The organism is Methanolapillus ohkumae, from assembly GCF_032594355.1.
Taxonomy (GTDB): domain Archaea; phylum Halobacteriota; class Methanosarcinia; order Methanosarcinales; family Methanosarcinaceae; genus Methanolapillus; species Methanolapillus ohkumae.
On record NZ_CP131061.1, the window covers coordinates 749,728 to 980,413 of the forward strand.

The 230,686-nt window shown below is 41.5% G+C and carries 222 protein-coding genes, 5 tRNA genes and 1 pseudogene (2 of these 228 running past the window's edge); 112 read left to right on the top strand and 116 right to left on the bottom strand.

Annotation, left to right across the window (positions count from 1 at the left end):
* The 3 genes from MsAm2_RS03075 to MsAm2_RS03085 form a co-directional block, all read right to left on the bottom strand.
* Nucleotides 1-864, bottom strand: partial view of a phytoene desaturase family protein gene (locus tag MsAm2_RS03075; RefSeq protein WP_338098334.1) — the 5' portion only. Its footprint begins 516 nt before the window's first position; 864 of the gene's 1,380 nt are visible here — the first part of the coding sequence; it begins with the start codon at nucleotides 862-864; its stop codon lies off the left edge, out of view.
* Entirely contained in the window at nucleotides 857-1,039 is a 183-nt protein-coding gene (locus MsAm2_RS03080) for a 4Fe-4S binding protein (RefSeq protein ID WP_338098335.1), read from the bottom strand. Before MsAm2_RS03080 ends, MsAm2_RS03075 begins: the two co-directional genes overlap by 8 nt.
* Before the next feature lie 250 nt (nucleotides 1,040-1,289).
* Nucleotides 1,290-2,345 carry a lysylphosphatidylglycerol synthase transmembrane domain-containing protein gene (locus MsAm2_RS03085; RefSeq protein WP_338098336.1) on the bottom strand — a complete coding sequence of 352 codons (1,056 nt, stop codon included), beginning with the start codon at nucleotides 2,343-2,345 and terminating at the stop codon, nucleotides 1,290-1,292.
* Between the two features lie 308 nt (nucleotides 2,346-2,653).
* On the opposite strand from MsAm2_RS03085, the gene MsAm2_RS03090 reads away from it, so the two are divergent.
* A complete protein-coding gene (locus tag MsAm2_RS03090) occupies nucleotides 2,654-4,276 on the top strand; it encodes a mucoidy inhibitor MuiA family protein (RefSeq protein ID WP_338098337.1) in 1,623 nt (540 codons plus the stop codon).
* Nucleotides 4,277-4,498: 222 nt separating this feature from the next.
* On the opposite strand, the gene MsAm2_RS03095 is transcribed toward MsAm2_RS03090, so the two are convergent.
* Nucleotides 4,499-5,674 carry a sugar phosphate nucleotidyltransferase gene (locus MsAm2_RS03095; protein ID WP_338098338.1) on the bottom strand — a complete coding sequence of 392 codons (1,176 nt, stop codon included), beginning with the start codon at nucleotides 5,672-5,674 and terminating at the stop codon, nucleotides 4,499-4,501.
* 221 nt (nucleotides 5,675-5,895) lie between these two features.
* Here MsAm2_RS03095 and MsAm2_RS03100 point away from each other — a divergent pair, with 221 nt between their 5' ends.
* Nucleotides 5,896-7,926 (top strand): hydantoinase/oxoprolinase N-terminal domain-containing protein, encoded by a 2,031-nt coding sequence (locus MsAm2_RS03100; protein WP_338098339.1) that lies wholly within the window; start codon nucleotides 5,896-5,898, stop codon nucleotides 7,924-7,926.
* Nucleotides 7,927-8,470: 544 nt separating this feature from the next.
* Here MsAm2_RS03100 and dnaJ read toward each other — a convergent pair.
* The 4 genes from dnaJ to MsAm2_RS03120 form a co-directional block, all read right to left on the bottom strand.
* Nucleotides 8,471-9,634: a molecular chaperone DnaJ gene (gene dnaJ / locus MsAm2_RS03105; RefSeq protein WP_338098340.1), complete on the bottom strand. Its 1,164-nt coding sequence runs from the start codon at nucleotides 9,632-9,634 to the stop codon at nucleotides 8,471-8,473.
* Nucleotides 9,635-10,156: 522 nt separating this feature from the next.
* Entirely contained in the window at nucleotides 10,157-11,995 is a 1,839-nt protein-coding gene (dnaK, locus tag MsAm2_RS03110; RefSeq protein ID WP_338098341.1) for a molecular chaperone DnaK, read from the bottom strand.
* Nucleotides 11,996-12,154: 159 nt separating this feature from the next.
* Nucleotides 12,155-12,838: a nucleotide exchange factor GrpE gene (locus tag MsAm2_RS03115; protein WP_338098342.1), complete on the bottom strand. Its 684-nt coding sequence runs from the start codon at nucleotides 12,836-12,838 to the stop codon at nucleotides 12,155-12,157.
* Between the two features lie 712 nt (nucleotides 12,839-13,550).
* The gene (locus MsAm2_RS03120; RefSeq protein WP_338098343.1) at nucleotides 13,551-13,877 is read right to left on the bottom strand and encodes a hypothetical protein; all 327 of its coding nucleotides are present in this window, start codon (nucleotides 13,875-13,877) and stop codon (nucleotides 13,551-13,553) included.
* A 704-nt stretch (nucleotides 13,878-14,581) separates the two neighbouring features.
* On the opposite strand from MsAm2_RS03120, the gene MsAm2_RS03125 reads away from it, so the two are divergent.
* The 3 genes from MsAm2_RS03125 to MsAm2_RS03135 all read left to right on the top strand — a co-directional run bounded on the left by MsAm2_RS03125 (nucleotide 14,582) and on the right by MsAm2_RS03135 (nucleotide 16,680).
* Complete coding sequence (locus MsAm2_RS03125; RefSeq protein ID WP_338098344.1) at nucleotides 14,582-14,743, top strand: zinc finger domain-containing protein; 162 nt, start codon at nucleotides 14,582-14,584, stop codon at nucleotides 14,741-14,743.
* Between the two features lie 73 nt (nucleotides 14,744-14,816).
* On the top strand, nucleotides 14,817-15,086 hold the full coding sequence (locus MsAm2_RS03130) for an elongation factor 1-beta (protein WP_338098345.1): 270 nt from the start codon (nucleotides 14,817-14,819) through the stop codon (nucleotides 15,084-15,086).
* A gap of 247 nt (nucleotides 15,087-15,333) precedes the next feature.
* Complete coding sequence (locus MsAm2_RS03135; protein ID WP_338098346.1) at nucleotides 15,334-16,680, top strand: amidohydrolase family protein; 1,347 nt, start codon at nucleotides 15,334-15,336, stop codon at nucleotides 16,678-16,680.
* 96 nt (nucleotides 16,681-16,776) lie between these two features.
* Here the strand turns inward: MsAm2_RS03135 and MsAm2_RS03140 are convergent, their stop codons facing one another.
* Complete coding sequence (locus MsAm2_RS03140; RefSeq protein ID WP_338098347.1) at nucleotides 16,777-17,520, bottom strand: DUF2284 domain-containing protein; 744 nt, start codon at nucleotides 17,518-17,520, stop codon at nucleotides 16,777-16,779.
* Nucleotides 17,462-18,271 carry a Swt1 family HEPN domain-containing protein gene (locus MsAm2_RS03145; RefSeq protein WP_338098348.1) on the bottom strand — a complete coding sequence of 270 codons (810 nt, stop codon included), beginning with the start codon at nucleotides 18,269-18,271 and terminating at the stop codon, nucleotides 17,462-17,464. Before MsAm2_RS03145 ends, MsAm2_RS03140 begins: the two co-directional genes overlap by 59 nt.
* On the opposite strand from MsAm2_RS03145, the gene MsAm2_RS03150 reads away from it, so the two are divergent.
* A complete protein-coding gene (locus tag MsAm2_RS03150) occupies nucleotides 18,252-19,031 on the top strand; it encodes a hypothetical protein (RefSeq protein ID WP_338098349.1) in 780 nt (259 codons plus the stop codon). The genes MsAm2_RS03145 and MsAm2_RS03150 overlap by 20 nt on opposite strands.
* 82 nt (nucleotides 19,032-19,113) lie before the next feature.
* Here the strand turns inward: MsAm2_RS03150 and MsAm2_RS03155 are convergent, their stop codons facing one another.
* Nucleotides 19,114-19,998: a Ppx/GppA phosphatase family protein gene (locus MsAm2_RS03155; RefSeq protein WP_338098350.1), complete on the bottom strand. Its 885-nt coding sequence runs from the start codon at nucleotides 19,996-19,998 to the stop codon at nucleotides 19,114-19,116.
* Nucleotides 19,999-20,390: 392 nt separating this feature from the next.
* On the opposite strand from MsAm2_RS03155, the gene trmY reads away from it, so the two are divergent.
* Together trmY and MsAm2_RS03165 are read left to right on the top strand one after the other, a co-directional pair.
* Nucleotides 20,391-21,011, top strand: coding sequence for a tRNA (pseudouridine(54)-N(1))-methyltransferase TrmY (trmY, locus tag MsAm2_RS03160; RefSeq protein WP_338098499.1), 621 nt, complete (start codon nucleotides 20,391-20,393; stop codon nucleotides 21,009-21,011).
* A gap of 161 nt (nucleotides 21,012-21,172) precedes the next feature.
* A complete protein-coding gene (locus MsAm2_RS03165; protein ID WP_338098351.1) occupies nucleotides 21,173-21,355 on the top strand; it encodes a MarR family transcriptional regulator in 183 nt (60 codons plus the stop codon).
* 594 nt (nucleotides 21,356-21,949) lie between these two features.
* On the opposite strand, the gene MsAm2_RS03170 is transcribed toward MsAm2_RS03165, so the two are convergent.
* A complete protein-coding gene (locus MsAm2_RS03170; protein WP_338098352.1) occupies nucleotides 21,950-22,486 on the bottom strand; it encodes a flavodoxin family protein in 537 nt (178 codons plus the stop codon).
* A gap of 540 nt (nucleotides 22,487-23,026) precedes the next feature.
* Between MsAm2_RS03170 and purD the strand changes: the two genes are divergently transcribed.
* Nucleotides 23,027-24,346 (top strand): phosphoribosylamine--glycine ligase, encoded by a 1,320-nt coding sequence (purD, locus tag MsAm2_RS03175; RefSeq protein WP_338098353.1) that lies wholly within the window; start codon nucleotides 23,027-23,029, stop codon nucleotides 24,344-24,346.
* A gap of 128 nt (nucleotides 24,347-24,474) precedes the next feature.
* Nucleotides 24,475-25,389, top strand: a complete 915-nt coding sequence (argF, locus tag MsAm2_RS03180; RefSeq protein WP_338098500.1) for an ornithine carbamoyltransferase — start codon at nucleotides 24,475-24,477, stop codon at nucleotides 25,387-25,389.
* An 88-nt stretch (nucleotides 25,390-25,477) separates the two neighbouring features.
* Here argF and MsAm2_RS03185 read toward each other — a convergent pair whose 3' ends face one another.
* Nucleotides 25,478-25,987: a nitroreductase family protein gene (locus MsAm2_RS03185; protein WP_338098354.1), complete on the bottom strand. Its 510-nt coding sequence runs from the start codon at nucleotides 25,985-25,987 to the stop codon at nucleotides 25,478-25,480.
* Between the two features lie 187 nt (nucleotides 25,988-26,174).
* Here MsAm2_RS03185 and MsAm2_RS03190 point away from each other — a divergent pair.
* The 9 genes from MsAm2_RS03190 to MsAm2_RS03230 all read left to right on the top strand — a co-directional run bounded on the left by MsAm2_RS03190 (nucleotide 26,175) and on the right by MsAm2_RS03230 (nucleotide 41,606).
* A tRNA-Leu gene (locus MsAm2_RS03190) sits at nucleotides 26,175-26,257 on the top strand.
* A 175-nt stretch (nucleotides 26,258-26,432) separates the two neighbouring features.
* Nucleotides 26,433-26,993: a 5-formyltetrahydrofolate cyclo-ligase gene (locus MsAm2_RS03195; protein WP_338098355.1), complete on the top strand. Its 561-nt coding sequence runs from the start codon at nucleotides 26,433-26,435 to the stop codon at nucleotides 26,991-26,993.
* A 951-nt stretch (nucleotides 26,994-27,944) separates the two neighbouring features.
* On the top strand, nucleotides 27,945-29,060 hold the full coding sequence (gene ftsZ, locus MsAm2_RS03200) for a cell division protein FtsZ (protein WP_338098356.1): 1,116 nt from the start codon (nucleotides 27,945-27,947) through the stop codon (nucleotides 29,058-29,060).
* A 220-nt stretch (nucleotides 29,061-29,280) separates the two neighbouring features.
* Entirely contained in the window at nucleotides 29,281-30,177 is an 897-nt protein-coding gene (locus MsAm2_RS03205) for a pterin-binding domain-containing protein (protein ID WP_338098357.1), read from the top strand.
* A 51-nt stretch (nucleotides 30,178-30,228) separates the two neighbouring features.
* Nucleotides 30,229-31,059: a DUF4346 domain-containing protein gene (locus MsAm2_RS03210; protein ID WP_338098358.1), complete on the top strand. Its 831-nt coding sequence runs from the start codon at nucleotides 30,229-30,231 to the stop codon at nucleotides 31,057-31,059.
* Nucleotides 31,060-31,410: 351 nt separating this feature from the next.
* Nucleotides 31,411-31,872, top strand: coding sequence for a hypothetical protein (locus MsAm2_RS03215; RefSeq protein ID WP_338098359.1), 462 nt, complete (start codon nucleotides 31,411-31,413; stop codon nucleotides 31,870-31,872).
* 580 nt (nucleotides 31,873-32,452) lie between these two features.
* Nucleotides 32,453-38,710 (top strand): SdrD B-like domain-containing protein, encoded by a 6,258-nt coding sequence (locus MsAm2_RS03220; RefSeq protein WP_338098360.1) that lies wholly within the window; start codon nucleotides 32,453-32,455, stop codon nucleotides 38,708-38,710.
* A 717-nt stretch (nucleotides 38,711-39,427) separates the two neighbouring features.
* Nucleotides 39,428-40,867 carry a chymotrypsin family serine protease gene (locus MsAm2_RS03225; RefSeq protein WP_338098361.1) on the top strand — a complete coding sequence of 480 codons (1,440 nt, stop codon included), beginning with the start codon at nucleotides 39,428-39,430 and terminating at the stop codon, nucleotides 40,865-40,867.
* Nucleotides 40,868-40,967: 100 nt separating this feature from the next.
* Nucleotides 40,968-41,606, top strand: coding sequence for a hypothetical protein (locus tag MsAm2_RS03230; RefSeq protein WP_338098362.1), 639 nt, complete (start codon nucleotides 40,968-40,970; stop codon nucleotides 41,604-41,606).
* A 270-nt stretch (nucleotides 41,607-41,876) separates the two neighbouring features.
* On the opposite strand, the gene MsAm2_RS03235 is transcribed toward MsAm2_RS03230, so the two are convergent.
* Together MsAm2_RS03235 and hcp are read right to left on the bottom strand one after the other, a co-directional pair.
* Nucleotides 41,877-42,287, bottom strand: coding sequence for a CGGC domain-containing protein (locus MsAm2_RS03235; RefSeq protein WP_338098363.1), 411 nt, complete (start codon nucleotides 42,285-42,287; stop codon nucleotides 41,877-41,879).
* 123 nt (nucleotides 42,288-42,410) lie between these two features.
* Entirely contained in the window at nucleotides 42,411-44,078 is a 1,668-nt protein-coding gene (gene hcp / locus MsAm2_RS03240) for a hydroxylamine reductase (RefSeq protein ID WP_338098364.1), read from the bottom strand.
* 539 nt (nucleotides 44,079-44,617) lie between these two features.
* On the opposite strand from hcp, the gene MsAm2_RS03245 reads away from it, so the two are divergent.
* Nucleotides 44,618-44,974: a winged helix-turn-helix transcriptional regulator gene (locus MsAm2_RS03245; RefSeq protein WP_338098365.1), complete on the top strand. Its 357-nt coding sequence runs from the start codon at nucleotides 44,618-44,620 to the stop codon at nucleotides 44,972-44,974.
* 638 nt (nucleotides 44,975-45,612) lie between these two features.
* On the opposite strand, the gene MsAm2_RS03250 is transcribed toward MsAm2_RS03245, so the two are convergent.
* The 3 genes from MsAm2_RS03250 to MsAm2_RS03260 all read right to left on the bottom strand — a co-directional run bounded on the left by MsAm2_RS03250 (nucleotide 45,613) and on the right by MsAm2_RS03260 (nucleotide 48,332).
* Complete coding sequence (locus tag MsAm2_RS03250) at nucleotides 45,613-45,888, bottom strand: hypothetical protein (RefSeq protein ID WP_338098366.1); 276 nt, start codon at nucleotides 45,886-45,888, stop codon at nucleotides 45,613-45,615.
* A 182-nt stretch (nucleotides 45,889-46,070) separates the two neighbouring features.
* Nucleotides 46,071-48,038, bottom strand: coding sequence for a ferrous iron transport protein B (gene feoB, locus MsAm2_RS03255; protein ID WP_338098367.1), 1,968 nt, complete (start codon nucleotides 48,036-48,038; stop codon nucleotides 46,071-46,073).
* Nucleotides 48,039-48,332, bottom strand: a complete 294-nt coding sequence (locus MsAm2_RS03260) for a FeoA family protein (protein WP_338098368.1) — start codon at nucleotides 48,330-48,332, stop codon at nucleotides 48,039-48,041.
* Between the two features lie 922 nt (nucleotides 48,333-49,254).
* Between MsAm2_RS03260 and MsAm2_RS03265 the strand changes: the two genes are divergently transcribed.
* Both MsAm2_RS03265 and MsAm2_RS03270 read left to right on the top strand, forming a co-directional pair.
* Nucleotides 49,255-50,697 (top strand): AIR synthase-related protein, encoded by a 1,443-nt coding sequence (locus MsAm2_RS03265; RefSeq protein WP_338098369.1) that lies wholly within the window; start codon nucleotides 49,255-49,257, stop codon nucleotides 50,695-50,697.
* Between the two features lie 73 nt (nucleotides 50,698-50,770).
* Nucleotides 50,771-51,121: a VOC family protein gene (locus MsAm2_RS03270; protein ID WP_338098370.1), complete on the top strand. Its 351-nt coding sequence runs from the start codon at nucleotides 50,771-50,773 to the stop codon at nucleotides 51,119-51,121.
* A 39-nt stretch (nucleotides 51,122-51,160) separates the two neighbouring features.
* Here the strand turns inward: MsAm2_RS03270 and MsAm2_RS03275 are convergent, their stop codons facing one another.
* The gene (locus MsAm2_RS03275) at nucleotides 51,161-51,577 is read right to left on the bottom strand and encodes a nucleoside 2-deoxyribosyltransferase (RefSeq protein ID WP_338098371.1); all 417 of its coding nucleotides are present in this window, start codon (nucleotides 51,575-51,577) and stop codon (nucleotides 51,161-51,163) included.
* A gap of 452 nt (nucleotides 51,578-52,029) precedes the next feature.
* Here MsAm2_RS03275 and argC point away from each other — a divergent pair, with 452 nt between their 5' ends.
* Both argC and argJ read left to right on the top strand, forming a co-directional pair.
* Nucleotides 52,030-53,064, top strand: coding sequence for an N-acetyl-gamma-glutamyl-phosphate reductase (gene argC / locus MsAm2_RS03280; RefSeq protein WP_338098501.1), 1,035 nt, complete (start codon nucleotides 52,030-52,032; stop codon nucleotides 53,062-53,064).
* Between the two features lie 98 nt (nucleotides 53,065-53,162).
* Nucleotides 53,163-54,371, top strand: a complete 1,209-nt coding sequence (gene argJ, locus MsAm2_RS03285) for a bifunctional ornithine acetyltransferase/N-acetylglutamate synthase (protein ID WP_338098503.1) — start codon at nucleotides 53,163-53,165, stop codon at nucleotides 54,369-54,371.
* Nucleotides 54,372-54,918: 547 nt separating this feature from the next.
* Here argJ and MsAm2_RS03290 read toward each other — a convergent pair.
* From MsAm2_RS03290 to MsAm2_RS03310, 5 genes are all read right to left on the bottom strand, one after another.
* Complete coding sequence (locus MsAm2_RS03290; protein WP_338098372.1) at nucleotides 54,919-55,530, bottom strand: DNA-3-methyladenine glycosylase; 612 nt, start codon at nucleotides 55,528-55,530, stop codon at nucleotides 54,919-54,921.
* Nucleotides 55,531-55,548: 18 nt separating this feature from the next.
* On the bottom strand, nucleotides 55,549-56,112 hold the full coding sequence (locus tag MsAm2_RS03295; RefSeq protein WP_338098373.1) for a hypothetical protein: 564 nt from the start codon (nucleotides 56,110-56,112) through the stop codon (nucleotides 55,549-55,551).
* A gap of 60 nt (nucleotides 56,113-56,172) precedes the next feature.
* Nucleotides 56,173-56,505, bottom strand: coding sequence for a YbjQ family protein (locus MsAm2_RS03300; RefSeq protein ID WP_338098374.1), 333 nt, complete (start codon nucleotides 56,503-56,505; stop codon nucleotides 56,173-56,175).
* Between the two features lie 78 nt (nucleotides 56,506-56,583).
* Nucleotides 56,584-56,727 (bottom strand): hypothetical protein, encoded by a 144-nt coding sequence (locus MsAm2_RS03305; RefSeq protein WP_338098375.1) that lies wholly within the window; start codon nucleotides 56,725-56,727, stop codon nucleotides 56,584-56,586.
* Between the two features lie 13 nt (nucleotides 56,728-56,740).
* Nucleotides 56,741-56,959: a ubiquitin family protein gene (locus tag MsAm2_RS03310; RefSeq protein ID WP_338098376.1), complete on the bottom strand. Its 219-nt coding sequence runs from the start codon at nucleotides 56,957-56,959 to the stop codon at nucleotides 56,741-56,743.
* A gap of 237 nt (nucleotides 56,960-57,196) precedes the next feature.
* Between MsAm2_RS03310 and MsAm2_RS03315 the strand changes: the two genes are divergently transcribed.
* Together MsAm2_RS03315 and MsAm2_RS03320 are read left to right on the top strand one after the other, a co-directional pair.
* Nucleotides 57,197-57,787, top strand: a complete 591-nt coding sequence (locus MsAm2_RS03315; protein WP_338098377.1) for a 50S ribosomal protein L15e — start codon at nucleotides 57,197-57,199, stop codon at nucleotides 57,785-57,787.
* Nucleotides 57,784-58,233, top strand: a complete 450-nt coding sequence (locus MsAm2_RS03320; protein WP_338098378.1) for an RNA-binding domain-containing protein — start codon at nucleotides 57,784-57,786, stop codon at nucleotides 58,231-58,233. Before MsAm2_RS03315 ends, MsAm2_RS03320 begins: the two co-directional genes overlap by 4 nt.
* Here the strand turns inward: MsAm2_RS03320 and MsAm2_RS03325 are convergent.
* Entirely contained in the window at nucleotides 58,222-58,578 is a 357-nt protein-coding gene (locus MsAm2_RS03325; RefSeq protein ID WP_338098379.1) for a hypothetical protein, read from the bottom strand. The two genes, MsAm2_RS03320 and MsAm2_RS03325, sit on opposite strands and share 12 nt — an antisense overlap.
* Between MsAm2_RS03325 and MsAm2_RS03330 the strand changes: the two genes are divergently transcribed.
* The 12 genes from MsAm2_RS03330 to MsAm2_RS03385 all read left to right on the top strand — a co-directional run bounded on the left by MsAm2_RS03330 (nucleotide 58,571) and on the right by MsAm2_RS03385 (nucleotide 67,614).
* On the top strand, nucleotides 58,571-59,335 hold the full coding sequence (locus MsAm2_RS03330) for an RNase P subunit p30 family protein (RefSeq protein WP_338098380.1): 765 nt from the start codon (nucleotides 58,571-58,573) through the stop codon (nucleotides 59,333-59,335). The genes MsAm2_RS03325 and MsAm2_RS03330 overlap by 8 nt on opposite strands.
* A gap of 143 nt (nucleotides 59,336-59,478) precedes the next feature.
* Nucleotides 59,479-59,829 (top strand): Rpp14/Pop5 family protein, encoded by a 351-nt coding sequence (locus MsAm2_RS03335; protein ID WP_338098381.1) that lies wholly within the window; start codon nucleotides 59,479-59,481, stop codon nucleotides 59,827-59,829.
* A 244-nt stretch (nucleotides 59,830-60,073) separates the two neighbouring features.
* A complete protein-coding gene (gene psmA / locus MsAm2_RS03340; protein WP_338098382.1) occupies nucleotides 60,074-60,874 on the top strand; it encodes an archaeal proteasome endopeptidase complex subunit alpha in 801 nt (266 codons plus the stop codon).
* Nucleotides 60,875-60,933: 59 nt separating this feature from the next.
* Complete coding sequence (locus MsAm2_RS03345; protein WP_338098383.1) at nucleotides 60,934-61,650, top strand: ribosome assembly factor SBDS; 717 nt, start codon at nucleotides 60,934-60,936, stop codon at nucleotides 61,648-61,650.
* Between the two features lie 165 nt (nucleotides 61,651-61,815).
* On the top strand, nucleotides 61,816-62,970 hold the full coding sequence (gene rrp4, locus MsAm2_RS03350) for an exosome complex RNA-binding protein Rrp4 (protein ID WP_338098384.1): 1,155 nt from the start codon (nucleotides 61,816-61,818) through the stop codon (nucleotides 62,968-62,970).
* 70 nt (nucleotides 62,971-63,040) lie between these two features.
* Nucleotides 63,041-64,327, top strand: coding sequence for an exosome complex exonuclease Rrp41 (gene rrp41, locus MsAm2_RS03355; protein WP_338098385.1), 1,287 nt, complete (start codon nucleotides 63,041-63,043; stop codon nucleotides 64,325-64,327).
* Nucleotides 64,327-65,127 carry an exosome complex protein Rrp42 gene (gene rrp42 / locus MsAm2_RS03360; RefSeq protein WP_338098504.1) on the top strand — a complete coding sequence of 267 codons (801 nt, stop codon included), beginning with the start codon at nucleotides 64,327-64,329 and terminating at the stop codon, nucleotides 65,125-65,127. The genes rrp41 and rrp42 overlap by 1 nt, the downstream gene beginning before the upstream one ends.
* A 169-nt stretch (nucleotides 65,128-65,296) precedes the next feature.
* Nucleotides 65,297-65,632 (top strand): 50S ribosomal protein L37ae, encoded by a 336-nt coding sequence (locus tag MsAm2_RS03365; RefSeq protein WP_338098386.1) that lies wholly within the window; start codon nucleotides 65,297-65,299, stop codon nucleotides 65,630-65,632.
* 158 nt (nucleotides 65,633-65,790) lie between these two features.
* A complete protein-coding gene (locus MsAm2_RS03370) occupies nucleotides 65,791-65,928 on the top strand; it encodes a DNA-directed RNA polymerase subunit P (RefSeq protein WP_338098387.1) in 138 nt (45 codons plus the stop codon).
* A gap of 171 nt (nucleotides 65,929-66,099) precedes the next feature.
* Nucleotides 66,100-66,690 carry a Brix domain-containing protein gene (locus MsAm2_RS03375; protein ID WP_338098388.1) on the top strand — a complete coding sequence of 197 codons (591 nt, stop codon included), beginning with the start codon at nucleotides 66,100-66,102 and terminating at the stop codon, nucleotides 66,688-66,690.
* Nucleotides 66,687-66,935, top strand: coding sequence for a KEOPS complex subunit Pcc1 (locus tag MsAm2_RS03380; RefSeq protein ID WP_338098389.1), 249 nt, complete (start codon nucleotides 66,687-66,689; stop codon nucleotides 66,933-66,935). Before MsAm2_RS03375 ends, MsAm2_RS03380 begins: the two co-directional genes overlap by 4 nt.
* Before the next feature lie 139 nt (nucleotides 66,936-67,074).
* Complete coding sequence (locus MsAm2_RS03385; RefSeq protein ID WP_338098390.1) at nucleotides 67,075-67,614, top strand: hypothetical protein; 540 nt, start codon at nucleotides 67,075-67,077, stop codon at nucleotides 67,612-67,614.
* Nucleotides 67,615-68,342: 728 nt separating this feature from the next.
* Here MsAm2_RS03385 and MsAm2_RS03390 read toward each other — a convergent pair.
* Nucleotides 68,343-68,711 carry an MmcQ/YjbR family DNA-binding protein gene (locus MsAm2_RS03390; RefSeq protein ID WP_338098391.1) on the bottom strand — a complete coding sequence of 123 codons (369 nt, stop codon included), beginning with the start codon at nucleotides 68,709-68,711 and terminating at the stop codon, nucleotides 68,343-68,345.
* Between the two features lie 268 nt (nucleotides 68,712-68,979).
* On the opposite strand from MsAm2_RS03390, the gene MsAm2_RS03395 reads away from it, so the two are divergent.
* The 3 genes from MsAm2_RS03395 to MsAm2_RS03405 all read left to right on the top strand — a co-directional run bounded on the left by MsAm2_RS03395 (nucleotide 68,980) and on the right by MsAm2_RS03405 (nucleotide 71,824).
* Nucleotides 68,980-69,948 carry a DUF805 domain-containing protein gene (locus tag MsAm2_RS03395; protein ID WP_338098392.1) on the top strand — a complete coding sequence of 323 codons (969 nt, stop codon included), beginning with the start codon at nucleotides 68,980-68,982 and terminating at the stop codon, nucleotides 69,946-69,948.
* Nucleotides 69,949-70,154: 206 nt separating this feature from the next.
* The gene (locus MsAm2_RS03400) at nucleotides 70,155-70,433 is read left to right on the top strand and encodes an ACT domain-containing protein (RefSeq protein WP_338098393.1); all 279 of its coding nucleotides are present in this window, start codon (nucleotides 70,155-70,157) and stop codon (nucleotides 70,431-70,433) included.
* A gap of 20 nt (nucleotides 70,434-70,453) precedes the next feature.
* A complete protein-coding gene (locus MsAm2_RS03405) occupies nucleotides 70,454-71,824 on the top strand; it encodes a PFL family protein (RefSeq protein WP_338098394.1) in 1,371 nt (456 codons plus the stop codon).
* Between the two features lie 385 nt (nucleotides 71,825-72,209).
* On the opposite strand, the gene MsAm2_RS03410 is transcribed toward MsAm2_RS03405, so the two are convergent.
* Nucleotides 72,210-72,569 (bottom strand): MreA family transcriptional regulator, encoded by a 360-nt coding sequence (locus MsAm2_RS03410; protein ID WP_338098395.1) that lies wholly within the window; start codon nucleotides 72,567-72,569, stop codon nucleotides 72,210-72,212.
* A 1,253-nt stretch (nucleotides 72,570-73,822) separates the two neighbouring features.
* Nucleotides 73,823-73,899: transfer RNA gene (locus MsAm2_RS03415), tRNA-Ile, on the bottom strand.
* Between the two features lie 355 nt (nucleotides 73,900-74,254).
* Between MsAm2_RS03415 and MsAm2_RS03420 the strand changes: the two genes are divergently transcribed.
* Both MsAm2_RS03420 and MsAm2_RS03425 read left to right on the top strand, forming a co-directional pair.
* Nucleotides 74,255-74,326: transfer RNA gene (locus MsAm2_RS03420), tRNA-Ala, on the top strand.
* Between the two features lie 300 nt (nucleotides 74,327-74,626).
* Entirely contained in the window at nucleotides 74,627-74,983 is a 357-nt protein-coding gene (locus tag MsAm2_RS03425) for a response regulator (protein WP_338098396.1), read from the top strand.
* A 313-nt stretch (nucleotides 74,984-75,296) separates the two neighbouring features.
* Here the strand turns inward: MsAm2_RS03425 and MsAm2_RS03430 are convergent, their stop codons facing one another.
* Nucleotides 75,297-76,166, bottom strand: coding sequence for a DUF7847 domain-containing protein (locus tag MsAm2_RS03430; protein WP_338098397.1), 870 nt, complete (start codon nucleotides 76,164-76,166; stop codon nucleotides 75,297-75,299).
* 463 nt (nucleotides 76,167-76,629) lie between these two features.
* On the opposite strand from MsAm2_RS03430, the gene MsAm2_RS03435 reads away from it, so the two are divergent.
* The 3 genes from MsAm2_RS03435 (at nucleotide 76,630) to mmp11 (ending at nucleotide 79,064) form a co-directional block, all read left to right on the top strand.
* Nucleotides 76,630-77,121: a hypothetical protein gene (locus MsAm2_RS03435; RefSeq protein WP_338098398.1), complete on the top strand. Its 492-nt coding sequence runs from the start codon at nucleotides 76,630-76,632 to the stop codon at nucleotides 77,119-77,121.
* 114 nt (nucleotides 77,122-77,235) lie between these two features.
* Complete coding sequence (gene radC / locus MsAm2_RS03440; RefSeq protein ID WP_338098399.1) at nucleotides 77,236-77,940, top strand: RadC family protein; 705 nt, start codon at nucleotides 77,236-77,238, stop codon at nucleotides 77,938-77,940.
* A 140-nt stretch (nucleotides 77,941-78,080) separates the two neighbouring features.
* A complete protein-coding gene (gene mmp11, locus MsAm2_RS03445) occupies nucleotides 78,081-79,064 on the top strand; it encodes a methanogenesis marker protein 11 (RefSeq protein WP_338098400.1) in 984 nt (327 codons plus the stop codon).
* 65 nt (nucleotides 79,065-79,129) lie between these two features.
* Here mmp11 and MsAm2_RS03450 read toward each other — a convergent pair whose 3' ends face one another.
* The gene (locus MsAm2_RS03450) at nucleotides 79,130-79,858 is read right to left on the bottom strand and encodes a head GIN domain-containing protein (protein ID WP_338098401.1); all 729 of its coding nucleotides are present in this window, start codon (nucleotides 79,856-79,858) and stop codon (nucleotides 79,130-79,132) included.
* A gap of 1,369 nt (nucleotides 79,859-81,227) precedes the next feature.
* On the opposite strand from MsAm2_RS03450, the gene pyrG reads away from it, so the two are divergent.
* On the top strand, nucleotides 81,228-82,835 hold the full coding sequence (pyrG, locus tag MsAm2_RS03455) for a glutamine hydrolyzing CTP synthase (protein WP_338098402.1): 1,608 nt from the start codon (nucleotides 81,228-81,230) through the stop codon (nucleotides 82,833-82,835).
* Nucleotides 82,836-82,989: 154 nt separating this feature from the next.
* Here the strand turns inward: pyrG and MsAm2_RS03460 are convergent, their stop codons facing one another.
* On the bottom strand, nucleotides 82,990-83,142 hold the full coding sequence (locus tag MsAm2_RS03460; protein WP_338098403.1) for a hypothetical protein: 153 nt from the start codon (nucleotides 83,140-83,142) through the stop codon (nucleotides 82,990-82,992).
* A 343-nt stretch (nucleotides 83,143-83,485) separates the two neighbouring features.
* On the opposite strand from MsAm2_RS03460, the gene MsAm2_RS03465 reads away from it, so the two are divergent.
* From MsAm2_RS03465 to MsAm2_RS03475, 3 genes are all read left to right on the top strand, one after another.
* Complete coding sequence (locus MsAm2_RS03465) at nucleotides 83,486-85,393, top strand: site-2 protease family protein (RefSeq protein ID WP_476738676.1); 1,908 nt, start codon at nucleotides 83,486-83,488, stop codon at nucleotides 85,391-85,393.
* A gap of 486 nt (nucleotides 85,394-85,879) precedes the next feature.
* Entirely contained in the window at nucleotides 85,880-86,398 is a 519-nt protein-coding gene (locus tag MsAm2_RS03470) for a zinc metalloprotease (protein ID WP_338098405.1), read from the top strand.
* Between the two features lie 6 nt (nucleotides 86,399-86,404).
* Entirely contained in the window at nucleotides 86,405-87,193 is a 789-nt protein-coding gene (locus tag MsAm2_RS03475) for a hypothetical protein (RefSeq protein WP_338098406.1), read from the top strand.
* A 111-nt stretch (nucleotides 87,194-87,304) separates the two neighbouring features.
* Here the strand turns inward: MsAm2_RS03475 and MsAm2_RS03480 are convergent, their stop codons facing one another.
* From MsAm2_RS03480 to MsAm2_RS03525, 10 genes are all read right to left on the bottom strand, one after another.
* Nucleotides 87,305-88,354 carry an isocitrate/isopropylmalate dehydrogenase family protein gene (locus tag MsAm2_RS03480; protein ID WP_338098407.1) on the bottom strand — a complete coding sequence of 350 codons (1,050 nt, stop codon included), beginning with the start codon at nucleotides 88,352-88,354 and terminating at the stop codon, nucleotides 87,305-87,307.
* Nucleotides 88,351-88,863 (bottom strand): 3-isopropylmalate dehydratase small subunit, encoded by a 513-nt coding sequence (locus tag MsAm2_RS03485; protein WP_338098408.1) that lies wholly within the window; start codon nucleotides 88,861-88,863, stop codon nucleotides 88,351-88,353. The genes MsAm2_RS03480 and MsAm2_RS03485 overlap by 4 nt, the downstream gene beginning before the upstream one ends.
* Nucleotides 88,864-89,108: 245 nt before the next feature.
* Nucleotides 89,109-90,161: a DUF7847 domain-containing protein gene (locus tag MsAm2_RS03490; RefSeq protein WP_338098409.1), complete on the bottom strand. Its 1,053-nt coding sequence runs from the start codon at nucleotides 90,159-90,161 to the stop codon at nucleotides 89,109-89,111.
* A 542-nt stretch (nucleotides 90,162-90,703) separates the two neighbouring features.
* Nucleotides 90,704-91,618, bottom strand: coding sequence for a DUF7847 domain-containing protein (locus tag MsAm2_RS03495; protein WP_338098410.1), 915 nt, complete (start codon nucleotides 91,616-91,618; stop codon nucleotides 90,704-90,706).
* A 248-nt stretch (nucleotides 91,619-91,866) separates the two neighbouring features.
* A complete protein-coding gene (locus tag MsAm2_RS03500; RefSeq protein WP_338098411.1) occupies nucleotides 91,867-92,805 on the bottom strand; it encodes a DUF7847 domain-containing protein in 939 nt (312 codons plus the stop codon).
* A gap of 476 nt (nucleotides 92,806-93,281) precedes the next feature.
* Nucleotides 93,282-96,287 carry an excinuclease ABC subunit UvrA gene (uvrA, locus tag MsAm2_RS03505; protein WP_338098412.1) on the bottom strand — a complete coding sequence of 1,002 codons (3,006 nt, stop codon included), beginning with the start codon at nucleotides 96,285-96,287 and terminating at the stop codon, nucleotides 93,282-93,284.
* A gap of 360 nt (nucleotides 96,288-96,647) precedes the next feature.
* Complete coding sequence (locus MsAm2_RS03510) at nucleotides 96,648-98,075, bottom strand: energy-coupling factor ABC transporter ATP-binding protein (protein WP_338098413.1); 1,428 nt, start codon at nucleotides 98,073-98,075, stop codon at nucleotides 96,648-96,650.
* 106 nt (nucleotides 98,076-98,181) lie between these two features.
* Nucleotides 98,182-98,970 (bottom strand): cobalt ECF transporter T component CbiQ, encoded by a 789-nt coding sequence (cbiQ, locus tag MsAm2_RS03515; protein WP_338098414.1) that lies wholly within the window; start codon nucleotides 98,968-98,970, stop codon nucleotides 98,182-98,184.
* Between the two features lie 262 nt (nucleotides 98,971-99,232).
* Entirely contained in the window at nucleotides 99,233-99,733 is a 501-nt protein-coding gene (locus MsAm2_RS03520; protein WP_338098415.1) for a hypothetical protein, read from the bottom strand.
* Between the two features lie 21 nt (nucleotides 99,734-99,754).
* Nucleotides 99,755-99,913 carry a hypothetical protein gene (locus tag MsAm2_RS03525; protein ID WP_338098416.1) on the bottom strand — a complete coding sequence of 53 codons (159 nt, stop codon included), beginning with the start codon at nucleotides 99,911-99,913 and terminating at the stop codon, nucleotides 99,755-99,757.
* Between the two features lie 491 nt (nucleotides 99,914-100,404).
* Here MsAm2_RS03525 and MsAm2_RS03530 point away from each other — a divergent pair, with 491 nt between their 5' ends.
* From MsAm2_RS03530 to MsAm2_RS03580, 11 genes are all read left to right on the top strand, one after another.
* Nucleotides 100,405-100,515, top strand: a complete 111-nt coding sequence (locus MsAm2_RS03530) for a symporter small accessory protein (protein ID WP_338098417.1) — start codon at nucleotides 100,405-100,407, stop codon at nucleotides 100,513-100,515.
* 189 nt (nucleotides 100,516-100,704) lie between these two features.
* Nucleotides 100,705-102,417, top strand: coding sequence for a sodium:solute symporter family protein (locus tag MsAm2_RS03535; RefSeq protein ID WP_338098419.1), 1,713 nt, complete (start codon nucleotides 100,705-100,707; stop codon nucleotides 102,415-102,417).
* Nucleotides 102,418-103,136: 719 nt separating this feature from the next.
* Nucleotides 103,137-103,661, top strand: coding sequence for a CoB--CoM heterodisulfide reductase subunit C (gene hdrC / locus MsAm2_RS03540; RefSeq protein WP_338098420.1), 525 nt, complete (start codon nucleotides 103,137-103,139; stop codon nucleotides 103,659-103,661).
* A gap of 155 nt (nucleotides 103,662-103,816) precedes the next feature.
* Nucleotides 103,817-104,767, top strand: a complete 951-nt coding sequence (gene hdrB / locus MsAm2_RS03545; RefSeq protein ID WP_338098421.1) for a CoB--CoM heterodisulfide reductase subunit B — start codon at nucleotides 103,817-103,819, stop codon at nucleotides 104,765-104,767.
* Nucleotides 104,767-107,823: an FAD-dependent oxidoreductase gene (locus tag MsAm2_RS03550; protein ID WP_338098422.1), complete on the top strand. Its 3,057-nt coding sequence runs from the start codon at nucleotides 104,767-104,769 to the stop codon at nucleotides 107,821-107,823. The genes hdrB and MsAm2_RS03550 overlap by 1 nt, the downstream gene beginning before the upstream one ends.
* A gap of 2 nt (nucleotides 107,824-107,825) precedes the next feature.
* Nucleotides 107,826-108,467, top strand: a complete 642-nt coding sequence (locus MsAm2_RS08370; protein WP_476738675.1) for a hydrogenase iron-sulfur subunit — start codon at nucleotides 107,826-107,828, stop codon at nucleotides 108,465-108,467.
* Entirely contained in the window at nucleotides 108,468-109,811 is a 1,344-nt protein-coding gene (locus tag MsAm2_RS03560) for a Coenzyme F420 hydrogenase/dehydrogenase, beta subunit C-terminal domain (RefSeq protein ID WP_338098423.1), read from the top strand.
* Nucleotides 109,812-111,572, top strand: a complete 1,761-nt coding sequence (locus MsAm2_RS03565; RefSeq protein ID WP_338098424.1) for a molybdopterin-dependent oxidoreductase — start codon at nucleotides 109,812-109,814, stop codon at nucleotides 111,570-111,572.
* Nucleotides 111,573-112,149: 577 nt separating this feature from the next.
* Nucleotides 112,150-112,932 carry a sensor histidine kinase gene (locus MsAm2_RS03570; RefSeq protein ID WP_338098425.1) on the top strand — a complete coding sequence of 261 codons (783 nt, stop codon included), beginning with the start codon at nucleotides 112,150-112,152 and terminating at the stop codon, nucleotides 112,930-112,932.
* A 79-nt stretch (nucleotides 112,933-113,011) separates the two neighbouring features.
* Complete coding sequence (locus tag MsAm2_RS03575) at nucleotides 113,012-113,146, top strand: hypothetical protein (RefSeq protein WP_338098426.1); 135 nt, start codon at nucleotides 113,012-113,014, stop codon at nucleotides 113,144-113,146.
* Nucleotides 113,091-113,435, top strand: coding sequence for a pyridoxamine 5'-phosphate oxidase family protein (locus MsAm2_RS03580; protein WP_338098428.1), 345 nt, complete (start codon nucleotides 113,091-113,093; stop codon nucleotides 113,433-113,435). The genes MsAm2_RS03575 and MsAm2_RS03580 overlap by 56 nt, the downstream gene beginning before the upstream one ends.
* Nucleotides 113,436-113,577: 142 nt before the next feature.
* Here the strand turns inward: MsAm2_RS03580 and MsAm2_RS03585 are convergent, their stop codons facing one another.
* The 6 genes from MsAm2_RS03585 to MsAm2_RS03610 all read right to left on the bottom strand — a co-directional run bounded on the left by MsAm2_RS03585 (nucleotide 113,578) and on the right by MsAm2_RS03610 (nucleotide 118,947).
* The gene (locus tag MsAm2_RS03585; protein WP_338098429.1) at nucleotides 113,578-114,408 is read right to left on the bottom strand and encodes a cobalamin-dependent protein; all 831 of its coding nucleotides are present in this window, start codon (nucleotides 114,406-114,408) and stop codon (nucleotides 113,578-113,580) included.
* The gene (locus tag MsAm2_RS03590) at nucleotides 114,405-115,523 is read right to left on the bottom strand and encodes an MtaA/CmuA family methyltransferase (protein ID WP_338098430.1); all 1,119 of its coding nucleotides are present in this window, start codon (nucleotides 115,521-115,523) and stop codon (nucleotides 114,405-114,407) included. Before MsAm2_RS03590 ends, MsAm2_RS03585 begins: the two co-directional genes overlap by 4 nt.
* Nucleotides 115,524-116,085: 562 nt before the next feature.
* Nucleotides 116,086-116,925 (bottom strand): hypothetical protein, encoded by an 840-nt coding sequence (locus MsAm2_RS03595; RefSeq protein WP_338098431.1) that lies wholly within the window; start codon nucleotides 116,923-116,925, stop codon nucleotides 116,086-116,088.
* A gap of 205 nt (nucleotides 116,926-117,130) precedes the next feature.
* Nucleotides 117,131-117,322, bottom strand: a complete 192-nt coding sequence (locus MsAm2_RS03600) for a Trm112 family protein (protein WP_338098432.1) — start codon at nucleotides 117,320-117,322, stop codon at nucleotides 117,131-117,133.
* A gap of 1 nt (nucleotide 117,323) precedes the next feature.
* The gene (locus MsAm2_RS03605) at nucleotides 117,324-117,971 is read right to left on the bottom strand and encodes a MarC family protein (RefSeq protein ID WP_338098433.1); all 648 of its coding nucleotides are present in this window, start codon (nucleotides 117,969-117,971) and stop codon (nucleotides 117,324-117,326) included.
* 415 nt (nucleotides 117,972-118,386) lie between these two features.
* Nucleotides 118,387-118,947: a hypothetical protein gene (locus tag MsAm2_RS03610; protein ID WP_338098434.1), complete on the bottom strand. Its 561-nt coding sequence runs from the start codon at nucleotides 118,945-118,947 to the stop codon at nucleotides 118,387-118,389.
* 102 nt (nucleotides 118,948-119,049) lie between these two features.
* Between MsAm2_RS03610 and MsAm2_RS03615 the strand changes: the two genes are divergently transcribed.
* The 3 genes from MsAm2_RS03615 to MsAm2_RS03625 all read left to right on the top strand — a co-directional run bounded on the left by MsAm2_RS03615 (nucleotide 119,050) and on the right by MsAm2_RS03625 (nucleotide 119,753).
* Nucleotides 119,050-119,250, top strand: a complete 201-nt coding sequence (locus tag MsAm2_RS03615) for an ATP-binding protein (RefSeq protein ID WP_338098435.1) — start codon at nucleotides 119,050-119,052, stop codon at nucleotides 119,248-119,250.
* Nucleotides 119,251-119,329: 79 nt separating this feature from the next.
* Nucleotides 119,330-119,464 (top strand): hypothetical protein, encoded by a 135-nt coding sequence (locus tag MsAm2_RS03620; RefSeq protein ID WP_338098426.1) that lies wholly within the window; start codon nucleotides 119,330-119,332, stop codon nucleotides 119,462-119,464.
* On the top strand, nucleotides 119,409-119,753 hold the full coding sequence (locus tag MsAm2_RS03625) for a pyridoxamine 5'-phosphate oxidase family protein (RefSeq protein WP_338098428.1): 345 nt from the start codon (nucleotides 119,409-119,411) through the stop codon (nucleotides 119,751-119,753). The genes MsAm2_RS03620 and MsAm2_RS03625 overlap by 56 nt, the downstream gene beginning before the upstream one ends.
* Nucleotides 119,754-119,895: 142 nt before the next feature.
* Here MsAm2_RS03625 and MsAm2_RS03630 read toward each other — a convergent pair whose 3' ends face one another.
* From MsAm2_RS03630 to MsAm2_RS03655, 6 genes are all read right to left on the bottom strand, one after another.
* Nucleotides 119,896-120,726 (bottom strand): cobalamin-dependent protein, encoded by an 831-nt coding sequence (locus tag MsAm2_RS03630; RefSeq protein ID WP_338098429.1) that lies wholly within the window; start codon nucleotides 120,724-120,726, stop codon nucleotides 119,896-119,898.
* Nucleotides 120,723-121,841, bottom strand: a complete 1,119-nt coding sequence (locus tag MsAm2_RS03635) for an MtaA/CmuA family methyltransferase (RefSeq protein ID WP_338098430.1) — start codon at nucleotides 121,839-121,841, stop codon at nucleotides 120,723-120,725. The genes MsAm2_RS03630 and MsAm2_RS03635 overlap by 4 nt, the downstream gene beginning before the upstream one ends.
* A 562-nt stretch (nucleotides 121,842-122,403) precedes the next feature.
* Entirely contained in the window at nucleotides 122,404-123,243 is an 840-nt protein-coding gene (locus MsAm2_RS03640; RefSeq protein ID WP_338098431.1) for a hypothetical protein, read from the bottom strand.
* 205 nt (nucleotides 123,244-123,448) lie between these two features.
* Nucleotides 123,449-123,640: a Trm112 family protein gene (locus MsAm2_RS03645; protein WP_338098432.1), complete on the bottom strand. Its 192-nt coding sequence runs from the start codon at nucleotides 123,638-123,640 to the stop codon at nucleotides 123,449-123,451.
* A gap of 1 nt (nucleotide 123,641) precedes the next feature.
* A complete protein-coding gene (locus MsAm2_RS03650; protein ID WP_338098433.1) occupies nucleotides 123,642-124,289 on the bottom strand; it encodes a MarC family protein in 648 nt (215 codons plus the stop codon).
* A gap of 415 nt (nucleotides 124,290-124,704) precedes the next feature.
* Nucleotides 124,705-125,265: a hypothetical protein gene (locus MsAm2_RS03655; RefSeq protein WP_338098434.1), complete on the bottom strand. Its 561-nt coding sequence runs from the start codon at nucleotides 125,263-125,265 to the stop codon at nucleotides 124,705-124,707.
* A 102-nt stretch (nucleotides 125,266-125,367) separates the two neighbouring features.
* Here MsAm2_RS03655 and MsAm2_RS03660 point away from each other — a divergent pair, with 102 nt between their 5' ends.
* From MsAm2_RS03660 to MsAm2_RS03670, 3 genes are all read left to right on the top strand, one after another.
* On the top strand, nucleotides 125,368-125,568 hold the full coding sequence (locus tag MsAm2_RS03660; protein ID WP_338098435.1) for an ATP-binding protein: 201 nt from the start codon (nucleotides 125,368-125,370) through the stop codon (nucleotides 125,566-125,568).
* 79 nt (nucleotides 125,569-125,647) lie between these two features.
* Nucleotides 125,648-125,782 (top strand): hypothetical protein, encoded by a 135-nt coding sequence (locus MsAm2_RS03665; protein ID WP_338098426.1) that lies wholly within the window; start codon nucleotides 125,648-125,650, stop codon nucleotides 125,780-125,782.
* Entirely contained in the window at nucleotides 125,727-126,071 is a 345-nt protein-coding gene (locus tag MsAm2_RS03670) for a pyridoxamine 5'-phosphate oxidase family protein (RefSeq protein ID WP_338098428.1), read from the top strand. The genes MsAm2_RS03665 and MsAm2_RS03670 overlap by 56 nt, the downstream gene beginning before the upstream one ends.
* Before the next feature lie 142 nt (nucleotides 126,072-126,213).
* On the opposite strand, the gene MsAm2_RS03675 is transcribed toward MsAm2_RS03670, so the two are convergent.
* The 6 genes from MsAm2_RS03675 to MsAm2_RS03700 all read right to left on the bottom strand — a co-directional run bounded on the left by MsAm2_RS03675 (nucleotide 126,214) and on the right by MsAm2_RS03700 (nucleotide 131,583).
* Nucleotides 126,214-127,044, bottom strand: a complete 831-nt coding sequence (locus tag MsAm2_RS03675) for a cobalamin-dependent protein (protein WP_338098429.1) — start codon at nucleotides 127,042-127,044, stop codon at nucleotides 126,214-126,216.
* Nucleotides 127,041-128,159 carry an MtaA/CmuA family methyltransferase gene (locus MsAm2_RS03680; RefSeq protein WP_338098430.1) on the bottom strand — a complete coding sequence of 373 codons (1,119 nt, stop codon included), beginning with the start codon at nucleotides 128,157-128,159 and terminating at the stop codon, nucleotides 127,041-127,043. Before MsAm2_RS03680 ends, MsAm2_RS03675 begins: the two co-directional genes overlap by 4 nt.
* Nucleotides 128,160-128,721: 562 nt before the next feature.
* Nucleotides 128,722-129,561 carry a hypothetical protein gene (locus MsAm2_RS03685; RefSeq protein WP_338098431.1) on the bottom strand — a complete coding sequence of 280 codons (840 nt, stop codon included), beginning with the start codon at nucleotides 129,559-129,561 and terminating at the stop codon, nucleotides 128,722-128,724.
* Between the two features lie 205 nt (nucleotides 129,562-129,766).
* Nucleotides 129,767-129,958 carry a Trm112 family protein gene (locus MsAm2_RS03690; RefSeq protein ID WP_338098432.1) on the bottom strand — a complete coding sequence of 64 codons (192 nt, stop codon included), beginning with the start codon at nucleotides 129,956-129,958 and terminating at the stop codon, nucleotides 129,767-129,769.
* Between the two features lies 1 nt (nucleotide 129,959).
* On the bottom strand, nucleotides 129,960-130,607 hold the full coding sequence (locus MsAm2_RS03695; protein ID WP_338098433.1) for a MarC family protein: 648 nt from the start codon (nucleotides 130,605-130,607) through the stop codon (nucleotides 129,960-129,962).
* A gap of 415 nt (nucleotides 130,608-131,022) precedes the next feature.
* Nucleotides 131,023-131,583, bottom strand: coding sequence for a hypothetical protein (locus MsAm2_RS03700; protein WP_338098434.1), 561 nt, complete (start codon nucleotides 131,581-131,583; stop codon nucleotides 131,023-131,025).
* 102 nt (nucleotides 131,584-131,685) lie between these two features.
* On the opposite strand from MsAm2_RS03700, the gene MsAm2_RS03705 reads away from it, so the two are divergent.
* The 3 genes from MsAm2_RS03705 (at nucleotide 131,686) to MsAm2_RS03715 (ending at nucleotide 132,389) form a co-directional block, all read left to right on the top strand.
* Nucleotides 131,686-131,886, top strand: coding sequence for an ATP-binding protein (locus MsAm2_RS03705; protein WP_338098435.1), 201 nt, complete (start codon nucleotides 131,686-131,688; stop codon nucleotides 131,884-131,886).
* 79 nt (nucleotides 131,887-131,965) lie between these two features.
* Nucleotides 131,966-132,100 carry a hypothetical protein gene (locus tag MsAm2_RS03710; protein ID WP_338098426.1) on the top strand — a complete coding sequence of 45 codons (135 nt, stop codon included), beginning with the start codon at nucleotides 131,966-131,968 and terminating at the stop codon, nucleotides 132,098-132,100.
* On the top strand, nucleotides 132,045-132,389 hold the full coding sequence (locus MsAm2_RS03715) for a pyridoxamine 5'-phosphate oxidase family protein (protein WP_338098428.1): 345 nt from the start codon (nucleotides 132,045-132,047) through the stop codon (nucleotides 132,387-132,389). The genes MsAm2_RS03710 and MsAm2_RS03715 overlap by 56 nt, the downstream gene beginning before the upstream one ends.
* A gap of 142 nt (nucleotides 132,390-132,531) precedes the next feature.
* On the opposite strand, the gene MsAm2_RS03720 is transcribed toward MsAm2_RS03715, so the two are convergent.
* From MsAm2_RS03720 to MsAm2_RS03745, 6 genes are all read right to left on the bottom strand, one after another.
* Nucleotides 132,532-133,362, bottom strand: a complete 831-nt coding sequence (locus MsAm2_RS03720) for a cobalamin-dependent protein (protein ID WP_338098429.1) — start codon at nucleotides 133,360-133,362, stop codon at nucleotides 132,532-132,534.
* Nucleotides 133,359-134,477: an MtaA/CmuA family methyltransferase gene (locus MsAm2_RS03725; RefSeq protein WP_338098430.1), complete on the bottom strand. Its 1,119-nt coding sequence runs from the start codon at nucleotides 134,475-134,477 to the stop codon at nucleotides 133,359-133,361. The genes MsAm2_RS03720 and MsAm2_RS03725 overlap by 4 nt, the downstream gene beginning before the upstream one ends.
* Nucleotides 134,478-135,039: 562 nt before the next feature.
* A complete protein-coding gene (locus tag MsAm2_RS03730; RefSeq protein ID WP_338098431.1) occupies nucleotides 135,040-135,879 on the bottom strand; it encodes a hypothetical protein in 840 nt (279 codons plus the stop codon).
* 205 nt (nucleotides 135,880-136,084) lie between these two features.
* Nucleotides 136,085-136,276, bottom strand: a complete 192-nt coding sequence (locus tag MsAm2_RS03735) for a Trm112 family protein (protein WP_338098432.1) — start codon at nucleotides 136,274-136,276, stop codon at nucleotides 136,085-136,087.
* A 1-nt stretch (nucleotide 136,277) separates the two neighbouring features.
* On the bottom strand, nucleotides 136,278-136,925 hold the full coding sequence (locus MsAm2_RS03740) for a MarC family protein (protein WP_338098433.1): 648 nt from the start codon (nucleotides 136,923-136,925) through the stop codon (nucleotides 136,278-136,280).
* Nucleotides 136,926-137,340: 415 nt separating this feature from the next.
* On the bottom strand, nucleotides 137,341-137,901 hold the full coding sequence (locus MsAm2_RS03745; RefSeq protein ID WP_338098434.1) for a hypothetical protein: 561 nt from the start codon (nucleotides 137,899-137,901) through the stop codon (nucleotides 137,341-137,343).
* 102 nt (nucleotides 137,902-138,003) lie between these two features.
* Here MsAm2_RS03745 and MsAm2_RS03750 point away from each other — a divergent pair, with 102 nt between their 5' ends.
* From MsAm2_RS03750 to MsAm2_RS03760, 3 genes are all read left to right on the top strand, one after another.
* Nucleotides 138,004-138,204 (top strand): ATP-binding protein, encoded by a 201-nt coding sequence (locus tag MsAm2_RS03750; protein ID WP_338098435.1) that lies wholly within the window; start codon nucleotides 138,004-138,006, stop codon nucleotides 138,202-138,204.
* Nucleotides 138,205-138,283: 79 nt separating this feature from the next.
* Nucleotides 138,284-138,418, top strand: coding sequence for a hypothetical protein (locus MsAm2_RS03755; protein ID WP_338098426.1), 135 nt, complete (start codon nucleotides 138,284-138,286; stop codon nucleotides 138,416-138,418).
* Nucleotides 138,363-138,707: a pyridoxamine 5'-phosphate oxidase family protein gene (locus MsAm2_RS03760; RefSeq protein ID WP_338098428.1), complete on the top strand. Its 345-nt coding sequence runs from the start codon at nucleotides 138,363-138,365 to the stop codon at nucleotides 138,705-138,707. The genes MsAm2_RS03755 and MsAm2_RS03760 overlap by 56 nt, the downstream gene beginning before the upstream one ends.
* A 142-nt stretch (nucleotides 138,708-138,849) precedes the next feature.
* On the opposite strand, the gene MsAm2_RS03765 is transcribed toward MsAm2_RS03760, so the two are convergent.
* The 6 genes from MsAm2_RS03765 to MsAm2_RS03790 all read right to left on the bottom strand — a co-directional run bounded on the left by MsAm2_RS03765 (nucleotide 138,850) and on the right by MsAm2_RS03790 (nucleotide 144,219).
* On the bottom strand, nucleotides 138,850-139,680 hold the full coding sequence (locus MsAm2_RS03765) for a cobalamin-dependent protein (RefSeq protein WP_338098429.1): 831 nt from the start codon (nucleotides 139,678-139,680) through the stop codon (nucleotides 138,850-138,852).
* Entirely contained in the window at nucleotides 139,677-140,795 is a 1,119-nt protein-coding gene (locus MsAm2_RS03770) for an MtaA/CmuA family methyltransferase (protein WP_338098430.1), read from the bottom strand. Before MsAm2_RS03770 ends, MsAm2_RS03765 begins: the two co-directional genes overlap by 4 nt.
* A 562-nt stretch (nucleotides 140,796-141,357) precedes the next feature.
* The gene (locus MsAm2_RS03775; RefSeq protein WP_338098431.1) at nucleotides 141,358-142,197 is read right to left on the bottom strand and encodes a hypothetical protein; all 840 of its coding nucleotides are present in this window, start codon (nucleotides 142,195-142,197) and stop codon (nucleotides 141,358-141,360) included.
* Between the two features lie 205 nt (nucleotides 142,198-142,402).
* Nucleotides 142,403-142,594 carry a Trm112 family protein gene (locus tag MsAm2_RS03780; protein ID WP_338098432.1) on the bottom strand — a complete coding sequence of 64 codons (192 nt, stop codon included), beginning with the start codon at nucleotides 142,592-142,594 and terminating at the stop codon, nucleotides 142,403-142,405.
* A gap of 1 nt (nucleotide 142,595) precedes the next feature.
* Nucleotides 142,596-143,243: a MarC family protein gene (locus tag MsAm2_RS03785; protein ID WP_338098433.1), complete on the bottom strand. Its 648-nt coding sequence runs from the start codon at nucleotides 143,241-143,243 to the stop codon at nucleotides 142,596-142,598.
* A 415-nt stretch (nucleotides 143,244-143,658) separates the two neighbouring features.
* Entirely contained in the window at nucleotides 143,659-144,219 is a 561-nt protein-coding gene (locus MsAm2_RS03790) for a hypothetical protein (protein WP_338098434.1), read from the bottom strand.
* Nucleotides 144,220-144,321: 102 nt separating this feature from the next.
* Here MsAm2_RS03790 and MsAm2_RS03795 point away from each other — a divergent pair, with 102 nt between their 5' ends.
* The 3 genes from MsAm2_RS03795 to MsAm2_RS03805 all read left to right on the top strand — a co-directional run bounded on the left by MsAm2_RS03795 (nucleotide 144,322) and on the right by MsAm2_RS03805 (nucleotide 145,025).
* Entirely contained in the window at nucleotides 144,322-144,522 is a 201-nt protein-coding gene (locus MsAm2_RS03795; RefSeq protein ID WP_338098435.1) for an ATP-binding protein, read from the top strand.
* Nucleotides 144,523-144,601: 79 nt separating this feature from the next.
* Nucleotides 144,602-144,736, top strand: coding sequence for a hypothetical protein (locus MsAm2_RS03800; protein ID WP_338098426.1), 135 nt, complete (start codon nucleotides 144,602-144,604; stop codon nucleotides 144,734-144,736).
* Complete coding sequence (locus MsAm2_RS03805) at nucleotides 144,681-145,025, top strand: pyridoxamine 5'-phosphate oxidase family protein (RefSeq protein ID WP_338098428.1); 345 nt, start codon at nucleotides 144,681-144,683, stop codon at nucleotides 145,023-145,025. Before MsAm2_RS03800 ends, MsAm2_RS03805 begins: the two co-directional genes overlap by 56 nt.
* A 142-nt stretch (nucleotides 145,026-145,167) precedes the next feature.
* Here MsAm2_RS03805 and MsAm2_RS03810 read toward each other — a convergent pair whose 3' ends face one another.
* The 20 genes from MsAm2_RS03810 to MsAm2_RS03905 all read right to left on the bottom strand — a co-directional run bounded on the left by MsAm2_RS03810 (nucleotide 145,168) and on the right by MsAm2_RS03905 (nucleotide 163,523).
* Nucleotides 145,168-145,998 (bottom strand): cobalamin-dependent protein, encoded by an 831-nt coding sequence (locus tag MsAm2_RS03810; protein WP_338098429.1) that lies wholly within the window; start codon nucleotides 145,996-145,998, stop codon nucleotides 145,168-145,170.
* On the bottom strand, nucleotides 145,995-147,113 hold the full coding sequence (locus tag MsAm2_RS03815) for an MtaA/CmuA family methyltransferase (protein ID WP_338098430.1): 1,119 nt from the start codon (nucleotides 147,111-147,113) through the stop codon (nucleotides 145,995-145,997). The genes MsAm2_RS03810 and MsAm2_RS03815 overlap by 4 nt, the downstream gene beginning before the upstream one ends.
* Before the next feature lie 562 nt (nucleotides 147,114-147,675).
* Nucleotides 147,676-148,515, bottom strand: coding sequence for a hypothetical protein (locus MsAm2_RS03820; protein WP_338098431.1), 840 nt, complete (start codon nucleotides 148,513-148,515; stop codon nucleotides 147,676-147,678).
* A gap of 205 nt (nucleotides 148,516-148,720) precedes the next feature.
* Nucleotides 148,721-148,912 (bottom strand): Trm112 family protein, encoded by a 192-nt coding sequence (locus MsAm2_RS03825; protein WP_338098432.1) that lies wholly within the window; start codon nucleotides 148,910-148,912, stop codon nucleotides 148,721-148,723.
* 1 nt (nucleotide 148,913) lies between these two features.
* A complete protein-coding gene (locus MsAm2_RS03830; RefSeq protein ID WP_338098433.1) occupies nucleotides 148,914-149,561 on the bottom strand; it encodes a MarC family protein in 648 nt (215 codons plus the stop codon).
* 415 nt (nucleotides 149,562-149,976) lie between these two features.
* Nucleotides 149,977-150,537, bottom strand: a complete 561-nt coding sequence (locus tag MsAm2_RS03835; protein ID WP_338098434.1) for a hypothetical protein — start codon at nucleotides 150,535-150,537, stop codon at nucleotides 149,977-149,979.
* A gap of 3 nt (nucleotides 150,538-150,540) precedes the next feature.
* On the bottom strand, nucleotides 150,541-150,768 hold the full coding sequence (locus tag MsAm2_RS03840) for a hypothetical protein (protein ID WP_338098436.1): 228 nt from the start codon (nucleotides 150,766-150,768) through the stop codon (nucleotides 150,541-150,543).
* A gap of 3 nt (nucleotides 150,769-150,771) precedes the next feature.
* Nucleotides 150,772-152,994 (bottom strand): hypothetical protein, encoded by a 2,223-nt coding sequence (locus tag MsAm2_RS03845; RefSeq protein ID WP_338098437.1) that lies wholly within the window; start codon nucleotides 152,992-152,994, stop codon nucleotides 150,772-150,774.
* 389 nt (nucleotides 152,995-153,383) lie between these two features.
* Nucleotides 153,384-155,888, bottom strand: coding sequence for a hypothetical protein (locus MsAm2_RS03850; RefSeq protein WP_338098438.1), 2,505 nt, complete (start codon nucleotides 155,886-155,888; stop codon nucleotides 153,384-153,386).
* Between the two features lie 459 nt (nucleotides 155,889-156,347).
* Complete coding sequence (locus MsAm2_RS03855; protein WP_338098439.1) at nucleotides 156,348-156,497, bottom strand: hypothetical protein; 150 nt, start codon at nucleotides 156,495-156,497, stop codon at nucleotides 156,348-156,350.
* A gap of 28 nt (nucleotides 156,498-156,525) precedes the next feature.
* On the bottom strand, nucleotides 156,526-157,119 hold the full coding sequence (locus MsAm2_RS03860; RefSeq protein WP_338098440.1) for a cobalt-precorrin-7 (C(5))-methyltransferase: 594 nt from the start codon (nucleotides 157,117-157,119) through the stop codon (nucleotides 156,526-156,528).
* A 33-nt stretch (nucleotides 157,120-157,152) separates the two neighbouring features.
* Nucleotides 157,153-158,295 (bottom strand): cobalt-precorrin-5B (C(1))-methyltransferase, encoded by a 1,143-nt coding sequence (locus tag MsAm2_RS03865; protein WP_338098506.1) that lies wholly within the window; start codon nucleotides 158,293-158,295, stop codon nucleotides 157,153-157,155.
* Nucleotides 158,296-158,470: 175 nt separating this feature from the next.
* Nucleotides 158,471-159,199 (bottom strand): precorrin-8X methylmutase, encoded by a 729-nt coding sequence (locus tag MsAm2_RS03870; protein WP_338098441.1) that lies wholly within the window; start codon nucleotides 159,197-159,199, stop codon nucleotides 158,471-158,473.
* 251 nt (nucleotides 159,200-159,450) lie between these two features.
* Nucleotides 159,451-160,269: a precorrin-3B C(17)-methyltransferase gene (gene cobJ, locus MsAm2_RS03875; protein WP_338098507.1), complete on the bottom strand. Its 819-nt coding sequence runs from the start codon at nucleotides 160,267-160,269 to the stop codon at nucleotides 159,451-159,453.
* On the bottom strand, nucleotides 160,259-160,612 hold the full coding sequence (locus MsAm2_RS03880; RefSeq protein ID WP_338098442.1) for a cobalamin biosynthesis protein: 354 nt from the start codon (nucleotides 160,610-160,612) through the stop codon (nucleotides 160,259-160,261). The genes cobJ and MsAm2_RS03880 overlap by 11 nt, the downstream gene beginning before the upstream one ends.
* Before the next feature lie 19 nt (nucleotides 160,613-160,631).
* Nucleotides 160,632-161,255: a cobalamin biosynthesis protein CbiG gene (locus MsAm2_RS03885; protein WP_338098443.1), complete on the bottom strand. Its 624-nt coding sequence runs from the start codon at nucleotides 161,253-161,255 to the stop codon at nucleotides 160,632-160,634.
* Between the two features lie 32 nt (nucleotides 161,256-161,287).
* Nucleotides 161,288-162,148, bottom strand: coding sequence for a cobalt-precorrin-4/precorrin-4 C(11)-methyltransferase (locus MsAm2_RS03890; RefSeq protein WP_338098444.1), 861 nt, complete (start codon nucleotides 162,146-162,148; stop codon nucleotides 161,288-161,290).
* 3 nt (nucleotides 162,149-162,151) lie between these two features.
* On the bottom strand, nucleotides 162,152-162,790 hold the full coding sequence (locus tag MsAm2_RS03895; RefSeq protein WP_338098445.1) for a cobalt-factor II C(20)-methyltransferase: 639 nt from the start codon (nucleotides 162,788-162,790) through the stop codon (nucleotides 162,152-162,154).
* Between the two features lie 184 nt (nucleotides 162,791-162,974).
* Complete coding sequence (locus MsAm2_RS03900) at nucleotides 162,975-163,352, bottom strand: hypothetical protein (protein WP_338098446.1); 378 nt, start codon at nucleotides 163,350-163,352, stop codon at nucleotides 162,975-162,977.
* 48 nt (nucleotides 163,353-163,400) lie between these two features.
* Nucleotides 163,401-163,523, bottom strand: a complete 123-nt coding sequence (locus MsAm2_RS03905) for a class I SAM-dependent methyltransferase (RefSeq protein WP_338098447.1) — start codon at nucleotides 163,521-163,523, stop codon at nucleotides 163,401-163,403.
* 1,071 nt (nucleotides 163,524-164,594) lie between these two features.
* On the opposite strand from MsAm2_RS03905, the gene MsAm2_RS03910 reads away from it, so the two are divergent.
* From MsAm2_RS03910 to MsAm2_RS03930, 5 genes are all read left to right on the top strand, one after another.
* A complete protein-coding gene (locus tag MsAm2_RS03910) occupies nucleotides 164,595-165,299 on the top strand; it encodes an energy-coupling factor ABC transporter permease (protein WP_338098448.1) in 705 nt (234 codons plus the stop codon).
* 20 nt (nucleotides 165,300-165,319) lie between these two features.
* The gene (locus tag MsAm2_RS03915; protein WP_338098449.1) at nucleotides 165,320-165,631 is read left to right on the top strand and encodes an energy-coupling factor ABC transporter substrate-binding protein; all 312 of its coding nucleotides are present in this window, start codon (nucleotides 165,320-165,322) and stop codon (nucleotides 165,629-165,631) included.
* A 471-nt stretch (nucleotides 165,632-166,102) separates the two neighbouring features.
* The gene (gene hmgA, locus MsAm2_RS03920) at nucleotides 166,103-167,347 is read left to right on the top strand and encodes a hydroxymethylglutaryl-CoA reductase (NADPH) (RefSeq protein ID WP_338098450.1); all 1,245 of its coding nucleotides are present in this window, start codon (nucleotides 166,103-166,105) and stop codon (nucleotides 167,345-167,347) included.
* Nucleotides 167,348-167,461: 114 nt separating this feature from the next.
* Nucleotides 167,462-169,150 (top strand): ATP-dependent nuclease, encoded by a 1,689-nt coding sequence (locus MsAm2_RS03925; protein WP_338098451.1) that lies wholly within the window; start codon nucleotides 167,462-167,464, stop codon nucleotides 169,148-169,150.
* A 283-nt stretch (nucleotides 169,151-169,433) separates the two neighbouring features.
* Nucleotides 169,434-171,998: a heavy metal translocating P-type ATPase gene (locus MsAm2_RS03930; RefSeq protein ID WP_338098452.1), complete on the top strand. Its 2,565-nt coding sequence runs from the start codon at nucleotides 169,434-169,436 to the stop codon at nucleotides 171,996-171,998.
* A gap of 394 nt (nucleotides 171,999-172,392) precedes the next feature.
* On the opposite strand, the gene MsAm2_RS03935 is transcribed toward MsAm2_RS03930, so the two are convergent.
* From MsAm2_RS03935 to MsAm2_RS03945, 3 genes are all read right to left on the bottom strand, one after another.
* Entirely contained in the window at nucleotides 172,393-173,046 is a 654-nt protein-coding gene (locus tag MsAm2_RS03935) for an XTP/dITP diphosphatase (protein WP_338098453.1), read from the bottom strand.
* A 94-nt stretch (nucleotides 173,047-173,140) separates the two neighbouring features.
* Entirely contained in the window at nucleotides 173,141-174,955 is a 1,815-nt protein-coding gene (locus MsAm2_RS03940) for a bifunctional N(6)-L-threonylcarbamoyladenine synthase/serine/threonine protein kinase (protein WP_338098454.1), read from the bottom strand.
* 37 nt (nucleotides 174,956-174,992) lie between these two features.
* A complete protein-coding gene (locus MsAm2_RS03945; protein WP_338098455.1) occupies nucleotides 174,993-176,063 on the bottom strand; it encodes a shikimate kinase in 1,071 nt (356 codons plus the stop codon).
* Between the two features lie 330 nt (nucleotides 176,064-176,393).
* Here MsAm2_RS03945 and MsAm2_RS03950 point away from each other — a divergent pair, with 330 nt between their 5' ends.
* The 3 genes from MsAm2_RS03950 (at nucleotide 176,394) to MsAm2_RS03960 (ending at nucleotide 180,467) form a co-directional block, all read left to right on the top strand.
* Nucleotides 176,394-177,398, top strand: coding sequence for a PhoU domain-containing protein (locus MsAm2_RS03950; RefSeq protein WP_338098456.1), 1,005 nt, complete (start codon nucleotides 176,394-176,396; stop codon nucleotides 177,396-177,398).
* A 130-nt stretch (nucleotides 177,399-177,528) separates the two neighbouring features.
* Complete coding sequence (locus tag MsAm2_RS03955; RefSeq protein ID WP_338098457.1) at nucleotides 177,529-179,016, top strand: chloride channel protein; 1,488 nt, start codon at nucleotides 177,529-177,531, stop codon at nucleotides 179,014-179,016.
* Nucleotides 179,017-179,276: 260 nt separating this feature from the next.
* Nucleotides 179,277-180,467: a homocitrate synthase family protein gene (locus MsAm2_RS03960; protein ID WP_338098458.1), complete on the top strand. Its 1,191-nt coding sequence runs from the start codon at nucleotides 179,277-179,279 to the stop codon at nucleotides 180,465-180,467.
* Between the two features lie 89 nt (nucleotides 180,468-180,556).
* On the opposite strand, the gene MsAm2_RS03965 is transcribed toward MsAm2_RS03960, so the two are convergent.
* Entirely contained in the window at nucleotides 180,557-181,213 is a 657-nt protein-coding gene (locus MsAm2_RS03965; RefSeq protein WP_338098459.1) for a hypothetical protein, read from the bottom strand.
* A gap of 346 nt (nucleotides 181,214-181,559) precedes the next feature.
* Here MsAm2_RS03965 and MsAm2_RS03970 point away from each other — a divergent pair, with 346 nt between their 5' ends.
* Nucleotides 181,560-181,901, top strand: a complete 342-nt coding sequence (locus MsAm2_RS03970) for a hypothetical protein (RefSeq protein WP_338098460.1) — start codon at nucleotides 181,560-181,562, stop codon at nucleotides 181,899-181,901.
* A 225-nt stretch (nucleotides 181,902-182,126) separates the two neighbouring features.
* On the opposite strand, the gene MsAm2_RS03975 is transcribed toward MsAm2_RS03970, so the two are convergent.
* Both MsAm2_RS03975 and cfbA read right to left on the bottom strand, forming a co-directional pair.
* On the bottom strand, nucleotides 182,127-183,191 hold the full coding sequence (locus tag MsAm2_RS03975) for an NAD(P)-dependent alcohol dehydrogenase (RefSeq protein ID WP_338098461.1): 1,065 nt from the start codon (nucleotides 183,189-183,191) through the stop codon (nucleotides 182,127-182,129).
* A 392-nt stretch (nucleotides 183,192-183,583) separates the two neighbouring features.
* Nucleotides 183,584-184,150: a sirohydrochlorin nickelochelatase gene (cfbA, locus tag MsAm2_RS03980; protein ID WP_338098462.1), complete on the bottom strand. Its 567-nt coding sequence runs from the start codon at nucleotides 184,148-184,150 to the stop codon at nucleotides 183,584-183,586.
* Nucleotides 184,151-184,689: 539 nt separating this feature from the next.
* Here cfbA and MsAm2_RS03985 point away from each other — a divergent pair.
* From MsAm2_RS03985 to truD, 3 genes are all read left to right on the top strand, one after another.
* On the top strand, nucleotides 184,690-185,154 hold the full coding sequence (locus MsAm2_RS03985) for a metal-dependent transcriptional regulator (protein WP_338098463.1): 465 nt from the start codon (nucleotides 184,690-184,692) through the stop codon (nucleotides 185,152-185,154).
* Between the two features lie 636 nt (nucleotides 185,155-185,790).
* Nucleotides 185,791-186,138: a peptidyl-tRNA hydrolase Pth2 gene (gene pth2 / locus MsAm2_RS03990; RefSeq protein ID WP_338098464.1), complete on the top strand. Its 348-nt coding sequence runs from the start codon at nucleotides 185,791-185,793 to the stop codon at nucleotides 186,136-186,138.
* A gap of 165 nt (nucleotides 186,139-186,303) precedes the next feature.
* Nucleotides 186,304-187,665, top strand: coding sequence for a tRNA pseudouridine(13) synthase TruD (truD, locus tag MsAm2_RS03995; protein ID WP_338098465.1), 1,362 nt, complete (start codon nucleotides 186,304-186,306; stop codon nucleotides 187,663-187,665).
* A gap of 299 nt (nucleotides 187,666-187,964) precedes the next feature.
* On the opposite strand, the gene MsAm2_RS04000 is transcribed toward truD, so the two are convergent.
* On the bottom strand, nucleotides 187,965-188,444 hold the full coding sequence (locus tag MsAm2_RS04000; RefSeq protein ID WP_338098466.1) for a protease inhibitor I42 family protein: 480 nt from the start codon (nucleotides 188,442-188,444) through the stop codon (nucleotides 187,965-187,967).
* Between the two features lie 504 nt (nucleotides 188,445-188,948).
* Between MsAm2_RS04000 and thiM the strand changes: the two genes are divergently transcribed.
* The 4 genes from thiM to MsAm2_RS04020 all read left to right on the top strand — a co-directional run bounded on the left by thiM (nucleotide 188,949) and on the right by MsAm2_RS04020 (nucleotide 191,759).
* The gene (gene thiM / locus MsAm2_RS04005; RefSeq protein ID WP_338098467.1) at nucleotides 188,949-189,812 is read left to right on the top strand and encodes a hydroxyethylthiazole kinase; all 864 of its coding nucleotides are present in this window, start codon (nucleotides 188,949-188,951) and stop codon (nucleotides 189,810-189,812) included.
* Nucleotides 189,796-190,455, top strand: a complete 660-nt coding sequence (thiE, locus tag MsAm2_RS04010; protein WP_338098468.1) for a thiamine phosphate synthase — start codon at nucleotides 189,796-189,798, stop codon at nucleotides 190,453-190,455. The genes thiM and thiE overlap by 17 nt, the downstream gene beginning before the upstream one ends.
* Before the next feature lie 50 nt (nucleotides 190,456-190,505).
* Nucleotides 190,506-191,030 carry an adenine phosphoribosyltransferase gene (locus MsAm2_RS04015; RefSeq protein ID WP_338098469.1) on the top strand — a complete coding sequence of 175 codons (525 nt, stop codon included), beginning with the start codon at nucleotides 190,506-190,508 and terminating at the stop codon, nucleotides 191,028-191,030.
* Between the two features lie 75 nt (nucleotides 191,031-191,105).
* A complete protein-coding gene (locus tag MsAm2_RS04020) occupies nucleotides 191,106-191,759 on the top strand; it encodes a hypothetical protein (RefSeq protein ID WP_338098470.1) in 654 nt (217 codons plus the stop codon).
* A gap of 64 nt (nucleotides 191,760-191,823) precedes the next feature.
* Here MsAm2_RS04020 and cobT read toward each other — a convergent pair whose 3' ends face one another.
* On the bottom strand, nucleotides 191,824-192,885 hold the full coding sequence (cobT, locus tag MsAm2_RS04025; RefSeq protein WP_338098471.1) for a nicotinate mononucleotide-dependent phosphoribosyltransferase CobT: 1,062 nt from the start codon (nucleotides 192,883-192,885) through the stop codon (nucleotides 191,824-191,826).
* Nucleotides 192,886-193,171: 286 nt separating this feature from the next.
* Here cobT and MsAm2_RS04030 point away from each other — a divergent pair, with 286 nt between their 5' ends.
* On the top strand, nucleotides 193,172-193,564 hold the full coding sequence (locus MsAm2_RS04030) for a nucleotide-binding protein (protein WP_338098472.1): 393 nt from the start codon (nucleotides 193,172-193,174) through the stop codon (nucleotides 193,562-193,564).
* Nucleotides 193,565-193,791: 227 nt separating this feature from the next.
* Here the strand turns inward: MsAm2_RS04030 and tatA (MsAm2_RS04035) are convergent, their stop codons facing one another.
* The 3 genes from tatA (MsAm2_RS04035) to tatC (MsAm2_RS04045) all read right to left on the bottom strand — a co-directional run bounded on the left by tatA (MsAm2_RS04035) (nucleotide 193,792) and on the right by tatC (MsAm2_RS04045) (nucleotide 195,795).
* On the bottom strand, nucleotides 193,792-194,094 hold the full coding sequence (tatA, locus tag MsAm2_RS04035) for a twin-arginine translocase TatA/TatE family subunit (protein WP_338098473.1): 303 nt from the start codon (nucleotides 194,092-194,094) through the stop codon (nucleotides 193,792-193,794).
* Nucleotides 194,095-194,404: 310 nt separating this feature from the next.
* Nucleotides 194,405-194,851 (bottom strand): twin-arginine translocase TatA/TatE family subunit, encoded by a 447-nt coding sequence (gene tatA / locus MsAm2_RS04040; RefSeq protein WP_338098474.1) that lies wholly within the window; start codon nucleotides 194,849-194,851, stop codon nucleotides 194,405-194,407.
* 107 nt (nucleotides 194,852-194,958) lie between these two features.
* Entirely contained in the window at nucleotides 194,959-195,795 is an 837-nt protein-coding gene (tatC, locus tag MsAm2_RS04045; protein ID WP_338098475.1) for a twin-arginine translocase subunit TatC, read from the bottom strand.
* 410 nt (nucleotides 195,796-196,205) lie between these two features.
* Here tatC (MsAm2_RS04045) and tatC (MsAm2_RS04050) point away from each other — a divergent pair, with 410 nt between their 5' ends.
* Complete coding sequence (gene tatC / locus MsAm2_RS04050) at nucleotides 196,206-197,480, top strand: twin-arginine translocase subunit TatC (RefSeq protein WP_338098476.1); 1,275 nt, start codon at nucleotides 196,206-196,208, stop codon at nucleotides 197,478-197,480.
* A 180-nt stretch (nucleotides 197,481-197,660) separates the two neighbouring features.
* A tRNA-Glu gene (locus tag MsAm2_RS04055) sits at nucleotides 197,661-197,735 on the top strand.
* A gap of 67 nt (nucleotides 197,736-197,802) precedes the next feature.
* Here MsAm2_RS04055 and MsAm2_RS04060 read toward each other — a convergent pair.
* Nucleotides 197,803-198,969, bottom strand: a complete 1,167-nt coding sequence (locus MsAm2_RS04060; protein WP_338098477.1) for a type II secretion system F family protein — start codon at nucleotides 198,967-198,969, stop codon at nucleotides 197,803-197,805.
* Nucleotides 198,970-199,046: 77 nt separating this feature from the next.
* On the opposite strand from MsAm2_RS04060, the gene MsAm2_RS04065 reads away from it, so the two are divergent.
* Together MsAm2_RS04065 and MsAm2_RS04070 are read left to right on the top strand one after the other, a co-directional pair.
* A complete protein-coding gene (locus MsAm2_RS04065) occupies nucleotides 199,047-200,756 on the top strand; it encodes a type II/IV secretion system ATPase subunit (RefSeq protein ID WP_338096994.1) in 1,710 nt (569 codons plus the stop codon).
* Nucleotides 200,757-200,836: 80 nt separating this feature from the next.
* Nucleotides 200,837-201,715, top strand: a complete 879-nt coding sequence (locus MsAm2_RS04070) for a hypothetical protein (protein WP_338096995.1) — start codon at nucleotides 200,837-200,839, stop codon at nucleotides 201,713-201,715.
* Here MsAm2_RS04070 and MsAm2_RS04075 read toward each other — a convergent pair.
* From MsAm2_RS04075 to MsAm2_RS04090, 4 genes and pseudogenes are all read right to left on the bottom strand, one after another.
* Nucleotides 201,683-202,075, bottom strand: a complete 393-nt coding sequence (locus tag MsAm2_RS04075; RefSeq protein ID WP_338096996.1) for a hypothetical protein — start codon at nucleotides 202,073-202,075, stop codon at nucleotides 201,683-201,685. The genes MsAm2_RS04070 and MsAm2_RS04075 overlap by 33 nt on opposite strands.
* Before the next feature lie 28 nt (nucleotides 202,076-202,103).
* Nucleotides 202,104-203,618 (bottom strand): annotated as a pseudogene (pepD, locus tag MsAm2_RS04080) (beta-Ala-His dipeptidase); the annotation flags it as partial.
* Nucleotides 203,619-203,630: 12 nt separating this feature from the next.
* Entirely contained in the window at nucleotides 203,631-203,771 is a 141-nt protein-coding gene (locus MsAm2_RS04085) for a hypothetical protein (protein WP_338096997.1), read from the bottom strand.
* A 56-nt stretch (nucleotides 203,772-203,827) separates the two neighbouring features.
* The gene (locus MsAm2_RS04090; protein WP_338096998.1) at nucleotides 203,828-204,541 is read right to left on the bottom strand and encodes a hypothetical protein; all 714 of its coding nucleotides are present in this window, start codon (nucleotides 204,539-204,541) and stop codon (nucleotides 203,828-203,830) included.
* A gap of 233 nt (nucleotides 204,542-204,774) precedes the next feature.
* On the opposite strand from MsAm2_RS04090, the gene MsAm2_RS04095 reads away from it, so the two are divergent.
* Both MsAm2_RS04095 and MsAm2_RS04100 read left to right on the top strand, forming a co-directional pair.
* Nucleotides 204,775-206,655 carry a DNA topoisomerase VI subunit B gene (locus MsAm2_RS04095; protein ID WP_338098508.1) on the top strand — a complete coding sequence of 627 codons (1,881 nt, stop codon included), beginning with the start codon at nucleotides 204,775-204,777 and terminating at the stop codon, nucleotides 206,653-206,655.
* 732 nt (nucleotides 206,656-207,387) lie between these two features.
* On the top strand, nucleotides 207,388-208,566 hold the full coding sequence (locus MsAm2_RS04100; RefSeq protein WP_420846985.1) for a DNA topoisomerase IV subunit A: 1,179 nt from the start codon (nucleotides 207,388-207,390) through the stop codon (nucleotides 208,564-208,566).
* Nucleotides 208,567-208,811: 245 nt separating this feature from the next.
* On the opposite strand, the gene MsAm2_RS04105 is transcribed toward MsAm2_RS04100, so the two are convergent.
* On the bottom strand, nucleotides 208,812-210,275 hold the full coding sequence (locus MsAm2_RS04105; RefSeq protein WP_338098510.1) for a catalase: 1,464 nt from the start codon (nucleotides 210,273-210,275) through the stop codon (nucleotides 208,812-208,814).
* Between the two features lie 401 nt (nucleotides 210,276-210,676).
* A complete protein-coding gene (locus tag MsAm2_RS04110; RefSeq protein ID WP_338096999.1) occupies nucleotides 210,677-211,318 on the bottom strand; it encodes a DUF367 family protein in 642 nt (213 codons plus the stop codon).
* Nucleotides 211,319-211,479: 161 nt separating this feature from the next.
* Here MsAm2_RS04110 and MsAm2_RS04115 point away from each other — a divergent pair, with 161 nt between their 5' ends.
* The 11 genes from MsAm2_RS04115 (at nucleotide 211,480) to MsAm2_RS04165 (ending at nucleotide 222,373) form a co-directional block, all read left to right on the top strand.
* The gene (locus MsAm2_RS04115) at nucleotides 211,480-212,265 is read left to right on the top strand and encodes a thymidylate synthase (protein ID WP_338097000.1); all 786 of its coding nucleotides are present in this window, start codon (nucleotides 211,480-211,482) and stop codon (nucleotides 212,263-212,265) included.
* 175 nt (nucleotides 212,266-212,440) lie between these two features.
* The gene (gene cobA / locus MsAm2_RS04120; RefSeq protein ID WP_338097001.1) at nucleotides 212,441-213,199 is read left to right on the top strand and encodes a uroporphyrinogen-III C-methyltransferase; all 759 of its coding nucleotides are present in this window, start codon (nucleotides 212,441-212,443) and stop codon (nucleotides 213,197-213,199) included.
* A 151-nt stretch (nucleotides 213,200-213,350) separates the two neighbouring features.
* Entirely contained in the window at nucleotides 213,351-214,148 is a 798-nt protein-coding gene (locus tag MsAm2_RS04125) for a uroporphyrinogen-III synthase (protein WP_338097002.1), read from the top strand.
* A 598-nt stretch (nucleotides 214,149-214,746) separates the two neighbouring features.
* A complete protein-coding gene (locus MsAm2_RS04130) occupies nucleotides 214,747-215,403 on the top strand; it encodes an ATPase (RefSeq protein ID WP_338097003.1) in 657 nt (218 codons plus the stop codon).
* A gap of 15 nt (nucleotides 215,404-215,418) precedes the next feature.
* Nucleotides 215,419-216,162 carry a DUF5714 domain-containing protein gene (locus tag MsAm2_RS04135; protein WP_338097004.1) on the top strand — a complete coding sequence of 248 codons (744 nt, stop codon included), beginning with the start codon at nucleotides 215,419-215,421 and terminating at the stop codon, nucleotides 216,160-216,162.
* 129 nt (nucleotides 216,163-216,291) lie between these two features.
* Nucleotides 216,292-217,500 carry a 12,18-didecarboxysiroheme deacetylase gene (gene ahbC / locus MsAm2_RS04140; protein ID WP_338097005.1) on the top strand — a complete coding sequence of 403 codons (1,209 nt, stop codon included), beginning with the start codon at nucleotides 216,292-216,294 and terminating at the stop codon, nucleotides 217,498-217,500.
* Between the two features lie 193 nt (nucleotides 217,501-217,693).
* Nucleotides 217,694-217,778 (top strand) — tRNA-Leu (locus MsAm2_RS04145).
* Nucleotides 217,779-218,212: 434 nt separating this feature from the next.
* Entirely contained in the window at nucleotides 218,213-218,617 is a 405-nt protein-coding gene (locus tag MsAm2_RS04150; RefSeq protein WP_338097006.1) for a pyridoxamine 5'-phosphate oxidase family protein, read from the top strand.
* A 262-nt stretch (nucleotides 218,618-218,879) separates the two neighbouring features.
* The gene (locus tag MsAm2_RS04155; RefSeq protein WP_338097007.1) at nucleotides 218,880-220,448 is read left to right on the top strand and encodes an ankyrin repeat domain-containing protein; all 1,569 of its coding nucleotides are present in this window, start codon (nucleotides 218,880-218,882) and stop codon (nucleotides 220,446-220,448) included.
* A gap of 250 nt (nucleotides 220,449-220,698) precedes the next feature.
* Complete coding sequence (locus MsAm2_RS04160) at nucleotides 220,699-221,178, top strand: hypothetical protein (RefSeq protein WP_338097008.1); 480 nt, start codon at nucleotides 220,699-220,701, stop codon at nucleotides 221,176-221,178.
* 217 nt (nucleotides 221,179-221,395) lie between these two features.
* Nucleotides 221,396-222,373: an ankyrin repeat domain-containing protein gene (locus MsAm2_RS04165; RefSeq protein WP_338097009.1), complete on the top strand. Its 978-nt coding sequence runs from the start codon at nucleotides 221,396-221,398 to the stop codon at nucleotides 222,371-222,373.
* A gap of 267 nt (nucleotides 222,374-222,640) precedes the next feature.
* Here MsAm2_RS04165 and MsAm2_RS04170 read toward each other — a convergent pair whose 3' ends face one another.
* Entirely contained in the window at nucleotides 222,641-223,516 is an 876-nt protein-coding gene (locus tag MsAm2_RS04170) for a CBS domain-containing protein (RefSeq protein ID WP_338097010.1), read from the bottom strand.
* A gap of 514 nt (nucleotides 223,517-224,030) precedes the next feature.
* Here MsAm2_RS04170 and MsAm2_RS04175 point away from each other — a divergent pair.
* Complete coding sequence (locus MsAm2_RS04175) at nucleotides 224,031-225,023, top strand: NOG1 family protein (protein WP_338097011.1); 993 nt, start codon at nucleotides 224,031-224,033, stop codon at nucleotides 225,021-225,023.
* A gap of 171 nt (nucleotides 225,024-225,194) precedes the next feature.
* Here the strand turns inward: MsAm2_RS04175 and MsAm2_RS04180 are convergent, their stop codons facing one another.
* A complete protein-coding gene (locus MsAm2_RS04180; RefSeq protein ID WP_338097012.1) occupies nucleotides 225,195-226,142 on the bottom strand; it encodes a hypothetical protein in 948 nt (315 codons plus the stop codon).
* 207 nt (nucleotides 226,143-226,349) lie between these two features.
* Here MsAm2_RS04180 and MsAm2_RS04185 point away from each other — a divergent pair, with 207 nt between their 5' ends.
* The gene (locus MsAm2_RS04185; RefSeq protein WP_338097013.1) at nucleotides 226,350-226,478 is read left to right on the top strand and encodes a hypothetical protein; all 129 of its coding nucleotides are present in this window, start codon (nucleotides 226,350-226,352) and stop codon (nucleotides 226,476-226,478) included.
* A 394-nt stretch (nucleotides 226,479-226,872) separates the two neighbouring features.
* Here MsAm2_RS04185 and MsAm2_RS04190 read toward each other — a convergent pair whose 3' ends face one another.
* The 5 genes from MsAm2_RS04190 to MsAm2_RS04210 form a co-directional block, all read right to left on the bottom strand.
* Entirely contained in the window at nucleotides 226,873-227,985 is a 1,113-nt protein-coding gene (locus tag MsAm2_RS04190) for a pyridoxal phosphate-dependent aminotransferase (protein ID WP_338097014.1), read from the bottom strand.
* A 60-nt stretch (nucleotides 227,986-228,045) separates the two neighbouring features.
* Nucleotides 228,046-228,702 (bottom strand): 6-phospho-3-hexuloisomerase, encoded by a 657-nt coding sequence (gene hxlB, locus MsAm2_RS04195; RefSeq protein WP_338097015.1) that lies wholly within the window; start codon nucleotides 228,700-228,702, stop codon nucleotides 228,046-228,048.
* 58 nt (nucleotides 228,703-228,760) lie between these two features.
* Nucleotides 228,761-229,336, bottom strand: a complete 576-nt coding sequence (locus tag MsAm2_RS04200) for a hypothetical protein (RefSeq protein WP_338097016.1) — start codon at nucleotides 229,334-229,336, stop codon at nucleotides 228,761-228,763.
* 368 nt (nucleotides 229,337-229,704) lie between these two features.
* A complete protein-coding gene (locus MsAm2_RS04205) occupies nucleotides 229,705-229,944 on the bottom strand; it encodes a hypothetical protein (RefSeq protein WP_338097017.1) in 240 nt (79 codons plus the stop codon).
* Between the two features lie 160 nt (nucleotides 229,945-230,104).
* Nucleotides 230,105-230,686, bottom strand: partial view of a helix-turn-helix transcriptional regulator gene (locus MsAm2_RS04210; protein WP_338097018.1) — the 3' portion only. 207 nt of this gene lie beyond the right edge of the window; only the last 582 of its 789 coding nucleotides appear in the window; its start codon lies beyond the right edge, outside the window; the stop codon is at nucleotides 230,105-230,107.

A 230,686-nucleotide genomic window follows, 5' to 3' on the forward strand; every position in this document is an offset into this window, starting at 1 on the left:
TTCCACGTCGGAGCCGCAAATTTCCATTGTTTCTTTATGTCCGATGTCGCTGACCACCAAATCCGCATGAAATTCTTCGCCGCCCGCCAAAACGCAGGTACAAACCCCCTCTTGCATGAGGAGTCCGGTGACTTCTTTTTTGGGCTGGACGCTTCCGCCGTTTTCTTCAATTATTCGGACCAATTCATCAATAATTGATTTGCAGCCGCCGACAACAATTCCGGGGCCGCCATATTTGTAAACATTGTCAAAAATCGCAAACATTTCTTCCGTCGTCACTTCATCGGCGGTGGTGCTCAGCGCCCAGCCGGAAAAAGAGTCGGCGCAGCGGTCAATCCGGTCATCCTGAATGTAGCGGGAATACCACGATTTGAAACGGGCTTCTTTGGGTCGGATGAGCTTGATTTTATATCCGAGGGTCAGCAGCACCATCATCATTTTATTTTTGGCGGCCAAATGTTTCTTAAATTCAACGTGCGGGATGTCCATAAATCCGTTTTTGTAATCCGTTTCCGCAACGTTTTTGGGGATGCGGACGGTGGCCATCGGGACAGACGGAATGACGGTGACATTCGCACCCAGTTTTTGCAGCATTTGGGCAAGTGGTCCGCGGTTTCCGTGCGGAAGCATGTGAAGCGCGCCGGTGGAAAGCTGGTAGCCTTGATATTCAATGTTCATAAATCGGCCGCCGATAATGGAAAGTCTTTCCAGGACGGTGACTTTGTATCCCTTCAAAGACAGTTGCGCTGCCGTCAACAGGCCGCCAAGACCCGCACCAATAACAACCGCAGTGAGCCGTGATGCGTTGGATTGTTGGAATTGTTGGAATTGTTGGAATTGTTCAGATGGTCTGGATTCATTCATTTTTAATTCCTCCTTTCGCGTGCGGCTCAATTGCTTTCATCGGACAGTAAGACACGCAAAAACGGCAGTTAACACACTTTTCGGAAATGGATGCTTTTCCAAAGACGGAAATGGCCCCGTATTTACAAAACGCCATACATTGGCTGCACCCGACACAATTCTTATTGATAAACATATGAAAAAACACCATCATCAAATAATTTCAATCCAAAAACAAATCATTTCAATCCAAAAACAAATAAATTTCAATCCGAAAATAAATTTCAATCCGAAAATAAATTTATTTTCCAATCCAAATAACGAATTTTAAACGACGGATTCCTAATTACGTTTGACTTTATATAAAGTTAATTCAATATTTTTCATCCAAATCCGAATTTTAAAGACAGCTTCAAAGCATTTTGTGCTGCCTGTCCGGCCTTCTTTTAGTGTTTGCCGTTCGTATCGTATTGGCGGACCACTTTCAGTCCGGCGATTGATCCGGCAATGATATTGACATAGTAGGTAATCGCACGCCAGGCAATGACGGCGATGCCGACCAGTGGTGCCGGAACGAAGAGGGAAAATAGGGAAAAAGCTCCGATTTCAGCAATTCCGCTGGCGCCCGGGGTTGCCGGAACCACCATAATAATTGCCAAGACTACCTGGGACGCGTACAAAAGAAGTATTTCGGGTGTGGTGGGATGAATGTTAAGGCCGGCCAGAATCAGCCAAAGAATTGTGAAACGTACCGCCCAATAGAGAAAAGTGTAAAAGACAGAGACAAGAAAACTAATTTTTCCGGCGGAGACAAACCGTTCAAAACTGGAATGGAACAAGTCGACTTCGTTTTCGGAGGACACAATCCACAAGTTGATTTGAGGATGGTATTTCTCGGGTGCGATTTTGGAGACGAAAATCAAAAACCGGCGGATTCCGGTTTTGGCGGCGCTTGGGCGAAAAATACCATAGAGCAAAACGCCCAAAATAAGAAAAAGCATGATCATGCCGATGAGAAGAAGTGTGTCCAGTCCCAAAACATTTGCGTTTTCTCCGCTGCCGGCCAGCGTTCCATGCAGTACAAATATGGATGGGACGATACAAAGAAAAATGAAAAACGTATCTAAAAACCGTTCCATAAAAATGATGGCAGTGGATTTTCCGACCGGAACGCCACTTTTTTTGTTCAGCAGCAGAATTCGAAGCGGTTCTCCGCCGACGGCGGCCGGCGTTAAAGAGGCCAGCAAAATTCCGGTTAAAACATTTTCAAGCATGGTGCGCGTCCGCACTTCGTAACCCAAAGAGCGGGCCAAAAATTTGGATTTTCGTGCGGTAATCAAATATGTCAAAATCTGAAACAGGAATGCTAAAAGGATATATTCCGGGCGGATTTGGGTCAGCGCTTCAATCGTACTGGAATCGGTCGTAAATAAAATGAGGGCGATGGCGGAGATCAAACTGATGACCAATGTGATCCAGAAAAATTTTTTATAATTGACCATTTTTCTCAGCGCCACTTTTTGATTTTTTAAAAATCTTCCAATTTTTCAAAAAACCGTTTGAATATGTTTTAAATAATAATTATTTTACTTTACATAAAAACATAACTCTCAAACACAATTATTTTTCAAAAATATAAAAAAACAACCTTTTGCTTTTACTCTTTTTTTAAAAATTGCTGTCGTAGCGTACGCGGACCGGCTCCCCAAATTCCAAAGCAGTTGAAACAATTAAATATATTATAACACTTTAAATAATTGAAAATCGTAATTTTAATTTTTTCAAAGAAATCAATCCCGGAGAAAACACAATGCAACTTACGGAATCTCAAATCACGAAACACGACAAAGTTTTTGGAAAAATCATGGAAGCGACTGTATTTTTAACGGGCGTGCAATTAAAACGCGCCGAGACTTTAAAACTGGAAGCGGGAATCAATAAAATAACTTTTGGCGGGATTTCGGAATCGATTTATACGGAAAGTGTAACGGCGGCGGTCGATCATGATTGTCACATCTTATCGTTTTCCCCTCAAATGCGATCTGTTTCGGATGCATCGGGTGCCGGACGCATCGTGGAACTGCTCAAAAAGAAAAAAGACTTGGAGCTTCAAACCCGAAAAATCGAAAGCCGAATATACGTATGCGAGCAAGAGCGGGAGCTTTTGGAAATCAATCGGGTGGTGGCCGGCAAAAACGGACTTCGAGCGGATGAACTCAAAGAAACCATGGATTATTTCAAATCCAAGCTGACGGAAATTGAAAATGAAAAAATCGATCTTCGTCCCCAACTGGAAGAATTGCGGGACCAAATCCGAAAAATAGAATATGAAGTCGGCAGCAGCACGGTCAAAAAGAATGAATTTGAAGTGGATGTCGAAATTTTTGCGCCGGCTGCCGTTACGGCAACGGCGACTCTTTCTTATTTCCACAAAGAAGCCGGCTGGACGCCTTATTATGACATTCGGGCGGATGATATCAAAAATCCGGTTACGCTTCAATTCAAATCTTTTGTGCGTCAGCGAACCGGAGAAGATTGGGAAGACGTGAAATTGGTGCTGTCGACCGGAAATCCGTCTCTGTCGGGAACATTGCCGGAATTGATGCCTTGGTATGTTGATTTTGAGCAGCCGTGTCCGGCGCCGGAGCCGCTTAGAGACTTGCGAAAAACAGCGGCTTATCAATCTTTCAATCGGCCGGTGGAGAGTGAAATAAAAATGGGTGACGCTTGCTTAAAACAAATGAAAGAATCGGATTCATACATGGAGGATATCGACGGTGCCGATGAATTTTATGAGGTGCCGCAAACGATTTCGTCCAACAATTTGACCGGCGTCGATTATGAGTTGCCGGCACTTTATACGATTCCGTCGTCTTATGATGAAAAGCCGGTGGAAATCAAATCTCACCGGCTGAGTGCGGAATTTAAATATTACAGCATCCGGAAATTGGAAAAAGATGTCTTTTTGGTGGCGTCCGTTTCGGATTGGACCGATCTCAATCTTTTGGAAGGGAATGCGAATATTTTCTTTGAAGGCAAATATGTCGGCAAATCGTACATCGACCCGCGGCGGGCCGGTGAACTTATTCAATTGTCTTTGGGAAGAGATCCGGGTGTCATTGTCACCCGCATCAAAGGAAAAGATATGACGGAGAAGAGTTTGATGGGCGGCAACAACAAAATTACCAAAGAATGGACTCTGACTGTGAAAAACACAAAAGGACAAACGATTGAAATTGAAGTTTTTGATCAGTTGCCGGTTTCCGTCAACAAAGCCATCACGATTGAGGCAGTCAATGTTTCCGGCGCGGAACATGACAAAGACACCGGAAAATTGGTTTGGAATCTGACATTGGATGCCGGAAAATCCAAATCCATGACGGTTAAATACGTCGCAGCTTACCCGAAAAATAAGATTGTGGTTTTGGATTAAGGTTGAATAAAAACGGTTCAATCACCATCGGAATTAAAAAATAAAAATATGGTTTTGGATTCCTCCAAAACCTCTTTTTTTAAAAAATAGATTTAAACGGCCGCAATTCAATTTTTAAAAAATAGATTTAAACGGCCGCAATTCAATTTTTAAAAAACGGGTTTCTAAAAATTAGGATCTGAATCCTTGTTTTTTATAACAAGGATTATGACCCCTTCATTTTTATGAACCATTGACTTGAGTGTCGTATTTTTCATTCAAAACGTCTTCCGTCACGTGCGTATCTTTTTGAATCGTGACTTCGGGCCATAATTTGACGCCGGAATGGATGGTGGCACCGTCTTTTATTTTCGCGTCCGGGCCGATAATGGTTCCGTTTTCCAGGCTGCAATTTTCTCCGATTTTTGCGTCGCTGTCCACAATCGCGCCGGAAAGTGTTGTTTTGTTGCCGATTTTTGTCCCGTCAAACACGTAAGACGCCAAAATTTTGACATCATTTCCGATGATGCAATTGGATCCGATTACGGAATACGGGCCGATGAGAACACGCTCCCCGATTTTTGTATTTTCGCCGATAATCACGGGGCCGACAACCGATGAATCTTTACCGATGGACACATGCGTTCCGACCCGAATGGGTCCCGCGATTTTGCCGCTGGACGCAAAGTCGCCTTCCAAAATGGTTTCGGACATGCTGTCCAACATCCACTTCTGAGCGGAACGGTAAGCGCTTGCGCTTCCGACATCTGTCCATCTTCCACGAACCAAAATTCCGTTGATGCGTTCATTTTTGGACAAAATTTTCGGGAATAAATCCTTGGCAAAATCGTACTTTTGATTTTTGGGAATTTCCTGAAAGATTTCAGGACTGCACACATAAATTCCGGTGCTGGCCAAATTACTGAAAATTTCACCGGGTTTGGGTTTTTCCAAGAACCGCAAAATTCGGTTGTCAATGGCCATATCGGCAATACCAAATTCGCGCGGATCGTCAATTGACAGGAGCCCGATGGTGATAAGCGCATCGTTTTGTTGATGGAAACGGTACATTTCCCGCAAGTTCAGCGTCATGACGTGGTCGCCGCCAAGGACCATAAACGGCTCATCGCCGATGAGGTCTTGAGCGTTTTTTACACTGCCGGCCGTTCCGAGTTTGTCTTTTTCGTAAACGTAATCGATGTGGACGCCATACATGCTGCCGTCGCCGAGTTCCTCCTCAATTTCATTGCCCATGTAGCCGAGCGTTAAAATAATGTCATTGAATCCTTCGTTGGACAAATGTTCAATGAGATGAAGGACAGACGGCTTGTTTAAAATCGGGATGGATGGCTTAGGACGCCGAAAAGTCAATGGGCGCAGGCGTGTGCCTGTTCCGCCGCACATAATACACGCTTTCATACATATGAAAACCGCTTCAATGTTTATAAATTCTTTTTTATTTTAACGCCGAAAAAAAAGAAAAAAGGGCAAAAACCCTTTATTTCTTTAAGGCGGTTTATGATGAAAAGTGTTTTTTTCGATTGTGAAAAACAGGAATGTGAAAAACACAACGTAAGCATGATGTGTAATCATAAAAATAGGGTTTGTAAAACGGTTTTTTAATTTTTGGAGGTTTTAGATTGGAATCAAGTTTTAGATTGGAATCAAGTTTAAGTTTGGGAATTGATGCGGGCGGAACTTATACGGATGCGGCCATCGTGGATTTGGACGGCCGCCTCATCATTGAGTCTCAAAAAGCGCTCACGACTTATCCGGATCCGCTCGGCGGTATTTCTTCGGTTTTGGATCAATTAAATCCGGAATCCTTAAAAAAAGTCAAATTACTTTCGGTGTCGACAACCTTTGCGACCAATACCATTCTTGAAAAAAACGGGGCATCGGTTGCGCTTATTTTGGTCGGGACTCAAAAAATTCCGGAGATTTTGAAAGACAATTGCGTAGTCGTGACCGGCGGGCACAATTACCGCGGCAAGGAAAATGAAGAATTGGATTTGGAGGCCGTGGAAAAGTATGTCCTTCGTGTCAAAGACCAAGTGTCGGCGTTTGCGGTCTCTTCTTTTTACAGCATTTTAAATCCGGAACATGAAATCCGGGTGAAAGAAAAAATTAGGCAGCTGACGGGATATCCGGTGGTGTGCGGGCATGAACTGGCGCATGCGCTGGGGGCGTATGAGCGTGGAATTACCGCTTATTTAAATGCGGCGCTTTTGCCGGTCGCAAAAAAGTTTTTGGATGCGATTTTGGTTGAAATTGGTCGCCGTGGGATGGATGTAAAAACCACCATGCTCAAATGTAACGGGGCAGTCGCTCTTTTTTCCGAAGTTATGGAAAAACCGGTGGAGACGATTTTTTCAGGCCCGGCAGCAAGCGTTCTTGGGGCTTCCTTTTTGTCGGGGCGGGAGACGTGTATCGCAATTGATGTCGGGGGCACCAGTACGGATGTGTCGATGATTGCGGACAAAATCCCCAAAATTTCGGATTTGGGCGCAACGGTCGGTGGCTGGAAAACAAAAGTGCGTGCGATCCGAATGGAAACAACCGCAATGGGCGGGGACAGCCACATTTGGATGGATGTGCCCTCCGTTTTAGACGCCCGCTTTTCTCATCTTAAAATCGGACCGAGACGAGTTATTCCGCTTTGCCGTGCGGTTCTGATGTATCCGTCTCTTTTGGAAACGATTCAAAAGCATTGGGTGCCGCATAATCAGCTTCTCAACGAATTTACCCAGCCGACAACCCTGGTTCTTAAAAGCGGATATCCGCCGGTGAATTTGTCAAAAGAGGAAATGGACACATACAACAAAATCGGAGAAGTCCCCCGGTTTTTGAGTGATTTGACGTGGGAGTCGGACTACATTCCATTTGACCAAATCGAGCGGTTGGTCAACAAGCGGCTGGTTCAGGTAATCGGGCTTACCCCGACGGATTTGCTTCACGTGACGGGCGACTTTATGGAATGGGATGCGGATGCGTCGGCCGCCGGCGCCAAGGCGGTTGCGGATTTGTTGAACATGACCAAAGAGGATTTTTGTAAAAATCTGAAAAAGAAGTTTGCGCGAACGATGGCACGGGAATTGATTTATTTCATGGATGACACGTTTTCCCGGGAACAGTTGGATCTTTTCTTAGACAAAGATTTATCCAAAAATCCGTTTGAGATGACGGATGTAAATGAGTTTGGGAAAAAACATTTGCGGTTTAAAATTGATATTCCGGTGGTATTAATCGGCGCACCCGTCCGTTGTTTTATGGAGGAGCTCTCCGAATGCATTGAGGCGGAAATTATCGCGCCCGACCATTATGAGGTCGGAAATGCGGTCGGTTGCCTTGCCGGAAAATTAGCGAAGCGGGTGGAAATTCAAATTGAGGTGCAGTCGATGGAAGATGAAACCGGTTATCATGAAAAAAATTTCATTTTCCACACGGTGGAGGGCGAAAAGACATTTTCCGTCAAATCGGATGCGATTCGTTCCGCGGAATACTTTTCCAAAAATGAAATCATCCAATACATGAAAGAAAACAAAATCCGGGAAGAAGATATTGAATTTAAAGTCCGGACCAAAGAATTGGTGTCGGATCCCCGGCGCCCGCCGGTTCAAATTCATGTGGTGGCGGAAGGTTTTGCCGAAAATAAAATCAATCTTGATTGAGGTTTTTTCCTCATTTTTTTTCGTGCCGGTGCCGCCGTGCGCGTTATGGCGACACATTTTCGATGACTGAATCAAAACCCGGAGGACATTTTTTGAGCCGGCGGCACATTTTAGAAACGATTGTCATTTTTCCAATCCAAGAAAACCGTCCCGATTCAATCAGATGCGCTCGCATCTGATTGAATCGGATTATCATTATGAATCGATATGTGCGGTAAAACAGACGCAGCAAACTGTCAACACCGGATGCAGCGAACTGTCAACACCAGACGCAGCGAACTGTAAAATTATAATCCGGCGCAACCATTTTAAATTTAAAAACATGACAAAATTCATCCGCCGTTTTTGTACAAATCTTTAAAAATTTGCAGTCCTAACGCGCGCACGCCGCCGCCCCAAAAAGCAAAGAAGTGAAAAAAACGGAAAAAATGAAAAATACAAAAAAATGAAAAAAATATAAAAAAGAGAATTAAGTTTAAAAAAAGCCGGCAAACAAGCCCTTTTCAAACTTTTAAGGTTTTATTCTTTTTCATCTTTATTTGACTTAATCGGAATCCAGAGCATCTTTGACTTTTCCAAAGAATCCTTTGTCCTTCTTTCCTTTTCCTTTAGAGCCGGAGGTGGCGGGCAAGCCTGAAATTTTGGCGTATTGCTCCAAAAGCTCTCTTTGTTCCTTGGATAATTTTTTCGGAATTTCCAGGTTCACGGTCACGAATTGGTCGCCGACGGATTTGCTGTTTACACGCGGGAACCCTTTTCCTTTCAGGCGGAAAGTGCTTCCGGTTTGTGTCCCTTCTGGAATCGTCATCGTCACGTCGCCGCCCATGGTCTTGACCGTCACATCGGCGCCAAGAGCCGCTTGGACAAAATTCACGTGAATGTTGGTGTAAACATTATCGCCTTCGCGGGTGAAATAATTGTCTTGGTCCACCCGAATCACAACATATAAATCTCCGGCCGGCGCGCCCACATCACCCGAATTTCCTTCTCCCGGATAGCGAATCCGCATGCCGTTATCAGAGCCGGGTGGAATGGTCACGGAAATCTTTTTGGTCTCTTTTGTTTTTCCTTTTCCGGAACATTTCGGGCAGGGGGTTTCAATTTTTTGGCCCGTGCCACCGCAAACCGGACATGACGACTGGGAAATCATATTCCCAAACGGCGTTCGCATGGTTTTTGCAACCACTCCCGAACCGCGGCATTCCGGACAGGTTTTCGGGCTGGTTCCCGGTTTTGCGCCCGAGCCGGAACACGTGTCACAAGTGATGATTTTTGGGACGTCGATGGAAACGGTTTTTCCGGCATAAGCATCGGCAAAAGAGATCCGGATGTCGTATTGAAGGTCCCCGCCTCTTTGAGGACCGCGTCGCCGGCTGTTCCCGCCAAACCCGCCGCCAAAAATATTTCCGAAAATGTCGCCGAAAATATCTCCAAAGTCGCTGAAGTCGGCGCCTCTGAAAATGTCTTCGGTCGAATACCTGTTGTCAAATCCGGAATGTCCGAATTTGTCATAGGTCGACCGCTTTTCCGTATCCGATAAGACAGCATACGCTTCCGAAATTTCCTTAAATTTTTCTTCCGCGTCGGGAGAATCGTTCCGGTCCGGATGGTATTCCATTGCCAATTTCCGGTATTTCTTTTTAATTTCATCCTCGGATGCATCTTTTGAGACACCGAGAATTTCATAATAATCTCTTTTTGTTGCCATAAAAATCCTTTTTCAATGAATTAAAACGAATAGAATGATAACGATAATGAATTGTCCTGTAAAATACGGTTGTAACATACGGTTGTAACATACGGTAATGTAACATACGGTTGTAACAAACGGTTGTAACAAACGGTTGTAGCAAATGGTAATGTAATAAATAACGGGATGTGATGAATGGATGAATATTAATCATGAAAGTCAAATAAATTCAAATTAATGAAATAAAAATGATACATATAGATACCGTAATATAAAGCATCCGATAAAAGCATTTTTGATTTTTTTGATAAAAAAAGGAACACACATGTCTGCCGAAAAGCTGTCATGAATGTTCCTCTTTGGTGTGTTTTGTGGTTTATTTATGGAGTTTTTCCGTATGGGGTTGCCGTTTTTTATTTTTATTCTTTATTTTTTTCGTTTTTCGGGGTTTTTCAAATGGGTTGGTTTTGAACCGGTTTTATAAATCGGTCAATGGGATTTTTTATTGATTTTTTATTGATTATTTTTGATTATCTGTTATTATTTTTTGTCTTCATATTCGGCATCGACGACAGTGTCTTCTACTTTTCCGCCGGCGCTTTGTTGTTGTTGCGCGGCTTCGGATGCTTTTTTGTAGATGGCTTCGGAAATCGGGTAAACAGCTTGTTCCAGTTTTTCCGTCTTGCTCTTGATGAGTTCCACGTCCGAACCGCTGTTTAAGGCAGACCGAAGTTCGGCAACGGCTTCTTCGACGGCTTTCTTTTGATCGTCCGTCACTTCCACAACATCACCGGCTTGGGTCACCGCTTTTTCGGCGGCGTTAATTAAAGATTCGGCATTGTTGCGGATTTCGATTTCTTCTTTCTTCTTCCGGTCTTCGTCGGCGTGAAGTTCGGCATCCTTGACCATGCGTTTAATTTCTTCTTCGGACAATCCGCCCGGCTTTTGAATGGTGATGGATTGTTTCTTTCCGGTTCCAAGATCCTTGGCGCCGACATGCAAAATTCCGTTGGCGTCAATGTCAAAGGTCACTTCAATTTGCGGAATACCGCGCGGTGCCGGCGGGATTCCGTCCAGGATAAATCTTCCCAGCGTTTTGTTACCGGATGCCACACTGCGTTCTCCTTGGAGAACGTGGATTTCAACAGACGTTTGGTTGTCGCCGGCCGTTGAAAATATTTGGCTTTTCTTGGTCGGAATGGTTGTGTTTCTCTCAATGAGCGGGGTTGACACGCCGCCGAGGGTTTCAATTCCCAAGGTGAGTGGAATGACGTCGAGGAGAAGCACATCTTTGATTTCTCCGGACAAAACGCCGGCTTGAATCGCGGCGCCGACAGCGACGGCTTCGTCCGGGTTAATGTTTTTGTACGGTTTTTTGCTCGTGAATTTCTCAATCAAGTCGACAACGGCCGGCATTCTTGTGGAACCACCGACTAAGATCACTTTGTCAATTTTGTCAATGGATAATTTGGAGTCGCCTAAGGCCTGTTTTAAGGACACGGTGGTCTTTTCCAACAAGTCCGCGGTCATTTTCTCGAATTGAGCCCGGGTCAAGTCCGCATCCATGTGGAGTTGGTCGCCGTCGGGTCCAAGCGCGATGAACGGTAAATTGATGTTGGTACTGGTCACGCCGGAGAGTTCGATTTTGGCTTTTTCGGCCGCGTCTTTTAAGCGTTGAAGGGCAGCCAAGTCTTTGGACAAATCCACGCCGTGGGATTTTTTAAATTCCGCGACAAGATGGTCGACAATGCGGTTGTCAAAGTCGTCACCGCCGAGGCGGGTGTCTCCGCTGGTGGCCAATACTTCAAAGATTCCGTCGCCGAGTTCCAAAATGGACACGTCAAACGTTCCGCCGCCCAAGTCGTAAACCAATATTTTTTGGTCTTTGGACCCCTCTTCTTTGTCCAGTCCATAAGCCAATGCGGCAGCGGTCGGTTCGTTGATGATACGAAGGACCTCCAGGCCCGCAATCTTTCCGGCGTCTTTGGTGGCTTGCCGTTGTGCGTCGTTAAAGTAGGCCGGAACGGTGATGACCGCTTGGGTGATGGTTTCTCCCAAGTAGGCTTCAGCATCCGCTTTTAATTTTTGAAGAATCATAGAAGAGACTTCTTGCGGAGTGTATGGTTTTCCGCCAAGAGTCACGCGGTAATTGGCGTCGCCCATATGTCTTTTTATAGATTGGACAGTGTTTTGGGAGTTGGAAACCGCTTGTCTTTTTGCGATTTGTCCGACAAGTCTTTCTCCTTTTTTAGAGAAGCCGACAACAGACGGAGTTGTCCGGGCACCTTCCGCATTGGGAAGAACTGTCGGCTCGCCGCCTTCCATAATTGCCATACAAGAGTTGGTTGTACCAAGGTCTATTCCTAAAATTTTTGCCATATTTATTCACCTGTTGTTGAATTTTATTTGGATTATTGTTTTGTCAAGTTTCGTAATGAATTTTAATTTTGTAAGATATGTGATTATTTTGATTTTTATTTCTGAACTTCTTATTTTTATTTCTGAACTTCTTATTTTTATTTTTCGGCTTTTTTCGATTCAGCCATTGGTTGCCACAGAAACCGTTGCCGGTCGGATGACTTTTGAATGCAAGGTGTATCCCGGGGAAAACACGCAGACGATTGCGCCGTCCGGATAATCGCATGTTTCGACTTGGGTGACGGATTCATGCAGCGCCGGGTCAAATTCCGTTCCGGGCGCCGCTTGGATTTGCGCAACACCGTAAGACTCCAAAATAGACATGAATTGCCGGTGGATGTTTTTTAAACCTTCCATCAAGGCACCACTTGTGTTTTTTTCGGTTTTTGAGGTGGATAAGACTGCTCGTTCAAAGTTGTCCGCCACTTCAATCATATCCATAATTAAGGGTTCCATCGCAAATTTTCGGGTTTCCTCCATTTGTTTCGCATTTCTCTTTCGATAATTGTCAAAGTCTGCAGCCATTAACAAATATTTGTTTGTCAATTCCTCCACTCTTTGGGTCAAAGCGGCATTTTCCGCATTTAAAGATTCGATCTCTTCCAAATTTTTTGGATCGGATTTGCCGGTTTTTCCGGATTTATGACATTTCTTTGGATGGTCATGATGGCCCCCTCCATTTCCGCCGTTTTGACCGCAGCCGCAGCCCCGGTCGGAAGTTTTTTCTTCCGCATCGTCCGTATTTTGATCAACGTCCGCTGGGGAATCGGAGAAACACTTATCATCTTTTTTTTCTTCAGCCATTTTCTACAGCCTCACTCTTTTGGTCGGGTTAAACAAAATCTTAAAAGGATTTATAGTATAAATAGTTATCGTATTATATCTTAGAAATTAAAAAAATAAAAGAAACAGAAGAAATACTAACCAAAGGTTAGTATCATTTATTATAGAAGCGTTTTTGAATTTTTGTATATTGGTTTGTGCATTATTTTGTACATTATTTTGCCCGTTTGTCCGGGAGAATCCCGGGATTTATATCAAATATCTGGAAATCTCAAAAGTCCCAAAGTATCATTAAATACGACTCCACTTCAAAAATATAATGTGTGTTATATAAAAACAAATTAAATAAATGTATCGTTTCCATTTGAGTTAAAAATGAATGATAAAAAACCATAAAAACAAAAACAAAAACAAAACAAAAAACCATAAAAACAAAAACAAAACAAAAACAAAAACAAAACAAAAACAAAACAAAAACAAAAACAAAACAAAAACAAAACAAAAAACCATAAAAACAAAAACAAAAACAAGACTACCATAAAAACAAAACAGTAATAAAGCAAATCCGGAAAGCAAATAATCAATAACTAAATAATAAACTTGTCTTTTGGTTTTGCTAAAAAACCAAAAACAATACCGTAACGCATGCAAGTGGCGTAAGGACAATTCCTGCAAAAAAAGCCGGTTTTTACATTTATGTAAAAACCGTTCTCATTTTTTAATTCTAAAGGATTTAATAATTTTCAACATATTTCAAAATCAAAACGGAGGCAATCAGACTGACCGCAAAAACAATAATGAATTTGTCCCATCCGATTCCGGTGACATCTCCTTGGTAAGCCATCAGAGCAAAATTAACCAGGGAAAGAATGATGATTGTCAAAAATAACGAAAACACAAATCCGATCCCAAGCGCTGACATTCGATTGGACAGTTTGGAATCAAAAAACTCATAGCCGATGACAAATAAAACGGCAAAAATTAATAAAACGACAGCAATCGGAATTGGAATATCTCTTACGGCCAGCATCCCATAAAGGCCGTACAATGTAAAAACCATAAAAAACGCCATAAGCAGCGATAATGCAAACGTTTTGACGTAATTATTTTTTAAAGATGAAAAATTGAAGTAATTTTTTTGATTGGAACGATTGGAATATCTTTTGGTTGCGATAAAGGACACCACCTTTGAATTGGGAATGAATTGTCGACTGAATTTGTGTGAATGGAAATTAAAATAAATCTAAAATAAAATCAAAACAAATGAAAAATCAAATGTATAAAGCAAAGGGAAAGTACATAACGTAAAGGGAAAGTGCAAGACGTAAAGGGAAAGCATGTAAAATAAAAGGAAAGTAAACTGTGGCAGACTTACTTCTTTTTACTTATTTTTCAATATAAGCAACATATATTTTTCATATATAAGTATTTCACAGATATAAATAAGATGCTGCCTCCATTTCGGCAAAAATAAGAAATCGGGCAAAAAGAATGAAAATCTTTTTTTAAAAAACTCACGCTTTATGAATAAAAACCTTTATATTCTTTTGAATACACTTCATGACTTCACAAATCCGTCATTTCATGCATAAAAGTTAAATGGTAGTTTGCTTGTTACCAACTATCATTTCATTTTGTCTTACCTATTGCGGATGTCAGCGGTCCTGTATGTCGACCGTTTTCGTTTTAGTTTTAATTATCTGATCATTTATTAAATGAAAGGTTAGAATGATTTGTTTTACAAAAAACTATTGAGGAATACCTATGAGAAAAACCGATAACTGTACCACCTGTGAAATCCGTCTTGTCGAAGAAGGAAGCGTCAGATTCCCCTGCCCGAAATGCGGCGAAGAAATCGGAAGATGCCAAGCCTGCCGTGTTCTCGGCAACCTGTATGAATGCAAATGCGGATTTGTCGGTCCGTAATTTAAAAAACAATTTCATTTACATAATTCTTAAATTTATAAATCTATAAATTCATAACTCGAAGGTGAAAAATATGAGCGGTGTCGCAGCAAAATTCAAAATTATGCCGGAAGACGTTGACACGGATTTAAATGCGTTGAAACAAAAAATAAAATCCGCCCTCCCGGCCGGTGCCACACTCAACGGCGAAATTGTTGAGCAGCCGATTGCTTTTGGTTTAAAAGCCCTGATCGTCACGGTTATTGTCGAAGACGGCGAAGGTGGAACAGAAACCGTCGAAGCCGAATTTGAAAAGATTCCGGGAGTTGCCGGATTCCAAATTTTGGAATTGGATAGAATTTAATTATAAATTCTTCCGTTTTCATTTTTTAAAGTCAGCCGCAATTTTTCAATTATGAAAAATTGCTTTTTTTATTTCTATAACAACTTTCATATATTTTTTAAAATCTTCTTTTGTCATTTCTGATTCGAAAAATTATTAAAATAGGAAACGAATTTAATTTTTGCACTTGAAATTGATTTTTTATTTTTAAATTTTGATTTATTCATTTTTAAATTCTCAATCATTTCATAAAGAGGAGGCTTGTTTCATGTTCATTCTGATCAAAAACGCGCGTATTTTAACTTTGGATGACAGCTGCGGCGAAATTCAAAACGGATACATTGTCATTGACAATGAATTCATTTCTAAAATCGGAGCCGGAACACCAATTTCGGGCAATTACGACAAAATTATTGACGCAGCCGGCTCTTTAGTTATGCCGGGACTTTCCAATACGCATACGCATCTGGGAATGACACTTTTGCGCGGCTATGCGGACGACATGATCTTAAAAGATTGGCTGGAAAAAGAAATTTGGCCGGCGGAAGCGGAATTGACGGCGGAAGATGTTTACTGGGGATCTCTTTTGGGATGCTTGGAAATGATTCGCTTTGGAACGACCGCTTTTTGTGACATGTATTTTTTCATGGACGAAACTGCCAAAGCTGTCGAAAAATCAGGAATCCGCGGATGTTTATCTTATGGCATGATTGAACTCTTTGATGAAGAACGTGGCAACGCCGAATTCATTAAAGGCGAGCGATTGGTTCGGGAATGGCAAGGAAAAGCAAACGGAAGGATTACCACAATGTATGGCCCGCACGCGCCCAACACCTGTTCCAAAGAATTCATCGCCAAAGTCAAAAAAGCGGCTGAGCGGGACGGGGTGGGTGTTCACATTCACGTTTTGGAAACGGAAGACGAACTCAACACCATGAAAAAGAATTACGGGGTCTGCTCGGTTCACCATTTGGATTCCGTCGGATTTTGGGACACACGCTTGCCGGGAAGTGATAAATCCTCCCTTCCGATTTTGGCGGCGCATTCGGTTTGGATGTCGGAGGGGGACATCAAAATTTTTGCTGAAAAAGGCGTCACAGTCTCTCATAATCCGATCAGCAATATGAAACTCGCGTCCGGAATCGCCCCGATTCAAAAAATGATTCAAGCCGGCGTTTTGGTGACTCTTGGAACGGATGGCTGCGCGTCCAACAACAATCTCAACATGTTTGAAGAAATGAAAACAGCGGCACTTCTTCAAAAGCTGGATACAAAAGATCCGACCGCACTTCCCGCAAAAACCGTTGTGGAAATGGCAACGAAAAACGGGGCGCAAGTGATTGACAAAAAGACCGGCGTTTTAAAACCGGGAAACAAAGCTGACTTGATTCTCATCGATCTTAAAAAAGCAAATGCGATCCCGATTTTTGATATTTATTCCCACTTGGTTTATTCGGCGTCCGGCAGCGATGTTAAAACAATGATCGTCGACGGCAAAATCCTTATGGAAGACTATAAGATTTTGGTTTTGGATGAATATGAAGTCATGAAAAACGCACATGAATGCGCTCAAAATTTGGTGAAGCGGGTCAAAGACAAAAATAAAATGCTTTAAGCGGCAAAATAAAAAAGTTCCGTTTTTTTGTAATTTTTTTTTCAAAAAATCCGGTGTGATAACGTGCGGCAGCGCCAAAAATAAAAACCGCAAACTTTAATCCACCAGAAGAAGTCCCCACCATTTGATTTTGTCGCTGACGGGAAACTCCAAAAATACACCGATATTTTGAAGCGTTCCGACAACGTCCACTCCTACCGCTTCCATGGACGGCCGAGCTTTGTAAGGCGTTTTGCATTCTTGTCCGGTTTTTACGCATTTGTCGCAATAATGACAGCTGCCACCTGTAAATCCGGCGGCGAACCGGTAGCCTTTTTGAAGGGACAAGCTTTCCAGTTTGAGTAAAATTTCCGACAAATCCGTTGATTTTTTTCGGATTTCTCGGGACACATCTTGCGATTCCGCAAGGGATGGCGGTTTGGGCGGATTATTGTATTCTGTCGAAAGCATGATTCCAAAACGGTAACATGATAAATATTTCCGGAATTCATCCGGTGTCGGCACGTTGGGTGGACACACCAAATCGCCATAGTGGCGGCAAAGCGGAACAAAACATTTGAGGCGGACACGATCGTCGACGACAATATTCTCCGCGTCAATAAAAAATGCGTCGGAAGCACCGGCTTCTTTGGATGCGATTAAAAACAATCCGACATTCTCCATATCCTTTTCCAAAATCCGGCTCAAAAAATTTCCTCCTCTTTCATTTAAGAATTCATTCTTGTATTTGCTGTTGCAATTGCTGTTGCAATTGTCGTATATTGTAATTTTTCCGGCCGGATTATTTGCCGGATTTATTTGATCTGCTTGCCTTTTTGGATTTTCCGGTTGTTTTTTCATTTTCCCATTTATCGATAATTTTAAAAATGTCGCGGGAGTACAAATTCAGCCGAATAAAATCATCTTCTTCCAAAGCGGTGTGGTGCATCACCGCGTTTCTGACCGGATCGAGTTCTTTTAACCGCTGAATAATCCAGCCGCGGTCGGGGAAATATTCTTCAAAGGCTTCCCATGCGAAGGGATTGTTGATGATTCGGCGGTAGTCGCTAAAACTTGCATAATTAATCAGCGCTTCGTGGATATTTCTTTTTTTGGCGGTATTGGTCCGATCATTCATAATCCGGCGTTCATTCCAGCGGTCCGCCAAAAAGCTCATGTCGGTTCCCCTCCACCATTCTTTTCCAAAGCGGGCTTCCACCCGATCGGATACAAAGAGCCGGAGTTTTTCTTCCAATTCTCTTAAGACCAAGTATCCGTTCTCCGCGGCAGTACCTGTTTTTTCTTTTTTCGGCGCGGTTGTACTTTCTTTTTTTGCGGATGCCGTTTCTTCCATGTACAAATTTCTCAAATCATACTTCACGGTCAAACCGGTTGAGTTTCCGGTTTTTGGGATAATGTCTAGAATTTCCACGTCGTACAGTTGGTCGATTCTGGTTTTCATGGCTGAGCAAACCGCCGGAATGTCGGATTTGAGCCCCATTTCCGAATGAATGTCACCCGCCCGAATTATGACTTTATTCTGTCCTTTCATTTTCGCCGGCCGGAAGTGATTTTGATAAATGTAAAACCGGATGTTGTCCGGCTTAGACATCGTTCCGGAAAGCGGAACTGCCTTTTTTTCGGATTTGAAAGAAGAAGGGCCGGATGCCGGTTTTGCAGGTTTTGCAGCGGATTTTATATCGGCTTTTGCCGCAGTCGGTCTTGCTTGTGATTTCGAAGAAATCACAGGCACGGATCTTACAGAAGAGTTGGAAACAGTTTTAGCAGCAGGCTTGGAAGTTGCTTTTGGTGTTTTCATTGGTATTTTTGATGTTTCTTTCGTTATTGTTTTTGTTACCGTTTTAGCGGCGGTGTTGGACACCGGTTTTGCCTGTGTCTTTGCTGCCTGTTTTGCCTGTGTCTTTGCTGCCTGTTTTGCCTGTGTTTTTGTTGTCGGTTTTGCCTGTGTTTTTGTTGCCGGTTTTGCCTGTGTTTTTGTTGCCTGTTTTGCCTGTGTTTTTGTTGCCTGTTTTGCCTGTGTTTTTGTTGCCTGTTTTGCCTGTGTTTTTGCTGCCGGTTTTGCCTGTGTTTTTGTTGCCTGTTTTGCCTGTGTTTTTGTTGCCTGTTTTGCCTGTGTCTCTGCTGCCTGTTTTGCCTGTGTTTTTGTTGCCGGTTTTGCCTGTGTCTTTGCTGCTGGTTTTGCCTGTGTTTTTGTTGCCTGTTTTGCCTGTGCCTTTGCTGCGGTTGAAGCGGATTTTGAATTTGATACTTTTTTTCCGCCGCCGATGGAGGAAAGCGTGTCTTTTAAAAAAGCGTTAAATGTTTTTTTTTCGGCCATGTTTATTCTCCAAAAATTTCCCGGATGCTTTTGAATTTGTGCTTCCTGTTTTCTGATTGAGTCGATAATTTTATTGGAATATTTAAATTAAATTTATGGTTAAATTTATGATTGAATTATTCGATAAATTTTTTCTTGTGTTTTTGATAAAGTTCGTGGACCATTCCGTCTGACAAACCGATAATCGGTGCGTGCATTGTTTGAATGCCGCATGTTTTCATAATACTGAGATAAATCCGACAGGCTGGAATGATCACGTCGGCGCGGTCCGGTTTGAGTCCGAGTTCCGTAATTCTGTCCTCAAAAGAATATCCGTTGATGGTTTGGCAAAGCGTTTTAAGTTCCTCATATTGAAGCGGATCGTTGTTGATTTTTTTAGCCAAAAGATAAAGGCTGCTGATATTTCCGCCACTTCCGATTCCAATGACGTTTTCCTTCGGAATGTTTTTGTCCAGCCATTGATTCATGTCGTCCCATGTTTCTTTAAGCACCAATCCTTCTTTGAGCCGAATCGCGCCGACATTAAATGATTTGGATTTGCGTTTGCCATCACCGACATAGGTAATTTCGGTACTGCCTCCGCCGACATCAATGTAAAGGTAGCGTTTGGACGGGTCAAAATTCTTTTCGATATGGTTGGCATAAATCAATTTTGCTTCCCGTTTTCCATCGATGATTTTAATGTCGATTCCGGATTCTTTTTTAATCTTTTTGACAATATCATCCCGGTTTCTTGCTTCCCGAAGTGCGGATGTGGCGCAAGCCATGCTGTCCATGACATTAAAACCATCCATGATTTCACGAAAACCGCACATGGTTTTGACCAAAGTTTTGACTTTGTCGTCCGATATTTTTCCGCGGATAAAGGCGTCGTCTCCCAACCGGATCGGGATTCGAAGAAGGGTCAGCCTCTCAAAAACAGCATTGTTTTCCACAATTTCAACATTTGTGAGCAACAGGCGAACCGCGTTTGAACCGATATCAATTGTCGCAAATAACATTCCAAACCCCTATTTGAATGACTGTAACTTAAAAACAAACCTAAAAACAAAAAATAAATAAATATTTCCAAAAACTCAACAAATCAATATAAACAATATAAAACAACAATATAAAATAAAATCAATGAATGAAAGCGGCAATTTCAGACCAAGAACTGCCGTAAAAACAATAAAGCCGGATTGTTCCGGAACTTATTATAGTTGTCAGTCTTTCAAAATGTTTAAAACTTTTGCGTACTTTGTTTTTATATTTCTGCCGTTTTTTCTGCAAAAACAGGGCGGATGATTTTTTAGACGAATCTTTTTTGGATGAGTCATTTTTGAGTGATTTTGGTCGGTTAATTTTTGCCGGCATCTTTACGTTTTATATGTTTGTTTGCTGTTTAACGGTCATGAAAGATTTTGTGATTATCGGAAATAAAGCGGTCACCGGCGGGAAAATTTCTTTAAACGATCTTCCGGGCTCGGCCGGCCGGATGGATGTTTTATGCCGGTGTGTAACCGCTGCTCTTTTTATTTCTTTTGGGATGCGTCGGGATGTAAATGTTCATCTTCTTCTTAAAGGACCGCCCGGTCCTGAAAAAATTATCCGGTTTTGCGGCGCGACGCTTCGTTCGCTCAACCCGGATGAGCGCAGTTCCGGTTCTTTGATTCAAAAAGCGCTTTTATTGGACGTCACGGATGTTGAAAAAGAATCCACCCCCGGCGTTTTTGTCCGGGGCGGTCATTTAGCTCTTCTTCTGGAAGAATTCAAAAACAAGGGCAGAACTCTTGTTTATTTGAGGGAAGACGGAAGCGATATTTTCGGCTCCGAATTTTTATCGTTGGACGATCCTGTTTTTATTTTGGGTGACAATCAGGGGGTTTTTGAAGAAGATGAGATGCTGATTGAAAAAACGGGTGCGGTCAGGATTTCTGTCGGACCGATCTCTCTTCTGTCCAGTCAATGCATTACGATAATTTTGAATCAGGCCGACAGAAAAGAGTCCAAAAGAAATGAAATGAAAGATTAATTCTCGCAAACATAAATCTTAAAATGTAAATCATAAAATGTAAATATCACAAAAACACTAAATGCCACAAAATTAAAAATTCACATAAAAATATATAAATATGAATTGACTTTTTTCTTTGTTTTAATATTTTATTCCAACCAATGAAAAAGAGGATAAAAATGACGCCTGAAGAAGAAATTATTTTGAACCATATGAAACATATCGGAAAGCCGGTCAAGCAATCGGAAATTGAGGAAATCAGCGGAATGGACAAAAAAGAAGTGACAAAGATTATCAATTCCCTCAAAAAACAAGGATTGGTTTGTTCCCCTCAGCGATGTTATTATGCGCCGGAAGAGTAAAATTTTGTCCACAAAAATTCCTCGCTGCGCTCGGAATTTTTCAAAAGGCGGGGGGACAACTATTACTTAAGTCCGCTTCGCGGAGACGGCGGCTTTGCCGCCGTAGCTTTTTTTTAATGATATTTTAATGATATTTTAATGATATTTTAATGATATTTTAATGATATTTTAATGATATTTTAATGATATTTTAATGATATTTTAATGATAGGTTCCGGATGGAGCAGGCAGCAGCTTGCGCGCGTTATGGCGACACATTCTTAAAGATGTTTTTTTAAAAATCAGGTCCGTTTTTTTTAATTTTTTATGGTTGCTGTGTCTGTTTACTGTTTTTATGGTTGCTGCAGCTGTTTTTCAATATTACGATTTTCTATTACATTTCGTCAACACCCATCTTTTCCCTATGGAAACAATCCGATTAAATCAGATGCGTTTCGCATCTGATTTAATCGGAAAGGAGGTTGATCGGATTAAAAAAAATAGAAAATAGATGGATCGACTGCGACCGAAGGGAGCACATTCGCGCAGCGAATTTTAGAGGAAAGTTGTCCCCCCGCCTTTTGAAAAATTCCGAGCGCAGCGAGGAATTTTTTTTTACGCCAATTTTTTTCCAAGCGCCACCGCTCCGTCAATTTCGGCCGGACTCTTTTTGACGTCTCCGACGGAAACAAACCGTCCAACCGATTGAAGGCCGAGCATGCCGGCAATAAAATCATATTTGGCGAAATGCTGATCAAATGCCTTCCGATCGGGTGTGTTTTGAGAATAAATGAAGGCGATTTTTTTCCCCGGGGGAATTCTGGTTTTAAAGGATGCGTCCACACAAGAATACAGCCGGTCGATAAACAATTTTTCCTGAGCGGAAATATCGGAGAAATAAACCGGGCTTCCAAGGACAATTCCGTCGGATGAGTTGATTTCGGAAATCACGTCGGTGAAATCATCTTTTTGAACACAATCTTCATGCGCTTTACAATAGTTGCAGCCTTTACAAGGCGAAATGTTTAGTTTTGCCAAATCCAAGTGTTTGGTTTGTGCGCCGCCGGACGCGGCATTTTCAAGAATTTTTGTAACAAGAGTGACCGTGTTCCCGTTGGCATGGGGACTGGCCGTGAGTCCGATTATTTTCATTGGGTTCCACCTCTGAAATGAAAAATAATTACATTTTAAGAAAAAATGTAAAAAACGTACGAGAAAATACATTAAATCCGTTTTTATTCTTTTAGAGTACAACGGGTTTGTATTTATGCGTATCTTTTGTCAAAAATTTTTTGATTGAGTGGAGTTATGCTGAGTAAAACATGTTGAATGATAAATGATAAATAATAAATGATAAATGATAAAAATAAAATGATGAGATGATACTATCCAATGACAAATTCATTTTGCTGAAATCTGTTGGCGATTTAGCGGGTTTTCGTCTTTTGGATGCTTTTTCGGAAATCTTAAATAGGTATAACGGTTTTATTCCATTCTCAATCTATTTTGCAAACGGTTTTAGTTCTTCTTCAAACATCTCAAACTTTATCATTATCAATTTTAAAAACCCCGGATTTTTTATAGTTTTTTTCCAAAAATGAAAATGAATCAGATGACATTATTTATTTTTTAAAAAACCGGAAAAATCATTTAATCATTTCAATATTTATTTTACTAAAAGAGGAAATTTCAATGAAAATTTTGTTGGTTGGCGGCGGCGGCCGTGAGCACGCGATAGCTTATTCTCTTTCAAAAAGTCCGCAAAAGCCGCTTTTGTATTCGGTCATGTCCAAGAAAAACCCCGGCATTTTTTCGCTGGCAACGGAAGTTCTCCTCTCGGATGAAAAAGACGCGCCTAAAATTGCGGCTTTCGCCCGGGAAAGCGGAATCGACATGGCTTTTATCGGCCCGGAAGCCCCGCTTTCCGCCGGTGTCTCCGATGCGCTTTGGGCGGCCGGAATTCCGACGGTCGGTCCCAAAAAGAACTGTGCCAAAATCGAAACCGACAAGGCATGGGCACGCAAATTCATTGAAAAATGGGGCATCGACGGAAATCCCAAATATGCTGTTTTTTCAACTTACGAACCGGCCGCCGATTTTATTGATCAATTGGGTGATGTTGCCGTCAAACCGGCAGGCCTCACCGGCGGAAAAGGCGTTAAAGTGATGGGGGACCAACTTCCCGATATCGCCGCCGCCAAAGAATACACAAAAGAAGTTTTAAAATCCGATAGTGTCGTCATTGAAGAGCGTTTCATCGGGGAAGAATTCACGCTTCAAGCGTTTGTCGACGGCAAACACCTGGCATTTTGTCCAACCGCCCAAGATCACAAACGTGCGTATGAGGGCGATTTAGGCCCAAACACCGGTGGAATGGGAGCGTATACCGACGCCGGAAAATTACTGCCCTTTTTACTTCCGGCCGAATATGAAACAGCCAAGAAAATCATGCAAGACACAGTCAACTGTTTTTCAAAAGAAACCGGCGAAGAATACAAAGGTATCCTGTACGGTCAATTCATTTTGACCAAGGCCGGTCCGAAATTGATTGAATACAACGCCCGATTTGGTGACCCGGAAGCCATGAATGTTCTTTCTCTGCTCGAATCGGATATGGTTGAAGTGATGAAAGCCGTCGTTTCCGGGACATTAGACCGAATTTCGGTCCGGTTTGCCGAAAAAGCAACGGTTTGCAAATATGCGGTTCCGACAGGCTATCCGGACAATCCGGTTTCAGATTCCGAAATTGTGATTGAGGGCGCACAAAAGACAGATAATTCCATCATTTATTATTCCAGCGTTTATGAAAAAGACGGGAAAATTTTGACAACCGGTTCACGTGCAATCGGTGTTGTCGGTTTCGGGAATTCAATTGAAGATGCTGAGAAAGTTTCCCAATCCATCTTAGACAAAAGAATCCAAGGCGCTCTTTTCTTTAGAAAAGACATCGGAACCCCGGCTTTGGTTCAAAAGAGAATTGATCACATGAATGAAATTCGAAAAAAAATTTGAAAAATATGAGATAAAGCGTGAAATAAAGTTTTTCGAAAAATTCGAAAATAAAATTTGTGAATAAAAGATTTGAGAACAATGAATAATGAATAATGAATTCTGCAAAATCATAATGAAAGGAGGTATTAATTGTGAAAGATTTAATTTCGATGGCGGATTTGTCTTTGGAAGACATCTATGAAATTTTGGACCTGGCGGCGGAAATTAAGGAAAAGAGGAGGCAGGGAAAAGTCATCGACCATCTTCGGAACAAAAGTTTGGGCATGATTTTTGAAAAATCATCGACTCGGACGCGTGTTTCTTTTGAAGTCGGCATGAATGATCTCGGCGGACACGCGATTTATTTAAATTCCAATGACATTCAAATCGGACGCGGAGAAACCGTCGAAGATACCGCGAAAGTTTTGTCCAGATATTTACACGGCATTATCGCACGGGTTTATTCGCATGACACGTTGGTCAAATTGAGCGAAAACGCCTCTATTCCGGTCATTAACGCGCTTTCCGACGAGGAACATCCCTGTCAGGTTTTGGCGGATTTGATGACGATTATGGAATACAAAAACAGGGTTTCCGGCATGAAGTTTGTCTGGGTCGGCGACGGCAACAATGTTTGCAATTCGCTCATGCTGGCCTGCGCAATTGTCGGAATGGAAATCGTTGTCGCTTGTCCGAAAGGATATGAGCCGGATGAGAAATATGTTATTAAAACAAAAGAATTGGGCGGCATTTTAACGGTGACGGATAATCCGTTGGAAGCATCCAAAAACGCGGATGTTTTGTACACCGATGTTTGGGTGTCGATGGGCGATGAAGAGGAAGAAGAAAAGCGTCTGAAAGACTTTAAGAATTTCCAAATCAACGAGGAATTGATTGCCGTGTCCAAGCCGGACGTTTTGGTGATGCATTGCCTTCCGGCACACCGCGGCCTTGAAATTTCGGCGGGCGCGATTGACGGCCCCCACTCGGTTGTGTTTGACCAAGCGGAAAACAGACTTCATGCGCAAAAAGCGGTTTTGCTCAAACTTTTAGCGGGAGAATAATTTAATCATCTCCCGCCTTTTTTTGGATTTATTTTTTAAATTCTTTTCTGAATTTATTTTTTTAAATTTTTTTGTTCAACTTTTGCGGTTACCATTTGTTGTAATGAACCCGTTCTTTTTTGAATCTGTCTGCCACCGGCAACTCGCTTTCCGGATATCCGATGACGACAAACGCAAATGGGATGACCTGGGGCGGCAGTTTAAACAAATCCATAAATCCATTCACGCGGTCTTCTCGGGGATATACGCCGGTCCAAACGGCACCAATGCCATTTGCATGAAGAGATAACAGTAAATTTTGGGTGGCGGCGCCCAAATCTTGCGGGAAAAATCCTTCGGCGGATTCGTATTCCCGGTTAAAGCACACCAAAACACCGGCTGGCGCTCCTTTGACCATGACCGCATACGGGCTGAATGATGGGATTTTATCCAAGATCTCTCTTTTGTCCACAATAATAAATTCCCACGGCTGTTGGTTTTTGGCAGACGGCGCAAACATTGCCGCCTTGACGGCTTCTTCAATCAAGTTCATCGGAACCGGTTTATTTTGAAATTTTCGGACGCTTCTTCGAGTGTAAAGAGCTTTTATCGTATCCATAATCCTTCTCTCCTGATCTGAATAAATATAAAAAATAAACATCCCTAATAGGATTTTCTTTTATAAAAAGGGTGAGCCGGGTTATTCAATAATTCGCTGAAAAATTCCGATGCGAAGTGAGGAATTTTTTTGCGTAAGATTTATGAATAATCCGCCCTTTAACCGTTTGCTTTATCTTGTTCATTTCGCGGAGGTTGCCGAGTGGTCAAAGGCGATAGGTTCAGGGCCTATTCGTGTAGACGTTCGCGGGTTCAACTCCCGTCCTCCGCATTTGTTTTTATTTTGTTATTGTTTATTGTTTATTTTCGGATGTTTACTTTTATTTTTATTTTGGTTTAAATTTATTTTTATGGTTTTTATTTTGGTTTAAATTTTAATTTTATTGGTTTTAATTTTGTTTTTATTAGTTTAATTTTAATTTTATTTTTGTTTTCGGTGATTTTTGATGAAACAAAAAATCAGGAATGAGCTCCGCTATAAACGGGAGCGCATGAGCAAAACAGATGTTTTTGCCAAAAGCAAACACATTGCGGAAGCTTTGCTGTCCTCTGGCCTCTTTCAAAAAGCCGAATCCGTTTTCGCTTATATGGATGTTCGAAACGAAGTCCATACGGCTCCGTTTATTCGGGAGTGCCTGGAAAGAAAAAAAAAGGTCGCGCTTCCAAAAACAATCGGAAGCGAAATGATTTTTTATCCAATCGATGATTTGGACAATCTGGTCAAAGGAGATTTCGGAATCATGGAACCCGATTCCATAAAATCGGCGCTGGTGGTTCCGGATGAAAATTCTTTGATTATTGTTCCCGGTATCGGATTTGACCGCCTCGGAAACCGTCTCGGATATGGGGTCGGTTATTATGATAAATATCTGTCCAAAAACAAATACATGCACTTGATCGGAATCTGTTTTGAAGAACAGCTGGTTGGTAAAATTCCGGCAGAAGATACCGATATTCCGATGGATTCCGTTTTGACGGAAAAAGAATGGATATTTATCAAAAAATAAGGTTAAAAATGTAAACAGAAATAAAAAAGGAAAAAACAAAAAAACGATAGAAAAAAAGTAAAAATAGAAAAAAGCATAATAAAAAGAAAAAAAGTAAAAATAGAAAAAAATGAATAGAATGAGTAGAACTATTTATTTCTTATTTGAATCATTTTTTTAAAAAAATCTATATATTTCAGAACAAATTTCCATATTTTTTAAATTTTATTTTTTTTAAAAATACTTTTCATGATTTTTTCTTCTTAATTTCTTCCTAAATTTAAAAATATCAGTGTTTGCCGGCATGATTCCCTCTTTTATTTTTCCTTTATTTTTATTTTTTATATGTCAGGGCACAAATGATTATTTTTTCTTCTTTTTTTGAATGATTCTATTCTTCTTAGATAGATCGTATAATCTTATTTTTATGCATTTTAACTGACAAAAATCTTTTTTTGTATTGGACTGATATCTCTCAATTTTCAAAGTCTGTCGAATTATTTCGACTGGAAATAATTTGAAAAAAATAGAACAAAATATAATTATAAATCTTCGATTATTCATTTTATTTTTTATTCCAAACTTGTCTCATTGTCACTCTTTTGTACAAAATCTATATATACTATTATTTATTTATATACTTCTTACCTTCATGGTAAATATTAGCAAATCTTATTTTGTCTAAAAATTGATAAAACAAGATGCTGGATTTACTTAACCCAACACATGACTAATTTTAATTTATTCCAAATTATTTTGGTCATACAAAAACGCCACCCATCAACGTACATACGCCACACTATCAAATGTTATCAATCCTTTGGAATTCAGCCTCCTACATTGGATTTAGCATTCGAAAAACAATTTCTCCGTTCGTTGAAAAAATTACCAAAATCCTTTCAATTAATTTTTAGATTCAGTTCTAAAATTCTCCTTCACACAAACATTTCACCAATTCGAAAGAGGTTAAACATGCAGTCTATCGTTCAACAAGCCTTAAAATACGCAGAGCAAGAGAAAGAGTCGATGGTTAGTTCCGCCGGCGAAGACTTTGAAGAATTCGGCCAGCCGAGAATTGTCATTGTCGGATGCGGCGGTGCCGGAAACAACACCATTAAACGCCTTTACAACATGGGTGTTGAAAACGCCGAAACCATCTGTATCAACACCGACAAACAAGATTTGGATCGGGCACGTGCCGACAAAAAAATCTTGATCGGAAAGACTTTAACCCGCGGTCTTGGTGCCGGCGGATATCCGGAAATCGGCCGCAAAGCTGCCGAACTTGCACGCGGAACCCTTGAATCTGTTTTAAAAGACGCTGACCTCGTTTTCGTGACTGCCGGAATGGGCGGCGGAACCGGTACCGGTGTCGCGCCGGTCGTTGCCGAAGTGGCAAAAGAACAAGGCGCAATCGTTATCGGAATGGTCTCCAGCCCCTTTAAGGTGGAAGGCTCCCGTTCTCAAAAAGCCCAAGATGGTATCGAAGCTTTAAGAAAAGCCGCTGATACGGTCGTTATTTTGGACAACCAAAGACTTTTGGCTCACGTCCCGAATCTTCCTGTGGACCAAGCCCTCTCCGTAATGGACCAATTGATTGCCGAAACCGTGAAAGGAATCACTGAAACCATCACCGAATGCTCCTTAATTAACCTCGACTACGCTGACATTCGCGCAACCATGGGCTGCGGCGGACTTGCGGTGATGCTCGTTGGCGAATCCAAGAGCCAGAGCAAAAGCCAAGAAGTTGTCAAAGCCGCTTTGAACCACCCGCTCCTTGATGTTGACTACCGCGGCGCAACCGGATGTTTAATTCACATCACCGGCGGTCCGGACTTAAGCCTCCAAGAAGCCATGGATATCGGCGAACAGTTGACCTACGAAATTTCCAATGAAGCAAAAATCACAATCGGTGCCCGTATTAAAGACGAGTACGAAGGACGCGTCAGAGTGCTTGCGATTATGACCGGTGTTCAACCCAAATTCGGAAATAAATCCTCAGAAACCGTTACGGCAAACACCACCTATTCTGCCCGAAAGGAAGCCAACGCTTCCTCTTCCAGAAACAGCATCATTGATTTCATCTAAGAAAAGTCTATCCTCCTCGAAAATTAAAAAACCGGGAAGCATGAAAATGCTTCCCTTTTTTTTCATTACATTCTCTTCTCCATTTTTCATTCCAAGTTCGTTCCAAGTTCATCCTCGGACGGAATCATTTTTTATATTCGCTTTTCATTTACTTTTCCATTCACTTTTTCAATTTACTTTTCATTCACTTTTCCATTCACAAGGATTTGGAAGTTTTTTCATGAAAATACTCGTCGTGACCGGGCAATTGGCTTTTGAAACGGTTCAAAAAGCAATTTCAGATACGGGCGCGGATCTTCTAATGATTCAAACACCGGTCGCGTCTTTGATTACGCCTCAAAAGCTGGCGGCCGGTTTTATTTCATCGCCGTATGCAGGTCAAAAATATGATGCGGTTTTAATTTCCGGCTTTTCCAAATTTGATTTCAAACGTGCGGAAAAAGAAATCGGGAGTCCTGTTTTTTTAGGACCAAAACAGGCCTCGGATTTAAATTATATCTTAAAAACAGTTGCAAAAAATGCGGATTCGTTTTCCTTCTCCAAAGAAGTTCCAGCCTGTGAGTTTTTACAAAAAATAAATCAAAAAGAGGCCTTTCTTCTCTTGGAAGAATATGAACAAAAATCAACGCCGGCTTTTCAAATCTCCAATGTCGCAATCGGCGGCACATCTTCTCTAAAAGTCTTGGGAGAAATCGTCAACGCGGAAGACTTGTCTTTTTCAGAGCTTGAAAAAATCATTCGAACTTATATTTCAGCAGGGGCGGACATTATTGATTTAGGCTTTTCCCTGCATGCCGGCGAAAAGGATGTTTTTCAAATTGTATCCTTCGCAAAATCGGTTTCCACCATTCCGATCAGTGTTGATTCCGGAGATTTTTTTCAAATTGCGGCCGGCATAAAAGCCGGAGCGGATCTGATTTTAAGCCTGAATTCGGATATGCTCCAACGGCTTTTTGAATATATGGAGTCATCCACAACGGATTTATTGCGTGAGCAAATTAAAAAGACAGCTTTTGTCATTCTTCCGGATTTTGAATTTTCAAACAGTTGTCCTTCAAACTCTGATTTTCCGGAGTCCGCATCGGGTTTTAAAAATATCGCTCCATTGGAAACATAGGGGTGTTGCTCGAATTTTGTTCAAAGCAAAATTCTAAGCCTGGAAAAGAATATGGCTTTTGCAAAAAGGTTGGGTCTGTCAAAACTCATTGCGGATCCGGTCTTATCTCCGCCGGGTCATCGGTTCTTGGAATCTTTGTTTTCTTATTTCGAATTCCACCGCCTCCATCCGTTTGTTCCGATTCTTTTTGGCGCCGGAAATGTCACCGAACTTTTGGATGCCGACTCTCCCGGTCAAAATGCGCTCTTGTCGGTTTTGGCGGATGAGTGTGGAGCCTCTATTTTATTTACGCCGGACGCGAGTTCTAAAACAAAGGGGTCCGTTTCGGAATTAAAAACGGCGGCCCAAATGAATGCACTTGCAAAAATTCGTGCGTCGGCGCCCAAAGATTTAGGACTCGATTTATTGATTTTAAAAGAGAAAAGAAGACGCCCAAATATGGATTTAAAAAATCTTTCGGGGCGGGTCGCTCCTCTCTTCTCCGATCAATCAGATTTAATTTTTGCAGGAGACCTGTCTCCCGATTTTGTTCCCGAAACGACGTGGGGTTGGAAGCCGGACAAAGCCGGTAATTTTTTAATCGGAGTCATATCGGTTTTTGATTTGGAATCCATTTTTTCTTTGGAAAAAAACGGCGTGCAGATGCAGGATATGTTTTTAAAAGTGTTTGAAAATGTCAAAACATTGAACCGTGATGTGATTGTTGCCATTCATCCGAAAAAAATCATTATCGGGACGGATTCCGCGTTTATGTTGGAAAAAATTATTCAGGAAAATCTCATCACGGAATTGAGTCATGCCGGTTATTTGGGACGGGAATTAGAAAAGGCGGAAATCGCAATCCGCCTTGGACGCAGTTACGCTCAGGACGATTTATTTTAATTTAATATTTTAAAAATTATAAAAATCTTCTTCTCGGGGAAAGTCTATTAATATTTTGTCCGACGTTTTCCTTTTAATTATTCGGCATATTTCCAATAATCATAATTTTCAAAATTTATGTTTCCAAAATTCACGTTTCCAATTCATATTTCCAAATTCATGTTTCCAAAATTCATGTTTCCAAAATTCATGTTTCCAAAATTCATGTTTCCAAAATTCATGTTTCCAAAATTCATGTTTCCAAAATTCATGTTTCCAAAATTCACGTTTCCAAATTCATGTTTCCAAATTCATGTTTCCAATTCATATTTCACGTAATTTGTTCATATTTTTTTCATTTGGTGATTTTTCATGAAACTCAATCAGCAAGATAAAATTCAAATTTTCGGTGTTTTGGCGGAGAAATATTTCAATGAGAACGGCTGGAAGTATTATAAGGTTTCAACCGGTGCTGAAAAAATTCAAAAGATTTGTGAAGATATCAACCGGCAGCATGCGGCGTATCCAAGCATTACCCGTGACTGGTATGTCCAAAATGGCGGTGCCAAAGGAATTCATTTATGTGATACTTGGGAAGAGCTTCGAGTTGTTTCCGATTTTTTAAAGATCGGCGCGTCTTACTTTGATTATTTTGTTGACACAGGCGAAATCAAAGCGTTCTGTATTTTGAGCGCGACAAAGGAGCTTGAACCAGCCCGGATTGATATTATTTTAAAGGCGCAAAACGCAGGCATGAAGACCCTTGTCTTTTTGGCGGATGTCCCAAGTGAAATCAATGCCAGTGTTCTTCAAATAAAGAAAAGTGAGTGCTAATAAGCACTTATTTTTATAAATTGCTTTTTTGATATTGTTTTTTTGATATTGTTTTTTCTATTTTTTTTGTTTATCTTTTTGTAAATCTTTTTCTAATATTGTTTTTCTGTTGTTTTTTGTAAATTTCTTTTTTAATATTTCTTTTTTGAAATCTCATCTTTTTGTATTATAATTTTTAATTTTTATTTTTTTGTTTATGGCCCAGCTTTAAATTTTTTTACAAAGGTGTAATCTTTTAAATCCTTTAAAACAGAGCACCTCTCTATTTTTTGTTTGCTCTTTTATAAAATTTCATCTAAATTATTATTAATCTATTATATATTCATTTTAATTAATACATATCAATAGATTATTCTTATGGCATGGGTATTATATACATCTTATTCTAATACTTCTCATTCAATCAAAAGAGAATCTGATAATTGCCCATATTCTATTTTAAATGGCGCTACACTATGATTAATATCAGATCCCTGCCTTGATTCATGAACCTACAAATTAAGAGGGTAGATACTATATGGGTAATATATTGAAACAAATCCCGCGAATAAGAAAAGCAGTAACGTCTATTTTTCTTGTTATGATGATACTCCTGGCCGGCTTTGTCATGCCCGTGGCGGCAGCCGGTCCGGCAACAATCACAACTTCTTCTGACAATTATGTCATCGGTCCGCTCAATCAATCCACTGTTAGTTTTATGGTGACGGATGCGAATAATACCACAGAAGGGAACGAATATACATTGAATGTTTCTCTTAATTATAATAAACTAGATAGTAGTGACCCTCTCACAAAAACAGGGTTCACAATTGCAGATTATGTCGGAAAAGGAAGTATTCCAAAGGATCGGCCTTATATTAAAAATGCAACTCTTTCAGGAACAGCTACTGCCGGATTTAATCTTAAATATGGTTTGGATTGTCCTCCCCAAGATAAGTTTGCGGTGGATGTTGTCATAAACGCAACAGCATTGGTCTACGACGGCGAAACAGCGACTCTTAAGGCAGAGTTATTCCAAAATAATACAAAGATTGCGGAAAAAACTGTGACGATTACAGCAGAATTTCCACGCGACCCAAATAATCCTTCAAAATCCTTAATGACAAGCAGAAGCATGATTTTGCTTTCAAAACCGCTTATTTTGCCGGCAAACGTTTCTGCCAATAGAACTGTTATTGCCGACCACCGTTTTTATTCAGATAAGGTCTTTCATGATTTGAAGTCTCGAGTCCATTATGATTATTTTAATATTGATTTTTCAAATGTTGTGATTAAATCCGGCGGAGAGACAAAAACCTATAATGAATGGTTGGTTGACTGTACATCTAATGGCAGCACTCCTCCCATTGTATTTAAGGATAAAGATGGTGGGGAGCTGACAAATAATATATTGTCTCTTCCAGGCATAAATTCTGAAGATTTATCTTGGAACAAAAGTGATTCATTTTCAATTATTGTCACAGACACGTTTGTATATGATAGCTCGAATAATCCTCCTTATATTGATTTTTCAAATTTGGCGGTTGATGCGAGTGTTTATATTTTTGATTCGGCGGGGAGTGCTCAAAACTCAGGAAGACGCGGTCCGAGTGTAACAATGAGTACGGATTTGACTCAAACTCCGCTTTATCCGGTCTCTGCAAGTAAGTATTTGAATGGTTCTGTTATGCCTACAAAGATTACCGGTAACAAGAGCCTATTTACAACTATTACCTATATAGATGCGGTTGGAAATTCTTCCTATCATCCTTATCTTTTGAAGGATTCCGTACAGTATGTCAATCCTACTGATATAAATCATCATCTTTATTATCAGGAATTATTCAAGCTTGGTTCTGAAGGAACCGTTGATGAAGAAAATGTTACAATCAACATCAGTGTTCCGGAGGGCGTAACAATTACACACATACGGCTTCCGCTGATCAATGATACAAATCCGGATACGGTATATGAATCCATTACGGTTTCAACGATGGATGGTTCGAATACATTAACCTTTACTCCGACTTCATCTCCCGAAGCGAACCGAGTCATGAACTTAACCGGCTGGGATTTCAGTACAGATAATGATGTCTGTTTATCCATCCAAGAGTTGCTTAAAATGAAGAAGGATGACTCCGGCGGTAATTCTTATAACAAGTTGAATTTGATTCAATTTGTCGGTACAACAGATAATCTGGCAGGTCCGGCAGTCTTTGGTTTTGAAATTACCGGAGAGAACACAGAAACAACAACCACATTCTCAAAATCCATTCCGGTGACGGATACATTTATTCCGAATCCGTACGTGAACACAGAAACGGCTCTGAGTTCAAAAATCGTATCCAGAAGCGAATCATTCAATATTTCTTTAAAATTCTTCCCGACGTCCTATCCCTATTATTCCGGTTTGCGCGAAGATCCAACCGACCCTCTGAATACGGCTCTCTATCCGTGTCCATATGCCTATTTCACCATTCCAAAAGATTTTAGTGTGAGTACTGCAACATTTTTGTATTCCCACAATGGCAAAGATAATACCTTAATACCAGTGAGTGGATATGAGGCCCAAGTTTTATCTCCTATCACTGTCGGGGATAAAAAAATAATTCCTGTAAAAATTGTAAACGAAACCGATCCAACTCAGGAATTCTGGCTTAAAGGTAATGGTTCCGCGGGTAAATTCTACATTACTCTCACTGTACAGGTCCCATCCAATTACAATGGCATTAAAGAATTTACATTTAAGCCGACAGATTACGTATTGACGACCTGGGCTTCCGGTGCCTACGATTCAATGTCAGGCGGGTCTGCTGGTTCAAATGTTGCGTTGGATACACTTTCAATTTCATCCCCGATGAAACCACACGGTTCCTATGACCAAACCGGCCGGTCTGAAACTTTAACCGTCTCCGTTCCCAAAGGGGTTCAGGCAGATGTCACCACAAGAATTATCGATGCTTTCAATAACATTTTTTATAAATCATACAATCCCAAAAACGCAGGTACAATTCCGCAATTGAGGGCAGGAAGCACACACGAAGAATTCAAAATATTTGTCAGCAATGATGGAGAGAAAAACTTCACGAATTCGGTGGTTTATTTCGTTTTGCCAAAAGAAGAGCATTGGGGTGCAAAAATTAATGGCCAATTAACACAAATCCCTCCGGCAACAACATCCGGAACCACCTATGATGTTTACTACACAACAACGGCGGTTAGAGAAAATACCGAACTTACCGCAGCACACGAGATTAAAGATGTTAATGATGCTGCCATATCGTCCTGGACTCTTCTCACATTCGATGGTACCAATAAAGCAACGATTACAAATCCGGAATCGGTAACTGCAATTAAAATTGTATTCAGTAAATTGACTCCGGCATCGAATTTAACGATGCTTTTGCCATTTGGCCTTCCGTCGGTTGATAATACCCTTGTTAATTATGGGGATGAATCAATTGGTCAGACCCTCCACTATTTCGAGGAAGAAGGTTCTGGCGCAACAACCAAAAATGATAAGGGGTACACCGGAGCCATTAAACTTGTAAAGTCAAGGGCCCCGACTATTGTCAATGCAGAGGCAACGAAGCCATTTAGTGATACAGCGGTGTATAATGTAGACTATGGAGCACCTGCTACTTCTATTCCAAACTGGTGGACGGCTTTAACCTACGATGACTTTTCATCAGGCATTGGTATTTCAACAGTTCAAGTGGTGTTTACACCAGCCGACGGAACATCTTCCATCCCCACGAGCCTGACAAATAAATGGGGTACGCCAACAGAATATGATCCGCAACTCACGGATGCTGATTATAAGAATGGAACAACAACAACAATTAATGAAGCCGACCGGACATGTGTGAACACTTCAAAGCCCGGACAATATGTCATTACTTACACGACAAGTAACGACGATGACAATCAAAAATCAACCGGAGTCATGAAAATTAATATTACGAAAGCTGCCAGTACGATTACATTGCAAAATGAGGCAGCGGAAATCTTTTGGAAGGAAGAGATTCCAAGCGGCTATACATCTTGGAAAGATTATTTCCAAACGTTGCTCACCGGCGGAACAGATTCCGGCAATCCGATTCCAACAACATCTTATGCCTACGATGTCAGCAGTGCTTTTATTAACGAAACTCCGGGCAATTATTCGTTGAAATATAACTACACGGATTCGGCCCTCAACACAAAAACCGCCCTTGTCAATGTAACCGTCAAATACAACGGAACATTGACCGGAAAAGTCTCCGGAAACGGCGGAAATGTTATGGGCGCGGAGCTTTCCATTACACCCGTAGGGTCCGGAACCGGTTCAGCAACCACCCTAAGCAGCGGAGTATACACTTACTCGTTGAATGCAACAGCAACAGCTCCAACGTCAGTTGATTATACCGCCACTTTAACCTCGGTTCCGGCTGGTTTAATTCTTCCGACCGCTTCGGCAGATCTGACAAAAACAGGAACCGCCAATGCAACTGTGGGATTAACACCAAATGCTGCGACATTTTCCTTGGACCCGGTGACGTTTAATGTGACCGGTTTGGACAGCACTTGGATGGAGTCGGTGTCGCTTTACAAATCCGGCGCAACCCCGACCTTGGTGGAGGCAAAAACCGTCACATCCGGCACCACATTCTTGGTGTTTTCGCCGGCTGATTTGAATTGGTTTGAATCCGGAGATTATTATTTGACCGTCACGGTTAAATCCGGATCTCAACCCACCGGCGATTTCACAACGAAAGTGAACACAGCGAGTTCCCTGAATTGGAAGACTTCCGATATTACGATGGGAAATGTAAATATTACAAAATCTGTCGGAACCCGAACAGACGCGCCGTCCATTTCCGGATATGTCTGGAACGATGCGGACCATAACAGTACCAAAGAAGGATCTGAAAGCGGTATCTCTGGCGTCACGGTGAATTTGCTCAACGATACGGATGGACTTCTCACATCCGCGACAACGAATGATATCGGATTCTATCAATTCTTTGATCCTCTTGCCGTCGGAAGCGGTTATCGCATTCAAGTGGATACGCCAACCGGATTTAACAAAGTTTCCGCATTCACAGGTGGTCAAAAAATCAATGAAAGTAATGGTTCTAAATCCGATTTAATTTCGATCAGTTCAACAATTGTTCAGCATACAGGCATCAACGCCGGGTTCTACTATGAGAACCCGATTGTGTTACAGGATGAGGAAACGGAATTGTTCTGGAAGGAATCGATTCCGACAGGTTATACGACTTGGTCGGCTTATTTCCAAAGTAAGCTCACAAGAGGCATGAACGGTACTGTCACGATTCCGGAAACATCATCTTACTACACTTTTAATTTGACCGGCAGCGATACTTTTAATGTCAACACACCCGGGAATTACACACTAAAGTACGATTATGATGATGGTGTCAACACAAAACAGACAGCAAACGTCATGGTCGTAGTGAAATACAACGGAACTTTGACCGGAAGCGTCACCGGAAACGGTGGAGCTGTTGAAAATGCTGAAATTTCTGTGACACCGCAAGGATCCGGAACCGGTTTAGCAACAACCACTGTTGGCGGAACGTACAACTATTTGCTGGAAGCAACAAAGAGCGCGCCAACGTCAGTTGATTATACTGCCATTTTGGACAGCACCACGATTCCGATTGGTTTAATCATTCCGGAAACGACCGATCTTGAAAAGGCAGGAACTGTCAGTAAGACCGACGAATCCAAATTGAATGCCGGAACCTTCGCTCTGGATCCTGTGACGTTTAACGTGACCGATTTGGATTTCACGTGGATGGACTCTGTGTCACTTTACAAATCCGGCGCAACTCCAACACTCGTGGAGACAAAATCCGTGACATCCGGCACCACATTCTTGGTGTTTGAGCCGGCCGCAAACACATGGTTTGAATCCGGGGATTATTATTTGACCGTCCAGGTCAAAGCCGGGTCGCAGCCAAACGGTGGCGATTTCACAAGCAAGGTCTCGCCTGCGGTTGCAACAGAATGGAAGACGGCCGACATTTCCATGGGGCACGCTGACATTGAAAAAGCCGTCGGAGCCCAAAGTGACGCGCCGTTTATTTCCGGACACGTTTGGAACGACAAGGATCAAGACAGTATTCGGGATGATGATGAAGTCCCCCTCTCCGATGTCCTTGTGAAATTGTTCAACAGCGACAATGATGAAATCGATTCGGCAACAACAGATTCGGATGGCTATTATTCCTTCTACAACCGGGTGGATGCAGGCACCAATTATTATGTCCAAATCAACCTCCCGGATGGATTTAACCATGCTTCGGATTTCGTCGAGCAGCAGAAAATCAACAAGGACAATGATTACAAGTCCGATTTGATTTTGATTGAAGCCGTTACGGGCGGACTTAAGCACGAAGGCATCAACGCCGGTTTCTATTACGCCCAAGACAACCCGGGATCGGGCGGTCCGGTCGGAAACGCAACCGTTGTCCCAATGTCGGAGCCGATGAAAGGCAACAATACGCCGGAAGATAACAAAACGCCGGAAGTTGTCGTCGTTCCCTTTGACGAAAACCCCCCGGTCAATCCGGAGAGTTTCTCAATGCTCGGCTTGATTTTTGTTTTGTTGTCAGTTTTGCTGGCTTTGCCGCAACTGCTGCGCATCTACAAAATCAAATCCGAAAAACAAGAAAAGAGCGTGACTTTCCACATTCTGGCGATTGTCCTCGCGGTCATTGTATTGATTCTCTTCTTCCTCTTCTACAGTTTGAGCGGAGAAATGAATTATTACAGCACGACAGACTTGGTTTTGGCAGCCGCCTTTATCGTTGAAGCCCTCATTACGGTCAAAGCCTACGGCAAAATCTAAAAAAACAATAATTTTTAACCAAAATAAAATCCGGATTTTAACATCTCAGTCAACAGCGGTTTCATCGCTGTTGCTTTTTCATTTATTTTTTTATTTTTTTATTTTTTTATTTATTTTTCATTTATTTTTCATTTATTTTTTCATTTATTTTTTCATTTTTCTGTTTTTTTTCTTTTTCCAATTGTCCTTTCAGTTGTAAATCCATTATCTAAAAAACAATTTTTATTCCAATCCAAGCAAGCCCTCCCGATTCAATCAGATGCGTTTCGCATCTGATTGAATCGGGTTGTTCCTGTAAGGAATAGATATATTGATAGAAAAGAAATGTAGCGGTTGCAAAATAGTAAATAGTTGTAGATTGAAAAATTGAAAAGGTTTGCAACAAATTAAAACCCGTAAGTAGATACAGCAAAAAATAGATAATATTCATTAAATATAAATAAATAAATAAATAAATAAATATATATTTTAAATATTTTTAAAATGAGTCTTCTACTTCTATTTTTAAGGAGCTACTTTTATATATTTTAACATAATTATTCTTTTCAATGAGTTTATTAATTTATTTTAAACAAATTAATTTGATAAACTCATAAAAATTTGATGTCAACTCTGAATTGACATCAAATTATATGTGAGTGAATCAAAACCTGCTTAAGATCCGATTCACTCACTAATACCATCTTTTGACATAAATATGTTAGTGAGGACTAAAATATGAACCTAAAAAAACCGTTAATGAGTTTACTTTGTGTATTACTCATTTTGTTTAGCCTTTCCATTCCAGTAATGGCTTCAGAAGAAAAGCCAACGGAAAGAAATCCACGTGAAGTTGAGGATATTCGTACTTACACTGAAATGCCTTTGACAGAAGAACAAATTAAAGAACTACTTGAAAATACACCTCCAACCAATCCAATTGCATTTGAAGAATTATCAAAAAATGAAAAAACAATTGCAATTTATGGCGAAGTTCCTTCAAAAACAGGAGAAGATGCCTATGACTGGTGGGTTTCAATTCAAGAAATTACAACAGCAATTCTTGAAGACCAGGCATTTGGGAAATATTCTCCTAAACAGGGTGGTCCAATAAGAGCTTATAGTTGTGAAGTAGCTGGTTTTATCACAGTTTACTTAGACTATGATAGAAAAGATGAAATTAAATCTGATGATATTGAGTCAATGAAAAAAATTATTGAGGAATATGCTCAAAAAGAAGGAGTAGAAAAAGTTCCTATGATTTTTGTTTACACCTCTGGTCCTTCTAAACTTCAATTGGATGCTAATTTTACCGACAAGGTTCGTCCAATTAGAGGAGGTTATAAAATGGAATCTTACCTTGGAACAGTGTTAAATCCGAATGGATCAACATCAGTAAATAATCCTGATGGTACTATTGGTTTTCCTGTTTATCAAAATAATTCCTCAAGTTCTAAAGGGTTCGTGACAGCAGGTCATACTTTCAGATACACATCTGCTCCATCATATCAGCCAACATACAATGCTAACAATAGTAATAGGGTTGGAACTTCCGTTATCTTTGGGAAAAGAAATGTAACCATACACAACGTTACCATAAATGTACCAAGACTTGATACTGCATATGTTCCTGTAAATTCAACTGTTAATGTAACTCCAATTATTTTCGTAGGAAATGACCCGGTTTTAAAAAACTCATATCCTAAGAGAAGTTCAGATAATAAAACTCAGATGGTTGTTTATGGAAGTTCTAATTCATACAATGGTGAAATCCGATGGTATGGGGGCACTTCCGGTAATAATGGAGGTTATATCATAAAAAATCTCTATGAATACTCATATTTGGAGTTAAATGATACGAATGCATCAAATATTTCAAGCCTGCCCTTTGTATTCGATACAATTACGATTATGAATGTTTCAACCGGATCAAGTTGCTCCGCATCAGGGGATAGCGGTGGACCCGTTTATGCAGGCATGAATGTTACAATTAGTGGAAAAACAGACTACCAAGCATTTGTTCTCGGGACAGTAGTTGGTCACATGCCAGCGAATATAGGTAATTCAACAGATCCTTGGTACTTTTCTCACGATGCAACATTCTATGCTCCAAGAGGTGAAATTGAATACTATTTAGGAGTTAAGCCCCTAACTTCACAAAGCATGATATTAACTTAAAAAATAGAATTTAAATGTATAAAATAATCATGATAATGAACATTATCATGATTTTATTTTTTTGTTATCCCCCTTTGAATGATAATTTTGGATGATCTGTATGAATCAAAAAAGTCTTGCCATCATTTTGCTTGTCGTTGTTGTTTTGCTTCTGTTCGCCGGAATTGTTTATGCGGAAGTCCATGGTTGGACAACAATGAAATCCGTCAGATATTGCAGCGATGAAGACGTCGGTAAAATTAGAGAAACAGCCATCAACGGCTCTCAAATGTTTAAAGATTATTCAAATCCGGACTCTGTTTATTTTGGAACATTTCCTTCTTTTGAAAATGATTCAAATACTTCTTCCACGCCGGATTGCTCTCTTGGAAAAGAGGTTTCCGAGTGGTGGTATTTCATGGAGCGTCTTAGAAGATCCGTTGAAGAAGATCCGGAATTTCAAAAATTGACGCGTAAAAACGGCGGCTTAATCATTGGTGCCGTTCATAAAAACGGTATTTTGTTCATTCGTTATTCGGATTCGGATGGAAAAATGCTTTCTTCAAATGATATTGAAAAGATCTATCAACTCATTGAAACAAAGGCAGAAGAAGAAGGATTTTCTGATATTCCGGTTGTTTTTACAACACGGCGGCTTGAGCCCATACTTATTTTAGGACACGATTGCTATACCTGCAGTTATGAAAAAAAGCAGACATTAAGCGGATATTTTAAAGATTTAATGGCAGATGAGTCGTAATAATGACAACTTAATAATTAAACAAAAAATGCAGCAAACTAAAAAAAGTAAACAAATGCAGCAATACTTAAACAATAACCCGCTGCAGCAACTGTCAAAACAATGATATCTATTCATTATGAATTTCCGCAAAATACAAATGCTATCGCATTTGATTTTGCGGGAGGGTTTGCTTGAATCAAAAAAAAACGAAATATAAAGGTTTGATGATTTATCTAATCTAATGATTTTCAGGATTCTATGGCCTCATGATTTTCATGGTCAAACAATTTAATGATGTGTTCCTTCAATGACACATAATCCCAAATCTTCAATCATTTTTTTGATAGAATCCAGATGCGGACACTTGGAATAGCCGTCCATATTCCGGTACATGCAGGAACTCAAATGAACGACTTCCGCCCCTGATTTTTGAACGGATTTGCATAAACGGTAAACGCGCCGTCCGCTGCAACCGCCGCATGTAAATGCGGCAATCATTTCCGTCTCCGTACCGTAATCGGAAAAAGCAACCGTTTTTGAATTAAAAGCTTTAAAACAACCCGTTCCCGGACAAACTTCCGAGACAATATGGCAGCGGACAAGCGCGATTTTAGAAATTTTTTTCGAATAGACCGGAGCTTCCGGCAAAGGCGGCTGAGATGGCTGAGGTGGTTGGGATGGCTGAGATGGTTGAGACAAAAAAATCACCTGCAAAAAAAGGATTTTTCCGGAAAAATCCGGAAAAATTCAATTTTTAATTTTTAATTTTAAAGTTTCAATTTTAAAGTTTCAATTTTAAAACGAAATGCAAAACTTTAAAATTTAAGCCAAAATCAAACGCTTCATATCGGTCTCGACATCCGAATTTTTGCTGATGTTAAACGTCTTGATGAGAACATCCAAGACATTGGGTGAAACGCAAGCCGGCAAGGTCGGACCCAAAACAATGTTTTGAACGTTGAGCGACAACAGCGCCAAAAGAACCAGGCAAGCCTTTTGCTCATACCAGGCAATGTTGTAGACCACCGGCAAATCATTGATGTTTTCAAGACCAAACGCTTTGGCAAGTTCCATCGCAATCACGACCAAGGAATAGCAATCGTTACACTGTCCGGCATCCAAGACGCGCGGGATTCCGCCGATGTCGCCCAAATCCAATTTATTGTACCGGTACTTGGCGCAGCCGGCGGTCAAAATCACCGTGTCTTTCGGAAGCGCTTTTGCAAAATCGGTGTAGTAAGACCGCTCTTTGCGGCGACCGTCACAGCCGGCCATCACGACAAACTTTTGGATTTGCCCGGCTTTCACGGCAGCAATCACCTTATCGGCAACCGACAACGTTGCGCTGTGCGAAAATCCGGTCATGACGGTTCCGTCTTCCAACGATTCCGGCGGCTTGCATTTTTGAGCCATCTTGACGATTTCGGAGAAATCCTTAGAACCATCCACTCGGACCGGAATGTGCTTCAATTTTAAATTGGTTTTGGAATCGGAAAAACCAACCATGTTGGTCGTAAAAAGCCGGTCCGCATAAGTATCTTTGGGCGGAACCAGACAGTTGGTCGTCATCAAAATCGGGCCATTGAATTTTTCAAACTCTTCCTTTTGAAGCCACCAGGCGTTGCCGTAATTGCCGGCCAGATGATCATATTTTTGGAAAGCCGGATAACCATGCGCCGGAAGCATTTCTCCATGTGTATACACATCCACGCCGGTGCCTTTTGTCTGTTCCAAAAGCATGTCCATGTCCTTTAAATCATGTCCGCTGATTAAAATTCCCGGATTTTTGCGAACGCCGGTCTTAACCGCCGTCGGAACCGGATTTCCATACGTTTGCGTATTGGCGGTGTCCAGCAAAGCCAAAACTTTCACGCCGAAGCTGCCGCATTCCATCAACAAACCCACCAATTGGTCGGCGGATAAAGTGTCATCCATAGTTGAAATCAATGCTTTTTCAACAAAAATGTAGACAGATTCGTCTTCCGACCCGAGAATCAACGCATGCGTTCCGTAGGCGGCAAGTCCTTTTAATCCGCAAATCAATGTTTCCCGAAGGGAACGAACGTCCACGTTTTCAGTTGCCAAAATGCCGATTTCTTCCGGGTCCTTTGTCATTAATTTGTCCAGAGAAATTGTGGCCGCGTCCGCCATGCCTTTTGAGACGCCTGATAAAACGGAATCGCACGCGCCGGAACAAACTTTTTGGCAAACAGCGTCCCGTCTCTGAATTGTTTCCCGGATCATCTTTTCAAAATAACCGGCATCAAAATTAACATTGGTGAGGGTTGAAAAGAGAGCTTCAAGAACGAACGGCCCGAATGTTTTGTCATCCGCGTTTTTCTTCCGTCCTTGCTGATTACAAAAAGCGTAACCTTTCAAAGCATAAATGAGCCGGTCTTGAAGAATCGAAACATCCTCCTTTTTGCCGCACATCCCGCTTTTGGTACAGCCCGTTCCATTCATCGTTTCTTCACACTGAAAGCAAAACATAATTTTCTCCTCCTCTTGAAAAATATTTAAGAGCGGCGTGAAAATAAAGCCGGAATTTTCGATATTTGGTATTTTACGGTTTTTTATTTTCATGCCGCATATTTTAAAAAACATCAGGCAAAATGCCTCATGTTTTACCGTTTTTCGGTTTTAATGCATGTTAATTAAATATACAAATTTATATATTAAATTAACAATTTATTTACTTATTTTTTTGCATTTATTTTATGGTGGGGTTTTTCAATTTTATTTGTATTTATTTCGTTTATTTTGTTTCTCGTTTTTTGGTTTAATTTTTGTTCGTTTTTTGATTTATTTTATTTGTTTGTTTTTTGGTTTATTTTATTTGTTTGTTTTTATTTTATTTTATTTCGTTTTTTTGTTTGTTTTATTTGTTTGTTTTTTATTTTGGGGTTATTCAGGTTATTTTTGTTTTATCCATTTACAAAAAGATCACTTTCAAAGAAGCAATATCTTTTTGATACTTGATAGTAGGAAGATATTTATTTAAATAATAGATAGTATCTGAGCGGATACTTATGAAAGACTGTACAATTTACAAAGTTACGGACCTTGTCGGAAAAAAATGGACGCTTTGCATTCTTCATGAACTTTATAAGGGAGACATGTGCAACAAAAGGTTCAATGAACTCAAAGGACAATTGTGTGACATCACTCCCAAAATTCTATCCATGCGGCTTAAAGAGATGGAAATGGAAGGGTTAATCGAAAAAAAGGTGGACTCGACGTCTTTTCCGGTCAAATGCGAATACGCGCTGACTGATAGCGGAAAAGAATTAGTCGAAGTCATCCAGATATTAAAAAACTGGGGCCATAAATGGAAAGTGGATAACGAAGGCTGTAAGAACACCTTGTGTATCCGGTGCAAAAATTAAAACAAAGTCCGGACAACGAAAACAAAGGCTGAGCAAAACTAAAACAAAACCAAAATAAATCTTTTTTTTCTTTTTTTTCTTTTTCATTCCGATGCGTTCGATTTTTTTTAACAAAAAGCCGCTGATGTATTTTGATGCCGGCTGTCGCTGGCGAAATATCCAAAGGGCAGGTTTAAAAAATGAAAAAAAACGACTGATTTTATTATTTAATTTTTTTCAAAAACGCATCGCTGCTCTTAAAAAAATTCAAAAAAATAAGTTCAAAGAAAAGATGTAAAATATCAAAACAGATAAGGGATAAGGAATAAGGAATAAGGGATAAGGGGAAAGTCCGGGTTTTTTTGAGGTGGAGTTGGAAAGAACTCCGGCTTTCCCCTTTATGAATGCTGCTTTTCAGATGTATTGATTTGAACCGGTATCGTTTAATTTGCGGTGACAAATTTTGAGGGAAACGGACCGGTACAAAAAAATAGCTGCTTGCAGTCGGATTTCCGTTTGAAAAATTTGAAAGGATGTCGTGTCAACCTTTCAAAGGAGTCTGAAAAAAAGACGGCGATCCGTTGAATCATTGGGAATGATGTTGATTTTATGGATTTGTTTACTTTATTTTTTTCTTTATTTTTTGTTTTTTCTTTATTTTAGTTATTTTTTTTATTTTGTGAACATGAACAAATTTCATTTAAATTCCCTGCGGCCGGTTCTATTTTTTCTTTGTTCTTGTCCGACTTTTTTGGCGGTGAACAACATCCGGAAGACCCCATCACTTGGGATTTGGTACAACATCCCGATGAAGAGCAACTGCTGCAGGAGGTTTTACCTTGAAGCATTCCCCGCAATTTATAAAGAATGACCAAAACCGCAAAGGCAATCATTCCGTAAACAAGAAGTTGCGGTAAGAGGGAGGAAATATCCATTTATTTCACCTTTTTATTTGGTATTTGATTTTTTAATTTGAAAAATCGAAAAGAACAAAATTTTATTTCTTTGCAAGATTTTGTTTCTTTGAAAAGTTGTATCCTTTGTTCTTTTTGTTCTTTTTCGATTTTTTCTTTCAGGCGAATTTTTTACTTTTTATGTTGCTTTGCGAACTTGACGGTCAGGCAAAATACACAGACAGGTACGGCCAAACAACCAATGCGATCCGGTACACAATAAACGCGACCACATAAGCAATCACGGTCTGGTAAGCCGCGGCAAAGAGTCCCAGTTTCCAGCTGTTGAGCTCCCGCTTAATGGTGACAAATGCCACCAAACAGGGGAGGTACAAAAGACAGAAAACCATGAATGAGAGCGCAATTACCGGGGTGAACATCGCCAAAAATTCCGCCGGTGTATACAAGATTTCAATCACGGATACAACCGCTTCTTTTGCGACAAATCCTGTTAAGAGAGCGTCTGCCGCACGCCAATCTCCAAACCCGAGCGGGCCGAAAATCGGGGCAATTACAGAGCCGATCATTCCGAAAATACTTTCGGCCGGATCTTCTACGGCTTGGAAGGCGAAGTTGTACCCTTGACAGAACCAAATCACAATCGACATGGCAAAGATAATTGTTCCGGCACGGATAATGAATCCGCGTGCTTTTTCCCAGATGTGTTTAAAGTAAGTGTACAAATCCGGCATCCTGTAGGGCGGAAGTTCCATAATGAAGGGAGACATCGGTCCTCTAAAGATTGTTTTCTTCAAAAGCCAGGCCGAGAAAACGGCAACGACAATTCCAAGAACGTAAATGAACAGCATGATCCAACCGGCGTGGGCCGAGAAGAACGCGCCGATGAACAAGCCGTAAATCGGTAAACGCGCGCCGCAAGACATGAAAGGTGTAATCACAATGGTGGTTTTTCGGTCCATTTCATTATCCAGCGTTCGAGCCGCCATGACACCCGGAACACCGCAACCAAATCCCATCACCATCGGAATGAAACTCTTACCGGACAAGCCGATTTTGCGGAAAAGACGGTCCATGATAAAAGCTACACGGGCCATGTATCCGGTGTCTTCCATTAAGGTTAAAAAGACGAATAAAATCACAATCTGCGGAATGAATGTCAAAACTCCGCCGACTCCGGCAATAATACCGTTAATCACCAGGTCCAACATCCAATCGGCCGCACCTGCGGAAGTGAACCACTCTTCCACAAAACCGGCCAGGGTTTCGTTTAAGAAGACGTCAATCCAGTCGGAGAAGAGACTGCCGACGGCGCCGAAAGATAATTGGAAAACAATATACATAATAATGAGGAAAAGCGGGATACCAATCCATTTGTTGGTCAAAAATTTGTCGATTTTCTTCGACCGGTCGGCTTGAACTTGCCGTTCTCCTTGTTTTGTGGTCTTGGCGACAATATCCGTAATTTGCGCGTAGACTTCCGAGGAGTGTTCATCAAAATCGATCTCATCCGCGTCTTTGAGCTGAGATAATTCGAATTTTGTTTTATCAAAGGAGAAAGAGGATTTGGAAGGGTCGTATCCGGGAAGGTTCTTGTAACTGTTGTCCAAAATTTCATTGCTTTTTTGGATCAATTTGGGAATGCCGCCTTTTGCGGCTTCGGACGTGTGAGATCCCATTAATTTTGCCATTTTCGCGGAAAGACTGTTTCCTTCAATTGCGGAAATCGGAACAACCGGAAAACCGACCATTTGATGTAATTTTTCATAATCAATGAGGGTTCCGTTTTGCTCCACTTCATCCATCATGTTCAGAGCAATGATGACCGGACAGCCGAGTTTTTTGAGCTGGAAGGTCAAATAAAGACCGCGTTCCAAGTTGGTCGCGTCAATGATGTTAATCACAAGATCGGGATTTTGCTCCACAATGAAATTCCGGGTAATGATTTCTTCCGCGGAATATGGAGTTAAAGAATAGATGCCGGGCAAGTCGACAACGTCAACCTGTTCTTTGCTTTCGCCTTTGCCGGGTTTGACATAGGTTCCAATCTTTTTCTCAATCGTCACTCCGGGCCAGTTTCCGACTTTTTGGTTGGAACCGGTGAGCCGGTTAAAAAGTGTTGTTTTTCCACTGTTTGGGTTTCCGGCCAGCGCAATTGTGTATTTGCCGGCCATTTAAGAAACGCTCCTTTGAATATCGCGTTCGGTGGTTGTACTTCCCGTGGGAATTTGACATTTTTGAACGTTGTTCACATGAATGCCGGATGCCTCGCTTTTTCGGATGGATAAGTTGTAATGGCGAATGCGAAGTTCAATCGGGTCTCCAAGGGGCGCGCATTTGACGACTTCCACGCAGGTTCCGGGGGTGACACCCATACAAAGCAAACGGTTTTTCAAAACGTTACTGCAATCGATGCTGACCACTTCACAGGTACAGCCCGGTTTCACATCTTTTAGAGTTTGATCCATTATTTTTGACTCCGTTATTATTTTCGTTACAATTACATTTTTTAATTTAATGATTTAATTTAATGAAGAGGGGGATTGAAATGAATAATTTAAAGTCCGCCGCCAACATTGGGGCGATCGATTTTAAATTTATCACAAATAAATTTAAAATTTTGAAATGAGAGAATTTAATTTTTTGAATTAATTTTTTTAAAATTAATTTTTTGAATTTATTGAATAATTATTTGATTTCACTTGAAAAATTCCAACCTCAGTGAAAGGATGATTGAATTATTGGAAAATAATTGAAAATTAAGACCGAAAAATCGGAACTTAATTTTCAATTTATTTTGATTTGCTTTTCAGTTTGTTTGATTGATTTCGTTTTTTTATTATGGATTGAATGGAAAAACTACGTTTTTCATTTTTTGGGGTGTCCGCGGTTTTTTAAGCCGCTTAAGTCTACTTAAATCGGGTTACTTTTTATTTTTTAAAGAAACAAATTCCAATGCCGATTCTGAAAAATCATATGAATGAGAGGGTTTTCATAAGAACATATAATTTTTGTTGCCAGACATTATTTTTTGTTTGTTTAAATTATTTCGTCGTGACGAAACAAATCTCCATAATCATTATGAATATATAAATGTATTGGGACAAAACATGTAAAAAACAGTCAAATCCACCTGCATGAATATAAAGTAAAATTAAATTGATTATTATATATTTAATTTTCAGAGTTTGGACTAAAAATCATCCATTTTTATTCATTTTTATCTTTCATCATTTTTATTCATTTTGTGAAACAACAGGATAATAAAGCAAAAACCGAGTTAGATCTGTAGAAAATAAAAGCAATCAAGTAAAAGCAATCAAGTAAAAGCAATCAAGTAAAAGCAATCAAGTAAAAGCAATCATAAGCAAAACCAAAAGAGAGAAACATATGGATTTGGAAGGATACGCGAAACAATTGATTTTAAAAAACAAGGCTGATGCCGAGTCTGAACTCAAAAAACGGATATTGGAAATCAAAGACATTTCGGAAAACGATGCGAAAAAAATTGCGGCTGCCGTCTTAGAAGAAACAAACTTCACCTTGAATTTTAAAGAAGATATCTTAACGTTTCAAAAAGCAGACGTTTCCGTCGGAAACTTCGGTGTCGGTTCCCGTGGAATCGGAGATTTTTACGTTCATGGAAAAATCGGGGAAGTCATCGGAAAAACGGAGGCTGTCTTGGATGCTTCCAATTTGGATGATTCCGGGGTTGTTTCTTTTCCACTTTCCAGTCCGCTTTCCAATCCGCTTTCCAATCCATTTTTGGTTTTGACGGTGGACGGCATGCATTCCCGATTGAGCGCGTTTCCATTTTTGGCCGGCTTTCACGTCGCTCGGGCTGCGCTGCGGGATATTTATGTGATGGGAGCAAAGCCGTTGGCGATGCTTTCCGACATTCATGTGGCGGATGACGGCGATGTTGCCATGATTTTTGACCACTTGGCCGGAATTTCCGCAGTCTCGGAATTGACAAAAATTCCGCTCATCACCGGAAGTACGCTTCGAATCGGCGGCGACATGGTGATTGGAGGTCGGATGACCGGATGCGTTGGCGCCGCCGCGGTTTTAATTTCAGGAGAAAAAAATCTCACCGCCCGAAAAAAAGCAGCGCCCGGGGATTTGATTTTGATGACAAAAGGTGCCGGTGGCGGAACGATTGTGACCACCGCAATTTATTCCGGGTATGAAAACGCGGCGACCGTCATTGACAAAACGTTAAACACAGACTTTTTATCGGTTTGCCAATCTCTTCTGGACCGGGGGCTGAACGCGCAAATTCATGTGATGACAGACGTAACCAATGGCGGCATTCGCGGGGACGCGCATGAAATCTCAAAAGAAGCCGGTGTCCGGCTTATTTTTGACGACGCTGCGCTGCAAAAATGTGTGGACGCCGTTGTTTTGGAGATGTTGGATTCCCTCTGTATTGATTTTCGCGGCGTTTCCATCGATTCGCTTTTGGTGATTTGTCCGCCCGAAATTGTGGACGCCGTCATTTGTGCCGCAAACGATGCGGGAAGCGAGATGTTCGTGGTCGGCCGGGTGGAAAAAGCGGACGCTCAAAAGCCGGACGATCGACCGGGCATGCACGCAAGCATGCAACCCGGCGCGTTTCTCATAAAAGATGGACAAGAAACGGATTTTTTGCCGCTTTTCCGGGAAGCCCCTTATACGCCGCTTAAAAAAGCAATCGGTGAAAACACGCCGCCGGATTTTGAAGAAATGCGGCAAAAAGTGGATGAGGCGGCGGAGGCAGCGGTTTTGAAAAAAGCGAGAGTTGTAAGAAAGATTTTGGAAAAAGAAAAAAAGAAAAAAAGAAATGAATTTTGATGCGCATTTAATTTGACACAAAATCATTCGGACAAGTTGCTCATACAATATGCAGTAAAAAGAGGGCAAAATCATGAAAATCAGCTATGTTACATCTATCGTAAAAAACATGGGCGAAACTGTAAAGTTTTACAAAGACATTATGGGTTTTAGCATACACAGTGAATACGTCCTTGGCGATGCCGGCCGAATAACTCTTATGCAAGGTCCTTGCGAGACAATGTTTGAGCTTATTGAGAATCCACAGTTCGACGCAGGTTTTTATTCTATCGGCATGGATGTTGAAAATCTGGACGAAACTTTAAAAAAGATGCGCGCAAAAGGTGTGCATGTTCTTATGGATCCCGTGCTGACGCAAGTTGGAAAAATGTCTTTCATCGTTGATCCAAACGGTGTAAAAATGGCATTAATCGAGCATTTTTAAAATTGATTTTTGTACTTTTCAATATCAATCATTGCTTTTTTAAACATATTCTTTCAAAACCGTCATCAAATCCCTCAAATTTAAAACAAATTCGTCCAACGTTTCCTGAATCATCAAATTCACTTTTTCATTCGGCGTGTGAATCCGAAAATCCGTACGAAGCCCGATTATCGGTTTTTTCGCGGCATAGGCGTACCCAAGTTCCCAAGCCGTTCCGGAATCTATGTCGGCGCCTTCCAAAATCGCGACGATCAAATCGGATTTTTCAAGGCCGGAAAAACAGCTTTGGAAAATGCCGGACTGATTTTGATTGTGGCGCTGCACGCTGTCATCTTCCGCATCTTCCTGGGGAAGAAAAACGGCAAAACCCAAATTTTTCAATTCCGCGGCAAGTTTTTTGTTAAATTCACGCTCCGCCTCCGAAAAAAGAGGACCGGCCAAATAAATTGTTTTCATTGTAAAATCTCCGATAAAATATAAAAAACGATAAAGTTCATCATGTTTTTAAAGATTAATTACTTTTCCGACTTTTATTTCATTTTATTCATTTTTCCATTCATCTATAATTTCACTCCTTTTTTTCCATTCTTTTTTTCCATTCTTTTTTTCCATTCTTTTTTTCTATTTTTTGTTTTTCGCCTAAAATTCCAAAAGCGTCCTGATTTTTTTGCAAAAAAATTCAAGGACAGTTTTATATATCCAATATTTCTTTTTTCACTTTTATTGAAAAAAAATTATCTGAATCATCAAATAATCAAAACAAGCATCAGAGTCTTCAAATAATCAAAATAACTTGCTGTGTCATTAAGTAATATTATAAAATCAGAATCAAGCAACTAAAATACAGAATTATCAAAATACAATCATATTATCAGAAAATCAAAATAAAACTTTTAGGAAAATCAATGATGATTAAAGCAGGAATAGTCGGCGCGTCCGGATATGCCGGAGAAGAATTGTTGCGGCTCTTGGCCATGCATTCGCATGTCAAAGTTGTGGCAGCGACGTCTCGGAACTTGGCCGGCAAAAAAATCGGATCGGTTCACATCAATTTGGATGGATTTTATCCGGATTTAACTTTTGAAAACATCGACAACAATGAGTTAAAAAAGATGTGTGATGTTATTTTTTTGGCGGTTCCGCACGGAGCGTCTATGGATTTTGTTCCGGAATTGCTAAACGGCAGTACCTGTAAAATTATCGATCTGAGCGCCGACTACCGCCTCAAGACAGCTGAATTTGAAAAAATCTACGGCATGAAACATAAAGACCCCCGGGAGGCCGTTTATGCAATTCCGGAAGTGCATGATGTTTTAAAGGAAGCCGAAAAAATAAAAAATATCCGATTGATCGCAAATCCTGGATGTTTTCCGACCGGGGCAACCTTGGCAGTGGCACCGCTTGCGAAATTTGGTGTTTTGGAGAATGTGATTTTTGACTCCAAATCCGGCGTGACCGGTGCCGGAAATACGCCATCTGCCACCTCTCACTATCCGAATTTGACGGAAAATATCATCCCGTACAAAATGACGGCGCACCGCCACACCGCGGAAATGCGGCAGGAAATCTCCCGCCTCCAGCCCGGATTTGACAACATTAGTTTTACGCCGCATGTTATTCCCGCATCTCGCGGAATTTTAACGACCGCGCACGTGTTCACGGCAAAAAAATACACAACGGAAGAAGTTAAAAAGATTTACGTGGATTTCTACAAGGATAAACCGTTTGTCCGAATTGTGGATGGCGTCCCGTCCCTCTTGGCAATTCGAGGCTCCAACTTCTGCCATATTGGTCTGGAAGCTGATTCCAAAACCAAACGGATCGTCATCGTGTCCGCTATTGACAATTTGGTGAAAGGCGCCGCCGGACAAGCGATTCAGAACATGAATATTCTGTTCGGGCTTTCGGAAACGGAAGGGCTTTGGATTCCGGGGTTGCCGTAATTGAAATTGAGTTTGAGACAAATCAAGTTTTGAGACAAGGGGAATTTAAATTTTATAATTTTTTTATAAATTCAAACATAAAAGAGGAAAAAGAAATGATTCGAAAAATTGAAGGCGGAATTACCGCCGTATCCGGTGTTTCGGCCTTTGGTTTAAAGGATGGGAAAAAGGGTCTTGCGATTATTTTAGCGGAAGGTCCTGCGGCCGGCGTGTTCACTCGTAATAAAGTGATTGCGGCGCCCTTAATTATCACCCAAGACAAATTAAAAACAAATGGCGGATTCTTATCGGCTGTCATCGCCAACAGCGGAAACGCGAATGCGTACACCGGAGAACAGGGCCTGATTGATGCGAAAATGATGACTAAAATGTTGGCCGACAAAATTAAAGTTGACGACAAATTCATCGCGGTCGCCTCCACCGGTGTTATCGGCCGGAAAATGGACATGAATTGGATTTCATCACACATTGACCCTGTGCTATCATCCGTCAATGAAAAAGAAGACGGAAGCATCGGGGCCATGCGTGCGATTATGACAACCGATTTGGTTCCCAAAGTTTCTGCGATTGAAGTGACGGCAAGCAGTGGAACTTATCGGATTGGCGGGATTGCGAAAGGCTCGGGCATGATTGAGCCGAACATGGGGACCATGCTTGGATTTGTCTACACAGACGCTGCGGTTTCATCTGTTCAAATTCAAAAATGTTTAACCGACGCCGTCAACAAGAGTTTTAACATGATTGTGGTCGACGGCGACACCAGTACAAACGATATGTGCCTCCTCACCGCCACCGGAAAATCCGGCGTCCGGATTTTGGATGACAAGGCGCTTCGCGAATTCCAAGAAGCGTTGGAGTTTGTTTTAATCGACCTTGCGAAAATGATTGCCAAAGACGGAGAAGGCGCGACCAAATTGGTGGAATCAACTGTCATCGGCGCCAAAACAAAGGAAGACGCGAAATTGGCCGCCAAATCCATTGTCCGCTCGCCTTTGGTGAAGACCGCGATTTTTGGAAACGACCCGAACTGGGGACGTATTGTCGCCGCCGCCGGCTATTCCGGTGCTGATTTTGACCAAACAAAAATTTCGCTCACCATTTCGGATGGCACGGGAACCGCCGACTTGGTTAAAAACGGAGAAATCATTGAAAAGAATCCTGCCGTTCTCGACGATTTAAAGAAAATCATGTCGGCCAAAACCATTTTCATTCAAATGGATTTGGGCGCGGGTCCTGAATTTGCGACGGCGTGGGGCTGCGATTTGACATACGATTATGTCCGAATCAATGCGGATTACACGACATAACACAACCGTTTCTCAAAAAAACGGATTCAATCGGATAATTTAAATTATCCGATCCTTTTTTTATTTTAATTTTAATTTTAATTTTGATTTTGATTTTGATTTTTTACGGCAACATGCGCGCGCGTTATGGCAGCCAATTTTAAAAAATTTCAACAAAAACGCGAAGGCGGCTTTTTTTCAACAAAATATAAATCTTCGGGCCTATTTCGGATTTTAATGTGGCTGCATTCTATTTACTCGTTACTCCTTTCGTTTTGCGGTAACTGTTTTCTTTTTTAGTTTTGCTGCAACTGTTGATGGTTTTAAGCTCGCTGAATTCTGTTTCCATCCACGCATCTCTTCACAATAATTCTTCCGAGAAATTCGAGATGCAAAGCATCTCGAATTTTCGGGTGGATTTCTTGACATTTTCAAAAAAGCAGGCATTAAAATGTTTTTTCCATTTCAAAAAAGGGAGCATTGAAAAACGGACACATCCTTAATAACTCAAACCACGGGTTTTAAAGAAAATCCAAAAATTTTTCCGGCTGCGCACAGGCAAACCGTTTCATATTTTTGTTTCACTTTGGACAACAAACCGCCACTCAATGCTTCTGTAAGGCTCGGTCGCGTAATTGATTCCAATCCGCTTTGTCGTGATAAATTCCGGGCGGCAGCCGTCATCTTCAATCCACAATTCGTCCGATTTTGTCAAATCGATTTCATTGAGTGCTTTTGTGATGTTCATGGCTTTTGTGAGTTTGGCGGGGCCGTCAAAACCTTCCACGCTTCGAATAAGTGCCGCTTGTGGGTTTTCTTGTCCACCGGTGACAATGTTGAGCAAGTGGTGAATGCCGTAACACAAATAAATGTAGGCGTGGCCGCCGTCGCTAAACATGACTGCCGTCCGTTTGGTTTTTCCGGCTTTGGCATGGCAAGCCGTGTCCTCCATGCCACGGTAGGCTTCGGTTTCTAAAATCCTGTACCGCAAAACAGTTCCGTCCGGAAGTTTTCGGGCGAGAATTTTTCCAAGAAGGCTTGGGGCAACGGTGAGCACATCTTGCCGGTAAAATTCAGAGCCGAGCCTCAAAAAAGAATTGTCGGCGGCATCAGCAACTATTTTATTTTCCGCCTTTTTATTCTCAGCTTTTTTATTTTCCGCCTTTTCTTTTTTGGGCAATTTTATCCGTCCGATCTATTAGTCTTCTTCCATTCGTTTTTCCATTTCCATGATTTTTTCGTGCGCTTTTTCAATCTTTTGCTTCTTCTCGCTTTCTTCATCCGCTTCGATTTCCGGTGCCGCTTTATTATTTTGGGCTTGGAATTCATCGGGTCCGAGTTCATGGAATTGGGCGTATTTTCGCTTCAACACTTTTCCAAAGCAGGAAAGGCTTTCGCATTTTTGGAAATATTTCGGGCGAACCAATTCATAAATGCCGCGCTCGTCGCGCTCATCGCCGACAATAATATAAACCGCCGGAAAGCCCGCGTCCGCCATCTTGAATTTCCCGAAAATTTCAAACCCCTCATACTTTCGGACAAATTCATCTTGGTACAAAATCTCATACGGGACACCGAACCGCTTCATAAAGTCTAAAACCTCCGGCTTCATCCCGGAAGCGCTGTGCGTGAGTCCGTACAGCGGGCATTCAATTTTGGACGGCGAAATGCCCTGCTTGAAAAAATAGGTGATTTTGTTCAGCGCACCGCCATCCATGGCGTAAATGAAAACAAGTTTTTCTTTCGTATCTGTCATTGTCATTTTTGATCGACCCGAAAAGTCGCACTCCATATCACACTCTTTTTGTCAAAAGAGTGTTTATCAAGGGTGCCCACCGTCATAATTTTTCAATTTCACGGCCGTTCCGTAACACAAAACCTCGCTGGCGTTTTGAATGGTGGTGGTCTGGAACCGGAAGCAAACAATCGCGTCGGCACCCATGGCTTTCGCATCCTCAATCATTCGGTCATAAGATTGTTCGCGGGCTTCGGCCAACATTTTTGTGTATTCGTAAATTTCGCCGCCGACTATGTTTCTAAATCCGGCCATAATGTCTTTTCCGAGGTGGCGAGCACGGACGGTGTTTCCGCGTGCGATGCCGACAATTTCCTCGACTTCGTAATTTGAAAAATTATCTTGGGTGGTGGTTAACATTTTCGTTCCTCATATTGTTTTTTGTTTTTAATTTGTTTTTTATTTTTAACAAATTTGTTATTTTCACTTTTATTATTTTTACTTTTTTATATTTTTATATTTCTTTTCTTCCTGATCCTTTTGCCGGTCATTGACCGCTTTAATTAAAAGCAAGGCTGCGCCGACAAAGACGGCGAACACAATAAAAAAGTATATTAAAACAAAGACGAGCGCTGACATCATTTTTCTCTTATCCTTATTGGTCGAATACGACTTTTAAAATTTGAATTTTTCCGCCGTCGATGACATCATCATACGGCACCGGCTTTTTGTTGTTAAATACCAAAACGGTTTCCTCGTTGATTCCCAATTTCTTCAGCAAACCCGCATATGTTTCGTTTTCTGAGATTTCGATTTCTCGCTCTGTTTTTTTTCCGTTTTGGTCGATTTCGATTGAAATTTTTGAATGAGCCAATAAAATCACTGAAATCCTATAAGTGTCCTTTTCGGTTTTATAATTTTCTTACGCAAAAAATATTTTTCAAAAAATGAAATTTTATTTTGAAAACTCGGGAAAATTCACTCTAAAAACCTTTAAATGCAATGACGCAATTATTGGACACCTGTTTCATTTCGGGATACGTCCCGTTGGAATGTGGCTGACAAAATGAAAAGCCGAACCGTGAAACTAAAAATCAAATGGTGAAACAAATTGGTAAAATCTTTTTATGGATACGTCAGAGACGCCTGGAAAAAACCGGAAGAATCTTACGTTGACGAACTTAGATGGGAACGCCTCCAAGTGTGGAGACGCTCCGGCTCCGTAACAAGAGTAGAACGCCCGACCAGAATCGACCGTGCCCGCTCCCTCGGCTACAAAGCCAAGCAGGGCATCATTGTCGTCCGTGTGAAAGTCAGAAGAGGAGGACTCCGTCAAGCGAGATACATCCGCGGAAGACGCACACACAACATGGGAATGAGCAAAACCACTGCCGGAAAAAGCATCCAGCGCATTTGTGAAGAACGCGCCGGCCGCAAGTACCCGAACCTGGAAGTTCTCAACTCCTACTGGGTTGGCGAAGATGGAAAATTCAAGTGGTACGAAGTCATTCTCGTTGACCCGAGCCACCCGGTGATCCAAAGCGACAAACACCTCAACTGGGTTTGCAAAGGCGCAAACCGTGGAAGAGCTCAGCGCGGTTTGACCAGCGCCGGAAAGAAAGGACGTGGTTTGACCATCCGTGGAAACGGATCGGAAAAACAAAGACCGAGCCTTCGCGCCAACAGGGACAGAGGAAAGTGATTCATCATATCAATTTCCGTGTGATTTCACACGCAACAGAAGAATTATCCGGAGTCCGAAAGGCTCTGGATTTTTTTTTAACCCCTTGTCTTTCTCCCAAAGACAATTTATCCGAATTAGTGGAAACGGTGTCCGGTGAAGGGCATTTCGGGAACCCGATTACCATTCTGACCGCCGAATTGAAAAAAAACAGTTCGTGCATGAAATTTTCCAAATTTTTCCAAGAACATCTCACCGACGGCGACCGCGAACTTCTCCGGTCTCAAATGCCCGAGCGGCTGGACGATGACTTGAATTTTTACATGCGTTTTTCAAAACAAGATGCTGCTCTCGGACAACTTCGGTTGACGGAATCTTCCGATGCTATTTTCGTCAAAGTCAAAATCGAAACGTATCCCAAATGTTGGGAAAAAGCAGGACTCATCGTGGAGGAATTATTTGGCTGAACATTCTTCTCCTCCGCTTTTTGATTCTTCTTCTTCTCGCCCCCTGCCGCGCCGGTCTTTTGATTTTGTTTTTTCATCCCTCTTTGAAAAGCAATCTTCTGCGGCCAGTTCTGCATCCGGTTCCGTACCGAGTTTAGAACTCGGGTCCGCACTCGATTCTGCATCCGGTTCCGCATCCGGCTCAGTAATCGATTCTACATCCTGTTCCGTATCCGACTCAGTAATCGATTCCATATCCGGCTCAGTGCCTGCTTTCGCACATGGTTCCTCATCCGGCTCGGCACTGGATTCCGCGCCCTGTTCTGCAGCCCGCTCGGATGCCTCTTTTAATGCGGAAATGTGCAAATCCGTGTTTTCTCTTCTCCATGCGTTTCATTTTTCCGATTTGATTCTTTTTAAGTCGGTCGGCTCCGATTTTTCGGATTCGGATTTTTCTCTTCTCAAATCCATGTCGGCGGATGCTACTCGTTCGGCTCAGACCTTACATTCCGGACTCGAATTGGTTCCCGCAAGCGTTTCAGATTTGGCATCTCAACTTCAAAAATACCGGAAAAAAGTTGATTTTTTGGCGGTCCGTTCCGCCGATGAAAAGATTATTCGGACGGCAGCCGAATCCGCTCATGTGGACCTGATCAATCCGGTTTCCATTTTTCAAAAAGACAAAGGAGCCGGTGGTTTTAGTTTAAATGTCTCGGTCGGCCCCATCAATCACATTGTCGCCAAAATCGCGGCGGATAATCATATCGCATTTGGTTTTGATTTTTATCCGTTCCTTCAAACCCGCGGCCTCAAAAGAAGCCGCATATTTTCGGGTGTGATGGAAATGATTCCGGTTCTTCAAAAATACGATGTCCCGATTATTCTTTTCAGCGGCGCGCCGGCCGTCTATGATCTTCGGGGAATGTATGAACTCATCGCTTTTGGGCAACTTTTAGGATTGTCCGAAGCAGACGCAAAAAAAGCGGTGACGGATTTTCCCCAAAAAATAATTGAGGAGCGGCGAAAAATCCTGTCCGGCAAAAAACTTTCAAATGGCGTTGAAATTGTGGAATTTATGAATAATAATTCAGACGGCTTTGAAAAATTGGATAATGATATTTGACAACAAACGACGATTGTATTCATTAATCCGGCATTTCATTTTAATACAATTAATTCCTTGATTTAATCACTTTTCAATTATTCATTTCAATTATTCATTTCATTATTTCTGAATATTTTTTATCAAAAAAAAGGACTGTTACTTTGGAACCTCTTCTTCCGACTCTCCGAGACCGAAAACGCTATGTTGCCGTCGAAGTTTTCGGCGACGTCTTTGTTTCCCGGGAAGCTTTTATTGCGGCCGTTTCATCATCCGGAACCACTCTTTTGGGAGATGTCGGTTTTGCCGCGGCCGGAATTTCCGTGTACGGGTTTGAAAATTCCAAAGGAATCGTCAAATGCCGTCACACAGCGGTTTCTCAAACCATCGCCGTTTTGGCGTTCATTTCCGCGATTGAAAATCGGCGGGTCATTGTCAAAACGTGGGGTGTTTCCGGAACTGTCAAGGGTGCGACCGAAAAATTCCTCTCGGACAAAAATAATCTTAAAACTTAAAACGAAAATTTAAAACTAAAACTTTAAACTAAAACTTAAAACATAAAAACAATATTTAAAAACAATCTTTTTTACGGATGGCAAAAACAGAGGGCTTTGACATCCTATTCTTTTGTCCGCAGTTTATAAATATGAACATCCGGTTAAATTATCCCATTCCTTATAATTCTATAAAATTAAAATCATATAATAATATTCAAATACATTCGGCTTAAAATAAGTCCGAAAACTTGAGGAGATAAACATGAGAGAAATGGCCCCCCAAATGTATGACCGCGCCAGTACCGTTTTTAGTCCGGACGGACGGTTGTACCAAGTTGAGTATGCAAGAGAAGCTGTTAAAAGAGGAACAACAGCCGCCGGACTTAAAGTGATGAACGGGGTGGTTTTGCTTGTGGACAAAAGAGTCACCAGCCGCCTGATTGAGGCCGCCTCCATCGAGAAAATTTTCCAAATTGACGATCACATCGGTGCCGCCACATCCGGTCTTGTTGCCGACGCGCGCGCTCTTGTCGACCGCGCCCGTGTGGAAGCACAAATCAACCGTGTTTCTTATGACGAACCCATCGGTGTTGAAGTCATTTCCAAAAAAATCTGCGACCACAAACAAACCTTTACCCAATACGGCGGAACACGCCCCTATGGAACATCGCTTTTGATTGCGGGTGTTGAAGACAACATTCCCCGCCTGTTTGAAACTGACCCGAGCGGCGCGCTTTTGGAATACAAAGCCACGGCGATCGGTGCCGGACGCAGTGCCGTTATTGAATTGTTTGAATCTGTCTACGATGAAAATATGGATTTGGACGATGCGATTTTTTTGGGCGTTGAAGCCTTGTACAAAGCGGCGGACGGCAAATTTGACCCGCTCACGCTCGAAGTCGGCATTATTACTGTTCCGTTCAAAAATTTCAGAAAATTAACCGCGGATGAAGTTTCCCGGTTTGCCGACAAGATTTATGAAAAATATCCGAAAATTCCGGAAGAAGACAAGGACGCGAAGAAAAGCGACAAGAAATCCGAGGAAAAGGACAACGATATCTGAAAATATGTTTATGGACCGGACCTTTTTGTTTTTCCGATTCAAAATTTGGGGTGATTCGAATGGTTTCTTTGGATGATGCCGTCACAGCTCGGTTAAAGAAGGGAAGCAAAGAATTTGAAATATTAGTGGATCCGGAATTGGGTCTGGCTTTTAAGCGCGGGGAGCCTGTGGATTTATCCAAGGCTCTTGCCGTTGATTGTATTTTTGAAAACGCGGGCCGGGGAGACCGGATTGCGGAGGCGGATTTGGAATCCGTTTTTCATACGTGCGATGTTTTAATCATTGCCAAACACATTTTAGAAGATGGCGAAATCCAGCTCACAAAAGAGCAGCGTAAGCGGTTCTTAGAAGAAAAGAAAAGATTGGTCGTAACCTTTATCGCTCAAAATGCGATAAATCCTCAGACGATGGCGCCACACCCGCCGCAACGGATTGAAATTGCGATGGAAGAAGCAAAAGTCAATATCGACCCGATGAAAAGTGTCGATGAATTGGTCACCCTCACAATGAAAGCAATTCGGCCGCTCATTCCGATTCGGTTTGAGGAAGTCAGTGTCGCTGTTAAAATTCCGGCACTTTACGCCCCGCGGGCGTTTGGAGAAGTTTCCGGGTTTGGCAAAATGCTCAAGAACGAATGGCAAAAAGATGGGTCTTGGATTGCGGTTATCCGAATTCCGGCCGGTATGCAAACCGATTTTTACGCCATGCTGAACCATTTCACAAAAGGGGAAGCGGAAACAAAATTAATAAAGGACGATTCTCCCAAAAAAGACTAATCTTTTATCTAAAAAATATCTTTTTAAAAAATAAAAAATCCTTCTTTTTTTATCTCATTTTTATTTTTCAAGTAAAGGCTTAAAAAAGAAGAGAGCATAAAAGGTCAGGTCAGAGTAGAAAAGAGAGAGGATAGGAAAAAAGAGAGGATAAGAGAGGATTTTTCAATGGATTCGAAAAAAATTGTCATACCCGGCACGTTGTTGTCGGAAAATCCCGCACGGGCCGGTTCCGGAACATTTGTGTCCGGCGGCAAAGTTTATGCGTCCGTTTGCGGGTTTGTATCCGAAAAGGATAAAATTTTTGTTCTGCCTTTTTCAGGTCCGTACCTACCCAAAAAATATGATTTGGTCATCGGATATGTCACGGTGGTCACGCCGTCGAATTGGATTTTTGACATCGGCTGTCCGTATGAAGCGCTTTTGCACGTTTCGGAATATCCGATTCGAGTGCCTTCAGAAGAAATGCAAAATCATTTCAATGTCGGAGATACCGTTTTGCTCAAAGTGGTGGATGTCAACGCGGAAATGAAAATCGAAGTCACCTATAAAGGCGACCTTTTGTGTAAAAAATTAAAAACCGGTCGTATCTATGACATTCCGGTGTCTAAAGTTTCGCGTGTGATCGGACGGTCCGGTTCCATGATTGCCATGCTCAAAACCAAAACCGGCTGTGAAATTTTTGTCGGAAACAATGGCCGCATTTGGATGAACGGCTCTTTAGATGACATGGAAATTCTTTCCCGCGCTCTTTTAAAAATTGAGCGGGATGCCCGTTTATCCGGGCTGACGGATTTGGTCGCGGCTTTCATTGATGAACAATATGCTCTTTTGGGCGGCGTCTCCTCCAATCCGGCAAAAACAAATTCTTTTGACGCATCCGAATCCGGCGGCTCCTTTGGAATATCTGGAGGCTTCCCGGATGATGAAACAGTGTCCGGCGATATCTCAGATGATTTTCAAACACAAGAGGCCGGCTTTAAAAACAAATCTAAACAAAAAGCGGCAGCCGGCGCTTTTAAATCAAAACGGCCGGGTAAGGTTCCGGCAAAAACATCTCATCCCGGAAAAACACCGGATGCCGTAAAAACAATGGATACGGAAGAGTTAAATTTGTCAAAAACCGGAGCTTCAAAGCACACACCCCCGAAATCCAATTTTAAAAAACCGGTTAAAACTTCCAAAACGGAAGAGGAACCCGAGGAATCCTTCCCTCCGTCCGGAAGCGTTTCAAATAAACCCGCCGGGAAAATGAAAAAGCAAGCGGTCCGGTCCTTAAAAAAGAAACCGGTGGAATCCGAAGTAATGAAAATAAGCAATTGAACCTGAAAAATAATAATCGATGGTATTTTATCATTTCAATAAAAGTTATCTATGCAGTGGAGATGTACAAATGAGCTCAAACCAGAATGATGTGGTTTTTTTTGATGAAAACGGTCTGCGGACAGACGGCCGAAAACCGGATGAGATTCGCCCGATGAAAATTAAAATCGGTGTTCTTTCGCGCGCCAATGGCTCTTGCTATTTGGAATGGGGCGCAAACAAAGTATTGGCCGCGGTTTACGGTCCCCGTGAAGCGCACCCCAAGCGCACGCAGCGTGCCGGACAAGCGATTATCCGCTACCGGTACAATATGCAATCTTTTTCGGTGGAAGACCGTGCCCGTCCCGGACCCAGCCGTCGCAGCAGTGAAATTTCTAAAGTCAGCCGGGAGGCATTTGAGCCGGTCATTATCAGTGATGCTTATCCCAAAGCCGCGATTGACATTTTTGTTGAAGTTTTGCAAGCGGACGCCGGAACCCGGACAGCAGCCATCAATGCGGCTTCCTTGGCTTTGGTGGATGCCGGAATCCCGATTCGCGGACTTGTATCGGCCTGTGCGGTCGGAAAAGTCGGCGGCAAAATTGTTTTGGATCTCAACAAGCCGGAAGACAACTATGGCGAAGCGGATTTGCCGATTGCGATGACGGAAGACGGCAAAATTACCCTGGTTCAAATGGATGGCAATTTGTCTCCAAGCGAATTTGAAGAAGCTATGGAGTTGGTTCAAAAAGGATGCCGCCAAGTTCTTGAAATTCAAAAAGCCGCCCTTATGGAAAAGTTTGCGGCAAATATTGATTTTGATGAAACAGTTGCGGAAATTGAGGAAGAGGCGGAGGATGACTTTGACGCCGATGAACTTCCGGACGGCTTGACCGATGAGGACATTGAGATGTTTGTCAACAATGTTTCCGAACGGTTGGCGAAAGGGGTTTCCGATTTAATCAAAAAATATGAGGAATCCTTAGAAACCGGCGATGGTGATTTGGCAGCCGGGCTTTTTGAAAATGAGGAGTGTTTAAACGAATTTGTTGAAAACATTGTCTACGATATTGCGGACGGTGCGGATCTTGACGCAGAATTGGATGCGGATTTTGATGCCGACGAATTGGACATTATCGAAATCACGGATGATGAAATTGATCTCATTGAAATTACCGATGATGAAATTGACATCATTGAAATCACCGACGATGAAATTGACATCATTGAAATCACCGACGATGAAATTGACATCATTGAAATCACCGATGATGAAATTGAGATTGAACTCGTGGAAGGCGATGATGTGTTGGATGATGATCGTGCTGATGATGACGGCAAGAATCGAAAAAATAATGATGATGAAGAGGAGGAGTGATTCCGATGAGCAATGAAGTTATTTCCGCGTTAAAGAAGGATTTTATTCATAATTTGGTTGTTGAAGGAAAGCGTTCTGACGGGCGTGGTTTTTTTGAAACGCGCGACATTTCGGTAAAAACCCATGTGATCAGCAAAGCTGAAGGTTCCGCTTACGTTAAATTCGGAGAAACAAAAGTTTTGGTCGGCATTAAGCTTCAAAAGGGAACGCCGTTTCCGGATGATCCGGACAAAGGAATCATCATGACCGGAATGGAAATGAATCCGCTTGCGTCTCCGGATTTTGAACCGGGTCCGCCGAAAGAGGAATCCATTGAAATGTCCCGGATCGTTGACCGCGGAATCCGTGAGTCGAAATCGATTGTTCTTGAAGACCTGTGTATTAAGGAAGGCGAATCGGTTTGGATGGTTTTTGTTGACATCAGTGTTTTAAACGATGCCGGAAATATTGTCGATGCCTCTTGTTTGGGTGCGATTTCCGCGTTGATGACGACAACCGTTCCGGAAGATGTTGCAAACGGCACTCCGGCGCGGCCGCTTCCAATGCGGGATATGCCGGTCGGTGTTACTGTTGTCAGTATCGGCGGGCAATTGATGCTTGACCCGATTTTGGATGAGGAAATGGTTTGCGGAACCAAACTGACGGTCATTACCAACAAAGAAGGTGCTCTTTCGGGAATGCAAAAGAGCGGTTCTGAAGCTTTGACTCCGGAGAAAGTTTTTGAAATGGTCAATCTCGGACGGGAAAAGGCGGCGGAATTAAGGGAAAGATATTTATTCAATCTCTCTGTAAGGTGTTGAATCTGTTGCGGTTATAAATTTATAAATTTAAAAAATCGATTAAAAATCATTGATCATTTTCATGTAAATATATGATTTTTTACGGATGGACATGATTTTTATACAGATTTCTATTATGCACCTTATATACTTTTATATATGATTTTTCAAATCACAAGAGTGATTCATTATGGTTGTTAAGAAAAACACAAGAAAAGGAAAAGTTTCCCGGTCCACCGGAAGATTTGGTGTCCGGTATGGCAGAAAAGACAGAAAATTAGTAGCCGACCTTGAAGAACGCACAAACAGCGCGCACACCTGTGCGAAATGCGACCTTCCGTCTGTGCGCAGAATCGGAACCGGCATTTGGGAATGCAAGAAATGCGGTTACAAATTCGCGGGCGGAACTTTTATTCCGCAAACCAGCGTCGGAAAGACCTTCCAAAACACCATGAAAAATGCGCTCTCCGACAGCTCCGTGAAATACCACTACGCTTTCTTGGATGAAGAGGAAGTCGAAGAGTAATTTAAAATAATATGAGAAAGATGTGAATTTTTCATCCTTTTCTCATCTTTTCCTTTTCTTTTACTCTTTTTTCTCGTACATTTTGTTGAATTATTCATTTATTATCCAATTATTGTCCAATTATTGTCAGGTTCCATTAATCCAATCGGAGGGTGAATATGTCTTATTATTGTACCCAATGCAAGAAAGAAATCGATATCGACTATGAAAGTTCAGGCGTTCGCTGTTCCTATTGCGGCCACCGGATTCTTGTCAAAAAGCGTCCGACCACTTTAAAGAGAATCGAAGCCAAATAAAGCAATGGCTGCGGTAAAGCGGCAAGTTAAAAGTAAGTTCAACTTTTCGTTGAAACTTTTTTAATTACTTCTTTATTGCTTCTTTCCTTCCTCTTTATTTATTTCTTCTTGATCTTTATTTTTTCTTTTATTCATTTTACTCTTTTCATTTTTTTGGGGATTGGTGTTATTATGTTGTTTATGACTTCTTCTCGAAAACCGTCTCAGAAGACGAAGATTTTGTGTAAAAAGCTGGCTCTTTTTTTTGATGCGGCTTACATGAATCGAGGAAAGACGAGTTTTTCGGATATTTTGGAGTCCGCATCGGGATCCGTTCTTTTGGTGGTCGGTGAGTTTCACGGGAACCCCGGAAGCTTGTCTTTTTACGATGCCGGCGGAAAGCCGTTCTTATCGGTTTATGTGTCTGAGAGTTATCCTGAACCGATTTCCTTGGGCGATCTTCGTTTCGGGCGGCATGTGTTTTGCGGGACGAAAGATTCAGCTATTTTTGAGGCTTTAAACCGTGTTCTTTTGGATGGGGCGGGGGATTTTATTCCTTCTGTTTCAATTTCAGATGCCAAATTGGATGCCAAATCGGAAAAAGAAAAGCCGGCGAAACCGGCAGAATCCAAGCCTTTGACCGGCAAGGAAAAGAATGAGACATTTGTTCGAAAGCTTTCGGTTTATGACGACCGTCTTGATTTTTCGCTCAACGGGAACACGTTTTTGCGGCTTTATGTCAAAAGTGTTAAAACCGGGGCTGCGGCGGGTGGAGAACAATGAAAGCCGAAGCCGAATTTTTCTTTGAATCGGAGAACAAGGAGTTGATGCGTGAAATTTACGCAAGTCTTCTTCCGGAAGCCGGCGACCCGATTTCCGACCGCTCCGTTATTTTCATGAATTTGGATGAGGCCGGGCGCCTGATTTTAAATATCCAAAGCAGTGATGTCATCTCTTTGCGTTCTGCTTTAAATACATGGCTCCGGCTGATTCAGACGGCTTACGATGTTTCGGCTATTGTTGTATGAATTTTTCAACAAATGTCACACGCTTGGGTTTTGAAAACGTCATTTTTATCCATTTAAAAATATTTTTTTTGATAGATATTTATCCTATTTTAAATATGTAAGTTAATGTGAGTGAATCTAATTTGATCATTTCTGATTCATGCACTCGATATTTAGAATCTTAAATATAAATCCCACAACAACAGGTGAAAAAAATGTTGAAAAATTTAGTTATAAAATCAATAACTATATTTTTTATGGGAATGAAAAAATCGTTTCAATTGAAAAAGACGGAACCGTTGCATATGTTGTTTTGTGGAATGATAAATTCATTTCGGGAAGGGTTAATTTTGCGGTTGTTACTCAAGATGATTTAATTTCAAGTAAATCTCTCTCAACAAATGATATTTATGAAAATGATATCGTTGACATTGCCTCATCTATTTCAAAAGCGAGGGATACTTTTTGGCATCAAAGTTATTATGATACCTACGGAAACTCAATAACAGGTGGAGTTAATTTTCATTTCTCTCCGATTGATGCTGAGATGTTGGCAAATGGCGTTAGTACTATTCAGTGGTACAGCTTTTGCAATAATTCTGGGTGCAGCATTTCCAGCAATCGGACAAGCAGGGGCAGTGATCCTATCTCCTGTATTAATTGTTGCTATTCGTGCTGTTTTTTGGAACGCCCAAAATAATGACGGTAGTCTGGATATGACCGTTCCTTATGCATCAGCATATATTGCTGTTTTTGGAGCAAGTATTCTCTATCCGGGAATAGTAACTGCTATTATACAGTTTGGAACCATAAGTTATATTCTCGGATAAGTTTAATTGGTTGATTATTATCAACCAATTTTTTTAATAAGATGTATGTGTGGGCCCCTTATGAATCATTTAAAATCTTTTAAATTAATTCTACTTGCTGTTTTTGTTTTATATTTGTCGGTTGCGTTTTTTATCAGTTTCTCTATTTTAAACCCTATTGTTTCGGAATTTAAAGTTCATTCCGGGGTACAAATTATTGAGTTTGGGTCTATTTTTTTGGCTTTTTCAATAATGATTGCTACCATTTCATTTTTAAATGGTGGTTCAAACAAAAAAAAGACTCTTCCAATTCTGTTATTTTTGATTTACTCCCTTTTTATTTTGTTCATCCATTTCCATTTGGCGGACAATATGACTCGTGTTCAGGATTTCATATGGATTTGGATTATTGTTCTTCTGTATCTATTTTTCTGTATTTTTATTGTCAGGATTTCTATTAAATACAATATCCGGGAATAAACTCAAATAAATTATTATCATAAATATAAAAACAGTCTCATCTCTTGGAATTTTTTTCTTGTTAAATTTGGAAGACATGTTTTTTCATCTAAAAACAGGGAAATTTGATTTCTTGGACCCGAATCTTCTTTTCCATCCCTTATTTCTTTTCTTCTTTCGTCAATGCGTAACTTAAATCAATCAAATTGAAGATTTTTTGGGGCGGCATCGGGCTGTCCAATAAAATCGTTATCCAATGCTCTTTGTTCATGTGGTAAGCCGGCAAAACCCCGGGTTCGCTTTTTAGGGAACCAATGAGAATCGGGTCGCATTTCAGATTCATCGCATCAACAATGTCATTTCCTTCCAATCCGAGTACTTTTTTTGGGATATCCACAATGGCGGCAAACCATTTGCGGTTGGAATCATGCCGTAAGATCGCATAATTTGGTGTTCTCATCCACGGATAATCGGGCTCAATTCCGTATTTTTCTTTGACGTATTGAAAAATTTCCTGCCGGCTGATCATTTTGATGCTCTTCTTGCTTTAAAAATTAAGTTATTGCATCTGTTTTTTACGGATTTCAATATTTAAATACTATTTCTTTTCACTTTCGATTCATTTTCAATTCATTTCGATCCATTTCAATTCATTTCGATCCATTTCAATTCATTTCGATTCATTTCGATTCATTTCAATTCATTTCGATTCATTTTCGATTCACCTTGATTCTCTATTCCAAGCAAACCCTCCCGAAAATTCGAGATGCTTTGCATCTCGAATTTCTCGGATTGCTATGATGAATGGATGTGTTGATGGAAAAATAGTGGTGGTAAACCGTGTAATTAAAAGCAGATGCAGCAGCGCAAAACTGCAAGCAGTTGCAGCAGCGCAAAACTGCAAGCAGTTGCAGCAATTCCAAAACTGCAAGCAGTCGCAGCAATTCCAAAACTGCATTTGGGTAAATGGGGAAGATGCCGGATTTGACAACTATCCGCTGCCGGTTTTTGCCGGACAAACCGGTTCCCCCGGAAATGCTTCTTACCTGGCGGACTTTAACAAGATGGATTTACTCTTGCGAAATGCTCTTCTCTTTGCAATTTTTGCTGTTCTCATTTTGGCGGTTTTCGGTACGGTTTTTTATCTGGTTCGAAAAAAGATTAATGTGTTTCTGATCTTTTCGGAAAATTTTACCAGTGCCGGGCGGCTTAACCGAAAACCCTACGCCATCATGATGGTGATCGGTCTTCTCTATTTTATTTTTCTGGCGATCTCTTCCGATATTTATGTTTTTTTGAACCGTACTCTTACAGGGCCGTATGGCGTTTTTTTTGATATTTTTGCATTCATTCTCGGTCTCATCTTTCTGATTATTACAATTATGGGCGCCATATTCATTCTTCTCCAAATTATCCGACGTCTGCATGACTTGGATTTGACCGGATGGATTGCTTTAGTGATGCTTCTTCATTTCCTTTCGTTTTGGGCATTTATTCCGACTCTTTTTGAATTCGGTTTATTTTTTATTGATGGAACGAAAGGACCGAATGAATACGGGGATGATCCGAAAGGAAGAAAACCGAAATATGAGAATGAAAATGGGAATGAGAATGAAACTGAAAATGAAAGTGATTTGAGTGAATCGGATATCCGCGAATCAAATATGAATGAATCGAATTTGAGCGAATCCAATTTGAACGAATCGAATTTTGAGGAGGCCGATTCTCTTCAATATGAAAAAACCGATGAGCAAATTTTAAAATGAATGTGAATGCGCTGCGGTAGAATTTTTTAAGTCCCCGGCGGCGGAAATAATAAAAAATCCGTCCCATTTTTTCTTTTTTTTTAGTTTACAAATCCTTTTCTTTAAAATCAAAAACGGATATATACTTTTAAATGATTGAGTGTGTTTAATTTATTTTTTCTTTTTATTCTCTACTAATTTGAAATATTTAATATCGGGAAATTGTTATGAAAACAGATCGTTATGTCATTACGGTAATCGGTGTCGATACGGTGGGTATTGTCGCGGGCGTCACAAAAGTGATGGCGGACTTTGGCGTGAACATTGTCGATATCCGGCAAACATTAATGGAAGACATTTTTACAATGCTGATGATTGGCGAGGTCAAAAATGAAAATTTCGTTCTCTCGGACTTCCAACGCATCATGAACGAAGTCGGAGCTTCTTTTAAAGTAGAGATTCGTGTCCAGCACGAAGATGTTTTTCGGTTCATGCACCGCATTTAATTATTTTTGGAGTCTTTTTTATGTACATTACTTCGGAAGAAATTATGCAGACCATTGATATGGTCCGGATGGAAAATTTAGACATCCGTACAATCACGATGGGAATCAGTCTTCGCGACTGTGCGCACCCGGATGTGGATACGTTTAATCAAAATATTTATGAAAAAATCACCACCCGTGCTGAAAAATTGGTTCAGACCGTCGTCGACGTGGAAAACCTTTACGGAATCCCGATTATTAACAAAAGGATTTCCGTCACACCTATTTCCATCGTCGCCGAATCCTGTATGGATGCGGATGTTTCGGATTACGTCTCCATTGCCAAAACAATGGATAAAGCCGCAAAAGAAGTCGGCATTGATTTTATTGGCGGCTATAGCGCTCTGGTTCAAAAAGGAATGACAAATGGTGACCTTCGCTTAATTTCGTCCATTCCGGAGGCGCTTGCGGTCACCGACAAAGTTTGTTCGTCCATCAATTTGGCGAGCACCAAAGCCGGAATTAATATGGATGCCGTCGCTCTCATGGGGAAAATTATCAAACAGGCATCGGACTTGACGGCGCATCGGGATGGAATCGGTTGCGCAAAACTGGTGGTTTTCGCAAACGCGCCGGATGACAATCCGTTTATGGCGGGTGCTTTTCATGGCATCGGCGAAGCGGAATGTGTCATCAATGCCGGCGTCAGCGGTCCGGGAGTTGTCAATTCAGCACTCCGGCGGCTGAATAATCCGTCTTTTGGCGATATTGCCGAAGAAATCAAAAAGACGGCCTTTAAAATCACGCGGATGGGAGAGATGGCGGCCCGGGAAGTTTCCCGCCGTCTGAACATCGAGTTTGGGGTCGTGGACATCTCTTTGGCGCCGACGCCTGAAGTCGGGGACAGTGTCGCGGAAATTTTGGAAGCGATGGGATTGGAACGCTGCGGAACTCATGGAACAACGGCAGCGCTTGCGCTTTTAAATGATGCTGTCAAAAAAGGGGGCGCTATGGCTTCGTCGTCGGTCGGCGGCCTTTCCGGTGCATTTATTCCGGTCAGCGAAGACGCGGGAATGATTGAGGCGGTCAACTGCGGCGCACTCTCCATTGAAAAATTAGAGGCAATGACATGCGTTTGTTCTGTCGGGCTGGATATGATCGCAATTCCCGGGAAGACGAGTGCGGCAACGATTTCTGCAATTATCGCCGATGAAATGGCAATCGGGGTTGTTAATAAGAAAACAACGGCTGTCCGGTTGATTCCGGCGCCTCAGAAAGATGTTGGGGATTTTGTCGAGTTCGGTGGTCTTTTGGGACGGGCACCGGTTATGAAAGTGTCACGTTTCAGTTCCGAAAATTTCATCAAACGGGGCGGTCGGATTCCGGCACCGATTCATTCTTTAACGAATTAAAACAAAAGAAGAGGATTCGTTAAGAATTAAATGAATGAGATAAAATAACGCGGCAAATTAAAAATAATGCATTCAAACAGAAAACAATGCATTCAAACAGAAAACAATGCATTCAAACAGAAAACAATGCATTCAAGCAGAAAACAATGCATTCAAGCAGAAAACAATGCGATAAAAAAAGCAATAAAAATAATTCTAATTAAAAAAATTAAAAATAATACAAAAAAATAAATTAAAATTACATAACAAATGATTGAAAAGACGGCATTAAAACTAAAAAACCGTCAAAAAAACGATTCATAGAAAAAAACAACAAATCCGGCTTTTTCGGATTTGTGTTCTGATTTTGAAATATAAAAAGAAAAAAGGAGATGAAGAAGAGTTATTAGGAGATTTTCTTTAACTCTTCAATGTTTCTTAAAATAATTCTGCTTTCTTCGATGATGTTTTCTTCGATTTTTTCGATGATTTTGTCCATCGGGACGACCAATTTGTAATATTTCACAGGTCTTCCCTTTCCGTTGTCTCTTTTCTCTTCACGGATATCGATCCAATCGTTGCTTTTTAAATATCTCATGGCGATGCTGACTTCGGGCTGTCTGAGGCCGGATGTCATTTCGATTGTGTGAGAGGTCAATTCCTTTCCGTCGGAAAGGCAGGCCAATGTTTTTGCGACAGGTCGGCTGATGTCTAATTTTCTCAACAGCTCAACCATTTCTGAATCTTTTGTGTATTGTTCGTTCATTTTATGTTCCCTCTTTTTAAGTGGCTTTCACGTTATTTGTTTTTATTTTTTTATTTATACCGTTTTTATTAATCACGTTTTTATTCTGTTTTTTGTATAACTTACGCATATATCTGTTAATATATTTTATACCTTTCGTTTTTAAGTTATGATAGGGGTGTAAAGTGTTAGTATTTTAATTATATTTTTTATTTTTGTATTTTTTAGAGTTTTTAAAAAACAATCGTTTTTTCGATTGCGTTTTTATTTATTTTTCATTTTTTTATGAATCGGTCATTATTTGAATAGTCATCCACAATCATGGCTGAGTATTCATTTAATTAATCCTTATATTTTATTTATTTTATTTATATTTATTGCTTTATAGTACTCATTATGAATTAAATTTTTTTAAATCAGTACTATCTTGTAAAGTTTTTAAAAATTATTTTTTGGTTTTTGATATTTAATTTATGTTAGTATATTTAATTATGAATCGGATTGTTTTTAATAATCAACCCGTTTTGTTTTTTTAATTTGTCAAATCTCCCCCTTTTTTTGTTATTCCTATTTAATATGTTTTAGTATTTATTATTATGTTTTTATTTTAATTTTGATAAATTTTTAATTTTTCATCATTCCGAATGCATTTTTTGGAAATGTATTCCACAAAATATTTTATTTCAGATATATTTTAATTCAATTATATATCTTCATATTTAGTGTATATTATCACATCATATATATAATATTTTCTTCTCTTTTCATTCTCAAAAAAATTATTTTTATAAAATTTTCCGGTGTTTGATTTGAATTTATTTTTCCGGTAAAACATATGTTTTTATTTTAACAATTTTGGGAAAGCCGGATCGAGTGTTAACCAATATCCGAAAACCAATATCCGATGTCTTTTTTATTGTTTGTTTTTGATGTAAATGCAAAAAATCTCCCGCATCATAAATTCATAAAAACGGATGATACCGGCTTTAAAAAAAGAAATCGAATCTTATAAAAAATAGCTTTACCGGACACGATTTATCAGGAAAAATCTTGTAAGAAATGGGTTTTGCGGAGTTTTTTGCAGAAAACGATTTTGTTGTGAAAAGAAACGGATTAAAAGGATGGTAAAAAATAGTTAAAAAACAGAGGCTAATGGATAAAAAGAAAATAAATGAACAGAACAACTTGAAAAATGGAATAGAAGAACAGAACAACTTGAAAAATGGAATAGAAGAACAGAACAACTTGAAAAATGGAATAGAAGAAGTTATGTATGGTGGGCCCGCTGCGATTCGGACGCAGGACCTTACGGTTATCAGCCGTACGCTCCACCAGGCTAAGCTACGGGCCCAATTGAATTTTAAACCAATGCCAGAAAATAACATTCATCATTTAATTTTTGACACGGATGCCAAAACGGGGTTTTAATGAAATGTAAATATTGCGATTTTGAAACTTTAAAAGAAAAAGTCAAAATATGCTTTGAGCTTTGGTTTTTAGTTGCCGTCAGACAACATTCCCCTAAATACATATTTTTATATTTAAAGGTTTTGCCATTATTATTCTTTGTTTTAAAAAAATCTAAAATCATCGCCATCATATCGACAAATATTTATATCAAATTTGCATTAGTCTCTATCCGACGCCATGGGATTCAATCATAGGAATCCAAAAGCGTGAATTTATTCTTAAAAATCAATTCCATTGGGCTGATAGATCAGCGGAAGATCGCTACCTTGGCATGGTAGAGGCCTCGGGTTCAATTCCCGATCAGTCCATTTTCTTTTCTCTTTTGTTTTCATCTTTTTGTTTTTGTTTCTATCTTTTTTGTTTTTGTTTTTCTATCTTTCGTTTTTGTTTTTCTATCTTTCGTTTTTGTTTTTCTATCTTTCGTTTTTGTTTTTCTACCTTTTTTGTTTTTGTTTTGTCTTTATGCATTCGATTTTTATTTGTCAGGATAAATTTAATTTTCAAAACGAAGCATTTATTTTATATGGTATGATACTCTACAAGAATCATTAAATAATATTATAAGCTCTTTATATATTGTTTTATTATTTTTGTTGGGGAATACTCTTATGAAAAAAAAAGTACTTGTCGTTGACGATGAAGATTTGTTGCGCGAGCTTCTTGTTCAAACAATTAAAAACTCAGGCTATACGGTTGACCAAGCCAAAGACGGTGCGATCGCACTTGAAATGTATAAGACATTTCATCCGGACATTGTCATCATGGATGTTATCATGCCAAACATGGACGGAATCGTTGCAACGGCAAACATTTTAAAATATGATCCGGACGCAGTGATTATTGCGCTGACCTCTTTCTCATCGGCAAAGGGCGACGATATTCTCAAAGCCGGTGTCAAAGAAATTGTTGGAAAGCCCATCAAGAGCAACGATCTGGTTGTTGCCATAAAAAAGTATTTGGATTAAAACAGAAGTTATTCAAATTTCCCGGTTTTTCATTTTTTCTTTCATTTCTTTTTTTCATTTCTTTTTTTTCATTTCTTTTTCATTTCATTTTTTCATTTCTTTTTTCATTCGATCCCTTTCCGTATTTTATTATTTTTGGTATATTCTCAGATTTTTCCAAAATTTCTCGGAAATTTTCCGTTTTTACATCCGGGGATTGATTCTATATTCTTCGAAATACGGCTTTCTATTTTCGCATCCGGTCGAATAAATTTTATTCACCGAATGCGAAAACGAAAATTAAAATTTGATTTTATTTTTAATTTTATTTATTTTATTCCCGGGTATCAAAAATCGGTCTTTCTTCAGCGACCATGAACATTCTGGCTCCGCAAATGTAAGCGTAGGTTAAAATGACCATGGCTAAGATGCCGTAAACCAAAAGTCCGAGAATGGCCAACGGTCCTAAAAGGGCGAACATCCAAATGAAAATCGAGCAGCCATTGATTAAAATTGCCGGGAGGATTACCAAAATCACAATGAATCCCAGGGCTTTTTTGTTCTTGAGAAGGCTGACGGATTTTTTCAGGGCGTCTACGACAGAAACATCATCAATAACGACGGCATAGTAAGCGTAGAAGAAAAAAGCCCACAAAACGAGAAGATACAATATCGTTAAAATAAAGCCGGCCGAGAATGCCCAATAGGCAACGTCAAGCTTTGCCAACATCGCAATAATGCCGATGAGAAGGTATTCACTTAACAATTCTTCAAAGGATCCGAGTTGTAAGAACAGCGGAATGAAGAAAATCAAGGATAGCAAACTCAAAACGATGAAAGCAAGGGTCAATTCGAAAAATTTCAAAAAACCCTTTTTGCCGTATGTTGTCATATCGGAAAAGCTTGTTTTTCCGGTGGTCACCGCACTCTTGGACATGCCAATCAAACCGGCTCCGAAATAAGACGAAACCAGCAAAAGGACAACGGCATAAACCAAAAGCATGAAGAGAGAATAATAAATGTCATTGGTGGCCTGGAAAAAGCTTCCAATAAAATTACTGATATAAATGCCTAAAACGGCACTCTCCAAAATGGATATGATAATAAAAACGATAAGCATGCAAATGAAAGGCGCCAATAATATCGGATTTTTCTTGAAATGGCGGACTCCGTTTGCAAGGACTTCAACTGAATCTTCTGTCATTTTAATCTCCTTTTAATTTTTCCTGATATCGTTTCACAAACATTTTAAAGTAATTAAAATAATTAAAATAATAATTGTAAAACGACTGAGTATATTATAATTCTTTGAATATATATAATCTTTTATTTTATATTTCTAAATAATGTAAAAAATATATAATTCTCAGTAACTCCGGTCTAAACTATTTTCATTTATGTGCTTAAATCTTAAAATTAATACTATTAGAAAAAATAAAATTAAAAAAATTAAAAAATAAAAATAAATTGGTAAAATTAAACTAAAAACAAATATGATCCAAATGAAAAATATTATCAAACAACTATTTTATCAAAATTGAAAAACTCAAAGCGTATAAAAGCATACAAAATCGCAGGAACACATTAAACATTTATCACTCGGATGCATTTTGTTTATTGCTTTTTATTTTTTACTTTTTACCAAATGTTGCACGAAGATGTTACAAATGCCGGATATATTTTCCCCCCAATTGTATGTCGTCTCTCACTGTTTATTCAATCCGGCGGCGCGCGTCCGAGGGATAAAAAAGCCGGTACCCTTTGATTTTTATTATGATTATTTTGATTCAAAAAATCAAAGCGCACGGTCGGAATTTGTCATTTCGCTTCCTTGTCCGGAAACGATTTTATTCGGAGCCGACCGCAAAAAAGCAACCAAAGATCAATTGGATTCTCCAAAATACCGTCGCTTTTGTGCGGATTTGTTTTTGCCTTATGCCGAAATGATCGAGCAATTTGAAAAAGACGGTTTTTCAATTTTAATTCTCGGCGTTTCAAAAAGTCCATCCTGCGGCGTTTGCGTGACAACGACGGGATTGCCCGAAGATGAACAAGACACGGATTTTGAAGGCACCGTAATGTCCGGTCTTGGCATTTTTATGGAAGAAATCCAAAAAGAATTGAATCGGCGGCATGTCTGCTATCGGATGCGAGAATAATTTGTAAATATTGGTCTTCATGTGGATTTTTGTCAAAGGTTTTTTGGCGTTTATATCCTTTTCGATTTGGATTTTTTCATAAATTTTATATTCTCCGTTCCTGTTTTTCTTTTTATGATCGACCTTTCCGCTGAACCCAAACCCCGCTTAAAAATTAAAGACATTCCGAAAACGGAACGCCCTCAAGAACGCCTTTTGAAATACGGTCCGGATTCCCTGTCCAACGCCGAACTTTTGGCGATTATGCTTCGGACCGGAACTCGCCACCGGAATGTTTTGGATTTATGCCATCATCTCTTCTCTGAAAATTCTCTTAAAAAAATGAGCCGGATGTCGGTTCCCGAATGGGTTAAAACAGATGGAATCGGCGAAACAAAGGCTTGTCAAATTGTTTCTTTGTTTGAGCTGTCCCGCCGGTTGGAATCCTATACGGAAGAGCCGAAGCGAAAAATCAAGTCTCCAGATGATATTTACCGTTTCATTTATCCAAAAATCCGGGAAGAGAAGAAAGAAAAATTTATGATTCTTTGTTTGGATACCAAAAACCAGGTCGTTCGGGAAGAAACAGTTTCGGTTGGAATTTTAAATGCCAGCATTGTTCATCCACGTGAGGTTTTTCGGACAGCTCTTTTGGAATCCGCTGCAGCCATTGTCCTTATTCACAATCATCCGTCCGGCGACCCAAGCCCGAGCCCGGAAGATTTGGATATCACCGACCGGATTGTCCGGTGTGGACAGCTTCTTGGAATCAGTGTTTTGGACCACATTATTGTCGGTGACGGCTGCTTTGTCAGTTTAAAGCAGGAAGGGAAAATTTAAAATTTGGATTTAAATTTAGATTTAAAATTTAAATAATTTAAATCTAAATTTTTTAAAAATTAAAATTCGTTTTTACCGTATGGTTTATAATAAACCATTCCTTTTAGAAGGGAAGAAAAGATTTGTTGAGGTTATATCTTTTGAAAAATCAATGCTCTCCAAAGAAATCCGATCCGATGGACATTTCTCTTGGACAAGAAGTCATTTTGGAAGATCTGGTTTTGGAGGACCCCTATACGGTTCCTTACCGGGGAATTTACGCGATCTGCGATGAAAAAAACGAAACCGCCGAAATTATTGAGCATTCAAATTGTTTTAGTGGCGCATGCTGGTCTTTTCATCATTATGCCAAATCTCCGGCGGTCAAAAGTGTCCGGACCTATGGCGAATTTATCCGTTACACCGTTTCCATGGGTGTTTTTCCGTTTGAATTGAAATCTTCCGTCGCAGCTGCCGGAATCGAATCTGTCACTTGTGCCGGAAGCGATGTTGAAATCACTTATGCGGGCCTGGGCGGCGGCGGGGTCGGCGCGACCAAATGCCGGGCGTATGCCGACGGCGTTTCTCATTACAAAATCACGGAGTCTGGCGGCGGGAAAACGGCCAAAGGAACGATTTATGTCCCGCGGCGCGAGCGGGTTTTGGTGGCGATTGACGATACGGATTCCTGTGAAACCGGTGCCACTTGGACGTTGACGCACAACATTGCAAAGGCGGTCAGCTCGGATGAGTCGATTTTACTGTCTCAGGCGCTTGTTCAGTTGTATCCGGTCCCGGAAAAAACACAAAATTGCATGTCGACCGTTTTGGAATTCGGATGTGTGAGTCCGGACGCTAAAAAGCGGCTTATTGAACGCATCCGAAAATTACTTTTAAAATACAGCGTCAGTGAAAACACGGGCATGCTTGTGTATTCCGGTTTTTCCGTCCCCCAAGGTCTTTTGGATTACAGTCAAAAGGGACGGACGTCGCGCGTGACGAAAGAAGAAGCCGGAACCGTTTCCAAAAATAATCACGTGGATGTTATTTTGGGCGGAAACGGAATGATTGGGGCACTTGCGGCTTTTGCATGGTTTGCAAATCCGATTGAATCGGTCAAACCCGGATTTTTTGTCATGCCTTGACTGGTTTTTAAAATATTTTTCCGCTTTTTTTTGAATCCATCCTTTTTATCAAACCACTTTTGTGATTATCGGTCATTTTTGTTGATCAAAATGGATGTTGTTGCCACATTATCTGTCACCGTTGTCGGGTTTCCGGCATAGGTCAGTTTGCACGTTCCGGTCAGGACAGCGTTTAAGGAATTCGTGACATAAATTTCGGCATTAGATATACCGTTTAAACCAATGACCATGTCGGCAGTTGTCAAATTCTCCAGATCCACGTCGGATGTGCCGTTTGCTTTAATATTTGCGGATTTTGCTGTTCCGCTGATGTCGGCTTGAGTGGTGCCGGAGACGTTGAATGTGAAGTTGGTGACGAAAACATCGACATCAATATCATTTACTCCGGCCGCGGTGATGGTCAGGTTTTCGGATTGAATCGGGTCGTTTGTTTCAATTTTATTTTTTCCGGCCAAGTTTAGTTCATCTAAATTTTGATATCCGATTGTTAACTCAACGTCTTTTCCCGGTGGCATTTTTTCATCAATTTTGATTTCAAGGGTATCATTTATGATTTCATATTGGATGTAGCCTATGTATTTTTGTTCGATTTCAAAACGAATGGCTGGCATGCCGGACGGAATTAAATCGATGTCCGCATTTCCGGAAATGTTGATTTTGTTAAATGTGCCGAGCGTTTCATTGGTGATGACTTTTTCATTTCCATCAATGCAGCCGGTGGCGGCAAAAAAGAGTACCAATGTAAAAAGAGAGATCCATAGCGGAAATAGTTTCAGGTTGAGGTTTAGTTTCATTTTTTCACCTTCTTTTTCTAAAACCGTTTGTCAGTCTTAAAAAATCATTACAACTATTATTTTAAAATATATAAGTTTTAATATATTTATGTTTACACCCCTGAAAAATTCCTACACTTCGCTTCGGAATTTTTTAAAAGGCAGGGGACAACTTGCCGCTCTGGGGTCGCTTGTGCGAACACCTCTTGCCGGTTGTGAAAAATCCGGTCCGGTTGTAAAAACTTAGAAAGTAATTTCAATAATTCCAAATCCAAACAAATCTTTCCAAAAAATTTGAGATGCTTTGCATCTCGAATTTTTCGGATGAATTAATTGTGAATAGATGTGTTGATGGAAAAACAGTCGCAGCAACCTAAAAAACAATACAAAAAGCAAGCCGGCCAAAACCACAATAATTATATACGCAATCAAATATATTTTTATTTGAAAAGCCTTTTGGCTAAATTATATTAATTTCAAAAAATGAAATTGAAAGATTAAGTATATATCCGATAAGAAAAAATAGTCTCGATGTGTGAGAACTTTTCACGCGGAAAAGGACGTTTTATTGATTCTTATTGAAAAAGACATTCAGCAAAGAAAAAAGCATCAAAAGGAAAAATCGGATGCTTTTTTTAAAATATTTACACAATTTCTATTAAATTAAATAATAAATACCGAAAATTTACAAAATATGTTTAAGTAAAGAGACCGAAAAAGGATCTATCATAAAAATCGTGTCTCTCCCGAATTAAAACTGATTTAAAAGATTGATGAAATATGTTTACTACAGATAATACAGAAGGTTTCGACCAGAAAACTCTTGACAAAATGAACGCCGAAGTAAAAATCAAAATGAAAAAGTACGACCAAAAATCAAAAGATTATAAAAAAATGCATGCCGATGTTGAAAATGAAGTTTTTGACAAATATTGTTGTGAACTGTTCTCACCATCCATGAAATTTTAAAAATATTTTCCGTTTATAAAACAAAATCTTAGTATTTTATAAAATAAAAAAGAATTAAAACAAAAAAGAATTAAAACAAAAAAGAAATACCGGAAAGATTAAATTTATATATCGTCAAATTAAATCTAAAGTCCGGTAAAACTTAAAAATGACAGATTAATTTAAGTATTTAATTAAAAAGTAAATTCAATTTTATTCAATTGCAAAACCTGATTAAAAAATCAAAAAGGGCAAGAGGTTTTTCAAAAACAAAAAATCTCCTGTCCTTTTTTTTATTGATTTTTGAGCAAACGGGTGCATCCATTATGGGTTGCAATGTTTGGTCACGGGCTATATTGAATATGATATTGAAAAATACGATTTTAATTTATGATTTTAACTTTATTACTTTTCAAAAATCAAAAAAGGATGCGGTAAACTTATGAAATACATTGTCGTCACCGGCGGCGTCATCAGCGGTCTTGGGAAAGGAATCACAACAGCATCGATTGGCAGAAACCTGAAAAACAGAGGATACAAAGTCACCGCGGTTAAAATTGATCCTTACTTAAACGTTGACGCCGGAATCATGAGTCCGCTCCAGCATGGAGAAATATTTGTTCTCAAAGACGGCGGCGAAGTCGATTTGGATTTGGGAAACTACGAACGCTTTTTAGACACCGAACTGACCGCTGACCACGACATCACAACCGGAAAAGTCTATTCATCCGTCATCAACCGTGAGCGTAAAGGTGAATATTTGGGAAAAACCGTTCAAATCATCCCGCACATCACCAACGAAATCAAAGGAAGAATCCGCCGGGCAGCGGAAAAAAGCGGCGCCGAAATTTGTATTATCGAAGTCGGCGGGACAGTTGGCGACATTGAAAGCATGTCCTTTTTAGAAGCCATCCGCCAAATGAAAAACGAAGAGCCGCACGAAAATATGAAATTTGTTCACGTGACTTTGGCGTTTGACGACACGCAGGGCGAACAAAAAACAAAGCCAACGCAGCACTCGGTCAAAGAAATGAGAACGTTGGGATTATCCCCGGATTTCATTGTCGGGCGTGCGTCTTATCCGCTTAAAAAAGAAACAAAAGAAAAAATCGCTCTTTTCTGTGACGTTCGCGAAGAATACGTGGCCAGTGCCTACAATGTTTCTAATTTGTATGAAATCCCGCTGATTTTAGACAAAGAAGAAATCACAAACCACCTCATTGAAGAACTTAAGCTTCCCAAAATCGAAAAGAACGGCAGCAGCGACAAAGCCTGGATCGACATGGTTTTGAAAATGAATAAAATCAAAGAAATCCCGGATTCAGAAGCCGTTCGTGTGGCGATTGTCGGAAAATACACTGATTTGGCTGATTCTTACATCAGTCTTTTTGAAGCCGTTAAGCACGGCTCCACCGCGACCGGAATAAAAGTGATTCCGGTTTTGGTCAATTCCGAAAAAGTGGAATGTGACGATGCTTGTTTTGCGGATTTGGAGAAATTTGACGGCCTCATTGTTCCCGGCGCGTTTGGAGAGCGTGGAAGTATGGGAATGCTTCGGGCCATTCGCTGCGCACGGGAAAATAATATTCCGTTCCTTGGAATCGGTCTTGGAATGCAGTTGGCAGTTGTCGAATTTGCAAGAAATATTGCCGGGCTCGAAAATGCCAACACCACTGAATTTAATGAAAACACAAAGTTCCCGGTGGTCGACACGATTTCAGAAAACAGTGACGGTACAGGTTTTAGCGGAATTATGCGGCTGGGCGAATATGAAATCCGATTAAAAGACGGTACCAAAATGCGGGAAATTTATGGCAAAAACGCGATTTATGCCCGGTACAGAAACCGCTACGAAATCAATTCCGATTTTGTCAAAATCTTAGAAGACAATGGAATGGTTTTTTCCGGAGACATCCGCGGCGCCATGCAAACGATTGAGCTTTCGGACAAAAAATTCTTCATGGGAACGCAATACCATCCGCAATTTAAATCCCGGCCGGAAAGAGCGGAACCCATTATAGAAGCCTTTGTCAAAAGCCTGAAACAATAAACGAAGTATCGTTTAATGTTTCTATTTTCTTTTTTTATGTTTTTTTTCATTTTATTTTTTTGTTTTATTTTGTTTTGATGGCATCGTGCGCGCGTTATGGCGTCTGATTCTTAAAAATTTCAGCAAAAAGGATGGACCGCCTTTTCTCAAAAAATTAAATCTTCGGGTTCTTTTCTAATTTTGAGTATGGCGTCATTCTGTTTTTTGTTTTAGTATGGCTACGTTCTGTTTTTTGTTTTAGTATGGCGACATTCTGTTTTTCAATTTCATAGTCCGCTGCTGTTTTTCCCACCAATAACTCTTTCATAATAACAATCCGATTCAATCAGATGCGAAACGCATCTGATTGAATCGGGAGGATTTTTTGAATTGGAATAATTATCAATTTTTCATGGTTGGGGGGACATTCATGTAACAAAATAGGGGTTGGGGTTTTCTCCGCCTTTTTAAAAATTCAGAACGCAGCAATGGTTTTTACTCAAATGTGCTCTATTTAAATAAGATACCGTATCATTAAAGGTCAAATTCATTTAAACTTCAATCAAATCTAATTAAACCCAAACTTAAATCAATTTGAATTCAATTCAAACTTCAATTCAAACTTCAATTCAAATTAAAAACATTCAGGTGATTTTTTGGATCCATTGACTATGGCACTCATTGCTGTTTTTTTACTATATTGGATGATCGTTTCCTATTTAAAACAAAGAGGTTTTTGGGAAAAACACAACATTTCCACATGGGGACCCGTTTTGATGATTCGGACCACCAAAGGACTGGACTTGATGGACAAAGCCGCACGGCCCAAACGCTTCTGGCGGCTTTTCGCAAACATCGGAATTGTCCTTATGTTTATCGGCATGATTTTCATGTTTGCGTTGGTTCTTGCATCCGATTATGCTTTGGTCCAATCGTTCCTGGACGGAAACGTCATGGAACCCGGAAAATACAATGAACTCAAAAATATTTTTCTCATTCCGGGCGTGAATGACTTTATCCCATTCACCTGGGGACTTTTGGCACTCATTATTACGCTCGTCGTTCACGAATTTTCGCACTCCATTCTCGCCCGCGCCGAAGGCATCCGGGTTAAATCCATGGGAATCCTGCTTGCCATCATTCCGATTGGCGGCTTTGCCGAACCCGATGAAGAAGAATTATTCGGGGGCGAAATCGATTTTGAAGAAAAAAATAAACAAAGTACTCAAAGTATTCAAAGCAATCAAAACCCGACAGAATTCAATGACATGACCGCAAGCATCGAAGAAATTCGGGCACATGAAGCTTTGATGAAACAAAAAGAAAATCAAAAGGAATCGCAATCACAATCCGATAAAGATTCTAATGCGAAAGCAAACAAAAATTCAAAACCAAAAGTTATCGCCACTAAAACCCAACGCTCCCGCATCTTGTCCGCCGGCGTCATGGCCAACTTTTGCGTCGCGTTTGTTGCTTTCATTTTGTTTTTCGGACCGGTTCTTGGCGGAATCGCATCCATTGGAAGTATTCAAGTTACCGGCGTAGACAGCAATTCGCCGGCCTCAATCGCCGGTCTTTCCAAAGATATGGTGCTGGTCCAAATCAACGGACAAAACATTACAGGGTCCGATTCCATCAATGCGTCCCTTCAAAATGTCACCCCGGGAGACACGGTGATTGTGTCGGCCGCCTATGACCGAATCATTACGAATTACACGATCCAAACAGATCCGGCCGCACAAAATTCTAATTTTGCCGGAATTTACATTCATAGCGTCAATGCCGGCTCCCCGGCCGAGTCGGCCGGAATTATTCCCGAAATGACGATCACTCAAATCGATGGTGTTGACATTCCCGGGATGAACGAATTTTCCCAAATGCTGTCGGAAAAAAATCCGGGAGACACAATTGTCCTGACGGCAAACTCTCCGGATGAAAACGGAAATGTACAACCTGGGGACCATGGCAAGGAAATTTCCGTCACGCTTGGGCAAAATCCGGCTGATGCGTCACGTACCTACATCGGAATTTCCTACTCCTCCGGTCCGCTTCACATCGGCCTCCTCGGCTTTTCCGTCGGACAATTCAACGCCGCCACGTATTTGGATGTGCTTCGAGAATTGCCGTCCATGCTTTTTGGCTTGGATTTCTCCAACCTGGGCGATTCTTTAAAACTCATGTTGGCTGCCTGGATTTATGTGATGGCGTTGCCTTTCTTCGGGCTCGCCGGTGAAGGTTTCAGCGGCTTTTCCGGCTCCATGATGCAGTTCTACGCGCCGGTCGGCTGGGCGGAACCGCTGGGTATCGGTATCTTTTGGATCGCAAATGCGCTTTTCTGGATCGCATGGCTTAATTTCTATGTCGGGCTTTTCAACTGCCTGCCGGCCACGCCTTTGGATGGCGGCCACGTCTTTCGGGCAATGATTCAGACCGCGGCCGAAAAATTCAAAATGGAAGAACAAAAAGCGGCGCGGGTTTCTCAAAAAATTTGCGGATGGCTCAGCATCTTTATTTTCCTGTCGTTTTTATTCATGTTCATCTGGCCCTATATCGGTAAATATTTCCTTGGGCTGGTTTAAAATAAGGGAGAATTAAAGGATTTTAAATCTATTTCAATCTAAAATTTTTATAATATCTATAGAAATCATTTGTCCCCTCCCCCTAAAAATTATTTTTACTTGAGGGGATACAATTTTTTAAACTATTTTTAAAGATAAATCAATTTATCTTATTTTTTCTATAATGTTTTAAGGCTATGCATGATGATTTTAATATATCTTCTTTTTCTTCTTCTATTATGTAAATGATATTTTAGAAAAAATAAAAAAATTATTTATAATATAAAAAATCTTAGAAATCTGTGATAATTATTTTGAATAAAAATATTTTGAATAAAAATAAGGACTCACCATCTGATTGTTGGCAAGTTGCATTTGTCGACAATCATTTGTTTGATGGTGAGTGAATTCAATGCTTGAGAGAATTCACTCCTATCTTGTTTTTTAAGGTATTTAAGTAAATTGTTGGTTAAATAAATCTATATACAATTGATAGGAGGAATACTGTTGAAATATAACTCAATAATAATTCTTACAGTTCTTGTTCTTCTTTTGATGAGCTCAGTTGCTTCAGCTTGTAGTTATCATTTAGGACCAAATGAGCACGCAGTTAAGTTGAAAAAAATTCACTGGTATGGATCTACTACTTATTCAAATCAGTGGTCTGCTGCTGTTACAACATGGAATAGCATGGGCACGATTACTATTAAGGAAGACCATCTCTTAAGCCAAAAAGATCTCAAAATATTAGATGTCTATTCCCCACCACCCAACGGAACTACAACATGGCCGTCTGCTGGTTACTCCAATGGATCAAATAATGGGACACGGTACATTCAAATCAATACAGCAATTATGTCTGGATATTCCTCAAATGAAAGAACTAAAGGTCTAGTGCATGAACTTGGACATGCACTTGGAATTAATGAAATATCCATTTCAGGAAATATTATGAACCAAGGACGATCATCCCAAACAACTTTGGGACAAAAAGATAAAGATGTTTATAGATGTATTTGGGGTTGAGATAAAATGAATTCAAAAACCAAAAAGATATTTTTAGCTATATCTGTCTCAGTCCTTATTGTTATGGCTTTATCTCTGATTGCAGTCGGTAATATGCTTTCTTATGATGGCTATGATAAGATGTCCGAGGCTGAACAAGAAGAGTATGATTTTCAAATATTTAAAGAAACAATGTCTGAAATTTATCATCAAGATGTAAATCGTGAGGATTATCAGAGAATAAGAGCCGGAACACTCGAAATGGAAAAAGCATTTGAATCAGATATGGAAAAATATGGTAAAGCTTCCACAGAATATGGCATTGCGTATTCTGATTACATTTTCGTTGGGCGGGTTGTCAGTCACAATGGAAATTATCAAGCTCAAGAAAATGAAGTTCCAAATCCATACAATCTTTTTAATATCGAAATAATTGAACAATTGAAAGGCTCGACTCTTGAAGACAAAATTGAACTTAAACAAATTGGAGGTTATTACACTAAAGAGTATCTGATGAACGAAAATAATAATGTAAGCCTAGATTTGCTTGAAAAATATGAGCAAGGATATTATGGTTTTCTCGTTCCGGAAGATTCACTCATCGAAGTCGGTGAAGTTTATCTTTTTGTAACAGTGGCTCAACTTGACGGAAGATGCACGATCGGTTATCCGGACGGACGGATTCATTTCGAAAATTTCGATGAAAAGGGATTAGAATCTTTTTATGAAGTTTCTTTGTACAAAGATCTTATCAAATCCGATATAAAAAATTTTGAACGGATTCGATTGCCAGCAAATGAAGAAATAAAAATGTAAAATGTACAAGCAAATAATTCAAAACAGAAAAAGGGTGAATCATAAATTCACCCATTATTTATTTATCGAGAGTTGTTTTAGCCATTCAAAAAAAGAAGCAACACACATTGATTAATTTTTCTTTTCCGCTTTCGCATCCAGAATTTTCACTTGCTCTAAAATGAATTTGCCGACATCTTGAGTGGATAAATTTCCGCCAAGGTCCGGCGTCACTTTTTTCTCTGACACGGCAACAGAGATAGATTTTTCAAGAACGGCGGCTTCCCTATTCATTTTCATCCACTCCAACATCATTTTCAAGCTCAGAATCATCGCAATCGGATTGGCGATGTTTTTTCCGGCAATGTCGGGCGCGCTGCCGTGAACCGGCTCAAAAAGGGCATATTTCTCCCCGATGTTGGCGCTGGGCGCAAGACCGATGCTGCCAAGCATGACGGTACCCGTGTCGCTGAGAATGTCGCCGAAAAGATTGGTCGTGACAATCACATCGTATTTTTCCGGACGCATCAGCATATCGTACGAAAAAGCGTCCACCAGCATGTCATTGGTTTCAACGAAGCCCAATAGTGCCGTTTTTTTGCACGTGTCTAAAAATAATTTGTCGGATTTCATCACATTGGATTTATGAACAACGGTCAGCTTGTTTTTGCGGGAAGACGCGAGGGCTGACGCGAATTTTGAAATCCGTTCGCTGGCTTTCTTTGTGATAACGCGAAGCGTTGTTGACCGCTCCTCGCCGATTTCTTCAATCCCGGAATACAACCCTTCCGTATTTTCACGCACAATCACCATATCAACGTTGGACCGGACAAAACAGGATGCCGGTGGAGTTAATATTTTTTCAATTCCCAAAATCGGGCGAATCGGGCGGACGTTGGCAAAAAGATCCAGTTCCTTTCGAATCCGAAGAACAACACTTTTATAAGACGGATCGTTTACCGTCGTAATCGCGCCAAACAAAACGGCGTCGCAGGATTTCAGGGTGGCGACATCCGCATCGGTGATAGCTTCTCCGGTTTTTTCCCATTTCCCAAAACCGACTTCCACCGGAACTTTTTCAATTTGAAAGTTATGTTTTTCGCAAAAGTAATCCAAAATTTTAACCGCTTCGGGCATCACTTCTTTTCCGATGCCGTCCCCTTCAACAATCGCAATTCTCATTTTGTTTCCGCCAAATTTTGTTCCGCTTGCTTTTTCCGGTGCGCGACCAGTCCGCCGTCTTCTAAAATTTCAAGCAGAAAATCCGGAATTTTTCCGGCCGGATATGTTTTATTTGGGTCGCCGTTTACGCAAATGATTCCTTTTTCCAAATCCACGTCAATCATGTCGCCGTTTTTCGCGTCAATGTCCGCCTCAATGATTAAAAGTCCGACATTAATTGCGTTTCTGAAAAAAATTCGGGCAAAATATTTGGCGATGACACAAGAAACGCCGGCATGCTTTAAGGCAAGCGGTGCCTGTTCTCGGGAAGAGCCGCAGCCGAAATTGTCGCCGGCAACAAAAATGTCTCCGACCGATACATTTTTTGAAAAATCCGGGTCAATTCCTTCCATTGCGTGAGCGGCAAACACCGACATGTCGGTCGTTCTCAAATATTTCCCGGGAATAATCACATCTGTATCAATATCGTTTCCGAATTTCCAAGCTTTTCCTCGGATGTGTTTTTCCATTTCAATCATCTCAGAATAAATATAAAGAAAAGAATATTGAAAAAAAAATGAACGATTCAAATTATTCCCCATATATCTTTTTTATTTAAAGAATTTTCCGAAAAAAAAAAGGGAAATGAAGAGAAATCAGAAATTAAAAAGATGAAACCAATAATTTGATAAAATATGAATAAACATTCATAAAAAAAGGATCAATGTGATGATTCACATTGATTTATGTAAAATAAAACGTTTTGTTATTTTGGTCAGTCGGCGGATGAAATTACATTTTCTGTTTTTTCCTCATTTTCATATTCGGATTCAGTTTTTGTTTCAGTTATCTCATCCGGCATACCGTTTTCTTCATCCGGCATACCGTTTTCTTCATCCGGCATACCATTTTCTTCTTCCGGCTGTGAAACGATTGTTTCCTCATCAAAAACAGGTTGCTCGGTTAAAGTCAAATAAAACCGGGTAGTCCAAACATAGCTCAAAACGCCGAGGAAAAATGCGGCGACAATGAAGATTAAATTTAGAATCATCAATCCGAGGAAACCAATGATGATAAGAACCGGGGAAATGAGAAGTAAAACCATCAAGATGGACATCAGGATCACAAAAACAAGGATAAAGAGAAGGATAATCCCAAAAATAACCAATATGAAAGAAATCACTTTGGATGTGTGTTCTCTAAACAGGCGGTAGGATTTTTTGAATCCTTCTTTGACGGACATGTTGTCAATCACAATGGCATAAGTGACAAAATAAATCACAAAGGAAACCAAAATGATGTAGATAAAGGACAACAAAAGTCCGATTCCAAGGGAGGCAATTGCTGTTGTGGCAGGCGTCATGGAAGAAGAATACATGCCCATCCCGATTACATTATAAATAAACGGAATAAAAAAGATCATGCAAACGCAGTAAATCAATGCAGTCAGAAGGGTTGCCCAAAAAACCCGGCCGTAATACTTTTTGCCGTAACCCCACATGTCGGACCAGTTCACTTTTCCGGTGGTGACGGCGTCTTTGGACAAACCGATGGAGCCGGCGCCAAAGTAAGAGCCGGCCAAAAGAAGAATGATGGTATAGATGAGGGTGCTGACCAGAAGAATAATGAGAGAGGCTCCCATGATGCTGGAAGATGTGCCTGAATAAGAGGCATAGGAAATCGTGCCGGTCAGAGCAAAACTGATCATCTGATAGATCATCCCGATAATAAAATTAATAAAAAGATAAATCAACATGGGGCTGACAATAGAGGGATTCCGCTTAAAATCGCGGTAACCTTTTGTGATAGTATCGGATATGCTTTCCATAATTATAAACTCCTGTAAAAAGATTAAAATATTGCAAAAAAATATAAAATATTCAAAATGACTTCATTAAAAAACATGAAGATTCTGATCTGTAAAATGAGATATTGCAGACAACCTACATTTTAAATGAAATATTATAAATAATTAATGTCAACCCTTTAAATATATATTAGTTGACAAATAATATTTTTCCGAAACGGCTGTTTATGGATTGAAAACGGCTGGTTGCTGTTTTTATTGAATAAGCGCAAAATAAAAATAAATATAAAAATGAGAAGCAAGTGCGGCAAATTCATAAATTGAATGAGAAGTCCATCCACTGTTTTTGTTGACAAATTAAAAAATCGATGCCGTAACGCGCGCGGCGGCAGTACAAAATAAAAATGAGAGATAGGTGCGGAAAAATCCATAAATATGAATTAGAAGTCAATCTGCCGTTTTTGCTGATAAAATAAAAAATCGTTGCCGTAACGTGCGCGGCGGCAACGCAATATAAAAATGAGACGCTTCTTTTCTTTTATTCTTTTTACATTTATTTTGGTTTATTGCACCGTTTCTCTTTCTTTTGGGGATGAAGACGGAAATTCATAAATTGTTTTTCCGGTCAAAACCATATAAGCCCGGGTTCCCCAGACCGCGACGAGCGCCACTAAAAAGACGGTCAGAACCAGAATAATCACTTCGGCGACATACAAACCGAAACTGCCGAGCAGCCAAGTCATCACGTAAAGCAAAATGAGCATGAGAACGCTGACAAAAATGCTGATGAGGGTGACCGCCAAAATAAACCACATGACTGAAATGGCGTTTTCTTTCAGAAGATGATATGATTTTTTAAAACCGGCGATGGTTTTCATGTTGTCGATAACAATTGCGTATTCCGCAAAATAAATGACAAACGACAGCAGAATGTAGTAAATGGTTGCGAGAATCGTGCCGGCGTAATAGTAGATTGATGCGTTACTGAGCGTGGTCATCATCATTTCCGGAGTTCCGAAAACCATCATCGGGTCGGTCCCTGCTTTGTAAAATTCATACAAAAGCGGCAAGTAAAAAACAAGCGCCAGTAAACTTAAAAATGTGGAAATTAAAGACGCTAAAAAGATCCGGAAAAAATATTTTTTGCCGTAGCCCCATAGGTTTCCTGATTTTGTTTTCCCGGTTTCGACTGCTTCTTTGGAAAGACCGATGGCGCCGGCCATAAAAAAACTGTAGACCAACAAAAGCAGAAGGATGAATAGAATAAAAACGCCTGTAAATGCCCAATAGTTATAGGTGATGTTTCCGCTGCCGATATTTGCAAAATCCGCATAAATAAAATAACCGACGACAACTCCGTAAATCATGCTTAAGATGAATATAAAAATCATCATCAAAAGAGGTGGCATGCTGATTGATAAATTGCTTTTAAAATTAAAATAGCCTTTTTCAAGGGTTTCTTGCAAACTTTCCGTCATAATCTGAAATTCTCCTTTTTCTCTTTTTTTTCAATTCATGCTTTAAGATTAAAATTATATCGTGATAAATATATAAATAATTAATCTAAAAAGTTGCTTAAAATGAAAAGTCAAAATGAAACGATAACCGAAAAAAAAATAGAAAAGATAACAGAAAAGATACAAAAAATAGAAAAGATAACAGAAAAGATACAAAAAATAGAAAACAGGAAACCTTGTATGATTTCCGGTTTTTAATTTTTATAATTTTAGTAAGAAAGCAAGTCTTCTTCTTTGTAAACCGGTTGCTCGGTCAGGATTATGTATCTTCGGACGGACCAAATCGCGGTCAGTGTAATGATAAAAATATCAAAGATAAAAGATATCAGAGTCCAGATAATTTTCAAGAATGGCGCCAGTGAAAAAATGGGGGCTATAAAATAAGAACACCAGGTGAAGGCGATGGTGATGAAAAATATAAGAAGGATAAATATGGCAATATCGATTGCTTTTGCTTTGAATAACACATAAGATTTTTTGATGCCGGCCATGACCGATAAATCGTCAATGACAATCGCGTAAATCGGGAAATAGAAGAAAAACGAATAGATCAACAAATAAGCCAGCATTAAGAAAAATCCGAGAACAAATAAAACCGCCGAACTGTTTAACGCCGTTAAAATGATTTGCGTAAGGGCTTCGCTGTTTCCGACGGACGCTTGGTTCACCGCATCCAAAAGCATCTGAGAGGTGATACCGGTGTTGAGCAATTGGTAAACGGCCGGAAGAATGAAAATAAGAGACAAGAGTTGGAAGAACGACAGAAGGATGGTCGCGCCAAAGACACGCACACAGAATTTGTTCCCGTAAGAAATCAAGGTTTCAAATGTTGTTTTTCCGAAAACTTCCACTTCTTTGCACATGCCGATTAAACCGGCGGATAAGTAGGAAGAGAGAAACGTGATTAAAACAAGCAAAACAATGAATAAAATGATGGCCGACACGATTGATGCGGTTGAAATAGACGGCATCGCCGGTGACGGGTTTGTCAAAAACGCGGTTCCGAAAAAGAGGAAAAGGCCGCCGGCAACAACAAATACAAAAATGATCGCAACCAAATATGAAAAAATAGGCGACAGGCATAAAATCGGATTTTTAAAGAAATGAGACAATCCGGAAGATAACGTTTCCAATACATTTTCAGTCATTTGTATCCCCTTTTGAGCTTGATTATTTTGTTTTTATTTTTCTATTTGTTTTTATATTTGCTTTTATTTTTTTGTTTTTATGAAGACTTTTTTGATAAATAGAATACGTAGACCTATTTAATAATTTCTTAACTTAAAATTCCTCGCGGTGCTTTGGAATATTTCAAAGGGTGGGGACAATTTTTCATCAAAATTTACCTTTTCAGATGAGGCTCTAAGACTGAAAAGCCAAAAAAACGCAGCCATACCGGGTCCATAAGGTGTTACAAAATTTTAAAAATAAAAACAGTGTCCGGATTATTTGTTTTTTAAAAAGCCGGCCTTTCGGTTTTGTTAAAAAAGTTTAAAAATTTTTTGCCATAACGCGCGCGGACAGCACCACAATACAAACAAAAACAGTCAACAGAAAAACGCAGAAATTTAAAAATTAAAAAAAGATGGAAATCATTTAAAATGAAAAAACGAGGAAACCGGCATCATTTTTTAGATGACGTCTTTCCTTTCGCTTTTCCTTTTGATTCGGCTTTTACGTCCGGCTCTTGTTTTGATTTTTCAATTGCTTGCTTTAAAAAGGCAGCCGTATGGCTTTTTTTGCTTTGAATGATCTCTTCCGGAGTTCCGGCCGCAATAATTTTTCCGCCACCGTCTCCGCCTTCCGGTCCTAAATCAATAACATAGTCGGCGCATTTGATCACATCTAAGTTGTGCTCAATCACAATCACCGTATTTCCCATATCGGTTAAATCGTTGAGGACCGAAATCAATTTTTTCACGTCATGGAAATGAAGGCCGGTTGTCGGTTCGTCCAATAAGTAAACTGTCCGTCCGGTTGCTTTTTTAGCCAACTCGCGCGTGAGCTTGATGCGCTGCGCTTCGCCGCCCGAAAGCGTGGTTGAACTTTGTCCCAATTTGATATAATCCAAACCGACTTGAGACAACGTTTCTAACTTGTCGTGAATAAACGGCACTTTTTTGAAATGCTCCTGCGCTTCCGCAACCGTCATGTCTAAGACTTCCGCAATGGATTTTCCGTTGTACTTCACTTCCAATGTTTCCTTGTTGTAACGCGTTCCCTTGCACTCTTCGCATTCCACATACACGTCCGGCAAAAAGTTCATCTCGATTTTAATTAAACCATCCCCTTGACACGCTTCACAGCGCCCGCCTTTGACGTTGAACGAGAAACGGCCGGGCGCGTAACCGCGCACTTTCGCTTCTTTGGTTTCGGCATAAATATCCCGGATGCGATCGAAAATTTTGGTGTACGTCGCCGGATTTGAACGCGGCGTCTTTCCAATCGGGTCTTGGTCAATCACAATCACTTTGTCGACCGGCAAATCCAATTTCAAAGATTTGTATTCCCCGCTTTCCATTTTGGATTCATGTACTTCTTTCATCAGCGCCGGATACAAGGTGTCGTAAATCAGCGTTGATTTTCCGGACCCGGAAACCCCGGTGACTGCGGTGAGCGTTCCCATCGGAACGTCCAACGTCACGTTTTTGAGATTGTTTTCCGTACAGCCCGACAGCCGGATGAATGAATCCGACACCCGCCGCTCTTTGGGAAGTAGAATCCCTTCTTTTCCGGATAAATAAAGACCGGTGAGCGATTTTTGATCTTTTTCTATTTCCAGCGGTGTTCCGGCAAAAATCACATGCCCGCCCGTTACCCCGGCGCCCGGGCCCATGTCAATGACAAAGTCGGCGTTTCGAATCGTATCTTCGTCATGCTCGACCACCACGAGTGTATTTCCAAGGTCGCGCAAATGCTTTAATGTGTCAATCAATTTTTGATTATCGCGCTGGTGAAGCCCGATGGAGGGCTCGTCTAAAACATACAAAACGCCGGTCAAATTGGAACCGATTTGAGTCGCCAACCGGATGCGCTGCGCTTCGCCGCCGGAGAGTGTTCCTGCGTTTCTGAAAAGAGTTAAGTATCCGATTCCGACTTGTTCTAAAAAGTTTAGGCGTGCCCGTATTTCTTTTAAAATAAGTGACGCGATTTCCTTTTGTTTTTCGGAAAGCGGCAAGGTATTGAAATATTGGATCGCTTCGGCGACGGACAGCTTGGTCACGTCAATGATGTTGGATCCGCCGATTTTAACCGATAACGCTTTTTCATTCAGGCGGTCTCCGCCGCATTTTTGGCATTTGGAGACTTTCATGAATTTTTCAAGTTCCTGGCGCCGGTAATCGGATTCCGTTTGCGCATACAGGCGGACGCATTGCGGTAAAATTCCTTCCCAGTAGTTGGTGGAAGTGTAGCTGACATCGCCGCCACTCATGCTCATATCGAATTTTATTTTTTCATCCGAGCCGTGCATGAGGACATTGTATTGATTTTCTGAAAGTTCACAAATCGGCGTCATCGGAGAAAATTTATAGTGCTTGGCCACCGCCGATAAATATTGCTGGCGGTAACCGTCAAGGAAATTACGGTAAACGGCGACGGCACCTTCTGCTAAACATAAATTTTTATCGGGAATGAGGAGGTCTTCGTCAAATTCCATTTTTATGCCGAGGCCGTTACATTCAGGGCAGGCGCCGAATGGGCTGTTGAATGAAAACATTCGCGGCTGAAGTTCTTCAAAAGAGAGACCGCATTCAGGGCATGCCATCTTGGATGAATAAGTGACTTCAATGACAACATCTTCGGATTTGGATGTTTTCTTTCCTTTGCTTTTGCCGCCGTCTTCGTCGTCCAATCCGGCTCGGATTACCTTTTGGGACAAGCCTTTTGTTTCTTTTCCGTCTTTTCGAAAGGAATTGGCTTTTCCGTTGACATAAACAAGGCCGCCCGATTTTTCCGTTGCGCGTTCGCAGGCTTCTACCAGGCGGGAGCGTTCGTTTTCATCGTCCACATCAATCCGGTCGATGACGATGTCGATATCATGCATTTTGTAGCGTTCTAAGTCGATTTCGTCATCCGTCCGGTAGATGTCGCCGTTTACGCGGACTCGAGTAAAGCCTTCGGCACTCAAATCTTTAATCAGCTGTTGGTAAGTTCCTTTCTTTTTCCGGACAATCGGGGACAGGACCATGACAGTGCCTTCAAATTCGGAATAGACCAAGTCCGCGATTTTTTCCGGGGATTGGGATTCGATTTTGAGGTGGTGTTCCGGGCAGTAAGGCGTGCCGATTCGGGCAAAAAGAAGACGGAAATAATCGTAAATTTCGGTGACGGTTCCGACCGTACTTCGCGGGTTTTTGGACGTTGTTTTTTGTTCAATGGAAATGGCCGGCGAGAGTCCTTCAATGCTGTCCACATCAGGTTTATCCATGAGTCCCAGGAATTGACGGGCGTAGGAGGACAGAGATTCTACGTAGCGGCGTTGTCCTTCCGCGTAAATCGTGTCAAACGCCAGCGTTGATTTTCCGGAACCGGAAACGCCGGTAATGACCGTGAGGCGGTCCTTTGGAATCGTCACGGAAATATTTTTGAGATTGTGCTCGCGCGCACCTTTGATAATGAGTTCTTTCATAAAGGATCAAAAGAGATTCGTCGAATCTTGATTTAGTTAAAATATTATTTATAAAGATGAACGTTTGAATTCACATAAAGGATAAAAAGGTAATTATTGCGGGGTGAAATTATTCGCCGCCTGCAGAATTATGGTAAAAATAGACGGAGGACGACAATATATCCCGCAACAAAAAATGAGATGTTGCTTTTTTTGATTTTTTAAAAGTACCTAAATGTGCGTGGCGGAAATATTTTGACAACAAAATAATGATTAAACCGCACCAAACAGAAAACAAGCAGCAATAAACCGCACCAAACAGAAAACAAGCAGCAATAAACCGCACCAAACAGAAAACAACGACAAATTTTTATGTTTTGCTCATTCTTCAAATTCAAAATCCGGTTCATGGCAATTCTTTTTTTCTTTGCTCCCCGTATTTTCTTTTAGGACTCCTGCGCCGACGGCCACATCATTTTTGGAATTCAAATCAATCTCGGCCGCACTTTTTCCGACCGGATGAAAAGACAGGCGGATGCCGCTTTTTTGGATATATTCTCGGACACGCTTGGCGGTGTGTTCCACCATGCCACGGCTGGTTAAAATAATACAACGGCTTCCGGTAAGCGCGTTGAGAATGGATTTGTCAATCACCCCGGAGTTACAAACCACTTCAATTCCTTCTTCTTCCGCGCGCTCTTTGCTTTTTTTGCCCATCGCGCCGATGAAATTAATATCGTATTCCTTTAAAATCCGGTCAAATTCTTCTTTGTCAAAACTGTCCATGTTGTACACGCAAATGTTTCCGGGTTTGAGCACACGGCGGTTAAGTTCGACAACGGCGGTTCCATCCTCGTTTTTACACAAGACACGGGAATTGACGGCTTCATAAATTCCATCTTGGGAATATTTGCCGTACAAAACGCCCAGGTTCACGCATTCCCCGACCCGTGTGTCCGGGCCGACATAAACCCGCATGAGGTCGACCGGGTGAAGTGTTTGTACCAATTCGGGAATGTCTTTGGGTCTTTTTCCGCCGGTCGCCAGCCAACGTTTTTCAAGTTCGTGATAAAAGTCTAAAATCACCGGATTTTTCAATGAAGAATTGCGCACTTGTTCTTCTTTTGAAAAAACGTCTTTGGGGGATCCTTCATCAATGAGTCGGCTGTTGGATAATAAAAAGACACGGTCGGACCATTTGTAAGCCAAATCCACATCATGGGTGGAAATGACAATTGTTTTTCCCAAATGGTTGAGTTCGTTTAAAATATCCAAAATTTCATCGGCGCCAACCGGATCCAAATTGGAAAGCGGCTCGTCCAGAATGATGACATCCGGATCCATTGCGAGAACGCCGGCAATTGCCACTCTTTTCTTTTGGCCGCCGCTGAGGTGATGGGGCGGTTTGTCTTTCAGACTTTGAAGCCCGAAATAATCCAACATCTTGTTGACGATTTTGTCGATTTCTTCTTTCTTATAATTCAAATTGGCCGGTCCAAAAGCGATATCTTGGTAGACCGTCGGCGCAATGATTTGGTCATCTGAATTCTGAAACACAATCCCGACCCGTTTTCGAAGGTCTAAAAGACCCGCTGAGGAATAATTGATTTCCCCGCCGCTAAGAAGCACTTTTCCTTTTTTGGGCTTGAGTGTTCCGTTGAGGAGTAAAAACAAAGTAGATTTTCCCGATCCGTTTTTTCCGACAAAAGATACTTTTTCTCCCCTCGGAATTTGAATGGAAACGTCTTCTATCGCTTTTGTCCCGTCCGGATAGCTGTATTCCAAGTTTTGTGTTTCTAAAATAATCATACAATAATTCCCTCAATACTTAATTTTTAAAATACTTCATCTCTCTTCCGCACTTTCACTTTTATCAGTACTTTTCCCTTTCATCGCTTTTATCGTACTTTAATGATTAAAAAACCTGAAGCCCCCGCGTGTAAATAAAAATGGCAACCGTCGTTCCCAAAAATAAAGCAGATGCGGTTATATCCATCGGTTTGATTTTGTATTTGGTGGAATAAAACGGCAGTTTTCCGGTGTAGCACCTGGAATTCATGGACAAGAAGAGTTTGTCGCCTTGTTCAATCGTTTGAACAAAAAGGCTGCCGGCCAGCATTCCAAAAGATCGGATGCTGTTTTTAAGTCCTTTGTACCCAAACCTCATTTTTTGAGAGGATTGAATGTTGACCGCCGTTTCCAAAAAAACGAAAATATAGCGGTAAATCAGCATGGAGAGTTCTATAAAGATGTCCAAAAAGGAAATCCGTTTGAAATAAGAAAACATTTCAAGCATGGGTGTCGTCATGGATAAAAAGAAAATGCAAGCCAGACCGCTGATGGTCCGCATAAAAACCAACAATGCTAAATTGGCGCTTCCGGCTGTTATGGAAATGACCCACCCGAAAATTGTGACCGACCAGAGCGTTTCGCTGCCGTCTCCGGTGGAAAAGAAAAGTAAAATTGCGCAACTGATAAAGGAAAAGCCCAATAGCGCCACAAATAATTTGGAATAAAAGGAAGCCGGCACTTTTCCAAAAACAAGTGTTGTAAAGATCATACAAATCGCGATGAAAAGCGGCACAATAGGGGAGTCGGCCAAAAGCCCGGCCAAAAGTCCGAACAGTACCAAAAACAACTTCAATGTCGTGTTTTTGTACCGGAGCGGACTCATCAGCGCAATGTCATCCAAATTAATTCCCATACGTTTTCACCGCATTTACGAACGAAATCAGAAAAAGAAGATCCGGAAAAATAAAAGACGAACCTACAAAATCATAAACTCATTGATAAAAAAGAAGCTTTTGATTGTATTAAAACTTGATGACATGAATAAGATATCCGGCACATAAAAATAAAAAGGGACGAATGAAATTGAAAAAACAAAATCAATTAAATTGAGTTAAAAATCAGGAAAAGCAATTATCTTTTTTTGTATTTTTTGTATATTTCATCCAAAAGAACGATTATAATTCTAATTCAAGCAAACCCGCCCGAAAATTCGAGATGCTTTGCATCTCGAATTTCTCGGATGAATTATTGTGAATAGATGTGTTGATGAAACCTGAAAGGCAGCAAACCGTAAGTTTGTAAGCAGGTGCAGCAAACCCTAAATTTGTAAACAGATGCAGCAAACCGTAAGTTTGTAAACAGATGCAGCAAACCGTAAGTTTGTAAACAGATGCAGCAAACCGTAAGTTTGTAAACAGATGCAGCAAACCGTAAGTTTGTAAGCAGGTGCAGCAAACCGTAAATTTGTAAACAGATGCAGCAAACCGTAAATTTGTAAACAGATGCAGCAAACCGTAAATTCGTAAACAGATGCAGCAAATCGTAAATTTGTAAACAGATGCAGCAAACCGTAAATTTGTAAACAGATGCAGCAAACCGTAAATTCGTAAACAGATGCAGCAAACCGTAAATTCGTAAACTGAAAGGCGGCAATTTTTAAAATAATAAAAAGTCATTTCTTCGTTTTTGTTGATTTCTTAAAGAAAATTGCCACCATAAAGCATGTGGCGGCAATTCAAACACGCGATGCCGGGACCAAACATTTCGGAAAGGCCGTACCATAAAGCATGCGGCGGCAATTCAAACCAGACAAACAAAAAATCCCCGGAGCTGTCATTTCGATTGGGTTTAACCAAACTTTCGCTTTTGGAATATCAATACATTGTTTCATAAAATCCTTCTCATTTTGAAAAATATAATTTATTTTGAAAATAATTCTTTTAAAATATAATATTTGAAAATATGTCTTTTGAAATTGAAAATTGTAATATGCCTCAAATATTTTTTGAAGATCCGGAACTATTTTTTGAAAATACAAATATCTTTTTGAATAACAATTATTAGTTTGATACTTTATGCTTTGTTCCTATTGAAACATGTTTCAAACAATCAAGCAAATCTCTTATATATCATGAATGTTCTATTACCACCATTGCGTGCTACAAAGTGTCATGGTAGTAAATAGCACGATTTTATTTATCTTCTTTAAAATCAATACGGACACATATATCTCATTTCAAAAATGAAAACTGAGTCTGAATTAAATTTAAATTTAGGAAAATAAAATCTAGGAAAATAAAATCTAGAAAAATTAAATTTAGAGAATAAATTTTTAGGAGAATTTCCCATGTTTCTTGGAATCGTTGATCCTCTTGTTTGGATTGCTTATCTGCTCTCTATTTTTTCGGCTCTCTGGTGCATCTATTACGGAGTCCGTCACTGGAACGACCCCGATTGATTCATACCCTGTGTCACTATTTTATCAGCAGTGTTTTTACAATCGTTTTCATTCACAATCGTTTTCGTAAATTTTGTTATTTTCATAATCATAATCGTTTATTTCATTTCAATTTCATTCCGATTTATCACAAAATATCCTTTATCATCCTAAAAACCATAAAAACTTTAACAATGACAGGAACTTATTATGTTTGACTCCTCCGCTTTCACAACGCTTTCGGCTTCGTCCGTTAATGATATTATTCCGCCTGATCTGTTCCAGACATCCGGCGTCAATTTGCCGGCTTTATTAATCCTGATCTGTCTTTATTTGGCGGTCACACTTGGCCTTGCTTGGTACGGATTTAAACAAACCAAAAACGCATCCGATTACATGATTGCCGGCCGAAAAACCAACTCTTTGGTCATGGCGGTTTCCTACGGCGCGACTTTCATCAGCACATCCGCCATCATCGGATTTGGCGGTGTTGCAGCCGCGTACGGCATGAGTTTGCTTTGGCTCGCGTTTTTAAACATTCTCGTCGGCATTATTATCGCTTTCTTGGTTTTCGGTCCCAAAATGCGAAAAATGGGAAAAGCCCTTCACGCGTCAACATTTCCGGAATTTATCGGAAAACGGTTTGAGTCCCGCGGGCTTCAATCCTGGATCGGATTATTTATCGCCGCCACCATGCCGCTTTACGCGGCCAGTGTTCTCATCGGTTCCGCTCGTTTCATCGAAACCACACTCGGGGTGAATTACACAACCGCTCTTCTCATCTTCACCGTGATTGTCGCGGTTTATGTGATTGTCGGCGGCATGATTTCCGTCATGTACACCGATGCCTTCCAGGGCGGAATCATGTTCATCGGAATGTTTTTCCTTCTCGTTTTGACGTATGTCCATCTGGGCGGCGTTGTCGAAGCCCATACCGCTCTGAGCAATTTAGCCCCGCTCGTTCCGGAAAAATTGGCAGCGATCGGACATCAGGGATGGACCGCCATGCCGGCTTTCGGGTCACAGCTTTGGTGGACCATCATTTCCTCTCTGACTCTTGGGGTCGGTATCGGAATTATCGCGCAGCCGCAATTAGCGGTTCGTTTCATGATGGTGAAAAATACAAAAACATTAAAAAGAGCAGTTTTGGCCGGCGGTCCTTTCATTTTTATGATGGCTGGTGTTGCCTACATTGTCGGACCTCTTTCAAATGTATTTTTCTACAACACCACCGGAAAAATCGCATTAGATGCCGTGGGCGGAAATATTGACGCCATTATTCCGGTTTATATCAACAGCGCCATGCCGGAAATATTTGTCCTTATTTTCATGCTCAGTTTGCTGTCCGCCGCCATGTCGACCGCAGGATCCCAATTCCACACCATGGGGACGGCCGTTGGCTACGATCTTATTCGAAATGGTATTCTTCGGGGAAAATCCGCTCACACTATCCTCTACACACGAATCGGGATTGTGATTACGATTATTATAGCCGTTATTTTGGCTTTTGAACTTCCGGGAAGCATCATCGCCCGCGCAACCGCCATTTTTATGGGAATGTGTACCGCCGCTTTTCTTCCGATGTATGCCGGCGCCCTTTTCTGGCCGAGAATGACAAAAATCGGAGCTTACGCCAGTTTCTCGGTTGGATTTTTCGTGAGTGTCTTTTGGTATGTTTTCGTCCACGCGGCCGAAGCCGTTCCGATTGGAATCTGCCAAGATTTGTTCGGTGTCCCGACTCTTCTTTCGGGTACATGGGCTTATGTTGATCCGATTTTAATTGCGACCCCGCTTTCCATTATTGTGGCAATCGTCGTCAGCCTGATGACAAAACCGCCGGCTCAAAAAATGGTGGATGATTTGTTCGACGGAAAAGATGAGGAAGAAGAAAAGGACCCGGCAGTTGCCGGGTCTTCTTCTTAATTTTTTTGTATCTAAATCATTTTTTATTTAATATCCGTCATTTTTTCACTATTTTCAATTTTTTTGTTTGATTTTTAGTTTTTTGATTTTTAGTTTTTTGATTTTTTAGTTTTGTTTATTCAGGTGTCGCCACGCGCGTTATAGCCTCATTTTTCTAAAAAACAACTCTAAAAATTGAAACCCCGTCTTTTATTTTTTATATCTGATTTTATTTGCTTTTTTTATTTTTATTTTATTTATTTTGTTTTTACTTTTTACTTTTTTACTTTTTATTTACCCGGATTTGAGATTCACACTTTTAAATCTCATTTTTCAGATTTTCATTTCTGAATTGTTAACATTTATTTTCATCTGAAAATTATATTTAAAAGCATATGTCCTCTTCTATTGTAAACCTTCTTTGACAATGGCAGAATTTATATAGGATTTCATGGTTTTGTGTATGTTCATAATTTATCATTATATAATATGTGTCCGATTTGTTTTCAGGAAAGTGTCAACAGTTTGCGTTTTTTTGAAGCCGGACTTTTCTTTAAATTTTTGTTGAACTCTTAATGTTTTAATTGTTCTCCGATATGAAAAACGGTAAATATTACTGTTTGTTATTGTTATTTTATTAATTATCAATCAGTCGTCTCAAAAATTGATATCCGGTTCCGGATTTGTCCGGTCCCGTTTTTCTTTTTTTGATTTTTGAAACGATTGGAGAGGGATGTTTCATGAAAGATTCGATTCAAGCGTCTGAAATAGACAAAACATTTTTCAGCGAACTTAAAAAAGACAAAGGAACGGAAAAAGTTCTTCTTTGTTTCAATTGCAACGGCTGCTCCACCGGATGTCCGATGAAAGATATTGAATCCAATTTCGATATCAAACGGTACATGCGAATGGCCGGGCTCGGACTGAAAAACCGGATTTTAAACGACCCGTATCTTTGGTACTGCACCACTTGCTACAAATGCCAGGAAAGATGTCCTGAAGGCGTTCTTAATGTCGACACACTCTTACGCCTGCGGACTCTTGCGGTTCATGAAGGAATCATGCTTGAGCCGCACAAAGATGTAGCGAATTTTGTTGTCAATACCGGGCATGCGGTTCCCATCAACGATGCCAATAAAGCCAAACGCAAAGAACTCGGGCTTTCCGAAGTTCCCCCGACGGTTCACATGTATCCGGAAGCCTTTGAACAAGTCAAAAAATTGGTCAAAGCCTGCGGATTTGATACATTGGTCGCCAAAAAATGATGATCCAAAAACGTCATAGATATGAAAAATATCATGTATCTATTTCATGATTATTTCACAATTATTTCACAATTATAATTGAATGAAAAACAAAATCAAAACCGTAAACGCTTTCAGGCGGATTTTGATTGGATTTTTGGGAGTTTATGCAAATTATGTCTACCACAACAGAATCAGGAAAAACAAAAGAGGCGCAAAGCCTTTCCTTGTTCCTCGGCTGTGTCGCTCCAAACCGGTATCCCGGAATCGAGCTGGCCTCCCGCAGGGTGATGAAGGAACTCGGTGTTAATCTTTTGGAGCTCAAAGGCGCATCGTGCTGCCCGGCTCCCGGTGTTTTTAAGTCCTTTGACAAAACCACTTGGTTGTCCCTCGCCAGCCGCAACATTGTCTTGTCCGAACAAATGGGCATGGACCTCTTAACGGTCTGCAACGGGTGTTTCGGGTCTCTTGGAGAAGCCAACCACACCTTAAAACATGATCCGGATCACAAAAAAGAAGTCAATGCGAAATTATCTGAAATCGGCATGCAATATCAAGGAAACATTAATGTCCGCCACATTATGGAATATTTGGCAAAAGACGTCGGTGTCGATGCCATTCGTTCTAAAGTGACGGTTCCCCTCGACGGCATCAAAGTCGCCGTCCACTACGGCTGCCACCTCATCCGCCCGTCCAAAGAAAAGGAAGGACTCGGAAGTTCTGAAAACCCGCGCTTTTTTGATGATTTGGTGAACGCCACCGGCGCCAAAAGCGTCGATTACGAAGACAAATTATTGTGTTGCGGCGCAGGCGGCGGCGCACGGTCCGCATTCTTAGACACCACGCTTAAAATGACGGAAAAGAAACTCGACATCTTGCAGCGCGAAGAATATGATTGCATCGTAGACGCGTGTCCATTTTGCCACTTGCAATTCGATTCCGGACAGGTTCAATTGAATAAATCCACCGGCAAAAACTATAAAATTCCGGTTCTTCACTACGCACAACTTCTCGGGCTCGCGTTTGGGCACACCCCGCAAGAACTCGGCATTCCGATGAACATGACCTGCAACCCGGCTTTTGAAGAAAAAATATTGGCGCTTTCACAAAAAAAGAAGGTGGAGTAATGAGTTCTGCAACAACAAATGCGGCCGGCAGCAGTGTCGGCGCCGTCGCGGTGATCGGCGGCGGAATTGCGGGCGTTCAGTCAGCGCTCGACTTGGCCAACAGCGGCTACCGTGTCTATTTGATCGAGTCCAAACCCTCCATCGGCGGCATCATGGCACAATTGGATAAAACATTCCCGACCCTGGACTGTTCCGCTTGTATTCTGTCTCCCAAATTGGTGGAAGCCAGCCGTCACCCCAACATCGAACTGATGACCTATTCCGAAGTCGTCGGACTGTCTGGAACGGTCGGCAATTTTAAAGTGTCCGTGAACAAAAAAAGCCGCTACATCGACACGGACAAATGTGTCGGCTGCGGCGACTGTATTTCCAAATGTCCGAAAAAAGTGGACGATGAATTTGAAGAAGGGCTGACCAAAAGAAAAGCCATTTACTTCCAGTTTACCCAAGCCATTCCCAAAATCGTGACGATTGATCCGGAAAACTGTCTCATGATCCAAAAAGGAAAATGTGGCAACTGTAAAAAAGTCTGTCAGAGAGACGCCGTCAACTACGAATTACAAGACGAAATCATTGACATCAATGTCGGTGCCGTCATCATGGCGACCGGATTTAAAGCGTTTGACCCCAAACTTTTGGAGGCCTACCGCTTTGACCACCCCGATGTCGTCACCGCGCTTCAATTTGAGCGCTACACGAACGCGTCCGGGCCTTTTGGCGGACACATTCAAACCTCCAAAGGCGCGCTTCCCAAAAAAATCGCGTTCGTTCAATGTATCGGCTCGCGCAATCCCGAAATCAATAAAGCGTATTGCTCTTCCGTTTGCTGCACGTATGCGGTCAAACAATCCCGCCTGATTAAAGATCACCATCCGGAAGTCGACGTCGCTATTTTTAATATCGACTTGCGGACATTTGGAAAAGGTTATGAGGAATTTGCTTTGCGCGCCCGGGATGAATATGGCGTCCGTTTCATTAATTCCCGCCCGTCCGGCGTGGATGTAAAAGACGACGGCACCCTTTATTTACGCTATGAAGGACCGGAAAGCCAAGTCGTCAAAGAAGACTTTGATTTAATTGTGCTCTCCGTCGGTCTGGCAACACCTCAATCCACGATCGATTTGGCTCAAATCCTCGGCGTCGAACTTGACAAATACGGTTTTGTCCAAACAAAAGTTGAATCCCCGACGGAAACGTCCCGCGCTGGAATTTTTACGGCCGGTGTCGCCCAAGGACCCAAAGACATTCCCGAATCCGTCGCGCAAGCGAGCGGAGCCGCGTCCAAAGCCGGCGCGCTTTTAAACAGTGCCCGAAAAACCTTGGAAACCGCGGTGGAAATTCCGCCCGAAAACCCGATTGATAAAGACCTGCGCATTGGAATTATCGTTTGCCGGTGCGGAACAAATATCGGCAGCGTTGTCGATGTTCCGGCGGTCGTGGAATACGCGTCTGCCCTTCCCGATGTGATTATCGCGAAAGAAGAAATGTACTCCTGCGCCGACGACACCCAGGGCCGCATCCTGGAAATGATTCGCGATTACAAACTCAACCGCTTCATTGTGGCGGCTTGCACACCCCGAACGCATGAGCCGCTCTTCCAGCAAACCTGCCAGGAAGCCGGCCTTAACCCGTGGCTCTTTGAATTTGCGAACATTCGTGAACACTGCTCTTGGATTCACCATGACAATCCGGAAAAAGCCACCCAAAAAGCCAAAGACTTGGTGCGCCAAGCTGCCGGAAAGGTGAGGTTTTACACTCCGCTGTACAGCCAAAAGCTGTCCCTGGTTCACAACGCGGTCGTTCTCGGCGGCGGTGTCGCGGGACTGACGGTTGCCAATGAGCTGGCCGCAAACGGTTATGAAGTGGATTTAATTGAGAAAACAGACAAACTCGGCGGAAATATCCGGGCGCTTCAAAGCTATGCTTCGATTTTAAATCCGATGATTCAAAACGCGACGACGAGTCCCAAAATCCGGATTCATTACAATTCCGTCATGGAAGATGTGAGCGGCGCGGTCGGCAATTTCCACGGAAAAATCATCACGGAAGACGGTGGAAAAACAACCATTTCCGAACTTGATTTCGGTGTGATTGTGATTGCGACCGGCGGGCATGAACTCCGCCAGCCGGGTCTTTTCGGCTACCTGGAAAATCCGATTGTCAAGACTCAGCTTGAGTTTAAAGAAATGATTGACAAAAACGAAGGCAATTACAAAGATTTGGTTTTTATTCAGTGCGCCGGCAGCCGGAACAAGGAACGTCCATACTGTTCCCGGATTTGCTGTACCAATTCCGTGAAAAACTCTATCCAATACAAAGAACAGCATCCGGACGCTGAAATCTATATCCTGTACCGTGACATCCGCACCTATGGCATGTACGAAGAATATTATACGAAAGCGCGTGAAATGGGCGTTCATTTCCTCATGTATGATGAAAATGAGCCGCCCGTTGTTGACGGAAATCTCGTGAAATTCCATGACCTGACAACCGGCTTTGACTTTGAGCTTGCGGCGGACTGTGTCATTCTCAGCGCGGCGACGCTTGCGGAAGAAGGAAACCATGAGGTCGGACCCATGATGAAAGTGCCGCTGGACAAAAACGGCTTCTTCCTTGAAGTTCACCCGAAGCTTCGGCCAGTGGATTTTGGAACGGACGGAGTTTTCGTGTGTGGTTTGGCACAGTCGCCCAAATTGTGCGAGGAAACAATTTCCCAAGCGCAAGCGGCGGCTTCCCGGGCTTGTACGATTCTGTCCCGCGATTCTTTGGAATCTCCGGCGGAAGTGTCTCGCGTCAATATTGATGTCTGTGTCGGCTGCGGCGCGTGCAGAGATGTCTGTCCGTACCATGCGATTACGCTTGAAGAACAAGTCGTGACCAAAAAAGGCCTGTCCTTTAAGGCGCTGCGCTCCGTCATCAATCCGGCGGCGTGCAAAGGCTGCGGCTGCTGTACGATGGCATGCCCGACCGGCGCGATTGAGCAGGGGCACTTTGAAAATACCCAGCTGCTGTCTCAGGTCAAAAGTGTGTTCTACTTTGAAGAGGAGGTGAACTGAGAATGACGGATGCAAACACAAATGCAACAGCAACCGTAAATGCAACTGCAAACGCAACTGCAAACGCAACTGCAAACGCAACTGCAAACGCAAACGCAAACGCAACTGCAAACGCAAACGCAACTGCAAACGCAACTGCAAACGCAAACGCAACTGCAACTGCAACTTCAAACGCAGCGGCAGATACAAATGCGAAAGTTCTGTCCAAATCCTGTTCGGCGAACCCGGATTTTGACCCGAAAATCGTTATGTTTTGCTGTAACTGGTGTTCTTATGCCGGTGCGGACGGTGCCGGAATTGCCCGGTTCCAGCAGCCGACCAACATCCGTGTCGTGCGGGTGATGTGTTCGAGTCGCGTGGACGCCGTTCATATTTACACCGCGTTTTTGGAAGGTGCGGACGGTGTTTTAATTACAGGCTGCCACATCGGCGACTGTCACTATGTCAATGGCAATGACAAAACACTTGTGAAATACAAATTTATTAAATCGATGTTGAGTGAAATGGGAATTGAAGACGACCGTTTGATGCTCCGGTGGATTTCCGCATCGGAAGGACAACAATTCTCGGAGTTTGTCCGAGAAATGGTGGAAAAAATAAAAGCACTCGGACCCAGTCCGCTGCGCCGCGATGGAGTGATTTAAATGACCGCTCCTGAAAAATCAAAGATTGACGCAAAACCGGATGGTGCCGCAGGTGCACCACCCGGCGCTCCTCATGCAGGTTCTGCTCCGGCGGGTGCCCCCGCCGGAAAACCGCCCGAAGGCGCTCCAAAGCCGCCGGCGGTTTCGGTAACCGGCGACAAACTTAAAGGTTCCGATATTAAAATCGGCGGAAAATACATCGGCTGGTCCACAAATGAAGATGTCCGAAAACGGGGCGGCTCCGGCGGCCTTGTGACATCCGTTCTTGCGGGCGCCCTGGAAAAGGGACTGGTGTCTAACGTTGTGGTTTTAAAGAAATCCAACCAGTTTGAAGCGGTACCGGTGCTTACGTCTGACGTCAAAGACGTTTACGAATCGGCGGGCTCCATGCACATGCTCATTTCCAATCCGACTAAATACTTGCGCCACTTTGAAAATGACGCCCGGATTGGAATTGCCGTCAAACCGTGCGACATGCGTGGCATTCGTGAGCAGAGCAAACGCAATATGATAAATCTGGACAAAGTCTTCACAATCGGTCTTAACTGCGGAGGAACCATTCCGCCGTACAAGATTCGCCGGGTCGTGGAAGAAGTCTACAAACTCAATCCGGATGACGTCTGCGCCGAAGAAATCGAAAAAGGCCAATTGATTATGGAAACCAAAGACGGGGTGCACCACTCTCAGTCCATTGACGAAATGGAACTGGAAGACAACGGCCGCCGTGAGAATTGCCGCTACTGTATTGTGAAAATCGCGACCAACGCGGATTTGGCGTGCGGAAACTGGGGCGTTCTTGGAGATTTGGCCGGCAAAGGAACTTTTGTCGAAGTCATGACCGAAAAAGGTGCCGAATTCTTGAAAAACGCAATTGATAACGGCTACGCCGAAGTGAAAGCCGCGAGCGACCCGGCGTCGGAAGCCCGCGGAAAAGTGAACGGCATCATGCTCAAAATGTCCGCGAAAACCAAAGAAAAAGTCTTTGCGCCGTTGGACGGCGATAAATTGGAAGCGTTTAAAGCGGAACTCAAAAACTGCATTCATTGCGGCGCTTGTAAAACTGTCTGCCCGCCCTGTGCCTGCGGCCCGGAAGCCAAATGCACGTCCTTTAACAATTTGGCGGACAGCTATGATATTTCGCTCTACCACATGATCCGGTTCCTGCATTTGATGGATTCTTGTGTTGGCTGCGGCCAGTGTTCCGACGTTTGCCCATCCGACATTCCGCTCGCGCGCCTTTACCGGAAGTTTGCCAACCCGATCCAAGATGAATTAAAATACGTGACCGGAATGGATGATCGAACGCCGCCGTTTTTTGAAATCAAACTCGAGGAGGTGCAGTAAATGTCTGCCCATATTTCTAATTCAGGATGCGGAACGGGAGTTTCCGGGAATACGGACGGGACAAAAGTCTGTGACGTTGTTTTCCGTGAAAATGTTTATGCAACGGTTTGTTATGGCTGTGGTTTTGGCTGCGGCGTTTACATGCGGGAACTGTTCACCGACATTCCGACCGGAACCACGTGTGGTGCCCCGCTTCTTCATATCGATTACCGGAAAGCGTCTCCGGTCAATGAAGGGAAGCTCTGCCGGTTCGGCGTGAATTTGGTTCAAAATTACTGTCCGGCGGTTTCTATCGTTGGTGGCGAAGACACCGATGAAAAAACCGCTATTTTAAAAGCGGCGGAAATTTTAAAGAAAACAAAGCCGGAAAATATTTGTTTGCTGTCGATTGGAAACGCGACCAACGAAGAACATTTAATGTTCATGGAAGTCGGCAAAAAATTAGGCGTTCCGGTCAACACCGGAATGACGGGACTTTTCAAATCCATCGGAAAGCTTCATGCTTATACCGGCCGCGGGGTGACGTATGACGATGTCGCGCATGCGAAAAAGATTTACCTGCTTGTCGACCCGTACGTTCAGTATCCGCTTTTGGTTCGCCGTTTGGTGCACGCCAAAAACAAAGGCGCCGAAATCGTGTCGTTCGGGCTTAAAGAACTTCCGATTGCGGACAAAAACATTATGTTGACGCCGGATATGAGTTTGTATGATGTGGAGTTTAAGCCGGATGCGGACACTCTTATCATTTCGGATTTAACGCCCTACACGCACCCGAAAAGGCTTGCGGAAATCGTAGAATTGTCCGGCGCAAAAGCAGACGGCAAAAGCAACATGCTTTTTTTGCGCCCATTTATGAATTCGACCGGTGCCGGTTATTTGTCCAAACACACCAAGCAAAAATCGTTTGATGACATTTTGGCCGGAATCGATTCGGGGGACATCAAAGTGCTTTACTGCTTGGAATCCGATTTGATGGACATCTGCCTCAATGATCACATTCAGGAAGCGTTTAAAAATCTGGATGCGTTGATTGTCCAGACATCCCGCTACACGTCAAGTTGCAATACGGCCGACATTGTGATTGCGTCCGAGCCGTTTTACAAAAAGAAAGGTTCTGTCATGAATTCGGAAGGACGCCTGATTCGTATGTCCACCGACGCGGGCGAAACATTGCTGACCGGATTTTACGCGCTCTCCGATTTATTATCCGCGTTGGGTGGAAAAGCCATGACTTATGAAGAAGCGCATCAGAAAGCGGTGGAAATTTTGGGCGCCATGGATGATGAATTTAAGATTTTGCCGCCGGAATCCAAGAAAAAACCGCCGGTTCAAAAGATTTCTGATAAATTACCCGCGCTTGTCACAAATGCGGACTTATCGGGAGGAGAGGCTCCGGCATCTTTTGTTTCATCCGCTTCGGCCAAAGCGGCGCAGGTGTCGGATAAAGTGAATTTAAAACATGTGTATCTGACCAACCCGTTCCTTTGGAATAATGTTATGGATGAAGATTTCTTTGAAATCAGCCGGTGCCAAGTCAAAGACCTCAAGCTGCTCAAAGGATTCACGGCCGACGTGATGTGCAACTGCGGCGAAAAATTAAAAACATCCGCGTTTAAAGTGTCACCCATGGCGGATGGCTACATCCTCTCTTGGAACAAGCAAATATTTGCCAAAGCGCCGGTGGTGGATGTCACGGTCAAACGGTCAGCGACAAAACCGGATGAAAAAATAATTGTGAAGGAATGTAATATTCCTCAATAATTTTTCAAAAATTCAAGATTTTTCAATCTTGAATTTTTCCAACTTTGGATTTTTTTAATTTGATTTTCCAACTTTGGATTTTTTTAATTTGATTTTCCAACTTTGGATTTTTTCAATTTGATTTTCCAACTTTGGATTTTTCAATTTGATTTTCCAACTTTGGATTTTTTTAATTTGATTTTCCAATCTTGGATTTTTTTAATTTGATTTTCCCAATTTGATTTTTCAATTTGAAATTGAATGGTTTTGTTTTGATTTGTTCCATTTGAAAATCATTTTTTAATATTTAACTTGGCCGTATTCGTTATTTATTTACCGATTCGTTTATTTATCTTTCCATCTTTATTTATATTTTTAATATGTAAATCAATATAACTTTTTATTATTTTCTTAATGATTCGTGAATCTCCGAATTATATTCGACAAACGTATTATATAATGTCACTTTGTATTAGGGTAGTATTTCAGTTCATGGTGTAATTTTATGACGATTGAGAACAAACCTCGGGAATCCGTAATTGATGTTCCGGACGGGAAGTATAAAAACTAGCAGGAGCTCATTTTTCTTCATGATCTCTTGAATTCCGCCGGCGGTCTTCGAGGATTTTTGGAACTTTTAGCCGAGACGTCCGACCCGGAAAAAGTCGTCCGGTATATTGAAAATTCCATGGAGTTGTGTGATTTTCTCATTGAGGAAATTCAATCCTACCGTCAAATCATATTGGCGGAAAATGGGGAATTGAAAGTCTTTTCCAATGACGTCAATACGTTGGATTTACTCAAATCGGCCGCTTTGTCGCTGGAGCACCATGCGGTTTCTAAAGAAAAATGCATGGAAATTTCCAATGATTCGGAATCCATTTTGCTCCAAACAGACAAAATTTTATTGTCCCGGGTTTTGGTGAATTTATTAAAAAACGCGCTGGAAGCGACCAATTCAAACGGCGTGGTTTTGATCGGGTCGAAGCTGGTTTCAAATAAAGGAGCTGCCTGCGAAAATAATGGTCGGTCTCATGATTCATCCATTTCGTCGGTTTCATCTATTTCGTCGGTTTCATCCATTTCGTCGGTTTCATCCATTTCGTCGGTTTCATCCGATTCGTCCGCTTTGCCGGAATTTTATTCTTCGGATTTTATTCGGTTTTGGGTCAAAAATGATTTGGAAATTCCGGAGGAGTCCAAACCCCACATTTTTAAGAAAAGAATTTCAACCAAAGGAGAAATGCGCGGTCTTGGAACTTACAGCGTCCGGTTGCTGGGTGAAAAATATCTGGGCGGAAAAGTCGGATTCACAAGCAATTCCTGTGATGGGACGACTTTCTTTATTGATTTGCCTTTGAAATATTCTCCTCAAAAATAAACAAACGACTTTCTTTTTTTCATTCATCACTCATTTATTTCACTTTTCCTCAATTATTCCATGAAAAAAGCTGACCATTATGATGAAAGACCCGGAAAAAACAGTTGGAAATTTAATTGACAAACAAACCGTTTCTCTGATCAGTTCCGTCGACAAGGATGGTTTTCCTAATACAAAAGCGATGCTGCCACCCCGAAAAGCGGGATGGAATTAAAACATTCTATTTGACGACCAATACGTCTTCCCTGCGTGTCGGCCAGTACAAAGAAAACCCCAAGGCTTGCCTTTATTTTTTTGACAAACGTTTTTTCCGCGGCGTTATGCTTAAAGGAACCGTCTCTGTTCTTGAGGATTCCCAAAGTAAAGAAATGATTTGGCGGGAAGGAGATACCCTCTATTATCCAAAAGGGGTTACCGATCCGGATTATTGTGTTTTAAAATTTACCGCCGAAAATGAGCGGTATTATTCCGATTTTCATTCCGAAGACTTTATTGTCGGATAAAATCCGCCCATCGTTTTTGTTGAAGTTTTAAAAATTTGTTGCTGTAACGCGCGCGGCGGCATCGTTAAAATAATAAAAAATAAAAAAATAATCCGATTGAAGAGACATTCTTATCTCTTCCCTCGGACATTTTATTTTTCGTTTATTGCTTCATCTCTTTGCGGATTTCGTCCCACTTCTTTCCTTTTTTCACCGACTTTGCGATGTTAACGGCATCAAGCGGACTTTTTCCGTAAACAGCATTTGAAAACGTGCTTACAAAGTGCGCGTCTACCGCCGCTCCGCCGCAAGCGACCGGAACACCGGAAAATTCAATGCTTTTGGCCAAAGCCTTCAAGCCTTCTTTGGTGGTGCTCATAAGCGATGTTCCGGTGACCAAATCGATCTTTTGGGTTTTGACCAATTCGACCACATCTTCTACCAAAACATCCCGGCCCATATCGATCACATCAAAGCCGTTTGCCCGAAGAATAGCGGCGACAATGTTTTTTCCGATGTCGTGAACGTCTCCTTCAATCACAAGGGACGCGACTTTGCCGGCGGACGGAATGTCGCCCAGTTTTTCCTGGCACAAAACAACGCCGGCAACCATGGCATCGTTCGCCAGAAGAATTTCCGGAACGAACGCTTCTCCCATGTCGTAAACTTCACAAACCACTTGAATGCCGGGCATGAGCGCACTCACCACAATGTCGGTTGGGTTTCTGCCGCCGTCCAAGAGCACTTTTGTCAGGCGGGCGGCTTCTTTTTTATCTCCGTCAATCACAGCCATCGTCAAAGCGGCATCGGTTTTGTCTTTGGGAATATATTTTTTGCGGATTTCCTCCACGGTCGTCTTGGGAATGCCCCAGGATTTGACTTCTTCCCCTCGTCCGATTTTGATTCCTTCTTCCAAAAGCTCTTGGAACTGCGTCGGATTCTGTTCCTTAAATTCAATCAATTCTTTTGTAGCGGTATCGATATGCCGGATCATTTGAAAACACCTCCGCAGTCGTTGCTGCCCTTTTTATTTTTGACCTGCCAGTTTCCGATTCCAACACCGATTTCGCGAATCGTGTCTTTTATATCACCGGCTTTGGGGACGGGGGTTTCGCGACAGGCGCGCACGTAAGCTTTCAGGTTTTCCAGGGATGTTCCAAAAGAAACGTCGCATGCCGTTCCGACGACATCGGTTCCTTGAAGGATACATTCGCGGGTCCGGTTGTAAACGTCCTGAGGTGTTCCGTTTGGCATCAAATCAATGACATCCAAACTTCCGAGGATGGACATGCTGTTTCCCAAAACTTGCCGGCAGTACCACACGGGAACGGCATCAAAGGAGAAACAGTCCATGCCGCTTTTTCGAACATAAGGAAGCAGCTTGCTTGTGTTTCCGCACATGTGCAGAATTTTCGGGGCGCTGACTTCGCGGGCCATTCTTTTGTGGGCGGGAAGCACGAATTCTTCGTAGGTTTCGCCGGAGATCAAGTCGCCGGATGCGGATGGGTCGGCCGGGAACAAAATGTGGGCGCCGGCTTCCACTTGAAGTTTGCCGTACGCGATCACAAAGTCGGTGGCGGCGTCGATAAACGCATGGGCTTTGTCGGGGTCGGTCCGGGTCCAGCGGACCAGGTTTTCAACACCGGCAATGTGTCCGGCCACCGTAAACGGGGCGGTGATGACCGGAATAATCGGAAGCATTCCGCTGTATTTTTCGCGCAGGATGGAAATCGCGTCCAGCACCACCGGAACTCTTTTCGTGTTGGCCAAGTCGTCGGGCCAAGTGACGTCGTCGGGGTTGGTATACGCGTGCGCCGCAACGGGCGGACGGTCCGGTTTGTTCCAGTCCAGCGGGCAGCCGAGCACTTCGGCTTCCAGCGATATGTCAAATTGAGGACGCGCGGCTTCAATACCACAAACATCGTATGGCGCGGATGCCAAATCGGCCATCATTTGCGCGTCAAAGTGCGCTTTTGGCCAGGACGCGTTTGCGTATTTCATAAGTTCAACCGTCGTTTGTGCCAACGGGTTTGCCGGCGGCACGTAATCCACACGCCCGCCCAAAACAGCCGCAAGAGCGCGTCGGGTGGGTGTCATTTCTGATGCCATTTTTAAGTCTCCATTAAATTTTTAACAGTACTTTGTAAAAACACACAATCCGGCAGGATTTCTACCGGTCCATTATAATTGTCGGAGAAGGTATATATTGTAACCCTCTTATCATCCGGGATTTAATTTGAATGAGTTCGGTCGTTTCCGAATTACTAATAATTATATTAAATAGGTTATTTTAATCAAAAGAAATCGGCTTGATATTTTGTTAAAAATTTTTAAAAAGAATTTGGTTTTTGTTAAAATTTTAAAAATAAATTCCGGTTTTTGTTAAAATTTTAAAAATAAATTCCGGTTTTTATTGAAATTTTAAAAATACATTCCGGTTTTTATTGAAATTTTTAAAAAGGCGTCTGTCGGGTTTGTTGAATAATTAAAAATCCGTGGCCGTAACACATGTGGCGGCGCAATCCAAAAACGAGTAAGAAACCGGGCAGCGGTCCCGGCAATTCTAAAATAGAAAAACAGAAAAACAAAACAGAAAAATAGAATAAATAAAAAAAGCCGCACAATTTTTTGTTGTGCGGCTTTATTTTTTTTCAACAATCTTTCAACATTTTTAATCGGCGGAATCCTGGGGTGTTTTAAAGAAAACCGCGATGAGCAAGACGACAAATACCATGAATCCGATAAGAATTATGGCCAATAAGAAGGTTTGGTCGAAATTGAATATGGATTCGATGTCGGTGTACCAAATATAGAAGAATAAAAAGGCTAAAATCGCAAGTAGTAAGACTGTTAAGAGAATCGCGTTCTTTTCGGCTTCAAACCGCTGCCGGAGTGTGATGTCTTGTTTTTGACTTTTTTGTTTGTAGCGGGTATTGGATTTGGAAGGCTTTGGTTTTTTAGGACCTGTTTTTTCCCGTTTGTCTTCCCAATCGTCGCGCACTTTAAAGACCGGCGGCTTTTTTGTCCGTTTGGTCACATCGTCGTCTTCGTCGCTTTTTACAAGAACCCGTTCCGGAACGCTTGCGATCGGCGGGTTGGTGGTTTTGACGGTGGGCGCGGAAACTTTGGGAGACCGGATTTGTTCGTAATCAACCGAACAGGCTCCTTCCAGGCCGACGACTAATTTGAATCCTTTCTTTTGGGCGCCGTAGCCGGTCACCACATAAAACATACCTTCTGCGACCGGAAGCGAATTGTAGGGGACGCGGACGACAATTTTAGCGTAAAGATTGTTTTGGACTTGGTGTTTGGCGGGCGCCAGAATCAGATAATCTTTGATGGAATCGTCCGGCAAAAATGTGATGTACGTGGGAGAGCTGAAATTCTTGATGAAAACTTGGAATTCGCGGTCTTCTCCTTTGTAAAGCGGAACTTCAATGGTGTCGTATTTGAACTCAATGGAGTCCATGGACTGCCGTCCGATGTAGATGTCTTGAAGAACTTCTTTCATTTAAATCCCTTTGAAATGGCGAATGTGTGTTAAAATGAAGCAATTTAAAATATGAATATGAATTATTCCTTTAATTTATTCTTTATTTATTCCTTTAATTTATTCCTTTAATATAACCTGTGTATTAATAAAATTTATTGGTCATGTTTTTTGCATTTTTTTCTTTGTTTTTGCTTTTTTTGCATTTTTTTTGCTTTTTGTTTTTTTAAAATTCCCGCATGTCGGGCGGCAGCAAATTCGGGATTTTGTTTTCAATCGGGAAATAAATTTGGCAAGCTTCGCAATACAAATTTCCGGAAATGATTTCGGTTTTGTCCGCGTTTTCTTCTTCCGGTTTTGCTTGAAGATTTTTGCGGCACATCGGGCAAACCAGCAGGGATAAATTTTCTTTTTTCATGTCAGACGGCTCCCGCGATAAATAATTGATAAATGTTGTACAGTCCAAGCGTAATCATGCTGACGGCGATTGCGGCCAGGAAGAGACCCAAAAGACGGGTGATGACCAATGTTCCGGTGTAGCCGAGATAGGTGCTGATTTTTCGGGAAAAATAAAATCCGACGTAGGTGATGACAAACACCAGAAGAATGGCGAAGATGACCATCGCGTCGTTGGCAAAAGATGTGCTTCCGCCCATGAGAACGATGACGGTGGAGATGAGTCCCGGCCCGCACAAAAGCGGAATCGCGATTGGGAAAATCCAGAAGTCTTTGTCTTGGGATTCGTCGATTTCCGCTTGCGTGACGCTGTGGGTCATTTTGGCGGTCATCATGTTGTAGCCGATGGTAAAGAGCAAGATTCCGCCGGCGACACGTAAAGAATCCACGCCGATTCCAAGAAAACTGAGGACCAAAGATCCGGCGATCGCGAAAAACAAAGCAACCGCCGCCGCAAGAATTACAGATCTTTTGGCGTACATGTTTTTGGCTTTTTCGGGATAACTGCTGGTCATGGACACAAAAGTAAACAGGGCGCTGATGGGGTTTACGATGACGAAAATGGCCGTAAACGCATATAAAAAGAAAGAAAAAAGCGTAACGGTGTCCATTTTAAACCCTGAATTCCCAAGTTTATCTTTTGATCATTAAATTAAAAACAGGTGATAAATTGTAAAAATTTGATATGAAATTACTTTTTCGAATATATAAAGGAATACGGTGGCGAAACAAATCCGGAAAATAAATCTTTTCAAAACCAGGAAAATGGCAAAATCTGCAAGAATCATAAAGCATAGAATGAAAATTCAGAAATCATAAAGCACAGAATGAAAAATCATAATTTGAAAGTCTGCAAAAATCAATAAAAAAAGCCGGCATTCCTGCCGGCTTTTTCATTTTTCATTCCGTTTTTAAAAATGAATCCCCAAGTTCATTTTTTTGATGAAGCGTTTTTTCGTTTTTGTTTTTTTACTTATTCAAACTTCTTCTATTTATTTCTTTTTCTTTTCTTTTCATTTTTTTAAATTATTTCTTCTTCAAAACGAAATACCAATAGGCAATTCCGCCGACAAGAAGAACCGCCAAAACGCCCGCAATAATCCAAATCCAAGAATTTCCAAATTCCAAGCCGGAACCGTTTCCGTTGCCGGAAACATTATTGTTTGGATTGTTATTTTGGTTTTGGTTGGTTTGGTTTTGGTTGGTTTGGTTGCCGCTTGGATTGTTTTGTCCGTCGTTTGAACTTCCGGTTTGCGGCGGTTCGCTTGAAACATTTCCGTTTCCGTTTCCAACGATTCTGACATTTTCACCGCCAAAACCACCGGAACCACCCTGTTTTGCTTTTTCCGTTCTTTCAATCAGGCCTTCACTTGGACCGGACGCATCCAAATCATCCGTTTCTGCCATTCTTGCATAGAATGTATATTCTGTGTCCGACGACAGTCCCGTGAATTCACGGGAAGATTGCCAATTTTCGCCCTCTCTTTTGTATTCAGCTCCCGAAATCTCTGCCAATGTAATGGTTGTCGATGTCTTTGAATCCAAGACCGGAGCATTAGGAGCCACTTGAGTACCTTTCGTTGTCACACCCTATGAACTGCTTGAATCGGACGCATCCAAATCATCCGTTTCTGCCATTCTTGCATAGAATGTATATTCTGTGTCCGACGACATTGGGTCAAAAATGATTTGGAAATTCCGGAGGAGTCCAAACCCCACATTTTTAAGAAAAGAATTTCAACCAAAGGAGAAATGCGCGGTCTTGGAACTTACAGCGTCCGGTTGCTGGGTGAAAAATATCTGGGCGGAAAAGTCGGATTCACAAGCAATTCCTGTGATGGGACGACTTTCTTTATTGATTTGCCTTTGAAATATTCTCCTCAAAAATAAACAAACGACTTTCTTTTTTTCATTCATCACTCATTTATTTCACTTTTCCTCAATTATTCCATGAAAAAAGCTGACCATTATGATGAAAGACCCGGAAAAAACAGTTGGAAATTTAATTGACAAACAAACCGTTTCTCTGATCAGTTCCGTCGACAAGGATGGTTTTCCTAATACAAAAGCGATGCTGCCACCCCGAAAAGCGGGATGGAATTAAAACATTCTATTTGACGACCAATACGTCTTCCCTGCGTGTCGGCCAGTACAAAGAAAACCCCAAGGCTTGCCTTTATTTTTTTGACAAACGTTTTTTCCGCGGCGTTATGCTTAAAGGAACCGTCTCTGTTCTTGAGGATTCCCAAAGTAAAGAAATGATTTGGCGGGAAGGAGATACCCTCTATTATCCAAAAGGGGTTACCGATCCGGATTATTGTGTTTTAAAATTTACCGCCGAAAATGAGCGGTATTATTCCGATTTTCATTCCGAAGACTTTATTGTCGGATAAAATCCGCCCATCGTTTTTGTTGAAGTTTTAAAAATTTGTTGCTGTAACGCGCGCGGCGGCATCGTTAAAATAATAAAAAATAAAAAAATAATCCGATTGAAGAGACATTCTTATCTCTTCCCTCGGACATTTTATTTTTCGTTTATTGCTTCATCTCTTTGCGGATTTCGTCCCACTTCTTTCCTTTTTTCACCGACTTTGCGATGTTAACGGCATCAAGCGGACTTTTTCCGTAAACAGCATTTGAAAACGTGCTTACAAAGTGCGCGTCTACCGCCGCTCCGCCGCAAGCGACCGGAACACCGGAAAATTCAATGCTTTTGGCCAAAGCCTTCAAGCCTTCTTTGGTGGTGCTCATAAGCGATGTTCCGGTGACCAAATCGATCTTTTGGGTTTTGACCAATTCGACCACATCTTCTACCAAAACATCCCGGCCCATATCGATCACATCAAAGCCGTTTGCCCGAAGAATAGCGGCGACAATGTTTTTTCCGATGTCGTGAACGTCTCCTTCAATCACAAGGGACGCGACTTTGCCGGCGGACGGAATGTCGCCCAGTTTTTCCTGGCACAAAACAACGCCGGCAACCATGGCATCGTTCGCCAGAAGAATTTCCGGAACGAACGCTTCTCCCATGTCGTAAACTTCACAAACCACTTGAATGCCGGGCATGAGCGCACTCACCACAATGTCGGTTGGGTTTCTGCCGCCGTCCAAGAGCACTTTTGTCAGGCGGGCGGCTTCTTTTTTATCTCCGTCAATCACAGCCATCGTCAAAGCGGCATCGGTTTTGTCTTTGGGAATATATTTTTTGCGGATTTCCTCCACGGTCGTCTTGGGAATGCCCCAGGATTTGACTTCTTCCCCTCGTCCGATTTTGATTCCTTCTTCCAAAAGCTCTTGGAACTGCGTCGGATTCTGTTCCTTAAATTCAATCAATTCTTTTGTAGCGGTATCGATATGCCGGATCATTTGAAAACACCTCCGCAGTCGTTGCTGCCCTTTTTATTTTTGACCTGCCAGTTTCCGATTCCAACACCGATTTCGCGAATCGTGTCTTTTATATCACCGGCTTTGGGGACGGGGGTTTCGCGACAGGCGCGCACGTAAGCTTTCAGGTTTTCCAGGGATGTTCCAAAAGAAACGTCGCATGCCGTTCCGACGACATCGGTTCCTTGAAGGATACATTCGCGGGTCCGGTTGTAAACGTCCTGAGGTGTTCCGTTTGGCATCAAATCAATGACATCCAAACTTCCGAGGATGGACATGCTGTTTCCCAAAACTTGCCGGCAGTACCACACGGGAACGGCATCAAAGGAGAAACAGTCCATGCCGCTTTTTCGAACATAAGGAAGCAGCTTGCTTGTGTTTCCGCACATGTGCAGAATTTTCGGGGCGCTGACTTCGCGGGCCATTCTTTTGTGGGCGGGAAGCACGAATTCTTCGTAGGTTTCGCCGGAGATCAAGTCGCCGGATGCGGATGGGTCGGCCGGGAACAAAATGTGGGCGCCGGCTTCCACTTGAAGTTTGCCGTACGCGATCACAAAGTCGGTGGCGGCGTCGATAAACGCATGGGCTTTGTCGGGGTCGGTCCGGGTCCAGCGGACCAGGTTTTCAACACCGGCAATGTGTCCGGCCACCGTAAACGGGGCGGTGATGACCGGAATAATCGGAAGCATTCCGCTGTATTTTTCGCGCAGGATGGAAATCGCGTCCAGCACCACCGGAACTCTTTTCGTGTTGGCCAAGTCGTCGGGCCAAGTGACGTCGTCGGGGTTGGTATACGCGTGCGCCGCAACGGGCGGACGGTCCGGTTTGTTCCAGTCCAGCGGGCAGCCGAGCACTTCGGCTTCCAGCGATATGTCAAATTGAGGACGCGCGGCTTCAATACCACAAACATCGTATGGCGCGGATGCCAAATCGGCCATCATTTGCGCGTCAAAGTGCGCTTTTGGCCAGGACGCGTTTGCGTATTTCATAAGTTCAACCGTCGTTTGTGCCAACGGGTTTGCCGGCGGCACGTAATCCACACGCCCGCCCAAAACAGCCGCAAGAGCGCGTCGGGTGGGTGTCATTTCTGATGCCATTTTTAAGTCTCCATTAAATTTTTAACAGTACTTTGTAAAAACACACAATCCGGCAGGATTTCTACCGGTCCATTATAATTGTCGGAGAAGGTATATATTGTAACCCTCTTATCATCCGGGATTTAATTTGAATGAGTTCGGTCGTTTCCGAATTACTAATAATTATATTAAATAGGTTATTTTAATCAAAAGAAATCGGCTTGATATTTTGTTAAAAATTTTTAAAAAGAATTTGGTTTTTGTTAAAATTTTAAAAATAAATTCCGGTTTTTGTTAAAATTTTAAAAATAAATTCCGGTTTTTATTGAAATTTTAAAAATACATTCCGGTTTTTATTGAAATTTTTAAAAAGGCGTCTGTCGGGTTTGTTGAATAATTAAAAATCCGTGGCCGTAACACATGTGGCGGCGCAATCCAAAAACGAGTAAGAAACCGGGCAGCGGTCCCGGCAATTCTAAAATAGAAAAACAGAAAAACAAAACAGAAAAATAGAATAAATAAAAAAAGCCGCACAATTTTTTGTTGTGCGGCTTTATTTTTTTTCAACAATCTTTCAACATTTTTAATCGGCGGAATCCTGGGGTGTTTTAAAGAAAACCGCGATGAGCAAGACGACAAATACCATGAATCCGATAAGAATTATGGCCAATAAGAAGGTTTGGTCGAAATTGAATATGGATTCGATGTCGGTGTACCAAATATAGAAGAATAAAAAGGCTAAAATCGCAAGTAGTAAGACTGTTAAGAGAATCGCGTTCTTTTCGGCTTCAAACCGCTGCCGGAGTGTGATGTCTTGTTTTTGACTTTTTTGTTTGTAGCGGGTATTGGATTTGGAAGGCTTTGGTTTTTTAGGACCTGTTTTTTCCCGTTTGTCTTCCCAATCGTCGCGCACTTTAAAGACCGGCGGCTTTTTTGTCCGTTTGGTCACATCGTCGTCTTCGTCGCTTTTTACAAGAACCCGTTCCGGAACGCTTGCGATCGGCGGGTTGGTGGTTTTGACGGTGGGCGCGGAAACTTTGGGAGACCGGATTTGTTCGTAATCAACCGAACAGGCTCCTTCCAGGCCGACGACTAATTTGAATCCTTTCTTTTGGGCGCCGTAGCCGGTCACCACATAAAACATACCTTCTGCGACCGGAAGCGAATTGTAGGGGACGCGGACGACAATTTTAGCGTAAAGATTGTTTTGGACTTGGTGTTTGGCGGGCGCCAGAATCAGATAATCTTTGATGGAATCGTCCGGCAAAAATGTGATGTACGTGGGAGAGCTGAAATTCTTGATGAAAACTTGGAATTCGCGGTCTTCTCCTTTGTAAAGCGGAACTTCAATGGTGTCGTATTTGAACTCAATGGAGTCCATGGACTGCCGTCCGATGTAGATGTCTTGAAGAACTTCTTTCATTTAAATCCCTTTGAAATGGCGAATGTGTGTTAAAATGAAGCAATTTAAAATATGAATATGAATTATTCCTTTAATTTATTCTTTATTTATTCCTTTAATTTATTCCTTTAATATAACCTGTGTATTAATAAAATTTATTGGTCATGTTTTTTGCATTTTTTTCTTTGTTTTTGCTTTTTTTGCATTTTTTTTGCTTTTTGTTTTTTTAAAATTCCCGCATGTCGGGCGGCAGCAAATTCGGGATTTTGTTTTCAATCGGGAAATAAATTTGGCAAGCTTCGCAATACAAATTTCCGGAAATGATTTCGGTTTTGTCCGCGTTTTCTTCTTCCGGTTTTGCTTGAAGATTTTTGCGGCACATCGGGCAAACCAGCAGGGATAAATTTTCTTTTTTCATGTCAGACGGCTCCCGCGATAAATAATTGATAAATGTTGTACAGTCCAAGCGTAATCATGCTGACGGCGATTGCGGCCAGGAAGAGACCCAAAAGACGGGTGATGACCAATGTTCCGGTGTAGCCGAGATAGGTGCTGATTTTTCGGGAAAAATAAAATCCGACGTAGGTGATGACAAACACCAGAAGAATGGCGAAGATGACCATCGCGTCGTTGGCAAAAGATGTGCTTCCGCCCATGAGAACGATGACGGTGGAGATGAGTCCCGGCCCGCACAAAAGCGGAATCGCGATTGGGAAAATCCAGAAGTCTTTGTCTTGGGATTCGTCGATTTCCGCTTGCGTGACGCTGTGGGTCATTTTGGCGGTCATCATGTTGTAGCCGATGGTAAAGAGCAAGATTCCGCCGGCGACACGTAAAGAATCCACGCCGATTCCAAGAAAACTGAGGACCAAAGATCCGGCGATCGCGAAAAACAAAGCAACCGCCGCCGCAAGAATTACAGATCTTTTGGCGTACATGTTTTTGGCTTTTTCGGGATAACTGCTGGTCATGGACACAAAAGTAAACAGGGCGCTGATGGGGTTTACGATGACGAAAATGGCCGTAAACGCATATAAAAAGAAAGAAAAAAGCGTAACGGTGTCCATTTTAAACCCTGAATTCCCAAGTTTATCTTTTGATCATTAAATTAAAAACAGGTGATAAATTGTAAAAATTTGATATGAAATTACTTTTTCGAATATATAAAGGAATACGGTGGCGAAACAAATCCGGAAAATAAATCTTTTCAAAACCAGGAAAATGGCAAAATCTGCAAGAATCATAAAGCATAGAATGAAAATTCAGAAATCATAAAGCACAGAATGAAAAATCATAATTTGAAAGTCTGCAAAAATCAATAAAAAAAGCCGGCATTCCTGCCGGCTTTTTCATTTTTCATTCCGTTTTTAAAAATGAATCCCCAAGTTCATTTTTTTGATGAAGCGTTTTTTCGTTTTTGTTTTTTTACTTATTCAAACTTCTTCTATTTATTTCTTTTTCTTTTCTTTTCATTTTTTTAAATTATTTCTTCTTCAAAACGAAATACCAATAGGCAATTCCGCCGACAAGAAGAACCGCCAAAACGCCCGCAATAATCCAAATCCAAGAATTTCCAAATTCCAAGCCGGAACCGTTTCCGTTGCCGGAAACATTATTGTTTGGATTGTTATTTTGGTTTTGGTTGGTTTGGTTTTGGTTGGTTTGGTTGCCGCTTGGATTGTTTTGTCCGTCGTTTGAACTTCCGGTTTGCGGCGGTTCGCTTGAAACATTTCCGTTTCCGTTTCCAACGATTCTGACATTTTCACCGCCAAAACCACCGGAACCACCCTGTTTTGCTTTTTCCGTTCTTTCAATCAGGCCTTCACTTGGACCGGACGCATCCAAATCATCCGTTTCTGCCATTCTTGCATAGAATGTATATTCTGTGTCCGACGACAGTCCCGTGAATTCACGGGAAGATTGCCAATTTTCGCCCTCTCTTTTGTATTCAGCTCCCGAAATCTCTGCCAATGTAATGGTTGTCGATGTCTTTGAATCCAAGACCGGAGCATTAGGAGCCACTTGAGTACCTTTCGTTGTCACACCCTATGAACTGCTTGAATCGGACGCATCCAAATCATCCGTTTCTGCCATTCTTGCATAGAATGTATATTCTGTGTCCGACGACATTGGGTCAAAAATGATTTGGAAATTCCGGAGGAGTCCAAACCCCACATTTTTAAGAAAAGAATTTCAACCAAAGGAGAAATGCGCGGTCTTGGAACTTACAGCGTCCGGTTGCTGGGTGAAAAATATCTGGGCGGAAAAGTCGGATTCACAAGCAATTCCTGTGATGGGACGACTTTCTTTATTGATTTGCCTTTGAAATATTCTCCTCAAAAATAAACAAACGACTTTCTTTTTTTCATTCATCACTCATTTATTTCACTTTTCCTCAATTATTCCATGAAAAAAGCTGACCATTATGATGAAAGACCCGGAAAAAACAGTTGGAAATTTAATTGACAAACAAACCGTTTCTCTGATCAGTTCCGTCGACAAGGATGGTTTTCCTAATACAAAAGCGATGCTGCCACCCCGAAAAGCGGGATGGAATTAAAACATTCTATTTGACGACCAATACGTCTTCCCTGCGTGTCGGCCAGTACAAAGAAAACCCCAAGGCTTGCCTTTATTTTTTTGACAAACGTTTTTTCCGCGGCGTTATGCTTAAAGGAACCGTCTCTGTTCTTGAGGATTCCCAAAGTAAAGAAATGATTTGGCGGGAAGGAGATACCCTCTATTATCCAAAAGGGGTTACCGATCCGGATTATTGTGTTTTAAAATTTACCGCCGAAAATGAGCGGTATTATTCCGATTTTCATTCCGAAGACTTTATTGTCGGATAAAATCCGCCCATCGTTTTTGTTGAAGTTTTAAAAATTTGTTGCTGTAACGCGCGCGGCGGCATCGTTAAAATAATAAAAAATAAAAAAATAATCCGATTGAAGAGACATTCTTATCTCTTCCCTCGGACATTTTATTTTTCGTTTATTGCTTCATCTCTTTGCGGATTTCGTCCCACTTCTTTCCTTTTTTCACCGACTTTGCGATGTTAACGGCATCAAGCGGACTTTTTCCGTAAACAGCATTTGAAAACGTGCTTACAAAGTGCGCGTCTACCGCCGCTCCGCCGCAAGCGACCGGAACACCGGAAAATTCAATGCTTTTGGCCAAAGCCTTCAAGCCTTCTTTGGTGGTGCTCATAAGCGATGTTCCGGTGACCAAATCGATCTTTTGGGTTTTGACCAATTCGACCACATCTTCTACCAAAACATCCCGGCCCATATCGATCACATCAAAGCCGTTTGCCCGAAGAATAGCGGCGACAATGTTTTTTCCGATGTCGTGAACGTCTCCTTCAATCACAAGGGACGCGACTTTGCCGGCGGACGGAATGTCGCCCAGTTTTTCCTGGCACAAAACAACGCCGGCAACCATGGCATCGTTCGCCAGAAGAATTTCCGGAACGAACGCTTCTCCCATGTCGTAAACTTCACAAACCACTTGAATGCCGGGCATGAGCGCACTCACCACAATGTCGGTTGGGTTTCTGCCGCCGTCCAAGAGCACTTTTGTCAGGCGGGCGGCTTCTTTTTTATCTCCGTCAATCACAGCCATCGTCAAAGCGGCATCGGTTTTGTCTTTGGGAATATATTTTTTGCGGATTTCCTCCACGGTCGTCTTGGGAATGCCCCAGGATTTGACTTCTTCCCCTCGTCCGATTTTGATTCCTTCTTCCAAAAGCTCTTGGAACTGCGTCGGATTCTGTTCCTTAAATTCAATCAATTCTTTTGTAGCGGTATCGATATGCCGGATCATTTGAAAACACCTCCGCAGTCGTTGCTGCCCTTTTTATTTTTGACCTGCCAGTTTCCGATTCCAACACCGATTTCGCGAATCGTGTCTTTTATATCACCGGCTTTGGGGACGGGGGTTTCGCGACAGGCGCGCACGTAAGCTTTCAGGTTTTCCAGGGATGTTCCAAAAGAAACGTCGCATGCCGTTCCGACGACATCGGTTCCTTGAAGGATACATTCGCGGGTCCGGTTGTAAACGTCCTGAGGTGTTCCGTTTGGCATCAAATCAATGACATCCAAACTTCCGAGGATGGACATGCTGTTTCCCAAAACTTGCCGGCAGTACCACACGGGAACGGCATCAAAGGAGAAACAGTCCATGCCGCTTTTTCGAACATAAGGAAGCAGCTTGCTTGTGTTTCCGCACATGTGCAGAATTTTCGGGGCGCTGACTTCGCGGGCCATTCTTTTGTGGGCGGGAAGCACGAATTCTTCGTAGGTTTCGCCGGAGATCAAGTCGCCGGATGCGGATGGGTCGGCCGGGAACAAAATGTGGGCGCCGGCTTCCACTTGAAGTTTGCCGTACGCGATCACAAAGTCGGTGGCGGCGTCGATAAACGCATGGGCTTTGTCGGGGTCGGTCCGGGTCCAGCGGACCAGGTTTTCAACACCGGCAATGTGTCCGGCCACCGTAAACGGGGCGGTGATGACCGGAATAATCGGAAGCATTCCGCTGTATTTTTCGCGCAGGATGGAAATCGCGTCCAGCACCACCGGAACTCTTTTCGTGTTGGCCAAGTCGTCGGGCCAAGTGACGTCGTCGGGGTTGGTATACGCGTGCGCCGCAACGGGCGGACGGTCCGGTTTGTTCCAGTCCAGCGGGCAGCCGAGCACTTCGGCTTCCAGCGATATGTCAAATTGAGGACGCGCGGCTTCAATACCACAAACATCGTATGGCGCGGATGCCAAATCGGCCATCATTTGCGCGTCAAAGTGCGCTTTTGGCCAGGACGCGTTTGCGTATTTCATAAGTTCAACCGTCGTTTGTGCCAACGGGTTTGCCGGCGGCACGTAATCCACACGCCCGCCCAAAACAGCCGCAAGAGCGCGTCGGGTGGGTGTCATTTCTGATGCCATTTTTAAGTCTCCATTAAATTTTTAACAGTACTTTGTAAAAACACACAATCCGGCAGGATTTCTACCGGTCCATTATAATTGTCGGAGAAGGTATATATTGTAACCCTCTTATCATCCGGGATTTAATTTGAATGAGTTCGGTCGTTTCCGAATTACTAATAATTATATTAAATAGGTTATTTTAATCAAAAGAAATCGGCTTGATATTTTGTTAAAAATTTTTAAAAAGAATTTGGTTTTTGTTAAAATTTTAAAAATAAATTCCGGTTTTTGTTAAAATTTTAAAAATAAATTCCGGTTTTTATTGAAATTTTAAAAATACATTCCGGTTTTTATTGAAATTTTTAAAAAGGCGTCTGTCGGGTTTGTTGAATAATTAAAAATCCGTGGCCGTAACACATGTGGCGGCGCAATCCAAAAACGAGTAAGAAACCGGGCAGCGGTCCCGGCAATTCTAAAATAGAAAAACAGAAAAACAAAACAGAAAAATAGAATAAATAAAAAAAGCCGCACAATTTTTTGTTGTGCGGCTTTATTTTTTTTCAACAATCTTTCAACATTTTTAATCGGCGGAATCCTGGGGTGTTTTAAAGAAAACCGCGATGAGCAAGACGACAAATACCATGAATCCGATAAGAATTATGGCCAATAAGAAGGTTTGGTCGAAATTGAATATGGATTCGATGTCGGTGTACCAAATATAGAAGAATAAAAAGGCTAAAATCGCAAGTAGTAAGACTGTTAAGAGAATCGCGTTCTTTTCGGCTTCAAACCGCTGCCGGAGTGTGATGTCTTGTTTTTGACTTTTTTGTTTGTAGCGGGTATTGGATTTGGAAGGCTTTGGTTTTTTAGGACCTGTTTTTTCCCGTTTGTCTTCCCAATCGTCGCGCACTTTAAAGACCGGCGGCTTTTTTGTCCGTTTGGTCACATCGTCGTCTTCGTCGCTTTTTACAAGAACCCGTTCCGGAACGCTTGCGATCGGCGGGTTGGTGGTTTTGACGGTGGGCGCGGAAACTTTGGGAGACCGGATTTGTTCGTAATCAACCGAACAGGCTCCTTCCAGGCCGACGACTAATTTGAATCCTTTCTTTTGGGCGCCGTAGCCGGTCACCACATAAAACATACCTTCTGCGACCGGAAGCGAATTGTAGGGGACGCGGACGACAATTTTAGCGTAAAGATTGTTTTGGACTTGGTGTTTGGCGGGCGCCAGAATCAGATAATCTTTGATGGAATCGTCCGGCAAAAATGTGATGTACGTGGGAGAGCTGAAATTCTTGATGAAAACTTGGAATTCGCGGTCTTCTCCTTTGTAAAGCGGAACTTCAATGGTGTCGTATTTGAACTCAATGGAGTCCATGGACTGCCGTCCGATGTAGATGTCTTGAAGAACTTCTTTCATTTAAATCCCTTTGAAATGGCGAATGTGTGTTAAAATGAAGCAATTTAAAATATGAATATGAATTATTCCTTTAATTTATTCTTTATTTATTCCTTTAATTTATTCCTTTAATATAACCTGTGTATTAATAAAATTTATTGGTCATGTTTTTTGCATTTTTTTCTTTGTTTTTGCTTTTTTTGCATTTTTTTTGCTTTTTGTTTTTTTAAAATTCCCGCATGTCGGGCGGCAGCAAATTCGGGATTTTGTTTTCAATCGGGAAATAAATTTGGCAAGCTTCGCAATACAAATTTCCGGAAATGATTTCGGTTTTGTCCGCGTTTTCTTCTTCCGGTTTTGCTTGAAGATTTTTGCGGCACATCGGGCAAACCAGCAGGGATAAATTTTCTTTTTTCATGTCAGACGGCTCCCGCGATAAATAATTGATAAATGTTGTACAGTCCAAGCGTAATCATGCTGACGGCGATTGCGGCCAGGAAGAGACCCAAAAGACGGGTGATGACCAATGTTCCGGTGTAGCCGAGATAGGTGCTGATTTTTCGGGAAAAATAAAATCCGACGTAGGTGATGACAAACACCAGAAGAATGGCGAAGATGACCATCGCGTCGTTGGCAAAAGATGTGCTTCCGCCCATGAGAACGATGACGGTGGAGATGAGTCCCGGCCCGCACAAAAGCGGAATCGCGATTGGGAAAATCCAGAAGTCTTTGTCTTGGGATTCGTCGATTTCCGCTTGCGTGACGCTGTGGGTCATTTTGGCGGTCATCATGTTGTAGCCGATGGTAAAGAGCAAGATTCCGCCGGCGACACGTAAAGAATCCACGCCGATTCCAAGAAAACTGAGGACCAAAGATCCGGCGATCGCGAAAAACAAAGCAACCGCCGCCGCAAGAATTACAGATCTTTTGGCGTACATGTTTTTGGCTTTTTCGGGATAACTGCTGGTCATGGACACAAAAGTAAACAGGGCGCTGATGGGGTTTACGATGACGAAAATGGCCGTAAACGCATATAAAAAGAAAGAAAAAAGCGTAACGGTGTCCATTTTAAACCCTGAATTCCCAAGTTTATCTTTTGATCATTAAATTAAAAACAGGTGATAAATTGTAAAAATTTGATATGAAATTACTTTTTCGAATATATAAAGGAATACGGTGGCGAAACAAATCCGGAAAATAAATCTTTTCAAAACCAGGAAAATGGCAAAATCTGCAAGAATCATAAAGCATAGAATGAAAATTCAGAAATCATAAAGCACAGAATGAAAAATCATAATTTGAAAGTCTGCAAAAATCAATAAAAAAAGCCGGCATTCCTGCCGGCTTTTTCATTTTTCATTCCGTTTTTAAAAATGAATCCCCAAGTTCATTTTTTTGATGAAGCGTTTTTTCGTTTTTGTTTTTTTACTTATTCAAACTTCTTCTATTTATTTCTTTTTCTTTTCTTTTCATTTTTTTAAATTATTTCTTCTTCAAAACGAAATACCAATAGGCAATTCCGCCGACAAGAAGAACCGCCAAAACGCCCGCAATAATCCAAATCCAAGAATTTCCAAATTCCAAGCCGGAACCGTTTCCGTTGCCGGAAACATTATTGTTTGGATTGTTATTTTGGTTTTGGTTGGTTTGGTTTTGGTTGGTTTGGTTGCCGCTTGGATTGTTTTGTCCGTCGTTTGAACTTCCGGTTTGCGGCGGTTCGCTTGAAACATTTCCGTTTCCGTTTCCAACGATTCTGACATTTTCACCGCCAAAACCACCGGAACCACCCTGTTTTGCTTTTTCCGTTCTTTCAATCAGGCCTTCACTTGGACCGGACGCATCCAAATCATCCGTTTCTGCCATTCTTGCATAGAATGTATATTCTGTGTCCGACGACAGTCCCGTGAATTCACGGGAAGATTGCCAATTTTCGCCCTCTCTTTTGTATTCAGCTCCCGAAATCTCTGCCAATGTAATGGTTGTCGATGTCTTTGAATCCAAGACCGGAGCATTAGGAGCCACTTGAGTACCTTTCGTTGTCACACCCTATGAACTGCTTGAATCGGACGCATCCAAATCATCCGTTTCTGCCATTCTTGCATAGAATGTATATTCTGTGTCCGACGACATTGGGTCAAAAATGATTTGGAAATTCCGGAGGAGTCCAAACCCCACATTTTTAAGAAAAGAATTTCAACCAAAGGAGAAATGCGCGGTCTTGGAACTTACAGCGTCCGGTTGCTGGGTGAAAAATATCTGGGCGGAAAAGTCGGATTCACAAGCAATTCCTGTGATGGGACGACTTTCTTTATTGATTTGCCTTTGAAATATTCTCCTCAAAAATAAACAAACGACTTTCTTTTTTTCATTCATCACTCATTTATTTCACTTTTCCTCAATTATTCCATGAAAAAAGCTGACCATTATGATGAAAGACCCGGAAAAAACAGTTGGAAATTTAATTGACAAACAAACCGTTTCTCTGATCAGTTCCGTCGACAAGGATGGTTTTCCTAATACAAAAGCGATGCTGCCACCCCGAAAAGCGGGATGGAATTAAAACATTCTATTTGACGACCAATACGTCTTCCCTGCGTGTCGGCCAGTACAAAGAAAACCCCAAGGCTTGCCTTTATTTTTTTGACAAACGTTTTTTCCGCGGCGTTATGCTTAAAGGAACCGTCTCTGTTCTTGAGGATTCCCAAAGTAAAGAAATGATTTGGCGGGAAGGAGATACCCTCTATTATCCAAAAGGGGTTACCGATCCGGATTATTGTGTTTTAAAATTTACCGCCGAAAATGAGCGGTATTATTCCGATTTTCATTCCGAAGACTTTATTGTCGGATAAAATCCGCCCATCGTTTTTGTTGAAGTTTTAAAAATTTGTTGCTGTAACGCGCGCGGCGGCATCGTTAAAATAATAAAAAATAAAAAAATAATCCGATTGAAGAGACATTCTTATCTCTTCCCTCGGACATTTTATTTTTCGTTTATTGCTTCATCTCTTTGCGGATTTCGTCCCACTTCTTTCCTTTTTTCACCGACTTTGCGATGTTAACGGCATCAAGCGGACTTTTTCCGTAAACAGCATTTGAAAACGTGCTTACAAAGTGCGCGTCTACCGCCGCTCCGCCGCAAGCGACCGGAACACCGGAAAATTCAATGCTTTTGGCCAAAGCCTTCAAGCCTTCTTTGGTGGTGCTCATAAGCGATGTTCCGGTGACCAAATCGATCTTTTGGGTTTTGACCAATTCGACCACATCTTCTACCAAAACATCCCGGCCCATATCGATCACATCAAAGCCGTTTGCCCGAAGAATAGCGGCGACAATGTTTTTTCCGATGTCGTGAACGTCTCCTTCAATCACAAGGGACGCGACTTTGCCGGCGGACGGAATGTCGCCCAGTTTTTCCTGGCACAAAACAACGCCGGCAACCATGGCATCGTTCGCCAGAAGAATTTCCGGAACGAACGCTTCTCCCATGTCGTAAACTTCACAAACCACTTGAATGCCGGGCATGAGCGCACTCACCACAATGTCGGTTGGGTTTCTGCCGCCGTCCAAGAGCACTTTTGTCAGGCGGGCGGCTTCTTTTTTATCTCCGTCAATCACAGCCATCGTCAAAGCGGCATCGGTTTTGTCTTTGGGAATATATTTTTTGCGGATTTCCTCCACGGTCGTCTTGGGAATGCCCCAGGATTTGACTTCTTCCCCTCGTCCGATTTTGATTCCTTCTTCCAAAAGCTCTTGGAACTGCGTCGGATTCTGTTCCTTAAATTCAATCAATTCTTTTGTAGCGGTATCGATATGCCGGATCATTTGAAAACACCTCCGCAGTCGTTGCTGCCCTTTTTATTTTTGACCTGCCAGTTTCCGATTCCAACACCGATTTCGCGAATCGTGTCTTTTATATCACCGGCTTTGGGGACGGGGGTTTCGCGACAGGCGCGCACGTAAGCTTTCAGGTTTTCCAGGGATGTTCCAAAAGAAACGTCGCATGCCGTTCCGACGACATCGGTTCCTTGAAGGATACATTCGCGGGTCCGGTTGTAAACGTCCTGAGGTGTTCCGTTTGGCATCAAATCAATGACATCCAAACTTCCGAGGATGGACATGCTGTTTCCCAAAACTTGCCGGCAGTACCACACGGGAACGGCATCAAAGGAGAAACAGTCCATGCCGCTTTTTCGAACATAAGGAAGCAGCTTGCTTGTGTTTCCGCACATGTGCAGAATTTTCGGGGCGCTGACTTCGCGGGCCATTCTTTTGTGGGCGGGAAGCACGAATTCTTCGTAGGTTTCGCCGGAGATCAAGTCGCCGGATGCGGATGGGTCGGCCGGGAACAAAATGTGGGCGCCGGCTTCCACTTGAAGTTTGCCGTACGCGATCACAAAGTCGGTGGCGGCGTCGATAAACGCATGGGCTTTGTCGGGGTCGGTCCGGGTCCAGCGGACCAGGTTTTCAACACCGGCAATGTGTCCGGCCACCGTAAACGGGGCGGTGATGACCGGAATAATCGGAAGCATTCCGCTGTATTTTTCGCGCAGGATGGAAATCGCGTCCAGCACCACCGGAACTCTTTTCGTGTTGGCCAAGTCGTCGGGCCAAGTGACGTCGTCGGGGTTGGTATACGCGTGCGCCGCAACGGGCGGACGGTCCGGTTTGTTCCAGTCCAGCGGGCAGCCGAGCACTTCGGCTTCCAGCGATATGTCAAATTGAGGACGCGCGGCTTCAATACCACAAACATCGTATGGCGCGGATGCCAAATCGGCCATCATTTGCGCGTCAAAGTGCGCTTTTGGCCAGGACGCGTTTGCGTATTTCATAAGTTCAACCGTCGTTTGTGCCAACGGGTTTGCCGGCGGCACGTAATCCACACGCCCGCCCAAAACAGCCGCAAGAGCGCGTCGGGTGGGTGTCATTTCTGATGCCATTTTTAAGTCTCCATTAAATTTTTAACAGTACTTTGTAAAAACACACAATCCGGCAGGATTTCTACCGGTCCATTATAATTGTCGGAGAAGGTATATATTGTAACCCTCTTATCATCCGGGATTTAATTTGAATGAGTTCGGTCGTTTCCGAATTACTAATAATTATATTAAATAGGTTATTTTAATCAAAAGAAATCGGCTTGATATTTTGTTAAAAATTTTTAAAAAGAATTTGGTTTTTGTTAAAATTTTAAAAATAAATTCCGGTTTTTGTTAAAATTTTAAAAATAAATTCCGGTTTTTATTGAAATTTTAAAAATACATTCCGGTTTTTATTGAAATTTTTAAAAAGGCGTCTGTCGGGTTTGTTGAATAATTAAAAATCCGTGGCCGTAACACATGTGGCGGCGCAATCCAAAAACGAGTAAGAAACCGGGCAGCGGTCCCGGCAATTCTAAAATAGAAAAACAGAAAAACAAAACAGAAAAATAGAATAAATAAAAAAAGCCGCACAATTTTTTGTTGTGCGGCTTTATTTTTTTTCAACAATCTTTCAACATTTTTAATCGGCGGAATCCTGGGGTGTTTTAAAGAAAACCGCGATGAGCAAGACGACAAATACCATGAATCCGATAAGAATTATGGCCAATAAGAAGGTTTGGTCGAAATTGAATATGGATTCGATGTCGGTGTACCAAATATAGAAGAATAAAAAGGCTAAAATCGCAAGTAGTAAGACTGTTAAGAGAATCGCGTTCTTTTCGGCTTCAAACCGCTGCCGGAGTGTGATGTCTTGTTTTTGACTTTTTTGTTTGTAGCGGGTATTGGATTTGGAAGGCTTTGGTTTTTTAGGACCTGTTTTTTCCCGTTTGTCTTCCCAATCGTCGCGCACTTTAAAGACCGGCGGCTTTTTTGTCCGTTTGGTCACATCGTCGTCTTCGTCGCTTTTTACAAGAACCCGTTCCGGAACGCTTGCGATCGGCGGGTTGGTGGTTTTGACGGTGGGCGCGGAAACTTTGGGAGACCGGATTTGTTCGTAATCAACCGAACAGGCTCCTTCCAGGCCGACGACTAATTTGAATCCTTTCTTTTGGGCGCCGTAGCCGGTCACCACATAAAACATACCTTCTGCGACCGGAAGCGAATTGTAGGGGACGCGGACGACAATTTTAGCGTAAAGATTGTTTTGGACTTGGTGTTTGGCGGGCGCCAGAATCAGATAATCTTTGATGGAATCGTCCGGCAAAAATGTGATGTACGTGGGAGAGCTGAAATTCTTGATGAAAACTTGGAATTCGCGGTCTTCTCCTTTGTAAAGCGGAACTTCAATGGTGTCGTATTTGAACTCAATGGAGTCCATGGACTGCCGTCCGATGTAGATGTCTTGAAGAACTTCTTTCATTTAAATCCCTTTGAAATGGCGAATGTGTGTTAAAATGAAGCAATTTAAAATATGAATATGAATTATTCCTTTAATTTATTCTTTATTTATTCCTTTAATTTATTCCTTTAATATAACCTGTGTATTAATAAAATTTATTGGTCATGTTTTTTGCATTTTTTTCTTTGTTTTTGCTTTTTTTGCATTTTTTTTGCTTTTTGTTTTTTTAAAATTCCCGCATGTCGGGCGGCAGCAAATTCGGGATTTTGTTTTCAATCGGGAAATAAATTTGGCAAGCTTCGCAATACAAATTTCCGGAAATGATTTCGGTTTTGTCCGCGTTTTCTTCTTCCGGTTTTGCTTGAAGATTTTTGCGGCACATCGGGCAAACCAGCAGGGATAAATTTTCTTTTTTCATGTCAGACGGCTCCCGCGATAAATAATTGATAAATGTTGTACAGTCCAAGCGTAATCATGCTGACGGCGATTGCGGCCAGGAAGAGACCCAAAAGACGGGTGATGACCAATGTTCCGGTGTAGCCGAGATAGGTGCTGATTTTTCGGGAAAAATAAAATCCGACGTAGGTGATGACAAACACCAGAAGAATGGCGAAGATGACCATCGCGTCGTTGGCAAAAGATGTGCTTCCGCCCATGAGAACGATGACGGTGGAGATGAGTCCCGGCCCGCACAAAAGCGGAATCGCGATTGGGAAAATCCAGAAGTCTTTGTCTTGGGATTCGTCGATTTCCGCTTGCGTGACGCTGTGGGTCATTTTGGCGGTCATCATGTTGTAGCCGATGGTAAAGAGCAAGATTCCGCCGGCGACACGTAAAGAATCCACGCCGATTCCAAGAAAACTGAGGACCAAAGATCCGGCGATCGCGAAAAACAAAGCAACCGCCGCCGCAAGAATTACAGATCTTTTGGCGTACATGTTTTTGGCTTTTTCGGGATAACTGCTGGTCATGGACACAAAAGTAAACAGGGCGCTGATGGGGTTTACGATGACGAAAATGGCCGTAAACGCATATAAAAAGAAAGAAAAAAGCGTAACGGTGTCCATTTTAAACCCTGAATTCCCAAGTTTATCTTTTGATCATTAAATTAAAAACAGGTGATAAATTGTAAAAATTTGATATGAAATTACTTTTTCGAATATATAAAGGAATACGGTGGCGAAACAAATCCGGAAAATAAATCTTTTCAAAACCAGGAAAATGGCAAAATCTGCAAGAATCATAAAGCATAGAATGAAAATTCAGAAATCATAAAGCACAGAATGAAAAATCATAATTTGAAAGTCTGCAAAAATCAATAAAAAAAGCCGGCATTCCTGCCGGCTTTTTCATTTTTCATTCCGTTTTTAAAAATGAATCCCCAAGTTCATTTTTTTGATGAAGCGTTTTTTCGTTTTTGTTTTTTTACTTATTCAAACTTCTTCTATTTATTTCTTTTTCTTTTCTTTTCATTTTTTTAAATTATTTCTTCTTCAAAACGAAATACCAATAGGCAATTCCGCCGACAAGAAGAACCGCCAAAACGCCCGCAATAATCCAAATCCAAGAATTTCCAAATTCCAAGCCGGAACCGTTTCCGTTGCCGGAAACATTATTGTTTGGATTGTTATTTTGGTTTTGGTTGGTTTGGTTTTGGTTGGTTTGGTTGCCGCTTGGATTGTTTTGTCCGTCGTTTGAACTTCCGGTTTGCGGCGGTTCGCTTGAAACATTTCCGTTTCCGTTTCCAACGATTCTGACATTTTCACCGCCAAAACCACCGGAACCACCCTGTTTTGCTTTTTCCGTTCTTTCAATCAGGCCTTCACTTGGACCGGACGCATCCAAATCATCCGTTTCTGCCATTCTTGCATAGAATGTATATTCTGTGTCCGACGACAGTCCCGTGAATTCACGGGAAGATTGCCAATTTTCGCCCTCTCTTTTGTATTCAGCTCCCGAAATCTCTGCCAATGTAATGGTTGTCGATGTCTTTGAATCCAAGACCGGAGCATTAGGAGCCACTTGAGTACCTTTCGTTGTCACACCCTATGAACTGCTTGAATCGGACGCATCCAAATCATCCGTTTCTGCCATTCTTGCATAGAATGTATATTCTGTGTCCGACGACATTGGGTCAAAAATGATTTGGAAATTCCGGAGGAGTCCAAACCCCACATTTTTAAGAAAAGAATTTCAACCAAAGGAGAAATGCGCGGTCTTGGAACTTACAGCGTCCGGTTGCTGGGTGAAAAATATCTGGGCGGAAAAGTCGGATTCACAAGCAATTCCTGTGATGGGACGACTTTCTTTATTGATTTGCCTTTGAAATATTCTCCTCAAAAATAAACAAACGACTTTCTTTTTTTCATTCATCACTCATTTATTTCACTTTTCCTCAATTATTCCATGAAAAAAGCTGACCATTATGATGAAAGACCCGGAAAAAACAGTTGGAAATTTAATTGACAAACAAACCGTTTCTCTGATCAGTTCCGTCGACAAGGATGGTTTTCCTAATACAAAAGCGATGCTGCCACCCCGAAAAGCGGGATGGAATTAAAACATTCTATTTGACGACCAATACGTCTTCCCTGCGTGTCGGCCAGTACAAAGAAAACCCCAAGGCTTGCCTTTATTTTTTTGACAAACGTTTTTTCCGCGGCGTTATGCTTAAAGGAACCGTCTCTGTTCTTGAGGATTCCCAAAGTAAAGAAATGATTTGGCGGGAAGGAGATACCCTCTATTATCCAAAAGGGGTTACCGATCCGGATTATTGTGTTTTAAAATTTACCGCCGAAAATGAGCGGTATTATTCCGATTTTCATTCCGAAGACTTTATTGTCGGATAAAATCCGCCCATCGTTTTTGTTGAAGTTTTAAAAATTTGTTGCTGTAACGCGCGCGGCGGCATCGTTAAAATAATAAAAAATAAAAAAATAATCCGATTGAAGAGACATTCTTATCTCTTCCCTCGGACATTTTATTTTTCGTTTATTGCTTCATCTCTTTGCGGATTTCGTCCCACTTCTTTCCTTTTTTCACCGACTTTGCGATGTTAACGGCATCAAGCGGACTTTTTCCGTAAACAGCATTTGAAAACGTGCTTACAAAGTGCGCGTCTACCGCCGCTCCGCCGCAAGCGACCGGAACACCGGAAAATTCAATGCTTTTGGCCAAAGCCTTCAAGCCTTCTTTGGTGGTGCTCATAAGCGATGTTCCGGTGACCAAATCGATCTTTTGGGTTTTGACCAATTCGACCACATCTTCTACCAAAACATCCCGGCCCATATCGATCACATCAAAGCCGTTTGCCCGAAGAATAGCGGCGACAATGTTTTTTCCGATGTCGTGAACGTCTCCTTCAATCACAAGGGACGCGACTTTGCCGGCGGACGGAATGTCGCCCAGTTTTTCCTGGCACAAAACAACGCCGGCAACCATGGCATCGTTCGCCAGAAGAATTTCCGGAACGAACGCTTCTCCCATGTCGTAAACTTCACAAACCACTTGAATGCCGGGCATGAGCGCACTCACCACAATGTCGGTTGGGTTTCTGCCGCCGTCCAAGAGCACTTTTGTCAGGCGGGCGGCTTCTTTTTTATCTCCGTCAATCACAGCCATCGTCAAAGCGGCATCGGTTTTGTCTTTGGGAATATATTTTTTGCGGATTTCCTCCACGGTCGTCTTGGGAATGCCCCAGGATTTGACTTCTTCCCCTCGTCCGATTTTGATTCCTTCTTCCAAAAGCTCTTGGAACTGCGTCGGATTCTGTTCCTTAAATTCAATCAATTCTTTTGTAGCGGTATCGATATGCCGGATCATTTGAAAACACCTCCGCAGTCGTTGCTGCCCTTTTTATTTTTGACCTGCCAGTTTCCGATTCCAACACCGATTTCGCGAATCGTGTCTTTTATATCACCGGCTTTGGGGACGGGGGTTTCGCGACAGGCGCGCACGTAAGCTTTCAGGTTTTCCAGGGATGTTCCAAAAGAAACGTCGCATGCCGTTCCGACGACATCGGTTCCTTGAAGGATACATTCGCGGGTCCGGTTGTAAACGTCCTGAGGTGTTCCGTTTGGCATCAAATCAATGACATCCAAACTTCCGAGGATGGACATGCTGTTTCCCAAAACTTGCCGGCAGTACCACACGGGAACGGCATCAAAGGAGAAACAGTCCATGCCGCTTTTTCGAACATAAGGAAGCAGCTTGCTTGTGTTTCCGCACATGTGCAGAATTTTCGGGGCGCTGACTTCGCGGGCCATTCTTTTGTGGGCGGGAAGCACGAATTCTTCGTAGGTTTCGCCGGAGATCAAGTCGCCGGATGCGGATGGGTCGGCCGGGAACAAAATGTGGGCGCCGGCTTCCACTTGAAGTTTGCCGTACGCGATCACAAAGTCGGTGGCGGCGTCGATAAACGCATGGGCTTTGTCGGGGTCGGTCCGGGTCCAGCGGACCAGGTTTTCAACACCGGCAATGTGTCCGGCCACCGTAAACGGGGCGGTGATGACCGGAATAATCGGAAGCATTCCGCTGTATTTTTCGCGCAGGATGGAAATCGCGTCCAGCACCACCGGAACTCTTTTCGTGTTGGCCAAGTCGTCGGGCCAAGTGACGTCGTCGGGGTTGGTATACGCGTGCGCCGCAACGGGCGGACGGTCCGGTTTGTTCCAGTCCAGCGGGCAGCCGAGCACTTCGGCTTCCAGCGATATGTCAAATTGAGGACGCGCGGCTTCAATACCACAAACATCGTATGGCGCGGATGCCAAATCGGCCATCATTTGCGCGTCAAAGTGCGCTTTTGGCCAGGACGCGTTTGCGTATTTCATAAGTTCAACCGTCGTTTGTGCCAACGGGTTTGCCGGCGGCACGTAATCCACACGCCCGCCCAAAACAGCCGCAAGAGCGCGTCGGGTGGGTGTCATTTCTGATGCCATTTTTAAGTCTCCATTAAATTTTTAACAGTACTTTGTAAAAACACACAATCCGGCAGGATTTCTACCGGTCCATTATAATTGTCGGAGAAGGTATATATTGTAACCCTCTTATCATCCGGGATTTAATTTGAATGAGTTCGGTCGTTTCCGAATTACTAATAATTATATTAAATAGGTTATTTTAATCAAAAGAAATCGGCTTGATATTTTGTTAAAAATTTTTAAAAAGAATTTGGTTTTTGTTAAAATTTTAAAAATAAATTCCGGTTTTTGTTAAAATTTTAAAAATAAATTCCGGTTTTTATTGAAATTTTAAAAATACATTCCGGTTTTTATTGAAATTTTTAAAAAGGCGTCTGTCGGGTTTGTTGAATAATTAAAAATCCGTGGCCGTAACACATGTGGCGGCGCAATCCAAAAACGAGTAAGAAACCGGGCAGCGGTCCCGGCAATTCTAAAATAGAAAAACAGAAAAACAAAACAGAAAAATAGAATAAATAAAAAAAGCCGCACAATTTTTTGTTGTGCGGCTTTATTTTTTTTCAACAATCTTTCAACATTTTTAATCGGCGGAATCCTGGGGTGTTTTAAAGAAAACCGCGATGAGCAAGACGACAAATACCATGAATCCGATAAGAATTATGGCCAATAAGAAGGTTTGGTCGAAATTGAATATGGATTCGATGTCGGTGTACCAAATATAGAAGAATAAAAAGGCTAAAATCGCAAGTAGTAAGACTGTTAAGAGAATCGCGTTCTTTTCGGCTTCAAACCGCTGCCGGAGTGTGATGTCTTGTTTTTGACTTTTTTGTTTGTAGCGGGTATTGGATTTGGAAGGCTTTGGTTTTTTAGGACCTGTTTTTTCCCGTTTGTCTTCCCAATCGTCGCGCACTTTAAAGACCGGCGGCTTTTTTGTCCGTTTGGTCACATCGTCGTCTTCGTCGCTTTTTACAAGAACCCGTTCCGGAACGCTTGCGATCGGCGGGTTGGTGGTTTTGACGGTGGGCGCGGAAACTTTGGGAGACCGGATTTGTTCGTAATCAACCGAACAGGCTCCTTCCAGGCCGACGACTAATTTGAATCCTTTCTTTTGGGCGCCGTAGCCGGTCACCACATAAAACATACCTTCTGCGACCGGAAGCGAATTGTAGGGGACGCGGACGACAATTTTAGCGTAAAGATTGTTTTGGACTTGGTGTTTGGCGGGCGCCAGAATCAGATAATCTTTGATGGAATCGTCCGGCAAAAATGTGATGTACGTGGGAGAGCTGAAATTCTTGATGAAAACTTGGAATTCGCGGTCTTCTCCTTTGTAAAGCGGAACTTCAATGGTGTCGTATTTGAACTCAATGGAGTCCATGGACTGCCGTCCGATGTAGATGTCTTGAAGAACTTCTTTCATTTAAATCCCTTTGAAATGGCGAATGTGTGTTAAAATGAAGCAATTTAAAATATGAATATGAATTATTCCTTTAATTTATTCTTTATTTATTCCTTTAATTTATTCCTTTAATATAACCTGTGTATTAATAAAATTTATTGGTCATGTTTTTTGCATTTTTTTCTTTGTTTTTGCTTTTTTTGCATTTTTTTTGCTTTTTGTTTTTTTAAAATTCCCGCATGTCGGGCGGCAGCAAATTCGGGATTTTGTTTTCAATCGGGAAATAAATTTGGCAAGCTTCGCAATACAAATTTCCGGAAATGATTTCGGTTTTGTCCGCGTTTTCTTCTTCCGGTTTTGCTTGAAGATTTTTGCGGCACATCGGGCAAACCAGCAGGGATAAATTTTCTTTTTTCATGTCAGACGGCTCCCGCGATAAATAATTGATAAATGTTGTACAGTCCAAGCGTAATCATGCTGACGGCGATTGCGGCCAGGAAGAGACCCAAAAGACGGGTGATGACCAATGTTCCGGTGTAGCCGAGATAGGTGCTGATTTTTCGGGAAAAATAAAATCCGACGTAGGTGATGACAAACACCAGAAGAATGGCGAAGATGACCATCGCGTCGTTGGCAAAAGATGTGCTTCCGCCCATGAGAACGATGACGGTGGAGATGAGTCCCGGCCCGCACAAAAGCGGAATCGCGATTGGGAAAATCCAGAAGTCTTTGTCTTGGGATTCGTCGATTTCCGCTTGCGTGACGCTGTGGGTCATTTTGGCGGTCATCATGTTGTAGCCGATGGTAAAGAGCAAGATTCCGCCGGCGACACGTAAAGAATCCACGCCGATTCCAAGAAAACTGAGGACCAAAGATCCGGCGATCGCGAAAAACAAAGCAACCGCCGCCGCAAGAATTACAGATCTTTTGGCGTACATGTTTTTGGCTTTTTCGGGATAACTGCTGGTCATGGACACAAAAGTAAACAGGGCGCTGATGGGGTTTACGATGACGAAAATGGCCGTAAACGCATATAAAAAGAAAGAAAAAAGCGTAACGGTGTCCATTTTAAACCCTGAATTCCCAAGTTTATCTTTTGATCATTAAATTAAAAACAGGTGATAAATTGTAAAAATTTGATATGAAATTACTTTTTCGAATATATAAAGGAATACGGTGGCGAAACAAATCCGGAAAATAAATCTTTTCAAAACCAGGAAAATGGCAAAATCTGCAAGAATCATAAAGCATAGAATGAAAATTCAGAAATCATAAAGCACAGAATGAAAAATCATAATTTGAAAGTCTGCAAAAATCAATAAAAAAAGCCGGCATTCCTGCCGGCTTTTTCATTTTTCATTCCGTTTTTAAAAATGAATCCCCAAGTTCATTTTTTTGATGAAGCGTTTTTTCGTTTTTGTTTTTTTACTTATTCAAACTTCTTCTATTTATTTCTTTTTCTTTTCTTTTCATTTTTTTAAATTATTTCTTCTTCAAAACGAAATACCAATAGGCAATTCCGCCGACAAGAAGAACCGCCAAAACGCCCGCAATAATCCAAATCCAAGAATTTCCAAATTCCAAGCCGGAACCGTTTCCGTTGCCGGAAACATTATTGTTTGGATTGTTATTTTGGTTTTGGTTGGTTTGGTTTTGGTTGGTTTGGTTGCCGCTTGGATTGTTTTGTCCGTCGTTTGAACTTCCGGTTTGCGGCGGTTCGCTTGAAACATTTCCGTTTCCGTTTCCAACGATTCTGACATTTTCACCGCCAAAACCACCGGAACCACCCTGTTTTGCTTTTTCCGTTCTTTCAATCAGGCCTTCACTTGGACCGGACGCATCCAAATCATCCGTTTCTGCCATTCTTGCATAGAATGTATATTCTGTGTCCGACGACAGTCCCGTGAATTCACGGGAAGATTGCCAATTTTCGCCCTCTCTTTTGTATTCAGCTCCCGAAATCTCTGCCAATGTAATGGTTGTCGATGTCTTTGAATCCAAGACCGGAGCATTAGGAGCCACTTGAGTACCTTTCGTTGTCACACCCTATGAACTGCTTGAATCGGACGCATCCAAATCATCCGTTTCTGCCATTCTTGCATAGAATGTATATTCTGTGTCCGACGACATTGGGTCAAAAATGATTTGGAAATTCCGGAGGAGTCCAAACCCCACATTTTTAAGAAAAGAATTTCAACCAAAGGAGAAATGCGCGGTCTTGGAACTTACAGCGTCCGGTTGCTGGGTGAAAAATATCTGGGCGGAAAAGTCGGATTCACAAGCAATTCCTGTGATGGGACGACTTTCTTTATTGATTTGCCTTTGAAATATTCTCCTCAAAAATAAACAAACGACTTTCTTTTTTTCATTCATCACTCATTTATTTCACTTTTCCTCAATTATTCCATGAAAAAAGCTGACCATTATGATGAAAGACCCGGAAAAAACAGTTGGAAATTTAATTGACAAACAAACCGTTTCTCTGATCAGTTCCGTCGACAAGGATGGTTTTCCTAATACAAAAGCGATGCTGCCACCCCGAAAAGCGGGATGGAATTAAAACATTCTATTTGACGACCAATACGTCTTCCCTGCGTGTCGGCCAGTACAAAGAAAACCCCAAGGCTTGCCTTTATTTTTTTGACAAACGTTTTTTCCGCGGCGTTATGCTTAAAGGAACCGTCTCTGTTCTTGAGGATTCCCAAAGTAAAGAAATGATTTGGCGGGAAGGAGATACCCTCTATTATCCAAAAGGGGTTACCGATCCGGATTATTGTGTTTTAAAATTTACCGCCGAAAATGAGCGGTATTATTCCGATTTTCATTCCGAAGACTTTATTGTCGGATAAAATCCGCCCATCGTTTTTGTTGAAGTTTTAAAAATTTGTTGCTGTAACGCGCGCGGCGGCATCGTTAAAATAATAAAAAATAAAAAAATAATCCGATTGAAGAGACATTCTTATCTCTTCCCTCGGACATTTTATTTTTCGTTTATTGCTTCATCTCTTTGCGGATTTCGTCCCACTTCTTTCCTTTTTTCACCGACTTTGCGATGTTAACGGCATCAAGCGGACTTTTTCCGTAAACAGCATTTGAAAACGTGCTTACAAAGTGCGCGTCTACCGCCGCTCCGCCGCAAGCGACCGGAACACCGGAAAATTCAATGCTTTTGGCCAAAGCCTTCAAGCCTTCTTTGGTGGTGCTCATAAGCGATGTTCCGGTGACCAAATCGATCTTTTGGGTTTTGACCAATTCGACCACATCTTCTACCAAAACATCCCGGCCCATATCGATCACATCAAAGCCGTTTGCCCGAAGAATAGCGGCGACAATGTTTTTTCCGATGTCGTGAACGTCTCCTTCAATCACAAGGGACGCGACTTTGCCGGCGGACGGAATGTCGCCCAGTTTTTCCTGGCACAAAACAACGCCGGCAACCATGGCATCGTTCGCCAGAAGAATTTCCGGAACGAACGCTTCTCCCATGTCGTAAACTTCACAAACCACTTGAATGCCGGGCATGAGCGCACTCACCACAATGTCGGTTGGGTTTCTGCCGCCGTCCAAGAGCACTTTTGTCAGGCGGGCGGCTTCTTTTTTATCTCCGTCAATCACAGCCATCGTCAAAGCGGCATCGGTTTTGTCTTTGGGAATATATTTTTTGCGGATTTCCTCCACGGTCGTCTTGGGAATGCCCCAGGATTTGACTTCTTCCCCTCGTCCGATTTTGATTCCTTCTTCCAAAAGCTCTTGGAACTGCGTCGGATTCTGTTCCTTAAATTCAATCAATTCTTTTGTAGCGGTATCGATATGCCGGATCATTTGAAAACACCTCCGCAGTCGTTGCTGCCCTTTTTATTTTTGACCTGCCAGTTTCCGATTCCAACACCGATTTCGCGAATCGTGTCTTTTATATCACCGGCTTTGGGGACGGGGGTTTCGCGACAGGCGCGCACGTAAGCTTTCAGGTTTTCCAGGGATGTTCCAAAAGAAACGTCGCATGCCGTTCCGACGACATCGGTTCCTTGAAGGATACATTCGCGGGTCCGGTTGTAAACGTCCTGAGGTGTTCCGTTTGGCATCAAATCAATGACATCCAAACTTCCGAGGATGGACATGCTGTTTCCCAAAACTTGCCGGCAGTACCACACGGGAACGGCATCAAAGGAGAAACAGTCCATGCCGCTTTTTCGAACATAAGGAAGCAGCTTGCTTGTGTTTCCGCACATGTGCAGAATTTTCGGGGCGCTGACTTCGCGGGCCATTCTTTTGTGGGCGGGAAGCACGAATTCTTCGTAGGTTTCGCCGGAGATCAAGTCGCCGGATGCGGATGGGTCGGCCGGGAACAAAATGTGGGCGCCGGCTTCCACTTGAAGTTTGCCGTACGCGATCACAAAGTCGGTGGCGGCGTCGATAAACGCATGGGCTTTGTCGGGGTCGGTCCGGGTCCAGCGGACCAGGTTTTCAACACCGGCAATGTGTCCGGCCACCGTAAACGGGGCGGTGATGACCGGAATAATCGGAAGCATTCCGCTGTATTTTTCGCGCAGGATGGAAATCGCGTCCAGCACCACCGGAACTCTTTTCGTGTTGGCCAAGTCGTCGGGCCAAGTGACGTCGTCGGGGTTGGTATACGCGTGCGCCGCAACGGGCGGACGGTCCGGTTTGTTCCAGTCCAGCGGGCAGCCGAGCACTTCGGCTTCCAGCGATATGTCAAATTGAGGACGCGCGGCTTCAATACCACAAACATCGTATGGCGCGGATGCCAAATCGGCCATCATTTGCGCGTCAAAGTGCGCTTTTGGCCAGGACGCGTTTGCGTATTTCATAAGTTCAACCGTCGTTTGTGCCAACGGGTTTGCCGGCGGCACGTAATCCACACGCCCGCCCAAAACAGCCGCAAGAGCGCGTCGGGTGGGTGTCATTTCTGATGCCATTTTTAAGTCTCCATTAAATTTTTAACAGTACTTTGTAAAAACACACAATCCGGCAGGATTTCTACCGGTCCATTATAATTGTCGGAGAAGGTATATATTGTAACCCTCTTATCATCCGGGATTTAATTTGAATGAGTTCGGTCGTTTCCGAATTACTAATAATTATATTAAATAGGTTATTTTAATCAAAAGAAATCGGCTTGATATTTTGTTAAAAATTTTTAAAAAGAATTTGGTTTTTGTTAAAATTTTAAAAATAAATTCCGGTTTTTGTTAAAATTTTAAAAATAAATTCCGGTTTTTATTGAAATTTTAAAAATACATTCCGGTTTTTATTGAAATTTTTAAAAAGGCGTCTGTCGGGTTTGTTGAATAATTAAAAATCCGTGGCCGTAACACATGTGGCGGCGCAATCCAAAAACGAGTAAGAAACCGGGCAGCGGTCCCGGCAATTCTAAAATAGAAAAACAGAAAAACAAAACAGAAAAATAGAATAAATAAAAAAAGCCGCACAATTTTTTGTTGTGCGGCTTTATTTTTTTTCAACAATCTTTCAACATTTTTAATCGGCGGAATCCTGGGGTGTTTTAAAGAAAACCGCGATGAGCAAGACGACAAATACCATGAATCCGATAAGAATTATGGCCAATAAGAAGGTTTGGTCGAAATTGAATATGGATTCGATGTCGGTGTACCAAATATAGAAGAATAAAAAGGCTAAAATCGCAAGTAGTAAGACTGTTAAGAGAATCGCGTTCTTTTCGGCTTCAAACCGCTGCCGGAGTGTGATGTCTTGTTTTTGACTTTTTTGTTTGTAGCGGGTATTGGATTTGGAAGGCTTTGGTTTTTTAGGACCTGTTTTTTCCCGTTTGTCTTCCCAATCGTCGCGCACTTTAAAGACCGGCGGCTTTTTTGTCCGTTTGGTCACATCGTCGTCTTCGTCGCTTTTTACAAGAACCCGTTCCGGAACGCTTGCGATCGGCGGGTTGGTGGTTTTGACGGTGGGCGCGGAAACTTTGGGAGACCGGATTTGTTCGTAATCAACCGAACAGGCTCCTTCCAGGCCGACGACTAATTTGAATCCTTTCTTTTGGGCGCCGTAGCCGGTCACCACATAAAACATACCTTCTGCGACCGGAAGCGAATTGTAGGGGACGCGGACGACAATTTTAGCGTAAAGATTGTTTTGGACTTGGTGTTTGGCGGGCGCCAGAATCAGATAATCTTTGATGGAATCGTCCGGCAAAAATGTGATGTACGTGGGAGAGCTGAAATTCTTGATGAAAACTTGGAATTCGCGGTCTTCTCCTTTGTAAAGCGGAACTTCAATGGTGTCGTATTTGAACTCAATGGAGTCCATGGACTGCCGTCCGATGTAGATGTCTTGAAGAACTTCTTTCATTTAAATCCCTTTGAAATGGCGAATGTGTGTTAAAATGAAGCAATTTAAAATATGAATATGAATTATTCCTTTAATTTATTCTTTATTTATTCCTTTAATTTATTCCTTTAATATAACCTGTGTATTAATAAAATTTATTGGTCATGTTTTTTGCATTTTTTTCTTTGTTTTTGCTTTTTTTGCATTTTTTTTGCTTTTTGTTTTTTTAAAATTCCCGCATGTCGGGCGGCAGCAAATTCGGGATTTTGTTTTCAATCGGGAAATAAATTTGGCAAGCTTCGCAATACAAATTTCCGGAAATGATTTCGGTTTTGTCCGCGTTTTCTTCTTCCGGTTTTGCTTGAAGATTTTTGCGGCACATCGGGCAAACCAGCAGGGATAAATTTTCTTTTTTCATGTCAGACGGCTCCCGCGATAAATAATTGATAAATGTTGTACAGTCCAAGCGTAATCATGCTGACGGCGATTGCGGCCAGGAAGAGACCCAAAAGACGGGTGATGACCAATGTTCCGGTGTAGCCGAGATAGGTGCTGATTTTTCGGGAAAAATAAAATCCGACGTAGGTGATGACAAACACCAGAAGAATGGCGAAGATGACCATCGCGTCGTTGGCAAAAGATGTGCTTCCGCCCATGAGAACGATGACGGTGGAGATGAGTCCCGGCCCGCACAAAAGCGGAATCGCGATTGGGAAAATCCAGAAGTCTTTGTCTTGGGATTCGTCGATTTCCGCTTGCGTGACGCTGTGGGTCATTTTGGCGGTCATCATGTTGTAGCCGATGGTAAAGAGCAAGATTCCGCCGGCGACACGTAAAGAATCCACGCCGATTCCAAGAAAACTGAGGACCAAAGATCCGGCGATCGCGAAAAACAAAGCAACCGCCGCCGCAAGAATTACAGATCTTTTGGCGTACATGTTTTTGGCTTTTTCGGGATAACTGCTGGTCATGGACACAAAAGTAAACAGGGCGCTGATGGGGTTTACGATGACGAAAATGGCCGTAAACGCATATAAAAAGAAAGAAAAAAGCGTAACGGTGTCCATTTTAAACCCTGAATTCCCAAGTTTATCTTTTGATCATTAAATTAAAAACAGGTGATAAATTGTAAAAATTTGATATGAAATTACTTTTTCGAATATATAAAGGAATACGGTGGCGAAACAAATCCGGAAAATAAATCTTTTCAAAACCAGGAAAATGGCAAAATCTGCAAGAATCATAAAGCATAGAATGAAAATTCAGAAATCATAAAGCACAGAATGAAAAATCATAATTTGAAAGTCTGCAAAAATCAATAAAAAAAGCCGGCATTCCTGCCGGCTTTTTCATTTTTCATTCCGTTTTTAAAAATGAATCCCCAAGTTCATTTTTTTGATGAAGCGTTTTTTCGTTTTTGTTTTTTTACTTATTCAAACTTCTTCTATTTATTTCTTTTTCTTTTCTTTTCATTTTTTTAAATTATTTCTTCTTCAAAACGAAATACCAATAGGCAATTCCGCCGACAAGAAGAACCGCCAAAACGCCCGCAATAATCCAAATCCAAGAATTTCCAAATTCCAAGCCGGAACCGTTTCCGTTGCCGGAAACATTATTGTTTGGATTGTTATTTTGGTTTTGGTTGGTTTGGTTTTGGTTGGTTTGGTTGCCGCTTGGATTGTTTTGTCCGTCGTTTGAACTTCCGGTTTGCGGCGGTTCGCTTGAAACATTTCCGTTTCCGTTTCCAACGATTCTGACATTTTCACCGCCAAAACCACCGGAACCACCCTGTTTTGCTTTTTCCGTTCTTTCAATCAGGCCTTCACTTGGACCGGACGCATCCAAATCATCCGTTTCTGCCATTCTTGCATAGAATGTATATTCTGTGTCCGACGACAGTCCCGTGAATTCACGGGAAGATTGCCAATTTTCGCCCTCTCTTTTGTATTCAGCTCCCGAAATCTCTGCCAATGTAATGGTTGTCGATGTCTTTGAATCCAAGACCGGAGCATTAGGAGCCACTTGAGTACCTTTCGTTGTCACACCCTATGAACTGCTTGAATCGGACGCATCCAAATCATCCGTTTCTGCCATTCTTGCATAGAATGTATATTCTGTGTCCGACGACAGTCCCGTGAATTCACGGGAAGATTGCCAATTTTCGCCCTCTCTTTTGTATTCAGCTCCCGAAATCTCTGCCAATGTAATGGTTGTCGATGTCTTTGAATCCAAGACCGGAGCATTAGGAGCCACTTGAGTACCTTTCGTTGTCACACCCTATGAACTGCTTGAATCGGACGCATCCAAATCATCCGTTTCTGCCATTCTTGCATAGAATGTATATTCTGTGTCCGACGACAGTCCCGTGAATTCACGGGAAGATTGCCAATTTTCGCCCTCTCTTTTGTATTCAGCTCCCGAAATCTCTGCCAATGTAATGGTTGTCGATGTCTTTGAATCCAAGACCGGAGCATTAGGAGCATTTTGAGTTCCTTTTGTCGTCACATACAAGGGAGCGCCGAGGGGTGATGGTCCGGATGAACCCGTTTCTTTAATATACGCATAGAATTTATATTTCGTATTGGGATTCAATCCTGTAAATTCACATGAATTTTGCCAGTTTATGTCCCCTTCCTTTTTATATTCCGCGTCGGCAATTTCTTTTAATGTAACCGTTGTGGATGTTTTTGAATCCAATTCAAGAATTGGAGCAGCCGGTGCTTCTTTGGCCGTAATTAATCCGCCACTTGCCTGATACAAATACAATTTTCCTTCGTTGTCTGAGTAGGAATGGAATTTTGTAACATAAGCTCCATCCGTGATTTCAACATAATAGAGTGTATTTGCTGTATACCCTTCTTTTAAAGTTTCAACAACGAGGGTACCATTTCCATTTTTAATTTGATCTTCGGAATATCCTTGAATGAGTGCAAAATCGTTAGGCGACCCCGGCGTGTAAATGCTTCCGCCGTCAATGATAATCGTTGAAGTTCCGTCGGCTCCGGGTGTTGAATCACCTCCACCTTTTCCGCCACCGATTGCATAACCGCCGAATGCAGGAGTGACCGTTAGGGTTCCACCTTTGATTAATATGTTTGCAGCACCACCGCCGCCGCCGATGTCGTCGTCGCTGCCGCCGTCGCTGCCGCCGCCGCCGCCGCCGAGGCCGCCGCCACTGCCGCCGTAGTTGCCGGCACCACCCGTTGCTGTTTCAATATGTGCAGAATCAGATATTGTGATTGTTCCGCTGCCGCCGCCGCTGCCGCCGCTGCCGTTGATACCGCCGCCACCGCCGCCGCCGCCGACGCCGCCGCCACTGCCGCCGTAGTTGCCGGCACCACCCGTTGCTGTTTCAATTTGTGCGGAATCAGTTATTGTGATTGTTCCGCTGCCGCCACCGCCGACGCCGCCGAAGCCGCCACCGCCGCCGCCGACGCCGCCGCCGCCACCGTCGGCGCCGGCACCACCCGTTGCTGTTTCAATTTGTGCAGAACCAGATATTGTGATTGTTCCGCTGCCTCCGCTGCCGTCGCCGCCGCCGCCGCCGCCGATGCCGCCGCCGCCGCTACCGATACTGGCACCGCTGGCACCACCCGTTGCTGTTTCAATTTGTGCAGAATCAGATATTGTGATTGTTCCGCTGCCGCCGAAGCCGCCGAAGCCGCCGAAGCAGCTACCGCCGCCGCCACCGATACCGGCACCGCCGCCGCCGACGCCGCCGCCGCCGCCGCCGCCGCCGCCGCCGGCACCACCCGTTGCTGTTTCAATATGTGCCGAATCAGATATTGTGATTGTTCCGCTGCCGCCGCCGCTGCCGCCGCCGCCGCCGATACCGGCACCACCGCCGCTGCCGACGGCACCGCCCGTTGCTTCAATCACAACAAACCCACCGATATTTATTGTTCCTGTGTTTTCTCCATCTGGAGAGCCGGCTTTTCCGCCGATTCCGGCACTTCCCGGACCGCCATAAACATTCAAATGGTTGGAATCTTTAACAGATTCATTGGCGGTAATTGTCAAAAATTGACCGGTACCGACATGAATTCCGGTTAAACTGAAAGTCGTGGCATCAATTTTGTTGTTGCCTTCCACGAAAAGAGTTGTGCCTTCGGCACCGTCGATGTCAATTCCATGTTTTCCGGAAGGTGCGGTGATGTTTAAATTTTGGATTGTTAAATTTAACGGCGCTGCTCGCGTCGCTGCTTCAATATTTGTATTTGCCAAAATTGTATTTTCATTGTCGCTGATGATTTTTAATTCGTTAATTCCGGCAGGAATTGTAATTGTTCCGCCGGTCCAACTCGTGCTTGTCAAAGTTAATGTGTTGTTGTTTCCGTCCCATCCGGAAATTTGTGTGGTCGCATCCGTTGCGTCGACTGCGGTCGCCACTCCGTCCGATGCCATTGCCATGCTTGGGAGGAGGATTAAAAAAACCGTGAGTACGATTGCGATTAGGATGAAGTTTTTCGCGGATTTTGCTTTTGCTTTATGTTTTTCCATATCTAAAACTCCTTTTTTGGTATTTCTGCATGTTTTCAACTTTTTATGATGTGACAACCAAAAAAGACATGTGTAAAAATCAAATGAACAACAAGGGATTTAAATCTATTGAAATTAGTTTCAATTTAGTTATATATTCTTTAAATTATACTCATGTTGTTGATAAAAAAGCCGGCAGAAATGCCGGCTTTTTTCGTTTTTTAATTTTTGAAAAATGTTTTTGAAAAATGTTTTTGAAAAATGTTTTTGAAAAATGTTTTTGAATTGTTTTTGAATTGTTTTTGAATTGTTTTTGAATTGTTTTTGAATTGTTTTTGAATTGTTTTTGAATTGTTTTTGAATTGTTTTTGAATTGTTTTTAAATTGTTTTTGAATTGTTTTCTCGTTTTTTAATTATTATCTATACTGTTTTTACGGTTTGTGTTTTTAAGATTATTTTTATTTTTATTTTCTTCCTCTTCCTCGTCTTTGTCTCGTTTTTTCCACAAGAAGAAGAACCAAAACAAAATTCCGGCAATAATCAGGAACAAAAGAATCCAAATCCAAAGAGGAATTCCTTTTCCGGATTCCTCAAGTCCTTTTCCGGACACCTGAACCGGAATTTCCTGACTTCCTGTTACGATTTCATTTTGAGTTCCGACAGGTTTTCCATTGTCCGTGATTTTGACGTTTTCTTCACCAAAACCACCGCTTCCGCCGCCGCCATTGTTTCCGCCGTTGTCATCATCATTGTTCTCGTCGTTATCATCATTGCCGGTTACAATTTCAAAATCATTTCCGTACAAGTACAATTTTCCGTTTTCATCCGCAACCGATGTAAAGACGGTCCCGGTCGCTTTGTTTTTGATTTTGACGACTTCTCCGGCGGCAAAATCCGTCCATTCATTTTTGTAGACTTTACCGGAGAGGCTGTTTTTGATTTGGTTGTTATCGGCTTCCGATGGGTCTTCGTAACCTTGCAAAATCGGGAAATCATTTTGTGAAGAATCATATTGTACGCCATTTCTTCCCGGCGTGTAAATACTTCCACCGTCAATGATAATTGTGGAAGTTCCGTGATTTCCGTTTTTATCCGAGGAGGAACCTGTTCCGGCCTTTCCACCGCCAATTGCGTTTCCATAGAAATTCGGGACAATGGAACGGTCTTTTGGGGCCGGGGTGATGCGAACAGTTCCGCCTTCAACTAAAATGGGTTGGCTTGCACTGCCGCCCTCTCCGCCATTACCGCCATTACCGCCATTACCGCCATTTTTACCGCTGCCGCCGCCTCCGCCGCCAATTCCGCTTCCATAACCATATTCCGTATTTGCAACAGATCCGCCATTGGCAATTATATTTTTAATTATGACAGCGCCAGACACCGTAATAGAATATCCGGCTCCGCCGTTTCCGCCCGACGTTCCGCCTGTTCCGGCACCGCCGCCGCCAATTCCGGCTCCGCTTCCCGCACCGTTTCCAAGTCCGCTCAAGATTTCATCAATGACGACCGAGTCGGAAACTGTAATGTTTTCGGCATTTCCGCCATTTCCGCCGGAACTTTCACAATTATATCCATAACTGAAACCGCCACCGCCTCCACCAATACCGCTTCCGCCGCCGCCGCCTCCATTGCTGACTTTTCCGGCAATATTTTTAACGGAGGCATTTTTTGAAATTGTAATGTTTTCAGCGTTTCCGCCGATTCCGGCCGGACCGCCGCTGTCGCCGCCGCCGCCGCCGCCACCGCCGCCGCCAATTCCGCTGCCGCCGCCGCCTCTTTGTCCTTCTCCCCCGGTCACATTTCCAAGGATGGCATCATCCGTAATCGTAATTGTTTTGCCGTCGCCACCGTTGGCCCCGATTCCGATTCCGGCGCTTTCTCCGCGTCCGCCGCCGCCGCCGCCGCCGCCAATTGAGCTTCCGCCGCCGCCTCTATGTCCGTCACCGCCGGTTATATTTCCAATGTTTACCAATCCGGACAAAATAATGTTTTCACCGGTTCCGCCGCCGCCGCCTGTTCCATTTCCGTTTCCGTATCCGCTCCCGGCACCACCACCGCCGCCACCAATTCCACTTCCGCCGCCGGCAAAAGACTCCGTGTCTGTGAATTTACCACCGGTGATATTTTGAATGACAACAAAATCGGTGATAGTAATATTTTTGCCGTCTCCGCCAACTCCGCCGGCAACCAATTGTATTCTGTTTTTTCCGCCGCCGCCGCCGATTCCGCTTCCGCCGCCCCCATCAATTCCGTTTCCACCGATAACATCGGAAAGCACAAGAAAACCATTAATAAGGATGGTTCCACCGGACTCACCGTCTCTTTGCCCGATTTCGTCCAACTCCCCGGATCCGGAGATTCCGCCGATTGCGGCACAACTCGGGCCGCCGTAGACACTCAGCGAATTCAGGTTTTCGACAGAATCCGGCTCATTTGCGGTGATGGTCAAATAAGTACTCTCACCGACGTGAATTCCGGCAAGAAATGTTGCCGGAGATGCAGCTGCCCATGGTTTGTTGATTGTGTTTTTGCCGAGCAAAGTCAGTGTCGTGCTTGCGTTTTTGTTGGCGATATCGACCCCGTTTTTACCGGGACCGGCAACCAATTGCATATCTGCAAGTGTTAAATAAAGCGCGTCTGTTCGTGTAGCCGACGCTTCAATGTTTGTGTTTTCAAAAACAAAACTCGGGTCATTGCTTCTTATGACCAGGTGAGTAATATTATTATCAATTACAATCGTTCCGCCAACCCACGCATCCGTATTTAAAGTCAGAACGTTATCAGACCCATCCCATCCGGAAAGGAGAAACGTTGCATGGCTGGCATTATCCGCTTCTTCAATAGCGCCTTGCGCAAGCGTCATGCTTGGAATTAATACAAAAAGAATTGCAAGAGCCGCAAAAATAAGAAACAATTTCTGAATTGATTTTGTTGAAACCGTTGATCGAATTATATTTGTTGTCATCATTTTTCTCTGAATTGTCAATTAAATTCATAAAAAGTTTTATTAAATCTATATTATTTCATTTATTTATATATCTATTACAATCGATATAATAATTATTTTTATATATATTTTATTGAAAATAGTTCCTATTAAGATAGTACTTCTGAAAAAAATAGAAAAATCAATCAAAAAAATAAAAAGTAAATCAAAAAAATAGAAAAAAATCAATCAAAAAAATAAAAAGTAAATCAAAAAAATAGAAAAAATCAATCAAAAAATAAAAAATAAATAGAAAGTAAATCAAAAAAATAAATAACTAAATAAATAAATGTATAAATAAATAAATAAATAAATAAATAAATAAATAAATAAAAACAGAAATTAAAAACAAAAGAGCCAATTTTATATAACTAAATTTAAAAAAAATCAAATCCGTGTCAAAACGATTTTATCCGATAACGTTTTTGAAATATGGTGCTCTTCCCCGCATTGCGGACATTTGACCGGGTCGCCCAGCTCTTTTTCAATCATGTAAATCCAGTTGTTACACTTTTTACATTTTCGAACAAGATTCATAAACCGGCTCCCTAAGCATTTGGATACTTTATTTTAAAATTATCATCAGTCCGTACAAATCCGAATCCGGAACCGGTGGATTTTGCGGGCTTCCTCTTTTTATTTTTTCTTCCGGATAGCCAAGCTCTTCTAAGGAATAAATATCAGCCTTCATTTTTTCATGAAGGAGAAGCGCGCCAACCTCGGCGGCGCCAAATTTCTCATCCGGCAGCAAAAAAATGTTTTTACCGGTTTTGAGTTCCGCCAACAGCTCATTTTTCGCCAAATGTACATCTTCCCGGCCGTGTGCGGTGATGCAGTAAAAGTTTGTCAAATTCACATGAAGGCGAGCGCACGCGATTTGAAAAGAAGAAATTCCCGGAATGACTTTGTCCTTCTCCGTCGCGAATTTCCCAAGACCGGAAAACATCGGGTCGCCCGTTGACAAAATGACAGCATCTTGGGGCAGTAGATGAAGATTTTTAAAACTTTTTAAAGCTTCCACAGGGGTGCCTGTCGGAATATATTTCTTCGCGATTTCCAAAGCACGGCCGGAACCATAAATTATGGACGCGTTTTGAATTGCCTCAATTCCTTCTTCCGTAAGCATTCCCGGACCCACGCCGACGCCAACCACAATCATTTCATTTTACCCCAAAAATCCTTGTCAAAAAAATCATTCTTTCGTCAAATAATTAAACTCATTTTTACTGTCCAAAAATACAATCCCATCCCGCTCAATCACGACAATCCGGGCGCCCTTTCCTTTTTTGACCGCCATGTCAAACGCTTTTTGGATCCGTTCATTTTTCGGGTCTTGCTCAATCATTTCCACAACCGTCGCAAATTCGCTTCCCGCCATCATCGCCGGATTTCCCCACTTCAAAACCAATCCGGGAAGGCCGCAAACCACGATTTCTTCCGCCGCCTTTGCCGCGTCGATTCCTTCCGAAATCCGGCTTCCAACCATTATAATATCGTAGCCCGGAAACAACATGCTGGAAATGCCCATTCCTTGCCGTCCGGTCGTCAGCACCAATTTTTTGGATTTTTGAATCAATTCATCTTTCATTTCTCCCAAATGATCATTCCACGGCTCGACAAAACCGGTCGTTCCTAAAATGGAAATGCCGCCTTTAATTCCAATGCGGTCGTTGAGTGTTTTTTTACTGAGCTCGACCCCTTCCGGAATGGAAATGGAAACAACCAAAAATAATGAATTTTGAACACAGACCGCATTGTATTGGCCGATTTCCTTTAAAGCTTCCATCACAGCTTCCCGGATTTGAGCCTTCGGTTTGGGATTGATCGCATATTCACCGGGCGGCGTTTCAAAACCGGAACGCTCAATTATTCCAACGCCGGGACCGCCGGTGATAATAATGTTGGAAACAGCTTTTGAAAAATCAACTTCCGCCCCCAAAATTGTTCCATTTGATTTGGCGTCCGGCTCGACAAACCGGGCAGTTGCGCAAAATAAAATATTTCGTGTGATGTCGGATTCATGGTCATTCCAGACTTTTCGAACGCCGGATTTTCCGTCTTTGGCAAAATCAATTCCCATTTCCGCTAAAAGACTGATCGGAGTCGGAATAGAAATGATTTCTCCAGATGAAACATCTCGCCCCAGCGATAAAACGGCGGCTTTTGCGGCCGCGGCGGACGTGGTTCCGGTCGTAAACCCGCGCTTTAAATATGAGCCGTCGCTTAAAACAACCGCCAGTCCCTTCTCCACTAAATTTCTCAGGTCGTCTCTTGGAAGCGGCGACTTTAAAATCCATTCTTCGGGAATCTCAAAATCATTCACGGGATCTTTCATAAAAATCATAATGTTCATATTGTATTTTATATTTGTATTTATTCAATCGATCCGAAAGTTTGCGTTTTTCAGGTTTGTTTTTTTTTCAAAAGGACTGCAAAAAAACCAAACAAAAAACAAAAAAAGAAAAATGAAATGAAAAACAAAAGAAAAATCGATTGAAAAATCAATTCGATTATTCATTTTTCTTGGATTCGTTGGCAATCGCGATGATTTCATTCACGCAAGCCACCGCCATTGGTGTTCCACCGCGGGTTCCGACGCACGTAATCGATGGCACCGGAATTTTTAAGTCACGCACCATTTCTTTGGATTCGGCGGCGTTGACAAAACCAACCGGCGTTCCGACAATTAAAGCCGGACGCAATCCTTTTTCAATCAGGCGGCAAATGGTAATCGCGGCCGACGGCGCGTTTCCAATCGCGATAATCGCGCCGTTTAAACGGTCCCGAGAAGCCAAATATCCGGCCGCGGTCCGGGTAATTCCGTATTTTTTGGCAATTTCGGCGTCTTTGTCCTCATCCAAAACACAAATCACATCACAGTTGTGCCCCATTTTGGTGATTCCCGACTTGACCATGTTAATGTCCACAAAAATCGGCGCGCCTTTTAAAACAGCATCAACACCCGCCTCAACCGGAGAATGTCTGAATTCCATGATTTCCGCAACGGAAATGTCGCCTGTCGCCACAGCGCAGCGCTGACGGATTCGGTCTTCCGGCGTTTTATTTCCAACCACACCTTGAATATAGGTCCGGCTCTTCATGTAAATGGTTTTGGCTTCATCCGTGCTGGCTCCGAAATCTGCGCATGTTTGAATAAATTCCGGATCAATCTCAATCGTTAAAGAAACAAGCTCATCCAGCGTTCCATATTTTTTATTTTTATCCGTCAGGGGTGCCATAATCTTTTTCTCCGTCAAATCCGAAAAATGAAAAAGTGAAATGATTCAATCTGATTCAATCCGAATTATTTAAATCATTTCTTCTATTATAATTTAATTTAAATATAATATAATTCATATCTATTTCTTATTCGAATTTATTATGAATTAAATCCTGAATGTTCTTTCACTTTAAAATGTTGTTCCTTATCTTTTAAAAAATATGAAAAAATATTTTTCAAAAAACATGAAAAAATATCTTCAAGCATCACTTAATATTCATATTTTTTTTGATAACCCCTTGGAGTTATGATTTTGTCTCCATGCGGGCTTTTCCAAATCCGGGAATCACTGTTACAAATGATGATGGCCGTTCGCATATCCACCCAATCATTGTAATTTAAAACATCCCCAAGCGTCGTGACAATAAATTCCTGTTCATCCCCTCGGAGCGCGTTTTTAACCAGGCCGACCGGGACATGTGCCGGTTTGTGCCGCTTGATGATTTCAATCGCCCGCTCAAAATTAGAGGTTCTTTGCCGGCTTTTGGGATTGTAAAGTGAAATAATAAAATCCGCCTGAGATGCCAAATCCAATCTTTTTTCAATGACTTCCCACGGTGTCAGCAAGTCGCTCAAACTAATGGTAGCCGCATCCGTTACAATCGGCGCTCCAAGAACGCTGGCACCGGCCAGCATCGCCGTCACGCCGGGAACGACCTCAATGTCGACATCCAAATGATTCCGTTCGGCAACCTCAATGACAATGCCAGCCATGCCGTAAACATTGGCGTCCCCGCCGCTGACCATTACCGCGACATGATTTTCCGCCATTTTCACCGCTTCTTTGGCCCGATCCACTTCCTGGCCCATACTGCTCCGGTACACGTTTTGAGTGGTGATGAGCGACTCAATTTGATCCAAGTACGTATCGTTTCCCAAAATGTAATCCGCGTTTAGAATGACATTTTTGGCATGGACGGTCAGCTGTTCTACCGATCCGGGACCGATTCCGACAATGTAGAGTTTTCCTTTTTTGGAAGCAGACGGCGATGGTGACGAAGACGGCTGGTTTTGTTCTTTATTTGGCAATGGCAATTGTAACTCTCCCGTAGACTTTTTTTTTCATGACTAATTGATGATTTTTTGATAAAGCTAATGCGGCCGGCTCAGCAACTCCTTTTAAGCCGAAGCGTGAAGCTTCGGATTTTGATTCCGGTTCGTTTTCATTAATAATTTCGTCCGGCAAAAACCGGATTTCTTTGCCCAATGTTTGAGCGGCGGACAAAAGCCCTTCCTCATCTTTTTTTAAGGTGGACGAGGCCAGCATTTCAATCTCCGATAAATTTATTTTATTTTCCGACAAGGATTTTTCGACGGCGAAAATCACCTCTTTTTCAGAAACACCGCGACGGGCGCCAATTCCCATAATCATCTCAAATTCTCCGGCTTTCTCAGGGTTGTTTTTCCTTGGGTTGTTTATCCTTGATTTGTTTTTCTTTATTTATTTTGTCCAATTCATCCGAACGGTCAACATCGATTTTTTCGCCGTTTCCATCTTTTCGTTGGACCAAAACGGACACATCTTCATCCACGACGATTATTTTCGGACCGCGGATTTCCAAAACATCCATTTCTTGATCCAAAAGAGCGCAATTGACAGCGATTGTGGACTTTTTATTTTTCACCACACAATTTAATTTTTCCGCGATTCCTTCCACGGATGGTTTTTGGTGAACTTCCGTCGCGGTGGTGATGACCGGAACAGCACCTAATTCCACTAAGCGGCGTGCCACTTCATTCCCGCCGTGATGGCCGCCGAGAACCGGGATTGCGAAATTTAAACCGGAATCCAAAACAACCAAAGCCGGATCGTCCCATTTGCTGCCCAAATACGGCGCAATTTCACGAACGGCAATCCCGCTCGCGAACAAAGCGACAACCACATTGTATTTGGAAAAAATGTCTTTAAAAATGCCTTTTTCATAAAGAACGACATCCCCCTTTAAGTGGGCGGAAACCTTCTTCGCAGTTTCCATGTTGCGCTCAAAAGTCAAAACGGCAATTTTTAAATCCATTCAAATCCGTTCTCCCTTCTTTTTTCAGTTTTTCAGTCCAAGGGTCCTTGTTTGACACCATACAGGTAAGATTTGGCATAATTTTTCGGGTCGACGACGTCGCCGATAATGATCATGGCGGACCGTTTAATGCCGGCATCTTTGACTTTTTTCGCGATATCGGCCACCGTTCCCCGGATGACTTCCTCATCTTCCCAAGACGCATGGAATACGACCGCAACCGGTGTTGTTTTCGGGCAGCGGACTTTGTTCATGATTTCTTCGATTTTTTGCGTTCCCAAGAAAATTGCCATGGTCACGCCCATTTCCGAAAATTCGGCAATTTGGTCGGACTCAAGCGTCGTTCCCGCCGGCCGTGTAATGATTAAAGAATCCGACACGTTATTGAGCGTAAATTGTGTTTCAAGCGCTGCCGCAACGGCAAAAACGGATGACACACCGGGGACGCGCTTGGCAAAAATGCCGTATTTTTTCAATTCTTCGGTTTGTTCCACAATGGACCCGTAAAGCGCCGGGTCGCCGCTGTGAAGGCGAACCACGCGTTTGCCGGCATTGACCGCGTCGACCGTGAGTTTTGTGGTTTCATCCAGCGTAAGGCCGTAGCTGTCAACACATTCTCCCTTTGTGTATTCCAACACTTTCGGGTTGACAAGCGATCCCGCATAAATGACCAAATCAGCTTTTTTGAGCAATTCCCGTCCCTTGACGGTAATTAATTTTTCGTCGCCGGGACCGGCACCGACAATATAAATCTCATTATTGACTTTCTTTGAACCTGTTTTTTTGTCTTTTTTCGGTTGGCTTTTGGGCTGGCTTTTCGTATTTATCACATTTTGCATGTTTTTCTCATTTTTGTTTTTCTCACTTTTGCTTTTCTTTTCCGGGCTTATCATAACTCATTCCTCGCCATTGTTTTGGTTCATTTTTTTTGCGTACATGATGCTGAAATAGTTTCCTTCTTCCGGGATTTTGTCTTGTTCTTTGATAATAATTTCCCGGTCCGAGAAAAGGCGTTCCGCAAAAATAAAGTCCTCATAACCTTGTTTTTTGAATTTATTCATGATTTCCCGGGGTTTTCGGGCTTTTAAGTGAATCATGTATCCAATGTCGGACCCATCGTGAACCTCAAAAGAAGATTCGACGGCGACACCCATTTGAGAAACGCAAGACGTGATGGAACTGATTCCAGGGACGGTTGCCGTCTTCACATCCGGCGCAACTTCCGCCATCACTTTTTTCAGATGCGTAAAGGTGGAAAAAAAGTTCGGATCTCCGATGAGGCAAAAGGCGACGGTTCCCTTTTTGGCATATTCCGCAACCTGTTGAGCATTTTTTGTCCAGATTTCATTGAGTTTTTCCTTGTCGTAAATCATCGGAAACTCCAAAATTTCGGGTTCCTCTGTCACGTACGGGCGGACCAAATCCGCTGCCATTTCTCCCGGAACGAAAACTTTCACGCTTTCTTTTAAAATGTTGACCGCTTTCACCGTGAGCAATTCCGGGTCACCCGGACCCAATCCGACACCATATAACATTTTTATTCTCCACGATATTTAGATTTAGAATTTTCAGAATTATTCGGTAAAATGATAAAAACATGATAGGAACAAATGATAAAAACAAATTAATGATGAGAGGAGTTGATAAATTTAAATTAAAATGATAACGGGTAAACGATATCTATGCTGTTGTTTTATGCTGTTGTTTTATGTTGGTGTATTACTGTTTTTCTTTTCTTTTGGCGGACATGATGTAGACCGGATTTTCCGGCTTAAACATGGTTTCCCCGGTCAGTTCTTCGCTTTTGGAAGCGATAATATGCACCGTTTCGTCATAAATGCCGAGTTTTTTCATATGTTCAATTACCCGGACAACGGTTTCAATCCGGACGGCGTTTACGACAATCGATCGGGCACCCTTTTTGACCAACATATCCAAAACGGCGGTAATGTTTTTGGTTCCTCCGACAAACGCGCAGTCGACTCTGTCCAGGCCGCTTAAAACGTCGGCGGACTCACCCAAAATCACCTCGGCGCAAATGCCGAAATTTTTAAAATTTTGAGTGGCTACATCGGTCGCAGCCAAACGGGCGTCCATCGCGTATATTTTTAAATTGTCCGCAAGGCGGGTAGCCTCAATGGAGATCTAACCGGTTCCGCAGCCGACATCTGCAAAAACATCTCCATCCCGGATATCCAGCTTGAAAAGAGAAACGGCAACGATCTCCGGTTTGGTAGGTCCGCCGCTGACGCCGATAAGTTCACGCATTTGATTTTCACCAATGTTTTTTATGATTCTGAAATATATGAATTGAATGAATCAATCTTGAATTTGAATGATTTGAATTTGAATGATTTGAATTTGAATGATTTGAATTTGATTGACAATGAATAATAAAAGTTGAGCTGCAGTTGAGTAGCACAAATGAAGGATGTTTTTATGAATAAATATTATGGTTCATCCGGTGAACGTGTCATCATTTGCATAATCTACCGACTTTATCATTTTACCGTCGTTTTATCATTTAAATTTGATTTAATTTGATTTCCCTTTCACGTTTGAAAAGTAAACTTCTAAATCACTCTGTTTTATTTTATATCTTTTCCTTTGGAAAAATTTGATTTTCTTCATTTTTTTGAGTTTGCCTGAATATTTTATTTTTTAACTGTTGAGCAATCTGTTTTTATTTTTTCAAATAATACATATATTGCCTAAAATGGTAACAAATGTTATTCAAATCTAAGGTCTTTATATGGAAAGAGAAGCCTATTCACTCTCACATGTTGAAAAACAATTGAATTGGTTTTATATTACATTGTATGTTCCTTGACATGGTTTTTAATTTCGATTTAATGTTGAAAAAATCAAAAAAATGAACTTTAAATGAAAAAAGATGTCTGGTGAACTAAAATCTGATCGGGCTCAATCCATCGGATTTATTTGATAAGTCTGATAAGTCTGATAAGTCTGATAAGTCTGATAAGTCTGATAAGTCTGATAAGTCTGATAAGTCTGATTTGTCCCGATAAAACCCAATCCAAATGAAATCCAATAATATTGTTTTTGTAAACAAAAAAATGTCTGTTTGTCAAAATTTTTTGTCAAAAATTTGTCAATACTCAATTCATTTGTCAATAATTTATCAAATGATTGTCAAAAATTTGTCAAAATGGTTGTCAATAATTTGTCAAAATGGTTGTCAATAATTTGTCAAAATGGTTGTCAATAATTTGTCAAATGATTTACAAATGTTTGTTGTTTTGAGTTTTCATTATGGCTTTCGTTAGAATTTTATGAATACAAATACATTTATTTCAAAAATACAGGAGTCAGAAAAACATGCACATCATGGAAGGATATCTTCCCGTTGAATGGGCGGCTTTTTGGTGGATTTTAACCTTTATTGTTTTGGGCGTTGGTATTTATCAGCTCAACAAATTGGTCCGGTCCAACCGCGAAGTTTTGCCGCTTTTGGCCGTCTCCGGCGCATTTATTTTCGTATTGTCCAGTTTAAAACTTCCGTCCGTCACGGGATCCTCTTCCCATCCAACCGGAACGGGACTTTCATCGATAGTTTTCGGACCGTTTATCACAGCCGTTTTGTCCGCCATCGTTCTTCTTTTCCAGGCACTTTTGCTGGCACACGGCGGCTTAACAACGCTTGGCGCCAACTGTTTCTCGATGGGATTTTTCGGCCCGCTTTTGGCCTACGGCTGTTACAAATTCCTGCAAAAAACCAAGATGAATGTCTACGTTAATGTGTTCATCGCGGCATTTGTCGCCGATTTGGCCACCTACGTTTTGACCTCCCTTCAATTGGCGCTCGCTTTCGGATTTGATGGCGGAATCAGTTCGATTCTTCAGCAATTTGTTGCCTTCCTCGGCATTTTCGCAATCACTCAAATCCCGCTGGCCGTCATTGAAGGATTAATTATCGCGGTTGCCATCAAATACATCGCCAAAGTAAAAGGTGATTTCTTGGTTAAAACCGGCACCGTTTCTGAAGAGCAGTTGAATAAAATGACAGCACCCGATGCGGTCTGAGGAGAAGGGAGGAATCAACAATGAAATTCAAACTCGAATATCTTTTAATTCTTGTCCTTTTGGCGTTTGCGATCTTTTTCGTCTACCAAACCTTCATTTCCGATTCGGAATTTGGCGGCGCGGACGGCCAAGCGGAAGACTACATTAATGAAATCAATCCGGATTATGAACCGATTGCAGAGCCTCTTTGGGAGCCGCCCGGCGGTGAAACCGAAAGCTTGCTCTTCTGTCTTCAGGGAGCGATCGGCGCTTTGATTATCGGGTGGTTCTTCGGCTACTATTACGCGTTGAGTAAAATTAAAAAAGATGCCAAGAAATCCAAAAATGCCTGATTCATTTTAAAAATAAACATCGCCGGCTTTTGCCGGCTTTGTTTTATTTTTTGTTTTTTTGTTTTTGTTTTTTCGTCTCACTCTTCTTCTTTTGATTTTTCGTGAATTTTTTTTTGACTTTTTAATAAAAGCTCATTCCCCGTTTTTTTACTTTTATTCAAAAAGTTGCAGTCAGGCATTTTTTCATTTTGCCGCTGCCTTGTTGGGAAAAATCATATCGCTATTATTTCTTATTTTTTGTAACCGGTGGGAGTTATTCGAGCAAGCGGATTCCGGCGGCAAGTTGTCCCCCCGCCTTTTGAAAAATTCCGAAGCGAAGCGTAGGAATTTTTACGGACGAATTCTTTCTTATCCATTACCTTTTTATGAATTTAGATATTTTTCATCATAATTATCAATAATTACAATCATTGAACTCATTGAAATCATTAAAATCATTACAATCAATAATTTACGAAGGATTGAATAAAAATGTCGACAACAGAAAAGCTGACAAAAGAAGAGCAAGAACTTCTTTGCAAGATGGTTTCGGGTGAAATCTCTCTGCGTAAAATCGAAGAGTTTTTGGGCAAAGATGATTCCGCAAAACTTCGGCGCGCCTTTTTGGAATCCGAAAAAAATGTGTCGCTCGACCATATTTCTACGTACACGTTTGATTCCGGTCAAGTCGGCAAAAAAAATGTTGAAAACATGATTGGCGCCATTCAACTTCCACTGGGCGTGGCCGGCGAAATCATCATCCATGGTGAATATGCCGCCGGAAAATATTATTTACCGCTGGCAACTACAGAAGGCGCGCTTGTGGCCAGTGTCAACCGCGGTTGTTCCATTATCACAAAATCCGGCGGCGCAACCGTTCGGGTCTTTAAAAACATGATGACGCGCGCGCCCGTTTTTAAATTTAACAGCCTTTTGGAAACAAAGAAGTTTTATGACTGGGTCATGCTTCCCGAAACGTTTGACAAAATAAAAAAGACAGCGGACGCAACAACCAGATTTGGCGAATTCTTAGACATCAGCCCGTTTGTCAGCGGTAATAACGTTCATCTACGGCTTGGTTTTGATACCAAAGACGCGATGGGTATGAACATGATTACGATCGCATCCGAAGCGATCACACAAATGATTGCCGATGAAACCGGCGTCGAATGCGTTTCTCTGTCCGGAAACATGTGTACCGACAAAAAACCGTCCGCCATTAACGCAATTCTCGGCCGCGGAAAAACCGTCGTTGCTGAAGTTTGTCTCTCCAAATCCTTGATTCAGGAAACATTAAAATGCACGCCGGAAGCGATGTTTGATGTCAATTATCGAAAAAACTTCCTCGGATCCATGCGGGCCGGCTCTCTTGGATTTAACGCGCATGCCGCAAACATTGTTGCGGCTCTTTTTTTGGCCTGCGGCCAAGATCCTGCGCATGTCGTGGAGGGAAGCCTTTGTGTGACAGAAATGGACTTTTCAGACGATGGCGGACTGATTTGTTCGGTCACGTTGCCGGCCGTTGAAGTCGGAACCGTCGGCGGCGGAACATCGGTTGCGACACAGCAGGAATGTCTAAAACTTCTCGGCGTTGCCGGCGCCGGAAATATCCCGGGAGAAAATGCGCTCGCGCTTTCGGAAATTGTTGCGGCGGCGGTTTTGGCCGGCGAGCTTTCCCTCGTGGCGGCTCAGGCCGCCGGACATTTGGCACGCGCTCACGCAAGACTTGGAAGATAAAAATCGATACAAAAAATTTGTCAGTTAACTAATAATGCTAAATATTTAATATAAAAAATGCATTGTTTATTTTGTTTTTATTTTAATTATTTTAAAAAATATTATGGGAAAAATATGATACACAAACTTGTCCTCAAAAATTTCAAAAAAATAAAAGAAGAGACATTTGAATTTGACCAATTTGATATTATTGTTGGAGCAAACAATAGTGGAAAAAGTACAGCACTTCAAGCTCTAGCAATATGGCAATATTGTGTGGATTTATTTCGAATAGAAGATAAAAGCGGAGATACACGTTCAATTCAATTAATTTTGCCAAATTTTACAGCTTTACCTTTACCAGAATTTAATTTGTTATGGACAGATAGGCTTGTCAAAACAACAACAAAAAATACACCGGTATATATTGAAATTAATGTTTTTTGGAGAAACGGAACAGGTGCTGAAAAAAATTTAAACATATTATTAAATTATGTTTCACCACAATCAGTTTATGCAAAACCTGAAATCGGATGGAGTAAATTCAAAAAATTAGACCAAGAAAATGAACTACCACGGATAGTTTATGTTCCTCCGTTTTCTGGTTTAGAAACAAACGAAAAATGGCTTGATGATGGAAATATTCGTCAAAACGTTGGAAAAGCACAACCGGGTTCTGTCCTCAGAAACTTGCTTTATCGTGTAGTGGATCAGGAAATACCCGTTGTAGAAAACAAAGAATGGAATGAAATTAATTCCCAAATTAAAAAATGGTTTGATGTTGAATTGTTACCTCCTGAATATAAAAAAGGAATTAGTACGGAGATTACAGTTGAATATAAAATAAAATCAAAAATAAAAAGAGTCTTCGATATTATTTCTGGTGGCAGTGGCTTTCATCAGATTTTAACGATTTTAGCGTTTTTTCATGGATATAAGGGTGTAACAACTATTCTTTTTGACGAACCGGATGCACATCTTCATGTAAATCTTCAAAGACAAGTTGTCAATTATTTCAAACAAAAAAGTGCAGAGACAAATATTCAATTTTTAATTGCCTCACATTCAGAAGAATTTATAAAAGGTGTTGATACAAATTCGATTATTTCAATCATGTCTGGAAGACCAAAACGTATTGAAAATAATGAAGAGATAATTCAAGCTCTTAGTGATATTGATAATATAGACATAATTCGTACTCAAGATTCTCCATATATCCTATATGTTGAGGGAGAGGATGATGAACGAATATTATCATCTTGGGCAGATGTACTGAATAAATCAGATTGTTACGTAAAATTTTATCCATACATTCTTGGTGGAACTACAAAAAAAGAAATGAATGAAAAATCTAAAAAACATTATACTGCATTAAAACAGATAAATACAGATTTAAAACGCATTTTGTTGTTGGATAATGATTTAAATCCAATGAATATGCCACAAGGTCAGATTGTTTGTAATGAATGGAAACGGAAAAATATTGATAGTTATTTTTTCGTTCCTGATGCATGGAAACGTGTAATTCAAGAAGATGCGGCATTGTATACACAAGAATGTGAAGTTATTATTGATTCTTTTTTTGTAAGCCAAAACCTCATTTTACCACCAAATTCAACATGGGAAAATGTAAAAGCGAGACTTTTTGAAACATTAGATGGGAAAAAAATGTTATTTGAAGACAGTGATTCGTTATTTCACCAAATAAGAAACGTTTGTGGAATTAGTGTAACAAAAGTAAGATTAGCATCAAAAATGAAAGTTGATGAAATTCATGAAGATGTTAAACAATTTTTTAATAATATGGAAATGATTCTAAAATAAATAATCGTAATTATTTCAAATATTTCTATAATGAAAACGTATTTTTTATTTTACTATTTATTTCCTTTTTTATTCCTTATTCCTTTTTTCAAAAAACATTTCAGCAATAAATCATTATCTGTTTGTTTTACTTTTTGTTACGAATGCTATTGTTTTTTAACACTCGAATTCGGCAAATTTATATAGTATCCATTTTTATTAAGAATTCGTATTACTTTTTTAAAAATAGTTATGAATAATGTTCAAAAATAAAAACAACGAATAAATAAAATCGGTAATTCAGATGATTCAAAAAAAAGAATATATTTTGGACGGGCTTGGTTGTGCCAACTGCGCCGGAAAAATTGAGTCCGCCATCTCAAAAATCCCGGGAATAACGGAGGCAACTGTCAATTTCATGACGGCGACTTTGATTGTCCTGCAGGAAGATTCTGCCGACCACTTTTTGGAAATTGAAAAAATTGTGAAATCCATCGAGTCTCACGTAAAGGTTATTGAAAAGAAAAAAGGAGAAAAACGTCCGGTTCCGGCGGGAGCATCTTCTCAAAAACCGATGACATGCAGCATTTCCGGAGATAAAATTGAAAATCAGAATGAAAATCAGAATGAAAACCGAAATGAAAATAAAATTGAAAATAAAAAACCAAAAGCAGATGTTATTTCATTAGGCGGAATGACTTCCACTCCGAAAAAAATAAAATCAGCCGTTGATGAAAATACGGTTGAGGCGGTATTTTTGGACGAAACGGATTCCCGGCCTCAAAAATCCAAAATCGAACGGTTTTTTGAACTGGTGGACAAGAAAAAATTTGTACGCATCAGTGCCGGTGCCATATTATTTTTAATCGGCATCGCTCTGCACTTTTCCCACGTTTTGGATTCGGCAACGCCGGAGACTTCGCATTTTTCCTATCTCTTTGAATTCGGATTGTTTGTTATCAGCTACATTTTAGTCGGCGGAGACGTCGTCCTCAACGCAATCCGGGGCATTTCCAAAGGCCAGGTTTTTGATGAAAACTTTTTGATGGCGATCGCAACCTTGGGAGCTTTTGTCATCGGGGAATTTCCGGAATCCGTTGCTGTGATGCTTTTTTACCAAGTCGGGGAATTTTTCCAAGAAGCGGCCGTTAAAAAATCCCGCAAATCCATTTCGGAATTGATGAACATTCGTCCGGACCATGCCAATTTAAAATTGGATTCGGGCGCCTTCTTGCGTGTTTCTTCACAAGAAGTTTCCGTCGGCAGCACGATTTTGATTAAGCCCGGCGAGAAGGTTCCCTTGGATGGAAAAATCATTTCCGGAGAGTCGTTGGTTGACACTTCCGCGCTGACCGGGGAATCGGTTCCAAGAACACTTCGCCCCGGAGATTTGGTTTTGTCCGGCTCCATTAACCAAAACAAAATGCTGTTGGTTCAAGTCGAGAAGCCGTACGAAGACTCAACCGTTTCCAAAATCTTGGAAATGGTGGAAAACGCGTCGTCTAAAAAAGCGCCGACCGAGAAATTTATTACAAAATTTTCCCGCTATTACACGCCGGTTGTTGTCGTTTTAGCGGCATTGATCTCCTTTGCCCCGCCACTTCTTTTGCCGGATGCCACGCTGAATGAATGGGTTTATCGCGGGCTTGTGTTTTTAGTCATTTCTTGTCCATGTGCCTTGGTTATTTCCATTCCGCTCGGCTACTTCGGCGGCATCGGGGCAGCGTCCAAGCATGGAATTTTAGTGAAAGGAAGCAACTATTTGGAAGGTTTAAACAGCGTCAAAACGGTCGTGTTTGACAAGACAGGGACTTTGACAAAAGGTGTTTTTGAAGTTGTTCAAATTCAGCCGGAAAATGGTTTTTCCAAAGAGGATGTTTTATTTTACAGTGCGGCTGTTGAATCTTTTTCAACACATCCGATTGCGCTTTCCATTGAACGGGCTTGTCAAAAATCCTGTCCGTTATCCGAATTTAAAGACACGCCGGTTTTTGATTACACGGAATTTTCCGGATTGGGGGTCAAAGCTAAAACCGACTCAAAAACGATATGGGTCGGAAATGAAAAATTTATGCGGCAGGAAAATATCAATGTCGCAGAGTTTCAAAACATTCATCCGAGGATGAAATTAGGTCCGAATGAGTTTTTCGCAGGCGACGTTCAAACGTATGTATTCGTTGCGATTGATGGTGTTTATGCCGGAAAAATCATTATTTCGGATGCGGTTAAAGAGGACAGCAAGCAAACGATTTCGGATTTGAAAAAAGCGGGAATTTCAGAAATCATTATGTTGACCGGCGATAAAAAAAGTGTCGGAGATGCCTGTTCTACACATTTGGGAATAGACCGGGTTTACAGTGAGCTTTTGCCGGACCAGAAAGTGGAAATGTTGGAAAAAATCGAACGGGAACACCAAATCGGTCATGAAAACAAAAACGAAAATGAAACAAAAAGCAATAATGAAAATAAAAACGAAAATGAAACAAAAAGCAATAATGAAAATAAAAGCAAGAATAAAAATAAGATTGCATTTGTCGGCGACGGTATCAACGATGCGCCTGTTTTGGCGCGGGCGGACATTGGAATTGCGATGGGCGGAATCGGATCGGATGCTGCCATTGAGGCGGCAGATGTCGTTTTAATGCACGGAAAACCATCTCAACTGGTCACGGCGTTTAAGATTTCCAAACAAACCATCCGGATTGTTTGGCAAAATATTCTTTTCGCCTTTGCGGTCAAAGGCATTTTTTTGCTTCTCGGCGCGTTTGGAATCGCGACAATGTGGGAAGCGGTCTTTGCGGACGTCGGTGTTACGTTAATTGCGGTTTTGAATGCGGCTCGAATGATGAATTTTAAAGAAAGAGAATAAAAAACGAAAATGAAACTATTTTCCGAGTCCGAATAATTCAAAACAATTATTATTCCGAGTCCAAGAAAACCTTCTAAAAAATTCGAGATGCTTCGCATCTCGAATTTTTTGAATTAATTATTTTGAATAGATGTGTGGATGGAAACAAAATGCAGCAAGCTCAAAACCATCAACGGTTGCAGCAGCGCTAAAATTGGAAATAAACCCAAAGATTTGTATTTTGTTGAAGAAAAGTTCCCCCTTCTTTGTGTTGATTTTTTAAAAATTTGTCGCCATAACGCTCGCGGCGGCAGCAATTCTATAACTGTAAACAGATCGTAGCAAATTGTGAAATTTAAAAACCGCAGCCAAAATAAAAGCGGTGGACCTGATTTTTATAAATTTTAGTAAAAGATCATTCCACGGATTTTTTCAAATATTCCAAAAATTGATCCAGCGCGCGCCGCCTGTGAGAAATCATATTTTTAAATTCTGTCCCCAGTTCACCGAATGTTTTTCCATTGTAGTCAAAAATCGGGTCAAATCCAAAACCACCGTCTCCCCGCTCATCGTAGGATATTTTTCCATCCACCGTTCCTGAAAAAGTGAGTGGTTCTTCACCGGGTTTACAAAAAGCAATCACGGTTTTGAAATAAGCCGCACGATTTTGTTCTCCATCCATCAGCTTTAAAACGCGTGCATTCCCGAGATGGTCTTCCACAAAACGGGAATACGGGCCAGGAAAGCCGTTAAGTGCCTGAATGAAAAGACCGGAATCGTCGACCATTACCGGAATTTTTAAATCGTTGGCTGCGGCTCGCGCACTTTCCGCCGCGATCGGCTCCAAATCATCCGCCTGAATTTCCGGATAATCGCTTTTGTTTTGAATCACTTCAATTCCGAAATCCGCCAAAACCGCACGAATTTCATGAAATTTTCCGGAATTTCCCGTCACAAAAACAATCTTTTGAACCGGATCTTTTGATTGATTCTCTTGTGGTTGATTCTCTTGTGGTTGATTCGAATACTTTTCAGAATAGGATTGACCGGTATTGTTTTGGTTTGTCATAAAATCCACCTTTTTTTCTTTTTTTCTTCTTTGCTTCTTATCAGTCGCTTGAAACTGTTTACAAGGACTTTCGGTTGTCTGCCGGCCGGCCGAATTAAATGTAACGCCCTCTTAACTTGATTTCTTCCGTTCTTTTTAAGACGCTGTCCGCATTCTTAAATTCAGACGCGTACCCTTTTGAAAACGCCGCAATCAACTTGTCCGCATTTCTGTAAGAACTCTCCAGCGTCCGGAACAAAACATGAACATCAACACCTTTTGCCTCAATTGTTTTATCAGTCGCCGAAAGTCCGAAATCAATCAGATAAATTTTAAAAGCATCGGCATCCTTTTCCATACTTTTTGCATCATTTGCGCCGATATAAATCATATTCGATGTCGTTAAATCTCCGTGGATTATATTTGCCGCATGCAGTTTTCCAACCATTTTTCCGACTTCAATCCCTGATTTTTCCAAAAAAACATCATTGGATTCGAATTTTGAAATGACGAATTTCAGCGGAATTCCGTCAATGAGTTCCATGTGAATGGACGCCTCCATAACGCCGTAGACAACCGGCGTCAAAACTCCGGCGCGGCGCGCTTCCGTCATCATGCGGACTTCAATTTTCGTCCGTTCCTTTCGAATCCGGCTGTCTAAAATATCCAACCGGTATCCTTTTGAAATACGTTCCTTGATTATCATTTTTCTTTTTGGAATTTCAAAGCCGAAGGACTTCAATTCGGCCGGAAAGGGGATGGATGTCGCAGGATCAAATCCGCCTCCGAATACCCCCGGCTCCACAGAAATGACGGCTTCAGCGCCGTTTCTCATCTTTTGAATTTCCGCCTCCACATGAACCGGATTTTTATTTTTCCACGTCACGGAAACATAATCTGCCCGAAAGCCGGCGTCAACGGTCGATTCCTCCAAAGAAAGGACGTCTCCGGCTTTGTACATCAAAAGTCCGGTGTATGCAATCATCGCGCCGTTGTCCCCCATAAATCTTTTTTCCGGGACATAAAAGCGGGCGCCGCGCTCTTGGCACATGCAATCAAACATTTCCCGAAGTCTCGAATTCGCTCCGACGCCGCCGGCCAATAAAACTTCTGACTTTCCCGTGTGCGCCAACGCCCTCTCCGTCACCTCAACCGCCATTGCAAAAGCGGTTTCCTGATAAGAATGACAAATGTTGGCCAAAAACTCCTCATTAAATTCATTGGACGCGGATTTGCATCCTTTTTCAGGTGTTTTACATCCTTTTTCAGGCATTTTATTTTCATTTAAAAGACGAGTGGCTGCCGTCGAAAGCCCTGAAAAAAAGAAATCCATGCCTTTGACGGTGTAAGGAAGTTCAAGGTAGCAGGTTGCGTCTTTCGCGTATTTTTCAATCAATGGTCCTCCCGGGTGCGGCAGTCCGGCCGATCGCGCAAATTTGTCCAGTGAATTCCCAAGACCGATATCTAAAGTTTCTCCAAGGACGCGGTAGGCGCCGTCTTGATAGGAAAGAACTTGAGAATTAGCACCGCTGACATACAACACAACCGGATCCGTCGCTTCCGTTTTCCAAATTCCGACTTCAATGTGCGCCACACAATGGTTGACGCCGACCAGCGGTTTTTGAAGGATTTGAGAAATCATGCGCGCGGCGGTCGCGACAATCCGAAGGCACGGACCCAAACCCGGTCCCCGCGAAAATGCGACGGCATCAATTTCATTTCGGGAAATGCCTTTTGCTTCCAGTTCCGCAAAAACCGCGTCGATGACTTCACCGATGTGTGCCGCATGGTGCTGAGCAGCCTCTCGCGGGTGAATTCCGCCGGATGCCGGACGGTATGTGTGCGTCACTTCGACCAAAACATCTGTTCCATCCACAACCGCCGCACTCAAATTCCAGGCAGTTCCTTCAATTCCCAATACAATCGTCAATCTGAAAAACTCCGAAAATCAATCTCTTTATAATTTTTCATGCACAATTTATTAAATCTTTTTTTTCCAATTTCATTTTTTCAGAAAAAAGAGAACTTTCAAAAACAGCGTTTCTGTTGCATGTTTTTGTTTCAAAAATACGGCTCTTTGGGCACATTAAATTCCAGCCTTCTTTGACATTTTGCCGGATTTGGAGGATTTCTTTGGATTTTTGTGTTTCGTTTTCTCTTGTCGGTGGGAAAAGAGCTGTAAAAGAAGGTCCTGTTCCAGAAAGTCCGGAGACGATTCCAAAGTTTTGTCCGGCTTCCATACAAAAAACCGCCGGCTTCGGGTCAAAACCGAGTGCTGCGCAATACAAAAGACCGTTGAGTTTCATTGCTTTTTCATACAAGCCGGCCGATGCCAAATCAAATGCTATGTCCACCAGATCTTTCATCAAAACCGACCGTTGGACATTTGTTTGGGAACTGTGAACCAAAAAATCCGGGCTTAAAATCAAAACGTCATAGTGAAATTCCTCTCTTTTGAGGAGGTGCATCTTTGAATTATCGGTTAAAACGACACCTCCAAAAAACGATGCGCAAGCGTCGTCAAAAGCGCCGGTGATCGTGACTTTCGCATCTTTGGCGGCAGAAACGCCCAATTTTACAACATCCAACGGGTCAATGGTCAAACCGGATGTGGAGTTGGGTTGGGTGTTGGGTTGAGTGTTGGATTGGGAGTCGGTGTGAGATTTATATTCAAAATCGGGATCCTGGACTTGGATGCCGAGCGCGTCCAAAGCCGCCATGACACACGCGTTTGCCGCCGCACTGCTGCTTTTAAGACCGCCGGCTGCCGGAATGTCACTTTTTGTCCAAACTTCCGCCGTCTTTTTGCAATCGAACCGCTCCAAAACAAGTTCCACGCACCGCTCCATTAAATACGGATTCATGTCCGGGTCATTCAAATTCCGGCCGGATATTTTTTTGTTTCCGTTCTTTGAATCGGAAATAATCACTTGCGCATATGTTTTCATTTCCGTCGCAAACGCCGAACCTTTTTTGGATGCGATGGCATTAATTATTGTTCCGCCTCCAAAAGCGCACCCATATCCCTTCTGAATCATAAAACAAAGTAAGGAAAAGAAATTATAAAATCTCTCTGCAAGAAAAATCAGAAAAATCAGAAAAACAAGAAAAGCAAACAGAAAAAGATAAAAAACCAACGAAAACATGGTTTGTACTTTTAAATATGCCTTTTTTTAAAACATAATGTTATTTTATAGAAATAATTTATTTTCATCAAAGATATATGTAAATTATCAAAATATATATAGATTCAAACATTTTATCCCCTTCTAAAATCAATTTTATTTTTTAGTTTTTTATTATTTATTATTTTTTTGATTATTATTTGATTATTATTTTAGAACTGATGCAAAAAATGGAGACAAATTATGGAGACCAGAAAAGTACAGCAAACAGGAGGCTCAACCTATATTATTTCCCTTCCCAAACAATGGGCGGACAAAGTCGGAATTTCCGCCGGAATTCGGGTCGGAATTCAACCGCAGCCGGATGGGAAATTATTAATTTGCCCGACCATCGACTCAAAGCCGATTCGAAAAAAAACCATTGATATCACCAACATTACCGGACAAGCTTTAGAACGCGATTTCATTGCTGCTTATTTAGCCGGCTATGATATTATTGAATTCGTGTCTCCCAAAATCATGGCCGAACAAAAAAAGATTCTGCGCACCATTTGCTACAAATTAATCGGTCCTGAAATTATTGAAGAAAACTCTAACAGTGTTTTGGTTCAGGATTTGCTCAATCCCAACGATCTGTCCATCAAAAAAGCAATTCAGCGGATGTATCTGATTTCCAATTCCATGTTCTGTGATGCGATTATTTCCTTAAAAACCTGTGATTTGGATCTGGCCACCGATGTCGATGAGCGGGATGATGAAGTGGACCGCCTCTATTTGGTGATTTCAAAACAATTCAAGTCCATTCTTTGCGGGACCGACTTTTTGGATACCAGTGAGGCAACGGTTGAGGAATATCATGATTATAGGATGGCGTCCGCACCGATTGAAAGAATCGCCGACCACTCCCAAAAAATCGCGCGCGTGGTGTTGACCATGAAACCCAAATTTAATGCCGAAACCTTAGGCGAAATTGAAAAAATCAGCTTGCTGGCTAAACAAACATCGGAAAAAGCGATGGATGCGCTTTACAGCTCCAACGCCAAGTTGGCCAACCAAGCCATCGAAAATCAGAAAACAATGAATATGCTCATCAGCAAATTCAACCGCGATAAATTTGATAATCCGACCGAATTGTCTTTTGAAAACGCGCTGGCTCTTCGCATTGTCATGGACAGTATCGGAAGAATCGGAGATTACAGCATGAACATTGCCGAAATTGCTATTAACGCGTCCATTGAATCCAAATAATTAAAAACAGAATAAATTATAAAAGAATTATAAAATAACAAGTCATTAAAAAATAAATTATAAAAAAATCTTATAAAATAAAATAAAATAAAATAATAAAATATTATCGGATTGTTCGGAGGATTAAAGAATGAACGGCAGCATAAAAAGTAATCTTGTTTTTGCTCTTTATGCTTTATTTTTGGGCGCTTTTACGGGAATTGTGACTTTTTTATTTTTAAAATTGATGAATTTGGGCATTCAATTTTTATGGGTGGATATTCCGTCTCATATTGATTTTGCATATTATCCGATTGTCATTTGTTTAATCGGCGGTCTCTTGGTTGGAATCACCAAAAAAATATATGGTAATTTGCCGCCGACGCTTTCGGTTGTTCTTTTGGAAGCTAAAGAGAGCAAAAGAATTGAATACAAAAATTTGCCGGTTATTGTTCTTTGTGCGTTTCTCCCGCTGATTTTTGGTGGCAGCATCGGCCCGGAAGCAGGTCTTGCCGGCATTCTCGGAGGATTATGTACATGGATTGGCGACCACGTCAAAGCTTCGGCCAAAACCATTCAGGCGTTGTCTGAAATTGGAATGGCGGCAACTCTTGGAACCATTTTCGGCTCTCCGTTTTTTGGTGTCGCCAAAACGGTGGAGGAAGAGGAAGAAGCCAATTCCCTTTTTATTCAAAAAGTGGAAACCAAAAAATTCAAATCCGAATTTCATGACACAAATTCAAATGAAAAGAGCATGCACAAATCTGAATTTGGAAAATCCGAACCCAATCATTTTGAATCTGAAAAATTTGAATTTGAGGAAAATTTCAGGCAAATTTTAAAAGAGGAAGAATCTTTTGTCCTTCCGAAAAAATCAAAAATTTATTTATATTTAATCGCGGCCATTGCCGGTTTTGGAACTTATTTCCTGCTTTCGCATTGGTTCCCGCTCGGCGGATTTTACCGGTATGATTCCGTATCATTCGGCTGGAATGAAATTTTAGCTCTTGTACCGCTCGTTTTGTTGGGCGTTTTTTTTGCATGGATTTATTCCGTTTTCGGCTATATCATCAAAATCATTCTTCGGCCGCTGAAAAATCATAAAATTCTGACGGCGATTTTGGGCGGGCTTGCACTCGGGATTCTTGGAATGATTTTTCCGTATACGCTTTTTTCCGGAGAAGTTCAAATCGGAGAAATGGCGGCGAATTGGATGTCACTGACGGCATTGACATTGCTTCTGATTGTTTTGGCAAAATTGTTTCTCACCCGGTTTTGTATCATGTCCGGATGGCGCGGCGGTCAAATCTTCCCGGCGATTTTTGCGGGAATGACTCTTGGATATGCGGTTTCTTCCATTTTTCCGTTGGAACCGGCTTTTTGTGCGGCGATTGTGTCCGTTTCTTTGGTTACGGTCATTTTGAAAAAACCGGCGGCAACCGTGATTTTATTTGTCGCGTTCTTCCCGCTCGGATTTTTAATTCCGTTGACGGTCGCAGCATTAATCAGCGGTTTTATTCCGTTCCCGAAATTTTTGGACAAATTTGAAAAAGAAGAAATCGAAGAAGAATATTTGGAAAGAAAACAGTTGGCAGAAATGGAAAAAAATAAAATACAAACACAAGTGCCGGATGTTTAATCCATTTTTCTTATTCTTCTTATTTCTTATTTTCCATATTTTTATTTTTTATTTTTTCATGTTCTTTCATACATTTTTTCATAAATATTTAAAAAAGTTCTTGGAAAAGACATAAATATCCGGTATTTTTCTTATACTTACTTTTCAATAATTATAATTAAAGCTGAAAATAATACTAAATATTAAAAAAAATTAAAAATTAGAATAAAATAGAATAAAATTGAGAAAAACTATTCAAAAACAAAGGGCTGAATTTCGAAATGCAAAATGATGAACATTATCCGGAATATTGCCGCAACAAACTGATGGACTTTGTTGACATCCGAAAAATCGATATTGAGATTTGCGACGTCACGCTTCGCGATGGCGAACAGACACCCGGGGTTGCTTTTTCCAAAGAACAAAAAATGTCGATTGCGTCTCACTTGGATGAAATCGGAATTGAAGTGATTGAAGCCGGATTTCCGGTGGTTTCCGACTCGGAAAAAGATATTGTCAAAAGTATTTCCCAAATGGGTCTGGACGCGAAAATTTGCTGTCTTTGCCGGTCCACCAAAAAAGATGTGGAAATCGCACTGGATTGTGATGTGGACATTGTCAGCGTGTTTTTGGCGATGTCGGATCTGCATTTGAAATACAAATACCATAAGGAATTGGATGAAATGTTGGGCGTTGCGATGGATGCCATTGAATATGCCAAAGACCACGGTCTTGGGGTTCGTTTCGCGGCGGAAGACGCGACACGGACGCCGGTTGACCGCCTCATCAGCGCGTTTAAGCAAGCGGAAGAGAGAAAAGTGGATTATGTCAGCATTGCCGACACGATCGGGATTTTAAATCCGACCACCGCCAAATATTTGGTGGACAAAATTTACAATGCGGTTGACACGAAAATTTGCATTCATTGTCATGATGATTTGGGAATGGCAGTTGCAAATACCTTGGCGGCCGCTGAAGCCGGAGCGTTTCAGCTGCATACGACGGTCAACGGAATTGGAGAACGAGCTGGAAATGCGTCACTGGAAGAGGTTTTGGTGGGTCTGCGTGTCCAATATGGTTTTGAGCGGTACGATTTGAAAAATTTGGTGAATTTATCTAAAGAAGTCGCTTGCTCTTCCAAAATCATTCCGGCGATTAACAAAGCGGTTGTCGGGGAAAATGCTTTTTCCCACGAATCAGGAATTCACGTTGCGGCCATTCTTGAAAACCCGAGAACGTATGAATTATTCCTGCCGGAAATGGTGGGTGGACAACGGAATTTAATTGTCGGAAAACACACCGGTACAAAGGCGTTGGCCGGGATTATCAAAAGTATGGGGTATACGCTTTCGGATGCGGATTTCGACCGTTTGTTTGATGATGTCAAAGTTTTGACCGAAAACGAACAAAGAAGCGTCAACCGGGATGAATTGGAGTCTTTAATCTTGAATATTTTGAAAGAAAGCGATTAAATCCGCTGTTTTTGGATGAAACCGCTTTTCATTTTTTTATTTTTTCCATTTTCGTTTTTTATTTCTTTTTTCCATTTTTTTATTTCTTTTTATTTATTATTTTCATCCGATTCACGACTGATTGGAATGATTTCAATATCTGTTTTGCTGATTTTTTTGCAGAGGCGGATTTCTTTTCGCGGTTCCCACCGGTCAAAAACGAGATATTCCACCGGATTCCAAAGAACGACCCATCCGATGACTGCCAGGCCTTGTCCCAGGACTTGAGAAAATGAATTATCGCCGGCATTCACCGTCAACCAATAAGAAGCGGCCAAACAAAATCCGAGGAAGATAAATCCGAGAATGGTGCTGTATCCGACCGTCTTTGTTTTTTTGCGCATTTGCCGTTCCAAAGATTTGGCTTTTCGCTCAAAATGCATATGAATCGCGTCTTTGACGACGTTTTCTTTTTTTTCCGTCAGTTCTTTGTCGATTCTTGCGTAAATTACCAAAAGCATTTTTTTTCGAAGCGGCACTTCTTCGACCGCGGAAAAAATATATTGATCGGCATTGTTGTTGAGTTCGCGCTCGTAAAACGGGGAGGGATCCATATTATTATAAATTTGATCCGCGGAATTGAGTTCAAGTTCAATAATTTCAAGGTTTTTGTCTTCCCGCGATTTTTGAATAAAATCCATCCGGTTTTGAATAATGTCTTTGTCGATGGATTTTGAATCCATGGTTTCATATTTGCTGTTCATCATATTCCTCAATTCACTCATTTTCAAGATATATTATTATTTAAAAATAAAAATGAGTATATTAATTTATTCATTTTGGAAATTCTATGAAATAAAAGGAACAAAACAACCAAAAACGAAAACGATCGGAATGAAAATGATAAGAATGGAAAATAATGAACACGAAAATAATGAAAACGAAGGCAAAAGAGATGAAACAAAAGTAACAAAAATAAACATTTATTATCCTATCCCGAAGAATCGTTCCGATTAAATCAGATGCAGAATGCATCTGATTTAATCGGAAATACCAGTTGACAAGAAAACATGTGCTGAAACAATTGCAGCAACGCTCAAAACCGCAAACAGATTGCAGCAATGCTCAAAACCGTCAACAGATTGCAGCAATGCTCAAAACCGTCAACAGATTGCAGCAATGCTCAAAACCGTCAACAGATTGCAGCAACGCTCAAAACCGTCAACAGATTGCAGCAACGCTCAAAACCGTCAACAGATTGCAGCAACGCTCAAAACCGTCAACAGATTGCAGCAACGCTCAAAACCGTCAACAGATTGCAGCAACGCTCAAAACCGTCAACAGATTGCAGCAACGCTCAAAACCGCAAACAGATTGTGGCAACGCTCAAAACCGCAAACAGATTGTGGCAACGTTCAAAACCGCAAACAGATTGCGGCAATTCTGAAATTGTAAACAGTTGCAGCCAATTCTTAAATCATGAAAAAATGGCGGAAAAATATAATATTAACAAATAAATACTTATGATATTGGCTTTGTCACTATCGTTTTTTAAGGGAAATCGTTTTTATGCTATTTTTTGAAAAAAAAAGGAGAAATGAACAACGCCCGATGAAAAACATCGGGCTGAAGTTTATTTTGTTTTTTAATTAAAGATTCATCCTATGCTTTGCTCTTTTTTTACTCGATGAAAACGACCGGTTTAATCAAGTCTTTGGGCTTTTCTTTCATCAATAAAAGGGCTTTTTCGATGTTTTTAAACCCATCAAAGGTGTGGGTTGCCATTTTTTCCGGAGCGATTCTCTTGTAAGTACAAAGGTCAATCATCCGTTCCATTCTCAAGCGTCCGCCGGCAACGAGCCCGCCGCGAATGTCTTTGTGGGACATGCCGCAACCCCATTCCACACGCGGAATCGGAAGAGTTTCGCCGTTTCCGAAGTAGTTGACGTTGGAAATGGTTCCGCCGGGCTTTGTCATTTTCACGGCTTCCAAAATCGCGTTGGAGTCGCCGCCGGCGATGATGGTGGCATCAACGCCTCTGCCATTTGTTGCTTTTAAGATTTGTTCGACAATGTCACCTTTTTTGTAGTCGACAATGTCGGTTGCACCATATTCAAGAGCCAAGTCCGTACAAACTTTACGGTTTCCGACCGCAAAGAGACGGCCTGCGCCGTGGATAGCAGCTCCGGCAACACCCATAAGTCCGACCGGCCCGATACCGATAACAGCGACGGATGCTCCGGATTTAATGTTGGCAAGTTCTGCGCCCTGAATTCCGGTCGACGCCATGTCGGAGAGCATAACCGCCTGTTCAAGAGGCATATTTTTGGGCATTTTTGCCAAGTTCATGTCGGCGTCATTGATGTGAATTCCTTCCGAGAAAACCCCGTCTTTAATGTTGGAGAATTTCCAGCCCGAGAGCATTCCGTTGGAGTGCTGCGGGTAGCCATCCTGGGAGGCAAGAGAACGCCAGTCCGGGGTAATGGCCGGAATAACCACGCGGTCACCGACTTTAAAATCCTTCACTTCACTTCCGATTTCAATAATTTCGCCGCCGGCCTCGTGTCCGAGAATTAAGTTGTGGCGGTCTCCAATGGCACCTTCGAAAACGGTGTGGATATCAGACGTACAAGGAGCCAAAACGATCGGCTTTACCAATGCGTCATAAGGCCCGACTTCCGGCTTTTCCTTTTCAATCCAACCCAATTTTCCGATGCCTAACATCGCAAATCCTTTCACTTTCATTTAAAAACCTCCTTGTTATACAGGCTTTTAGTCGACCTGTTAATGAATGACGTAATTTTAGTGGTATAAATAGCTTTCCATTAATTATCATGATAATATCTTATATTAGTGGAATCCTATATTATTCAACTATTTTTATCTTTTAAAATTAAAAAAACAACTAAAATCAATATCGGCTAAATCTTTTGAATTTATATGTCAACCTTAAAAAACAGTATCGGTAAGTGTATGATTTACATTCGTTCAAAGGAAAACACGTCTAAATCTATAATGATTCCTCATATCTGATGAAAAAAATGCCAAAAAAAATAATAATGAAAAAATAAGAAAAACAAAAAAACAACGAAAAGGATTAAATAGATAAAGGAAAAATGAAAATTTTTCCGGAACGGTTAAATGCCTAACGCGCGCTCCATGATAATTTCCGCAATCCTGTCATCGGCACCAATCGGTTTTTTGTAAATAATTTCAACATCCCGCGGAATTTCAACATTTTCAAAATCATGGTGGTGACCATGATGTCCGTGCCCATGCCCGTGACCCTGTCCGTGGCCGCATTTTTTTCCATCATGGTTGTTTTTGTGGTCGTCATCATGGTCATCGTCGTGGTCATCATTATGATCATCGTCATGGTGTTCGTGATCAATTCCGTTGTCGTGGCAGTGTTGGTGGTGGTCTTGATTGTCTTTTAAAAGTCCGAGAATGCGTGGGATATCTTTTTCGGTGTGCGTTCCGGGTGCTAAAAATACCGGAACGACCGTAATTTTTTTAGAACCTCCGGCAATTATTTTTTTCAAAGATTGAGGAATGGTCGGCTCGTTAAATTCCATCAGTCCGATTTCCACATTTTCAAACCGCCCGGAATTTTTCACTTTTTCCGCCACATCCATCAACAATTGTTTGGAGTAGGGTAATTTGCTTCCGTGTCCCACCAACAATAAAGTCTCTTTTTTGCTCATGTTTTTAACCTTTTTTTACAATTTTTAATGTAAAACTTGACGTCCACCCGTCAAGGATGACAAAAATGATAAAATGATAAATAATAAAATAAATGACAAAAGATAAACAAAGTAAATAACCACATACCCTTTCATTTTATATAAGTATTACGAAGAGAAGTAAAAGTAATACCCATCGAAAAAATAGAGACTGAAAGAATAAATCAAAATGAAAATAATTATAGAAACCAAAAATATTTCAATTTGAAATTTATGAATGAAATTCATTTCACAAACTCTTACAATCATTAAACTATATACCGTTTAACTTGATTTATGGAGAATGCGTCGAATAAATTTATATAATTTAAAGGGAATATGAAAATAATTTCATCTCGGTTAAATATTTTCGTTTTATGAATTAAAAATGTAAAAATAAAAACGGCAAAAACAGAAAAAAAAAGCAACAAAAAATATAATAAAATAATGAAAAAATAAATGGAAAAATAACGAAAAAATAAATGGAAAAATTATAAAAAAAGAATGTGGAAGAGGTTTTCATGACATCTGAAAGAAAAGAGGATTATTTAAAAGCCATTGATAAGATCATTTCCGAGAAAGGATATGCTCAAGTGAAAGACATTTCACGTGTGCTTGACGTTGGTCCGTCCAGCGTCACCGGCATGCTGAAAAAACTGACGGATGAAAATTACATCAATTATGAAAAATATGGCGGCGTGACGCTGACGCCTCTTGGAAAAGAAACCGCCAAAGAAACAAAGGAAAAATACACAACCATTAAGGATTTCCTCATGGCGTTGGGCGTTTCTGAAATCATTGCGGAAGAAGATGCCTGCAAAATGGAACACGTAATTGCGCCGGATACGTACAAAAAATTCCTGATGTTTTGCGAATTTTCAATAACGGAAAAGGGAACCAATCAAATGGAATATTTTAAAAGATATTGTGAAACCGGGAAAGCTGAAAAATGTGCGTGCGCAACAAGACTTCATAAATTGGAATAAAATAAAACAAAATAAAACAAAATAAAACAAAATAAAACAAAATAAAACAAAATAAAACAAAATAAAACAAAATAAAATAAGCAAAATCCGTGAAAGGCTCAGGCTTTTTTATTTAAATTTGAACTCCGATTTTTCATCTCCGCTTCTCTATTTCTCTTTATTTTTCTTGCTTTTTTTTATTTTTCTTGTTTTTCTTTTTTCTTTGTTCCTTATTATGGTTTTTTGCTTTTGTCGGCAGCATGCGCGCATTATGGCGACAAATATTTTTAAAAAAATCAACAAAACGAAAAGGGTCTTTTTATTAAAATTTTTAAAATTGCGGCAACAATTTGGGGCTTTAGGATTGCCGTATCTGTTTACAGTTATGGGATGACGGCAATCGTTTGTCTATTTTGCAGCGATGGCGACTGGTTTTGTCAACCTGTCCCTCCGGAATCATTATTTTCACAATCGTTGGGATCTGTTTGTGAAAGCGACCCTTGGCGGCAAGTTTCCCTCTTTTGTAAAATTCTGAATCAATGCGGAGAAATTTTTAGGAATGGAGTTATTTTTATAGTTGATCTCCGTTTGTTTTTTATTTGAAAAGATGCCTCATATTTTTAATTTATTATTCAAATAAGTAATCGGAGCCCGAAAATGAGCGAATATAAGCAATGCATTGTCATGAGAACGGATTTGAAATTATCTCCCGGAAAACTCGCCGTTCAAGTCGCACATGCCGCTGTTTCCGCAGCCGAATGGGCGGACAAACGCGAACTTGACGCTTGGAAAGCCGGCGGGCAAAAAAAAGTGGTTTTAAAAGCAAACAGCTTGCAGGAACTTTTTGAACTCAAAGAAAAAGCCCGACGGGAAGGACTTCCGACAGCGCTTATCACTGACGCGGGACGAACGGAAATCGCTCCCGGAACCATCACAGTTCTTGGAATTGGACCGGCAGCGGAAGAACGAATTGACAAAATTACCGGACATTTAAAAATGCTCTAAAGGCTTTAAAAGACTTTAAAAGACTTTAAAAGATTTTAAAAGGCTTTAAAATGCTCTAAAGTCTTTAAAATGCTCTAAAGGCTTTAAAAGGCTTAAATCTTTCAATTTTTTTTCAAAATCTTTCAAATACTCTTAATTATTCTCTGATCACACGACGGTGCTTCTATGAATGAAAAAAACACCTGCTTTGAAAATATTTCGGTTCCGGATCTTGAAAAACAAATCGGAATTTTGCTTTATGAAACGGATACATGCGGAATCAAAGGAATTTTAAGGCACCGGCCGGAAGATTTTTGTGTCCGGGAAATTTCCGAAATCAAAACAATTCCGGCCGGCGATTCCAACAAAAATGCGAAACATCTTGTTTTTGAATTGACCAAAACCAATTGGGACACCAATCATTTTCTCAAGGCCTTTTCCAATTGCTTAGGAATCAGCCATAAACGCGTCAGTTACGCCGGAACCAAAGACAAACGGGCCGTCACGGTTCAAAAAATGAGCGTGTACGATATTTCAGCCGAAGAACTGGAAAAAGTCCGCATGAAAGACATTTCCATTCAAGTAATCGGAAGGGCACAAAATCCGGTCAGCCTTGGGGATTTGGACGGAAACTATTTTAAAATCATTATCCGAAACATTGATTTTTTGCCAAAAGAAGTAAAAGAAATGGCGGATAAAACAACCGCGGAAATTCAAGCATCCGGCGGCGTTCCGAATTTTTTCGGTATCCAGCGTTTTGGAACAACCCGGCCGATGACGCATTTGGTCGGACAAGATATTCTCTCCGGCGATTTGGAAAAAGCGGTTCTCAGATACATTGCCGAATCCTATCCGGACGAGCCGGAACATACAAAAGAAGCGCGCGACTACATCGCAAAAACAAAAGATTTCAAAGGGGGTCTTGCAAAAATGCCGGACCATCTGGGACACGAAAAAGCGCTCCTCAATCATTTAATTTCACATCCCGGCGACTTTAAAGGTGCCTTTATGGTGCTTCCCAAAAACCTCTACACGATGTTTGTTCACGCCTATCAATCTTATTTATTCAACCAAATCATTTGCGAACGCATCCGTTCCGGCCTTTCGCTTAACCGCGCCGAAATCGGAGACATTGTCTGTTATCGGAAAGGAAACATTCCGGATCCGGGCCGCTTAGAAACCGTGGATGTGGAAAATGTGGATGGGATTAACCATTTGCTCAAAAGAAAGCGTGCTTTTATTACCGCCCCGCTTTTCGGATCGGAAACGCCGCTTGCAAGCGGCGTTCCCGGACAAATCGAACGTGCCGTGATTGAAAAAACAGGATTTTGCGCAGATGATTTTAAAGTTCCGGCATTTTCAGAAACAGCATCAAGAGGCCTTCGAAAAGAAATCTTGCTGGAAGCGGAGCCCAAAACGGAAGTGATTTCAGACGAAGACTTCCCGGGAAAAACAGCGCTTTCTATTGAATTTCAACTTCCAAAAGGCAGTTACGCAACCACCGTTCTTCGGGAATACATGAAAACAGATCCAAAAGACATGAGTTGAAACAGTTCAGTTTAAAAAAAGGAATCGAATTCAATTTAAAAATAAAAAAGGAATCGAATTCAATTTAAAAATAAAAAAGGAAATCGAATTCAATTTAAAAATAAAAAAGGAAATCGAATTCAATTTAAAAATAAAAAAGGAAATCGAATTCAATTTAAAAATAAAAAGGAAATCGAATTCAATTTAAAAATAAAAAGGAAATCGAATTCAATTTAAAAATAAAAAAATCGAAAAATGATTCAACTTAAGATCAATCAATCATTTCCGATTTTCCTCTTTTATTCTCTTTTTATTTTTATTTACCAGACGCTGATGTTTAAAACATCAATTGTCATGTCGCCGTTGACACGTGTTTGAATCTGAACAGTTTGAATGGTGCTGTTGGGTTCAAAGGACCGGTTGTAGACAAATGTGTAAGTTGTTGTTCCGGCCGTAATTCCCGCAAACGTCCAGGATTCCATGCTGGGAGAGCCGGCCATGGATGAATTAGAAACATTGGTGTTGTGTCCGGTTTCATTTAAAATTCCATCCGGATTTTTGGTCAGATTCCAGGTGTATCCGGTTGTCGGGTTGCTTTTCATTTGAACGGTTAATGTGGTATTGTTGGCAACGGAAACATTGACCGGAAGAATTTCAGAAACCACGGTGGTCTCCGTTGTAACAACAGTCGTATTGCCGGTTTCCGGTTCATTGCTGTCCAAACAGCCGGCAACGCCGACCGCAAACGCAACAACAAAAACCAAGCCTGCAAAAAGTAAGAATTTTGAAGTATTTTTCATCGTCATACATCTCCTTTTACATTTTTTTGATACTTTTCTAAATCCGCCGGAATTTTATTGCAAACATTTTCAATGAAATTAAAAAAATTAAAATTGCAAAAAATTAGCGGTCTTTTATAAAGAATATATTTATCATACATATATTTAATTCCTGATATTTTAGTTAATGAATAATTATCATAAAATAGAAGTTTTGTAAAAACCGGCCCGCATTTCTATTGATAAATTGAAAAGATAAACTGAAAAAGCAGATACAATAACACACACGACCGCATCAAAAACAAAAATACGATCACCGGAAATATAACCCCAAATAAAATGGAAAAATAAAAAGAATCATCCGAAGTTCATTCAACATAATTAAATATCATTGCCGACAAGGAAAGTTTTGAAAAATTACATCGATATCGACGATAACTGCGATAACGATGATATCGACGATAACTGCGATAACGATGATATCGACGATAACTGCGATAATGACGATTAAATCAAGGTGAACGTATGTTTATTTTATCCGATGAAGCAAAAACAAAAGCAATCTATCACTTGGAAACGCTCCGTATGAAAAAACCACTTGTCCACTGCATTACAAACCGTGTGACCATTACCGAGTGTGCAAACGGTCTTTTGGCATCCGGGGCGGCGCCGATTATGGCTGAAGATTTAAGAGAAGTAGAAGACATTGTATCCATTTCCCAAGCTCTGGTCCTCAACATCGGAACCTTAATGCCGCTTCAAATTGAAGCGATGCTCAAAGCCGGCAAAAAAGCAAAAGCTATTGGCATCCCGGTTATTTTTGATCCGGTCGGTGCCGGCGCAACGCCACTGCGTGACTCTGTTTCCAAGCAAATCATTGATGAAATCGAACCGGACATCATTCGGGGAAATATGTCGGAAATCCGGGCTCTTTATGGTTTTTTGGGACAAACAAAAGGCGTGGATGCGGCAGCATCTGATTTTATTACATTTGAAAATGCAAAAGAAGCGGCGGGAATCGTCAAAGAATTAGCGGTCCGGTATGGTTGTGTTGTCGGCGCCACCGGAAAAATAGATATTATTTCCGACGGAATGAATACGTTTTTCGTGGAAAACGGGCATGAAATGCTGTGTAAAATTACGGGTTCCGGATGCGTTCTTTCCTGTTTGGCCGGCGGATTTGCCGGCGCTGTGGAAAAAGAAGATTATTTGATGGCAACGGTCGCCGCATTCGTCTTAAATGGAATGGCCGGTGAAATGGCTTACGAATATGTCAACAAGACCGGACAAGGTCTTGGAACTTTCCGGGAAAAAGTGATGGATTACCTGTACCTGGCCGGAAGAAAAGAAATGGAATCGGGTGCCAAAATTTATGTTTTTAAAGAATAAACAAAAAAATAAACAAAAAAATACGGATTATTCCGTATACATTGTCACCGACCGGTTTTTGTGTCCGCCAGCTAAAATGACGGAAACAATTCAAGCCTCTATTCTCGGCGGCGCGACGGTTATTCAGCTGCGTGAAAAAAACGTAGATTCGCTGACGTTTTACAAAATGGCCCAAGAAATTCTGGAATGGACAAAAAAATACGAGATCCCGCTCATTATCAATGACCGGCTGGACATAATGCTGGCTTCCGGCGCCGACGGTCTTCATGTTGGGCAAAGTGATTTGCCGGCGGCGGTCGCCCGAAAGTTGATCGGGCCGGACAAAATATTGGGGGTGTCGGTGACAACCATCCCTGAAGCCAAGGCGGCGGAAGCGGACGGTGCCGACTATTTGGGGGTGGGCGCGATTTTTTCCACCTCAACAAAAAACGATGCGGCATTCGTTTCCATTCAAACGCTGAAAGAAATTAAAAACGCGGTCCAAATTCCGGTCGTCGCAATCGGCGGTATTTCCAAAGGAAATATGGCGCGGCTGAGCGGGACAAATATTGACGGCGTGGCGGTGGTGTCCGCTGTCATGGGAAGCGCGGACCCGGAAAAGGCAACGGAAGAAATAAAATCTGCTTTTAAAATGATCAAATAAAAACAAAAACCGCTTAAAATCCCGTAACTTAATAAAATGAGGAGATAAACATGGATTTGAAAGAAAAAGTTCGAATAATTGAGAATTTTCCGATTCCGGGAATCAGTTTTAAAGACATTACACCGCTTTTATCCGATCCGGATGTTTATTTGGAAACCATTCGTCAGTTGGACATTTTGGTGGATACCCTGAATGAAAAACCGGATGTCATTGTCGCGCCCGAGTCACGCGGCTTTCTTTTTGGGGTTCCGCTGGCGTTGAAAAGAGGAATCGGATTTGTACCGGTGCGAAAGCCGGGAAAGCTTCCGTGCGCGGTCATTTCCGAAGAATACAAATTGGAATACGGGACGAACAAAATTGAAGTGCATGCCGACGCGATTTCAAAAGGCGACAAGGTTTTGATCGTGGACGATTTAATCGCAACCGGTGGGACACTCGAAGCCACCGCCAAATTGATTGAGAAAATGGGCGGAAATATTATCGGGATTGTTGCGGTCATTGAATTAACGGAAGTCGGCGGGATAGAAAAGCTGAAAAAATATAGGCCTAAAGCCTTGATTTCCTATCCGTATTGAAGAAATTGAAAAAATAATTTTGAAAAAACGATTTTGAAAAAATGATTTACAAAAGACTGATATTGGAAATCAATTATGCCGAATAAGTTCTATTTTTGTTTTGACCCGGCGGATTTTTCCCGCGTTGCTCCCCTTCAATCCAAGCTTTTAGACTCAAACGAATATGATATGACCACTGCGCCGCTTTCGGAGGCCGATATTCTTGTTGTTTGGATTGGGAAGCACACGTTTGAGGAGGAGACTTGCCTGCTTGAAATCCGGAAGGGATTTGAAGAAAAGAAAGCACATTTGGCGGTTTATTTAGATAATGCGGCTGATGTGGTCGCCGATGGCAAAACCCGGCTTGGGAAAAACCCGTACGATTTGTTTTACTTGGAATACAAAAACAAAGAGATTTCCTTAAAAGAAGGCGCCATCGTCATCCCGGGAAAACTCAAAAGCCGTTTCTCATCCACAGAAATCAAGGCGAAAGCTTCCGATTTTGTCGGTTTGTATGATTATGTCAAAGACAACGGCGGCAAAAATATGGCCGGCTGGATGCAAACGGAAATTCAAAAGAAAAAGGATTTCTTTGCCGAATGCAAAAACATAACGCCCAAGGATTGGGACAATGTAATTCGGCTGACTGCCAAAGGCAGCCGTAAAATTTCAGGTATGTTTTTGTATTATTATTGGGCAAATAAAGAAGAGATCAATCCTAAAAAAGAAAAACAAGAGAATGGAATCTAAAAAAGAATGAAATATAAAAAAAGGATGGAATATAAAAATAAAAAAGGAATGGATTTTTAATTTTTTACACTTTTCCCGCTTTTAATATTGCGCAAACGTTTTCCACTTCTTCTCTAAATTGTGCGTCGGTTACGCCGAAAAGCGATGATAAATACATAGCGCCGCCGGCGCCGGCGCCTTCTTTGATGGTTCCCGATTCGTACCGTTGAATGCCGGGCAGGCGGGATTTTCCAAAGCCGGGATCGGCGATGTATGCTTTAAATCCGATTTGGCGGGATAATTCATTGAAATTGGCGCTTTTGTCTTCCGCCACATAGCGGGTGGTTGCCAAGCAAACGTTTTTTGTATTGGCGCCCAGATGTTTAAGAATCGCAAAAACGGCAGCCATTTGTGTGCCGCCGGCTAAAATGATATTCATCTCCGGGTCAAAATCTTTAAATCCGGCGACGAGGCCTGCCGCGGCCGGCATCATCGGGTCTCCAAGAAACGCGACGGCTTGGAACGGATCTTTTTTGAGGCTTCCAAGTGTGATATTATTTTTTGCCATCGCTTCCGAAATCACTTGTTTTTTGAGTTCAATCGGATTGACATCCGCGCTGCTGCTCGCTTTTGCGTCATAGCCGAGCGCCATTAAAACGCCCATCGCGGTCGTTGTGCCGCCGGGCGTGCTTTCACCAATGATCGGGTGGTCGGTGGACGGCGCGGCCTCAAAGCCGATTTTGCGGGCGTTTTCAAAAATGATTTGGGGTTCAATCACGGAAATTCCGCTTCGTATATCTTCGCCGGGAGCGGCGTCGGCGGATTTCATCGGAATGGATTTGTCCGGCAAAATCATGAGTCCGGAATTGACAAATAGGTGAGGGACACGGGTCAGATTGAGCGCTGAGCGGGTAATGACGGCCGGCGTCGGGGTGTCGAGGGGGGGCGTCATCGGAAGTACGGGGACGCTGATGATGTTTCCGGTGTGCATGAGTTCGCTGTCGCCGGCCGGGGTGTAAACCGTCAATTCGGCTGTTTTTCCGGCAGCCGAAAGTCCGGGAATTTGAGAGGTTTTCGTGTTTGATAAAACACAAACATAAAGCGGGTTTTTGACACTCAGTTCCGGTTTTGGCGAAATCCAACTCATTTTAATGACGACCCCATTTGGTTATTAAAATCAAATAATTACAAAATAAACAAAAATTAATAACGTAAATCCGCAAAAGTAACCCTAATATGCTGTGAATCAATATTAATTATCCGTTCATTTCAATTGAAATAAAGGCAACTCAGATTGATTTCTATTCCTTTTTATTCCTTCTGCAAAATATAAATCTGTAAGATCTCTTTGGATCCATTTTTAAGTCTTTCGATTTTGTTTTTTTCAAAAAGAATATAACTTTCCTGTTTATTTTTATTTTTGGAGGATTCTTATGAAGAAAGAAAATAAAATCGTCATTATTCTTTTCCTAACGGCTTTTTTGTCCGTTCTTCTGCTTTATGTATGTGTTTTTGACAACAATTCCGAAAACTCCGGCCAAATACCGGTTACGCCAACCATAAACGATGTTGGAAAAACGGTTTATGTCGAAGGAAACATTTTGAACAAAAAAATGACATTCACCGGTGAAAATCTGATTCTTAACATTGAAGGCAAGAATCAGGATATGATTGTGATTTTCATTCCCAAAAAATCAGGGGCCGCCGGAATTTATCAAAAAATTGCGGTGGGTGACAAAATCGGTGTTTTTGGGACGGTTGAGGAATATAATGGAACGCTTGAGGTTGTTTTAAAGAAAGAGCAGGATTTAACAAAACGATCATGAATAAATTCTACACTTCAATAACAGTTGCAGCAGTTCCAAAACCATATACATTTGCAGCAATGCTCAAACCATCAACAGGTGCAGCAGTTCCAAAACCATATACAGTTGCATAACGCACGCTGCAATATCGAAAAAAAGTAATTGAAAAGCTAAAAAATAAATATAAAATAAATCGGAAAAGATACAAAATAAAAAAGAAAGCGGAAAGACCGCTTTTTAATAAGTTCTCAGGTGTTTTTCATTTTTTTGCTGATTTCATCCAAGAGCTCGTCATCGCTTTTTCCTTTTGTATCAATTCCTTGCTCTTTTGCCATCAGCCGGATTTTTGTATCTTTCTCAGTTTCAGGGGTTGACTCTAAGCTCTTTTCAAACTCTTTGTATGAAATTTCCGCTTCTTTTTGCGCTTTTTTAAATTCGCCGGCTGATTTTCCGGCCGATCTGGCCAATTCGGGAAGCTTTGCCGCTCCGAAAAGAAGGACAATGATCGCGACAATTAAGATCATTTCCGTAGGTCCGATTCCACCAATCATTTTTGTGCACCTCTTAATTTGTAAGTTTTTAGATTTTAATAATTTTTAATTTTAATGATTTTTTTATTAATAATTGTGATTGTTATTTTTAATGATTGTTATTTTAATGATTTTTAATTTTAATGATTGTTATTTTTTAATAATTTTTATGGCGGTGGTATTTGTAATTATTTTTCATGTTTTAAGTTTTAATTACCATGTCAATGAAATGACGTTCATATAAATTTATTGCTAAATTTTTTCTTAAAATAATTTCAAATATTTACGGTGATTTGCCATGATTTTAAATTTGTGTATTTTAGACTTAATTTTAGACTTGAGCTTTTTCGCCTGCTTTTTCCGTGCACGTTTTGTTTAAATCCGCCAACTCTTCCGGACTTAATCTTTTTACCGTCATTTCCTTTTCAGACTCGCTTTCATTTTTTTCAACCGCAATACTCTCTGTTTTCATTTTTTCGGAAATCATCACTAAAAGTTCTTCCGGCTTTTTTCCCTCAGGGTCAATTCCAGCTTCTGCCGCCATGGCTTTTATTTTATTGTCCAAGGCTTTGGCATCCGCTTTCTTCTTTTCATTTTGCTCTTTGGAATATTTTTCAATATCACTTAAATCAAACTCGGCGGCCTTTTGAGCAATTTTGAATTCACCGATTGCCGAGCCGACCGAACGCGCAAGCTCAGGAAGCTTGTTGGGTCCAAAGAGAATAAGCGCAATGACGAGGACAACAACGATTTCCATTGATCCGATTCCGCCAATCATAATCTTTTTTAAAATAAATCAAAGCTTATAAAGATTTGCCTTGATTATTCATGATTGTCTGTTTTTCAATGAATGGAATCTTTTTTAACGGGGATTCATTTCGTTTTTTAAAAGAAGCGCAATATAATTAAGCTGAATTCAAAAAGAATGACAAGCGCGACCCCGGCAATTAATTGAGAAACAAAGGTTGGATCGGGTGAAATCAAAAACGCAAAACCGATTAATGTTCCGTAAACCATAATCCGTCCTTTCCGAAGTGTTTTTTCATTGATCAATCCCATTTTCACAGCCGATACCATCAAAAGAGGTATTTGAAACACAATTCCAAACCCGAGAACCAGTGTAATTACCGTGTTAATGGTTTCACTCAAACTGATTTGAGCGATTGCGCTTTGATCGGAATAGTCAATAATAAACATAAAAAAAATCGGCATCACAATAAAGTAGGCCAACGAGGCGCCGAAAATAAATAATAAAAATGAAGCCGGAACTGTTTTCCATAAAAACCGGCGCTCATTCTTGTAAAGCCCGCGACACATGAATTTGTACAATTCGTACGACAAAACCGGGAAAAAAACAGCAATAGCTGCCGCAACCGATAATTTCATCCGGGTGACCATGTATTCCGTTGGCGAATAAATGGACATAACCGCTCCTTCCGGAATCAGTTTATTCCATAGGTATGCGATTCCTTCTCCTGAAAACGGATAAAATAAAACGGATCCGATCAAAAGCACCGCAATACAAACGATGAGACGGTTTCGAAGCTCGGTTAAGTGACCGATCAGATGTTCTTCATAATCGATGTCGTCAACGTCTTTTGTATTTTTCTTTTTGAAAATGGATTTCCATCCGGATTTTTGATTTTTTGGGCCGGACGCATTTGAAAAATCGGCAGAATCTTCCGATATGTTTTTTTCATTTAAATCAATTTGTTCCGGCATTTTTTCATCCATTTCATTTTTTTAAAAATGATACAAATACAATAAAAACAGAAAAACTAAAGGATAAGCCATGAAAAACAAGAAATCATTTAAAGTTATTCATGGAAATTCATTTTTTATATAAAATGAATTTGTTTTTGAATCTTTGAATTTGTTTTTGAATCTATTTTTGAATTATTCAATTAAGAGTTGAATCATAAAATTAAAAGTTGGGTATAAGTTCAAAAGTTGAATCATAAAACTTTTATGTAAGGTTTTTATGTATACTACAAATCATCAAAACCCGCATAAATAATCATTTTGGTTATTTTTGGAATTGAAAAACAAAATAAAAACAGTTATACAAAATAAATTATAAAAACAAAATGTAAAAACAACTGAAATTTTTCAAAAAGGACCGGGATGTCATCGTGGAGCTGTCAAACGAATTTCAACTCTTTTTGAGTTTTATTGATTCTATCAAAAAGAAATTGATTCTGATTCTTATTGTTTTTTTAGTGGCGGCGATTGTTGCCTATCCGGCGACGGATTATGTCATCAACGACGCGATTTCCAGAAGTTTGCCTCACGTATCTGCGACAAACACCGATTTGTCCGAACATTTTGATTCCTATTTGATTGTTTATTCCGAACCGACAAAAGTGGGCGACGTAGATGTCCATCAACTCCTCAACGACTCGAATAAAACGATTTTAATTTACACGGATCCTGTTCCTGTTTCCGGTGCGCCGTCGGTGGTTCAAAACGTCATTCTTTCCAATATTCAAAAGCCATCGTCATTGGACTATATTGTTGAATATATGAACGGCATTGGCGGTCAAAATCCCGTGAGTTTTAACGATTTTATGACCAATCTTTTGGAAAGCAGCAGCAAAAGCAAGTTAACACTTCAGGATTTGTCGGAAACGTCCCAAATTGTTATTTTTGAGGCGATGCCGTATGACCCGCAAAATCCGGATTCGGAAAATTTCGACCAAATTTCCAAAGTCGGGTCCGAATTTGAAAAAATCACCGGAAAAGAACCTCTGTTTACCATCGGTTACTTGGAAAACAATTCTAAAAACGAAACCGGCGGTCCGATGGTTGTTTACACAAAACCCCTTGAAGTTCCGCTGTTGAAATTGAAAATGTCGATTATCATCGCAGTTATTTGTACGCTTCCGATTTTGTTTTATCTGGGTGGAAAAGAAGTCTACAAACGCGTCGACGTGAAAAAATATAATGTACGAGAGAAGATCCCATTTAAATTGCGCTGGATCCTTCTCATCGCCATCATCATCTTTATTTCCTTTATTCTCGGCGCCGCTTATTCATATTTTTTCATGGCCCCACTCTTCATTCAGTTTTTGTATCTCAGCGCGGCGTCCGCCGGCGCCCAGGCGACCTATTCCATTTATGATTTCGTCAGTTTCATCGCGATGCTGACTTTAATTTTTGGCCTGATTTTCGAATTTCCGGTCGTCATTTTGATTCTCAACCGTCTCGGTCTTATTCAAAAAAGAATGCTTAAAAAATACCGGAAACATGTTTATGTTGTCCTTTTTATTATTGCAGCCGTCATCACGCCGCCTGATATCATCAGCCAGATTGTGGTGGCCATCCCAATGGTTTTTTTCTATGAGTTAAGCATTTTCGTCGTCAAAATTTTTGGAAAGAGGGACCCGCCTCTTGTTGCGGAACCATAACACAAAAATATTCGACCGGTTGAGAAATTGAATCTCAAAATTATAAAAAAAGGATGAATCAAAAGCAAAAATAACAAAAATGAACGGGTTGGAAAAAACGTTTTGACAATAATCTATTTATATTTTTAATCTCTCTTTTGCATCTGCATTTGTTATGCGATAATTGTTTTTGAATCAACCGCTCCGGTAGTGTAGCTCGGCCAATCATTTAGGACTCTCACTCCTACGACTCGGGTTCGAATCCCGACCGGAGCATCATTTTTTACTTTTATCTTTTTTAAATTTATCTTTTTTTAAATTAATCTTTTTAAATTTATCTTTTTTAAAAAAATGCCATTCCCATAAAAACAAGGCAAACGACTGTCATTAAAATCAAAGAATGTTTAAGTCCGGTGTTTATGCTTCCGGTTTTGAGTTTTCCGGCTGTCAGTCCCAAGAAAAAAGCTTGAATCAAAAGCAGGTGAAAAATTAAAACCGACATTTCCAAAACTGATTCCGGGGATTGAAAAGTTGAACCGGCATACATTTTTCCGAATTGCCGGATGAGAAGAACTGAAATTCCCAAAAACAGGAAAAACGAAATAAATAAAATTGCGCCGTATGCAGCATGTTTTGCCGCCCGTTCTTTTTTGGCGTTCACCAGTTCTTGAAGGTCAAATGCCGCCGATTCAATGGACAGCGACATTCTGCCACCCGACTTTTCCGCAACGGCAATGACCGATGCCGCCCGCTGAATCAATTTGGAATGATAGCGTTTTCCAAAATCGTCCAGGCAATTTTCAAAGGAAATTCCGGACCGCATTTTTGAGCCGATATGCCGGATTTCCCGTAAGAAAAAATTATTGGGCGGGTCCGACAATTCATTCAAAGCTTCCTGAATCGTGAGGCCGTTTTTAACCAGTCCGGACAGGTCGCGCAAAAATCCGGGAATTTTTTCTTCCACAAAATCTATCTTTTTTCTTTTTTTTTCTTCAAAATAAATAAACGGCAGGAATAAAATAAAAAGTGTGAGCACCAAAACAAATTCCGCCGGAATATTTTGAAAATTCAATCCCGAATCGGATTTGACAAAATCCACAAGTGAAATGTAAAGAATAAAAATCGCAATTAAGAAAAAAACGGCAACTGTTCCTCCAAACAAAAAAGAATAGGCCGGCCGATTTTCAAAAAACAACGATGGATTTTTTAAAAAATCAAACCAAAGTTTTTGTTTTTCTCTTTTGTCTAGTTTTTTAAAAATTGATATATCGGTATCAAACGGGGTTTTTATCTTTGTTTTTATTTTTGTTTCTGCTTTCGTTTCTGCTTTCGTTTCTGCTTTCGTTTCTGCTTTCGTTTCTGCTTTCGTTTCTGCTTTCGTTTCTGCTTTCGTTTCTGCTTTCGTTTCTGCTTTCGTTTCTGCTTTCGTTTCTGCTTTTGAGGATGTTTCCGATTTTGGTTTTATCAATGTTTTCATTTTTTCAAATCCGATTTTCTTTTGTTTATTCATTTTTCTAAAAGTAAGTCGCTTTTAAAAACAGTTTCTTTATATTTTTTTCGTTTTTTTCAAAATCGGTAGGTTTATTTATGAAAAATTTTAACTGTTTGGACATGAATCCGAATGATCCCCATCCCTCAAAAAACAGCAACGACTTCGAATTTGAGATCTTAGAATCGTATGATTTGGTTTTTCCGTTTTCATCCGTCTCGATTGTTCAAAAGGCATCCCCTTCTTTGAATGTTAATTCCAACTCCAACTCAATCTCCAACCCAACATCGAATTCAATCTCAGACCCAACATCGAATTCAAAATTAGGTTCAAAATTAAGTTCAAAATCGAATTTGGACCCCTCTCTTTTTTATGTTCTCAAAGAACCGGTTTTAAGTCCGGCTTTTCAAAAATTGCTTCAAAAAATCATTTCGCTTCTGAATGTTTCTTTAAATCCGGCGCTGTTTGATTTGGATGATTCCATTTTTTTGTCCGCCGCCAAAAAAGAAGCACGGGGGAAGTGTCTGCAGGAAGAAGTTTTAAAAATTCTTCACATGTATTCTATTTCACTGTCCGAGGCGGATTTTTCCGTTTTGTTTTACTACCTCCGGCGAGATTTTTTAGAATTTGGCCGAATCCAGCCGTTTTTGGATGACCCGAATATTGAAGATATTTCTGAAAACGGATACAATCTGCCGATTTATGTTTATCATAAAAAATACGGATCGGTGAGGACCAATATTTTCCTGAATGAAAGTGAGTCAGACACCCTGATTCGACGAATGGCACAGTGTGCGAAAAAACAAATTTCTGTTGCTTTTCCGATGGTAGATGCAATGCTTCCAAACGGTTCCCGCGTTCAGTTGACGCTTGGAAACGAAATTACGACGAAAGGAAGCACTTTCACCATCCGCAAATTTGATGAACATCCGCTCACGCCATCGGATTTGGTTGCCAACCAAACATTTATGCCGGAAGTGATGGCTTATTTGGAACTTTTGGTGGAGTCCGGCATGAGTTTAATGTTTGCCGGCGGAACCGCAAGCGGAAAAACAACGTCTTTGAATGCGGTCTGCCACTTCATTCCGTCAAACAAAAAAATTGTATCAATTGAAGACACCCGGGAAATTAATCTGCCGCATTTGAATTGGATTTCCGGTCTTTCCCGAGAATCCGGTAGTTTTGGCAGTGGCAGCAGCAGCGGCAGCAGCTTCGGCAGTGGAAATTTTGGCGGTTCCATTGGTTTTGCTTCCGTATCTTCCGGGCAAATCACCCTTTATGATTTGCTCAAATCCGCGCTTCGTCAGCGTCCGGAATACATTTTAGTCGGCGAAATCCGAGGGTCGGAAGCCTATGTTTTGTTTCAGGCCATGTCGACCGGACACGCCACCATTTCCACGATGCACGCCGAATCCGTTGATACGTTAATTCACCGGCTTGAAAACCCACCGATGAATGTCCCGCGCGCCATGATTCAAACGCTGGATGTTTTGGTCATTTTGTCACAAGTCCGGATGAAAAACACGGCCGTTCGAAAATGTATTTTTGTTTATGAAATCCTTGAAACCGATCCGCATACGTCTGAAGTTTTAACGCAGGAAATTTTTAATTTTTACAGTCCAGCCGAGATGGATTTGGAAAAATCCGCCGTTCTTAATCGGGTCCGTGAACGCCGAGGCTGGACCGCGCAAGCTCTTGAAAAAGATTTTCGTCGCCGAGTCTTTGAATTACAAAAATCAGCCGAAAATTCAAAAACAAAATCAAATGAAGGCGCAGATGGATTTTCAAGTGAAGGGGTGAAATTTTGAGCAAGCCCTCTTCTTTAAAATCATTCTCTTCTTTTCTTTTTTTTATTCAGAAGCAATCTTTCCGCTTTTTTGGAAAGTTTGTGAAAAAAATGCCGTCGTCTCCATCTTTTCAATTATTTGAAAAAAAAGCGGCGGAAAGCCGGTTGTTTATTTCCGTTCCGATGTATTTCTCTCTCGTTTTTTCAGCGTCGTCTCTTCTTTTTATATTTTGTACGCTTTGGGCATTTGTTCTTTTTTTGATTTTATTTTTTCAAAGAAACGAAAGCTTCGGCATAAATTTCGGTTCGGCCTTGGACAATCCTTTTAAATTGTTGCTGCTTCCTTTTCTTATTTTTGCCGGACTTGAATGTTTGATTTTGGTTTTTGCATTTCTGTTACCGTTTTTGTTGTCCGCTGAAAAAAAGATTCAAATTGAAAATCAGCTGCCTTTTGCCGTTAATTATATGTCGGCCATGGCATCCGCCGGCATTCCCCCTGAATTTATTTTTCAATCACTTTTTGAAAAAAAAATGAAAAATGTCTATGATGCAATTGCTTTTGAATTTATGATTTTGGAATGCCATCTCCATCTTTTGGGAAAAGATTTACCGTCCGCTCTCCAATATCTGTCAGACACAACTCCCTCACCACTTTTATCCGAATTTTTAACCGGCGCCAAAAATACAATTGTTTCAGGAAGCGATTTTCAAGTATTCGTTTTGTCCAAAAAACAAGAGTATCAAAGCCTTTTTCTTCGAAAAAAAGATCAATTTTTTCAAATGCTGGATTTGCTGTCTGAAATCTACATGACGATTTTTCTGGCAGCGCCCGTTTTCTTTATTATTTTGTTGTTTACCATTGCGCCGCTGTCCGGTCCCAAAACGGAAGAAATGAAATTTCTGGTGTATCAGGCTGTTCCCTTTTTAGGGCTGTTCTTCCTGTTTTTTTTAGAAGTCATCGATCCCAAAGAAAACAGATAATCTGAAAAAAAGCGGCATCAATACGGATTGCCGCAAATGCGGATTGCTGCAAATGCGGATTGCCGCAAATGCGGATTGCCGCAAATGCGGATTGCCGCAAATGCGGATTGCCGCAAATGCGGATTGCCGCAAATGCGGATTGCCGCAAATGCGGATTGCCGCAAATGCGGATTGCCGCAAATGCGGATTGCCGCAAATGCGGATTGCCGCAAATGCGGATTGCCGCAAATGCGGATTGCCGCAAATGCGGATTGCCGCAAATGCGGATTGCCGCAAATGCGGATTGCCGCAAATGCGGATTGCCGCAAATGCGGATTGCCGCAAATGCGGATTGCCGCAAATGCGGATTGTGCATGCCATATTCAAAAACAGACAGAGAATTCGGGTTTTAATCTTGCTTTTTTACATCAAAATTTTCCAAAATCGTTTGAATGTACACCCAAACCCGCTTGGCGGAATCTAAATTCATAGTTTCATCCGGTGTGTGTGCGTTTGAAATATCGGGTCCGAGCGACACCATCTGAAGGCTCGGATATTTTCGTCCTAAAACGCCGCATTCCAAACCGGCGTGAATTGCTGAAACTTGAATTTCTTTCAAAAAGTGGTGTTTGTAAACTTTCTTACACAAAGAAATCCAGCCGGAATCAAAATCCGGCTCCCACGGTTTGTAGCTTCCAAAAACCGACACATGAAAATCATGATTTTCCCCGATGTCTATGAATTCTTTGGATTTTTCTTTTAATTTAAATTCATTTCCGGACCGCAAACTGTATGTGATTTTAAACTCTAATTTTTTGTCCTTTGTGTTTTCTTTGCTTTTTTCCGGTTCGAAAAATTCGGACCGCATCACCGCTAAATTTCCGGAAGTGAGTACCAGCCCGGGGATTTTGTCCGACATCTCAAAAACACCATGTGGAATACTTGAAATCAAAGAAATAATTCGAGCCGTGTTTTTGGAATTAAAAACCGGAATCTGTACCGGATTTGATTCCAAAATATTCGCTTTTTCATTCGCTGCCTTATTTATTTCATTCCTTTCCATTTTATCAAATGAAAATTTCAAATTCGGCTCGCTCGAACGGATGGTTTTTTCCAAAACCGATTGGAATTCTTGGATCATTTCATTTAAAAAATCAAGCGGCAGGTCGGTCATAAATGTGCAAGCCGCCTCTCTCGGAATCGCATTGTGAACGCTTCCGCCATTAATATTGACAAGCCGGAGTTCCAGTTCCGAGCCTTTTGTCGGAAAGGTTGAGATGGTTGCGTTTATATCTGTTTTGTTGATATCGTTTGTTTTGTTGATCTTTTCTAAAATCGATCGGAGTAAGTTTCCCAAAAGAACATTGGCGTTTGCCCGAGGTTTGTCAATATCGGTTCCGGAATGACCTCCTAAAAGCCCGAAAATCCGGACGGAATAATATGAAAAGGGAGATGAAGCGGAATTTTCCATAAAGCACGGGTCAAATGATTTTTTAAAGGAAAGGGAAACCCCGCCGGCGCATCCGGCGATTAAAATTCCTTCTTCTTCGGAATCCAAATTCAGCAAATATTTTCCGGACACAAAATCATCGGACAAATTTTGAGCGCCGGTAAGCCCTTCTTCCTCGTCGGACGTGAGTAAAATTTCCAGCGCCGGACGGGAAGTCGCACAGGCAGCCACCAAAGCATACGCGACGCCAATTCCATTGTCGGCACCAAGCGTTGTGTCCACGGCGGAAACCATTGAAATGCCGTCTTTTTTCCAAAACCGCAATTGAATCGGGTCTTTTGAAAAATCATGAAGGCTGTCCGGTCTTTTTTCACAAACCATATCCATGTGCGCTTGAAGAACAACCGTCTCCAAATTTTCACGCCCCAAAGACGCCGGAACCCGAATTAAAACATTATTTGACTCATCTCGTTTTGTTAAAAATCCCTATTCATGCCCGAATTTTTCCAAAAAAGCGGCAATTTTTTCTTCCTGTCCGGAACGCCTCGGGATTTTTGAAATTTCCCAAAATAAGTCCATTACCAGGTTAAAACCAAAATCCAGTTCCGGCATGAAATCCTGTTTCAAAAAAAGTTCGACTCCTTCTCTTTTATTTTTATTTTATTGAATTCATTTTTTTGATTTCAATCATTGTTGCCCAAGTTTGCCGACAACAGCGCCTGTTTTAAAATTTCGGCATCTTTCGGATTTGCTTTTTCCGTCAGCTGCTCTATGTAAATTGTCTTACTTGCGAGTGATTTTGTTTGTGCCGGTCTTTTAAAAAGCAAAATGTTTCCGATTTCTCGGCCTTCCCCGATTCCGGCCACGGTTCTTAAAATTAGTTCTCCGGAAAGGCTGTCCGGGATAATGAGGAAATTTGCTTTTTTCACGGCGTCCTCAATTAAAATCGTATAATTTTGGGAAGAAATATTCTCTTTGTCCAACAAGCTTTGAAGAGTTTTGGCATCCAATAGGGTTTGATCCACCCGTGCGTTTCGCCCGGCATCACCTTCCCGGCCGCCGGAAATAATGCCGATTTCCGGAACGATCTCTAATTTTTCCAAAATAAAAAGCCCTTCCAAAACGCAAAACATTAAATCTTTTATAGATTCGCTTTCATCCGGACCCGCCGGCGCCAAAAACAGAAGTTTTTGTTTGTCGGTGATAAAAACGCTCAGCCGAAATATTTTTTCAGCGCCTGTTTCTCTTTTTAAATCCGGATAAGAAGCGGCTCGAATTTCAAAATTATCAAACTCCTCATTCGGCTTTGGCAAAAGAACAACTTCAAAACCGGTTCCCGGCAAATCAGGTTTTAACGGTGCGCGGAATAATGTCGGAAAATAAGAATCAATTGTCATATAGGATCCTGATAATATTTTTACTATTTTTTCTTTATTGTTAATTTTTATTGTTGTCGGTTTTTATTTTTTGAAATATGCGCTTTTCACTTTTAAATACTTTCACCCTGGTGCAAAGTATTAATAAATATATCGTTATATGTAAACCACTTATTTTATTCAACCGTTAATATTTTCAAAAATCCAAATTTTTAAAAATTCAGAAATTTCAGGAGTTTTTTATGGACAAATCCATTCAAATGCCGATTGCGGAAGAATTGGCAAAGCGGCAAAAATCCATCAGTGTTGCAGAGTTTTTTGAAAAGAACCGCCATATTTTGGGTTTTGACTCCGCCCCGCGTGCGCTCATTACCACTATTAAAGAAGCGGTCGACAACTCATTAGACGCCTGCGAAGAAGCCGGGATTTTGCCGGATATTTTGGTTCAAATCGAACGCGGAGAAGGTGATTATCTCAATATTATCGTTGAAGACAACGGTCCCGGAATTGTCAAAGAACAAATCCCGAAAGTTTTCGCAAAATTACTTTACGGCTCCCGGTTTCACGCGCTCAAACAAAGCCGGGGGCAACAGGGGATTGGAATTTCAGCGGCGGTGCTGTATTCTCAAATCACGGCCGGCAAATACACAAAAATCATCTCCCGGGTGGACCACAAGTCCCCCGCGCATTATTTTGAATTGATGATTAATACAAGCACAAACGAGCCCGATATTCTTAGAGATGAAATTGTGGAATGGGTACGTCCGCACGGAACCCGCATTGAAATCGAAATGGGCGCATCGTATGTCAAAGGACGCAAGCAGTCTGTTTATGAATATTTAAAATCGACCGCCATCATTAACCCGCACGCCCGCATCTGTTTGGTCGAACCCGACGGCAATGAAATTCTTTTTGAGCGTGCGACCGATGAGGTTCCAAAGCAGGCGGAAGAAGTGTTGCCGCATCCGCATGGAATCGAACTTGGAACCCTCATTAAAATGCTTCAACATACCGAGCGGCAAAAGTTGGCACCATTTCTGCGCTACTCTTTTTCTAAAATCGGCCTTCAAACGGCGGAAGAAATTTGTGATGCGGCCGGGCTTGATCGGGAAGGAGACCCGCATGAATTAACACGGTCCGATGCTCTCAAACTTTTGGACGCGTTTAAAAAAGTTAAAATCATGGCGCCGTCCACCAACAGTTTATCGCCGATCACGGAAGAATTGATTTACAAAGGGCTGAAAAAAGAGCATAGCGTGGATTTTATCGCGACCGCTTCCCGAAAACCGGCGATTTATTCCGGAAATCCCTTTGTCATTGAAGCCGGCATCGCGTACGGTGGGAATCTGCCCAAAGAAGACAAAATCAACATTATGCGGTTTGCAAATCGGGTGCCGCTTTTGTACCAGCAGGGTGCCTGCGCGCTCACGCACGCGGTGGAAAACATCAAATGGAAACAATATGGTATTTCCCAGCCCGGCGGCGGTATTCCGACGGGTCCGTTCATTCTTTTGATTCATATCGCGTCGGTTAACGTTCCGTTCACTTCTGAATCCAAAGACGCGGTGGCCGACATTGAAATAATTGAAGAGGAAACCGAACTTGTTGTCAAAGAAGTGGCCCGTAAATTAAAAACCTATTTGGGCAAACAAGGTGATCTTCAAAAACGGCGGGAAAAAGAAGTAATCATTACAAAAATTTTGCCGCTTTTGGCCAAAAAAGTGTCGGTGATGGTGGACAAAGATGTTCCGGACATCCAGCCGGTTGTTGCCAACATTATGGGCAATTTGCTTGTGGAGCGAACCATTGACAAAGGCACCAAAGGACAAGATGATGTTCATTTCGTGTCGCTGGCGGTTCGAAATTACGGAACCACACAGAAAAAGTTTAAATTGCATCAGATTCTGCCGTGCGAAATTAAATCGCCCAGCCCGCCACCCACGAACATTGTCAGTTTGTCCGACAATTTCGATTACATTTGGGATGTAACCGTATCGCCGGCCGGTTCTAAAGTTTTCCGGTTTACCTTAGACGGTGCCGATGAAAATGAACTTATGAAAATGGAGCCCGTCATTGTCGAAGGACTTGAAGAAGATGACGTGACCGGCGCAAAAGCGGTTGGAGAGATGTTTTAAGGAGGAAAAAATATGGCAAAAAAAGAAACATCCCATAAAAAAACATCCGATGAAGATACATCCAAAAAAGAAGCGGCCGGAAAAAAACCAAAGAATACGGCGGATTTGGCGGATTTTAACCCCTCTGATTCGGGCTCGGGCGGACAAGATTTCGAATCAGGCGGATTTGATTCCGATCTTGAATTTGAGGAATACGGAGACTATGAATTCTTTGAAGATGACTTTGAAGATGAATTTGATGGTGAATTTGGCAATGAGTCGGACAACAAGTCTGATATGGAATCAGATAATGAGTCGAATAACGAATTTGAGAATTTTGATGGGGTTCCATCCAAAAAATCCGGCAAGCCGGTAAAAGCGGATAAACCGGATAAATCGGATAAATCGGATAAATCGGATAAATCGGATAAATCGGATAAATCGGATAAATCGGATAAATCGGATAAATCGGATAAATCGGATAAATCGGATAAATCGGATAAATCGGATAAATCGGATAAATCGGATAAATCGGATAAATCGGATAAATCGGATAAATCGGATAAATCAGATAAACTGGATAAACTGGATAAATCTGTTTCATCTGAATCGGCGGCTTTTGAAAAATCCGCCTCCAAGAACCTCTCTAAAAAGTCAAAATCGGATCATTCCGACGGGTTTGAGCCGGAGCGGAAATTTAAATTTGAAGGCGAGTCGGAACTGGAATCTGAATTGGAATCCGAATTTAACCGCATGCGGGCGGATTCTGTTCCGCCATCCGTTCTGAATTTTGAAACGGAATTGGATACCAACAGTGAGGAGTACAAACAAAAAATTTTGGAGAAAAAAGCCGCAAACGATGCTTGGACGAAAGGAAAATTGGTCCGCCTCGCCGGGGCTTTTTACGACCAATTTAAATCGGGCATTATCCCACACGTTCTCATGCCGTCGCGGACAAAACGAAATTTGGAATACAGCGATGAAAGCGAGGTTTGGGTATATGGCGACCTGGAAAGTGAGCGTTCCGCCAAAACCGTTAAGGGCGCACACCAATTGCTCAAAACCGTTTACGTTTCCGATTTCGTTGTGTCGGAACACTTGAAAAACAATCGCGGATCCACTTTAAGAGAATTGTATTACATCTCGGAAGGCTGGGGTCCGGCGAAATTCGGCGCCCAGCAGGAAAGCGACCGGTTGATTGAAGATTTGGAAATTATTACCGGCGCCCAGCGCGAATTTTTCCACGTCCGGCCGGAAGAGGACGGTGCGACCATGTATGGACCGATTACGATTCGGGAAGAGACGAAGCGGGGTTCTCGCCAAATCCATTGCCAACAAGATATCGGCGAAGGCGGCTATCAAATTCCGTTTAATGTGGAAAATATCGAATTTATCAAAAACGATGCCAGCATGATTATTGCCGTTGAAACCGGCGGAATGTATGCCCGTTTGATTGAAAACGGATTTGATGAACGGCACAACGCTATTTTGGTTCACCTCAAAGGGCAGCCGGCCCGTTCCACACGCCGGATTATCCGACGCATGAACACGGAACTTGGAATCCCGGTTGCGGTTTTTACGGACGGTGACCCATGGTCTTACCGGATTTTTTCATCCATCGCGTACGGAGCAATTAAAAGTGCGCACCTGTCCGAATATATGGCAACGCCTGACGCTAAATTTTTAGGTGTTCAGCCGTCCGATATTGTGGAATATGAATTGGCGACCGACAAGTTGACGGAACAAGACATTGCGGCGCTGCGCAGCGAACTATCTGATCCCAGGTTTGAATCCAAATACTGGAAAGAACAAATTAATTTGCAGCTTGAAATCGGCAAAAAGGCAGAACAGCAGGCGTTTGCCGGCAAAGGTCTGGATTTCGTCACGGAAACCTATTTGCCCAACCGGCTCAAAGATATGGGAATTTTGTAAAATGACAAATTTCCCTTTTATTTTTTCATTTTTTTTCATTTTCTTTTTTATTTAAAGCCGGGGTCCGGCCTTTGCGGCGCGCGCGGCGGGCAAAGCGGCAGCGTCCGGTTTATGAGAAAAAATAATATTTGAAAAAAAGAAAAACATAAATAAGAAAAAGAAAAAAAGAAAAACGGTCCGGAATTTTTATTCCGACCGAATCTGATTTTAATTTTGATTGATTTTTGATTTTTGATTTTTTTACATTAAACCGATTTTTCGACTTTGTCCCAGGAAATGCCCATGGCTTTTGCCACACCTTTTCCATAGTTGATGTCGGCTCGGGCACAATTGACGGCATGCCGGATCATTATTTTTTCTTCGGCGCCGCAAATCGCGCGGGCGGTGTTGTCAAACAGAACTTGTTTTTGAGCATCGCTCATCAAGTTAAACAAAAGTCCCGGCTGCGTGTAGTAATCGTCGTCGTCTTCCCTAAAATCCCAGTGGTCGGCTTCTCCGTATATCGGAAGTTTTGGTTCGCTAAATTCCGGCTGCTCTTGCCATTCTCCATAGCTGTTGGGCTCGTAATGCAGGCGGCGGCCGTAATTGTCGTCAAACCGCATTTGTCCGTCACGGTGGTAACTGTTGACCGGACAGCGTGGGGCGTTGACCGGAATTTGCATATGGTTGACGCCCAGGCGGTAGCGTTGTGCGTCGCCGTAGGAAAACAGTCTTCCTTGAAGCATTTTGTCGGGAGACAATCCGATTCCGGGAACCACATTGGCCGGGTTAAAGGCGGCTTGTTCCACATCGGCAAAGAAGTTTTCCGGGTTTTTGTTCAGTTCAAATTCTCCGACTTCGATGAGCGGAAACTCTTTTTTGTACCAAACTTTTGTCAAATCAAACGGATTGTACGGCATTTTTTGGGCTTGTTCTTCCGTCATGACTTGAATATACATTTTCCAGCGCGGGAAGTCGCCACGCTCAATGCTTTCAAACAAGTCGCGCTGATGGCTTTCCCGATCTTTTCCGACCAATTCGGCGGCCCCGGCATCGGTCAGATTTTGAATACCTTGCTGTGTCACCAAATGGAATTTAACCCAAACCCGCTCATTTTTGGCGTTGATCAGGCTGAATGTGTGGCTGCCAAATCCGTGCATGTGACGGAAGGATTTTGGGATTCCGCGTTCGCTCATTGTGATGGTGACTTGGTGGAGTGCTTCCGGAAGAAGCGTCCAAAAGTCCCAGTTGTTGTTCGCGCTTCTCATGCCGGTTCTTGGGTCACGCTTCACGGCGTGGTTAAGATCCGGAAATTTCAGCGGGTCGCGCAAGAAAAAAACAGGCGTGTTGTTTCCAACCAAATCCCAGTTGCCTTCTTCCGTATAGAATTTCATGGCAAATCCGCGAATGTCTCGTTCGGCGTCGGCGGCGCCGCGTTCTCCGGCAACCGTTGAAAACCGGACGAACATGTCGGTCTTCTTCCCGATTTTGGAAAATATTTTTGCGCAGGTGTATTTGGTAATGTCGTGGGTGACCGTAAATGTTCCAAAAGCGCCTGAGCCTTTGGCATGCATGCGCCGTTCCGGAATGACTTCCCGGTCAAAATTAGCCAGTTTTTCCAAAAACCAAATATTTTGAATCAGCATCGGTCCTCTTGGTCCCGCGGTAAAAACATTTTGGTTATCGACAACCGGCGCGCCGGCAGATGTTGTTAATTTTTGTTTTTTCATATCGCTTTCCTTGTGGTCCGCGTTCAGTTTTTTGTTGTCCATGATTTCTCCACCAGATTTTATTAATTTTTGACAAATTCAAAAAAACAGTGTGTCAAGTACATAAAATATGTAAGTCGGGGATGTCAATCAAAAATAACGGAATTAAAATCCGAATTACATAAACAGACCATATGACTGACTCATATAAATCATTTATTATAAATGTAATTTATATTTTAATAATATTTATATATATCCTAAAACAGTTTATTATGTTATGTCATCTGGATAAACGCCCGAAACGACGATTCAAAAATATTTCGGTAAAAATCAGGGGTTTGGGTTTTGGGTGAAATTTTAAAAAGTGTTGCCATAACGCATGTGAGCGGCGGCAACATGAAAAGATGATGCGGGTTTTGTTATCCCATGTCCAAGTATTGATTTTGAGCGGCGACGACTTCCGTGCTGTTTTTTGCGGCGGCGTAATCTGAAAGCGGTTCGGCGTTTAATTCGAAAAACGCCTGTCCCCATTTGAATTTGGACAATATTTTCTCAGCTTGATCTTTTCGTCCCAATATATAAAGAGCGGCGGCAAAGGCTTCGGCGGAATTGAGCCGAAATGGTCGTCCGAAATTGATGGGGTTGGCGGCCAAAAGATAAGGCAACGCTCTTTTTTGAAGATCCATTTGGTCCAACACCGGAAACGTGGTTTCGGCGTGTTCCCAGGAACAATCCAAGACAACAATTCCTTTTTTGAGGCGGTCTTCTCGGGAAAGCGCTTTTTCAGCACGCGGGTCCATAAGAATCGCGCCTTTGGGCGTTTGCCCGATATTTTCATACAAACGCACCAAATCGAATTTTTCCAATTTTTTCCCGCTGCATTTTTTCGGGTCGCATTGATTGGCATAATACAAATACAAGCGGACATCTTTTTGTTCCGGTGCCGCAAATTCCGTGGTCTGTTCCGCGGTCTGTTCCACTGTTCGTTCTGTTTTCGATTCTGTTTTAAAATCGGTTTTTAATTTTATTTTAGAACCGGTCTCTTCCGAATATTTTTTCATGAAATCCCCGAAAATTAATTTCAATGAGTTTAAATAATTTCAAAACATAATTTTGGTTCACACTTTAGGATTTTAATTAATAAAACTTTGCCTTGTTTTGTTTTTGTGTTCTTTTAATTTGTTTAGGATTTATTCAAAAATGATTGAATTGGACGAGCTTTATGAATCAAAAGTTGACCTTTGTGAAAGCCTATTCGGGGGAAGACATTGATTTTTTGTATAAAAAAATCACCGAAGACATTGTTTTAGATGGCAAAGACATTACGTTTGGCTCCGCTATGGAGCCTAAACGCGCGCGGGAAATTTACGCGACCATTCAACTTTATGGAAAAGCGATTGACGACGTTTTAGCCGGAAAAACGCCGGAAAATTTCCGATGGTCGGGTGATAAAATCACGGATTATCAAAACAGCTTTTTGGTTCCGCTTTCCGAAGTCGGAAAAAAACAGTATGATGACACGGATTTCGAATATACGTACATTGAGTTGATGCGCAAATTCAAAACAATTGAAGGCGACATCGACCAAATGGATATTTCTCAAAAAAAGCTTTCGGAAAACCTGGCCTCCAAAATTCAATCCAATCAAAATGTCGGCGTGATTTACCATCCGATGTACTGGAATTCCTACAATCCGCCTTGTTTTAATTGGTATCAAGTGCGGCTTTTGGATGACAACCAAGTTTCTCTCCGGCTCTTATTCCGGTCGAATGATTACGGGGATGCTGTTTGGGCAAATTTGTGCGGGATTGCGAAAGCGTTTGATGAATTGGTCATCAAACCGGCCGGATGTGTTTTGGTGGAAATAATTCTCACGTCGTCCTCCGCGCATATTTATGCGAATGAGGCGGATTTGGCGAAAAAAGTTTCCGGGTTTGATTGGGAGCGCAGCGAAAATGAGAAAAAATCATCTATTCTCCGGCTTTTGGGACACAAACCAAAAAAGTAATAAAGCGGATATTTATTGAATCTGTTAATGAATTTTCCGGATTATTATTGATTGTTTGATTATTGAATTAATTGTTTGATTATTGAATTAATTGTTTGATTATTGAATTGATTTGTTTAATTATTATTGATTTGTTTCGTTTACACGGATATGATTTTGACAGGAATTATCAAAAATGACACTCAAAACAGGAAAGGTTTATTTGGTTGGTTCGGGTCCGGGAGATCCGGATCTTTTAACCGTAAAAGCGCGCCGTTTGATTGACAACGCCGAAGTCGTTGTTTATGACCAGCTTCCGGGAAAAGCGATTTTGGATTTAATCCCTAAAACCGCGGAAAAAATCGACGCAGGAAAGTATGCCGGAAACCACACGCTCACACAGGATGAAATCAATGCCGTGATTGTTCAAAAAGCGAAAGAAGGCAAAAATGTTCTCCGGCTCAAAGGCGGCGACCCCTATGTTTTCGGGCGTGGCGGGGAAGAAGCGGAAGAATTAATTAAAGCCGGTCTTTCTTTTGAAGTGGTTCCGGGAATTACTTCTGCTGTTGCCGTTCCGGCTTACGCCGGGATTCCAATTACGCATCGGGAAAGCAATTCGATGGTGACTTTTATTACGGGGCATGAAGACCCGACAAAGGATGAAACCGGTCTTGACTGGGAACTTTTGGCAAAATTTAACGGGACGCTTGTCATTTTCATGGGCGTCAAAATGCTTGAGCGCAATTGCGGAGAACTTTTAAAGTACGGCATGAATCCAAAAACACCGGTCGCGCTGATTGAGCGCGGCACCCGGCCGGACCAGCGTGTCACAATCGGGACGCTGGATAACATTGCCCGGCTGGCGGTGGAACGGGATGTGAAAGCTCCGGCTTTGACCGTTATTGGAAATGTGGTCAATTTACATGACATTTTGGGCGAACAAATTGTCCGATAATTATGAAAAATCAATTTATTGAAAAATCGATGTTAATCGAAAATCAATAAATTATAAAATATTAAAAATTTGAAAATAATTGCAAATAAAATAATTGCAAATAAAATAATTGCAAATAAAATAATTGCAAAATAAAAAAGATGGAGTTAAAATGATGAGCGAGCATCCGGTTCTTGCGGTGATGCGTCCTGAAACTTATCGGGCGTCTTCCGAAGCGGCGGCAAAAGCCGCCGGTTTTAAGCCTTTGTTTGTTCCGGTGGTGACATTGGTTGGCATGAAGGATGAACATTTTGACGGTTTTTTGGACCGTGTTTTGTCCCAAAAAACCGATTACGTGATTTTCACAAGTGCGAACGGTGTCGAATACACACTCAAAAATGCCGGCAAGGATGAAAAATCGCTGATTGCTGCATTGAAGAAAGTTAAAATTGTTTCCATCGGTCCGACCACGACGAAAAAATTAGAATCTATCGGCTTGTCCGGCTCTTTGGTTCCCGGTGAATACAGTTCCAAAGGCTTGGTCAAAGAGCTGGGAAGTTCCGTTTCCGGAAAAATCATTGACATTCCCCGCAGTTTTTATGGCTCGGACGTTTTAACGAATGGTCTTATGGATGCCGGCGCGACGGTTTATGAAACACATGTCTACACCCTTCAAACGCCGGAAGGTGAAGAGCAAGATGAATTAATTGAAGCGGCGCTTGCCGGGGAAGTCGACGCATTCGCGTTTACCAGTTCCATGATGGTTCGGAATTTCTTTGATTTGGCGGACCAGGCCGGCGAAAAAGAAAAAATGATTCAAATCGTTCATGATTCTTGGGTGGGCGCAATCGGGTTTCCGACCGCGGAAACAGTGGAAGAATTCGGCGTGACCGTGGATGTCGTTCCGGATGAATTTACGTTTGAAGCACTGGTTTTGGCACTGAAAAAGAAGATGGAAGATGAAACATAATTTTGAAAAGCATGAAACATAATTTTGAAAAGCATGAAAAATAATTTGAAAAGAATGAAAAATGAATCTGATAAATGTTTTTCATATTTCATTTTTTGAAATATTCTTTTTCTGAAATATTCTTTCATTATCATTTATTATAGATTCTTCCAAAGATTTAAATAAGATGAATATGTCTTATCTGTTGTTCTATTAAAAAAATGGAGTGTGCATGAATTATGTTTCATTGTGATTATTCTGAAGAATCCCGAAATATAGACATGGTAATGAGGAATTTTAAATTGACTCCTTATCCGGAAGTAGCTGCTCGCTTGGATGAAGCGACACAGTATACGATTTCTGTTTTAGAAAAATAAATAAGAGATTGCAAAAAGAGCAATCTTTATCCCTTTTTATCCTTTTTGTACCTTTTTAAGTTGCATGGGTTTGATTTTTTTGTTTAATTTTATTGGTATTTTTTGTTTAATTTTATTGGTATTTTTTGTTTAATTTTATTGCTTTGTGAATAAATATTCTATTTATGTTTCAAAAATTATATTTATCCTGTGTTCTAATTGTAATTTCCAAATTTTATTGTTTTTACAGAGATGATTATAAAATGACTTCGCTTGACAAAGAATTGTTTGTTTTTGCGGGACCTAATGGCTCTGGAAAGTCAACAGTCATCGAAAATCATTTGGTGAATAAAATGTGTCCGGAAGTTTACATTTGTCCGGATCATTTGGTTGCGCCGGAAAAGAAAAATGATTTGGCAGCTTACGTTGAAGCCATGAAGCAAGCGGAAACCCTGCGCTTTAAAGCTTTGGAAGAAGAAAAGTCATTTACCTTTGAAACTGTTTTTTCGACAAAGGATAAATTGGATTTTTTGATGACAGCCAAACGCCTTGGCTATCATATCACAACGATTTACATAACGACCTCCGACCCGCAAATCAATCTCAACCGCATTGCTGAGCGCGTCAAAAATGGCGGACATGATGTTCCATCCGACAAGGTTTTGTCCCGCTATGAAAAAACAATGCGTCTCATGCCGGAAGTTCTTCTCAAATCCGATATGGCAAAAGTCTATGACAACTCATCCAGTTGCCCGGTTCTGGTTTTTGAAAAAGAAGAGTGCGGAGATTTTTTGCTTCTTAACCGGGAACAACGGCACAGCTGGGTGAACAAGTACATCACTTCTTATTTTGACAGCAACAAAATCCCAATTTCACAAGACTTGAATGTTTTGCAAACCGAAAAGTTGAAAGGTTTTTAATTTCTTTTTATTTTTATGAAACACACGTCTGGTTGTCTCATTTGTGGCAAAAGTTTGGTCTATTCCGAAATTCCCAAAAACATTCAATGTTTTATTTGTAAAGCAGACGCGGTTTCCATTGCCGAATGCGAAGACGGTCATTATGTCTGTGACCAATGCCATTTCAAAGACGGATACGAATATATTGAAAATTTTGTGCGCGCGGCGGACGGTAAAAATCCGATCGCGATTGCCGAAACCATCATGAAAAGCAAACTCATCAACATGCACGGTCCCGAACACCATTTTTTGGTGACGGCGGCGCTTTTAGCGGCATACAAAAACAGTGGCGGAGCATTTGGCGGAAGATTCGGCGAAGATTTGGATTTTAAAAAAGCCTTGGAGGCTGCCCAACAGCGGACCCAAAAAGTTCCGGGCGGAATTTGCGGAATGTGGGGCAGTTGCGGCGCTGGAATTTCCGCCGGAATTTTTGTGAGCCTTGTCACAAAAGCAACGCCGCTTTCCGAAAAAGAATGGAGTCTGGCCAATCAAATGACTGCGCAATGCTTAAACATTATTTCTCAAAACGGTGGTCCGAGGTGTTGCAAAAGAGATACGATCCTTGCTTTAAGACAAGCCATTGCCTTCACAAAAAGTCAATTGAATGTGGAAATGGACAGTTCGAATTTTATCTGTTCCTTTTTTCCTCAAAACAGTTCCTGCAAAGTTGAAAACTGTTTGTTCTATCCGAAAAGCACTCGTAATATCTTCACTTTATAAATAAATTATTTTTAATAGGCCAAAAATCAAAATAAATATGTTAAAATTAAATTGAAAAAAATCTCTTATTCATAATCATTCCGATTTCATGAGAAAGGCTTTTATTGATAATGGTATTAAGGTACGGCTATGATTGGTATTTCTAAATTATATTGCGGGACAGTGGAGCCGTCAGATGCGCTCCGATACAACCGCGATTCAAAACGTCTTCCTTCTCATCTTCTTCAGTTCTCAGCGGACAAAAAACCGGTGGTCGTCTGGAACATGACAAAAAGATGCAATCTGAGGTGCGTACACTGTTATGCGCATGCGGTGGACCCGGAATTTTCCGGAGGAAATGAATTGAGTACGGATGAGGGAAAAGAATTAATCGATGATTTAGCAGCATTCGGCAGCCCGGTAATTCTGTTTTCCGGCGGGGAGCCGCTTCTTCGAAAAGACTTGGTGGAACTGACGAAATACGCGAAAGAAAAAGGAATGCGTGCTGTAATTTCAACCAACGGAACATTGATCACAAAAGAAAAAGCCAAGCAGCTCAAAGATGTCGGCCTGTCTTATGTCGGTATTTCACTCGACGGCATGGAAGAAATTAATGATTTCTTCCGGGGACAAAAGGGCGCGTTTGCAAGAGCGCTTGCTGGGCTTAAAAACTGTCAAGAAGAGGGTATTAAGGTCGGTCTTCGGTTTACGGTTAACAAACACAATGTTTCTGAAATTCCGGCAATTTTCGAACTTTTGGAGCGGGAGAAAATTCCGCGGATTTGCTTTTACCATTTGGTTTATTCCGGGCGTGGCAGCGATATGGTCGCGGAAGACTTAACGCCCGAAGAATCCCGAAAGGCGGTGGATTTGATTCTTGAAAAAACGGCGGATCTTCATGCCCGCGGCTACATGGCCGAAGTGCTAACGGTGGACAATCACTGTGATGGCCCCTACATTTATCTCCGACTTTTGGAAGAAGATAAAAAACGTGCGGCGGAAGTTTATGAGTTGTTGAGCATGAACCAAGGAAATTCGACCGGTGTTGGAATCGGTTGTGTTTCTTGGGACGGCAATGTCCATCCGGACCAATTCTGGCGGCACTGTACGCTTGGAAACATTCGCGAGCGCAAATTCTCTGAAATTTGGACGGACACAAGCCACCCGCTTATGAAAGGACTCAAGTATCGAAAAGAATTGCTTTTGGCCAATGCATCTAAATGCGCCCGCTGCCAATGGTTAGATGTCTGTAACGGAAACTTCAGAGTCCGGGCAGAAGCCACTTCCGGAAATGTCTGGGGGGACGATCCGGCCTGTTACCTCACGGAAGAAGAAATTACAAAAAAGCCGGACATTTGACCATAATGCCGGCTGAATTTTTTTATTTTTAAAAATTATATTCCGATTTTCATTTCATATATTTTTAAAAATTATATTCCGATTTTCATTTCATATTTAATTTTTATATTTTATAAGCCAGCTTTAAATAAGTTGCAACGACAATTCCGTTACAATTTTTCTTTTTGTGTATTTAATTTTTATTTTTTCAATTGCGGGGGTTGCCAAGCCGGGTCAACGGCGCAGGGCTTAGGACCCTGTCCTGTAGAGGTTCGCGGGTTCGAATCCCGTCTCCCGCATTTTATAAATATGAAGGGGTTGGCTTTGTACAAAATTGAAAAAGATTTTGTTGTCTACGAGCATCATTGTACGGGCAGCACAGAATTAGACGCGGACCCCCGACGTTAGAAGTTCTTCCGGATAAAACCTTTCGCGAAGAACATCGGGTTTACTTAAAAGCCGTTCACAGCCCTTATTTTTATGAAAACAGTCATTTTAAACGGCAGCTATTTTTTTGACGGCTTGTTTTATTTAATTTTATTTTATTTAATTTTATTTTTGGATCCGGATGAGTTAAACAACATTTACAGGTATCAGATCCCCTCTATTATAAATAAATATATTTCTTGTGTGATAATCTTAAATCCAATTTCTTTCCGCTAGAATTAAATATTTAAGTTCTTTATTATAAAAGATTATTTAAAAAACAAAATATTTAAAATGAAGGGCCTACATGATTGATTTTGCAGCAATTTTGAAAGAGAATCCAAATGGCGTCCTTGCGACACAGGACGGAAAAAAAGTATGCACACGAGTATTTCAATTCTTGTGGGTGGACGAAAACAAAGTGTACTTCTGTACCGGCAGCGAAAAACCGGTCTACGCCCAATTAATGGCGAACCCGAATGTATCTTTTTGTACTTACCCGAAAGACTTCGCGCCTGTTTTATCCGTAAACGGTAAAGTGGTTTTTGTGGATGATCGTGCGTTAAAAACACGGATTTTGGAAGAAAATGCCCATATTAAAAATATCTATAAAACACCGGATAACCCGATTTTTAAATCGTTTTTTATCGATGTTGAAGAAATCAAAACATTCCATTTTACCGAAGGGCCAAAAACATATCCGGTTCAGTAAACATAAAATTCGGTAAAAATATCAAACCACTAAAATAAAAAAATTCGGAATCAATCAGCCTCATTTTTAAGCGGCTGGTTTTATTATTTTTAAAAGAAGAACGGTTTACTTAATTTAATCTATTTTTCACTTTTATTTTCATTAATTTCATTCATTTATTAATATAATATGATTTTAATTATTAAATGAGCTGCTGTCAACGTAGGGTATTCATATGATTACTCTTTACTAAGATTATTATATTAAAAATGGAGGAAAAATTATGAATTTCAGGGCTTTGGCAGGTGCCTATCAAAACAATGCGTCGCATGATGAAATTATGCAATTTTACACAAAATACATGGCAGAAAATCCAATTGATGATGATTCCGGCAACACACTTTTGCATGCGGCGGCTTATCATGCCGATATGCAAGCTGTCACACTGTTGTTGGATGCAGGTTACGATCCGGCCGTTAAAAATAACAAGGAGGAAAACGCACTCACTCAACTTGCGGCCATTCGCCCATCCTATTTTTACCAGCCGAATCCTGGCGACATTTATCAGACGGCCGGCTGTCTTTTGGCAAAAAATCCGCATCTTTGCCGGGGAAATAAATGCTATTTGATTGCGGCCAAAGACGGAAACGGTGAGTTTGTAAAAGCGCTTTTTGATAACGGCGTTAAAATCACCGGCACGGATGATTCCGGAAACAATGGGTTGCATCTTCTTTTCAGCTGTCTTTACAATCCGATGAATGATTTACGTTTAGCTCAAAAAAGGCTTGAAGATGCTCAAAGTTCCAATAATCAAGCAGCGGCGGATGTCGCGCAAAAAAATGTGGCAGATTATCAAAAGAAATTGGATACGGTCATGGACAACGTGTTTATGGTGGCAAAAGCATTTTTGGGCGCAGGAGTTGATCCGGAAGACAAAAACGAAATGCTTGAAACTGCTCATGTTTTGGCACAGCGGCAGGGCGCTACTTTAATCGGCGCCCTCCTAAAAGGCGAAATTTCCGGCGACGAGCCGGCGGATGATCCGAACGCAAAACTTCGGGCAGCGACCGGCGGCCGAACGCTGCACAAAGCCATCGGCGATGTTGAAGCCTTAAAAGCTATTGTTGCGCTGGGTGCTGACGTCAACGGCGTTGACGACATTTACGGATACGGAGAAGGAACGCCCTTGGCAGCGGCTTGTTTTGACTTTGATGAATTATCCATTCAAACACTTTTGGAACTCGGAGCCGACCCGAATTTTAAAGCCGGAGACGGGCGGTCTGCTTTGGCTTGGCTTTTTGTCCGCAATATTCCCATGAGTAAAGATAAAGTGAATACGGCCAAAATTATCGGGTCCATGGTGGAAAAAGGATTAGATATCAATGGCAATGTCAATGACCGCTCCGATACGCTTTTACTTTTGGCCTGCGCGTCCGAAAACGGCGACCATCCGGCCGATTGTACGGTTGAAAAAAGTGTTACATTCCGGCTGTCTGTGATTTTGGAAGCGTTAAAAAAAGGTGCCGATGTCAACCAACAAAATCTTGCGGGGCAGACGCCGCTCATGATTTCTTGTTTGGGCGAGCGGCATTTCAAAGAAGCGCCCAAAGCTCAGCTTTTGTTTTTGGAAAAAAATGCCGCGTTAGATTTGCGGGACAAAAACGGAAACACGGCATTGATTTATGCGGCTCAAAACACAAATCAGGCATTGTCAAAGGAACTTGCTGAAATGTTGTTTGAATTCGGAGACCCGGTTCCGGATGCTGTCAACAACGCCGGAAAAACCGCGCTTGATTACGCAACCGAAAAGAATAATGAAATGCTGGTCAAATTCTTACTTTCAAATATGTAAACTGCAAACTGCAAACTGCAAACTGCAAACTGCAAACTGCAAACTGCAAACTGCAAACTGCAAACTGCAAACTGCAAACTGCAAACTGCAAACTGCAAACTGCAAACTGCAAACTGCAAACTGCAAACTGCAAACTGCAAACTGTAAATTGTAAAGTGTAAAATAGAACGGCAAACTGTAAATGTAAATTATAAATGACAAACTGTAAATGTAAAACATATTCTTTAAAATCATAATGGGGGGAGTTTTTTTGAGTTCTTTTAATCCGCAAAAACCGGTCCAAAAAAAAGAGATTGATTTTGATTTAATCCATCAATGTTTGGAGGATGGACGCTTTTCCGAAGCGTCTCTTTTGCTCACCGCCGGAGAAAAAAGCAGCCGTCCGGATGTTTTATTTAATACGGGGATTTGCTTTTTGCAAGCCGGAGATTTTACATCCGCTGTCACCGTTTTGGAAAGTGCGGTTGTGGAAATTAAAAAGCTGGGACCGAAAAGTAAAATCATGAAAAATGATCTTTACAAAAAGTTGCGTGTCTCTGAAATTGATGACGGTATTTATTTAAAACCGATGGATATGAATTATGTGGAAACATTTTTGGAAATCGCGCAGGAAAACGTTCTTTTGGCGTTAAAAGATGCTTATTTGGGATGCGGCCTGACTGATAAGGCTCGGGGAGTTGTCGGCAGTCTCGTCGGCGATGAATTCGCGGCATTGAAAAAACAGTTTTAAAAAAGTTCCAACTCATATTCAAAGTCATTTAATTCATCTCATTCATCTTCAACAAGTCATTTAACTCAATTATTTAAAATCATTTAATCATCTTTAACAAGTCATTTAACTCAATTATTTAAAATTATTTAATCATCTTCAACAAGTCATTTAACTCAATTATTTAGAATTATTTAATCATCTTCAACAAGTCATTCAATAAAATATATCAGGAGACATGAAAGTGGATAATATTTTTTTAAATGCCTGTAAGCAGGGAAATAAAGGTATCGTTGAAGCCTTTGTCAAAAAAGGCGGCATTAATTACAATAAAAGAGATCCGATGGGGTGCACACCCTTGTATTACGCTTGTGTCAAAGGCTCCAAAGATATCGTTAAAATTTTAATCGACAATGGCGCCGATGCCACTCTGGCCAACAACCAAAGCATGACTCCTTTACACAGCGTTTCTCAAAGCGGCAACAAAGAAATCATGAAAATGTTAACCGATGCGGGCGCCGACATCAATGCGACGGACAAAGATGGAAAAACGCCGCTGATGTACACGCTTTCTCAAGGAAAAACGGAAGCCGCCAAATTCTTATTGGAGTTGGGCGCCGATAAAACCATTAAAGACAACAGCGGGCACACGGCGCTGGATTATGCAACCGCCAGCGGTCTGCGCGACATTATTGTGCTTTTGTCCGGGGATGTGGAAGAAAAAGACACGTCCGGAAACACGCCGCTTCACCAGGCTTGCTACAATGGCCAAAGTGAAGTGGTCACCGCTTTACTTGGCGGCAAACAGTTTAATGTCAACGCGCTGAACGATGCCGGAGAAACGCCGCTTCTGATTGCATGTATGCAGTCCAATCTAAATATTGCCGAATTGCTTCTTAAAAACGGCGCAGACGCCAATTTAAAACTTTTAAACGGCAACACGTCTCTGCATTATGCGGCATCCAAAGGGAATAAATTCGTGGGCAAAGCACTGATTGCGTCCAAAGCGGATGTGAACGCGAAAAATGAAGATGGTGAATCTCCGCTGATTGTCGCGGCGATGTGCGGCCAAAATGATTTTTCCGCCTTGCTTATTGAAAACAGTGCGGATGTGAATGCGGTGGACAATTTGGAACACTCGGCCATGCATTATGCGGCGGAGAAAGGGTATACTGAAATTGTCGAGCAATTAATCATCGCCGGCGCGGAAAATTAAAAAACCGGTCTTGCAATAGGAACAAAACAGAAAATTGGTAAAACTGATAAAATCAGGTTTTAAGTATACAGAAAAAACAAAAGAACAAAAGAAATAGCCTTAAATCTGTCGCCAAGACTTTTTTGAATTGGCGGCAGTTCTTTCTTTTTTTTCAAAAACATTAAAATGAATAAATGAAAATTAAAGCTGAAAAATTAAAGCTGAAAAATTAAAGCTGAAAAATTAAAGCTGAAAAATTAAAGCTGAAAAATGAAAAACCGTTTTTTTTTAGTAAACGGCTAATTCATTTAAGACATCTGTTTTGGACAAAATACCTTTGGGTGTTCCATCCACGGTGACAATCAGTTGTCCGATGTTGTATTTGTGGAACAGTTTGACGACATCGTAAAGCTGTGTTTCGCCGTCAACCGTGATGAGTTCTTTGGTCATGACATCTTTGACTTTCACATCTAATTTGGAATTGGCAACGGCGCGGGTCACATCGGATGTAGTGATGATGCCGATGATTTTTCCTTTGTCTTCCACAGCGGCACCATGAAGGTTTTTAGATAAAAAGTGCTTGGATGCTTCCTGCAAATCAGAATTGGGATTAATCGCAAGGTTGAGCGGCTTCATGTAGTTTTTGACATGCTTTTGCGGCAGAGATACGAGTTCTGTGATATCGATTAAAATGAGATTGTTGCTGTCGTCACGCCCATAAACGTCGCCGCAGACTGTTAAACGGTTGACCGGTGTGGGACCGACTTGAATTTTGTCGCCGGAGTTAAAACTTTTGACATTTCCGATAATTTTGATGATGCCTTTGCATTTGTCGGGATTTCGGACGGTTGTAAAAGAGATTTCGGCGGTGGTTGCGTTGTTGACAACCATACCGTTTCGGTAAACCGGAACATTGGTTTCTTCTTCCATCACTTCAATGTTGAGAACCTGGTAAGCTTCGCCGGTCGGCCGGTAACCGCCTTTGGGACCCGGAACGCCTTCGACCAATCCGAGCGCTTTTAAAAGTTGCATTTGATTCCGGATTGTCCCCGGGTTTCTGTGGATCAGTTCCGCGATTTCTTCACCCTTGACAGCAGATTCTTTCTGCCGCTGAATGTTGATCAAAGCCGCAATAATATCTTTTTGAATTGTTGTTAAATCCATCGGGGTCACCAAAATTATCTGATTTTATTTTGATTTTTTAATTTTTTAAAAATTGTAAAAATAGAAAAGATCGTCAATGTCATTTTTGTTTTTGTTTAAATTAATGATTAACAATTGGTTTAATTGTCATCATTATTTATATATATATTCATTGAAACGGATTTTAGAAAGATTTTATTTTTTTAAAAAAATAAATATGTTTTAAAAAGAGACCGTTTGCCATGAAAATGATAGAAATAAAAATAATCGTAAAATTGAAAAATAAAAATAATCATAGAATTGAAAAATAAAAATAATTGTAAAACTGAAAATAAAAATAATCGTAAAATTGAAAAATAAAAATAGCGGTAAAAATAGGAAAGGCTTATATGCAAGCCGCCTGTGTATTGGGTTCTGTATTTAAATTGCGGATTTTCATCAATTTTTAAATTGACTCTTTTATCTGTCTTCCGAATTGATTTTATCCATTTATCCATCTCCTGTCTTTCTTTTTTGCAGGTTTTGGGGTTTTATTATGATCTTTGAAAAAATAAAAACTATTCCCACATCGGAAGAGCTTTTAGACAAAGCGTTCCGGCGCTCGACGCGCACCATGGCCGGCAAAAAAATCGACGGCCCGACTTCCCGCTGCGAAGCCAATGAAGCGATGCTTTTGACGGCGGCCAATATTTTAACGGACAATTTGTCCAACGTAACCCGCATGTTTCCGAATTTTGAGTCTTTGCCGCCGTTTTATTATGATTTGGCGGACATTTTAATCGGTGTCGACCGCATTAAAAAATCGTTGTCCCGGGTGGACTGGGCCTCTTCTAAAATTCATACGCTTGCCCGCGATTATGTTGGAAAAATCCGGGGAAATCCGGCGCCGGCCGACGCCCGCAAAGAAGCGTTTGGGCGTATCAGCTCCATTATTTATTCGATTGAATCCGATTTAAAAACTCTTGGAGATGCCAGAAACGCGCTTCGGAATTTGCCGGATATTCGGGCCGAGCCGACTATTATCGTTGCCGGTTATCCCAATGTCGGAAAATCCAGCTTTGTGTCTTATGTGACAAACGCGACACCCGAAATCGCGGCTTATCCGTTTACCACCAAAGGAATTCTCATCGGCCACATGGAAATTAATAATATTCGTTATCAAGTGATTGACACGCCCGGACTTTTGGACCGCCCGATGTCGGAGAGAAATGATATTGAGCTTCAAGCGATTACCGCGCTTCGGCGTCTTGATGCCGTTGTGATGATTTTGATTGACCCCAGCGAAAGCTGCGGTTTTGAAATCGGGGATCAATTAAAAATGTCGCATGAAATTCAGGCTCAGTTCTCCTTGCCATCGATTATTGTCGCGAACAAATCTGACCGGGAAGAATTTAAAAAACCGGATGAAATAAAATATGTCATTTCAACGGCAACCGGAAACGGCATTGATGAATTGATTCAAGAATTGGTCCGAATGATTCCGGTTCCAAAAAAAGAGTTTGAAGAGCCGAATCCTTTCGGCTATTGATTTTTTTCTATTTTTTGTTTTTGTTTTTGTTTTTATTTTTGTTTTTTTGTTTTCGCATTTTCGCGGCACAAACGCATGTTATGGCAACATATTTTTTTAAGATTTGAGTAAAACCGGACGGCTTTTTTGAGTTAATAAAAATAAAAACGAATAAAAACTGTGGCGGTTTTTTTATTCAACATCCGGCAAAGAAATCAATATTTCCTCTTGAGCCGCTCTGTTTTCTTCTAATTTGGAGTTTGTTTCTTCTAATTTTTGATTCAGAATTTTGTCCATTTCTTTGATTTTGTTCATTAAATCCACCAACTGATTCATATTTGTGCGGATTTGATTGCGGACGGAAAAATCCGTAAAAAAATTGTCAAACCAAAAATCTATGATGCGATCCGACTGCGATATTTCGTTCAGTTCAAATTGGTCCAAATTTTGAACGTCTTTGAGTTCGGATTCAAACTCTTTGAGTTGGGCGGACAGATGCCCAAAAAGGCGTTCGGCTTTGTCGATTCGGTCATATTTTGCAGCATAAGTTAAAATGCCGCCTCCAAACCACAAATCAAATGTGGCCCAATTGTCCGCGCTGTCCAGCATATCAAATGTAGAATCAGCTGTTTTTTGGACAATAATTCCGGCTTGAATGGCTTCAATAATTTCCGTTTTTTCCTGGAGCAGACTTTGCCGTTTCTCATCCAGTTCCAAAAATTGTGACTTTTCGTTTTTCGAAAGCCTGGACTTAAAAACAGCCCGTCTTTTTCTTAATATCTGATGGTATTGGGAAGACAGGGTTAGAAGTTCCGAGATTTGCTTTTCCATGATTATTTTTTCATCGTTTAAAACATCCAAGTTGGCCGCCACTTTGTCGTAATTTAATTTTGCTTCAATTTCTTGTTGCTTTTGTTTTTCAAGACTTTTTTCATATTTACCGGTGATTTTTAGAACAAAACCGGACAGCGATTTGGACTGCATCATCCGGACGTCAAAACATTCTTTTTCATACCGGGAAAGCAGTTTTTTTGTGTCTTCTTCAGCAAACCGGATTCGCATTTCAAGATCGAACATTTTGTTTTCAAGGAATGGTAAAATCCGTATTTTGTCCCGAATTTCAATCATATTGGTTTTCATAAAGCATACTTCTAAAATAATGTATATAAGGTTTTCAATATTTTTTAATATTACAGAAAAAAACAACAACAAAAAACAACAACAAAAAACAACAACAAAAAACAACAACAAAAAACAACAACAAAAAAATCATGATTTATTCAATCCAAGCAAACCCTCCCGAAAATTCGGACGCGTTCCGCGTCTCGAATTTCTCGGAATTCTAATATGAAAAGAAATGTGTGGAAAAATGCAGCAATGCTCAAAACCGCATCAGATTGCAGCAATGCTCAAAACCGCATCAGATTGCAGCAATGCTCAAAACCGCATCAGATTGCAGCAATGCTCAAACTGTGAACTGCGCAGCAATGCTCAAACCGTGAACTGCGAAAGCATTGTTCAAACCGTGAACTGCGCAGCAATGCATTTCACAAATCTATCTTTTGATAATAATCTGAGAAATTCGAGACGCGAAACGTGTCCGAATTTTCGGGTGGGTTTACACATTTTTTTTCAATAAAATGTATCCCGGATTTGAAAAATAATTCAAAAAACAGTCAATTTTTTTGAAAAATAATTCAAAAAACGCCCACGAGATTTGATTTATTTTTCAAAAATGTGTCGCCATAACGCGCGCACGCCGCGGCCAAAACAAAAAAACAAAAAAACAAAAAAACAAAAAAACAAAATAAAAAAAACAAAAAAAAACAAAAAAAAAACAAAAAAAATCAGAAAAATGTGTGGAAAAAGTTCAAAGAACTTTTTCCATAATCGTCAGTGCTTTTTTAATATCTTCCATGGACGCCGCATAGGAAATTCGGATATGGTCTTTTCCGCGGGTTCCAAAAGCGGTTCCCGGGGTCACGACGACATCGTTTTTCAAAAGCGTTTCCGCAACTTTGTCACATTCCGAAATTTCCGGGAACGCGTAAAATGCGCCTTTGGGCATCACACAGGGAAGACCAATGTCATTCAGGCCTTTTACCAAAACATCCCGCCGGCTCTTAAATTCTGTTTTCATGCGGACGACCGATTCTTGCGGTCCGGTCAAAGCCTCAACCGCGGCTTTTTGGGCGATGGAGTTTGCGCATGCTTGCAAATATTGATGCACTTTTAAAATTTGTCCGACATAATTTTCCTTGGCGGCCAAATATCCGATACGCCAGCCGGTCATGGCATAGCTTTTGGAAAAAGCGTTGATGGTAATGACATTGTCTGAAAATTGAGCGGGGCTGACGTGTTCGCCGTCATAAATGAAATATTCGTAAACTTCATCAGAAATGAGTGTGATATTTTTGTCGTCAGCGATTTCCGCAAGCGCTTTAATGTCCGCTTTGGACGAAACGGCACCGGTCGGATTTCCGGGAGAATTTAAAACCAAGGCTTTGGTTTTGGGGGTGATTTTTTCAAGAACATCGCTGACGTCCAGCGTCAAATCTTCTTTTAAATTGACACCGATATCTTTTCCATGGAGAAGGCGAACAATGGAGTTGTATGCCAAAAATCCGGGGTTGGGAATAAGAACTTCGTCGCCGGGGCTGACAAGTGCCGCCATGGAGATGTAGAGCGCTTCTGACGCGCCGGAGGTGACCATCACTTCATTGTTTTTCACCGAAATTTTGTTTTCGCGCTCCAATTTGCCGCAAATCGCGTTTCGAAGTTCGGGAATTCCAAGACCCGCTGTGTATCCTGTAAATCCGTCAGTGATCGCCTGAATTGCCGCTTTTTTGATGTTGTCCGGCGTATCAAAGTCCGGCTCTCCGATTCCGAGATTAATCGCGTTTGGACCGGCAGCTTCAAAAAGTTTGCGGATTCCCGAAATATTCACATTCGATACACCGGCTGAAAATCTGTTTTCCGACATTTTAAAAACTCCATTTTTTATTTATTTTATGATCAGAATTTCATTTGCTTTTCAATTTATTTATTCCAAATTGGCGTGCCGGGCTTTCATTTCGTCTTCCGAAACGCCGGTAATTTCAATCAGCTGAGCCACGATGGAATCTAAAAAAATCAAAGTGAATATTTCAAAGGAGGTTCCCATCGGCGCTGATGTCGAACCAGGTGCTGATTTTGAGGAAGCTGTATTATTTTTTATATCGTCGGCTTTGGATTTGGACGGAAGAACCACATTGACGTCGGACAATTTTCCGAGTTCGGTTTCCTCTTTGGAAGTGATCCCGATAATTTTTGCGCCGGCTTTTTTGGATTTTTGGGCAGCGTTTAAAACGGATGCGGTTGTTCCGGAACCGGAAATCGCTAAAAGAACGTCCTCCGCTTTTATGGCGGGCGTCGTTGTTTCTGCGACAACGAACGCGTCAAATCCCATGTGCATGAGGCGCATCGCAAATGCTTTTCCCATGAGGCCAGAGCGCCCGGCACCGGACACAAAGATGTGCCCACCACTCTTTTTGGTGTCGACGATTTCTTCGAGCATCGCGCAGACGTCTTGTTTTTGAATGCTGCCGGAAACAGACCGGATTTGCTCCGTGATGCTGTTCATTGTCGAAAATACCAGGTCGGACGATTGAACCGTAAATTTGCTGATTTCATTGCTTGCGCAGCAGTTTTTTTTATCCATAAAAATCTCTCGAAATTTTAAAATTCATAAATCATTTAAACAGGCATGCAGCGGGACATTAACATTTGCAGACAAAGTCAAATCCGAGGAAAAAAGTTCCTTTTTCGGGGGATTTGTCAAAGTTGTAGGCTTTTCGAATATATTCATCACTTGGCGTTGATGGTGAGCCGAGAACCGCTTCTTTGACCCGGCAGGAATCTTTAAAATCATAGGGTTTGGGCGGCAAAATCACAATCGGTTTTCCGCTGGCGGTTGGAACTTTGCTTTTGTCGATGATAAATGTTCCCATCACCAAATAATTCGGCTGATTTTCATATTGGCAAACTTGGTCGACGGCGCAGTCAAAGCCGACAATTTCGCCGCCTTGCATCATAATGACATTGGGGGGCTCTGGCCAAACGTAGGCCTTGGTGGTGGTAAAACAAAGAATACATTCTTTTTTAAAGACTTCTTTGACGCCTTGGTTGTCGCCTTCGCCCATTCCCATGAGGACGTTGCCGTTGGCGGCTTCTTCCAGGCGTTCAATTTCGGCTTTGTCCGCCTCTGTCAATTCGAAAACGCAATCCACTCCGGTAACGCCGGACAAATGAGCTTTGACTTCTTCAATCAACTCTTTTTCAAAATTGTTTGGCATAATGTATCGACTCCCATAAAAATAACTATCAAATGACCAATATGAAATACAAAATTCGTCCATCATAATATTAAAAATCATAACATAAAAATCGGTAGATCTGACCGATTACGGATTTTAATTTGTTTATCCCTATCTTTTCATTAAGGGCGAAAATGTATTTTAAATTATTTCAAAAAAAAATTCCTACGCTTCGCTTCTGAATATTTCAAAGGGAGTTTTGGGTATTTGCCGCCGAAGTTTGCTTTTGTGAATGTTTTCTTTTTGGTCACAGCAATTTCGAACAAATAAACAACTTTTATTTCCATTCGGGCAAATCTTCCCGAAAATTCGAGATGCTTTGCATCTCGAATTTCTCGGAATAGTTACTATAAATAGATTTGTTGGCAAAAAAGAGCAGCATTAAAGAAAAAATGGATTGCAGCAATGCTCAAAACCGCATCAGTTTGCAGCAATCGCAACTGAAAAGCTATTTTTGAAACAAATCCGGACGGCAAGTTGTCCCCCCGCCATTTAAAAAATTTCGAAGCGAAGCGGAGGAATTTTTCAGCAATGCTCAAAACCGCATCAGTTGCAGCAATTTTAAAAATCTTTTTTAAAAAAGCCACCCATTGGTTTTGTTGAAATATTTTAAAATTGGATGCCATAACGCGCGCGGCGGCGGTGCCAAAAAAATACAATATACAATAAATACAAAAAAGTAAAATAACAAGGAAAAAGAATTAACCGCATATTTTCAAATGCGGTATTCTTCTGATTCTTTTTTGCTCATGGTAATTTGTCGATTTTTTTGGATCGGTCCACAAAGAATTGCGTTAAATCCGTTCCCCAATTCAATGAGCGGTCGTCCATGGCCACCAAATACTTTTGTGAGTCATAAAGCCCGTTTTTGTAGAACAAGGAGAAGTAAAGGTAGGTATCGGTCGTAATGACAAACAAATTGACGGAATCAATCACATAGAGCTCGTTTCCTTTGATTTGGAGGTAGGATTCCAAAAGCGGCTTGTAGTCCAGCCGGAGTTTGTCGTAAACGTCTTGCGTCAAAACAATTTTTGCGGGAATTTTGCGGTTGACGGTCTCTTCAAACATTTCAAGACTGGATGGCATGAAAACGGACATAACTCCTTGGATGGATTTGGCGGTGTCTAATTTGTCCAAAATCAAACGGTTTTGTTCAAAAACGTTCTTGGCCGGGTCCTGGAACATGACACAGTTTTCCAACTCATTAAAGCGTTCCAACATCGAAAGTGGAATCGCGTTGGTATCATGGTCGGTCCAAAATTCGCTGGTTTCTTCCAATACATTCAAAATCTCAATCAGTGGGCGGAAGTAAGTCAAAACAACTTTTCC

Coding starts and splice junctions, on each gene's coding strand:
- MsAm2_RS03425 (WP_338098396.1), top strand. CDS start 74,627: ATGAAAAAAAAAGTACTTGTCGTTGACGATGAAGATTTGTTGCGCGAG.
- MsAm2_RS03635 (WP_338098430.1), bottom strand. CDS start 121,841: ATGGCATCAGAAATGACACCCACCCGACGCGCTCTTGCGGCTGTTTTG.
- MsAm2_RS03765 (WP_338098429.1), bottom strand. CDS start 139,680: ATGATCCGGCATATCGATACCGCTACAAAAGAATTGATTGAATTTAAG.
- MsAm2_RS03585 (WP_338098429.1), bottom strand. CDS start 114,408: ATGATCCGGCATATCGATACCGCTACAAAAGAATTGATTGAATTTAAG.
- MsAm2_RS03270 (WP_338098370.1), top strand. CDS start 50,771: ATGAAAATCAGCTATGTTACATCTATCGTAAAAAACATGGGCGAAACT.
- MsAm2_RS03475 (WP_338098406.1), top strand. CDS start 86,405: ATGAATTCAAAAACCAAAAAGATATTTTTAGCTATATCTGTCTCAGTC.
- MsAm2_RS03210 (WP_338098358.1), top strand. CDS start 30,229: ATGGCTTTTGCAAAAAGGTTGGGTCTGTCAAAACTCATTGCGGATCCG.
- MsAm2_RS03675 (WP_338098429.1), bottom strand. CDS start 127,044: ATGATCCGGCATATCGATACCGCTACAAAAGAATTGATTGAATTTAAG.
- MsAm2_RS03265 (WP_338098369.1), top strand. CDS start 49,255: ATGGATTTGGAAGGATACGCGAAACAATTGATTTTAAAAAACAAGGCT.
- MsAm2_RS03365 (WP_338098386.1), top strand. CDS start 65,297: ATGGTTGTTAAGAAAAACACAAGAAAAGGAAAAGTTTCCCGGTCCACC.
- MsAm2_RS03905 (WP_338098447.1), bottom strand. CDS start 163,523: ATGCGTGAACTTATCGGCGTCAGCGGCGGACCTACCAAACCGGAGATC.
- MsAm2_RS04075 (WP_338096996.1), bottom strand. CDS start 202,075: ATGGCATGCACAATCCGCATTTGCGGCAATCCGCATTTGCGGCAATCC.
- MsAm2_RS03740 (WP_338098433.1), bottom strand. CDS start 136,925: ATGGACACCGTTACGCTTTTTTCTTTCTTTTTATATGCGTTTACGGCC.
- MsAm2_RS03405 (WP_338098394.1), top strand. CDS start 70,454: ATGTACATTACTTCGGAAGAAATTATGCAGACCATTGATATGGTCCGG.
- MsAm2_RS04105 (WP_338098510.1), bottom strand. CDS start 210,275: ATGAAAAAACAAAAATTAACAACATCTGCCGGCGCGCCGGTTGTCGAT.
- MsAm2_RS03775 (WP_338098431.1), bottom strand. CDS start 142,197: ATGAAAGAAGTTCTTCAAGACATCTACATCGGACGGCAGTCCATGGAC.
- hmgA (WP_338098450.1), top strand. CDS start 166,103: ATGTCGACAACAGAAAAGCTGACAAAAGAAGAGCAAGAACTTCTTTGC.
- MsAm2_RS04060 (WP_338098477.1), bottom strand. CDS start 198,969: ATGAATAAACAAAAGAAAATCGGATTTGAAAAAATGAAAACATTGATA.
- pth2 (WP_338098464.1), top strand. CDS start 185,791: ATGAGCGAATATAAGCAATGCATTGTCATGAGAACGGATTTGAAATTA.
- rrp4 (WP_338098384.1), top strand. CDS start 61,816: ATGGATTCGAAAAAAATTGTCATACCCGGCACGTTGTTGTCGGAAAAT.
- dnaK (WP_338098341.1), bottom strand. CDS start 11,995: ATGGCAAAAATTTTAGGAATAGACCTTGGTACAACCAACTCTTGTATG.
- tatA (WP_338098474.1), bottom strand. CDS start 194,851: ATGATTGGCGGAATCGGATCAATGGAAATCGTTGTTGTCCTCGTCATT.
- MsAm2_RS03630 (WP_338098429.1), bottom strand. CDS start 120,726: ATGATCCGGCATATCGATACCGCTACAAAAGAATTGATTGAATTTAAG.
- MsAm2_RS03985 (WP_338098463.1), top strand. CDS start 184,690: ATGACATCTGAAAGAAAAGAGGATTATTTAAAAGCCATTGATAAGATC.
- MsAm2_RS03925 (WP_338098451.1), top strand. CDS start 167,462: ATGATACACAAACTTGTCCTCAAAAATTTCAAAAAAATAAAAGAAGAG.
- MsAm2_RS04150 (WP_338097006.1), top strand. CDS start 218,213: ATGATTGATTTTGCAGCAATTTTGAAAGAGAATCCAAATGGCGTCCTT.
- psmA (WP_338098382.1), top strand. CDS start 60,074: ATGAGAGAAATGGCCCCCCAAATGTATGACCGCGCCAGTACCGTTTTT.
- MsAm2_RS03090 (WP_338098337.1), top strand. CDS start 2,654: ATGCAACTTACGGAATCTCAAATCACGAAACACGACAAAGTTTTTGGA.
- ftsZ (WP_338098356.1), top strand. CDS start 27,945: ATGCAGTCTATCGTTCAACAAGCCTTAAAATACGCAGAGCAAGAGAAA.
- MsAm2_RS03345 (WP_338098383.1), top strand. CDS start 60,934: ATGGTTTCTTTGGATGATGCCGTCACAGCTCGGTTAAAGAAGGGAAGC.
- uvrA (WP_338098412.1), bottom strand. CDS start 96,287: ATGAAAGAACTCATTATCAAAGGTGCGCGCGAGCACAATCTCAAAAAT.
- MsAm2_RS03530 (WP_338098417.1), top strand. CDS start 100,405: ATGTTTCTTGGAATCGTTGATCCTCTTGTTTGGATTGCTTATCTGCTC.
- MsAm2_RS03145 (WP_338098348.1), bottom strand. CDS start 18,271: ATGTCTAAGCCGGACAACATCCGGTTTTACATTTATCAAAATCACTTC.
- MsAm2_RS03085 (WP_338098336.1), bottom strand. CDS start 2,345: ATGGTCAATTATAAAAAATTTTTCTGGATCACATTGGTCATCAGTTTG.
- MsAm2_RS03960 (WP_338098458.1), top strand. CDS start 179,277: ATGCAAAATGATGAACATTATCCGGAATATTGCCGCAACAAACTGATG.
- MsAm2_RS03520 (WP_338098415.1), bottom strand. CDS start 99,733: ATGACTTTTTATTATTTTAAAAATTGCCGCCTTTCAGTTTACGAATTT.
- MsAm2_RS04100 (WP_420846985.1), top strand. CDS start 207,388: ATGCGGGCGGATTCTGTTCCGCCATCCGTTCTGAATTTTGAAACGGAA.
- MsAm2_RS03640 (WP_338098431.1), bottom strand. CDS start 123,243: ATGAAAGAAGTTCTTCAAGACATCTACATCGGACGGCAGTCCATGGAC.
- feoB (WP_338098367.1), bottom strand. CDS start 48,038: ATGGCCGGCAAATACACAATTGCGCTGGCCGGAAACCCAAACAGTGGA.
- MsAm2_RS03965 (WP_338098459.1), bottom strand. CDS start 181,213: ATGATGAACAGCAAATATGAAACCATGGATTCAAAATCCATCGACAAA.
- cbiQ (WP_338098414.1), bottom strand. CDS start 98,970: ATGGGAATTAATTTGGATGACATTGCGCTGATGAGTCCGCTCCGGTAC.
- MsAm2_RS03195 (WP_338098355.1), top strand. CDS start 26,433: ATGAAACAAAAAATCAGGAATGAGCTCCGCTATAAACGGGAGCGCATG.
- cfbA (WP_338098462.1), bottom strand. CDS start 184,150: ATGAGCAAAAAAGAGACTTTATTGTTGGTGGGACACGGAAGCAAATTA.
- MsAm2_RS03785 (WP_338098433.1), bottom strand. CDS start 143,243: ATGGACACCGTTACGCTTTTTTCTTTCTTTTTATATGCGTTTACGGCC.
- MsAm2_RS03950 (WP_338098456.1), top strand. CDS start 176,394: ATGGAGACCAGAAAAGTACAGCAAACAGGAGGCTCAACCTATATTATT.
- pyrG (WP_338098402.1), top strand. CDS start 81,228: ATGAAATACATTGTCGTCACCGGCGGCGTCATCAGCGGTCTTGGGAAA.
- MsAm2_RS08370 (WP_476738675.1), top strand. CDS start 107,826: ATGACGGATGCAAACACAAATGCAACAGCAACCGTAAATGCAACTGCA.
- MsAm2_RS03565 (WP_338098424.1), top strand. CDS start 109,812: ATGTCTGCCCATATTTCTAATTCAGGATGCGGAACGGGAGTTTCCGGG.
- MsAm2_RS04200 (WP_338097016.1), bottom strand. CDS start 229,336: ATGCCAAACAATTTTGAAAAAGAGTTGATTGAAGAAGTCAAAGCTCAT.
- MsAm2_RS03170 (WP_338098352.1), bottom strand. CDS start 22,486: ATGAAAATAATCGGACTCACGGCCAGTCCCCATGCCAACGGGAACACG.
- MsAm2_RS03680 (WP_338098430.1), bottom strand. CDS start 128,159: ATGGCATCAGAAATGACACCCACCCGACGCGCTCTTGCGGCTGTTTTG.
- MsAm2_RS03695 (WP_338098433.1), bottom strand. CDS start 130,607: ATGGACACCGTTACGCTTTTTTCTTTCTTTTTATATGCGTTTACGGCC.
- MsAm2_RS03825 (WP_338098432.1), bottom strand. CDS start 148,912: ATGAAAAAAGAAAATTTATCCCTGCTGGTTTGCCCGATGTGCCGCAAA.
- MsAm2_RS03650 (WP_338098433.1), bottom strand. CDS start 124,289: ATGGACACCGTTACGCTTTTTTCTTTCTTTTTATATGCGTTTACGGCC.
- purD (WP_338098353.1), top strand. CDS start 23,027: ATGAAAATTTTGTTGGTTGGCGGCGGCGGCCGTGAGCACGCGATAGCT.
- argC (WP_338098501.1), top strand. CDS start 52,030: ATGATTAAAGCAGGAATAGTCGGCGCGTCCGGATATGCCGGAGAAGAA.
- MsAm2_RS03485 (WP_338098408.1), bottom strand. CDS start 88,863: ATGGAAAAACACATCCGAGGAAAAGCTTGGAAATTCGGAAACGATATT.
- MsAm2_RS03855 (WP_338098439.1), bottom strand. CDS start 156,497: ATGAATCTTGTTCGAAAATGTAAAAAGTGTAACAACTGGATTTACATG.
- MsAm2_RS03915 (WP_338098449.1), top strand. CDS start 165,320: ATGAAATTCAAACTCGAATATCTTTTAATTCTTGTCCTTTTGGCGTTT.
- MsAm2_RS03250 (WP_338098366.1), bottom strand. CDS start 45,888: ATGGATATTTCCTCCCTCTTACCGCAACTTCTTGTTTACGGAATGATT.
- MsAm2_RS03460 (WP_338098403.1), bottom strand. CDS start 83,142: ATGAAAGAGTTATTGGTGGGAAAAACAGCAGCGGACTATGAAATTGAA.
- MsAm2_RS03150 (WP_338098349.1), top strand. CDS start 18,252: ATGTTGTCCGGCTTAGACATCGTTCCGGAAAGCGGAACTGCCTTTTTT.
- MsAm2_RS03490 (WP_338098409.1), bottom strand. CDS start 90,161: ATGGAAAGCATATCCGATACTATCACAAAAGGTTACCGCGATTTTAAG.
- hdrB (WP_338098421.1), top strand. CDS start 103,817: ATGTCTACCACAACAGAATCAGGAAAAACAAAAGAGGCGCAAAGCCTT.
- MsAm2_RS03890 (WP_338098444.1), bottom strand. CDS start 162,148: ATGATAAGCCCGGAAAAGAAAAGCAAAAGTGAGAAAAACAAAAATGAG.
- MsAm2_RS03370 (WP_338098387.1), top strand. CDS start 65,791: ATGTCTTATTATTGTACCCAATGCAAGAAAGAAATCGATATCGACTAT.
- MsAm2_RS03625 (WP_338098428.1), top strand. CDS start 119,409: ATGGTTTTCCTAATACAAAAGCGATGCTGCCACCCCGAAAAGCGGGAT.
- MsAm2_RS03830 (WP_338098433.1), bottom strand. CDS start 149,561: ATGGACACCGTTACGCTTTTTTCTTTCTTTTTATATGCGTTTACGGCC.
- MsAm2_RS03590 (WP_338098430.1), bottom strand. CDS start 115,523: ATGGCATCAGAAATGACACCCACCCGACGCGCTCTTGCGGCTGTTTTG.
- MsAm2_RS03550 (WP_338098422.1), top strand. CDS start 104,767: ATGAGTTCTGCAACAACAAATGCGGCCGGCAGCAGTGTCGGCGCCGTC.
- MsAm2_RS03805 (WP_338098428.1), top strand. CDS start 144,681: ATGGTTTTCCTAATACAAAAGCGATGCTGCCACCCCGAAAAGCGGGAT.
- hxlB (WP_338097015.1), bottom strand. CDS start 228,702: ATGGATAAAAAAAACTGCTGCGCAAGCAATGAAATCAGCAAATTTACG.
- MsAm2_RS04065 (WP_338096994.1), top strand. CDS start 199,047: ATGAAAAATTTTAACTGTTTGGACATGAATCCGAATGATCCCCATCCC.
- MsAm2_RS03595 (WP_338098431.1), bottom strand. CDS start 116,925: ATGAAAGAAGTTCTTCAAGACATCTACATCGGACGGCAGTCCATGGAC.
- MsAm2_RS03130 (WP_338098345.1), top strand. CDS start 14,817: ATGAGCGGTGTCGCAGCAAAATTCAAAATTATGCCGGAAGACGTTGAC.
- MsAm2_RS03305 (WP_338098375.1), bottom strand. CDS start 56,727: ATGATGTCAGCGCTCGTCTTTGTTTTAATATACTTTTTTATTGTGTTC.
- MsAm2_RS03605 (WP_338098433.1), bottom strand. CDS start 117,971: ATGGACACCGTTACGCTTTTTTCTTTCTTTTTATATGCGTTTACGGCC.
- MsAm2_RS03330 (WP_338098380.1), top strand. CDS start 58,571: ATGTGCAAATCCGTGTTTTCTCTTCTCCATGCGTTTCATTTTTCCGAT.
- MsAm2_RS04030 (WP_338098472.1), top strand. CDS start 193,172: ATGAAGAAAGAAAATAAAATCGTCATTATTCTTTTCCTAACGGCTTTT.
- MsAm2_RS04155 (WP_338097007.1), top strand. CDS start 218,880: ATGAATTTCAGGGCTTTGGCAGGTGCCTATCAAAACAATGCGTCGCAT.
- MsAm2_RS03380 (WP_338098389.1), top strand. CDS start 66,687: ATGAAAGCCGAAGCCGAATTTTTCTTTGAATCGGAGAACAAGGAGTTG.
- MsAm2_RS03780 (WP_338098432.1), bottom strand. CDS start 142,594: ATGAAAAAAGAAAATTTATCCCTGCTGGTTTGCCCGATGTGCCGCAAA.
- dnaJ (WP_338098340.1), bottom strand. CDS start 9,634: ATGGCAACAAAAAGAGATTATTATGAAATTCTCGGTGTCTCAAAAGAT.
- MsAm2_RS03760 (WP_338098428.1), top strand. CDS start 138,363: ATGGTTTTCCTAATACAAAAGCGATGCTGCCACCCCGAAAAGCGGGAT.
- MsAm2_RS03735 (WP_338098432.1), bottom strand. CDS start 136,276: ATGAAAAAAGAAAATTTATCCCTGCTGGTTTGCCCGATGTGCCGCAAA.
- MsAm2_RS03665 (WP_338098426.1), top strand. CDS start 125,648: ATGATGAAAGACCCGGAAAAAACAGTTGGAAATTTAATTGACAAACAA.
- MsAm2_RS04020 (WP_338098470.1), top strand. CDS start 191,106: ATGCCGAATAAGTTCTATTTTTGTTTTGACCCGGCGGATTTTTCCCGC.
- MsAm2_RS03215 (WP_338098359.1), top strand. CDS start 31,411: ATGAAACTCAATCAGCAAGATAAAATTCAAATTTTCGGTGTTTTGGCG.
- ahbC (WP_338097005.1), top strand. CDS start 216,292: ATGATTGGTATTTCTAAATTATATTGCGGGACAGTGGAGCCGTCAGAT.
- MsAm2_RS03945 (WP_338098455.1), bottom strand. CDS start 176,063: ATGATTCAGAAGGGATATGGGTGCGCTTTTGGAGGCGGAACAATAATT.
- MsAm2_RS04175 (WP_338097011.1), top strand. CDS start 224,031: ATGATCTTTGAAAAAATAAAAACTATTCCCACATCGGAAGAGCTTTTA.
- MsAm2_RS03435 (WP_338098398.1), top strand. CDS start 76,630: ATGCCGGATATATTTTCCCCCCAATTGTATGTCGTCTCTCACTGTTTA.
- MsAm2_RS03465 (WP_476738676.1), top strand. CDS start 83,486: ATGGCACTCATTGCTGTTTTTTTACTATATTGGATGATCGTTTCCTAT.
- MsAm2_RS03910 (WP_338098448.1), top strand. CDS start 164,595: ATGCACATCATGGAAGGATATCTTCCCGTTGAATGGGCGGCTTTTTGG.
- MsAm2_RS03755 (WP_338098426.1), top strand. CDS start 138,284: ATGATGAAAGACCCGGAAAAAACAGTTGGAAATTTAATTGACAAACAA.
- MsAm2_RS03730 (WP_338098431.1), bottom strand. CDS start 135,879: ATGAAAGAAGTTCTTCAAGACATCTACATCGGACGGCAGTCCATGGAC.
- MsAm2_RS03810 (WP_338098429.1), bottom strand. CDS start 145,998: ATGATCCGGCATATCGATACCGCTACAAAAGAATTGATTGAATTTAAG.
- MsAm2_RS03720 (WP_338098429.1), bottom strand. CDS start 133,362: ATGATCCGGCATATCGATACCGCTACAAAAGAATTGATTGAATTTAAG.
- truD (WP_338098465.1), top strand. CDS start 186,304: ATGAATGAAAAAAACACCTGCTTTGAAAATATTTCGGTTCCGGATCTT.
- MsAm2_RS03230 (WP_338098362.1), top strand. CDS start 40,968: ATGAATCAAAAAAGTCTTGCCATCATTTTGCTTGTCGTTGTTGTTTTG.
- MsAm2_RS04090 (WP_338096998.1), bottom strand. CDS start 204,541: ATGACAATTGATTCTTATTTTCCGACATTATTCCGCGCACCGTTAAAA.
- MsAm2_RS03900 (WP_338098446.1), bottom strand. CDS start 163,352: ATGGACGCCCGTTTGGCTGCGACCGATGTAGCCACTCAAAATTTTAAA.
- MsAm2_RS03975 (WP_338098461.1), bottom strand. CDS start 183,191: ATGAAAGTGAAAGGATTTGCGATGTTAGGCATCGGAAAATTGGGTTGG.
- MsAm2_RS03670 (WP_338098428.1), top strand. CDS start 125,727: ATGGTTTTCCTAATACAAAAGCGATGCTGCCACCCCGAAAAGCGGGAT.
- MsAm2_RS03685 (WP_338098431.1), bottom strand. CDS start 129,561: ATGAAAGAAGTTCTTCAAGACATCTACATCGGACGGCAGTCCATGGAC.
- MsAm2_RS03295 (WP_338098373.1), bottom strand. CDS start 56,112: ATGACAATGACAGATACGAAAGAAAAACTTGTTTTCATTTACGCCATG.
- MsAm2_RS03955 (WP_338098457.1), top strand. CDS start 177,529: ATGAACGGCAGCATAAAAAGTAATCTTGTTTTTGCTCTTTATGCTTTA.
- MsAm2_RS04000 (WP_338098466.1), bottom strand. CDS start 188,444: ATGAAAAATACTTCAAAATTCTTACTTTTTGCAGGCTTGGTTTTTGTT.
- MsAm2_RS03095 (WP_338098338.1), bottom strand. CDS start 5,674: ATGAAAGCGTGTATTATGTGCGGCGGAACAGGCACACGCCTGCGCCCA.
- MsAm2_RS03580 (WP_338098428.1), top strand. CDS start 113,091: ATGGTTTTCCTAATACAAAAGCGATGCTGCCACCCCGAAAAGCGGGAT.
- MsAm2_RS03645 (WP_338098432.1), bottom strand. CDS start 123,640: ATGAAAAAAGAAAATTTATCCCTGCTGGTTTGCCCGATGTGCCGCAAA.
- MsAm2_RS03390 (WP_338098391.1), bottom strand. CDS start 68,711: ATGATCAGCCGGCAGGAAATTTTTCAATACGTCAAAGAAAAATACGGA.
- MsAm2_RS03800 (WP_338098426.1), top strand. CDS start 144,602: ATGATGAAAGACCCGGAAAAAACAGTTGGAAATTTAATTGACAAACAA.
- MsAm2_RS03155 (WP_338098350.1), bottom strand. CDS start 19,998: ATGTTATTTGCGACAATTGATATCGGTTCAAACGCGGTTCGCCTGTTG.
- MsAm2_RS03535 (WP_338098419.1), top strand. CDS start 100,705: ATGTTTGACTCCTCCGCTTTCACAACGCTTTCGGCTTCGTCCGTTAAT.
- MsAm2_RS03500 (WP_338098411.1), bottom strand. CDS start 92,805: ATGACTGAAAATGTATTGGAAACGTTATCTTCCGGATTGTCTCATTTC.
- MsAm2_RS04115 (WP_338097000.1), top strand. CDS start 211,480: ATGAATCAAAAGTTGACCTTTGTGAAAGCCTATTCGGGGGAAGACATT.
- MsAm2_RS03725 (WP_338098430.1), bottom strand. CDS start 134,477: ATGGCATCAGAAATGACACCCACCCGACGCGCTCTTGCGGCTGTTTTG.
- MsAm2_RS03205 (WP_338098357.1), top strand. CDS start 29,281: ATGAAAATACTCGTCGTGACCGGGCAATTGGCTTTTGAAACGGTTCAA.
- MsAm2_RS03845 (WP_338098437.1), bottom strand. CDS start 152,994: ATGGAAAAACATAAAGCAAAAGCAAAATCCGCGAAAAACTTCATCCTA.
- MsAm2_RS03710 (WP_338098426.1), top strand. CDS start 131,966: ATGATGAAAGACCCGGAAAAAACAGTTGGAAATTTAATTGACAAACAA.
- MsAm2_RS03870 (WP_338098441.1), bottom strand. CDS start 159,199: ATGGCACCCCTGACGGATAAAAATAAAAAATATGGAACGCTGGATGAG.
- MsAm2_RS03120 (WP_338098343.1), bottom strand. CDS start 13,877: ATGGTTTTTACATTGTACGGCCTTTATGGGATGCTGGCCGTAAGAGAT.
- MsAm2_RS04190 (WP_338097014.1), bottom strand. CDS start 227,985: ATGTCGGAAAACAGATTTTCAGCCGGTGTATCGAATGTGAATATTTCG.
- cobA (WP_338097001.1), top strand. CDS start 212,441: ATGACACTCAAAACAGGAAAGGTTTATTTGGTTGGTTCGGGTCCGGGA.
- MsAm2_RS03930 (WP_338098452.1), top strand. CDS start 169,434: ATGATTCAAAAAAAAGAATATATTTTGGACGGGCTTGGTTGTGCCAAC.
- MsAm2_RS03260 (WP_338098368.1), bottom strand. CDS start 48,332: ATGGATCAAACTCTAAAAGATGTGAAACCGGGCTGTACCTGTGAAGTG.
- MsAm2_RS03410 (WP_338098395.1), bottom strand. CDS start 72,569: ATGAACGAACAATACACAAAAGATTCAGAAATGGTTGAGCTGTTGAGA.
- MsAm2_RS04110 (WP_338096999.1), bottom strand. CDS start 211,318: ATGAAAAAATATTCGGAAGAGACCGGTTCTAAAATAAAATTAAAAACC.
- MsAm2_RS03815 (WP_338098430.1), bottom strand. CDS start 147,113: ATGGCATCAGAAATGACACCCACCCGACGCGCTCTTGCGGCTGTTTTG.
- MsAm2_RS03885 (WP_338098443.1), bottom strand. CDS start 161,255: ATGGATTTAAAAATTGCCGTTTTGACTTTTGAGCGCAACATGGAAACT.
- MsAm2_RS03400 (WP_338098393.1), top strand. CDS start 70,155: ATGAAAACAGATCGTTATGTCATTACGGTAATCGGTGTCGATACGGTG.
- MsAm2_RS03275 (WP_338098371.1), bottom strand. CDS start 51,577: ATGAAAACAATTTATTTGGCCGGTCCTCTTTTTTCGGAGGCGGAGCGT.
- tatA (WP_338098473.1), bottom strand. CDS start 194,094: ATGATTGGTGGAATCGGACCTACGGAAATGATCTTAATTGTCGCGATC.
- MsAm2_RS04015 (WP_338098469.1), top strand. CDS start 190,506: ATGGATTTGAAAGAAAAAGTTCGAATAATTGAGAATTTTCCGATTCCG.
- MsAm2_RS03495 (WP_338098410.1), bottom strand. CDS start 91,618: ATGACGGAAAGTTTGCAAGAAACCCTTGAAAAAGGCTATTTTAATTTT.
- MsAm2_RS03880 (WP_338098442.1), bottom strand. CDS start 160,612: ATGATTATGGGAATTGGCGCCCGTCGCGGTGTTTCTGAAAAAGAGGTG.
- MsAm2_RS03080 (WP_338098335.1), bottom strand. CDS start 1,039: ATGTTTATCAATAAGAATTGTGTCGGGTGCAGCCAATGTATGGCGTTT.
- MsAm2_RS03620 (WP_338098426.1), top strand. CDS start 119,330: ATGATGAAAGACCCGGAAAAAACAGTTGGAAATTTAATTGACAAACAA.
- MsAm2_RS03895 (WP_338098445.1), bottom strand. CDS start 162,790: ATGTTATATGGTGTCGGATTGGGTCCGGGTGACCCGGAATTGCTCACG.
- MsAm2_RS04135 (WP_338097004.1), top strand. CDS start 215,419: ATGAAACACACGTCTGGTTGTCTCATTTGTGGCAAAAGTTTGGTCTAT.
- radC (WP_338098399.1), top strand. CDS start 77,236: ATGATCGACCTTTCCGCTGAACCCAAACCCCGCTTAAAAATTAAAGAC.
- MsAm2_RS03820 (WP_338098431.1), bottom strand. CDS start 148,515: ATGAAAGAAGTTCTTCAAGACATCTACATCGGACGGCAGTCCATGGAC.
- MsAm2_RS03385 (WP_338098390.1), top strand. CDS start 67,075: ATGCACTCGATATTTAGAATCTTAAATATAAATCCCACAACAACAGGT.
- thiE (WP_338098468.1), top strand. CDS start 189,796: ATGTTTTTAAAGAATAAACAAAAAAATAAACAAAAAAATACGGATTAT.
- MsAm2_RS03575 (WP_338098426.1), top strand. CDS start 113,012: ATGATGAAAGACCCGGAAAAAACAGTTGGAAATTTAATTGACAAACAA.
- MsAm2_RS03935 (WP_338098453.1), bottom strand. CDS start 173,046: ATGACAAACCAAAACAATACCGGTCAATCCTATTCTGAAAAGTATTCG.
- MsAm2_RS03140 (WP_338098347.1), bottom strand. CDS start 17,520: ATGAAAAAACAACCGGAAAATCCAAAAAGGCAAGCAGATCAAATAAAT.
- MsAm2_RS03125 (WP_338098344.1), top strand. CDS start 14,582: ATGAGAAAAACCGATAACTGTACCACCTGTGAAATCCGTCTTGTCGAA.
- MsAm2_RS03690 (WP_338098432.1), bottom strand. CDS start 129,958: ATGAAAAAAGAAAATTTATCCCTGCTGGTTTGCCCGATGTGCCGCAAA.
- MsAm2_RS03185 (WP_338098354.1), bottom strand. CDS start 25,987: ATGGATACGATAAAAGCTCTTTACACTCGAAGAAGCGTCCGAAAATTT.
- MsAm2_RS03225 (WP_338098361.1), top strand. CDS start 39,428: ATGAACCTAAAAAAACCGTTAATGAGTTTACTTTGTGTATTACTCATT.
- MsAm2_RS03245 (WP_338098365.1), top strand. CDS start 44,618: ATGAAAGACTGTACAATTTACAAAGTTACGGACCTTGTCGGAAAAAAA.
- MsAm2_RS03715 (WP_338098428.1), top strand. CDS start 132,045: ATGGTTTTCCTAATACAAAAGCGATGCTGCCACCCCGAAAAGCGGGAT.
- MsAm2_RS03865 (WP_338098506.1), bottom strand. CDS start 158,295: ATGAAAGATCCCGTGAATGATTTTGAGATTCCCGAAGAATGGATTTTA.
- hcp (WP_338098364.1), bottom strand. CDS start 44,078: ATGTTTTGCTTTCAGTGTGAAGAAACGATGAATGGAACGGGCTGTACC.
- MsAm2_RS04130 (WP_338097003.1), top strand. CDS start 214,747: ATGACTTCGCTTGACAAAGAATTGTTTGTTTTTGCGGGACCTAATGGC.
- MsAm2_RS03510 (WP_338098413.1), bottom strand. CDS start 98,075: ATGATTATTTTAGAAACACAAAACTTGGAATACAGCTATCCGGACGGG.
- MsAm2_RS03560 (WP_338098423.1), top strand. CDS start 108,468: ATGACCGCTCCTGAAAAATCAAAGATTGACGCAAAACCGGATGGTGCC.
- MsAm2_RS04170 (WP_338097010.1), bottom strand. CDS start 223,516: ATGGATTTAACAACAATTCAAAAAGATATTATTGCGGCTTTGATCAAC.
- MsAm2_RS03770 (WP_338098430.1), bottom strand. CDS start 140,795: ATGGCATCAGAAATGACACCCACCCGACGCGCTCTTGCGGCTGTTTTG.
- MsAm2_RS03450 (WP_338098401.1), bottom strand. CDS start 79,858: ATGAAACTAAACCTCAACCTGAAACTATTTCCGCTATGGATCTCTCTT.
- MsAm2_RS03115 (WP_338098342.1), bottom strand. CDS start 12,838: ATGGCTGAAGAAAAAAAAGATGATAAGTGTTTCTCCGATTCCCCAGCG.
- trmY (WP_338098499.1), top strand. CDS start 20,391: ATGAAAGATTTTGTGATTATCGGAAATAAAGCGGTCACCGGCGGGAAA.
- MsAm2_RS03135 (WP_338098346.1), top strand. CDS start 15,334: ATGTTCATTCTGATCAAAAACGCGCGTATTTTAACTTTGGATGACAGC.
- MsAm2_RS03165 (WP_338098351.1), top strand. CDS start 21,173: ATGACGCCTGAAGAAGAAATTATTTTGAACCATATGAAACATATCGGA.
- MsAm2_RS04165 (WP_338097009.1), top strand. CDS start 221,396: ATGAAAGTGGATAATATTTTTTTAAATGCCTGTAAGCAGGGAAATAAA.
- cobT (WP_338098471.1), bottom strand. CDS start 192,885: ATGAGTTGGATTTCGCCAAAACCGGAACTGAGTGTCAAAAACCCGCTT.
- rrp41 (WP_338098385.1), top strand. CDS start 63,041: ATGAGCTCAAACCAGAATGATGTGGTTTTTTTTGATGAAAACGGTCTG.
- thiM (WP_338098467.1), top strand. CDS start 188,949: ATGTTTATTTTATCCGATGAAGCAAAAACAAAAGCAATCTATCACTTG.
- MsAm2_RS03430 (WP_338098397.1), bottom strand. CDS start 76,166: ATGACAGAAGATTCAGTTGAAGTCCTTGCAAACGGAGTCCGCCATTTC.
- MsAm2_RS03375 (WP_338098388.1), top strand. CDS start 66,100: ATGTTGTTTATGACTTCTTCTCGAAAACCGTCTCAGAAGACGAAGATT.
- MsAm2_RS04180 (WP_338097012.1), bottom strand. CDS start 226,142: ATGAAAACCAATATGATTGAAATTCGGGACAAAATACGGATTTTACCA.
- MsAm2_RS03395 (WP_338098392.1), top strand. CDS start 68,980: ATGATGAATGGATGTGTTGATGGAAAAATAGTGGTGGTAAACCGTGTA.
- MsAm2_RS03480 (WP_338098407.1), bottom strand. CDS start 88,354: ATGAGAATTGCGATTGTTGAAGGGGACGGCATCGGAAAAGAAGTGATG.
- MsAm2_RS04125 (WP_338097002.1), top strand. CDS start 213,351: ATGATGAGCGAGCATCCGGTTCTTGCGGTGATGCGTCCTGAAACTTAT.
- tatC (WP_338098475.1), bottom strand. CDS start 195,795: ATGCCGGAACAAATTGATTTAAATGAAAAAAACATATCGGAAGATTCT.
- MsAm2_RS04185 (WP_338097013.1), top strand. CDS start 226,350: ATGAAAAGAAATGTGTGGAAAAATGCAGCAATGCTCAAAACCGCATCA.
- hdrC (WP_338098420.1), top strand. CDS start 103,137: ATGAAAGATTCGATTCAAGCGTCTGAAATAGACAAAACATTTTTCAGC.
- MsAm2_RS03300 (WP_338098374.1), bottom strand. CDS start 56,505: ATGTTAACCACCACCCAAGATAATTTTTCAAATTACGAAGTCGAGGAA.
- MsAm2_RS03220 (WP_338098360.1), top strand. CDS start 32,453: ATGATGATACTCCTGGCCGGCTTTGTCATGCCCGTGGCGGCAGCCGGT.
- MsAm2_RS03860 (WP_338098440.1), bottom strand. CDS start 157,119: ATGATTGTGGTTGGCGTCGGCGTGGGTCCGGGAATGCTTACGGAAGAA.
- MsAm2_RS03600 (WP_338098432.1), bottom strand. CDS start 117,322: ATGAAAAAAGAAAATTTATCCCTGCTGGTTTGCCCGATGTGCCGCAAA.